General features: G+C 66.7%; 209 protein-coding genes, 3 tRNA genes, 1 other RNA gene and 1 riboswitch (2 of these 214 running past the window's edge). Of the genes, 136 read left to right on the top strand and 77 right to left on the bottom strand.

What is annotated here, in order from left to right:
* Both hxlA and hxlB read right to left on the bottom strand, forming a co-directional pair.
* On the bottom strand, window positions 1–141 hold the start of the coding sequence (gene hxlA / locus ASE64_RS03755; RefSeq protein ID WP_055776051.1) for a 3-hexulose-6-phosphate synthase. It extends 483 nt beyond the left edge of the window; 141 of the gene's 624 nt are visible here — the first part of the coding sequence; it begins with the start codon at window positions 139–141; the stop codon falls past the left edge of the window.
* 53 nt (window positions 142–194) lie between these two features.
* Window positions 195–788, bottom strand: a complete 594-nt coding sequence (gene hxlB, locus ASE64_RS03750) for a 6-phospho-3-hexuloisomerase (RefSeq protein ID WP_055776049.1) — start codon at window positions 786–788, stop codon at window positions 195–197.
* Between the two features lie 102 nt (window positions 789–890).
* Between hxlB and ASE64_RS03745 the strand changes: the two genes are divergently transcribed.
* On the top strand, window positions 891–1736 hold the full coding sequence (locus ASE64_RS03745) for a helix-turn-helix transcriptional regulator (RefSeq protein ID WP_055777418.1): 846 nt from the start codon (window positions 891–893) through the stop codon (window positions 1734–1736).
* A gap of 5 nt (window positions 1737–1741) precedes the next feature.
* Here ASE64_RS03745 and ASE64_RS03740 read toward each other — a convergent pair whose 3' ends face one another.
* On the bottom strand, window positions 1742–3154 hold the full coding sequence (locus ASE64_RS03740; RefSeq protein ID WP_055776047.1) for a dihydrolipoyl dehydrogenase family protein: 1413 nt from the start codon (window positions 3152–3154) through the stop codon (window positions 1742–1744).
* 183 nt (window positions 3155–3337) lie between these two features.
* Here ASE64_RS03740 and ASE64_RS03735 point away from each other — a divergent pair, with 183 nt between their 5' ends.
* A complete protein-coding gene (locus tag ASE64_RS03735) occupies window positions 3338–4837 on the top strand; it encodes an MFS transporter (protein ID WP_055777416.1) in 1500 nt (499 codons plus the stop codon).
* Window positions 4838–4924: 87 nt separating this feature from the next.
* Here ASE64_RS03735 and ASE64_RS03730 read toward each other — a convergent pair whose 3' ends face one another.
* Window positions 4925–5317, bottom strand: coding sequence for a winged helix-turn-helix transcriptional regulator (locus ASE64_RS03730; RefSeq protein ID WP_055776044.1), 393 nt, complete (start codon window positions 5315–5317; stop codon window positions 4925–4927).
* A gap of 88 nt (window positions 5318–5405) precedes the next feature.
* Here ASE64_RS03730 and ASE64_RS03725 point away from each other — a divergent pair, with 88 nt between their 5' ends.
* From ASE64_RS03725 to ASE64_RS03680, 10 genes are all read left to right on the top strand, one after another.
* Complete coding sequence (locus ASE64_RS03725) at window positions 5406–6266, top strand: SDR family oxidoreductase (protein WP_055776041.1); 861 nt, start codon at window positions 5406–5408, stop codon at window positions 6264–6266.
* A gap of 189 nt (window positions 6267–6455) precedes the next feature.
* On the top strand, window positions 6456–7478 hold the full coding sequence (locus ASE64_RS03720; RefSeq protein WP_055776038.1) for a 3-oxoacyl-ACP synthase III: 1023 nt from the start codon (window positions 6456–6458) through the stop codon (window positions 7476–7478).
* A 77-nt stretch (window positions 7479–7555) separates the two neighbouring features.
* Entirely contained in the window at window positions 7556–10213 is a 2658-nt protein-coding gene (locus ASE64_RS03715) for an alpha/beta fold hydrolase (RefSeq protein ID WP_055777413.1), read from the top strand.
* Window positions 10210–11199: an NAD-dependent epimerase/dehydratase family protein gene (locus ASE64_RS03710; RefSeq protein WP_055776035.1), complete on the top strand. Its 990-nt coding sequence runs from the start codon at window positions 10210–10212 to the stop codon at window positions 11197–11199. The genes ASE64_RS03715 and ASE64_RS03710 overlap by 4 nt, the downstream gene beginning before the upstream one ends.
* Before the next feature lie 67 nt (window positions 11200–11266).
* Window positions 11267–11923: a histidine phosphatase family protein gene (locus tag ASE64_RS03705; RefSeq protein WP_055776032.1), complete on the top strand. Its 657-nt coding sequence runs from the start codon at window positions 11267–11269 to the stop codon at window positions 11921–11923.
* Between the two features lie 2 nt (window positions 11924–11925).
* On the top strand, window positions 11926–13458 hold the full coding sequence (locus ASE64_RS03700; RefSeq protein WP_055776029.1) for a serine hydrolase domain-containing protein: 1533 nt from the start codon (window positions 11926–11928) through the stop codon (window positions 13456–13458).
* Window positions 13459–13467: 9 nt separating this feature from the next.
* The gene (locus ASE64_RS03695) at window positions 13468–14004 is read left to right on the top strand and encodes a hypothetical protein (RefSeq protein ID WP_055776026.1); all 537 of its coding nucleotides are present in this window, start codon (window positions 13468–13470) and stop codon (window positions 14002–14004) included.
* A gap of 142 nt (window positions 14005–14146) precedes the next feature.
* On the top strand, window positions 14147–15043 hold the full coding sequence (locus tag ASE64_RS03690) for a MetQ/NlpA family ABC transporter substrate-binding protein (protein ID WP_055776023.1): 897 nt from the start codon (window positions 14147–14149) through the stop codon (window positions 15041–15043).
* An 8-nt stretch (window positions 15044–15051) separates the two neighbouring features.
* Window positions 15052–16089: a methionine ABC transporter ATP-binding protein gene (locus tag ASE64_RS03685; RefSeq protein WP_055776021.1), complete on the top strand. Its 1038-nt coding sequence runs from the start codon at window positions 15052–15054 to the stop codon at window positions 16087–16089.
* Window positions 16082–16741: a methionine ABC transporter permease gene (locus ASE64_RS03680; protein ID WP_055776018.1), complete on the top strand. Its 660-nt coding sequence runs from the start codon at window positions 16082–16084 to the stop codon at window positions 16739–16741. The genes ASE64_RS03685 and ASE64_RS03680 overlap by 8 nt, the downstream gene beginning before the upstream one ends.
* A 49-nt stretch (window positions 16742–16790) precedes the next feature.
* Here the strand turns inward: ASE64_RS03680 and ASE64_RS03675 are convergent, their stop codons facing one another.
* On the bottom strand, window positions 16791–18866 hold the full coding sequence (locus ASE64_RS03675) for an FAD/NAD(P)-binding protein (protein ID WP_055776015.1): 2076 nt from the start codon (window positions 18864–18866) through the stop codon (window positions 16791–16793).
* A 164-nt stretch (window positions 18867–19030) separates the two neighbouring features.
* Between ASE64_RS03675 and ASE64_RS03670 the strand changes: the two genes are divergently transcribed.
* The 4 genes from ASE64_RS03670 to ASE64_RS03655 all read left to right on the top strand — a co-directional run bounded on the left by ASE64_RS03670 (window position 19031) and on the right by ASE64_RS03655 (window position 23735).
* Entirely contained in the window at window positions 19031–20191 is a 1161-nt protein-coding gene (locus tag ASE64_RS03670) for an LLM class flavin-dependent oxidoreductase (RefSeq protein ID WP_055776012.1), read from the top strand.
* Window positions 20178–21806, top strand: a complete 1629-nt coding sequence (locus ASE64_RS17910; RefSeq protein ID WP_082465867.1) for an ABC transporter permease subunit — start codon at window positions 20178–20180, stop codon at window positions 21804–21806. Before ASE64_RS03670 ends, ASE64_RS17910 begins: the two co-directional genes overlap by 14 nt.
* Entirely contained in the window at window positions 21803–22636 is an 834-nt protein-coding gene (locus ASE64_RS03660) for an amino acid ABC transporter ATP-binding protein (RefSeq protein ID WP_082465866.1), read from the top strand. Before ASE64_RS17910 ends, ASE64_RS03660 begins: the two co-directional genes overlap by 4 nt.
* 70 nt (window positions 22637–22706) lie before the next feature.
* Complete coding sequence (locus tag ASE64_RS03655; protein WP_055776009.1) at window positions 22707–23735, top strand: ABC transporter substrate-binding protein; 1029 nt, start codon at window positions 22707–22709, stop codon at window positions 23733–23735.
* 92 nt (window positions 23736–23827) lie between these two features.
* Here ASE64_RS03655 and ASE64_RS17050 read toward each other — a convergent pair whose 3' ends face one another.
* On the bottom strand, window positions 23828–24913 hold the full coding sequence (locus ASE64_RS17050; protein WP_082465865.1) for a GNAT family N-acetyltransferase: 1086 nt from the start codon (window positions 24911–24913) through the stop codon (window positions 23828–23830).
* 204 nt (window positions 24914–25117) lie between these two features.
* On the opposite strand from ASE64_RS17050, the gene ASE64_RS03645 reads away from it, so the two are divergent.
* Entirely contained in the window at window positions 25118–26062 is a 945-nt protein-coding gene (locus tag ASE64_RS03645; RefSeq protein WP_055776005.1) for a quinone oxidoreductase family protein, read from the top strand.
* Window positions 26063–26349: 287 nt separating this feature from the next.
* Here ASE64_RS03645 and ASE64_RS03640 read toward each other — a convergent pair whose 3' ends face one another.
* The 5 genes from ASE64_RS03640 to ASE64_RS03620 all read right to left on the bottom strand — a co-directional run bounded on the left by ASE64_RS03640 (window position 26350) and on the right by ASE64_RS03620 (window position 32569).
* A complete protein-coding gene (locus ASE64_RS03640; protein WP_082465864.1) occupies window positions 26350–27504 on the bottom strand; it encodes an FAD-dependent oxidoreductase in 1155 nt (384 codons plus the stop codon).
* Window positions 27504–28904, bottom strand: coding sequence for an NtaA/DmoA family FMN-dependent monooxygenase (locus ASE64_RS03635; RefSeq protein ID WP_055776003.1), 1401 nt, complete (start codon window positions 28902–28904; stop codon window positions 27504–27506). Before ASE64_RS03635 ends, ASE64_RS03640 begins: the two co-directional genes overlap by 1 nt.
* On the bottom strand, window positions 28901–30151 hold the full coding sequence (locus ASE64_RS03630) for an LLM class flavin-dependent oxidoreductase (RefSeq protein WP_055776000.1): 1251 nt from the start codon (window positions 30149–30151) through the stop codon (window positions 28901–28903). Before ASE64_RS03630 ends, ASE64_RS03635 begins: the two co-directional genes overlap by 4 nt.
* Complete coding sequence (locus ASE64_RS03625; RefSeq protein WP_055775998.1) at window positions 30148–31002, bottom strand: DUF1684 domain-containing protein; 855 nt, start codon at window positions 31000–31002, stop codon at window positions 30148–30150. The genes ASE64_RS03630 and ASE64_RS03625 overlap by 4 nt, the downstream gene beginning before the upstream one ends.
* Window positions 31003–31123: 121 nt before the next feature.
* Window positions 31124–32569 (bottom strand): NtaA/DmoA family FMN-dependent monooxygenase, encoded by a 1446-nt coding sequence (locus ASE64_RS03620; RefSeq protein WP_055777401.1) that lies wholly within the window; start codon window positions 32567–32569, stop codon window positions 31124–31126.
* Window positions 32570–32667: 98 nt separating this feature from the next.
* Between ASE64_RS03620 and ASE64_RS03615 the strand changes: the two genes are divergently transcribed.
* Together ASE64_RS03615 and ASE64_RS03610 are read left to right on the top strand one after the other, a co-directional pair.
* A complete protein-coding gene (locus ASE64_RS03615) occupies window positions 32668–33867 on the top strand; it encodes a MalY/PatB family protein (RefSeq protein WP_055775995.1) in 1200 nt (399 codons plus the stop codon).
* On the top strand, window positions 33864–35195 hold the full coding sequence (locus tag ASE64_RS03610) for an O-acetylhomoserine aminocarboxypropyltransferase/cysteine synthase family protein (protein ID WP_055775992.1): 1332 nt from the start codon (window positions 33864–33866) through the stop codon (window positions 35193–35195). Before ASE64_RS03615 ends, ASE64_RS03610 begins: the two co-directional genes overlap by 4 nt.
* On the opposite strand, the gene ASE64_RS03605 is transcribed toward ASE64_RS03610, so the two are convergent.
* From ASE64_RS03605 to ASE64_RS03595, 3 genes are all read right to left on the bottom strand, one after another.
* Window positions 35196–35948, bottom strand: coding sequence for an ArsR/SmtB family transcription factor (locus ASE64_RS03605; RefSeq protein ID WP_055775991.1), 753 nt, complete (start codon window positions 35946–35948; stop codon window positions 35196–35198).
* Between the two features lie 71 nt (window positions 35949–36019).
* Window positions 36020–38575 carry a LuxR C-terminal-related transcriptional regulator gene (locus ASE64_RS03600; protein ID WP_055775988.1) on the bottom strand — a complete coding sequence of 852 codons (2556 nt, stop codon included), beginning with the start codon at window positions 38573–38575 and terminating at the stop codon, window positions 36020–36022.
* Window positions 38572–39156, bottom strand: a complete 585-nt coding sequence (locus ASE64_RS03595) for a hypothetical protein (RefSeq protein WP_156351623.1) — start codon at window positions 39154–39156, stop codon at window positions 38572–38574. Before ASE64_RS03595 ends, ASE64_RS03600 begins: the two co-directional genes overlap by 4 nt.
* A 176-nt stretch (window positions 39157–39332) precedes the next feature.
* Here ASE64_RS03595 and ASE64_RS03590 point away from each other — a divergent pair, with 176 nt between their 5' ends.
* From ASE64_RS03590 to araA, 5 genes are all read left to right on the top strand, one after another.
* Window positions 39333–40004, top strand: a complete 672-nt coding sequence (locus tag ASE64_RS03590) for a hypothetical protein (RefSeq protein ID WP_055775979.1) — start codon at window positions 39333–39335, stop codon at window positions 40002–40004.
* A complete protein-coding gene (locus ASE64_RS03585; protein ID WP_055775975.1) occupies window positions 40001–41020 on the top strand; it encodes a LacI family DNA-binding transcriptional regulator in 1020 nt (339 codons plus the stop codon). Before ASE64_RS03590 ends, ASE64_RS03585 begins: the two co-directional genes overlap by 4 nt.
* 175 nt (window positions 41021–41195) lie before the next feature.
* On the top strand, window positions 41196–42872 hold the full coding sequence (araB, locus tag ASE64_RS03580; protein ID WP_055775972.1) for a ribulokinase: 1677 nt from the start codon (window positions 41196–41198) through the stop codon (window positions 42870–42872).
* A complete protein-coding gene (locus tag ASE64_RS03575; RefSeq protein WP_055775970.1) occupies window positions 42869–43591 on the top strand; it encodes an L-ribulose-5-phosphate 4-epimerase in 723 nt (240 codons plus the stop codon). Before araB ends, ASE64_RS03575 begins: the two co-directional genes overlap by 4 nt.
* Window positions 43588–45105, top strand: a complete 1518-nt coding sequence (gene araA / locus ASE64_RS03570) for an L-arabinose isomerase (protein WP_055775968.1) — start codon at window positions 43588–43590, stop codon at window positions 45103–45105. Before ASE64_RS03575 ends, araA begins: the two co-directional genes overlap by 4 nt.
* Window positions 45106–45180: 75 nt before the next feature.
* Here the strand turns inward: araA and ASE64_RS03565 are convergent, their stop codons facing one another.
* Window positions 45181–46584, bottom strand: coding sequence for a xylulokinase (locus ASE64_RS03565; RefSeq protein ID WP_055775967.1), 1404 nt, complete (start codon window positions 46582–46584; stop codon window positions 45181–45183).
* A gap of 175 nt (window positions 46585–46759) precedes the next feature.
* Window positions 46760–47950, bottom strand: coding sequence for a xylose isomerase (xylA, locus tag ASE64_RS03560; RefSeq protein WP_055775964.1), 1191 nt, complete (start codon window positions 47948–47950; stop codon window positions 46760–46762).
* Between the two features lie 398 nt (window positions 47951–48348).
* On the opposite strand from xylA, the gene chvE reads away from it, so the two are divergent.
* The 15 genes from chvE to menC all read left to right on the top strand — a co-directional run bounded on the left by chvE (window position 48349) and on the right by menC (window position 66808).
* Window positions 48349–49476, top strand: a complete 1128-nt coding sequence (gene chvE / locus ASE64_RS03555; RefSeq protein WP_055775959.1) for a multiple monosaccharide ABC transporter substrate-binding protein — start codon at window positions 48349–48351, stop codon at window positions 49474–49476.
* A gap of 97 nt (window positions 49477–49573) precedes the next feature.
* On the top strand, window positions 49574–51139 hold the full coding sequence (gene mmsA / locus ASE64_RS03550; protein ID WP_055775956.1) for a multiple monosaccharide ABC transporter ATP-binding protein: 1566 nt from the start codon (window positions 49574–49576) through the stop codon (window positions 51137–51139).
* Window positions 51140–51144: 5 nt separating this feature from the next.
* Window positions 51145–52356, top strand: a complete 1212-nt coding sequence (gene mmsB / locus ASE64_RS03545; protein ID WP_055775953.1) for a multiple monosaccharide ABC transporter permease — start codon at window positions 51145–51147, stop codon at window positions 52354–52356.
* Between the two features lie 44 nt (window positions 52357–52400).
* A complete protein-coding gene (locus tag ASE64_RS03540) occupies window positions 52401–53633 on the top strand; it encodes an ROK family transcriptional regulator (protein ID WP_055775950.1) in 1233 nt (410 codons plus the stop codon).
* A gap of 52 nt (window positions 53634–53685) precedes the next feature.
* Window positions 53686–54882 (top strand): ROK family transcriptional regulator, encoded by a 1197-nt coding sequence (locus tag ASE64_RS03535; protein ID WP_055775947.1) that lies wholly within the window; start codon window positions 53686–53688, stop codon window positions 54880–54882.
* A 25-nt stretch (window positions 54883–54907) separates the two neighbouring features.
* On the top strand, window positions 54908–56041 hold the full coding sequence (locus ASE64_RS03530) for a glycerate kinase (protein ID WP_055777399.1): 1134 nt from the start codon (window positions 54908–54910) through the stop codon (window positions 56039–56041).
* 104 nt (window positions 56042–56145) lie between these two features.
* Window positions 56146–57387 carry a multidrug effflux MFS transporter gene (locus ASE64_RS03525; protein ID WP_235480479.1) on the top strand — a complete coding sequence of 414 codons (1242 nt, stop codon included), beginning with the start codon at window positions 56146–56148 and terminating at the stop codon, window positions 57385–57387.
* A gap of 52 nt (window positions 57388–57439) precedes the next feature.
* Window positions 57440–58144, top strand: coding sequence for a phosphatase PAP2 family protein (locus ASE64_RS03520; RefSeq protein WP_055775944.1), 705 nt, complete (start codon window positions 57440–57442; stop codon window positions 58142–58144).
* 32 nt (window positions 58145–58176) lie between these two features.
* The gene (locus ASE64_RS03515; RefSeq protein ID WP_055775940.1) at window positions 58177–59187 is read left to right on the top strand and encodes a LacI family DNA-binding transcriptional regulator; all 1011 of its coding nucleotides are present in this window, start codon (window positions 58177–58179) and stop codon (window positions 59185–59187) included.
* A gap of 369 nt (window positions 59188–59556) precedes the next feature.
* A complete protein-coding gene (locus ASE64_RS03510) occupies window positions 59557–60924 on the top strand; it encodes an ABC transporter substrate-binding protein (RefSeq protein WP_055775938.1) in 1368 nt (455 codons plus the stop codon).
* 100 nt (window positions 60925–61024) lie between these two features.
* The gene (locus ASE64_RS03505; RefSeq protein WP_055775933.1) at window positions 61025–61945 is read left to right on the top strand and encodes a carbohydrate ABC transporter permease; all 921 of its coding nucleotides are present in this window, start codon (window positions 61025–61027) and stop codon (window positions 61943–61945) included.
* Window positions 61942–62823, top strand: coding sequence for a carbohydrate ABC transporter permease (locus ASE64_RS03500; RefSeq protein WP_055775930.1), 882 nt, complete (start codon window positions 61942–61944; stop codon window positions 62821–62823). The genes ASE64_RS03505 and ASE64_RS03500 overlap by 4 nt, the downstream gene beginning before the upstream one ends.
* A 54-nt stretch (window positions 62824–62877) precedes the next feature.
* Window positions 62878–64389, top strand: coding sequence for an arabinosylfuranosidase ArfA (arfA, locus tag ASE64_RS03495; protein ID WP_055775927.1), 1512 nt, complete (start codon window positions 62878–62880; stop codon window positions 64387–64389).
* Window positions 64390–64398: 9 nt separating this feature from the next.
* A complete protein-coding gene (locus tag ASE64_RS03490) occupies window positions 64399–65685 on the top strand; it encodes a saccharopine dehydrogenase family protein (protein WP_055775924.1) in 1287 nt (428 codons plus the stop codon).
* Window positions 65686–65698: 13 nt separating this feature from the next.
* The gene (menC, locus tag ASE64_RS03485) at window positions 65699–66808 is read left to right on the top strand and encodes an o-succinylbenzoate synthase (protein ID WP_055775921.1); all 1110 of its coding nucleotides are present in this window, start codon (window positions 65699–65701) and stop codon (window positions 66806–66808) included.
* Window positions 66809–66895: 87 nt separating this feature from the next.
* On the opposite strand, the gene ASE64_RS03480 is transcribed toward menC, so the two are convergent.
* Entirely contained in the window at window positions 66896–67549 is a 654-nt protein-coding gene (locus ASE64_RS03480; protein WP_156351622.1) for a hypothetical protein, read from the bottom strand.
* A gap of 418 nt (window positions 67550–67967) precedes the next feature.
* On the opposite strand from ASE64_RS03480, the gene ASE64_RS03475 reads away from it, so the two are divergent.
* Window positions 67968–69794 carry a helicase HerA-like domain-containing protein gene (locus ASE64_RS03475; protein WP_055775916.1) on the top strand — a complete coding sequence of 609 codons (1827 nt, stop codon included), beginning with the start codon at window positions 67968–67970 and terminating at the stop codon, window positions 69792–69794.
* 25 nt (window positions 69795–69819) lie between these two features.
* Window positions 69820–70230: a DUF3224 domain-containing protein gene (locus ASE64_RS03470; RefSeq protein WP_055775913.1), complete on the top strand. Its 411-nt coding sequence runs from the start codon at window positions 69820–69822 to the stop codon at window positions 70228–70230.
* Here ASE64_RS03470 and ASE64_RS03465 read toward each other — a convergent pair.
* Both ASE64_RS03465 and ASE64_RS03460 read right to left on the bottom strand, forming a co-directional pair.
* On the bottom strand, window positions 70227–70853 hold the full coding sequence (locus ASE64_RS03465; RefSeq protein WP_055775910.1) for a hypothetical protein: 627 nt from the start codon (window positions 70851–70853) through the stop codon (window positions 70227–70229). The two genes, ASE64_RS03470 and ASE64_RS03465, sit on opposite strands and share 4 nt — an antisense overlap.
* 123 nt (window positions 70854–70976) lie before the next feature.
* A complete protein-coding gene (locus ASE64_RS03460) occupies window positions 70977–71528 on the bottom strand; it encodes a TetR/AcrR family transcriptional regulator (RefSeq protein ID WP_156351621.1) in 552 nt (183 codons plus the stop codon).
* Window positions 71529–71800: 272 nt separating this feature from the next.
* On the opposite strand from ASE64_RS03460, the gene ASE64_RS03455 reads away from it, so the two are divergent.
* The gene (locus ASE64_RS03455) at window positions 71801–72742 is read left to right on the top strand and encodes an aldo/keto reductase (protein ID WP_055775902.1); all 942 of its coding nucleotides are present in this window, start codon (window positions 71801–71803) and stop codon (window positions 72740–72742) included.
* On the opposite strand, the gene ASE64_RS03450 is transcribed toward ASE64_RS03455, so the two are convergent.
* Window positions 72739–74148, bottom strand: a complete 1410-nt coding sequence (locus ASE64_RS03450) for a protein kinase domain-containing protein (RefSeq protein ID WP_055777393.1) — start codon at window positions 74146–74148, stop codon at window positions 72739–72741. The two genes, ASE64_RS03455 and ASE64_RS03450, sit on opposite strands and share 4 nt — an antisense overlap.
* Window positions 74149–74355: 207 nt before the next feature.
* Here ASE64_RS03450 and ASE64_RS03445 point away from each other — a divergent pair, with 207 nt between their 5' ends.
* Together ASE64_RS03445 and ASE64_RS03440 are read left to right on the top strand one after the other, a co-directional pair.
* Window positions 74356–74862: a GNAT family N-acetyltransferase gene (locus ASE64_RS03445; RefSeq protein WP_055775899.1), complete on the top strand. Its 507-nt coding sequence runs from the start codon at window positions 74356–74358 to the stop codon at window positions 74860–74862.
* A gap of 53 nt (window positions 74863–74915) precedes the next feature.
* The gene (locus tag ASE64_RS03440) at window positions 74916–75512 is read left to right on the top strand and encodes a DUF6328 family protein (protein WP_200920091.1); all 597 of its coding nucleotides are present in this window, start codon (window positions 74916–74918) and stop codon (window positions 75510–75512) included.
* On the opposite strand, the gene ASE64_RS03435 is transcribed toward ASE64_RS03440, so the two are convergent.
* The 3 genes from ASE64_RS03435 to ASE64_RS03425 form a co-directional block, all read right to left on the bottom strand.
* On the bottom strand, window positions 75458–76591 hold the full coding sequence (locus ASE64_RS03435) for a DNA alkylation repair protein (RefSeq protein ID WP_055775896.1): 1134 nt from the start codon (window positions 76589–76591) through the stop codon (window positions 75458–75460). The genes ASE64_RS03440 and ASE64_RS03435 overlap by 55 nt on opposite strands.
* A gap of 83 nt (window positions 76592–76674) precedes the next feature.
* Window positions 76675–76980: an SHOCT domain-containing protein gene (locus ASE64_RS03430; protein ID WP_055775893.1), complete on the bottom strand. Its 306-nt coding sequence runs from the start codon at window positions 76978–76980 to the stop codon at window positions 76675–76677.
* 82 nt (window positions 76981–77062) lie between these two features.
* Window positions 77063–77419 carry a hypothetical protein gene (locus tag ASE64_RS03425; RefSeq protein WP_055775891.1) on the bottom strand — a complete coding sequence of 119 codons (357 nt, stop codon included), beginning with the start codon at window positions 77417–77419 and terminating at the stop codon, window positions 77063–77065.
* A gap of 54 nt (window positions 77420–77473) precedes the next feature.
* Between ASE64_RS03425 and ASE64_RS03420 the strand changes: the two genes are divergently transcribed.
* Together ASE64_RS03420 and ASE64_RS03415 are read left to right on the top strand one after the other, a co-directional pair.
* Complete coding sequence (locus tag ASE64_RS03420) at window positions 77474–78280, top strand: thymidylate synthase (protein ID WP_055775888.1); 807 nt, start codon at window positions 77474–77476, stop codon at window positions 78278–78280.
* Window positions 78277–78780 (top strand): dihydrofolate reductase, encoded by a 504-nt coding sequence (locus ASE64_RS03415; RefSeq protein WP_055775885.1) that lies wholly within the window; start codon window positions 78277–78279, stop codon window positions 78778–78780. The genes ASE64_RS03420 and ASE64_RS03415 overlap by 4 nt, the downstream gene beginning before the upstream one ends.
* Before the next feature lie 117 nt (window positions 78781–78897).
* Here ASE64_RS03415 and ASE64_RS03410 read toward each other — a convergent pair whose 3' ends face one another.
* Window positions 78898–79956, bottom strand: coding sequence for an MFS transporter (locus ASE64_RS03410; protein WP_326939019.1), 1059 nt, complete (start codon window positions 79954–79956; stop codon window positions 78898–78900).
* A gap of 319 nt (window positions 79957–80275) precedes the next feature.
* On the opposite strand from ASE64_RS03410, the gene ASE64_RS03405 reads away from it, so the two are divergent.
* Complete coding sequence (locus ASE64_RS03405; RefSeq protein WP_055775882.1) at window positions 80276–81391, top strand: AI-2E family transporter; 1116 nt, start codon at window positions 80276–80278, stop codon at window positions 81389–81391.
* Window positions 81392–81492: 101 nt separating this feature from the next.
* The gene (locus tag ASE64_RS03400) at window positions 81493–82056 is read left to right on the top strand and encodes a manganese efflux pump MntP (protein WP_055775879.1); all 564 of its coding nucleotides are present in this window, start codon (window positions 81493–81495) and stop codon (window positions 82054–82056) included.
* Window positions 82057–82088: 32 nt separating this feature from the next.
* Here the strand turns inward: ASE64_RS03400 and ASE64_RS03395 are convergent, their stop codons facing one another.
* The 5 genes from ASE64_RS03395 to ASE64_RS03375 all read right to left on the bottom strand — a co-directional run bounded on the left by ASE64_RS03395 (window position 82089) and on the right by ASE64_RS03375 (window position 86306).
* On the bottom strand, window positions 82089–82544 hold the full coding sequence (locus ASE64_RS03395) for a pyridoxamine 5'-phosphate oxidase family protein (protein WP_055775877.1): 456 nt from the start codon (window positions 82542–82544) through the stop codon (window positions 82089–82091).
* 1 nt (window position 82545) lies between these two features.
* The gene (locus ASE64_RS03390; protein WP_055775873.1) at window positions 82546–83130 is read right to left on the bottom strand and encodes a DoxX family protein; all 585 of its coding nucleotides are present in this window, start codon (window positions 83128–83130) and stop codon (window positions 82546–82548) included.
* 69 nt (window positions 83131–83199) lie between these two features.
* Window positions 83200–83811, bottom strand: a complete 612-nt coding sequence (locus tag ASE64_RS03385) for a universal stress protein (protein WP_055775870.1) — start codon at window positions 83809–83811, stop codon at window positions 83200–83202.
* 123 nt (window positions 83812–83934) lie between these two features.
* The gene (locus ASE64_RS03380; RefSeq protein WP_055775867.1) at window positions 83935–84594 is read right to left on the bottom strand and encodes a response regulator; all 660 of its coding nucleotides are present in this window, start codon (window positions 84592–84594) and stop codon (window positions 83935–83937) included.
* Window positions 84591–86306 carry a GAF domain-containing sensor histidine kinase gene (locus tag ASE64_RS03375; protein ID WP_055775864.1) on the bottom strand — a complete coding sequence of 572 codons (1716 nt, stop codon included), beginning with the start codon at window positions 86304–86306 and terminating at the stop codon, window positions 84591–84593. The genes ASE64_RS03380 and ASE64_RS03375 overlap by 4 nt, the downstream gene beginning before the upstream one ends.
* 143 nt (window positions 86307–86449) lie before the next feature.
* Here ASE64_RS03375 and ASE64_RS03370 point away from each other — a divergent pair, with 143 nt between their 5' ends.
* The 4 genes from ASE64_RS03370 to ASE64_RS03355 are packed head-to-tail and all read left to right on the top strand — an operon-like array spanning window position 86450 to window position 91823.
* A complete protein-coding gene (locus tag ASE64_RS03370) occupies window positions 86450–87409 on the top strand; it encodes a universal stress protein (RefSeq protein WP_055775860.1) in 960 nt (319 codons plus the stop codon).
* Window positions 87410–87457: 48 nt separating this feature from the next.
* Window positions 87458–88363: a universal stress protein gene (locus ASE64_RS03365; protein ID WP_082465862.1), complete on the top strand. Its 906-nt coding sequence runs from the start codon at window positions 87458–87460 to the stop codon at window positions 88361–88363.
* Entirely contained in the window at window positions 88294–91089 is a 2796-nt protein-coding gene (locus ASE64_RS03360; RefSeq protein ID WP_082465861.1) for an HAD-IC family P-type ATPase, read from the top strand. Before ASE64_RS03365 ends, ASE64_RS03360 begins: the two co-directional genes overlap by 70 nt.
* Entirely contained in the window at window positions 91089–91823 is a 735-nt protein-coding gene (locus tag ASE64_RS03355; protein ID WP_156351668.1) for a VIT1/CCC1 transporter family protein, read from the top strand. Before ASE64_RS03360 ends, ASE64_RS03355 begins: the two co-directional genes overlap by 1 nt.
* 48 nt (window positions 91824–91871) lie before the next feature.
* Here ASE64_RS03355 and ASE64_RS03350 read toward each other — a convergent pair whose 3' ends face one another.
* Window positions 91872–92351 carry a PPOX class F420-dependent oxidoreductase gene (locus ASE64_RS03350; protein WP_055775848.1) on the bottom strand — a complete coding sequence of 160 codons (480 nt, stop codon included), beginning with the start codon at window positions 92349–92351 and terminating at the stop codon, window positions 91872–91874.
* Window positions 92352–92360: 9 nt separating this feature from the next.
* Window positions 92361–92918 (bottom strand): CGNR zinc finger domain-containing protein, encoded by a 558-nt coding sequence (locus ASE64_RS03345; RefSeq protein WP_082465860.1) that lies wholly within the window; start codon window positions 92916–92918, stop codon window positions 92361–92363.
* 72 nt (window positions 92919–92990) lie between these two features.
* Between ASE64_RS03345 and ASE64_RS03340 the strand changes: the two genes are divergently transcribed.
* The 5 genes from ASE64_RS03340 to msrA all read left to right on the top strand — a co-directional run bounded on the left by ASE64_RS03340 (window position 92991) and on the right by msrA (window position 96045).
* A complete protein-coding gene (locus ASE64_RS03340; protein ID WP_055777388.1) occupies window positions 92991–93977 on the top strand; it encodes an EamA family transporter in 987 nt (328 codons plus the stop codon).
* 37 nt (window positions 93978–94014) lie between these two features.
* A complete protein-coding gene (locus ASE64_RS03335; protein ID WP_055775845.1) occupies window positions 94015–94452 on the top strand; it encodes an SRPBCC family protein in 438 nt (145 codons plus the stop codon).
* Window positions 94452–94952 (top strand): DNA alkylation repair protein, encoded by a 501-nt coding sequence (locus ASE64_RS03330; protein WP_235480478.1) that lies wholly within the window; start codon window positions 94452–94454, stop codon window positions 94950–94952. Before ASE64_RS03335 ends, ASE64_RS03330 begins: the two co-directional genes overlap by 1 nt.
* 89 nt (window positions 94953–95041) lie before the next feature.
* A complete protein-coding gene (msrB, locus tag ASE64_RS03325) occupies window positions 95042–95530 on the top strand; it encodes a peptide-methionine (R)-S-oxide reductase MsrB (protein ID WP_055775841.1) in 489 nt (162 codons plus the stop codon).
* Window positions 95527–96045, top strand: a complete 519-nt coding sequence (gene msrA, locus ASE64_RS03320; protein ID WP_055775839.1) for a peptide-methionine (S)-S-oxide reductase MsrA — start codon at window positions 95527–95529, stop codon at window positions 96043–96045. The genes msrB and msrA overlap by 4 nt, the downstream gene beginning before the upstream one ends.
* A gap of 31 nt (window positions 96046–96076) precedes the next feature.
* Here msrA and ASE64_RS03315 read toward each other — a convergent pair whose 3' ends face one another.
* The 6 genes from ASE64_RS03315 to pgi form a co-directional block, all read right to left on the bottom strand.
* Window positions 96077–96712 (bottom strand): TMEM175 family protein, encoded by a 636-nt coding sequence (locus ASE64_RS03315; RefSeq protein WP_268750565.1) that lies wholly within the window; start codon window positions 96710–96712, stop codon window positions 96077–96079.
* A 71-nt stretch (window positions 96713–96783) separates the two neighbouring features.
* Window positions 96784–97113, bottom strand: a complete 330-nt coding sequence (locus tag ASE64_RS03310) for a hypothetical protein (RefSeq protein WP_055775833.1) — start codon at window positions 97111–97113, stop codon at window positions 96784–96786.
* A gap of 121 nt (window positions 97114–97234) precedes the next feature.
* Window positions 97235–97828 carry a J-domain-containing protein gene (locus ASE64_RS03305; protein ID WP_055775831.1) on the bottom strand — a complete coding sequence of 198 codons (594 nt, stop codon included), beginning with the start codon at window positions 97826–97828 and terminating at the stop codon, window positions 97235–97237.
* A gap of 53 nt (window positions 97829–97881) precedes the next feature.
* Entirely contained in the window at window positions 97882–98370 is a 489-nt protein-coding gene (locus ASE64_RS03300; RefSeq protein WP_055775828.1) for a glutathione peroxidase, read from the bottom strand.
* A 182-nt stretch (window positions 98371–98552) separates the two neighbouring features.
* Complete coding sequence (locus tag ASE64_RS03295; RefSeq protein WP_055775826.1) at window positions 98553–99182, bottom strand: dihydrofolate reductase family protein; 630 nt, start codon at window positions 99180–99182, stop codon at window positions 98553–98555.
* Between the two features lie 27 nt (window positions 99183–99209).
* Window positions 99210–100937 carry a glucose-6-phosphate isomerase gene (gene pgi, locus ASE64_RS03290; protein WP_055775823.1) on the bottom strand — a complete coding sequence of 576 codons (1728 nt, stop codon included), beginning with the start codon at window positions 100935–100937 and terminating at the stop codon, window positions 99210–99212.
* Between the two features lie 238 nt (window positions 100938–101175).
* Here pgi and ASE64_RS03285 point away from each other — a divergent pair, with 238 nt between their 5' ends.
* The gene (locus ASE64_RS03285; protein ID WP_055775821.1) at window positions 101176–101709 is read left to right on the top strand and encodes an RNA polymerase sigma factor; all 534 of its coding nucleotides are present in this window, start codon (window positions 101176–101178) and stop codon (window positions 101707–101709) included.
* Between the two features lie 4 nt (window positions 101710–101713).
* Here ASE64_RS03285 and ASE64_RS03280 read toward each other — a convergent pair whose 3' ends face one another.
* Both ASE64_RS03280 and ASE64_RS03275 read right to left on the bottom strand, forming a co-directional pair.
* Window positions 101714–102811 carry a Gfo/Idh/MocA family protein gene (locus ASE64_RS03280; RefSeq protein ID WP_055775818.1) on the bottom strand — a complete coding sequence of 366 codons (1098 nt, stop codon included), beginning with the start codon at window positions 102809–102811 and terminating at the stop codon, window positions 101714–101716.
* Entirely contained in the window at window positions 102796–103512 is a 717-nt protein-coding gene (locus ASE64_RS03275) for a ThuA domain-containing protein (RefSeq protein ID WP_055775813.1), read from the bottom strand. Before ASE64_RS03275 ends, ASE64_RS03280 begins: the two co-directional genes overlap by 16 nt.
* 172 nt (window positions 103513–103684) lie before the next feature.
* Here ASE64_RS03275 and ASE64_RS03270 point away from each other — a divergent pair, with 172 nt between their 5' ends.
* A complete protein-coding gene (locus tag ASE64_RS03270) occupies window positions 103685–104728 on the top strand; it encodes a LacI family DNA-binding transcriptional regulator (protein WP_055775812.1) in 1044 nt (347 codons plus the stop codon).
* On the opposite strand, the gene ASE64_RS03265 is transcribed toward ASE64_RS03270, so the two are convergent.
* The 7 genes from ASE64_RS03265 to ASE64_RS03235 all read right to left on the bottom strand — a co-directional run bounded on the left by ASE64_RS03265 (window position 104709) and on the right by ASE64_RS03235 (window position 113803).
* On the bottom strand, window positions 104709–106454 hold the full coding sequence (locus tag ASE64_RS03265) for an amylo-alpha-1,6-glucosidase (protein ID WP_055775809.1): 1746 nt from the start codon (window positions 106452–106454) through the stop codon (window positions 104709–104711). The two genes, ASE64_RS03270 and ASE64_RS03265, sit on opposite strands and share 20 nt — an antisense overlap.
* 47 nt (window positions 106455–106501) lie before the next feature.
* Window positions 106502–108382 (bottom strand): glycoside hydrolase family 127 protein, encoded by a 1881-nt coding sequence (locus ASE64_RS03260; protein WP_055775805.1) that lies wholly within the window; start codon window positions 108380–108382, stop codon window positions 106502–106504.
* 49 nt (window positions 108383–108431) lie between these two features.
* Window positions 108432–109250 carry a carbohydrate ABC transporter permease gene (locus tag ASE64_RS03255; RefSeq protein ID WP_055775803.1) on the bottom strand — a complete coding sequence of 273 codons (819 nt, stop codon included), beginning with the start codon at window positions 109248–109250 and terminating at the stop codon, window positions 108432–108434.
* On the bottom strand, window positions 109247–110218 hold the full coding sequence (locus ASE64_RS03250) for a carbohydrate ABC transporter permease (RefSeq protein ID WP_200920089.1): 972 nt from the start codon (window positions 110216–110218) through the stop codon (window positions 109247–109249). The genes ASE64_RS03255 and ASE64_RS03250 overlap by 4 nt, the downstream gene beginning before the upstream one ends.
* Before the next feature lie 55 nt (window positions 110219–110273).
* On the bottom strand, window positions 110274–111533 hold the full coding sequence (locus tag ASE64_RS03245; RefSeq protein ID WP_055777378.1) for a sugar ABC transporter substrate-binding protein: 1260 nt from the start codon (window positions 111531–111533) through the stop codon (window positions 110274–110276).
* A gap of 49 nt (window positions 111534–111582) precedes the next feature.
* Complete coding sequence (locus tag ASE64_RS03240) at window positions 111583–112605, bottom strand: LacI family DNA-binding transcriptional regulator (RefSeq protein WP_055775801.1); 1023 nt, start codon at window positions 112603–112605, stop codon at window positions 111583–111585.
* Window positions 112606–112744: 139 nt separating this feature from the next.
* On the bottom strand, window positions 112745–113803 hold the full coding sequence (locus tag ASE64_RS03235; RefSeq protein ID WP_055775798.1) for a LacI family DNA-binding transcriptional regulator: 1059 nt from the start codon (window positions 113801–113803) through the stop codon (window positions 112745–112747).
* Between the two features lie 205 nt (window positions 113804–114008).
* Here ASE64_RS03235 and arfA (ASE64_RS03230) point away from each other — a divergent pair, with 205 nt between their 5' ends.
* The 8 genes from arfA (ASE64_RS03230) (at window position 114009) to ASE64_RS03195 (ending at window position 122633) form a co-directional block, all read left to right on the top strand.
* Window positions 114009–115520, top strand: a complete 1512-nt coding sequence (gene arfA / locus ASE64_RS03230) for an arabinosylfuranosidase ArfA (protein WP_055777375.1) — start codon at window positions 114009–114011, stop codon at window positions 115518–115520.
* Window positions 115521–115553: 33 nt separating this feature from the next.
* Entirely contained in the window at window positions 115554–116867 is a 1314-nt protein-coding gene (locus tag ASE64_RS03225; RefSeq protein ID WP_055775795.1) for an ABC transporter substrate-binding protein, read from the top strand.
* Window positions 116868–117770: a carbohydrate ABC transporter permease gene (locus ASE64_RS03220; RefSeq protein WP_055775792.1), complete on the top strand. Its 903-nt coding sequence runs from the start codon at window positions 116868–116870 to the stop codon at window positions 117768–117770.
* Window positions 117754–118653, top strand: coding sequence for a carbohydrate ABC transporter permease (locus ASE64_RS03215; RefSeq protein ID WP_200920087.1), 900 nt, complete (start codon window positions 117754–117756; stop codon window positions 118651–118653). The genes ASE64_RS03220 and ASE64_RS03215 overlap by 17 nt, the downstream gene beginning before the upstream one ends.
* Window positions 118654–118696: 43 nt before the next feature.
* Complete coding sequence (locus tag ASE64_RS03210; RefSeq protein WP_055775790.1) at window positions 118697–119710, top strand: sugar phosphate isomerase/epimerase family protein; 1014 nt, start codon at window positions 118697–118699, stop codon at window positions 119708–119710.
* Window positions 119711–119740: 30 nt separating this feature from the next.
* Complete coding sequence (locus ASE64_RS03205; protein WP_055775787.1) at window positions 119741–121468, top strand: dihydroxyacetone kinase family protein; 1728 nt, start codon at window positions 119741–119743, stop codon at window positions 121466–121468.
* 46 nt (window positions 121469–121514) lie between these two features.
* Entirely contained in the window at window positions 121515–122465 is a 951-nt protein-coding gene (locus ASE64_RS03200; protein WP_055775784.1) for a 3-hydroxyacyl-CoA dehydrogenase family protein, read from the top strand.
* A gap of 80 nt (window positions 122466–122545) precedes the next feature.
* Window positions 122546–122633: transfer RNA gene (locus ASE64_RS03195), tRNA-Ser, on the top strand.
* Window positions 122634–122707: 74 nt separating this feature from the next.
* Here ASE64_RS03195 and ASE64_RS03190 read toward each other — a convergent pair.
* Window positions 122708–123361 carry an SDR family oxidoreductase gene (locus tag ASE64_RS03190; RefSeq protein WP_055775780.1) on the bottom strand — a complete coding sequence of 218 codons (654 nt, stop codon included), beginning with the start codon at window positions 123359–123361 and terminating at the stop codon, window positions 122708–122710.
* Between the two features lie 53 nt (window positions 123362–123414).
* Here ASE64_RS03190 and ffs point away from each other — a divergent pair.
* The 7 genes from ffs (at window position 123415) to ASE64_RS03165 (ending at window position 129546) form a co-directional block, all read left to right on the top strand.
* Window positions 123415–123511, top strand: an RNA gene (ffs, locus tag ASE64_RS17045) — signal recognition particle sRNA small type.
* A 165-nt stretch (window positions 123512–123676) separates the two neighbouring features.
* Entirely contained in the window at window positions 123677–124309 is a 633-nt protein-coding gene (locus tag ASE64_RS03185) for a SipW-dependent-type signal peptide-containing protein (protein ID WP_082465858.1), read from the top strand.
* Between the two features lie 2 nt (window positions 124310–124311).
* Window positions 124312–124983 (top strand): SipW-dependent-type signal peptide-containing protein, encoded by a 672-nt coding sequence (locus tag ASE64_RS03180; RefSeq protein ID WP_055775777.1) that lies wholly within the window; start codon window positions 124312–124314, stop codon window positions 124981–124983.
* Entirely contained in the window at window positions 124980–125591 is a 612-nt protein-coding gene (locus ASE64_RS17310) for a signal peptidase I (RefSeq protein WP_156351620.1), read from the top strand. The genes ASE64_RS03180 and ASE64_RS17310 overlap by 4 nt, the downstream gene beginning before the upstream one ends.
* The gene (locus tag ASE64_RS17305) at window positions 125591–126109 is read left to right on the top strand and encodes a hypothetical protein (protein ID WP_156351619.1); all 519 of its coding nucleotides are present in this window, start codon (window positions 125591–125593) and stop codon (window positions 126107–126109) included. The genes ASE64_RS17310 and ASE64_RS17305 overlap by 1 nt, the downstream gene beginning before the upstream one ends.
* A gap of 105 nt (window positions 126110–126214) precedes the next feature.
* A complete protein-coding gene (gene pta / locus ASE64_RS03170) occupies window positions 126215–128365 on the top strand; it encodes a phosphate acetyltransferase (protein ID WP_055775772.1) in 2151 nt (716 codons plus the stop codon).
* Window positions 128362–129546 carry an acetate/propionate family kinase gene (locus ASE64_RS03165; protein WP_055775769.1) on the top strand — a complete coding sequence of 395 codons (1185 nt, stop codon included), beginning with the start codon at window positions 128362–128364 and terminating at the stop codon, window positions 129544–129546. The genes pta and ASE64_RS03165 overlap by 4 nt, the downstream gene beginning before the upstream one ends.
* Window positions 129547–129590: 44 nt before the next feature.
* Here the strand turns inward: ASE64_RS03165 and ASE64_RS03160 are convergent, their stop codons facing one another.
* Window positions 129591–132278, bottom strand: a complete 2688-nt coding sequence (locus ASE64_RS03160) for a helix-turn-helix transcriptional regulator (RefSeq protein WP_055775766.1) — start codon at window positions 132276–132278, stop codon at window positions 129591–129593.
* A 183-nt stretch (window positions 132279–132461) separates the two neighbouring features.
* Window positions 132462–132878 (bottom strand): GNAT family acetyltransferase, encoded by a 417-nt coding sequence (locus ASE64_RS03155; RefSeq protein WP_055775763.1) that lies wholly within the window; start codon window positions 132876–132878, stop codon window positions 132462–132464.
* An 85-nt stretch (window positions 132879–132963) separates the two neighbouring features.
* Here ASE64_RS03155 and ASE64_RS03150 point away from each other — a divergent pair, with 85 nt between their 5' ends.
* From ASE64_RS03150 to ASE64_RS03135, 4 genes are all read left to right on the top strand, one after another.
* On the top strand, window positions 132964–135243 hold the full coding sequence (locus ASE64_RS03150; RefSeq protein WP_055775760.1) for a DNA polymerase III subunit gamma and tau: 2280 nt from the start codon (window positions 132964–132966) through the stop codon (window positions 135241–135243).
* Window positions 135244–135843 carry a recombination mediator RecR gene (recR, locus tag ASE64_RS03145; RefSeq protein WP_055775757.1) on the top strand — a complete coding sequence of 200 codons (600 nt, stop codon included), beginning with the start codon at window positions 135244–135246 and terminating at the stop codon, window positions 135841–135843. It begins immediately after the preceding gene.
* A 2-nt stretch (window positions 135844–135845) separates the two neighbouring features.
* On the top strand, window positions 135846–137543 hold the full coding sequence (locus ASE64_RS03140) for a bifunctional 3'-5' exonuclease/DNA polymerase (protein WP_235480477.1): 1698 nt from the start codon (window positions 135846–135848) through the stop codon (window positions 137541–137543).
* A 61-nt stretch (window positions 137544–137604) separates the two neighbouring features.
* The gene (locus ASE64_RS03135) at window positions 137605–138900 is read left to right on the top strand and encodes an aspartate kinase (RefSeq protein WP_055775754.1); all 1296 of its coding nucleotides are present in this window, start codon (window positions 137605–137607) and stop codon (window positions 138898–138900) included.
* A gap of 85 nt (window positions 138901–138985) precedes the next feature.
* Here the strand turns inward: ASE64_RS03135 and ASE64_RS03130 are convergent, their stop codons facing one another.
* On the bottom strand, window positions 138986–140110 hold the full coding sequence (locus ASE64_RS03130; protein WP_156351617.1) for a hypothetical protein: 1125 nt from the start codon (window positions 140108–140110) through the stop codon (window positions 138986–138988).
* 271 nt (window positions 140111–140381) lie between these two features.
* On the opposite strand from ASE64_RS03130, the gene ASE64_RS03125 reads away from it, so the two are divergent.
* Both ASE64_RS03125 and ASE64_RS17730 read left to right on the top strand, forming a co-directional pair.
* Window positions 140382–141449 (top strand): aspartate-semialdehyde dehydrogenase, encoded by a 1068-nt coding sequence (locus tag ASE64_RS03125; RefSeq protein ID WP_268750557.1) that lies wholly within the window; start codon window positions 140382–140384, stop codon window positions 141447–141449.
* Between the two features lie 71 nt (window positions 141450–141520).
* Window positions 141521–142150, top strand: coding sequence for a DUF1707 SHOCT-like domain-containing protein (locus ASE64_RS17730; RefSeq protein ID WP_055775748.1), 630 nt, complete (start codon window positions 141521–141523; stop codon window positions 142148–142150).
* Here ASE64_RS17730 and ASE64_RS03115 read toward each other — a convergent pair.
* Window positions 142147–143724: a chitinase gene (locus tag ASE64_RS03115; RefSeq protein ID WP_055775745.1), complete on the bottom strand. Its 1578-nt coding sequence runs from the start codon at window positions 143722–143724 to the stop codon at window positions 142147–142149. The genes ASE64_RS17730 and ASE64_RS03115 overlap by 4 nt on opposite strands.
* A gap of 98 nt (window positions 143725–143822) precedes the next feature.
* Here ASE64_RS03115 and ASE64_RS03110 point away from each other — a divergent pair, with 98 nt between their 5' ends.
* From ASE64_RS03110 to ASE64_RS03075, 8 genes are all read left to right on the top strand, one after another.
* Window positions 143823–146165 carry a glycosyltransferase family 2 protein gene (locus ASE64_RS03110; RefSeq protein WP_082465855.1) on the top strand — a complete coding sequence of 781 codons (2343 nt, stop codon included), beginning with the start codon at window positions 143823–143825 and terminating at the stop codon, window positions 146163–146165.
* A gap of 5 nt (window positions 146166–146170) precedes the next feature.
* The gene (locus ASE64_RS03105) at window positions 146171–146875 is read left to right on the top strand and encodes an SGNH/GDSL hydrolase family protein (protein WP_055775742.1); all 705 of its coding nucleotides are present in this window, start codon (window positions 146171–146173) and stop codon (window positions 146873–146875) included.
* Between the two features lie 48 nt (window positions 146876–146923).
* On the top strand, window positions 146924–147589 hold the full coding sequence (locus tag ASE64_RS03100) for a response regulator transcription factor (RefSeq protein WP_326938944.1): 666 nt from the start codon (window positions 146924–146926) through the stop codon (window positions 147587–147589).
* Window positions 147590–147660: 71 nt separating this feature from the next.
* Window positions 147661–148803 (top strand): sensor histidine kinase, encoded by a 1143-nt coding sequence (locus tag ASE64_RS03095; protein ID WP_055775736.1) that lies wholly within the window; start codon window positions 147661–147663, stop codon window positions 148801–148803.
* A complete protein-coding gene (locus tag ASE64_RS03090) occupies window positions 148800–149960 on the top strand; it encodes a hypothetical protein (protein WP_055775734.1) in 1161 nt (386 codons plus the stop codon). The genes ASE64_RS03095 and ASE64_RS03090 overlap by 4 nt, the downstream gene beginning before the upstream one ends.
* Entirely contained in the window at window positions 149948–151438 is a 1491-nt protein-coding gene (locus ASE64_RS03085) for a malate:quinone oxidoreductase (protein WP_055775731.1), read from the top strand. Before ASE64_RS03090 ends, ASE64_RS03085 begins: the two co-directional genes overlap by 13 nt.
* Before the next feature lie 35 nt (window positions 151439–151473).
* A complete protein-coding gene (locus ASE64_RS03080) occupies window positions 151474–153801 on the top strand; it encodes a putative bifunctional diguanylate cyclase/phosphodiesterase (RefSeq protein ID WP_055775729.1) in 2328 nt (775 codons plus the stop codon).
* The gene (locus ASE64_RS03075; RefSeq protein ID WP_055775726.1) at window positions 153798–154436 is read left to right on the top strand and encodes a response regulator; all 639 of its coding nucleotides are present in this window, start codon (window positions 153798–153800) and stop codon (window positions 154434–154436) included. The genes ASE64_RS03080 and ASE64_RS03075 overlap by 4 nt, the downstream gene beginning before the upstream one ends.
* 4 nt (window positions 154437–154440) lie before the next feature.
* On the opposite strand, the gene ASE64_RS03070 is transcribed toward ASE64_RS03075, so the two are convergent.
* Entirely contained in the window at window positions 154441–155211 is a 771-nt protein-coding gene (locus tag ASE64_RS03070; protein ID WP_055775723.1) for a hypothetical protein, read from the bottom strand.
* Between the two features lie 296 nt (window positions 155212–155507).
* On the opposite strand from ASE64_RS03070, the gene ASE64_RS03065 reads away from it, so the two are divergent.
* The 4 genes from ASE64_RS03065 to ASE64_RS03050 all read left to right on the top strand — a co-directional run bounded on the left by ASE64_RS03065 (window position 155508) and on the right by ASE64_RS03050 (window position 159051).
* Complete coding sequence (locus ASE64_RS03065; RefSeq protein ID WP_055775721.1) at window positions 155508–156284, top strand: hypothetical protein; 777 nt, start codon at window positions 155508–155510, stop codon at window positions 156282–156284.
* Entirely contained in the window at window positions 156281–157219 is a 939-nt protein-coding gene (locus ASE64_RS03060; RefSeq protein ID WP_055775718.1) for a ThiF family adenylyltransferase, read from the top strand. Before ASE64_RS03065 ends, ASE64_RS03060 begins: the two co-directional genes overlap by 4 nt.
* Before the next feature lie 51 nt (window positions 157220–157270).
* Entirely contained in the window at window positions 157271–158365 is a 1095-nt protein-coding gene (locus ASE64_RS03055) for an Rv2578c family radical SAM protein (RefSeq protein ID WP_055775715.1), read from the top strand.
* Window positions 158366–158436: 71 nt separating this feature from the next.
* Entirely contained in the window at window positions 158437–159051 is a 615-nt protein-coding gene (locus ASE64_RS03050; protein ID WP_055775712.1) for a thymidine kinase, read from the top strand.
* Here the strand turns inward: ASE64_RS03050 and ASE64_RS03045 are convergent.
* From ASE64_RS03045 to ASE64_RS03030, 4 genes are all read right to left on the bottom strand, one after another.
* Complete coding sequence (locus ASE64_RS03045) at window positions 159048–159764, bottom strand: GDSL-type esterase/lipase family protein (protein WP_055775709.1); 717 nt, start codon at window positions 159762–159764, stop codon at window positions 159048–159050. The two genes, ASE64_RS03050 and ASE64_RS03045, sit on opposite strands and share 4 nt — an antisense overlap.
* Before the next feature lie 112 nt (window positions 159765–159876).
* Window positions 159877–159953 (bottom strand) — tRNA-Pro (locus ASE64_RS03040).
* Between the two features lie 57 nt (window positions 159954–160010).
* The gene (locus tag ASE64_RS03035; RefSeq protein ID WP_055775707.1) at window positions 160011–160949 is read right to left on the bottom strand and encodes a metallophosphoesterase; all 939 of its coding nucleotides are present in this window, start codon (window positions 160947–160949) and stop codon (window positions 160011–160013) included.
* A gap of 13 nt (window positions 160950–160962) precedes the next feature.
* A complete protein-coding gene (locus tag ASE64_RS03030) occupies window positions 160963–163440 on the bottom strand; it encodes a transglycosylase domain-containing protein (RefSeq protein ID WP_055775704.1) in 2478 nt (825 codons plus the stop codon).
* Between the two features lie 110 nt (window positions 163441–163550).
* On the opposite strand from ASE64_RS03030, the gene ASE64_RS17630 reads away from it, so the two are divergent.
* Both ASE64_RS17630 and ASE64_RS03025 read left to right on the top strand, forming a co-directional pair.
* Complete coding sequence (locus ASE64_RS17630; protein WP_200920085.1) at window positions 163551–163721, top strand: hypothetical protein; 171 nt, start codon at window positions 163551–163553, stop codon at window positions 163719–163721.
* Window positions 163721–164191: a RidA family protein gene (locus tag ASE64_RS03025; RefSeq protein WP_055775701.1), complete on the top strand. Its 471-nt coding sequence runs from the start codon at window positions 163721–163723 to the stop codon at window positions 164189–164191. Before ASE64_RS17630 ends, ASE64_RS03025 begins: the two co-directional genes overlap by 1 nt.
* A 13-nt stretch (window positions 164192–164204) precedes the next feature.
* Here the strand turns inward: ASE64_RS03025 and acs are convergent, their stop codons facing one another.
* Window positions 164205–166157 carry an acetate--CoA ligase gene (acs, locus tag ASE64_RS03020; protein WP_055775699.1) on the bottom strand — a complete coding sequence of 651 codons (1953 nt, stop codon included), beginning with the start codon at window positions 166155–166157 and terminating at the stop codon, window positions 164205–164207.
* Between the two features lie 402 nt (window positions 166158–166559).
* Between acs and ASE64_RS03015 the strand changes: the two genes are divergently transcribed.
* The 5 genes from ASE64_RS03015 (at window position 166560) to ASE64_RS02995 (ending at window position 170103) form a co-directional block, all read left to right on the top strand.
* The gene (locus ASE64_RS03015) at window positions 166560–167684 is read left to right on the top strand and encodes a CpaF family protein (protein WP_082465853.1); all 1125 of its coding nucleotides are present in this window, start codon (window positions 166560–166562) and stop codon (window positions 167682–167684) included.
* Complete coding sequence (locus tag ASE64_RS03010) at window positions 167681–168616, top strand: type II secretion system F family protein (RefSeq protein ID WP_055851760.1); 936 nt, start codon at window positions 167681–167683, stop codon at window positions 168614–168616. The genes ASE64_RS03015 and ASE64_RS03010 overlap by 4 nt, the downstream gene beginning before the upstream one ends.
* Window positions 168617–168717: 101 nt before the next feature.
* Window positions 168718–168945 carry a DUF4244 domain-containing protein gene (locus ASE64_RS03005; protein ID WP_055777357.1) on the top strand — a complete coding sequence of 76 codons (228 nt, stop codon included), beginning with the start codon at window positions 168718–168720 and terminating at the stop codon, window positions 168943–168945.
* 13 nt (window positions 168946–168958) lie between these two features.
* Window positions 168959–169348: a TadE family protein gene (locus ASE64_RS03000; RefSeq protein ID WP_055775694.1), complete on the top strand. Its 390-nt coding sequence runs from the start codon at window positions 168959–168961 to the stop codon at window positions 169346–169348.
* On the top strand, window positions 169345–170103 hold the full coding sequence (locus ASE64_RS02995) for a M15 family metallopeptidase (RefSeq protein WP_055775691.1): 759 nt from the start codon (window positions 169345–169347) through the stop codon (window positions 170101–170103). The genes ASE64_RS03000 and ASE64_RS02995 overlap by 4 nt, the downstream gene beginning before the upstream one ends.
* 11 nt (window positions 170104–170114) lie before the next feature.
* On the opposite strand, the gene ASE64_RS02990 is transcribed toward ASE64_RS02995, so the two are convergent.
* Window positions 170115–170357, bottom strand: a complete 243-nt coding sequence (locus ASE64_RS02990) for a hypothetical protein (protein WP_055775688.1) — start codon at window positions 170355–170357, stop codon at window positions 170115–170117.
* Window positions 170358–170580: 223 nt separating this feature from the next.
* On the opposite strand from ASE64_RS02990, the gene topA reads away from it, so the two are divergent.
* The 11 genes from topA (at window position 170581) to ASE64_RS02935 (ending at window position 184674) form a co-directional block, all read left to right on the top strand.
* Window positions 170581–173502, top strand: coding sequence for a type I DNA topoisomerase (topA, locus tag ASE64_RS02985; RefSeq protein ID WP_055775685.1), 2922 nt, complete (start codon window positions 170581–170583; stop codon window positions 173500–173502).
* Window positions 173499–174152 (top strand): dTMP kinase, encoded by a 654-nt coding sequence (gene tmk / locus ASE64_RS02980; protein ID WP_055775682.1) that lies wholly within the window; start codon window positions 173499–173501, stop codon window positions 174150–174152. Before topA ends, tmk begins: the two co-directional genes overlap by 4 nt.
* A 34-nt stretch (window positions 174153–174186) precedes the next feature.
* Window positions 174187–175344: a DNA polymerase III subunit delta' gene (locus ASE64_RS02975; RefSeq protein WP_055775679.1), complete on the top strand. Its 1158-nt coding sequence runs from the start codon at window positions 174187–174189 to the stop codon at window positions 175342–175344.
* Window positions 175341–176918 (top strand): alpha/beta hydrolase, encoded by a 1578-nt coding sequence (locus tag ASE64_RS02970; RefSeq protein ID WP_055775676.1) that lies wholly within the window; start codon window positions 175341–175343, stop codon window positions 176916–176918. The genes ASE64_RS02975 and ASE64_RS02970 overlap by 4 nt, the downstream gene beginning before the upstream one ends.
* Before the next feature lie 2 nt (window positions 176919–176920).
* Window positions 176921–177559: a TetR family transcriptional regulator gene (locus ASE64_RS02965; RefSeq protein WP_055777354.1), complete on the top strand. Its 639-nt coding sequence runs from the start codon at window positions 176921–176923 to the stop codon at window positions 177557–177559.
* Window positions 177560–177633: 74 nt separating this feature from the next.
* A tRNA-Thr gene (locus ASE64_RS02960) sits at window positions 177634–177709 on the top strand.
* A 63-nt stretch (window positions 177710–177772) separates the two neighbouring features.
* Window positions 177773–178759, top strand: a complete 987-nt coding sequence (locus ASE64_RS02955; protein WP_268750555.1) for a Gfo/Idh/MocA family protein — start codon at window positions 177773–177775, stop codon at window positions 178757–178759.
* A gap of 43 nt (window positions 178760–178802) precedes the next feature.
* A complete protein-coding gene (dacB, locus tag ASE64_RS02950; protein WP_082465851.1) occupies window positions 178803–180260 on the top strand; it encodes a D-alanyl-D-alanine carboxypeptidase/D-alanyl-D-alanine endopeptidase in 1458 nt (485 codons plus the stop codon).
* Window positions 180261–180361: 101 nt separating this feature from the next.
* Window positions 180362–180955 carry an isochorismatase family protein gene (locus ASE64_RS02945; RefSeq protein ID WP_055775673.1) on the top strand — a complete coding sequence of 198 codons (594 nt, stop codon included), beginning with the start codon at window positions 180362–180364 and terminating at the stop codon, window positions 180953–180955.
* Between the two features lie 2 nt (window positions 180956–180957).
* On the top strand, window positions 180958–183186 hold the full coding sequence (locus tag ASE64_RS02940; protein ID WP_082465850.1) for an MMPL family transporter: 2229 nt from the start codon (window positions 180958–180960) through the stop codon (window positions 183184–183186).
* 21 nt (window positions 183187–183207) lie between these two features.
* A complete protein-coding gene (locus ASE64_RS02935) occupies window positions 183208–184674 on the top strand; it encodes an NAD-dependent succinate-semialdehyde dehydrogenase (RefSeq protein ID WP_055775670.1) in 1467 nt (488 codons plus the stop codon).
* A gap of 73 nt (window positions 184675–184747) precedes the next feature.
* Here ASE64_RS02935 and ASE64_RS02930 read toward each other — a convergent pair whose 3' ends face one another.
* From ASE64_RS02930 to ASE64_RS02920, 3 genes are all read right to left on the bottom strand, one after another.
* Window positions 184748–186580: an ABC transporter ATP-binding protein gene (locus ASE64_RS02930; protein WP_055775667.1), complete on the bottom strand. Its 1833-nt coding sequence runs from the start codon at window positions 186578–186580 to the stop codon at window positions 184748–184750.
* 107 nt (window positions 186581–186687) lie between these two features.
* Window positions 186688–186882 carry a hypothetical protein gene (locus ASE64_RS02925; RefSeq protein ID WP_055775664.1) on the bottom strand — a complete coding sequence of 65 codons (195 nt, stop codon included), beginning with the start codon at window positions 186880–186882 and terminating at the stop codon, window positions 186688–186690.
* Window positions 186883–186964: 82 nt separating this feature from the next.
* Window positions 186965–188365: an MFS transporter gene (locus tag ASE64_RS02920; RefSeq protein ID WP_055775659.1), complete on the bottom strand. Its 1401-nt coding sequence runs from the start codon at window positions 188363–188365 to the stop codon at window positions 186965–186967.
* Window positions 188366–188640: 275 nt separating this feature from the next.
* On the opposite strand from ASE64_RS02920, the gene ASE64_RS02915 reads away from it, so the two are divergent.
* On the top strand, window positions 188641–189456 hold the full coding sequence (locus ASE64_RS02915; RefSeq protein ID WP_055775656.1) for a ribokinase: 816 nt from the start codon (window positions 188641–188643) through the stop codon (window positions 189454–189456).
* Between the two features lie 34 nt (window positions 189457–189490).
* Here ASE64_RS02915 and ribH read toward each other — a convergent pair whose 3' ends face one another.
* The 5 genes from ribH to ASE64_RS02890 all read right to left on the bottom strand — a co-directional run bounded on the left by ribH (window position 189491) and on the right by ASE64_RS02890 (window position 194045).
* Window positions 189491–189970, bottom strand: coding sequence for a 6,7-dimethyl-8-ribityllumazine synthase (gene ribH / locus ASE64_RS02910; RefSeq protein WP_055775653.1), 480 nt, complete (start codon window positions 189968–189970; stop codon window positions 189491–189493).
* A complete protein-coding gene (locus ASE64_RS02905) occupies window positions 189967–191313 on the bottom strand; it encodes a bifunctional 3,4-dihydroxy-2-butanone-4-phosphate synthase/GTP cyclohydrolase II (protein WP_055775650.1) in 1347 nt (448 codons plus the stop codon). The genes ribH and ASE64_RS02905 overlap by 4 nt, the downstream gene beginning before the upstream one ends.
* Window positions 191310–191921 (bottom strand): riboflavin synthase, encoded by a 612-nt coding sequence (locus tag ASE64_RS02900; RefSeq protein WP_055775647.1) that lies wholly within the window; start codon window positions 191919–191921, stop codon window positions 191310–191312. Before ASE64_RS02900 ends, ASE64_RS02905 begins: the two co-directional genes overlap by 4 nt.
* Window position 191922: 1 nt before the next feature.
* Window positions 191923–192978, bottom strand: a complete 1056-nt coding sequence (gene ribD, locus ASE64_RS02895; protein ID WP_055775643.1) for a bifunctional diaminohydroxyphosphoribosylaminopyrimidine deaminase/5-amino-6-(5-phosphoribosylamino)uracil reductase RibD — start codon at window positions 192976–192978, stop codon at window positions 191923–191925.
* An 88-nt stretch (window positions 192979–193066) separates the two neighbouring features.
* A riboswitch (FMN riboswitch) is annotated at window positions 193067–193240 on the bottom strand.
* Between the two features lie 31 nt (window positions 193241–193271).
* Window positions 193272–194045 (bottom strand): polyprenol monophosphomannose synthase, encoded by a 774-nt coding sequence (locus ASE64_RS02890; RefSeq protein WP_055775640.1) that lies wholly within the window; start codon window positions 194043–194045, stop codon window positions 193272–193274.
* 278 nt (window positions 194046–194323) lie between these two features.
* Here ASE64_RS02890 and ASE64_RS02885 point away from each other — a divergent pair, with 278 nt between their 5' ends.
* From ASE64_RS02885 to ASE64_RS02855, 7 genes are all read left to right on the top strand, one after another.
* Window positions 194324–194854, top strand: a complete 531-nt coding sequence (locus tag ASE64_RS02885) for a GtrA family protein (protein WP_082465849.1) — start codon at window positions 194324–194326, stop codon at window positions 194852–194854.
* 172 nt (window positions 194855–195026) lie between these two features.
* Window positions 195027–195779 (top strand): SDR family NAD(P)-dependent oxidoreductase, encoded by a 753-nt coding sequence (locus ASE64_RS02880; protein WP_235480476.1) that lies wholly within the window; start codon window positions 195027–195029, stop codon window positions 195777–195779.
* Window positions 195780–195803: 24 nt separating this feature from the next.
* Window positions 195804–197624, top strand: coding sequence for a hypothetical protein (locus ASE64_RS02875; protein ID WP_055775634.1), 1821 nt, complete (start codon window positions 195804–195806; stop codon window positions 197622–197624).
* A 56-nt stretch (window positions 197625–197680) separates the two neighbouring features.
* Complete coding sequence (locus ASE64_RS02870; RefSeq protein ID WP_055775631.1) at window positions 197681–198328, top strand: DUF2291 family protein; 648 nt, start codon at window positions 197681–197683, stop codon at window positions 198326–198328.
* Window positions 198325–199944, top strand: a complete 1620-nt coding sequence (locus ASE64_RS02865; protein WP_235480475.1) for a sugar ABC transporter ATP-binding protein — start codon at window positions 198325–198327, stop codon at window positions 199942–199944. The genes ASE64_RS02870 and ASE64_RS02865 overlap by 4 nt, the downstream gene beginning before the upstream one ends.
* Window positions 199941–201062, top strand: coding sequence for an ABC transporter permease (locus tag ASE64_RS02860; RefSeq protein ID WP_055775627.1), 1122 nt, complete (start codon window positions 199941–199943; stop codon window positions 201060–201062). The genes ASE64_RS02865 and ASE64_RS02860 overlap by 4 nt, the downstream gene beginning before the upstream one ends.
* A 62-nt stretch (window positions 201063–201124) precedes the next feature.
* Entirely contained in the window at window positions 201125–202111 is a 987-nt protein-coding gene (locus ASE64_RS02855; RefSeq protein WP_055775624.1) for a D-ribose ABC transporter substrate-binding protein, read from the top strand.
* Between the two features lie 101 nt (window positions 202112–202212).
* On the opposite strand, the gene ASE64_RS02850 is transcribed toward ASE64_RS02855, so the two are convergent.
* Complete coding sequence (locus ASE64_RS02850) at window positions 202213–202647, bottom strand: RbsD/FucU family protein (RefSeq protein ID WP_055775621.1); 435 nt, start codon at window positions 202645–202647, stop codon at window positions 202213–202215.
* A 42-nt stretch (window positions 202648–202689) separates the two neighbouring features.
* On the opposite strand from ASE64_RS02850, the gene ASE64_RS02845 reads away from it, so the two are divergent.
* Window positions 202690–203823: an FUSC family protein gene (locus ASE64_RS02845; RefSeq protein ID WP_235480474.1), complete on the top strand. Its 1134-nt coding sequence runs from the start codon at window positions 202690–202692 to the stop codon at window positions 203821–203823.
* Between the two features lie 19 nt (window positions 203824–203842).
* Here ASE64_RS02845 and trpS read toward each other — a convergent pair whose 3' ends face one another.
* The 3 genes from trpS to ASE64_RS02830 are packed head-to-tail and all read right to left on the bottom strand — an operon-like array spanning window position 203843 to window position 206878.
* Window positions 203843–204853 (bottom strand): tryptophan--tRNA ligase, encoded by a 1011-nt coding sequence (trpS, locus tag ASE64_RS02840; RefSeq protein WP_055775618.1) that lies wholly within the window; start codon window positions 204851–204853, stop codon window positions 203843–203845.
* Window positions 204854–204910: 57 nt separating this feature from the next.
* On the bottom strand, window positions 204911–205759 hold the full coding sequence (locus ASE64_RS02835; RefSeq protein ID WP_055775617.1) for an exodeoxyribonuclease III: 849 nt from the start codon (window positions 205757–205759) through the stop codon (window positions 204911–204913).
* Window positions 205760–205768: 9 nt separating this feature from the next.
* Window positions 205769–206878: a YihY/virulence factor BrkB family protein gene (locus ASE64_RS02830; RefSeq protein WP_055775614.1), complete on the bottom strand. Its 1110-nt coding sequence runs from the start codon at window positions 206876–206878 to the stop codon at window positions 205769–205771.
* Window positions 206879–207074: 196 nt separating this feature from the next.
* Here ASE64_RS02830 and ASE64_RS02825 point away from each other — a divergent pair, with 196 nt between their 5' ends.
* The gene (locus ASE64_RS02825) at window positions 207075–207992 is read left to right on the top strand and encodes a DUF559 domain-containing protein (RefSeq protein WP_055775611.1); all 918 of its coding nucleotides are present in this window, start codon (window positions 207075–207077) and stop codon (window positions 207990–207992) included.
* Between the two features lie 76 nt (window positions 207993–208068).
* Here the strand turns inward: ASE64_RS02825 and ASE64_RS02820 are convergent, their stop codons facing one another.
* From ASE64_RS02820 to ASE64_RS02800, 5 genes are all read right to left on the bottom strand, one after another.
* A complete protein-coding gene (locus ASE64_RS02820) occupies window positions 208069–208827 on the bottom strand; it encodes a succinate dehydrogenase iron-sulfur subunit (RefSeq protein WP_055775607.1) in 759 nt (252 codons plus the stop codon).
* Window positions 208827–210629, bottom strand: a complete 1803-nt coding sequence (sdhA, locus tag ASE64_RS02815; RefSeq protein WP_055775604.1) for a succinate dehydrogenase flavoprotein subunit — start codon at window positions 210627–210629, stop codon at window positions 208827–208829. The genes ASE64_RS02820 and sdhA overlap by 1 nt, the downstream gene beginning before the upstream one ends.
* Before the next feature lie 11 nt (window positions 210630–210640).
* The gene (locus ASE64_RS02810; protein WP_055775601.1) at window positions 210641–211093 is read right to left on the bottom strand and encodes a succinate dehydrogenase hydrophobic membrane anchor subunit; all 453 of its coding nucleotides are present in this window, start codon (window positions 211091–211093) and stop codon (window positions 210641–210643) included.
* Window positions 211093–211527, bottom strand: coding sequence for a succinate dehydrogenase, cytochrome b556 subunit (sdhC, locus tag ASE64_RS02805; RefSeq protein WP_082465943.1), 435 nt, complete (start codon window positions 211525–211527; stop codon window positions 211093–211095). The genes ASE64_RS02810 and sdhC overlap by 1 nt, the downstream gene beginning before the upstream one ends.
* A gap of 185 nt (window positions 211528–211712) precedes the next feature.
* Complete coding sequence (locus tag ASE64_RS02800; protein WP_055775595.1) at window positions 211713–212864, bottom strand: glycosyltransferase family 4 protein; 1152 nt, start codon at window positions 212862–212864, stop codon at window positions 211713–211715.
* Between the two features lie 141 nt (window positions 212865–213005).
* Between ASE64_RS02800 and ASE64_RS02795 the strand changes: the two genes are divergently transcribed.
* The 11 genes from ASE64_RS02795 (at window position 213006) to ASE64_RS02745 (ending at window position 224825) form a co-directional block, all read left to right on the top strand.
* Window positions 213006–214124 (top strand): mannose-1-phosphate guanylyltransferase, encoded by a 1119-nt coding sequence (locus tag ASE64_RS02795; RefSeq protein WP_055775592.1) that lies wholly within the window; start codon window positions 213006–213008, stop codon window positions 214122–214124.
* Window positions 214125–214162: 38 nt separating this feature from the next.
* Complete coding sequence (locus ASE64_RS02790) at window positions 214163–215218, top strand: BMP family lipoprotein (RefSeq protein WP_055775589.1); 1056 nt, start codon at window positions 214163–214165, stop codon at window positions 215216–215218.
* A 216-nt stretch (window positions 215219–215434) separates the two neighbouring features.
* Complete coding sequence (locus tag ASE64_RS02785; protein ID WP_055775586.1) at window positions 215435–216514, top strand: BMP family lipoprotein; 1080 nt, start codon at window positions 215435–215437, stop codon at window positions 216512–216514.
* Between the two features lie 108 nt (window positions 216515–216622).
* A complete protein-coding gene (locus ASE64_RS02780) occupies window positions 216623–218158 on the top strand; it encodes an ABC transporter ATP-binding protein (protein ID WP_055775581.1) in 1536 nt (511 codons plus the stop codon).
* Window positions 218155–219441: an ABC transporter permease gene (locus ASE64_RS02775; protein ID WP_235480473.1), complete on the top strand. Its 1287-nt coding sequence runs from the start codon at window positions 218155–218157 to the stop codon at window positions 219439–219441. Before ASE64_RS02780 ends, ASE64_RS02775 begins: the two co-directional genes overlap by 4 nt.
* A gap of 17 nt (window positions 219442–219458) precedes the next feature.
* On the top strand, window positions 219459–220742 hold the full coding sequence (locus ASE64_RS02770; protein ID WP_055853084.1) for an ABC transporter permease: 1284 nt from the start codon (window positions 219459–219461) through the stop codon (window positions 220740–220742).
* Between the two features lie 10 nt (window positions 220743–220752).
* On the top strand, window positions 220753–221196 hold the full coding sequence (locus ASE64_RS02765; protein WP_055775580.1) for a cytidine deaminase: 444 nt from the start codon (window positions 220753–220755) through the stop codon (window positions 221194–221196).
* A 47-nt stretch (window positions 221197–221243) separates the two neighbouring features.
* The gene (locus ASE64_RS02760) at window positions 221244–222533 is read left to right on the top strand and encodes a thymidine phosphorylase (RefSeq protein WP_055775579.1); all 1290 of its coding nucleotides are present in this window, start codon (window positions 221244–221246) and stop codon (window positions 222531–222533) included.
* A 126-nt stretch (window positions 222534–222659) separates the two neighbouring features.
* Complete coding sequence (locus ASE64_RS02755; RefSeq protein ID WP_055775578.1) at window positions 222660–223826, top strand: WXG100 family type VII secretion target; 1167 nt, start codon at window positions 222660–222662, stop codon at window positions 223824–223826.
* A 67-nt stretch (window positions 223827–223893) separates the two neighbouring features.
* Entirely contained in the window at window positions 223894–224370 is a 477-nt protein-coding gene (locus tag ASE64_RS02750; protein WP_055775577.1) for an LpqN/LpqT family lipoprotein, read from the top strand.
* Window positions 224367–224825 carry a hypothetical protein gene (locus ASE64_RS02745; protein WP_156351615.1) on the top strand — a complete coding sequence of 153 codons (459 nt, stop codon included), beginning with the start codon at window positions 224367–224369 and terminating at the stop codon, window positions 224823–224825. Before ASE64_RS02750 ends, ASE64_RS02745 begins: the two co-directional genes overlap by 4 nt.
* Window positions 224826–224860: 35 nt before the next feature.
* On the opposite strand, the gene uriH is transcribed toward ASE64_RS02745, so the two are convergent.
* Entirely contained in the window at window positions 224861–225808 is a 948-nt protein-coding gene (gene uriH / locus ASE64_RS02740) for a uridine-preferring nucleoside hydrolase UriH (protein ID WP_055777331.1), read from the bottom strand.
* 69 nt (window positions 225809–225877) lie between these two features.
* Between uriH and ASE64_RS02735 the strand changes: the two genes are divergently transcribed.
* Genes ASE64_RS02735 through ASE64_RS02715 form a run of 5 tightly spaced genes read left to right on the top strand, consistent with a single transcriptional unit; the run spans window position 225878 to window position 229699 of the window.
* Entirely contained in the window at window positions 225878–227053 is a 1176-nt protein-coding gene (locus ASE64_RS02735) for an adenosylhomocysteinase (RefSeq protein WP_082465847.1), read from the top strand.
* A 2-nt stretch (window positions 227054–227055) separates the two neighbouring features.
* Window positions 227056–227811 (top strand): IclR family transcriptional regulator, encoded by a 756-nt coding sequence (locus ASE64_RS02730; RefSeq protein ID WP_055775569.1) that lies wholly within the window; start codon window positions 227056–227058, stop codon window positions 227809–227811.
* A 9-nt stretch (window positions 227812–227820) separates the two neighbouring features.
* Entirely contained in the window at window positions 227821–228942 is a 1122-nt protein-coding gene (locus ASE64_RS02725; RefSeq protein WP_055775564.1) for an adenosine deaminase, read from the top strand.
* 4 nt (window positions 228943–228946) lie between these two features.
* On the top strand, window positions 228947–229402 hold the full coding sequence (locus tag ASE64_RS02720; protein WP_055775561.1) for a PTS sugar transporter subunit IIA: 456 nt from the start codon (window positions 228947–228949) through the stop codon (window positions 229400–229402).
* Between the two features lie 24 nt (window positions 229403–229426).
* Window positions 229427–229699 (top strand): PTS sugar transporter subunit IIB, encoded by a 273-nt coding sequence (locus ASE64_RS02715; protein ID WP_055775559.1) that lies wholly within the window; start codon window positions 229427–229429, stop codon window positions 229697–229699.
* A 4-nt stretch (window positions 229700–229703) separates the two neighbouring features.
* Here ASE64_RS02715 and ASE64_RS02710 read toward each other — a convergent pair whose 3' ends face one another.
* Window positions 229704–230686, bottom strand: the 3' portion of a protein-coding gene (locus ASE64_RS02710) for a phospho-sugar mutase (protein ID WP_055775555.1). It continues 718 nt past the right edge of the window; the window shows 983 of its 1701 coding nt (coding positions 719–1701); the start codon falls outside the window, past its right edge; the stop codon is at window positions 229704–229706.

Raw genomic sequence — 230686 nt, 5'->3', positions numbered from 1 at the left:
GATGGCCGTGACGGCCGACAGACCGGCGCTCTTGATGAGCGGGGTGCCGAGCTCGAGGATGTCGACGTGCGGCGCGGCCGCGGCGGCCAGCTCGAGGGCGGCTTCGGTGGTGGTGGTGTCCATGGCGAACTGCAGCTTCATTGTGTTCCTTCGGGTTGCGGATGGGAGGGGAAAGTCTGAAAAGGGGCGTGCGGTCATTCGAGGTTCGCGTGCCGGGGCCACAGCTCGTCGGCGGTGCGGCCCGAGCGCTGCCACAGGGTGTGGAAGAGGGCGTCGCCGACCAGCACGACCGTCTGCTCGAAGAGGCCGCCGGCGTACTGGGCGGATGCCGTCATCGACCTGTCGAGTTTGGCTGCGGCGGGCACGACGAGGGTCGCTGACGCGAGCTCGGCGAGGGGAGAGTCGGTGGCGGTCGTGATGAGCGCGACGCGGGCCTTCGCCTCGACCGCGGTGCGGGCCGCCCGCACGATGCTCTCGGTCCTTCCCGAGCCGCTGGCGGTGAGCAGCACGTCACCCTCGGCGATCGCCGGCGTGGTGGTCTCTCCGACGACGTGCACGTCGAGGCCGAGGTGCATCAGCCGCATGGCGGTCATGCGCAGGGCGAGACCCGAGCGGCCGGCGCCGTGAACGAAGACCCTGCGGGCCCGCGCGATCTCATCGACCAGCGCATCGGCGGGGGAGGCATCGGCGTGAGCGTCGTCGCCGGAGGTGAGTCGCTCGACGACCGATTTCAACTCGTCGGCGATCAGGAGCAGGGAGCGGTCGAACCGTGGCACGTCTGAACTCATGACTCCAGTCTTGGCCGGTCGGCATCACGCTGCGCCCGCCCGTGCGGCCGGTTCTGCCTATACCGATGGGTAGGTGCGGCGGGGCCCGGGTAGGGTGGCGTGATGACTGATCCCGATCACTCCGACGATGTCTCCTCTGCGTCGAGCAGGCGCTGGCGAGCCGAGCAGGCTCGTCTCTCCTCCGAGCAGACCGATCAGCACGCCGTGGCACTCGAATCGGTACTCGCCGTCCTGAGGTCGACGCGGCTCGACGACCGCGCATCCCGCGCCATGGCGATCGAGGTGGCGGCATCCGCCCTGGTGGGTCTGCGCACCGCGAGCGACGAGCGGTGGAGCGCCCAACTGGAGCCGGTGGTGGGCGCGTTCGCCCGGCTGCGCAGCGATCTGAGGCCGCTCGTGCGCTTCGGCGACCTCGACGTGCAGTTCGTCGAGCCGCCGTCGACCGGCCGAGCTCTTCCCGGCGAGGTCGCGCACGCGGCCCGCGCGATCGTGCGCAGCGCCGTGCTGGCCCTCGTCGATGCGGGCGAGAGTCGCAAGGTGCGCATCCAGTGGGACTGCGACGGCCTGAATCTGCTCATCGGCATCCGCGACGACGGGGCAGGCGAGCTCACGCCGCACGACGATTCGCTCCGGCCGATCGCCGAACGCGTCACCGCGCTGAACGGTGGCCTCGACGTGACCGCGACGCCCGGATGGGGATCGTCGGTCGAGATCACGCTCCCGCTGGATCCCCCTGCCGCACCCGAGCCCCTCGCCGACGTCGTCTCGTTCTCACCCCGCGAGCGGGAGGTGTTGAAGCTCGTGGCGTCGGGAGCTCAGAACCGTGCGATCGCCGAGCAGCTGGGCGTCAGCGCCAACACCGTGAAGTTCCACGTGTCGAACGTGCTGCGCAAGGCCGGCGTGCGCACGCGCGGCGAGCTCGTCGCGCTGAGCCGCACGACGCCGTAACGCCGTCAGCCCGCTGCGATGTCGGGCCGGGCCTCGGCCAGCAGCGCCCGCGCCGCCATGCCGATCACGGCACTGTAGGTCGGGTAGGCGAAGCGCACGTTGGCCAGCGTCGACACGTCGACCCCGGCCGCCATCGCCGTGGTCACCGACTGGATGACCTCGATCGCGTTCTCGCCCACAGCGTGCGCGCCGAGGATCAACTCGCGTCGAGGGTCGGCGATGAGCTTCAAGAAGCCGGTCTCCCTGTCGTCGATCACCGCGCGGTCGACGGCCGAGAACTGCACCGTCGCGACCACGCAGGTGATGTCGCGGCCGCGGGCCTGTTCTTCGGTGAGGCCCACTCCCGCGTAGTCGGGGTCGGTGAATCCGCCGGCCGGCAGCAGGTGGTGCGGGGTGCGTCGGTTCGCGCCCAGCACGGCGTTCTCGGCCGCGGCCTCGCCTTCGAACTGCGCGGCCTGCACGAGCATGTCGCGACCGTTCGCGTCGCCGACCGCGAAAATGTGCGGTACGACCGTGCGGAAGTACGCGTCGGCGGGGATGGCCGAGCGCACGACCTCGACGCCCGCCTTCTCGAGACCGAGGTCCTCGACGTCTGCCGGCCATCCGGTCGCCATGATGACGGCGTCGAAGTCGGCCGAGTGCGCCTCGCCCGCATCTCGCCACGACAGGGTGATGCTGCCATCGGAGGCTCGGGCCAGGCCGTCGACGCCCTCGATTCCGGTGCGAACGTCGATTCCCTGCGAGACGAAGGCGGCGGACACGGCCTCGGACACCGACGGATCGGAGGGCATGAGCACTCGTGGCGCGAGGTCGAGGACGGTGACCTCGGAGCCGAACGAGCTGAACACCGTGACCAGTTGGGCACCGGTGTTGCCCGCTCCGATCACGGCGACGCGACGGGGGAGCGACGGCAGGTCGAGGACGTGCTCGGGAACGGTGGCGAGCTCTGCTCCGGGAATCGGCAGCCGCCTCGAGTGGCCGCCGACGCAGACGAGGATCGACGAGGCGGTGATGCGGCGTCCGCTGTCGAGCACGAGGGTCGAGTCGTCGGCGAAGCGCGCGCGCCCCTCGTGAATGAGATGGATGCCCGCCTCGGCGAATCGTTCGGCCTCGCGTTTGATCGAGCGCACCCGATCGACGCGCTCGCGCACCCGCGCCACCGTGGTCGTCCAGTCGATCGTGGGAGCGGCGACCTCGACGCCGTACACGTCGGCGTTCCGGGTCTCCCTGATCAGGCGGGCCGTCTTGGCCAGCACCCGGGTCGGAACGCAGCCCGTGTTCACGCACGTGCCGCCGACTCGCGCCGCCTCGAGAACGACGACGCTCGCGCCGAGTTCGGCGGCCCGGAGTGCCGCTGCCGTTCCTGCGGGGCCCGCGCCGATGACGGCCACGTCGTAGTGATCCAAGAAGTCGCTCATGGGGCGAGGGTAGCGCGGCCCGGGGCGCGGCGGACAGGGGGTGGGAAACGCCCGCGCACATGCTTCGACGCAAGGGGTGCGCCGCGAAGCGAATGCGAGCGTATGATTCTCAAGTCGTCCGCACCCGGGCTTCGTTCGTGCGATCTGTTCGCGCGGCTGGTTTTGATTCTGAAAGGCCCGTTCGTGGCTGAAACTGTCCGGGGCGACAACCCCTCTTCCTCCTCCTCTCCGTCTGCCGCCCCCGTCGTCTCGCGTCGGGCATGGCAGGCTCTCATCGTTCTGCTCGCCGGCATGTTCATGGCGCTGCTCGACACCACGATCGTCAACGTGGCCCTGCCCACGATCCGCACGACGCTCGACGCCAGCGAGGGCACGCTCTCGTGGATCATCTCCGGCTACGCACTCGCGTTCGGTCTCGCGCTGATCCCGGCCGGCCGGGTCGGCGACCGCATCGGGCACAAGTGGGTCTTCTTCACAGGACTCGCCCTGTTCACGATCGCCAGCCTCTTCTGCGGCCTCGCTCAAGACGACGTGCAGCTGGTCATCGCCCGCGTCGTGCAGGGCCTCGCGGGAGGAATGTTTGTTCCCGCAGTCACCGCGTTCATCCAGCTCCTCTTCCCCGGCCGCGTGCGCGGCAAGGCGTTCGCCATCATGGGCGCTGTCATCGGGGTTTCGTCCGCCCTCGGCCCGATCATCGGCGGCCTGCTCATCCAAGCCTTCGGCGAGACCGACGGATGGCGGCTCGTCTTCTGGGTCAACCTGCCCATCGGCATCGCGACGCTCTTCGCGGCGGCCATCCTGCTGCCCAAGCAGAGCGACGAGGAGGCGAGCCGCGCCGACCGTTCGGGCCTCGACTGGATCGGGCTCGTGCTGGTATCGGCGAGCCTCATCGCGTTGCTGGTTCCGCTGATCGAGGGCCAGGACACGGGTTGGCCCCTCTGGACGATCCTGTCGCTCATCGGGGGCGCCCTGCTCATGGTCGCGTTCGGTGCGTGGGAGGTGGCGTATGCCAAGCGCGGCCGCAGTCCGCTCGTGCCGCCGCGCCTGTTCTCGCACCCCGCTTTCACCGGCGGTGTCATCCTCGCCCTGGTCTACTTCGCCGCCTTCACCAGCATCTTCTTCACGATCTCGATCCTCTGGCAGTCCGGCCTCGGCCACACGGCTCTGGAGTCGGGCATCGTGTCGATTCCGTTCGCGATCGGAAGCATCGTGGGCAGCTCGCAGAGCAACAGGCTCACCCAGCGCCTGGGCCGCACCGTGCTCATCATCGGCACCCTGCTGGTCGTCGTCGGTCTGGCCTGGCTGTGGCTCGTGCTGCTGCTCACCAACGCTGCCGACCTCACCAACTGGCTGCTCATCGCGCCGCTGCTGATCGCCGGACTCGGCAACGGACTCTTCATCGCCCCGAACGCGCAGTTCATCGTGGCGACCGTCGACCCGCGCGAGGCCGGAGCCGCCAGCGGCGTGATCGGCGCCGTGCAGCGCATCGGAAGCGCCGTCGGCATCGCGGTGATCGGTAGCGTGTTCTTCGGCAGTCTGGTGATCGGCGGCAAGACGGCGGATGCCGTGGCCACCGGATTCACGGACGCTGCGGCCGCCGCGATGGTCGTCTCGCTCGGCTTCGCCGTGCTGGCGTTCCTGCTGGTCTTCGCGCTTCCGCGCCGCACCAACACGGGCCACTGACCCGCTTGCGCCGGCCGTAACCGCGCCCATTCGGCGCATCCGCTGCTAGACGGCCGGGCGCGGATGCACCGATAGGGCGCGGACGCGTCAGGCGGAGCGGGCCTCGTCGTACGTGGCGCGCGACGTGCCGATCTCGAGCGCGGATGCCTCGAGCAGGTCGGCGAGGGCGCGCAGGTTCTCGGCGACCAGCGCTCCGAGAGCAGTGAGGGAGTACTCCACGCGGGGCGGGATCGTGGAGTGCACCTCGCGGGTCACCATTCCGTCGCGCTCGAGGGCCTGCAGGGTCTGAGAGAGCATCTTCTCGCTGACTCCCTCGACCTTGCGGCGCAGCGCATTGAAGCGGAAGTCGCCCTCGCCGAGCGCCAGAAGGGCGAGACTCGACCACTTGGTCGACACGTCTTCCAGGGCGGCGCGCGACATGCAGGCACGCGCGAAGACAGACGTGACGAGCTCGTTGCTCGGAGTTTCCTGATCTGTCATATCTTCATCGTAGCGTGTGCTGCGCATTCGTGGGTACTGTGTAATAGTTAGTGCTACACGAACGAAAGCCCGCTACAAAGGAGAAATCATGACCACATACGCCGTCACCGGAGCCTCAGGACTGCTCGGGCATCTCGCCGTCACCGGCCTCATCGAGTCGGGAGTCGCCGCGAGCGACATCGTCGCCCTGGTGCGCACCCCCTCGAAGGTCGCCGATCTCTCCGAGCAGGGCGTTCAGGTGCGCGCCGCCGACTACTCCGCTCCCGAGACGCTCGCCGCCGCCCTCGCCGGCGTCGACACCCTTCTGCTCGTCTCCGGCAGCGAGGTCGGCCAGCGCGTCGCGCAGCACAGCAACGTGATCGACGCGGCGAAGAACGCCGGAGTCTCTCGTATCGTCTACACGAGCGTGATGCGCGCCGACACCACCGAACTCGTGCTGGCCCCCGAGCACAAGGCGACCGAAGAGGCGCTGCGGGCATCCGGTATCGCGTTCACCCTTCTGCGCAACGGCTGGTACATCGAGAACTTCGTAGCCCAGCTCGACCAGTACCGCGCGACCGGCGAGATCGTGGGAGCCTCAGGCGACGGCCTCGTCTCCGGCGCGACGCGAGCCGACTTCGCCGCGGCTGCCGTTGCGGCGCTCGTGCAGCCGGGCCACGAGAACGCGGTCTACGAGCTGGGCGGCGCCCCCGCCTACACGATGACCGACCTCGCGGCGGCTCTGTCGTCGGCGCTCGGCACGACCATCGTGTACCGCGACATGGCGCCCGACGAGTACGCCGCGATGCTCGAGAGCGTCGGACTCGACGCGGGAACGGCCGGCTTCGTCACCGCTCTCGAGGTCGCGACGAGCCGTGGCGACCTGTACACCGAGTCCCGCGATCTGCAGCACCTGCTGGGACGCGAGAGCACTCCCCTTGCCGAGGGTGTCGCAGCCGCGGTCAAGTAGGACTGACTCGATCGCCGGTGTTTCCGCCGGGCGCCGTGGCCCGGCCACGACGCCCGGCGGGAACACCCGCGCCCGGGGTGCTGGAGTCAAGGAGGGCAACCTCCAGCTTGTGAGGAACTAAACTCTCCTCTGGACGATCGCTCAGTTTGCGAGCCGCACCCCACGAACACAACTCGATAGGAACCTCCGTTGGACGGAAACGCTACGACGACTCACCGCAATGTCGCACTTCTGTCGGTCGCAACCACCATGGCGACCCGAATCACGACATCCGAAGAGATCGATCGTCGCCTCGCTCCCGCGCTCAAGCGGCTGAAGCTGCCCACCGGGCTGCTGCAGCGCGTGGCTGGCGTGCACGAGCGCCGCAACTGGGGCGAAGGCCAGACCTTCGACGACGCCGCCATCGAGGCCGGCAAGAAGGCGCTCGCCGAGGCGGGCATCCGCCCCGACCAGGTGGGCCTGCTCATCAACACCTCGGTGACCCGCAAGCACCTCGAGCCCTCCGTCGCCGTGCGCATCCACCACGGTCTGGGCCTGCCCAGCTCGGCCACCAACTTCGACATCGCCAACGCCTGCCTCGGCTTCGTGAACGGCATGGCTCTGGCGGGCCAGCTCATCGACGCCGGCCAGATCGACTACGCCGTGATCATCGACGGCGAAGACGCCGACGAGATCCAGGTCAACACCATCGAGCGCCTGGGCCGCGAGGGCATCAAGCGCAAAGACTTCATGAGCGAGTTCGCGAGCCTCACGCTGGGCTCGGGCGCCGCGGCCGCAGTGATCGGTCGCGCCGATCTGCACCCCGAAGGCCACCGCATGCTCGGCGGCATCACCCGCGCCGCGACCCAGTTCAACGACCTCTGCGTCGGCAGCGTCGACGGCATGTTCACCGATGCGAAGGCGCTGCTGAAGGGCGGAATGGAGCTCGTGGTCAGCGCCTGGAAGGACGCCAAGCGTCAGTGGAGCTGGTCGAACATGGACCGCTACATCATGCATCAGGTCTCGTCGGTGCACACCAACGCCATCGTCAAGGCGGCGAACCTCGACGCCACCCGGGTGCCCGTGACGTTCCCCCTGCTCGGCAACGTCGGCCCCGCGTCGATTCCGATCACGCTCGCTCAAGAATCCTCGAAGCTCGCGCGCGGCAACCGCGTCTTGCTCATGGGGGTCGGCTCGGGCCTCAACACCTCCATGATGGAGATCGCCTGGTGAGTCACGGCTCCTCCCGCCTGCCCCGGTCGGCGGGTCGCACCGCTCCCGCGTCGCTTCCCCCGGCAGGTCTGCCGGGCATGGATGCGCGATTCTCGCGCCTGGTCGAGGTCGTCGACGGCGAGTCCGGTCACCCGGTCACCTGGCATCTGCTCGACAACGCGGCGGTGCTCGACGAGCTCGGCGTGACGCCGGTGGGCACGATGCTGTGCGTGCACGGCAACCCGACGTGGTCCTACCTCTGGCGCGAGCTCGTCGGTGCCGCGACGGATGCCGCAGCCATCGCCGCCGAGACCGGCTCCGGCGAGGTGTGGCGGGTCATCGCCGTCGATCAGCTCGAGATGGGCTTCTCCGAGCGCACCGGCATCGAGCGAGGGCTCGAGCAACGCGTCTCCGACCTCTCCGCTCTCACCGAGACGCTCGAGCTCTCCGGCCCCGTGGTCACCGTCGGCCATGACTGGGGCGGAGTCGTCTCGATGGGCTGGGCCGTCGACCACCCCGACGAGCTCTCCGGCGTCGTGCTGCTGAACACGGCCATCCACCAGCCCGAGGATCGCGCTATTCCGTGGCCGCTGCGTCTCACGCTGCAGCGCGGCATGCTGGGGCGGGCGACCGTGGCCACGCCCGGGTTCCTCGAGACCACGCTGGCGCTCGCGCATCCGTCGCTCGAGTCAGACGTGAAGAACGGGTACCGCGCCCCCTATCGCTCGGCCGACCGGCGGGGCGGCATCGGCGCCTTCGTAGCCGACATCCCCGTCGACGAGCAGCACCGATCGTGGAACGAGCTCGAGCGCATCGCAGCCGGTGTGCGCGAGCTCGGCGTTCCCTCGCTCATGCTGTGGGGCCCCCGAGACCCCATCTTCTCCGACACGTATCTCGACGATCTCGCCGAGCGCATGCCGCAGGCCGACATCCACAGGTTCGAGGGCGCCGGGCACATGATCGCCGAAGACGTGGACTACGCGCCCGTCGTGCTCGACTGGCTGGCTAGTCGTTCCCTGAGCTCGTCGAAGGGATCTGACCCCATCGATGAGCGGCCCTTCGACAAGCTCAGGGAGCGAGACGCCTCGGCGACGCCCCTCTGGAGCGTGCTCGACGAGCGGCGCGACAGCACCGACGTCGCCCTCGTCGACATGAAGCCGCGGCGAGACGTCTCGTGGAAGCTCCTCTCCAAACGGGTGCGTCAGCTCGCCGCCGGCCTCGTTCGAGTGGGCGTGAAGCCCGGCGATCGCGTCTCCCTCCTCATTCCGCCGAGCGCCGACCTGACCGCGGTGCTCTACGCGTGCCTGCGCATCGGAGCGGTCGTCGTCGTCGCAGATGCGGGACTCGGCCTTCCCGGCCTGACCCGCGCCGTGCGCGGGGCCCGCCCCGACCACGTGATCGGCGCCCTCCCGGGGCTCACGGTCGCCCGCGCCTTCTCGTGGCCCGGACAGAAGATCTCCACCACCATGCTTCCGCGGTCCAGCGCCCTGGCGCTCGGCGTTCGACACTCCCTGTCCGAGCTCGCCCGGCTGGGCGCCGACGAATCTCTGCCCGAGCCGCCCTCGGCATCCGCGGTCGCCGCCGTTCTATTCACCTCGGGATCGACGGGGCCCGCCAAGGGCGTCGTCTACACGCACGCCCAGCTCGAGGCGGTGCGCGACGCCCTGTCGTTGCAGTACGACATCGGCGTCGGAACGGGTCTCGTGGCGGGATTCGCCCCCTTCGCCCTGCTCGGACCCGCCCTCGGTGCCCGCTCGGTCACCCCCGACATGAATGTCACCTCGCCGCGCACCCTCACCGCGAAGGCCACGGCCGAGGCCGCGGCGGCGGTGGATGCATCGGTCGTCTTTCTCTCGCCCGCGGCGCTCGCGAACGTGGTCGCGACAGCGGATGCCCTGAACGCCGCCGACACCGCGGCGCTCGCGGGCGTGAAGACGTTCCTCTCGGCGGGTGCTCCCGTGCCCGAGGCCCTTCTCGCCGCCGCCGGCCGACTGATGCCGAACGCGACCCCGCACACCCCCTACGGCATGACCGAGGGCCTGCTCATGACGGACATCACGCTGGAGGGCATCCGCGCCGCTGCAGAGGATGCCGCCGCTCTGGCCGACGGCGGGCACGCCGGCGGAGTGTGCGTGGGAGCGCCCGCCGGGTCGGTGCGCGTGCGCATCGCAGGGCTCGACGAGCGCGGCATGCCGACCGCCGAGCCGAGCGAGCGGCCGGGAATCACAGGCGAGATCGTTCTCTCTGCTCCGCACTTGAAGCAGTCGTACGACCGGCTCTGGGCAACGAACCGCATCGCCGACGCCGACTCGATCTCGGACGAGTCCGACGTTCCCGCCGAACGATGGCACCGCACCGGAGACGTCGGCCACCTCGACGCCGAGGGCAGGCTCTGGGTCGAGGGTCGGCTTCCGCACGTCATCGTCACGGCAGGCGGAGTCGTCACCCCCGTCGGGCCCGAGCAGAAGATCGAATCGGTGCTCGGCGTCGGCAGAGTGGCGCTCGCGGGCATCGGACCTCGCGGAACCCAGCAGCTCGTCGTCGTGCTCGAGACCGACCCTCCGGCCCGCCGCCCCGCCCTCGCCGACCCCGAGCTGGGCGCCGCCGTGCGCCACGCCGCAGGGCTCGATATCGCGGCGGTGCTGGTGGTGCCTGTGCTGCCCACCGACATCCGGCACAACTCGAAGATCGACCGCTCTGCTCTCGCGCGCTGGGCCGAGGGTGTGCTCGCAGGCGGAAAACTGAGCGCGCCGTGAGGGTTCTCGTCACGGGAGCCAGCGGCTTTCTCGGAGGAGCCGTCGCCCGCGAGATCGCGGCGGCCGGTCATGAGGTGCGCACGTTCCAGCGGCGGCCATCCGGTGTCGTGGGAGTCGACGACGCGCTCGGCTCGCTGACGTCGCGCGCCGATGTCGCGCGCGCCGTCGAGGGTGTGGATGCCGTGGTGCACCTCGCCGCGAAGGTCTCGCTGGCGGGCGATCCGGCGGAGTTCGCGGCCGTGAACGTCGAGGGAACCCGAACGCTGATCGCGGCGATGCGCGACGCGGGAGTCGGCCGTCTCGTGTTCGTGTCGTCGCCGTCGGTGGCGCACGCCGGGGCATCCATCGTCGGCGACGACGCGCAACCCGCCGACCCGCAGAACGCGCGCGGCGAGTACGCCCGCACGAAGGCGCTCGCCGAACAGCTGGCCTTGCGTGCCGACTCGGAGTCGTTGCGGGTGGTCGCGGTACGCCCGCATCTGGTGTGGGGCCCGGGAGACACGCAGCTGATCGAGCGCATCGTGGAGCGGGCGCGGGCGAGGCGGCTTCCGCTGCTCGATCGCGGCGCCGCATTGATCGACACGACGTACATCGACAACGCGGCCTCCGCGATCGCTGCCGCCCTCTGGCGCGTCGACGAGGTGCACGGCAACGCCTACGTGATCACCAACGGCGAGCCGCGACCGGTTGCCGAGCTGCTGGCCGGCATCTGCGCGGCCGCCGGAGTCCCCGCACCCGCGTGGAGGGTTCCTGCCGGCGTCGCGCGCGCCGCTGGCTCAGCTATCGAGGCCGTCTGGCGCGTCAAGCCGGGAGCGGACGAGCCGCCCATGACGCGTTTTCTTGCGGAGCAGCTGTCGACCGCGCACTGGTTCGACCAGCGCCGCACGCGCGCCGAGCTGCAGTGGCAGCCGGCGGTGAGCCTCGACGAGGGCCTGCGACGCCTGGCAGAGCACTACGGCACGCCGTTCTCGTCTCCCGCTCCCTGAGCCTCTCGAAGGGTTGTTCCAGGCTCGTCTCGACGAGCTCGACGAACGGGGCCGGTAATCTCGAGGGATGCGTTTACTGCTGATCCGACATGGCCAGACTCCCTCGAACGTCATCGGGGCCCTCGACACCGCGATCCCCGGTCCGGGGCTCACCGAGCTCGGTCTCGAGCAGGCCGACGCCGTTCCCGCGGCGCTCTCCGCAGAGCCGATCGGGGCGATCTTCGCGTCGACGCAGCTGCGCGCGCAGCTCACCGCTGCTCCTCTCGCCGAGGACCGCGGCCTGACGGTCGAGATCCGCTCGGGCCTCCGCGAGGTGGATGCCGGGGAGCTCGAGATGCGCAACGACGACGAGGCCGTGCGGATCTACATGGAGACCGTCATCGCGTGGGCCGACGGCGACGTCGACCGCCGGATGCCCGGGGCCGAGTCGGGCGCCGAGGTGTACGCCCGCTACGACGAGGTGATCGCGGAGGCCGTCGCCACCGGATTGCCCTGCGTGGCCGTCGTGTCGCACGGAGCCATTATCCGCTCCTGGGTCGGAGCCCGAGCCGAGAACGTGAGCGCCGACTTCTCGGCCGAACACTCACTGAGTAACACCGGAGTCGTCGTCCTCGAAGGCAGCCCGGACTCGGGCTGGCGCGCGCTCACCTGGATGGGCCAGGCCATCGGAGGCCCGGCGCTCGACGACGCCGCCCACGCCGGTCCCGCATCCGAGACACGCTGATCATGAGTCTCGCAACCGAACTCTCACCCGACGTCGTCGCGCGCCTCAGCTCATGGTTCGACGACACCGATCTGGTGAGCCCGTCACTCAGCTACGCCGTGTTCGACCGGCATGGCGTGCTGTTCCACCACGGGGTCGGCGAGTTCCAACTCGACGGCCGCGCTCCCGGTGAGGAGACGATCTACCGCATCGCCTCGATGTCGAAGAGCTTCTGCATCGCTGCCGTGCTCGTGCTGCGCGATCGCGGTCTGCTGTCGCTCGACGACCGCGTCGCCGAGCTCGTGCCGCAGTTCCGCGACCCGGTCGATGCTGCCGGTGTCGTTCAACCCGTGACGGTGCGGATGCTCATGAGCAACTCCTCGGGGCTGCCGGAGGACAACGGCTGGGCCGACCACGAGCTCGCCCTCTCGCGCGAGGACTTCTTGGCGGTCGTCGACGCGGGGCTAGGCTTCGCCGGCCTGCCGGGCGTGGGCTTCCAGTACTCCAACGTGGGTTTCTGGCTGCTCGGCGTGATCGTCGAAGACCTTGCGGGTCAGGGGTTCGAACAGTTCGCGCGCGAAACGTTCCTCGAGCCGCTCGGGCTGACGAGCACGGGATACAAGCCCGCCGACTTCGCGGGCGACGGCGAGCCCGGCGATGGCATCGCGCACGGCTACACGAGCTTCGACAAGGGCGCGAGCTGGGTCTCTCGTCCCGTCGTCGGCGGCGGCATCGGGGCCTGTGCCGCGAGCATGTTCAGCACCCCGCCCGACATCGCGCGGTGGAGTGGCTGGCTCTCGAGCGCCTTCGACGCCACCAACACCGACGACGCCATCCTTAGCAGAGCGTCGCGCCGCGAAATGCAACGCATCCACACCGTCGCGCCGGGCGCGGCCGACCGCACAGCGTCACCCACCCTCGAGGCGCAGGGGTACGGGCTCGGGTTGTACGTCGAGCACGACGTGCGGTTCGGCCGCTTCGCTCAGCACTCAGGCGGGTTGCCGGGTTGGTCGTCGAACATGCGCTGGCACCTGGAGTCGGGGCTCGGCGCGGTGGTCTTCGGTAACACGAACGGACTCAAGCTGTCGGTCGCCGCAGCAGACATGCTGCGGCTCGTTCTCGACTCCGTCGACGAGCCCGCGCGGCGCATCGAGCTGTGGCCGGCGACCGTGGCGGCGGCCCGCGCCGTCGATGCCGTCGTTCTCGGTTCCGGGCGCATCCTCGACGCGGCCGATGCATCAACCGTGTTCAGCCCGAATCTGCTCGGCGACGTGCCGGCCGAGGTGCGCGATGCGCGTATCGCTGCTGCCGTCGCCGAGGTCGGCGGGGTCGTGGATGCCGCGGCCGCGCCGCCGCTCGACGCCCGGCTCACCTGGTCGGTCGCCCCCGCCCACGTCGCCTGGACGATTCCCGGTCGCACGGGCGAGCTGGAGTGCCGCATCGAGATCACGCCGACCATTCCGTCGATGCTGCAGCGCTTCGACGTGGCGGTGCGCACGCCGACGACGCCGCTCTCGGCGGTGCTGCGCCACTACCGGCCTGTTGTCGACGTGTAGGTTCGTCGCATGGTGACCTCACCGTTGAACGAATACGAGAACAAGCCCAGAGCGCGGCCGGCGCGCGCGCTCACCGTCGTCGGGCTGATCCTGACGGTACTGGGAGTGTTCGGTCTGCTCGGCGGAGCCTACCTGGGGTTCGGCGCCGGGTTTCAGCTTGCGCCGCCCGTTTCATTCGGCACGGTGATGACGGTCGACGTGTCACGCGGAGACCACGCCGTCTATGTCACGCCCAACGAGCGGTGGAGCGACATCTCGTGCACCGGCGACCTCGACGGCGAAGAGTTCGGACTCAGGCCCAGCATGATTCAGCAGGGGCTGCTTCTGCCCGAGCGGTGGGACTCGCAGGGCAGCTTCGGGGCCGACACGGCGGGTGCCCTCCGGATCTCCTGTGACGGCCCCGTCTCAGATGCCCGGTTCACGGTGGGACCGGTGGTGACCTTCTTGGATGTCGTCGGAGCCGTGGCGGTCGGTGCGCTAGGGCTCGTCGTCTTGGCCGGCGGTCTGGTGCTGGTGATCCTCGCGCGCCGACGAGCCCGCGCCTGACGAGAGCGGTCACCTGCGGGGGTCGCGCGCGCTGAACGCAGTGCAAGTCCCTTTGTTACACCGTCGTTTCGTGACCCGTTCGGGGTGTCCGTAGCGTGGACAGCTGCTCCACAAAAGCACCTGCTCCACGAAAGGAAGCACCATGTCCCTCTCCAAGAAGATCCTGGCCGCAGCAGCCGCTCTTCCCCTCATCGCAGCCCTCGCGGGGTGCGCCGGATCCGCAGGCGACGCCGAGAAGGGCACTGCCGACAACCCCGTGAAGCTCGGCGTCGTCGGCGCCAGCGACCCCTACTGGGAGATCTACAAGAAGGCGGCGGCAGACGAGGGCATCTCGGTCGACATCGTCGACTTCACCGAGTACCCCCAGCCCAACCCCGCTCTCTCCGAGGGCGAGATCGACCTCAACCAGTTCCAGCACATCGTCTACCTCGGCCAGTACAACGAAGCCTCGGGTGAAGACCTCGTGCCCGTCGGTGCCACCGCCATCTACCCGCTCGCTCTGTACTCCACGAAGTACGACTCGGTGAAAGACATCGAGAAGGGCGATACCGTCGCGATTCCGAACGACGAGTCGAACCTGTCGCGTGCGCTGCTCGTGCTGCAGTCAGCCGGCCTGGTCGAGCTGAAAGACGGCGGCAGCATCTTCTCGACGGTCGACGACGTCGACACCGAGAAGTCGACGGTGAAGGTCACGACGCTCGAGGCATCGCTCACGGCCACCTCGCTTCCCGACGTGGCCGCCGCCATCATCAACAACGACTTCGTGGCGGATGCCGGGCTCACCTTCGACGACGCGATCGCCCAGGACGACCCGGCCGACGCCAACGCTCTGCCCTACGTGAACATCTTCGCCGCGCGTGCGGAAGACAAGGACAACGAGACCTTCAAGAAACTCGTGTCGATCTACCAGGACACCAAGACGGTCACCGACGCGGTTCAGGAGAACTCGGGCGGGACGGCCGTGTTCGTGAAGACTCCCGTCTCCGACCTGCAGTCGTCGCTCGACAAGGTGCAGGCAGACATCAAGGCCAAGGGCTGATCGGCTCGATGCCTCTCATCAGTCTGCGCGACGTCACCAAGTCCTATCCGCCCTCCCGGCGTGGCGGTGACGTCGTGCACGCCGTCGACGGCCTCACTCTCGACATCGAGGCGGGCGACATCTACGGCATCATCGGCTATTCCGGAGCGGGCAAGAGCACCCTCGTGCGGCTCATCAACGCTCTGGAACACGCGACCAGCGGCAGCATCCTGGTCGACGGCGATGAGGTGACCCGTATGAAAGAGCGCGAGCTGCGCCGCCTGCGCCTCGGCATCGGCATGATCTTCCAGCAGTTCAACCTCTTCACCTCTAAGACCGTCGCGGGCAATGTCGCGTACCCGCTGGAGGTCGCGAAGACGCCCCGCCGCGACATCGCCCCGCGGGTGGCCGAGCTGCTCGACTTCGTCGGTCTCTCCGACAAGGCGCGCAACTACCCCGAGCAGCTGTCGGGTGGGCAGAAGCAGCGGGTCGGCATCGCTCGGGCCCTCGCGACGAGCCCCCGCATCCTGCTCGCCGACGAGGCGACCAGCGCGCTCGACCCCGAGACCACGCACGAGGTGCTCGAGCTGCTGAAGCGGGTGAACACCGAGTTCGGCGTCACGATCGTGGTCATCACCCACGAGATGGATGTCATCCAGACGTTGGCCACCAAGGTCGCGGTCATGGATGGCGGGCGCATCGTGGAACAGGGCGACGTGTTCGACGTCTTCTCGAAGCCCACGGAGGCGTCGTCGCAGCGGTTCGTGTCGACGGTGGTGCGCGGCGTGCCGTCCGCCACCGAACTCACGGCGCTCCGGCAGCGGCATCCGGGTCGCATCGTGACACTGTCGTTCCGCGACGGCAATACGTCGCAGGGCGCCGTGTTCTCCGACCTCGCCCGGGCCGGCGTCGCATTCGATCTGATCTACGGCGGCATCAACGACATCCGGGGCCGTGTCTTCGGCCATCTCACCCTCGCGCTGACGGGCGACGCCGATGCTGTCGATCGCGCACTCGCCACGATCGCGACCAAGGTCGACGCCACGGAGGCACCGAGCCATGGATGACCTGATTCCCCTGCTGCCCAAGCTCTGGCAAGCCAGCTACGAGACCCTCTACATCGTGGGCCTCAGCCTGATCTTCGGCGGCCTCGGCGGACTGCTCCTCGGCCTCGGTCTATACACGACCCGGTCGAACAGCCTCTTCTCGAACAGGCCTGTCTTCGGCGTGCTCAACGTGCTGGTCAACGTGTTCCGCCCGATTCCGTTCATCATCTTCCTCGCCGCGGCTCAGCCCCTCGCGCGTTTCGTCACGGGCACCGGAATCGGCAACACGGCGATCATCTTCACTCTGTCGCTGGCGGCCGCATTCGGCATCAGCCGCATCGTCGAGCAGAACCTGCTCACCGTGCAGCCCGGAGTGATCGAGGCCGCGAGGTCGGTCGGAGCGAGCCGGAGCCGCATCATGCTGACACTGCTGATTCCCGAGGCGCTCGGCCCGCTGATTCTCGGGTACACGTTCATCGTGGTGGCGCTCGTCGACATGTCGGCGGTGGCCGGCTACGTCGGAGGTGGCGGCCTCGGCACGTTCGCGATCCAGTACGGGTACCGGCAGTTCCATCCCGTGGTGACCTGGGCCGCCGTGCTCGTGATCATCGTGATCGTGCAGCTGGTGCAGTTCTTGGGCAACTACCTCGCGCGCAAGGCACTGCGCCGCTGACGACGCGGTGCGGGAGGTCGCATGGTGACACTTCGGGTCAACCGAACTGTCACCACGCGGCCTCTGTCGCGCGCAAAGTGTCACCTCGCTCCTGGGCCAGCTCGGCAAGGCGACTCAGGATGGCGCGAGCGACCTTGTCGTTCTCTCGGAAGGAGATCGCGTTCGTGCGCGGGCGCGAGAACGCCCCGACGAACGGGGAGTTCGTGTACGGCCCGATCGCGTACTGGCGTGACGAGTGCTCCCCGCCCGCGCCGAGAATCCTGGTGTCGAGCTGCCGCACCGACAACCTGCCCGTGCTGGCCGAGAAGGCCCCATCGGTGACGACCTCCTCGAGTCCGGCGCCGCTCGTGACCAGCGACCTCAGCAACTCGTTGTCGCTGCGCGAGATCGCGGTCGCGGGCAGCCGCGCATCCACCAGGGCGCTCGCGGTGACGGTGACCGGCGTCGTTGCGCTGCCGGCGCGGAAGATCCCCTCCTCTTCGTCGGCCTGCACCCAGACTCCTGCTCCGAGGAACTTGACGATGCCCGCCTCCGAGAGCGCGACGAGCTCCTCGAGCCGATGTGCCGGAGGGCCGCTCGCGATGAAGCTGAAGTAGCCGAGCCACCAGCCGTGGATGTCGCGCACACGCGACTGCGCGGTCCACTTGGGGGAGTCGATGAGGTCAGAGAGGGTGAAGAGGCTGGTGAGCAGAGCCACGAAGAGTCCGAGCGTGGCGCTGTGCTCTGGGCGTGTGCGCAAAGCGAGATCGGTGCGGATGTAGTCGCGCACGAGCTCCTGAAGCTCTTCCGGGTCCGCGACCAGCGCGCCCCCCAGTGGCCGATCGAGCTCGGGCAAAAAGAGTCTGTCGTCGGAGTACGAGACGCTACCCTCGACCAGGTCGACGAAGGCCTGCGCGTCGCGCGCGATGAGGTCGTCGTCGTCGGCGAGCTCGTCGCGCGAGGGGATCGCGTGGCCTCGCGGAGCGCTGTCGTGGAGCTCGGTGTGTGGCGAGGCGAGCAGCAGGGCGCGCGGATCGAGCCGGTCGAAGGCGTACGTGAACGAGTCCCAACTGGATTCGACCCGGTCGGGGTGCCCGGTGAAGAGCTCGCGGTAGTAGCCCCACAGCATGTCCTTGGCGATCAGCGGCCATACGTCGACGCTGAGGTCGAGCGAGGGGCGAGTGTCTTCGAGCGCGCGTGCGATCGCCGGAGTGAAGTACCGTGCCGCAGGCCGCTCGCCCACAAGCGTCGACGAGATCTTCGAGTGATAGGGAACGCCACGGCGCGAGCCGAAGTACAACCGCGGCTCGAGGCCGGATGCGGTGTAGCGCAGCACCCCGTCGTCGCCGCGGTCGAAGCGGCCGCCCCGGCCCTCGGTCAGCAGCACCGTGAGGTCGACCGCCGCCAGGCCCATGCCCCGCACGATGACCCGCTGGCCGGGCACGATCGGCCGGGTGTCGGCATCCGCGGTGAATGCCGGTGGCAGGTAGAACAGCTCACGGCGGCGCGCGAAGGCGATGAGGTCGGCGTGCTCGGGCTCGGCGTCGGCGCCGGTGTGACCGAGCGAGTACAGCACGACATCGGCGGCGATCGAGACGCCGTCGTCGAGCAGGATGCGCTGGGTCGGCCCGTCGTCAACGGTCTCGACCGCGGATGCCCGGTGCACGACCACCGTGACGGTCTCGGGGAGGAGGCCCACGGCATCCGCGAAGAACCAGCTGAGGTAGAGGCTCTGCAGGCGTCTCGTCGGAAAGCTGGCGGGCGCGAGGTTCTCGATCTCCTGGCGCAGGCGCGCATCGACCCGGGGGATCGCGATCTCGCCAGCGCTCACGAGTCGAGCCCACTCGATAAGCGACGGTCCGGGGCGCACGGGGCCGTCGATGGTCGAGGACTCGTCGGTGAACATCGTCACGTCGGCCGCCATCGAGTTGAGCTTTAGCAGGGGCGACTGGTCGAAGCGCCAGATGCGCCCGGGGCCCGCCGGATGCGGGTCGATCACGTGGATGCGGATGCGTGCGTCGGATCGCCACAGCTTGGGCAGATTCGCCGCAATCCGTTCGAGAACGCCGGCTCCGCGGGGGCCACCGCCGATGAGGGCGATCCGGAACTCGGGCGGGTCGATGAGGGAGGTGGGCGCGTGCGACATGACACAACCGTCGACGTTTCGTCCATCGAAATCGAGGTTTGTGACCCCCTGTGACGACGTGACGAATTGTGAACGAATCTGCTTGGCCCGCGTGCACGGCCCGACCTAACGTCTCACCAACGCGACACGGCCCGTGTCGAGACGCAAGACGTAAGGAGGCAGATATGCCCATCGAATTTCTCGGCATCGCCGGGCTCAACGACGGCGGCGAGACCCAGGCCCGCTCGGGTGCGAGTTTCGACAAGGACTACACGCTGCGGTTCGCCCGAGCCCACGAAGACCACGGCTGGGATCGGATCCTCTTCGCCTACCACTCGGGCTCGCCCGACCCGGCGACCGCGGCGGCCTTCATCGCGTCGAAGCTTGACCACCTCAAGATTCTGCTGGCGCACCGGCCGAACGTGTCGTACCCCACCTACGCAGCGAAGGTCTTCGCGACCCTCGACCAGATCAGCGACGGGCGCCTCAACGTGCACGTGATCACGGGCGGCTCGACGGCAGACCAGGCGGCGGAGGGCGACTTCCTTACCAAGGACGAGCGCTACGCCCGCACCGGCGAGTACATCCAGATCGTGAAGAAGGCGTGGACCAGCCGCGAGCCCTTCAGCTTCGACGGTGCGCACTACCGCTTCGAGAACTTCGTCAGCGACATCTGGCCCGCGCAGCAGCCTCGTCCGCAGATCTCGTTCGGCGGATCGAGCGAGGCGGCCTACCGGATCGGCGCTGCCGACGCCGATATCTACGCGTTGTGGGGCGAGCCGCTGGCGAACACCGCCGAGCAGATCGAGCGCATCACTGTGGAGGCGCACGCTGCGGGACGCGCAGAGCGCCCCCGCATCCAGGTCGCCTTCCGCCCGATCCTCGGCGCCACCGAGGAGCTGGCGTGGAAGAAGGCCGAGGAGATCCTCGGAAAGATCGAGGCGCGGCAGGCGCAGGCAGCTCCCTCGTCGTTCGTCGGAGAGCTGAGGAACCCCGAGAACGCCGGCTCGCAGAGGCTGCTGTCGATCGCGAACCAGGGCGACCGCTTCGACCGGGCTCTGTGGACGAGGCCGGCCGCGGCATCCGGTGGGCGTGGCAACTCGAACGCCCTCGTCGGCACGCCGGAGACTGTGGCCGCTGCCCTGCTCGACTACATCGATCTGGGCGTCGACATCATCTCGGCCCGCGGCTACGACTTCGTGAACGACACCGTCGACTTCGGTCGCTACGTCATTCCGCTCGTGCGCGACGAGGTCGCGAAGCGCGACGCGGCGGCGGCAGCCGCGTCATCGAAGGCGTCACAGTCGGCATCGACCAGGGCGGAGGCATCCCGTGACGCTGCTTGACCAGACACCGCGGGGTACCGACAGGTTCGTCTACGTCTCGGCCGACGACCCCGCGGCCCAACCGCTGCTGCGGGAGCTCGAACAGGAGTACGACGCGCGTTATGGAGAGTTCTTCGGCGAGAAGGCGTCGGCCGAGATCCGCCGCTATCCGGCGTCGGCGTTCTCGCCCGACGAGGGCGGTGCGTTTGTGCTGCTCCTACGCGATGGCGTCGCCATAGCCGGAGGAGCATATAAGAGATTCGACGAGCACACGGCGGAGCTGAAGCGCATCTGGACTTCGTCGTCGCATCGGCGGCAGGGACTCGCCCGACGCGTGGTGAAAGAGCTCGAGGAGGAGGCCGTGCGTCGCGGATACACAAGGGCGTACCTCACGACAGGTCCGCGCCAGCCCGAGGCGAAACACCTCTACTTCCAGACCGGCTACACGCCGCTGTTCGACACCGCGCTCGATCCCGAGGAGGTGATCGTGCACGGGTTCGCCAAGAGCCTGGATGGCGCGCCCCTCGACGTGGTCGGCATCACGGCGGCGCATGACGCCAGTCTCGGTCTGCGCCGGTCGAGTAGCGGTCGCGAGGAACGAGCACCGCGTATCGAGACCACATCCGATGGTCTCGATACGGCCGCGGGCGGCCTACTCGACCAGCGCAGCAGTGTGAAAGTGGTACCCACACGACACTGGTGGCGGTGGGTGCTGAGCGCATTCGTCGCGTTCGTGGTGCTGCAGTTCGCCTGGTCGCTCGTCACGAACAAGCAATACGAGTGGAACGTGTTCGCCGAGTACTTCTTCTCGCAGTCGGTGCTGAACAGCCTCGGCGTGACCCTGGGACTCACTGTCGTGTCCGTCATCGGCGGGTTCGTCCTGGGGGCCGTGCTGGCGAATTTCAGGCTCTCGAAGTCACCGCTGCTGAGCGGGGCGGCTTACGTCTACATCTGGTTCTTCCGCTCGGTGCCGCTGCTCGTGCAGATCCTCGTCTGGTACAACCTGGGCTACCTCTACCCGACGTTGGGCCTCGGAACCCCGTTCACGACCGACTTCTGGCTCGTCGAGTTCTCGACCACCACGCTGATCACGGCATTCGCCGCGGCAACCATCGGACTCACGCTGCATCAGGCCGCGTATTTCGCCGAGATCATTCGCGGCGGCATCCTGTCTGTCGACCAGGGACAGCTCGAGGCATCCGCGGCTCTCGGCCTGCCGCGGCGGGTGCGCTTCTTCCGCATCATCCTGCCGCAGGCCGCCCGCGCCATCCTGCCCAACTTCTTCAACGAGGTCATCGGCCTCGTGAAGGGCACCTCCGTGGTCTTCGTGGTGGCGCTGCCCGAGCTCTTCTACACCGTGCAGGTGATTTACAACCGCAACCAGCGGGTCATCCCGATGCTGCTGGTGGCCGTGGTCTGGTACGCGATCATCACCACGGTGCTCTCGATCATCCAGTTCTACGTCGAGCGGCACTACGCCCGCGGAGCGCATCGCGAGCTTCCGCCGACGCCCGTGCAGCGTGCGACGGGCTGGGTGAAACAGCAGTGGGCACGCCTCGGCGACGAGACCGCAGACGACCCGCTCGCGGCAGAGAAGAACCGACGACACGACATCGTTCTGGGAAGTGGATCATGAGCACCCCGACATTCATCCGTTCGTTCGACGAGCAGGCGATTCCCCTCCCCGCGAAGCCGGTTCGCGCCACCGTCGGACTGGTCGAGATCACCGACGTCTCGAAGAGCTACGGCGCCGTGCGGGTGCTGCGCGACGTATCGCTGACGGTGCAGCCCGGCGAGGTCATCGCTCTGATCGGCCCGTCGGGATCGGGCAAATCCACGCTGCTGCGCACCATCAACCACCTCGAGACCGTCGACGCCGGATCGGTCACCGTCGACGGGCAGTACATCGGCTACGAGCTCCGCTCCGGCAGGCTGCACGAGCTCCCCGAGAAGAACGTCCTCGAGCGTCGCACGCAGATCGGCATCGTCTTCCAGAACTTCAATCTCTTCCCGCATCTGACCGCTCTCGAGAATGTCGTCGAGGCGCCCGTCGCCCTGAAGCGAGCGAGCAAGGCCGAGGCCCGCGAGCAGGCGAAGGCCCTGCTCGCGAGGGTGGGGCTCGCAGACAAAGAGCACCACTACCCGCGGCAGCTTTCCGGCGGTCAGCAGCAACGCGTGGCGATCGCGAGAGCGCTCGCGTTGAACCCGAAGGTGCTGCTGTTCGACGAGCCGACCAGCGCGCTCGACCCCGAGCTCGTCGGAGAGGTGCTCGACGTCATCCGGGAGCTCTCGAAGAGCGGCACCACGCTCATCATCGTGACGCACGAGATCGGGTTCGCTCGCGAGGTCGCCGACCGCGTCGTCTTTCTCGAACAGGGCGAGATCCTCGAAGAGGGAACGCCCGGCCAGGTCCTGTCGAGGCCGCGTCATGCGCGCACCAAGGACTTCCTCCGCAAGGTGCTCTGAGCGCCAGCGCCCAGCATCGCCGCACTATTCCTACCGCACCACAACAGCATCCAAGAGAGGCAACACCATCATGGCCATCAACAAGAAACAGATCGGGGCTATCGTCGGCGCAGTCGTCGTCGTCGCCCTCGCCGGAGGCGGCATCGCCCTCGCGGCCAACGCGAACAGCACGAGCTCCGCCGACGGCACACCCGCCGGCTCGACCGAGCAGCAGGTCGCGGCGGCCACCTCGTTCGACCTCACAACCAAGAACGCGGCCGACCGGCCCAGTATCGACCCCGTCGCCGACGCGGTCGCATCCCTCAAAGCCAGCGGCTTCCAGCCGATCGAAGCCGGCAAGCTCACCGTCGCCCAGACCGTGAAGAGCGGCGCCCCGCCTCTGGTCTTCGCGGCATCCGACGACAACAGCACGCCGCTCGGAAGCGAGGCCGACTTCGCGGCTCTCGTCGCAGACGGCCTGGGTCTCGAGTACAACCCGGTCTCGGTCGACTGGGCGGACTGGCCGCTCGGAATCCAGTCGGGCAAGTACGACATCATCCTCAACAACGTCACCGTCACCGAAGAGCGCAAAGAGCTCTACGACTTCGCCAGCTACCGCGTCGATCTGCTCGGCTTCTATGTGAAGGCCGACAGCGACATCGCCTCGATCAAGAGCGCCGACGACATCTCGGGGCTGACGATCATCGTGGGATCGGGGACCAACCAGGAGAAGATCCTGCTCTCCTGGAATGAGGAGCTCACCGCGGCGGGCAAGAAGCCGGCCGAGCTCGTCTACTACGACGACAACGCCGCCGCGAACCTCGCCATCCAGTCAGGGCGAGCCGACGCGTACTTCTACCCGAACGCGAGCGGCGCCTACGCCGCGGCCTCGACAGGCGACACCAAACAGGTGGGCACCGTGAGTGGCGGATGGCCGCAGACGGCCGACATCGCTGCGGCGACGAAGAAGGGCAACGGCCTCATCGACGCCGTGGGAATCGTCATCAACGCCACGATCGAGGGTGGCCAGTACCAGGAGGTGCTCGACCGCTGGGGGCTCGACAGCGAATCGATTCCCACGAGCCAGATCAACCCGCCCGGGCTGCCGAAGACCGACTAGCGCGCTCGGCGATTGTGCCCGAATACCGCCATTCCGCGTCCGTCCCGGCGCACGAATGGAGGTATTCGGGCACAGTCAGTTCGGGGACGGCGCTACAGGTCGAGCCCGAAGGCGTAGATGTCGACGAATCTGCCCGGCTCCACCTCGATGCGCTCCTCGCGCTCAGGCAGGCGCGCGAAGCCGAGCCGCGTGTACAGCCTCTGCGCGGGGAGCATCATGCTGCCGGTGTTCATCACCACGCGCTTCACACCCCGGATGCGGCCGAGGCCGACCACGTGCGACACGAGCGCTTCGCCGATTCCGCGCCCCCGGGCATCCGGGGCCACGGCCAGCAGCCGGAAGTCGAGCTCGTCGCCCTGTGCGACCGGCGAGATGCGCGCGCCGGGCCGGGGCGTCCAGACGGTGCCGAGGATGGCGCCGGTCGCCGTGTCCTCAGCGACCCACACCTCGTCGGACCTGGCGCGGCCATGCACATCGGCCAGGGACCGCACGTAGCTCTCGGAGAGGTCGTAGTCGTTCGTGTAGGCGTCGACCGTGAGGCGGGCGACAGCCTCGAGCTCGTGGGATCGCACGAGCCGGATGCGCACGGGTGCGACGTTCTCGAGCGGGTAGCGGTAGACCTGGGGAGTGCCGATTCCGGTCTCGGTGCCGAGTTCGCGCGCGACGACCCGCTCGAAGCCGGCGCGGAGGTAGTTGCGCTGCGCCGTGTGGTTGAGCGGTCCCGTGTCGAGCACGAGGGCGGGCGCGCCCCAGCTCGCGGCGAGCTCGATGGATGCCTGCACGAGCGCCTGCGCGACGCCGCGACCGCGGGCGGGCGGGTCGACGGCCACGAGGCGCAGCTCTGCCTCGCCGTCGCGAGCCTGGCGCGAGATGGGGTTCTCGGCGCGGGTGACCGTCGCGGTGCCGAGGAGTTTCTCTGTGCCCTCGTCGACGGCCACGAGCAAGCCTCCATCGGCGGCGCGGGCACCCGCATCGCGCTCGAGCGTCGCCCGCTCGGGGCTGCGTGGCAGGTGAGCGTAGGGACCGGTGGCGAAGCCGAGCTCGGTGAGCTCGCCCACGGCGTCGTACTCGTCGGGTCGCGCCAGGCGAACGGTGAAAGCGGCGGCGGCCGGGTCAGATGCCGGTGCGGCGGCCGGGTCGGATGCGGTGTCAGCGGGGGAGTCGAGCGGTTCGAGCATAGATCGAGCGTACGCGGCGCCCGTATTCAGGAGAAACCGGCCGCGTCGGCGCTGTTCGCGCTCGACGGGCCGGTTCCTCCTGAGCCCGGTAGGTGAGAGCTCCCCGCATGTGCGGGGCGCAGGCTTGCAAACCGCGCGTCGGCGAACTAGCGTCGCGCAGAGCCGGTGAAAAACCTGCACTCGGTGAACAGAACGGGGCCGAAAATGGCGACAATTGTTCAGTATTCACGTCTCGGAGGACCGGACGTTCTCGAGGTCGTCGAGGTTCCTCTTCCCTCTGTGACCGACGGCCACGTGCTCGTCGAGATCCAGGCCATCGGGGTGAATCCCATCGACTCGAAACTGCGCTCCGGGTTCCGAGCGTCGGCCCCGCTCGATGGCCCGCGCGGCGTCGGTGCGGATGCCTCCGGCGTCATTCTCGAGGTCGGTTCCGGCGTCGAGGGCTGGGCCTCGGGCGACGAGGTCATCATCCAGGGCGCCACCGGCGCGTACGCCAGCCACCTCGTGGTCGCGCCCTCGAACCTCACTCGCAAGCCGTCCGTCTGGACCTGGTCGCAGGCTGCGGCCGTGGGCATTCCGGTCTCGACCGCCTATCAGGCGCTGCGGTCGCTGGGCGTCACCAAGGGAACCCGACTCCTGATCCACGGTGGAACGGGCGGCGTGGGACAGGCGGCCGTGCAGTTCGCCGTGGCGTGGGGAGCCCGCGTGTTCGCGACCGCGAGCCCCGCGAACCACGAGCGGTTGGTCGAACTCGGCGCCGTTCCGTTGAGCTACGGAGAAGGGCTCGTCGAGCGCGTGCGCGAGGCCTCGCCGGAGGGCATCGACGTGGTGCTCGACGGGGCCGGAACAGAAGAGGCCCTCCAGGCATCCTTCGAGCTGGTCGACGACCGCTCGCGCATCGGCACCATCGTGGTCGGAGGCCGAGCCGCCGAGCTGGGTATCCGGGCGTGGATGGGCGGAAGCCCGGTGCCACTCACCGACGAGGAGGTCCGGCTACGGGCCGAGGGCGTTCCCGCCGCGATCGAGCTTGCCGCTCAGGGCAGGTTCGACGTGGAAGTCTCGGAGCGTTTTCCACTGGCCCGCGCCGCTGACGCCCAGCGCCTCAGCGAAGAGGGCCACACCCGCGGAAAGATCGTCCTGATCCCCTGACCGACGTGAATCCGGTTGAACGTCTGGTGTGCGAGACCGACGTCACGTCCGAGACCCAGGAAGTCCTCGTTCAATGGTGCAACTGGCATCTCGAGGCCCCGCGGCCTGGGGCGGGCCAAGCCTCTTCGGGAATGGGCGGAGATCCGTTCAACAGACCTCATATACGGCTCGGATGCACTGTTCTCCGTCCGTTCGTCGGCAAACGGGAGGAGATTTCGAAGATCGACGCCGTATGTGCGTTGGATGCGCGCAATTCCTCCCGTTTGCATGCGTCGTGGTCCTAGAGGTCAGCGGGCCGCGGCCAGCGAGAACAAGGCGGGCGCCGACGCCACGTCCTCGACGAGATCGGCCAGAATGCGGCCGATCGACGGGGTGAACTTGAACCCGTGGCCCGAGAACCCCGCGCCGATCACCAGAGGCCCCGCCGAATCGACGACGAAGTTCGAGTCGGGGCTCGTCGTGTACGTGCAGCTGATCTCCACGAACGATTCCGCGTCGACCCCCGGCAGCCACTCCCGGGCGTAGCGCTGAAGCGCCGCCAACTGGGCCGGCTCCGCGACGAACGTGCGCGCATCCGGATCGACCACCGCGCCCGTGCCGTGCCATCCGGCCTTCACGCCCTGGCCAGGCGTGAACATGCCGTACACGGGCGAGTACCAGTAGTCGTACGACGGGTCGAGAGGGCTGGGCGCGTGGTTGAACCCCGGCCATGCGATCGACGAGTCGCGCACCGCGAAGTGGGCCGGCTGCTCCTGAGTGACGACGAGTCGCGGCAGGGCGACCGTCGAGCCGAGGAGCTTCTGCGTCCACGCTCCGAGCGTCACGACCACTCGCCTCGCGTCGATCGTCTCGCGAGAACCCGCGGGCTCGCCGCTCACCGCGTCGAGCGGCTGCACCTCGACCAGCACCGAATCGGGTGACACGACCCGGATGGCGACGACCCGAGAATGATGCCGCACCACGGCGCCGCGCGCGGCCGCGGCCCGCTGCAGGGCCGACACCGCGGCATCCGCATTGAGCCTGCCGGCCTGCGGGGTGAACAGCACACGGGTATCGAAGCGGATGCCCGGCCAGCGTTCGCCGGCCTCCTCCGGGGTGAGGAACGACGCGTCGAATCCGTAGGCCGGCAAGGCCGATGCCACCGCGTCGAAGGCCGGATTCGCACCGTGGCTGGCGAGCCCGACCTGATCGAGAACGGCCGTGCCCGACTCGGCCTCGAGCTCGCGCCACAGTGGCAGCGCCTCGCGCAGCAGCGACAGGTAGGTGTCGTCGCCGTAGCTGAGGTTGAAGTTGCGCGACGCCCCGTGCGACGCGCCCTGGGTGTGCCCGGGGCCGAAGCGCTCGAGCAGCGTCACCTCGCGGCCCCGGCGGGCGAGCTGCCAGGCGGCGGCGGAACCCATGGCTCCACCGCCGACCACGACGACGTCTGCTCGCGTGACCACTAGGCCGAGACCAACCCTGCGCCAGCCGACGTCGAGGCCGATCGCGCAGGCACGGCCGGCAGTCCGAGTGTCTCGTGCAGCGTCGCGCCCTCGTCGTAGTCGGTGCGGTACACGCCGCGCTCCTGCAGCTCGGGAATCACCCGGTCGACGAACTCGTCGAGTCCGGTCGGGTTGGTGTTGCCCACGATGACGAAGCCGTCCGAGGCATCCTCCTGCACGTGCCGGTTGATCGTCTCCGCGACGACGGTCGGTGTGCCCACGAAGGTGTGCTTCGCGGCGAACGAGATCACGAGGTCGCGTATCGACCAGCCCGATGCCTCTGCCTGTTCGCGCCAGGCGTTCACCGTCGCGACCGGGTCGGTGTGCACGTGGGCCCGGCCCTTCGCGCCGCCCTCCGCCGTGACGACGGGATCGATCGAGGGCAGCGGGCCCTCGACGTCGTAGCCCGAGAGGTCGGTGTTCCACACCTGCTCGAGAAACGAGATGGCGGTCTGCGGGCTCACCTGCAGCCTCGAGATCTCACGCGACCGCTCCAGCGCCTCGGCGTGCGTATCTCCGAGTATGAAAGTGGCTGCGGGCAGGATCTTGAGCGAATCGCGGAGGCGCCCCACGGCATCCAGTCGCCCCTTCACATCGTCGTAGAACGCGCGCCCGGCCTCGAAATCGGCGTGCCTCGAGAAGATCACGTCGGCAGAGCTCGTCGCGAAATCGCGGCCGTCAGGCGAATCGCCGGCCTGCACGATCACCGGATGCCGCTGCGGGCTGGGCGGTAGCGTCGCGTAGCCGGTCACATCGAACTGCGGGCCGTGATGGTCGACGAGCCCGAGGCCAGAGGTGCGCACGAACTCGCCGGATGCCTTGTCTGCCACGATCGCGTCGTCGGCCCAGCTGTCCCATAGCTGCGACGAGACGTCGAAGAACTCCTGCGCCCTCGTGTAGCGATCGGCGAGGTCGAGAAATTTTCCGCGGCGAAAGTTCGCACCGTGGAACGCATCCGAGGTGGTCACGATGTTCCAGCCCGCGCGCCCTCCGCTGAGGTGGTCGAGAGTGGAGAGCTGCCGCGCGAGTTCGTAGGGCTCGTTGAACGTCGAGCTCAGGGTTCCGACCAGCCCGATGTTCGACGTCACGCCGGCGAGCGCGGCGAGGATCGCGAGCGTGTTCGGGCGACCGACCACGTCGAGGTCGTGGATGAGTCCGCGCGTCTCGCGCAGCCGCAGCCCCTCGGCGAGGAACAGGAAGTCGAACTTGCCGCGCTCGGCGTTCTGCGCGAAGTGGCGGAACGACGAGAAGGCGATCTGGCTCCGCGAACGCTCGTCGCTCCAGACCGTGGTGTTGTTCACGCCGGGAAAGTGGGCGGCGAGGTGGATCTGCTTCGTGGGCTTCGACGAGGAGGTGGTCATCGGCTGGCGCTCTCGATCAGGTCGGCGGTCTCGGGGCGGGCGGTCGCGTAGCGGTTCTCCGCAGGAGCGAACCCCAGGCGCTCGCGCAGAGTGGTCGGAGACTGCGGTCGCCGGAGCACCCCCGTCTCGTGCAGCACGGGCACGACACTCCGGGTGATGCGCTCGAGATCGAGCGGCAGGCGCGCGGGCCGCAGCCGCACTCCAGAGAGGCCGACCTGCTGCCAGCGCAGCAGCTGCGCCGCGACGTTCTCGGCCGTGTCGGCGAGAATCACGGCGTCGGATGCGTAGGGCGAGCCGTGCAGCTCGTCGAGCGTCGCGAGGGCTGCCGCGGCCGCCTCGCGCGTCTCCTCGATGAGCACCACGGCCTCGCCCCAGACGCGCAGCGGCTCGTCGACGCGACGATCGACCGCCAGCTCTGCGTCGCCCAGTTCGCCCAGAATCTGCTCGAGGTGCTCGTCGGAGTGCGGAGTGACGCCCACGATGTCGGCCTGTGCGACGGCGAGTTCGTAGGGCACCTTTTGGTGGGCCAACACGTACACGAGCGGCTGACCCTGTGGCGAGCGAGGCACGATCGATGGCCCCTTCACACTGAAGCTCTCGCCCTCGAAGTCGACGTAGTGCAGGCGCTCGCGGTCGATGAAGCGGCCCGTCGCGACATCGCGGATCACCGCGTCGTCCTCCCAGCTGTCCCAGAGCCGACGGGCGACCTCGATCGCGTCGGCCGCCTCGCGGAACAGCTCTCGGATGAGCGCGGTCTGCTTCTCGTCCGTGCCGGCGGCGGCGCGAACCGGGTCGAGCGCGGAAACTACGCGCCGACCGACGTGGGCGGCCTCGTGGGAGCGGCCCGACACCTGCACCCGCCATCCGGCCCAGCCCTCTGAGACATGGTCGAGGGTCTGGATGCCCGTGGCGGTGTGGAACGGTTCGGTGTGCGTGGTGGTCACGGTCGGCACGACGCCGATGCCGGGCACCTGCGCCGCGATGGTGTTGGCGAGCAGCAGCGCGTCGAGCCGGCCGCGCACCTCGTCGCCGCGCAGCTCGAACGCGCCATAGCCCGTCGTCTGCAGGCCGAAGGAGTCCTCGATGGTCACGAGGTCGATGCCACCGGCCTGAGCCTCGACCACGAGCGAGAGCCAGTAGTCTGCGTCGAACAGGGCCGCGGGGCGCGCGGCGTCGAGGCGCCAGGCGGCGGGATGCCAGCCCGCCCCGTCGAGGGCGATGCCGAGGTGGAAGGGTGTGCGGCTCATCGCGGTGCTCCTTCGGATTCCGAGCTCGGATGCAGGGGAGTCTTCTCGCCGGCCTCCACTCCGATGGGCAGCCGGTTCTCGGCGGGAGGCAGCGGGCAGGTGGCGAACTCGGTGTAGGCGCACGGAAGATTCGTCGCCCGGTTGAAGTCGATCGTCACCCGACCGGAGGCATCCGGCGCGGCGATCTGCAGCGAGCGGTTGGCGGCATACGTCGTGACCCCGCTCGTGGCGTCGGTGAACAGCACGAACAGGGAGCCGGGCGCCTGCCCGTTGAACGCGGTGAGCGAGAAGGTCTCGCCTCGCAGCTCGAACTCGACGACTCCGGGGGAGTCGTAGACGTGCTCGAGGCCCTCTGCCACGGAGCCGACGGTCACCGGCTTCGGCTCGTCGAAGGGCACGAAGACGCCCTCGACCCTCCAGCGCGCGCTCGGCGGGTAGACCGGGGTGCCCGTGTAGTCGACGAGCGTCGGATGCGACGGGTGCCGCGGGCGCAGAATGTCGGCTCCTCCGCGTCTGGCGACTTCGAACTGTGCGTCTCCGGCGCTCACGGTGACTCCGCCGCGCTCGGGGATGACGCCGAAGGCGTGCCGGCCGGTGGCCTTCTCTCCGTCGATCACGAGCTCTTCGCCCTCGGCCAGGGTGACCACGGGTCCGGCGTCCGACGTCGACCACTCGCCCGGGGCGTCCCGGTATCTCGTCGGGTTCTCGTCGAGCCAGTTGAGGCTCGTGACCGCGAGGAATCCGTGCGGGTCTGCCCGGTTCGTCTCGTGGGCGTCGTGCCACGCCTGCCATTCGGCGGCGAAGGCGGTGTCATCGACGGCTGCTTCAGATTCTGACTGCACTGTGCTCATGCCCACACGCTACGAACCGGGACCGATCATTGCGGGCATCTCTCGACACACGACGTCACGCACGCAACGCGAGGTAACGCAGCTTGACGCCGCCTGAAAGGCGCTGCCGGGCGACAATGCGTCAGATCACCCAGTTCGGCGCGATCTCGGGTGTCACCGGTGCTTCGCGAGCGGGCTTCGTGAGATGCAGGTGGCCTCTCAGGGTCTTCGCGTCGTAACCCTCGTTCACGAGGCCGCGGCGGATCAGCTCGGGCACGACGAGGTGGGCGAAGGCGTCGAACTGCTCGTGCAGAAATGCGCTCTGCACCGCGAACCCGTCGGTGGCGCCCGCGCGGAACCAGCGCTCGAGGTGGTCCGCGATGTCCGTGGGCGATCCCACGACGATGGGCGCCGGCACGGCCTGAGCCACGATGAGGTGTCGGAAGGTCACGGGCCGCGCGCCCCCGACCGTGCGACCAGCGCGCGACTCCGCGACCTCGAGCAGGCGCTGACCGACCGCGTTGAACCTCTCGGCCGTCGCGATCGAGACGGCCTCATCGACGGAGCGCTCGAGAAGCGGAAGGCCTACAGAGCGCAGGAGCGCCGCCGCGGACCGGTTCGGAGGGAGGGGAGGCGATGGAGCCCGGCGCGCTTCGCCGTCGTCGAGCGGCACGAGCTCGACGAGCTGGTCGTAGAGCGCGAACGCCGCCTCTCGGGTCTCGCCGACGATGGGCAGGATGGGCGTGATGATCGTGACGTCGCCGGGCGCGCGGCCGGCCGCGACCGCGCGCTGCTGGGCCTGTCGGTGGAACTCGACGGCGTCGCCGAGGCTCGACGGAGCGACCACGTGGATGTCCGCGTGCTGGGCGGCGAACTCGCGGGCGCGCGTCGAGACACCCGCGTGCACCACCGGAATCTGGCCCTGTACCGGGCGCAGCGCGTTGAGCGGGCCCGCGACGCTGAAGCGCCGACCCTGATGATCGATCGGGTCGACCCGCGAGTGATCCACCAGAGTTCCGCGCCTGGCGTCGGCGAGCACCGCGTCGTCGTCCCAGCTGTCCCAGAGGCCGCGCAGCACCCGCACGAACTCGACCCCGGTCTCGAAACGGTTGTCGTCGGAGCCCCCGGCATCCGTTCTGCCGAAATTGGCGCTCGCCCTCGGGTCGGTGCCGACGGTGAGGTTGAGGCCGAAGCGACCGCCCGAGAGCCGGTCGATGGATGCCGCGGCCCGGGCGATCGCGTACGGCTCGGAATGCGCGGTGTTGGCCGTGGCGATCAGGCCGATGTGGTTGGTGACGGCGGCGAGATAGGCCGCCGAGCTGAACGGATCGATGCGGGCGAGCAGTGACGGCTCTGTGTATTCGAGGTCTGAGCTCGACGAGAGCCAGTCGCCGAGAAAGAGGAAGTCGAGCCCCGCCTTCTCTGCGGTGCGTGCCAGCCGCTTGAGCGCGGCCGGATCGTTCGCCGGATTCTTGTGGGCGCCCGGATAGCGCCAGCCCGACGGGAACGCACCGAGTGTGCGCACCATCGCCCCGAGAACCAGGTGTCCATCGCGTTCTAGGGTGCGCACGGGCGTGGGGGTGGTCATGCGACGACGATAGGCGCGCGCTCCGACGAAGCCGAGCGGCGATGACACATGACGTAAAGCAGAGGCGGGCAGCGCGGCGCAGTCCGTACGATCGCTGCATGACTCACGCCTTCGACCGCATCACCCGTGCCGAGCTGAGCATCCCGTCGAGCCGCAAGTGGAGCCTGCACCCCGGAACCATCGGAGCGTGGGTGGCCGAGATGGACTTCGGAACCGCGCCGCAGGTGACCCGCGCTCTGCACCAGGCCATCGACGACGGCAACCTGGGCTACCTGGCGCCGGCCACCTCGCACGAGATGGGCAAGGCGACCGCGGCCTGGCATCGCGATGAGTACGGGTGGGACTTTCCGTGGCAGAACGTGCACGCCGTCTCCGACGTGATGGCGGCGCTCGAAGTCGCCATCACCAAGTTCTCTCCGGCCGGCACGGGCGTCATCATCCCGACCCCGGCATACATGCCGTTCCTCAGCTTCGTTCCCACCCTCGGCCGGGAAGTCTTCGAGGTTCCCGGAGTGACCGATGCCCGAACCGGTCGCTGGCAGCACGACCTCGCCGGCATCGAGGCGGCGTTCCACGCGGGGGCGCGCACGCTCATCCTCTGCAACCCGCAGAATCCCACCGGAACGGTGCTGACGCGCGACGAACTCGAGGCGATCGCGGCCATCGTCGACCGGCACAACGGTCGGGTCTTCGCCGATGAGATCCACGCGCCGCTGTGCTACGAGGGCGTCACCCACATTCCCTACGCGTCGCTGAGCGAGACCACGGCGAGGCACACGATCACGTCGACCTCGGCATCCAAGGCCTGGAACCTGCCCGGCCTCAAGACCGCGCAGCTGATCACCTCCAACACGGCCGACGAAGAGCTCTACCAGACCTTCGGATTCGCGGTCATGCATGGGGCGGCGACCCCGGGCGTCATCGCCGCGACCGTAGCCTACACCGAGGGTCGCGAGTGGCTCACCGAGGTCGTCGACTACCTCGACGGCAATCGGCGCCTGCTCAAAGAACTCCTCGCCGAGCACCTGCCCGAGGTGCGCTACACGATTCCGGATGCGACGTACATCGCCTGGCTCGACTGCTCCGATCTCGAGATCCCGGGGTCTGTCGCGGAGTTCTTTCGGACGCAGGCCGGGGTTACCGTGACCGACGGTGCGCTCTGCGGTCGCGGGTACGAGGGATACGCCCGCATCATCTTCGCCATGCCGAGGCCGATCCTCGAGCAGGCAGTCATCGAGATGGCGGCGGCCGTTCGCCGATGTCTCAGCCCTGCCCTCAAAGAAAGCAGCCTCCTGTGACCGACGCCACCCAGTCCTCCGATGTCGCGCAGCCCGAGTACGACTGGCAGGGGTACGCCTTCGACACCCGCCAGGTGCACGCCGGCGAGTACGAGGACCTGAACGCAGGAGCCCGCGTCTCGCCCATCGCGATGACCGCCGGCTACCGCTTCGACTCGTTCGACGACGCCCGCAACCGGTTCTCAGGAGACGCGGACGGGCTCATCTACTCGCGTCAACGCAACCCGTCGGGTGCCGTGGCCGAGAGGCGCATCGCCTCGCTCGAGCAAGGCTCGGAGGCGATCGTGGTCTCGTCGGGTCAGGCGGCCATCACGTCGGCCCTGCTCGCGCTCGCGGAGAACGGCGAACGCATCGTGTCGACAGCGAGCATCTACAGCGGAACGCGGGTGCTCTTCGGGCGCAGCTTCGCCCGATTCGGGGTCTCCGTCGACTACGTCTGGAACACGGCCGACGATGACGAGTGGGATCGGATCATCCAGCCGAACACGAAGGCGATCTTCACCGAGACCATTCCGAATCCTAAGAACGACATCGTCGACATCGAGCAGGTCGCCCGGGTGGCCGCCCGGCACGGCATCCCGTTGGTCGTCGACAACACGATCGCGTCGCCCTATGTCATCCGGCCCATCGAATACGGCGCCGCGGTCGTCGTGCACTCGTCGACGAAGTTCCTCTCGGGTCACGGCGCCGGCCTCTCGGGTGCGATCGTCGATGGCGGCACCTTCGACTGGGCCGCGTCCGAGCGGCGCTATCCGCTGCTGACCGAGCCGCAGGGCTCCGCTGCACTGTCGCTGCTGGAGCGCTACGGCCGCACCGGCTACGCGCGCCTCGCCCGCGAGGCTGTGGTCAACGACATCGGGCCGGCGCTGTCGCCGTTCAACTCGTTCCTGCTGCACCAGGGCATCGAGACCCTGTCGCTGCGCATGGAACGGCACCTCGACAGCTCGGTGGCCGTCGCGCGGTGGCTCGAGCAGCACCCGAAGGTCGAGAGCGTCGACTTCGCCGGGCTCGAATCGAATCCCGCGCACGAGCTGGCTCAGCGGCTGTACGGCGGTCGCACCGGATCGGTCTTCGCCGTGACCGTGCGCGGGGGAGCGGCCGGCGCCCGGGCCTTCCTCGACGGACTGCGCGTGATCAGCCGCATGACGAACATCGGCGATGTGAGGTCGATGGCCCTGCACCCTGCGACCACGACGCACATCTCGTTCAGCGAGGAGTTGCGCGAGCGGCTCGGCATCGGCCAGGGCCTGGTCAGGCTGTCGATCGGCATCGAGGACGTGAACGATCTCATCGCCGACCTCGACCAGGCTCTCGGCCGCGTCGCCTGATCAGGAGTACATGAGCGATCCCGGGGTGGTGAGCTTCTCGCCGGTCTCGAGGTAGGTCTTGAGGCCGGAGAGGATCATCGGCCAGCCGCCGTAGAGCTGATCGTTGGCGCCGTCGCGCAACTCGTCATGGGTGACGACGAGCCGACAGGAGTCTCCGAACTGCTCGATCTCCCACGTGATGCGCGTGGTGCCCTCGGCCTCGACCTCGTCGCTCCACCGGGCGTGCATCGATTGCACCAGTCTGCGCGGAGGGTCGACGACCAGGTTCACCCCGTCTCCCAGTGGGGCGTTCGCGTGGGGGCTGGTCTGCACGTAGCTCGACCCCTCGGTGAAGTCCGACTCGATGCGGTTGCCGAAGCTGTAGACGCTGCGGATCTGCGTATCGGTGATCGCCTGCCAGAGGCGCTCGGGAGTGGTGCGGATGTAGATCTCGAATACTTTCTCCATGGTTCTCTCCAGTTCTGTCTTGAGGTCGCTGAGCGCAGTGACCCAGGGTTCCGCGTACTTGCTCGTCCACCGGTCGTGCACGAGCCGGATGGGCACGGGGTTGAGGAAGTGCAGCTTCTCGCGGCCTCGTCGTCGAGTGATCACGAGTCCCGCCTCCTCCAGAATGCCCAGGTGCTTCATGACGCCGAAGCGGCTCATGTCGAATCGCGCTTCGAGCGCGCCCAGCGACTGGCCGTCGTCGAGAAAGAGCGCATCGAGGATCGCTCTGCGCGTAGGGTCGGCCAGGGCCCGGAACACCTCATCCATAGGCCGACGTTATGTGACTCTTTGGTCACCTGTCAAGGCTCGATCCAGCACCCCGGGCTGTCTCGGCGCCCCTAGCGCGGGTGGCGCCGGGCGCTGAGGGCGGCGATGGCATCGGCTCTGTTCGTCACGCCGAGTTTGCGATAGAGCGACCTGAGCTGAGACTTGACGGTGTTGGGCGAGACCACCAGAGCCGCCGCGATGTCGGAGGCCGACGCCAGGCGCACCAGTTGCTCGGCGACCGCCTCCTCGCGAGAGGTCAGGGGAATGCGCGTCGGGGCGATGGGGATGAGCGACGGCGCGGCCTCGAGGGCGGAAGCGACTCCGCTCAGTTCGTTCAGCATCGCCCGCTGATGCTGTTCGGGGATGAGCGCGAACGCGAGGCCCTGGTGGTTGTGTCGCAGAAAGGTCACGGCTCGGAGGGTGGCCGCGGATCCTTCGGCGCGTCCGGTCGCGACGAGGGCGGCCGCGCGCAGAACCAGAACTTCGGCTTCGACACGCGGAGTCTGGTCGTCTGCTGGGGAGGTGCGCTCGAGCAGCTCGAGGGTCGCATCGGGGTTGCCTCGCGCCAGCGAGATCCGCGCCAGGGCCACGGTGTCTCGTCGGCCGCGCTTGCCCTGTACCGAGAGTGCCTGCTCGGCGGCATCCGCGTCGCCCGCCGCCAGATACAGCAGTGATCGCGTCGCCCGCAGCCGGGCCGCGGTGAAGGGGCCGAGAGCCGACCGATTCAGATGCGTGTCGACCTCGCGCTCGAAGTCGAGCAGGGCACGATCGATGTCGCCGCGGAACAGCGCGATGAGTGCATCCAGGTGCGCGAGGATCGGCCAGTGCTCGATGGTGGGCCGGTGCTTGTCGAGCGACCGCACGTGGGTGTGCGCGGTCTCGTCATCGAAGCGTTCCAGAGCGACGAAGGCCCGCGCGATCTGCGAGAAGCTCCCCGCGTAACCGGTGGTCCAGCCGTCGGGCCACGTCCGTCGCTCGCCCTCTGCTGCCCGCTCCTCGGCGGTCACGAGGTCGCCCGTGATGGCGGCGGCGCCGGCTTCGAGCGCCAGCCCCTCGAGACCCGCGGGGAGGTTCTCGGCCTCGCCGATCGACGCGCTCCGGCGGAAGCAGTCCATGGCCTTGTCCATGCGGCCGTTGTAGAAGAAGCTCGTGCCGATGTGGGTGAAGAGCACGGGCACCAGCCGACCGAGCAGCGCTCGATCTTCCAGACTCATGACGGTGAGCGTCTCGTAGGCGGCCTCCGCGGCCGTCAGCGATGCCTCGAACGAGCCGAGGACTCTCAGCGAGGCGCTCTCGATTGTGCGAAAGAGCGCCCTGTCGGGAGGATCGGCCCGATCGCCCTGAATGCGCGAGGAGGCGATAGCCAGGCCGAACAGCTCGATCGCCCGGAGCCGGTGCTGCTTTCGCGCGTTGAAGATGAGCGCGAGCAGCATCGCGAGCAGCGGGTACTGCCTGAGCGCGAGCAGGGGTGTCTTCGCAAAGAGCTCGACGACCTGCGTCGGATGGTTGCGGAGCAGGAGAAAGGACGAGTCCCGCACGAACGTCGATGCGAGGGTGAGGTCTCGTGCGTGCACCGCGAACTCGAGCGCCTCGTAGGGGCGACCGTGATCGTGCGACCACTGCGCCACCTGACGACGCAGCCCTCTGAGCGAGCCTCGATCGGCACGGATCAACTCCTGCTGGAACGACTCGCGAAGCAGTGGCGTCAGGGTGAAGACCCTGTCCCTGGCGTCTCCGTGCCACAGTCCCAGCCCGTCTTGCTCTGCGCGGGCGAGAAGGCGAGCAGCGTCGGGCGAACCCGACAGATCGTGCGCCAGCGACTCGGTGAGCACGTCGGCGATCGAGATCGCCAGCAGAAACGAGCGGTACTCGTCGTCGGCCGGGGCGGATTCGGACGAGCCCGCGTTGGCCCACAGATAGCTCTCGTAGGTGTCGACGGCGCGCGCGACGCGCGCGGCGGCACCGGATGCCTGGGGTGCGGCCGCCGCTACGGCCCGCGTGAGCAGGGGCGAGCCACCCCAGCGCAGCACCTCGTCGACAAGCTCTTCGGACTCGTCGGGACCGAGGGCGGCACGGGCTTCGTCACGGGAGAACGCGAGCTCGCGCCACCCGATCACGCCGCGCTCGGCGGCGAGGACCGGCCCCGATGCATCGACGACGGCGATGCGCCGAGCCGACAGCACGAGGCGCAGACGGGGCACGCGAGGAAGGACCGCCAGGAGAGAGGCGAGCGCCTCGGCGCTCAGCAGATCCGCGCGATCGACGACCAGCGCGACGTCGTCGCCCAGCGCCTGCAGTCCGCGCCGCAGCAGAGACCACTCGTCGGTGCCGCCGACCAGCGCCGCGTCCGCCATGCGCAGGGGGTTCGTGTCGAGCAGCATTCCGGCCGCCGACAGCTCGGCGGCGACGAGCGACACCGCGGCCGGGCCGGAGGTGTCGGCCGATTCCAGCTGCACCCAGATGCCGCGCTGCGGGGTGTTCGCGGCCCATTCGGCCAGAAGCGATGTCTTTCCCGCTCCGGCCGGGCCGTGCACGATCACGAGGGGTGCGGCGGATTCGATGATGGAGACGAGTCCGGGTCGCGCGACGAGGTTCGGCGGAAGCCGGGGAGCGCCCCAGACGGTCACGAGCCACCCCGCCCGCGGTAACGCCGACGGATGCCGGCCCTCGACAGAGCCCGTTCGATGCGCACGGCGACGACCGCGAGCAGCAGAACCGAGAGCATCCGCCCGATGAAGGTGAAGACGACGACCCACACCGACATCACCGCGGGGTCGATGACGAGCAGAGAGATGGCGAAGAGCACGAGGGCCAGCGCCCCGGCGGCGAGGTACCAGATCGGCTCCCGCGCCCGCACGTAGAAGCGGCCGGCCAGCAGAACGAGTTCGGCGGTCAAGGCGGGCAGGCCGAGGGCGATCACGATCAAGAAACCGAGCGCGGTGAAGGGCAGTGCCAGGAGGCTCGCGATGAGGGCCGTGAGCAGCAGGGAGCCCGGCGCCCGGATCCAGCGCGCGGCCGCGAGGGGAACGAGCGACGAGACCGAGCCGATCACCGAGTAGGCGATGGGTGAGGCGAGCGCGACCGACGAGGTGAGCGGGCTCATCGCCACGATGATCACGGCCGTGACCGCGCCGAATGCCGCGCACTGCAACAGCATCGACGTGCTCCACGCCGACATCGTTCTGGGTGCGCCCCCGGTCTTCGTCACGTCAGGAGAGCGGGGTCGATCGGCACGAATCCGAAAAGTCCCATAACGTCATGATGCCTCATTAAACACCTGTTGCCACATCTCTGTCGCCACGCCTCGGCCCGACCGCGAGACGGGTCGACGTGCGCTCGCGGCCAGCCGGTATCCTGGCGACACAGCCTGAGACAGGAGTCCGCGTGAGCCAGCTGAGCCAGCCCCCCGCCTTCTCGTACCCGAATCAGCGTGTCGTCCGACCTCCGCTGTCGAACGACGAGCGCAAGCGGGCGTTCCTGGCCGGAGCGATCTCGAACACGGTCTTGACCGCCGGACTCGGCATCGTCTCGGCGGCCGGTTTCGTCATCCTGTTCGGCGTCATCTGGCAATTCGTTCTTGTCCTGGTCAGATCGTCCGGTTCGGCGGGACCCAAGTTCGACAACAGAGGGCCGGTCGAGTCGGTCCTCGAGTGGCTCGGCTACGATCCTGCCGACGCCTGGATCTTCTGGGTCGTGATCGTGGTCGTCCTGGTCGCGGGCGGCTTCGTCACCTGGGCCGGAATCTGGATCGGCAAAGCCATCTTCGCGGAATCCGGTGCGGCCAGGCCGTGGGGCGTCACCTGGAGCGCGACGGGCATCCTGCTCGGACTCGGGCTCATCTCGTCGTCGGTGATCTCGCCGGTCGCCGGTCCGCTCTTCTCGATCATGTTCGGCGCCCTCGCCGCGAGCGGAACGCCGACCGATGAGGGCATGGCCAGTGCGGGCGTGGTCGTCGCCGTCTCGATCATCGGAGCGATCGTCTCGGTCGCCTTCTATGCCGTTGCCGGCTCTCTCGTGTGGTGGTGGATGGCGCACGCCCTGCGCAGGGCCGCGTGACCCAGCCGCAGGCATCCGGGCGGGCCCCCAGCATCCGCGATGTCGCCCGTCTTGCGGGGGTATCGCACCAGACGGTGTCGCGTGTGCTGAACGCCCACCCGAGCATCCGGCCCGAGACCCGCGAGCGTGTGCTCGCCGTCATGGGCGAACTGAACTACCGCCCCAATCGGGCCGCACGGGCGCTCGTGACCTCGCGTTCGGCGACCCTCGGGGTGCTCTCGGCGTCGAGCGCCCAGTACGGGCCGGCCTCGAGCATCCGTGCCATCGAGCGCGCGGCCCGCGCCGAGGGCTACTTCGTGAACACGGTCAACGTCGACGGCTCCGACGTCGGCGAGATCGAGGCCGCGCTCACCCACCTGCTCGACCTCGGAATCGAGGGGCTCGTCGTGATCGCGCCGCAGGTGAGGGTCTTCGACGCGCTGGTGTCGCTCGGGCTCGACCTGCCCTTCGTCACGATGCAGTCCACGGGTCGACAGGGTGACCATGCGCTCTCGGTCGACCAGATCACGGGCGCGAGGCGCGCGACGAGGCATCTGATCGACCTCGGGCACACGCGCATCCAGCATCTGGCTGGTCCCTTGGACTGGATCGAGGCGGAGGCGCGCATCGTGGGATTCCACGCGGAACTCGAGGCCGCGGGGCTGCCCCGGGTCGAGCCGCTCGTCGGCGACTGGACCCCGGAATCCGGCTACGCCGCCGGGCAGACGATCGCCCGCGATGGCGGACCGACGGCCGTGTTCTCCTCCAACGACCAGATGGCCCTCGGCCTGCTGCACGCGCTGCGCGACGCGGGGCTGGATGTTCCGGGTGACGTCAGCGTCGTCGGTTTCGACGACATTCCCGAGGCCGCGCACTTCTGGCCACCGCTCACGACGGTGCGGCAGGACTTCGACGAGTTCGGGCGGCGCTGCATCGGCCTGCTGCTCGCCGCGATCCGCAGTGCCCCCGCAGAGGAGCGCGCCCTCGTGCCCGATCTGATCGTGCGGTCGTCGACGGCCTCGCCCCGCTCGCGCTGAGCATCCGCGCCTCTTCGGGGCATCCGCCCCCGGTCGTCCAGGCGCGGATGCACCGGGTCGGCGCGGACGCCGCGCTTGACATTCCGAGGCAGCGCTCGGGTAACATGAACACGGCAATGTGAACGGTCACATTCGCCGGATCCACCGCGTGAGAACGAACGAAGGAGTTCCCCCGATGAGTACTGCCGACACGAACGACGACGAACGCTACGTCGTCGGCATCGACTACGGAACCCTCTCCGGTCGTGCCGTCGTCGTGCGCGTCAGCGATGGCGCCGAACTGGGCAGCGGTGTTCTCGAATACCCGCACGCGGTCATGGATCGCACCCTCGCGGCATCCGGTGCCGCCCTGCCGCCCGAGTGGGCCCTGCAGGTGCCGAGCGACTACGTCGACGTGCTGAAGCACACGGTTCCCGCGGCCCTTGCCGAGGCGGGCATCGACCCGTCGAAGGTCATCGGAGTGGGCACCGACTTCACCGCCTGCACGATGGTTCCGACGATCGCAGACGGCACGCCGCTCAACGAGCTGCCCGAATACGCCGACCGTCCGCACGCGTACGTGAAGCTCTGGAAGCACCACGCGGCGCAGCCCCAGGCCGACCGCATCAACCGGGTGGCCGAGGAGCGCGGCGAGTCCTGGCTTCCCCGCTATGGCGGACTCATCTCGAGCGAGTGGGAGTTCGCCAAGGGCCTGCAGCTGCTCGAAGAAGACCCCGAGCTGTACAACCGCATGGACCACTGGGTCGAGGCCGCCGACTGGATCGTCTGGCAGCTGACCGGTGAGTACGTGCGCAACGCCTGCACCGCCGGTTACAAGGGAATCTGGCAGGACGGCGAGTACCCGTCGTCCGACTTCCTCGCCGCGCTGAATCCCGACTTCGCCGACTTCGCCACCAGCAAGGTCGAGCACCGCATCGGCCAGCTCGGGGATGCCGCGGGTCGGCTCTCCGCCGAAGCCGCAGCATGGACGGGCCTGCCGGAGGGCATCGCCGTGGCCGTCGGCAACGTCGACGCCCACGTGACCGCTCCCGCCGCGCGCGCCGTCAAGCCGGGACAGATGGTCGCCATCATGGGCACGTCGACCTGCCACGTCATGAACTCCGACATCCTCAAAGAGGTACCCGGAATGTGCGGCGTCGTCGACGGCGGCATCGTCTCGGGCCTCTACGGCTACGAGGCCGGCCAGTCCGGCGTCGGCGACATCTTCGCGTGGTACGTCGAGAACCAGGTTCCCGCCCACTATCGCGAGGCGGCCGATGCGCGCGGCATCAGCATCCACCAGTATCTGACCGAGCTGAGCGAGCACCAGCCGGTCGGCGGCCACGGGCTGCTCGCCCTCGACTGGAACAACGGCAACCGCTCCGTTCTCGTCGACACCGAGCTCTCCGGGCTGCTCGTCGGGCAGACGCTCGCGACCCGCGCAGAAGAGATCTACCGCGCCCTGCTCGAGTCGACCGCCTTCGGAACGCGCAAGATCATCGAGACGTTCAACGAGTCGGGTGTCGAGGTGACCGAGTTCATCGCGGCCGGCGGCCTGATCAAGAACGCGTTCCTCATGCAGACGTACAGCGACATCCTGCGCATGCCGATCTCTGTGCTCGCGAGCACGCAGGGCCCCGCGCTCGGTTCCGCGATCCACGCGGCGGTCGCGGCCGGCGCGTACCCCGACGTGCTCGCCGCCAGCGAGGCCATGGGCCGCCTCGATGTGGCCGTCTACGTGCCGAAGGAGGCCAACGCAGATGCCTACGACGCGCTCTACGCCGACTACTCCGAGCTGCACGACTACTTCGGTCGCGGCGCCAACGATGTGATGAAGCGGCTCAAGACCGCACGAAAGAAGGCCCTCGCGTGAGCGACTCAGTGATCGACTTCTCGCCCGAGATCCAGGATGCGATCGCGCGCGTTCGCGGCGACGTCGCGCGGCTGCACGGCGAGCTGGTGCGCTACGGCCTCGTGATCTGGACCGGCGGAAACATCTCCGGCCGCGTTCCGGGTGCCGACCTGTTCGTGATCAAGCCGTCCGGCGTCGACTACGACGAGCTCACGCCCGAGAACATGATCCTCTGCGATCTCGACGGCACCGTCATCCCGGGCACACCCGGTTCCGAGCGCTCGCCCTCCAGCGACACGGCCGCGCACGCCTACGTGTACCGGCACATGCCCGAGGTCGGGGGAGTGGTGCACACGCACTCCACCTACGCGGTCGCCTGGGCTGCCCGCGCCGAGCCGATCCCGTGCGTCATCACGGCCATGGCAGACGAATTCGGCGGAGAGATCCCGATCGGCCCGTTCGCGATCATCGGCGACGACTCGATCGGACGCGGCATCGTCGAGACGCTCAAGGGCCACCGCTCGCGCGCCGTGCTCATGAAGAGTCACGGACCGTTCACGATCGGCAAAGACGCCCGCGACGCCGTCAAGGCGGCCGTCATGGTCGAAGACGTCGCCCGCACCGTGCACATCTCCCGCCAGCTCGGCGCACCGGTCGAGATTCCCGAGCCCGCGATCGACTCGCTCTTCGACCGCTACCAGAACGTCTACGGACAGAACCCCGAAGGATCCCTCGCATGAGCACACTCCGCACCTCTCTCGACGACTACGAGATCTGGTTCCTCACCGGCAGCCAGGGACTCTACGGAGAAGAGACCCTCCGCCAGGTAGCCGAGCAGTCGAAGACGATCGCCGACACCCTCGAGGCGTCCACGGGCATCCCGGTGCGCATCGTGTGGAAGCCGGTTCTGACCGACTCCGACGCGATCCGTCGCATGGCCCTCGAGGTCAACGCGAACGACAAGGTCATCGGCGTCACCGCCTGGATGCACACCTTCTCGCCCGCGAAGATGTGGATCACGGGTCTCGACCTGCTGCGCAAGCCTTTGCTGCACCTCCACACGCAGGCGAACGTCGAGCTGCCCTGGGGCGAGATCGACTTCGACTTCATGAACCTCAACCAGGCTGCCCACGGCGACCGAGAGTTCGGCTACATCCAGGCTCGCCTCGGCGTCGCCCGCAAGACGGTCGTCGGCCACGTCACCGACCCGAGCGTGCAGAAGCAGATCTCCGACTGGAGCCGCGCGGCTGCCGGCTGGGCTGCCACTCATGAGATGAAGCTCGCCCGTTTCGGCGACAACATGCGCTACGTCGCGGTCACCGAGGGCGACAAGACCGAGGCCGAGCTGCGGTTCGGCGTTCAGGTCAACACCTGGGGCGTCAACGAGCTGGTCGAGGCCGTGGATGCGCAGAGCGACGCCGATGTCGACGCTCTCGTGGCGGAGTACGAAGAGCTCTACGACGTCGTGCCCGAACTGCGCAAGGGCGGCGAGCGTCACGAGTCGCTGCGCGACGGCGCTCGCATCGAGCTGGGCCTGCGCTCCTTCCTCGAGGCCGGCGGATTCTCGGCATTCACGACGAGCTTCGAAGACCTCGGCGGCCTCAAGCAGCTGCCGGGCCTCGCGGTTCAGCGCCTCATGGCCGAAGGCTACGGCTTCGGTGCCGAGGGCGACTGGAAGACGGCCGTACTCGTGCGCGCAGCCAACGTGATGGGCGCGGGCCTGCCCGGCGGCGCCAGCCTCATGGAGGACTATACCTACGACATGACTCCCGGCGCGGAGCTCATCCTGGGCGCCCACATGCTCGAGGTCAGCCCGGCGCTTACGACCACGAAGCCCACGCTCGAGATCCACGCGCTCGGCATCGGTGGAAAAGACGACCCGGTGCGCCTGGTCTTCACCGCCGACTCCGGCCCCGCCGTCGTCGTCGCACTCTCCGACATGCGCGACCGCTTCCGGCTCGTCGCCAACGTGGTCGAGGTCGTCCAGCCCACCGCTCCGCTGCCGAAGCTTCCCGTCGGCCGCGCCGTGTGGAAGCCCGAGCCCAACTTCCAGACCTCGGCCGCAGCCTGGCTGACGGCCGGTGCGGCGCACCACACGGTCATGTCGACCGCGCTGGGGCTCGAGGTGTTCCAGGACTTCGCCGAGATCGCGAAGACCGAGCTGCTCGTCATCGACGAGAACACCGAGCTGCGCGAGTTCGCGAAAGAGGTGCGCTGGAACGCGGCGTACTACCGCCTGGCGCAGGCGATCTAGCGCCCGCTGACACACGAAGCGACGGATGCTGCCGGTCACCCGGCAGCATCCGTCGCGGTCGTTAAGAGGGCCGGCTCAGACCGCGTGAGCCGCGTACTGCTCCCGGATGATCGGGCGGTAGTCGGGAGCCGGCGTCGCGACCGTGGCGACCTTCCACGATGGACGCGTGCCCGTGAGGGCCCAGGCGGCCTGGGTCGCGGCGCCGTCGGCCACGTATTCGCCGGGCGTCGGGATGCTCACGGGCAGCTCGAAGACCTGGGCGACGATCGCCTGCACGGCCGGGTTCAGGGCGGCTCCGCCGATGATGAGCAGTCTCTCCGCCTGCACGCCGAGAGCGGTGACCGCCGCGACGCCGTCGGCCAGACCGCAGAGTAGACCCTCGATCGCGGCGCGTGCGAGTCCTTCGCGCGTGGTCGACGCGAGCGTCATGCCGAAGAGAGTGGCGGTGGCGTCGGGCAGATTGGGAGTGCGTTCGCCCTCGAAGTACGGCTGCAGCACGAGTCCTTGAGAGCCGGGCTCCGCGGCGAGGGCGAGGGTGCCGAGTTCGTCGTGGGTGACGCCGAGAAGCCGCGCCGTCGCATCCAGGATGCGCGCGGCATTGAGGGTGGCGACCAGCGGCAGCGACAGGCCGCTCGCGTCGGCGAAGCCGGCGACGGTGCCCGTGGTGTCGTTGATGGGGGTCTCGGTCACGGCGAAGACCGTGCCGCTCGTGCCGATCGAGACGACCACGTCGCCGGCGCGTGCGCCGAGTCCGAGTGCGGCTCCCGCGTTGTCGCCGGCGCCCGCGCCGAGAACGACGCCCGACGGAGTCGTTCCGGGCGACTCAGCGGGGCCGAGGACGCGGGGGAGGATGCAGTCGTGGCCCAGGGCTGCCACGAGGAGTTCCCGGTCGTATTCGCCTGAGACCGAGTCGAAGTAGCCCGTTCCGCTGGCATCGGAGCGGTCGGTGGTGAGCTCGGAGAGCACCGGGCCGAGCGGGCTCGTGTCGTCGCCGGCGGGGCCGAAGCCGCGAAGGCGCCAGGTCAGCCAGTCGTGGGGGAGGGCCACAGCGGCGACGCGCTCGGCGTTCTGCGGCTCGGCATCGCGCAGCCAGCGGAGCTTGGTGATGGTGAACGATGCCACGGGAACGCTCCCCGTGCGTCGCGCCAGCTCTGCCGCTCCGAACTCCGCGATCAGTGCGGTGGCGGCGGGCGCCGAGCGCGTGTCGTTCCAGAGCAGGGCGTCGCGGATGACCCGGCCGTCGGCATCCAGAGCGACCATGCCGTGCTGCTGGCCGCCCACGGCCAGCGCCGCCACGTCGTCGAGGCCTCCGGCCGCGGTGAGCGCCTGGCGCAGGGCCTGCCACCAGGCTGCCGGGTCGACCTCGGTGCCCTCCGGATGCGGCGCGCGGCCCATTCTCTTGAGCGCACCGGTCTCGGCGTCACGGATGACGACCTTGCAGCTCTGGGTGGACGAGTCGACGCCGGCGACGAGGGGCATGATGGCTGATTCCTTAAGGATGAAAACGGGTCGTTCCCTGAGCTTGTCGAAGGGGCCCTTCGACAAGCTCAGGGAACGTATAGGGGTGGCCGCGGGGGATACGGCTCAGGGTCTGCCGCGTCTTCGGGCTGCCGCCTTTCGCGCGCTAACGCGGCGACGCACCGGCGTCGCCGCGTTACCGCGCGCCAAGCAGGTGCTCGAGTGCGAGCTGCTGCAGACGCACGAAGCCGAAGCCCTTGCCGTTGAAGTACGCGTCGGCGTCGAACTCTTCGTAGGCGCTGCGGTCGGCGAGCAGGTCGTCGTAGCTCTCGCCGTCGCCGAGCGTGTTCTGCGACAGCTCGAGAACGCGCGACGCGGCAAGCTGCTCCTGCACCTCGGGGTCGGCGCGGAACGCGGCCGCGCGCTCCTTGAGCAGCAGGTAGGTGCGCATGTTCGCGGCGGCGGAATCCCAGACACCGGTGATGTCTTCGGTGCGCGAGGGCTTGTAGTCGAAGTGACGCGGGCCGTCATAGGCGGGTCCGCCGTTCGGGCCGCCGTTCTCGAGCAGGTCGACGAGAGCGAACGCGTTCTGCAGGTCGCCGTGACCGAACACGAGGTCCTGGTCGTACTTGATGCCCCGCTGGCCGTTGAGATCGATGTGGTAGAGCTTGCCCTGGTAGAGGGCCTGGGCGATGCCGGCGGCGAAGTTCAGCCCGGCCATCTGCTCGTGACCGACCTCGGGGTTCACTCCCACGAGTTCGGGGCGTTCGAGCGTGTTGATGAACGCGAGAGCGTGGCCGAGGGTCGGCAGCAGGATGTCGCCGCGCGGTTCGTTCGGCTTGGGCTCGATCGCGAAGCGGATGTCGTAGCCCTTGTCGGTGACGTAGTCGCCGAGCATGTTGACTGCCTCGCGGTAGCGCTCGAGGGCCTGGCGGATGTCTTTGGCCGAGTCGTACTCGGCGCCCTCGCGGCCGCCCCACATGACGAACGTCTTCGCACCGAGCTCGGCGGCGAGGTCGATGTTGCGCAGCACCTTGCGTAGGGCGAAGCGGCGAACAGCGCGGTCGTTCGAGGTGAAGCCGCCGTCTTTGAACACGGGGGCGGAGAACAGGTTGGTGGTGACCATCGGAACGATCACGCCGGTGTCGGCCAGCGCCTGCTTGAGGCGGTCGATCTGCGTCTGGCGCTCGGCGTCGGTGGAACCGAAGGCGAACAGGTCGTCGTCGTGGAACGTCAGGCCGTAGGCGCCGAGCTCGTTGAGCTTGTGCACGGCCTCGACCACGTCGAGGGGGGCCCGGGTGGGGCCGCCGAATGGATCGGCCCCGTTGTAGCCGATGGTCCAGAGGCCGAAGGAGAACTTGTCATCGCGTGTGGGCTCGAGAGCCATGGTGGATACCCGTCTTTCAACGTCGTTGGTGAATTGTTGCTGTCGAAAACATATCAGTTTCGATCCCCGTGGGCCAGATGCGCGGCGGTCGTTTTCTCCGAGATCGAATTGTTATCTCCGCAAACTAATACGCCGCGGCGCTGATTTTCGGGCGTGTGAACGGTCACATCGAGACGCGCCGACGTCGCTTCCAGATCGGCATCGAGGTTTTGCGTAGACGCACGCCGAGATCGTGGGATATGTTCGCTCCGTCAACAAAGGTCGTGAAAACGACCGGGGCTATCACAGCGATGCCCCGTTACGAGGGAGTAATTGTCGACAGGCAGTCTTCCTCCGCGTCTGACGCCGGCCCCCATCGATCGGGCCGGACCCTGGCAGCATTCAGAGAGGAAAGCACCATGACCACGAAACCCACGAGACGGCTCCTGGCCGTTCTCGCCACTTCAGCGGTGGCTCTGTCACTCGCCGCATGTGCGAGCAGCCCCGCGACGACCGACGGCGCATCCGGAGATGCGATCAAGGATTGCAACGTCGGTATCTCGATGCCCACGCGTTCGCTCGAGCGCTGGATCAACGACGGCGAGCAGCTGCAGAAGGCCCTCGAGGGCGCTGGTTGCACCGTCGACCTCCAGTACGCCGACAACAAGACCGACCAGCAGATCAGCCAGATCCAGAACCAGGTCGCCGGCGGCTCGAAGATCCTCGTGATCGCGGCCATCGACGGCAAGGTCCTCGCTCCCGTGCTCGACGAGGCGAAGAAGCAGGACGCCACCGTCATCGCGTACGACCGCCTGATCAACGGCACCGACAACGTCGACTACTACGCCACCTTCGACAACTACAAGGTCGGCACCCTGCAGGGCCAGTACATCGAAGAGCAGCTCGGCCTCAAGGACGGCAAGGGCCCGTTCAACCTCGAGCCCTTCGCCGGCAGCCCCGACGACAACAACGCCAAGTTCTTCTTCTCCGGTGCGTGGGATGTTCTGCAGCCGTATGTGGAGAAGGGCCAGCTGGTCGTCCCCAGCGGCAAGGCGCCGAAGAGCGATGACGACTGGGCCTCGATCGGTATCCAGGGCTGGGCGAGCGACAAGGCCCAGGCCGAGATGGATAACCGTCTGTCGTCGTTCTACACCGGTGACCAGAAGGTCAACGTCGTCCTCTCCCCGAACGACAGCCTGGCCATCGGCATCGAGGCTTCGCTGAAGTCGGCAGGCTACACGCCCGGCGACGCGTACCCGATCATCACCGGACAGGACGCCGACAAGGCCAACGTCAAGGCGATCCTCGACGGCGAGCAGTCGATGACCGTGTGGAAGGACACCCGCGCCCTCGGCGACCGCGTCTTCCAGATGATCAAGTCGATCGCAGCCGGCGAAGAGGTCGAGGTCAACGACACCGAGACGTACGACAACGGCAACAAGGTCGTTCCCTCGTACCTGCTCGACCCCGAGGTCGTCGTCAAGGACGACGTGCAGACGAAGCTGATCGACTCCGGCTTCCTCAAGGCGTCCGACGTCGGACTCTAAAGTTCCACCCGGTCGGCCCCGCCACGATGGCGGGGCCGACCTTCTCCGTCGGCGTGGAGCCGACGATCTCAGACAGATGTGAAAAGGAGGGAGCCCGATGAGCATCCAGGACAGCGTGAGCGACAGCGTGCAGCAGCACGACGTGATTCTGCGCATGAACGACATCGTCAAGGACTTCAGTGGAGTGAAGGCGCTCGACGGTGTCTCGATCACCGTGCGGCGAGGCGAGGTCCACGCGATCTGCGGCGAGAACGGCGCGGGCAAGTCGACCCTGATGAAGGTGCTCTCCGGGGTGTATCCCGCGGGCAGCTTCGGCGGGTCGATCGAATTCGAGGGCCACGAGGTGGCCTTCAGAAGCATCAACGACAGTGAGCACGAGGGCATCGTGATCATCCACCAGGAGCTCGCGCTGAGCCCCTACCTGTCGATCGCCGAGAACATCTTTCTCGGCAACGAACTCTCGAGCCGGGGAGTCATCGACTGGAACAAGACCAACCGCGAGGCAGCCCTCCTCTTGGCCCGCGTGGGCCTCGACGAGAACCCCGCCACCAAGATCCTCGAACTCGGCGTCGGCAAGCAGCAGCTTGTGGAGATCGCGAAGGCGCTGTCGAAGCGGGTGAAGCTGCTCATCCTCGATGAGCCCACCGCGGCCCTCAACGACGAGGACTCGGCCCACCTGCTCAGCCTGATCGATCACCTGCGCATGCAGGGCATCACCTGCATCATCATCAGCCACAAGCTGAAGGAGATCAAGAGGATCGCAGACACCGTCACGGTGATCCGAGACGGCAGGACGATCGAGACCATCCCGATGGACGGGCCCGACGCGACCGAGGCGCGCATCATCCGCGCCATGGTCGGCCGCGATCTCAACAGCCTGTTCCCGCCCCGTGACTCCAACATCGGAGACGAGGTACTGCGCGTCGAAGACTGGACCGTGTACCACCCGGTCGACACCTCGCGGGTGGTGGTCGACGGCGCATCGTTCACCGTGCGGGCCGGCGAGATCGTGGGATTCGCGGGTCTTATGGGCGCCGGTCGCACCGAGCTGGCCATGAGCATCTTCGGCCGCTCCTACGGAACCAACATCTCGGGGCGCATCTTCAAGAACGGCGTCGAGATCCAGAACCGCACCGTCGACGAGGCGATCCACAACGGATTCGCCTACGCCACGGAAGACCGCAAGAAGTACGGTCTCAACCTGATCGGCGACATCCAGGTGAATGTGTCGGCCGCGGCCCTCGCCAAACTCGCGAAGGCCGGCGTCGTCGACTCCCACCGTGAGTACAAGGTGGCCGACTCCTACCGCGAGAAGATGAACATCAAGGCGCCCAGCGTCGCCTCCATCACCGGCAAGCTGTCGGGCGGGAATCAGCAGAAGGTCGTGCTGTCGAAGTGGATCTTCGCAGGCCCCGACGTGCTGATTCTCGACGAACCCACGCGAGGCATCGACGTGGGAGCGAAGTACGAGATCTACGGCATCATCAACGAGCTCGCCGCGCAGGGCAAAGCCGTTGTCGTGATCTCGAGCGAACTGCCCGAGCTGCTCGGACTCGCCGACCGTATCTATGCGATCTCGGAGGGAAAACTCACTGGTGAGGTCTCCCGCGAGAACGCGTCCCAGGAAACCCTCATGCACTACATGACCGCGGGAAAGGACTGACCCCGATGAGCACGACAACCCCCACCCTCACACCCCCGGTGCCCGGAAAACGGCGCATACCCAAGCTCTCCATCAACTTCAGGCAGTACGGCATCCTGGCGGCCCTCGCGGTCATCGTCATCCTCTTCCAGATCATGACGAACGGCCGCCTCCTGTTGCCCGGCAACGTGAACAACCTGATCCAGCAGAACGCCTACGTTCTGATCCTCGCCATCGGCATGGTGATCGTGATCATCGCCGGCCACATCGACCTATCGGTCGGCTCGGTGGTGGCCATGGTCGGAGCGGTCTCCGCCATCAGCATGAACTCCTGGGGCTTCCCGTGGTGGGCCGCCGTGATCCTGGCTCTGGTCGTGGGAGGTGTGGTTGGCGCCTGGCAGGGATTCTGGGTCGCCTACGTCGGCATACCCGCGTTCATCGTGACGCTCGCGGGCATGCTCATCTTCCGTGGCCTCACACTCGTGCTGCTCACCGGCGGAACGATCAGCGGTCTCCCCGCCGAGTTCACCGCGATCGGCGCGGGATGGCTTCCCGCATGGCTCGGCGAGGTCGCCGGCCGCGACGTGCTCACCCTCGTTCTCGGCGCCTTGACCGTGGTCGTGCTGCTGGCTCAGGGTCTGCGCTCGCGGGCCACGCTGCGCAAGCTCGACCTGCCTCGCGAGCCCATGGTGTCGTTCTGGATCAAGAACGGCATCGCGGCGGTCGCCATCCTCGCGTTCACCTGGCTGCTCTCCGACTACAGCGGAACCCCGATCATCCTGATCATCCTCGCCGTCCTGATCCTGCTCTACACCTTCCTGCTCAACCGCTCGGTGTTCGGCCGTCACGTCTACGCCATGGGCGGCAACCTGTTCGCCGCCGTCATGAGCGGTGTCAAGACGAAGCGGGTCAACTTCTTGATCTTCGTGAACATGGGCATTCTCGCCGGCCTCGCCGGCGTCGTCTCGACCGCCCGTGCCGGCGGTGCCGTCGCGTCGGCCGGTCAGAACTACGAGCTGGATGCGATCGCGGCCGTCTTCATCGGAGGCGCGGCCGTTCAGGGTGGCGTGGGTACCGTGGTGGGTGCCGTCATCGGTGGTCTCGTGATGGGCGTTCTCAACATGGGACTGTCTATCCTGTCGGTCGATGCCGCGTGGCAGATGGCCATCAAGGGCTTCGTTCTGCTGTTGGCCGTCGCATTCGATATCTTCAACAAGCGGCGCGCAGGCGGACGCTGATCCGGAGCCCGCATATCGAGACCACGAGGGGAGAGTGAGGTCGGATGAGTACGGCATCACTCGCCCTCGGTAGCAGGGGCGGCTCGAGCAACGACCAGCTCAGGCGCTACAACCTGTCGATGGTCATGACGCTCATCCATCACTCGGGCGGCTGCTCGAGGGCGGAGATCACGCGGCGCATGGGGTTGAACCGCTCCACGGTCGGGGCACTCGTCGCCGAGCTGGTCGAGCTCGGGCTCGCCTTCGAGGGCGAGCCCGAGTCGGTCTCCGGCCGGGTCGGTCGCCCCAGCGTGCAGGTCTTTCCGAATCCGGCCATCGTGGCGCTCGCCGTCTACCCCGACGTCGATGCCATCACCGTCTGCATCGTCGGGCTCGGCGGCGAGGTGATCCGTCGCATCCGATACGACACCGTTCGGGTGCCTACGGTGCACGAGACGGTCAACGTCGTCAAGGCGATCGTCGACGGGATGCGCGGCGAGATCGAGTCGAGCTTCAGGGTCGCCGGCGTGGGTGTCGCCGTTCCCGGGCTGGTGAACTCCAAAGACGGGCGGGTGCTCATCGCCCCGCACCTCGGATGGCGGGACGCCTCTCTCGCCGCGGCGCTCGCAAAGGCGCTGGACTACCCGGTGTTCGCCGGCAACGACGCGAGCCTCGGCGCCATCGCCGAGAGTCTGTTCGGCATCGCCCGCGGCATGGACGATCTCGTCTACCTCAACGGCAGCGCGAGCGGCATTGGAGGGGGACTCATCATCGGCGGCTCTCCGCTGCGTGGCACGAGCGGCTACGCGGGCGAGCTCGGCCACACCCTGGTGAACAACATGGGTTCGCGCTGCCACTGCGGCCGCACCGGATGCCTCGAGACAGAGGTGAGCCTCAGCCGGCTCCTCGCCGTGCTCAAGCTTCCCCGGGCCGATCAGGATGAGCTCGAGATCGCGCTCGGTGTCTCCCGCGACCCGAAGGTCATGCGCGAGGTACAACGGCAGATCGACATGCTCTCCGAGGCCATCTCGAACTTCGTGAACATGTTCGATCCCGAGATCGTGATCCTCGGCGGGTTCCTCGCGTCGCTCCTCAGCGTCGGGCGCGAAAGACTGGCGGATGCCGTTCGGCTGCGTTCCATGAGCAGCATGGGTCACAGCGTGGTCATCGAGAAGGCCAGCCTGCGCTCGCGCATCATCATGGTCGGCGCGGCGGAACTCGCCTTCGCGGGTCTGCTCGACGACCCCGCCGGCTTCGCCCGCGGCGACGCCGGGCGGGTCGGTCAGCCGCGCGGGTGAGTCAGAATAGACGAGACAGCAGCGCCCTGCCGCGGTCGGCGAGGGGGAGCACGTGAGCGTCGAGCAGCCCGCCCCGCTTAGCCGGGTCGGCAACAGCAATGACCAGGCGCGGCGGCACAATCTCTCGACCGTCCTGACCCTGCTGCACCACAGCGGGTCGCGCACCCGTGCCGAGCTCACCCGCGCAACGGGCCTGAACCGCTCCACGATCGCCGCGCTGGTGGGCGAGCTCGGCGACCTCGGGCTGGTCTACGAGACGCAGCAGACCGACCCGGGCACGGTCGGCAGGCCCAGCCCCTTCGTCCACCTCACCGACCGCCTCCTCGCCGTGGCGGTCAACCCCGACCTCGACGCCGTCACCATCGGCCTCGTGCAATTGGGCGGTCGGGTGCTCGCCCGCGTTCGCCACGAGACCACGCGGGCGCCGGGTATCGACGAGACGGTGGCGATCGTGCGACGAGAGGTCTCGAGCCTCGTCGCTGGCCTTGCCGACGACCAGGTCATCGTGGGCGTGGGCATCGCGGTGCCCGGTCTGGTGCGCAGCTCCGACGGTGTCGTCACCCTCGCGCCGCACCTGCTCTGGAACGACCAGCCCCTCGCGGAGCCGGTCGCCGAGGCCCTGGGCATCCCGGCCTTCGCGGCGAACGACGCCCAGCTCGGACTGGTCGCTGAGAGTTTGTTCGGGGCGGGCCGCGGCGTGGAGGACATCGTCTACCTCAACGGGTCGACGTCGGGCATCGGCGGCAGCGTGCTGGTGGCGGGCAACGCTTTGCGAGGCGCGCAAGGCTATGCCGGCGAGCTCGGCCACACGCTCGTGAACAGTGACGGGGTCACCTGTTTCTGCGGAAAGAGCGGATGCCTCGAGACAGAGGTCAGCCTCGCCCGGCTCCTCGATGTGCTCGGCACCGCGCCGGTCGACGGTGACGAGTTCGACCGGATGCTCGTGGCCGCCGCCGACGACACCGTGCGCCACGAGATCGACCGCCAGCTCGACGTGCTCGGCACGGCGTTGGGCAACTTCGTGTCGATCTTCAACCCGTCGTCGATCATCCTCGGCGGCTTCCTGGGATCGCTGTACGCCGCGAACCCCGAGCGACTGCAAGCCGGGATCCGCCGGGCGTCGTTCGGCTCGCTCGGCGACGGCGTCACGCTCGAGCGCGCCCAGCTGCGCACCCGCCTTCTGATGGTCGGAGCGGCCGAGCTCGCCTTCGCGCCCGTGCTCGCCGACCCCGCCGGGGCTCTCGGATAGCAGCTCACCGACTAACGTGGCGATCATGACCGCGCCGTCGACGATCGTGTTCGCACCGGACTCCTTCAAGGGCTCGCTGACGGCGCGACAAGCGGCAGCCGCGATGGCTCGAGGGTGGGCCTCTGTTCGCCCGCTCGACACGCTGGTGCTGAAGCCGATGGCTGACGGCGGCGAGGGTACGCTCGACGCCGTCGAGGCCGCGGTGCCGGGGGCGACTCGAATGCCCGTGCGGGTGGCGGGGCCCAGAGACCTCGCCGTCGACGCGAGTTGGCTTCTGCTCGCCGACGGCACGGGGGTGGTCGAGCTGGCGAGCACCAGCGGGCTCACGCTGCTGGGCGCGCTCCGCCCCGACGACGCCCATTCCCGCGGGTTCGGTCAGGCGATCGTCGCCGCGCTCGATGACGGGGTGCGAAGGCTCGTGCTCGCCATCGGCGGCAGCTCGTCGACCGATGGCGGAGCCGGGGTTCTCGACGCGCTCGGCGCCCGGTTTCTGGATGCCGCGGGTCGGCCCGTGCGCGCGGGCAACCGCGGGCTGCACGACCTGGCTTCGGCGGACCTCCGGTCGATGAGGCCTCTGCCGCCCGACGGGGTCGAGGTGCTGTGCGACGTGACGAACCCCCTGCTCGGCGCGACCGGCGCGGCCGCGATATACGGACCGCAGAAGGGGGCCTCGACCGAGACGTCGACGCGTACGCTCGAGCGCGGTCTGGCGACGTTCGCTCGAGTTCTGGATCGAGACGCGGTCGGTTCCGGGCGTGCGGGTGTCGACCCGTCGCATCCGGGTGCGGGAGCGGCAGGGGGAGTGGGATTCGGTCTTCTCGCGTGGGGCGCGGCGCTCGTTGCGGGTTCGACCGGAATAGCCGAGATGAGCGGGCTCGCCGCCGCGGTCGCGTCATGCCACGCCGTCGTCACGGGCGAGGGCAGCTTCGATTCTCAGTCGGCATCCGGCAAGGTCGTATCGGCCGTACTGGCCGCGGCCGCCCCGAGTGCGACGGAGGTCAGCCTGATCGCCGGCCTCATCTCGGCGTCGACAGAGCAGTTCGTCGATGCAGTGTCGCTCGCCGCGCTCGCGGGCTCCGCCGAGAGTGCGCAGGCGGAGGCGGAGCGGTGGGCCGAGGTCGCGAGTGCCGCCCTGGCCGAGCGCTTCCAAGGCCGCTGAGGGGCCATCCCAGAACGAGATGCAGAGAATCCGAATCGGAAGTCGAATCGATTCGGTAAGGTAGTTGCCATTCGTCCACTGCACCGACGTGCGCAAGGAAACCTGTGACCACCGACTCCATCACCGTCGTCCACCCGGGCGATGCACTGTCGCGCCGCCAGCGCCTCGTCTACGTTCTGCTGCTCGGCGGGCTCACGGCGCTGGGCCCCCTGACGATCGACCTCTACCTGCCGGCGTTCCCCATTCTCGAGCAAGACCTCGGGGTCTCGGCGGGTGCGATTCAACTGACGCTCACCGGCACCACGATCGGATTCGCCCTCGGTCAACTCGTCGTCGGCCCGTGGAGCGACAAGGTCGGGCGACGCATTCCCCTGATCGTCGCGACCCTGCTGCACATCGCGGCCTGCGTCGGGGCCGCGGTTGCTCCGGAGATCGTGACGCTCGGCATCTTCCGTGTTCTGCAGGGTGCGGGCGCCGCGGCCGGCGGAGTCGTCGCGATGGCGATGGTGCGCGACCTGTTCGGAGGTCGCCCGCTGGTGCGCATGCTGTCGCGGCTGGCTCTCATCACCACCCTCGCGCCGCTGCTCGCTCCGCTCATCGGGTCGCAGATGCTGCGCTTCACCGACTGGCGGGGAATCTTCTGGGCCCTCGCCATCTACGGGGTACTCGTCGTGGTCGCGGTCTGGCTGTGGATCGTCGAGACGCTGCCCAAGGAGCGCCCGCACGACGCCGGCCACTCGACCCTGCGCCAGCGCTATCGATCGGTGCTCACCGACCGCATCTTCATCGGCGTCGCGCTGATCGGCGGCATGACGTTCGCGGGTCTCTTCACCTACCTCTCGGCCTCGTCGTTCCTCTTCCAGCTCGTCTACGAGCTCGATCCCCAGCAGTACGGTCTGCTGTTCGCGGTCAACTCGATCGGCATCGCTGCGGGCACGCAGATCTCGGCGCGGCTCACGAAGTACGTGGCTCCACAGTGGATTCTGGCGGGCACGACCACGATGATGCTGCTCTGCGCCATCGCCATCGTGGTCCTCGATTCGGCCGGCGCGGGGCTGATCGGAATCCTCATCCCGCTCTGGTTCTTCATCGCGTCGTGCGGCTTCGGCTTCCCGTGCGTGCAGGTTCTCGCACTCGACCGGCACGGTCACGAAGCGGGCACGGCGGCGTCGCTCCTCGGCGCCGTGAACTTCGGTCTCGCCGGGCTCATCTCTCCGATCGTCGGCTTTCTCGGCATCACCAGCGCCGTACCCATGGGAGCCGTGATGGCGGTCACGGCGGCCGTGGCCGTGGTGTCGCTCTGGGTGATCGTGCGTCCGTCGACAGTGCCCGCGCTGGGGCGCTGACGTCGATCGCAAGCCCTGCGCGCGTTTTCGACGCAACCGGTACGGTCGGGGAATGACGAACGACCCTCCCGGCGCGAGCGCGCAGCCGAGCACCGACCAGAAGACCCGCAAGGTGCAGAGGTTCTGGCCACTTGTCAGTGCCTTCGCCGTTCTGGTCGTGGCGGTGCTGATCGGTGCGCTCGTGATGCTGCGCGGCGCCGGCAACCCCCTCGGCTTCGACACCGAGTGGATGGACGAGATCCTCGAGCACCGTTCGCCGGTGTGGGAGATCCCGTCGCTGGCGATGAACTACCTCGGGGGCGGCGTCATCGGCGTGTTCATCGTTCCGATCGCCATCATCGCGGCGCTCTGTCTCTTTCGCAGGTTCTGGGCCGCGCTGTATTTCACGGCGGCCACGGTGCTGTCCGCCGGTCTCGTCCAACTGCTGAAGAGCCTCTTCGGCAGGGCCAGGCCCGAGGAGATCCTGGTGCACGCCGACTTCGGTTCATTTCCATCCGGCCATGTCGCCAATGCGACGACCATGGCCGTGGTTCTCGCGATCATCCTGCGCCGCAGCTGGATCTGGGTCGCCGGCGTCGTCTACGTGATCCTCATGCTCCTGAGCCGCACCTATCTCGGCGCGCACTGGCTGAGCGACACCTTCGGGGGTCTGCTGCTCGGCGTCGGTGTGGCCGTGATCGTGTGGGCCCCCATGGCGAACAGATTGTTCCGAGAGAACGAGCGGCGACACCGCTTCGTGCTCGCCCGTGGCCGATAGTGGGAGTTTCTGCAACGTTGTAGTCTCAAGCCGTGGCCATAACCCTGCATGACGTAGCCCGACTGGCGGGTGTGTCGATCAAGACCGTCTCGAACGTCATCAACGACTACCCGCACATCCGGCCGGCCACGAGAACGAAGGTCGAGGCGGCGATCGACGAGCTCGGCTATCAGCCCAATCTCTCGGCGCGCAGCCTTCGCTCCGGCAGATCCGGAGTGATCAGCCTGCTCATCCCCGACCTGCGCAACGCCTACTTCGCCGAGCTCGCCGATGCGGTCATGAGGGCCGCGCGGGCCAAAGGCCTGTCCGTGATCATCGAGCAGATGCCGGGGGGCAAGAAGGAAGAGCTCGAGATCCTGCGCGGGCCGCGCATGCAGCTCGTCGACGGAATCCTGTACAGCGTGCTCGCGCTCGGCGAAGAAGACGCGCATCACCTCGACGGCACGATGCCGATGGTGCTGCTCGGCGACCGCATCTTCAATGGTCCGAAAGACCACGTGACGATGCAGAACATCGAGGGCTCCCGGGCGGCGACCGACCACCTGCTGTCTCTGGGGCGCCGACGCGTCGCCGCGCTCGGGGCGCATCCCGGCGAGGTGGTCGGCTCGGCCGGCCTCAGGCTCGACGGCTACAGGCAGGCCCTCGCGGAACACAGCGTGGAGTACGACCCCTCGTTGGTGATTCCGGTCATCAGTTGGCACCGTCAAGACGGGGCCGAGGCTATGCGGGCCTTTCTCGCCGAGGGCGTCGTCTTCGACGGCCTCGTGGGCTTCAACGACTCCATGGCGCTGGGTGCGATGCGCGTGATGCAGGAGGCTGGCCTGCGGATTCCCGGCGACGTCGCCGTGATCGGCTTCGACGATATCGATGAGACCCGATACTCGATCCCTTCGCTCTCGACGATCGATCCGTCGAAGGATCAGATTGCCGAGACCGCTGTCGCTCTGCTGCTCGAGCGCATCGAGAATCCCGATTCGGATGCTCCCGCCCGGGATCTGGCGACCGAGTTCCGCGTGGTGCAACGCGAGTCGAGCGCCGACTGACAGGCCGCTGAGTGCCACGTGCGCGTCGCCGGGACGCCCGATAGATGCGTTCTGTGTCGATTGAGCGACGCACAGAATCCCGCTCTTGACACCCATCCGAGTGCAGTGCAGAATCACTTTTACAACGTTTACTTTACAACGTTGTAAATGACAGAAATTCGATGTGGTGGCACCCGCCATGATCGATTGCTCGAATCAAGGAGGATTCGTTGATGGTCACATGCCGCACCCTGTGGGCAGGCTCTCTCGCCGAACACTCCCACCCCTCTCCTGCCTCAGCGCGTGCTTCGCTGCGCTAGGGAGACGACGCACCCCACCGAACTCGCGACAGCATCGTCGCGGTTCTTCTTTCGAAGGGAACCATTCACAGTGAAGACCAAATCACTTCTGGCCGTGGTGAGCGCTGGCGCTCTCCTGGTCACTCTCGCCGGCTGCTCGCCCGATGTCAGTGCGGGAGGAGGCAGCACCGACTCCGCCGGCGGGGACGCGGGCTCGTGCAGCAACACGATCGTCAACAAAGACGCCCCCCAGGTGTCTGTCTGGGCGTGGTACCCGAACATCAACACGGTCGTAGACATGTTCAACAAGTCGCACGACGATGTGCAGGTCTGCTGGTCGAATGCGGGCCAGGGTGCCGATGAATACGCCAAGTTCTCCACCGCGATCGCCGCCGGCACGGGTGCCCCCGACGTCGTCATGCTCGAGGCCGAGGTCGTACCCGGCTTCATCCTGCAGGATGCCCTCGTCGACCTGAGCGAGCACGGCGCCGACGATGTGAAGGCCAACTTCAGCGCCGGAGCCTGGAAGGACGTCTCGAGCGGCGACTCGGTCTACGCCATTCCGGTCGACGGCGGCCCCATGGCCATGATCTACCGTGCCGATATCTTCACCAAGTACGGCATCGCGGTTCCCACGACGTGGGACGAATACGCCGCTGCAGCGCAGCAGCTGAAAGACGCGGGTGGCCCGTTCATGGGTGACTTCGGCAGCAACGTGCCCGCCTGGTTCACGGCTCTGATGACGCAGAACGGTCAGACGGCCTGGGACTACGAGTCGGCCGACCCCCAGAAGATCGGCATCGATCTGAACGACGACGGCAGCAAGAAGGTCGCCGACTACTGGCAGGACCTCGTGAAGAAGGGCCTCGTCGACACGAAGGACCAGTTCAACACCGACTACATCGGCGGTCTGGCGAATGGCTCGTACGCCACGTACGTCTCGGCGGCGTGGGCTCCCGGATACCTGACGGGTGCCGGAGCCTCGACCGAGGGAGACGGTGCCGACTGGAAGGCGGCCCCGCTTCCCCAGTGGGACCCGGCGAATCCCGTCTCCGTGAACTGGGGCGGATCGACGTTCGCGGTCACCACGCAGGCCAAGGACAAAGATCTCGCTGCGACCGTCGCCAAGGAGCTGTACGCATCCGACGAGGAACTGCAGGACGGCGTCGACACCCAGACGATCTTCCCGCTCAACCAGAAGATGCTCGCCTCTGACGCATTCGCCGACACCCCCGTCAAGTTCTTCAACGGCCAGACGGCCAACAAAGACGTCTACATCCCGGCGGAGAACGCGTACGAGGGCTACACCTACAGCCCATTCACGACGTACTACTACTCGGAGCTGACCAAGTCGATGGTCTCGATCATCGACGGCAGCAAGTCTGGATCGGAGTCACTCGATGATCTGCAGAAGACGATGACCGATTACGCCAAGGCCCAGGGCTTCACCGTCAAGTAACGCAGCTCCACCCCTGAGACCGGCTCAGGGAACACTCGTTCCCTGAGCCGTCGAAGGGCACCCACCCGAGACCTCGCCCCCAGTCGATAGAAGGACTGACATGACCAACCCCGCCGCCGTGCTCAGAGCACCGTCCCGGCGCCGCAATCTGCGTCGCCCCTGGATTGGCTGGCTTTTCATCGCTCCCTTCGGAGTGATCTTCCTCGTCTTCCTCGTAGCGCCCCTCGTCTACGCGTTCTACCTCAGCCTCTTCTCCAAGGGTCTCGCCACCGGAACGACCTTCTCCGGGGCGGGCAACTACGTCAAGGCGTTCACCGATCCCGAGTTCCTCTCCGGCATCTGGTTCGTGATCCGCTTCGCGGTCATCCTCATCCCTATCCAGATGGCCGTCTCTCTGGCGGCGGCGCTCGTGCTCGACGCACTCACCACGCGGCTCTCGCGCTTCGCACGACTCGCCATCTTCGTGCCCTACGCCATCCCGGCCGTGGTCGGCACCCTCATGTGGGGCTTTCTCTACAGCCCGACCTTCGGGCCGCTCACCGACCTCTTCAAGGTGGTCAATCAGAGCGCACCCGAGATCCTGAGTTCGGGAAACATCTTCGGCGGGCTCCTCAACATCGTCGTCTGGCAGTGGGCCGGCTACTACATGATCATCATCTACGCGGCGCTGCGAGGCATCGACCCCAGCATCTACGAGGCCGCGCGTATCGACGGTGCTGGTCCCCGTCAGATCGCCTTCCGCATCAAGGTGCCCATGATCTCGAGCGCCATGGCGCTGATTCTCGTCTTCGCCCTCATCGGCACCCTGCAGTTCTTCACGGAGCCGCAGGTGCTGAGGCCGATCTCGAACGGCTCGATCACGTCGAGCTTCACTCCCAACATCTACGCGTTCGATCTCGCCTTCCGCTTCTCGCAGTTCAACTACGCGTCGACCATCTCGTTCTCGCTCGGCATCGTGGTCTTCATCGCGGTGTACATCTTCTTATTCGCCAGCCGCAAGCGCCGGGGAGGACTGTCATGACGACCATCACCAGAATTCCCACGGCGAAGAAGAGGCCGAACATCACGGCGCACGTGTTCCTCGTGGCCCTGATCATCTACTTCCTGCTTCCGCTGTGGTGGCTGTTCGTGGCCAGCACCAAAGATCCGCAGGGACTGTTCACGGGCACGGGCGGCGCCCTGTGGTTCGACAAGAACTTCAACCTGTTGGCCAACATTCAGGAGCTCATCACCTACAAGGGCGGCATCTACTTCCGCTGGCTGGGCAACTCGGCTCTCTACTCCCTGCTCGGTGGTGTGGGCGCGACGATTCTGGCGGTTCTCGCGGGCTACGGCTTCGCCAAGTTCCCGTTCAAGGGGCGAGACTTCTCGTTCGCCGTCTTGCTCGGCTCGGTGATGGTGCCGCTCACCGCGCTGGTGATCCCGACGTTCATGCTGATGTCGCAGCTGCACCTCACGAACACGATCTGGGCGGTCATCCTGCCGTCGTTGCTCAGCCCGTTCGGTGTGTACCTGATGCGGGTCTACGCGGCAGACGCCGTTCCCGACGAACTGCTCGACGCGGCTCGCGTCGACGGTTCGGGAGAGCTGCGCACCTTCCTCACGGTCGCGCTGCCGCTGATGCGACCCGCCGTCGTCACCGTGCTGCTGCTCTCGGTCGTCGGAACGTGGAACAACTACTTCCTCCCGCTGGCCGTTCTCAGCGACCAGAACCTCTACCCCGTCACCGTCGGGCTGGGCGGCTGGCAGGCGCTCGCCGCATCCAACAACGGCGGCGGAACGTCGCTCTACACGCTCATCGTGGTCGGGTCGCTCATCTCGATCATCCCGCTGGTGATCGCCTTCCTCTCGCTGCAGAAGTACTGGCAGGGCGGTCTCTCGCTCGGCGCTCTCAAGTAATCGCTGCTCGCTCAACACCCATCCTTCTCCACCCCTTCTACTCGGGAGACACCCATGGTCACCGCACGCCTCATCCTCGATCCCCACTTCGCCGTCGGTGCGATCAACCGTCGCATCTTCGGCTCGTTCGTCGAGCACCTCGGACGCTGCGTCTACGACGGCATCTACGAACCCGGCCACTCCACGGCTGACGCCGAGGGCTTTCGCGGCGATGTCATCGATCTGGTGAAGGAGCTCGGCACCACCACGATCCGGTACCCCGGCGGAAACTTCGTCTCGGGATTCAAGTGGGAGGACAGCGTCGGGCCGCGAGAAGACCGGCCGCGCCGCCTCGACCTCGCCTGGCACTCGACCGAGACCAATGAGATCGGACTGCACGAGTTCTCGTCGTGGCTCGCGAAGGTCGACAGCGAACTCATGCTCGCCATCAACCTGGGCACGCGCGGCGTCGAAGAGGCCCTCGACCTGGTCGAGTACACGAACATCCGCTCGGGCTCGACGCTGAGCGACCAGCGCATCGCCAACGGTCAGGTCGAGCCGTTCGGCGTCACGATGTGGTGCCTCGGCAACGAGATGGATGGCCCGTGGCAGCTCGGTCATCGCAGCGCCGAGGACTACGGCAAGATCGCGAGCCAGACGGCGAAGGCTCTGCGCCAGCTCGACGAGCGCCTCGAACTCGTCGTGTGCGGATCGTCGAGCGCCCAGATGCCCACCTTCGGATCGTGGGAGCGCACCGTGCTGCAGCACACCTACGACGACGTCGACTACATCTCGTGCCACGCCTACTACGAGGAGCGCGGGGGAGACCTCACGAGTTTCCTGGCCTCCGGCGTCAACATGGATCACTTCATCGAGTCGGTCGTGGCCACGGCCGACAGCGTCAAGGCCGAGCTGCGTTCGTCGAAGCAGATCAACATCTCGTTCGACGAGTGGAACGTCTGGTACATCGACCGCTACCAGCAGGTCGACCGGATCACCGATATCGAGGAGTGGCCGGTCGCACCGCGGCTGCTCGAGGACGTGTACTCCGTGGCCGACGCCGTCGTCTTCGGCAGCCTGCTCATCTCGCTGCTCAAGCACGCGGATCGCGTGCAATCCGCGTCTCTCGCACAGCTCGTCAACGTGATCGCCCCGATCATGACCGAGCCGGGAGGCGACTCGTGGCGCCAGACCACGTTCTTCCCCTTCGCCGTCACCTCGCGCCTCGCGCGGGGCACGGTTCTCGAGGTGCGACTCGAGAGCGACACGCACGAGACCAAGGAGTACGGCACCGTCGCCACCGTCGACGCTGTCGCCACGGTCGATGCCGAAGCGGGAACCGCCGCCGTCTTCCTCGTGAATCGCAGCGAGACCGAGGAGGCCACGGTCACGATCGACGTCGCCGCCCTGGGAGATCTGGGCCTGCTCGAGGCGTCGACGCTCGCCGACGACGACGTCTACGCGGCGAACACTCTCGCCGACCAGAATCGCGTCGGGCTCAGCCCCAACACGTCGGCCGTAATCGTCGACGGCGTCGTCACGATCACCCTGCCCGCCGTCTCGTGGAGCGCGGTGAGCCTGGGGTAGCGTTCACCCATGAGAATTCTCCTGGTCGGTGCCGGCGGCGTCGGTGACGCCATTGCCAAGATCGCAGCGCGGCGGTCGTTCTTCGAGCAGATCGTGGTGACCGATTACGACCTCTCGCGCGCCCAGCGCACCGTCGACTGGATCGCGTCGAAGCACGGCAGCGAGGTCGCTGGCCGATTCGCGGTCGACGCGATCGACGCATCCGACCCCGACAACGTCGCAGACGTCGCTCGCAAGCACGGCGTCAGCCACGTGATGAATGCCGTCGAGCCCAAGTTCGTGCCCACGATCTTCGCGGGCGCGCTCGCCGCGGGTGCCGACTATCTCGACATGGCGATGAGCCTGTCGGAGCCGCACCCCACCGACCCCCACTCCGAGACCGGCGTCAAGCTCGGCGACGACCAGTTCGCTCAGGCGGCCGACTGGGAGACCGCCGGACGACTCGCGCTCGTCGGAATCGGCGTGGAACCAGGACTCAGCGATGTGTTCGCCCGCTACGCCGCCGACCACCTCTTCTCGGAGATCGACGAGCTCGGCACCCGTGACGGCGCCAACCTCGTGGTGCGCGACGAGGCCGGCAACGAGATCTTCGCCCCGAGCTTCTCGATCTGGACCACGATCGAGGAGTGCCTGAACCCTCCCGTCGTCTGGGAGAAGGAGCGCGGCTGGTTCACCACGCCCCCGTTCTCCGAGCCCGAGATCTTCACCTTTCCCGAGGGCATCGGCGACGTCGAGTGCGTCAACGTCGAGCACGAAGAGGTTCTGCTCATGCCCCGCTGGGTCGACGCCAAGCGCGTGACCTTCAAGTACGGGCTGGGCAACGAGTTCATCGGCATTCTCAAGACCTTGCATCAACTCGGTCTCGACTCCACCGTGCCCGTGCGGGTGCGCTCGTCGGGCGGCCCTGTCGAGGTCGCGCCCCGCGACGTCGTCGCTGCCGGTCTTCCCGACCCGGCGACTCTCGGCCCGCGCATGTCGGGCAAGACGTGTGCCGGACTCTGGGTCACGGGCACCGGCGTCGATGGTCGCCCCCGCGAGGTCTACCTCTACCACGTGGCCGACAACGAGTGGACGATGCGCGAGTACGAGGCCCAGTGCGTGGTGTGGCAGACCGCGCTGAACCCCGTGATCGCACTCGAGCTGCTAAGTACCGGCGTCTGGTCGGGTGTCGGCGTTCTGGGCCCGGAGGCATTCGAGGCCCGCGCGTATCTCGAGCTGATGCGGGCTCCCGAGTCTGAAGGCGGCTACGGGCAGGCGTGGGGCCTCGAAGACCGACTCGCTCCTCTCATCTCGTGAGCGGGTTGCGCGCATGAAGGTCGAGCGCGTCACCCTGCATCGCCTTGCCATGCCCCTCGTCAGGCCCTTCGAGACGAGCTTCGGAACGCAGACCGATCGCGACGTGCTCCTCGTGCACCTCGTCACCTCGGACGGAGTCGAGGGGTGGGGCGAGTGCGTGGCGGGAGCCGACCCCGTGTATTCGAGCGAGTACGTGTCGGGGTGCGAACACCTCATCGAGAACTACCTGGCGCCCGCGATTCTGGCCGAACCCGACATCACGGCCGAGACGTTGGATGCGCGGCTGCGCTTCGTGGTCGGCCACCGCATGGCGAAGGCCGCCGTCGAGGCGGCCGTTCTGGATGCCCAGCTGCGCGCATCCGGCATCTCATTCGGGCGTTACCTCGGCGCCGTGCGCGAGGAGGTCGACTGCGGGGTGTCGGTGGGCATCGCGCCGACTCTCGACGAGCTGCTCGACGAGGTCTCGGGCTACGTGGCTGAGGGGTATCGACGCATCAAGCTGAAGATCAGGCCGGGATGGGACCTGGAGCCCGTGGCCGCCGTGCGCGCCCTGCTCGGAGACGACGCCCTGCTGCAGGTCGACGCGAACACGGCCTACACGCCGGACGACATCGACCACCTGCGCGAACTCGATCAGTTCGGCCTGCTGCTCATCGAGCAGCCCTTCGTCGAAGACGACATCGCGGGCCACGCCGTTCTCGCGGCCGCCATCGACACCCCGATCTGCCTCGACGAGTCGATCACGTCGGCCGCCATCGCACGCGATGCGATCGAGCGGGATGCGACATCCATCGTCAATGTGAAGCCGGGCAGGGTCGGGGGATACCTCGAATCCGTGCGCATCCACGACGTGTGCGTGGAGCGCGACGTGCCCGCCTGGGTCGGCGGCATGCTCGAGACGGGGTTGGGCAGAGCTTCCAACGTCGCTCTCGCCGCGCTGCCCGGATTCACGCTTCCCGGAGACACCTCGGCATCCCGCCGCTACTACGCGGAAGACCTGACGGAGCCCTTCGAGCTGGTCGACGGGCGGCTCAGGGTTCCCACCGGGCCGGGAACGGGCGTGGCCGTGCGACAGGAGCTCGTCGCCGAGTGGGCCACCCGTCCGCCGCTACTCCTCCGCTGATCCAGCTTCGTTTCGTTATGTTCGCCGCCGAGTTGCCGGAATCTGCCGCCTCATCACAGGTCGAGGCGGCGAAAACGGGCAACTCGATTACGACCGAGCACGAATCGAGGCCGCCAACTCGGCGATGAACTCGTCGGGCGCCGCGAGATCGTCGGCGGTGTAGCGCTTCGCGTCCCAACCGATGGCCTTCAGCCTTCTGAAACGAGCGATGTCCCGACGCCACTGCCTCTTATCGGTGCGGTGATGGTCGCCCTCGTAGTCCATCGAGATCTTCAGCTCGGGGTACGCGAGGTCGACGCGGGCCACGAAGACGCCCCTCTCATCGAACACGTTGTAGTTGGTGACGGGGGCGGGGAGCCCCGCCAGAATGATGATGACTCGCTGCCACGACTCCATCGGCGATTCGCTGCCGTCGTCGAGCATCGGAAGTGCCTGCCGGAGAAGTCTGGCGCCCCGCCCGGCGCCGTAGTCGTCGACGGCGCGAGCGAGCCGGTCGAGGTGCGTCAGCGGGAGGGCGCGGTGGATGAGGCGGTCACCGACTGCGACGAGCGGTGCGAGGGAGAGAACAGCACCGAGATCGCACCAGGTGCGTTCGGGCGTGGTCACGCCGAATCCGAAGCGGGTATCGACATCGTCGGCCGACAGGGTGGCCTGATGCCCGATCACCCCGTGACGGTGGGGCGCGCGCCGACCGCGAGGCACCGACACGTGGAGGGGTGAATCCTGAAGATCGAGCGGCATGGGTAGACGGTGCAAGGTCGCGGCGGTCGCGTGGCTGAAAGTAGCCTCGGGCGGAAGAGCCTGTGTCAGAGCGCGGCACCGCTCCTCGAACAGCATCGCCGGCGGAAGACCGTCCTCCCACCCGGAAAGGAGGCGAATGCCATGAAACGGCGTCGTCAGGTCGCGGGCTCGCAGGCGTCTGGGGCTGACACCATTGGCCCTCGCCTCGGCGACCGTGAACGCGCGGGGTGGAAACACGATTCGTTTCGGAGTGATCGGACTCACCCGCTCACTACGCCCAGCCCACAGAATCCCTGCAGAAGTTGTCCACAGCGCCGTCGAGTTGCCTGAATCTGTCGCCTCATCGCAGGTCGAGGCGGCTGAATCGGGCAACTCGATTCGGCGCTCCGGGGTCGCGCTGCCTCGGTAGAGTTTGCTCATGACGAACGCCGACGGTTCTGTTCTGGATGCTGCTGCCGCACTCGCACAGGCGAGGGCTGCGGCCGAGGCCGCTCAGGCTGCGGCGGATGCGGCCCAGGCCGCGCTCGATGAGGCGACACGGCGGGCTGCGGCCGCCGAGACCGCGGCCGCGCCAGTCGAGCCCGCGCCCGCGCAACCCGCCTCCTCGAGCCAGCCCATCGCATCCGGCCCGCTGAGCGACGCGGCGGTCGAGTCGGTTCGCTCGGGCTACGACTTCGCCGGCGAGGCGCTGCAGATGGGTGCGTTGGTCAACGGCGAGGCGCGCGCCGACGTGCAGGTGCGCATTCCGCTCAGCATGATCGCGCGGCACGGGCTCGTCGCCGGAGCAACCGGAACCGGCAAGACGAAGACGCTGCAGGGCCTCGCGGAGCAGCTGTCCGCCGCGGGCGTTCCCGTGTTCGCGGCCGACATCAAAGGCGACCTCTCGGGGCTTGCCACGGCCGGCGCATCCAGCGACAAGCTCGCCGAGCGAACGCGGGGAATCGGGCAGGATTGGCAGCCGACCGCATTTCCCACCGAGTACTTCACGCTCGGCGGCCTCGGCACCGGAGTGCCGATCCGGGCCACGATCACGAGCTTCGGCCCGCTGCTGCTGTCGAAGGTCCTCGGTCTGAACGAGACGCAGGAGTCGAGCCTGGGGTTGGTGTTCCACTACGCCGACGCGCAGGGGCTGCCGCTCATCGACATCTCCGATCTGCGCTCGGTTCTGAGCTACCTGCAGAGCGACGAGGGCAAGGCGGAACTGAAGGAGCTGGGCGGTCTCTCGTCCGCGACCGTCGGCGTCATCCTGCGCGAGCTCATCACCTTCGCCGATCAGGGCGCCGACGTCTTCTTCGGCGAACCCGAGATCGACACGGCCGACTTCCTGCGGCTCGCGGCCGATGGTCGCGGCATCGTCAGCCTGCTCGAGGTTCCGGGCGTGCAAGACAAGCCCGCCCTGTTCTCGACCTTTCTCATGTGGCTGCTCGCCGACCTCATGAACGACCTCCCCGAGGTCGGAGACCTCGACAAGCCCAAACTCGTGTTCTTCTTCGACGAGGCGCACCTGCTGTTCTCGGGCGCATCGAAGGACTTCCTCGCGGCCATCACGCAGACCGTGCGACTCATCCGATCAAAGGGTGTGGGCATCTTCTTCGTCACCCAGACACCGAAGGACGTGCCGGGGGATGTGCTCGCGCAGCTGGGCTCCCGCGTGCAGCACCAGCTCCGGGCCCACACTCCCGACGATGCCAAGGCTCTGAGGCAGACCGTGCAGACCTATCCGGTCAGCGAGTACGACCTGGGCGAGGTGCTGCAGAGTCTGGCTATCGGCGAGGCGATCGTCACCGTGATGAACGAGAAGGGCGCCCCGACTCCCGTCGCATGGACACGGATGCGCGCACCCCAGGGATCGATGGATCCGACCCCGGCAGTGGACATGCAGGCCACGGTACAGTCGTCGCCGCTGCTGGCCCGCTACGGGGCCGCGGTCGACCCGGACTCGGCGAAGGAGATGCTGGCACGCCGTCTCGATGCCGCATCCGCCGCCGCCGCGCAGAAGGATGCCGCCGAGGCCGCAGCCGAGCAGGCGGCGAAGAGCGAGAAGGAGCGGCTGGCCGCGCAGAAGAAGATCGACGCCGAATACGACCGCCTCGCCAGGCAGAGCCAACCACGCCGCGCGCCACGCACATCCTCGTCTCGCCGGTCGTCGAAGACTCCGATCGAGCAGGTTCTCGGATCGTCGGTGACGAAGACGATCCTCACCGAGGTGATGCGGGGCATCTTCGGCAACGCCCGTCGACGCTGACCTGTCCACGCTCTAGGATCGGCTCATGATCGAAGTCGCTCCCGTCATCGTCCCGTTCGAGATCACCGGCTGGGAACAGGAGCCGTATGGCGACGAGGGCGAGCGCAACGAACTCGCTCAGGTGACGGTGACCAAGGTCTTCACCGGAGACATCGAGGGGCAGAGCGTCGCACGGCTGCTGATGGCGGGCAATCCGGCGGGTGCCGGCTACGTCGCATCCGAACTGTTCACCGGTCAGGTCGGCGCTCGATCAGGATCGTTCGTCGTGCAGCACGGTGGACTGGTCGACGGCGATGATGCGCATTCCTTCGGCAGCATCGTGCCCGGCTCGGGAACAGGAGAGCTGGTCGGCGTCAGAGGTGAGGCGATCTACGCGAACAACGAGGAAGGGCACACGCTCACGCTGACCCTGCGCTTCGTCGCGGAGTCGGCCTAGCGCACCACGAGCGTCTCGGGTGACATCAGAAGGATGAGCACCAGCGAGAGCGCCGCGATCGTGCCGGCCGCAACAGCACCGCCGAGCCACGGCCAGCGCTCGAACCAGTAGAGGATCTTCGAGTAATCACGCCGCAGCTCGGCCCGCGTCAACGGCTCTTCGATTCGTCTGACGGGAACATCGAACGCCGAGGCCATGGCCTCGATGCTGTCGGTAGACCAGAACTGGCCCCGCATGCGGAGAAGAGCCTCGCCCGTGGTGTCGAGAAGGAACAGCTGGGGAACCGTCTCGAGCGACTGGCCGCGATAGGCGGTGATGATGAGCACGCTCTCGATGCGCTTGCTCGCGACCCGGTTCGTCGTGAAGAAGCCCCGCTCCGAGACGCAATCGTGGGCGATGCGGATCGACACCCTCGAGAGGAGGAACGACGCGGTCGCGTAGACCGCGGTCACGACGAGGAGGGCGACGAAGACCCGCGGCCACGTGCCTCGCGGAATGGAGAACCAGAAGACGGCAGCGAAGACGGGAATGAGGAGGGCGGCCGTGACGAGGCGCGTCTGCCCGTGCAATTGTGCGATCGGACGAAGAATGCGATCGGTGCGCGACGAGGGATTCGGTATCACAGTGACCTCGATCCTTCGATGCACAGACGGGAATCGACACCCCCGACTGTGTCCATCGTAAATCGCGGTCCACGGCAACGGACAGCCGCATTAATGAGGACACGCCTTACGGCATGACGCTCGTCAGCTGGAGGAGGGCGAGTCGCTTGAACCGATCAGCTCGACGGCGACGTCGGCGAGGCGCTCGATCAGTTCGTCGGAGGCGGGCGTGTGCAGCACGAGTTCGCTGAAGTACACCGGACCGACGAGCTCGGCGAACTGCTCGGTCGTCAGAGGTCCCACCAGCTCGCGCAGTTGCTCGAGGCGCTTGTCACTCATGTCGTCCATCGACGCCACGGCCTTGTCTTCCTGGGTCGCGTGGTGAATCAACGATGTCAGGGCGACCTTTGTGATCGGCTCGTGGATTCCGTCGCGGACGCTCGTGAGGAAGTGCACGACCCTCTCGCGGTTCGACAGGCCCTCCGGATCGAATCCGTCGGTGCCCGACGCGAGACTGACGGCCTCGCTGATGACCTGCTCGATCGTTCCCCAGTGCACGTAGAGGGTGCGGCGCGAGACCTCGGCCTCTTTAGCGAGGCTGCTCAGAGTGATGGTCTCGCCGTTGCGCTCGGACAGCATGCGGCGTGTGGTCTCGAGCACGTGCAAACGGGTTCTTTTGATTCGAGGATCGGTCACGAAAATAATGATAGACGGTACGTATTCTTTGCAGCATGCTCTTGACGGCACAGGCCGGGGCCTGTAGGTATCTTCCAAGGTTTCGCATTAGCGTCGATCGGGTCCCAAGGGAAGATCGATCAACTCCAGGGCGAGAATTTCACCTCATGAATCACCCTGTACGTGCCATTCCCGGCATCGGGAACGTCGCACGGGCAACATCCGGAACTGAAAATCGTCGCCGGGTCACTGTTTTTTATAATACAGATCGTCTATAACGCGAAGGAGTCATCATGACAGCCATAGGTTCATCGGATCTGACCGTGTTTCCCCTCGCCCTGGGTGGCAACACCTTTGGGTGGACGAGCGACGAGGGGTCGTCCCGCGATGTGCTCGATGCTTTCGTGTCGGGCGGCGGCGACCTCATCGACACGGCCGACAGCTACTCGGCCTGGGTTCCGGGCGGCTCGGGCGGCGAGTCGGAGTCGATCATCGGCCGGTGGATGGCGGACCGCGGCAATCGGTCCGACGTCGTCATCGCGACCAAGGTCAGCCAGCACCCCGAGTTCCGCGGACTCTCCGCCACGAACGTCGCGGCGGCCGCCGACGCGAGCCTCGCTCGCCTGGGCACCGACTACATCGATCTGTACTACGCCCACTTCGACGACGAGAACACCCCGCTCGAAGAGACGGTCGCCGCGTTCGACGCGCTGGTCACCGCAGGCAAGGTCCGCTACATCGGCATCTCCAACTTCTCCGCCGAGCGTGTGTCGGAGTGGGTGGGCATCGCCAGGCGCAACGGATTCGCGGCGCCGGTCGCGCTTCAGCCGCACTACAACCTCGTGCACCGATCAGACTTCGAGAAGCACCTCGCACCCGTGGCCGAGCGTGCGGAGTTAGGAGTGCTGCCGTATTTCGGTCTGGCCGCCGGGTTCCTCACCGGCAAGTACCGCACCACCGCCGATCTCGGTCAGAGCAATCGCGGTGCCGGTGCGAAGGACTACCTGACCGACGAGGGCCTCGGCGTGGTCTCGGCTCTGGCGACCATCGCGGATGCGCGGGGTGTGGCGATCGCGAGCGTCGCGTTGGCCTGGTTGCTGGCTCGACCCACCGTGGTCGCGCCCATCGCGAGCGCCCGAACGCTGGCGCAGCTGCCCGATCTGCTCGAAGGGGCACGTCTCGAGCTGACGGGCTCGGAGATCGCCCTTCTCGACGAGGCGTCGGCGGGCTTCTAGGCCTGAACGGCCGGGGCTGCGGCCGGGTGGGCCTTTCCCGACACCCGGCGCACCTCGAGGCGCAGTTCGAGCTCGCTCATGACCATGGCGGCGAGATCGCCGAGCGTCTCGAGATCGCGCGCGCTCGCCTCACGCGGTTCGAAATCGAGAACGCACAGGGTGCCGAGATTGTGCCCGTCGCGAGTGGTCAGCGGAACCCCGGCGTAGAACCGGAGTCCGAATTCTCCTGCCACGAGGGGGTTCGCCATTGCTCGCGGGTCGAATGTGGCGTCATCCACCACCCACGGCTCGCCTCCGAGGATCGCGGAGGCGCAGAGTCCCGCGTCCCGACCGACCTCGGAGATGTCGAGCCCGTGATGCGATTTGAACCAGACGCGGTCGAAGTCGACGATGCTGACGATGGCCACCGGCGCATCGAACAGGCGGGCGGCCAGCGCGGTGATGCGGTCGAACGCCCCGTCGGGCGGGGTGTCGAGCACGTCGTAGCGTCTGACTGCCGCGAGCCGGGTCGCCTCGTCGCTCGGCAAGACGCCCGCGTCGGGGGCGCTGTGCCGACCCGAGTCCGTGAGGAAGGCGCGACGGAAGAACAGGATGATGTCGCCCAGCGCCGGCCTGTCAGCGATGGTGCGTGACGTCATGCTCGTGAGGAGGATCCGCCAATCGACGGGCAAGTCGTCGGGAACCTCGGGATCGTCGATGAGGCGTGCCATCGCCGCCTGGAGTTTCGGCCCGGTGAACGAGGGTGCCCCGCTGAGGCATTCGAGCAGAACGAGTCCCAATGAGTACACGTCGCTGGCCGGCCCGAGTGCTTCTCCCCGTGCCTGCTCCGGGCTGAGGTACGCGGCGGTGCCGGTGGCCGAGCCTTGGCTGGCGGGCAACCCGTTTCGTGACTGTGCGATGCCGAAGTCGGCGAGCTTGGCACGCGTGCGCACGCCGTGGCTCGTGTACTCCGCCAACAGGATGTTGGCGGGTTTCACGTCGCGGTGCACGACCCCGTGGTGATGGGCGTACTCGAGCCCTTCGGCGAGGTCGTAGGCCAGCTGGGCAACCTGGCGTCGGCCCATCGGCCCCTCGTCGAGCGCCTGCTTGAGGTTCTTGCCCTTCACGAGTTCCATCACGAGGAAGCGGCGCGGATTCGCGGCGTCGGTGCGATCGATTCCCGCGTCGTGAAGCGTGACGAGGCTCGGATGATTCAGGCTGGCGAGCACGGCCAGTTCGTGATGTTGGCGGGCGAGCTCCTCGGTATTCGCGGGGGCCGGTTCGAAGAGTTTCACGGCCACGTCTCTGCCGAGCAATTGATCGTGGGCACGGTAGACCGAGGCCATGCCGCCTTTGCCGACGAACGAATCGATGCGATACCGGTTGTGCAGCACGGAGTACGGATGGCGTGATGCCGTTTCGCTCATCGTGCAGCCCCCATCCCCGTGGATGCCGTTCACCCCTCTATGCGATCGTAGGTGCGGATCCGACGGAACCTCACCAATGACAGCGGGGGTTGACGAGCGATATACACCCGTGCTGCAGCGGGCGCAACCGCTTTCTCTGCACATCGTGCATCCCGCCGGGGGTGCCGCGCAAGGACAAAACTCCTATTTGTTTGCGAGGATTGTCTGATGCCCGAAAATATCGAACTCGACATCCAGCATGTCGCATGGTCAGACCCGCGCGCGATCGCACTCCGTGACGTTATGGATGCGGAGATGGAGTTGCGGTACGGCCTGTCGAGTCCGGCCGACGCCGAGCTCTCAGAGGCGATTCATCGTGCGCTCGCGGTCGACGAGTCGACCGTCGTCGACACGGTGCTGCTCGTCGACGACGGTGTGCCCGTCGCCCACGCCGGCCTGCGGATGCTGCAGACGGATTCGGGCTCGGAGTGGGAGGTCAAGAGGGTCATCGTCGATGGCACACGACGCGGACGAGGTCTTGGCCGTGCGTTGATGAGCGAGATCATCGACATCGCTCGGCGTGGGGGCGCGGAGCGTCTCATCCTTCAGGCTGGTGACCGACAGCCGGAGGCCGTGGGTCTCTATTCCACGCTCGGTTTCACGCCGATTCCGGTCTACGCGCCGTACGCGGAGTCCATGCCGCAATCGCTGTGTTTCGAGTTGATTCTTCGCTGACCCGACCCGCGCTCTTCGGTACTCTGGCGGCACACACAGTGTGAGGAGCGATCGTGGACACGAAGACCGGCCCGGATGATCTGGATGCCGACCCGAACGACGGCCGCCGCGAGACGGTGACCGAGAGGCTCGACCGCAACTGGGACGAGATCCTCCAGGAGCTCCGCGTCATCCAGACCGGAACGCAGATCCTCACCGGATTTCTTCTCGCCGCCGTCTTTCAGAGCAGGTTCAGCGACCTCGACGACTATCAGAAGGGCGTCTACGCCTCGTTGGTCGTCGTCACCATTCTCACGACCGTGATGGGGCTCGCGCCGGTGAGCCTGCACCGCATCCTCTTTCGACAGCACGCGAAGGCGACGATCGTCGGCGCCACGGATCGCTTTCTCCAGGTGACCATGGCCGGTGTCGCCATCACTCTGGCCGGAACGGCGATGCTCATCTTCGATTTCGTGTTCGGCCGGGCAGGCGGCATCGTTGCCGGGGTCGGGGTGCTGCTCGTGGTCACGCTGCTATGGGTGGTCGTGCCTCGTCGTCTGCGTTCGCGTGTCTCTGCCACCGCTGGCGTCGGCGTGGAGGGCCCTCGTCCGAGCGCTCAGCCCGAGGAGACTGGCGACGGGATCTCGACCTCGAAGGCGCGACGCGAGTAGCGTCGCCCGTTGATCTGCAGTTCGATCAGGTGGGTGCCCGGGTAATGGACCCGGGTGGTCATCTGATGGATGGCGTGCCTCTTGCGCAGGCCGACGGTCTCGCCCGGCTGCAGGTCTTTCGCGCTGAGCTTGAACACCTTCTCCGCCAGCGCGCCGGAATTCTTCACGTACGAGACGACGTAGTCGATCGCGAGTCTCGTGGCGGCATCGCCCTCGTTGGTGACGGTGAGCGAGAAGTCGAGTGACCCCGGCAGAGTCACCGTCTCGTCGGCGAGCGCTATCGGCGAGACCCGCAGCGTGGCATCCGAGAAGCCCATCAGCGCCAACGCGGCGGGGTCGGCTTTCTTGATCAGAGTCCGGAGACCGTGCCGAACGACCCATGCCGTGTTCGCGTCGGGTTCGGCGAGCCAGCGCCCAGCCGTCTGCGCGACCAGCGCCGGGCTCTGTCGGCTGAGGTCGTTCAGATGATTGGCGACCGAGCGTCGCACATACTCACTCGGATCCGTCCGGAGTGCATCGAGGATCGGCACCGCCTTCTCGGGTGACGAGGTGAGAGAGGCGACGCGCACCGCCCACGGCAAAAACGGACGAGTGCCTTCGGACGCGAGGCGTCGCACGTGCTCGTCGGGGCTGCGCGTCCAGGGCAGGATGTTCGCCAACGCGCGATCGAGATCCGCGGCCAGAAAGCGCCGGATGGCGAACTCCGCGGTGAGCCGCGGAGTCAGTTCGGCCAGCAGCCGGAGTCCGTCATCGAAGCGCACGAGAGCCTGGTGCGAGTCGCTGGAGAAGCCGCGAAGTGCCGCGGTCGTGACCGCCTCCGTCACGGGCCAGATCATCCAGCCGGTGAACGCGGGCAGACGCAGCGCCCGTCGCACTGCCGTGGAGAGCTCGTCATAGCTCGACTCGTCGCTCAGCATGGCCTCGGCCACGAGATCGCTTCGTGCTCGCAACTGCAGGCCGTCGACGCGCTCGGCAGACTCTTCGACGGCGTCCCAGGTGCGGGTGCCGTCTGCCTCGCGAAGGAGCCCGGCCAAGCTCAGAACCGTGCTTCTATCGATCAACTCGTTCATCGCGCCCATGGCGTCACGCTACAAGGATCGACGCCGATATCGGCAAAACCGGCGCTCGTCTCGCTCCAGGTCGGCGACGTCGGGTGGAAGCGCTACAGCTGGGTCAACAGTCGGGCGCGAGCGGCGTCGTATTCGTTGGCGCTGATGGTGCCGGCCGCGCGCAACTGCTCGATCTTCTCGAGCCGCGCCTCGACGCTGGGCTGCGAACTCAGGGCGTCGCTGTCGAGCAGCTTCGTGGCGATGTCGGTCTGCAGCGTGAGCGGGTTGTGCCCAGCCCGGCGAGCCCGCGAGGCATTTGCGATCACACTGACGATCACAAAGACGAAGACCAGGGCGATGATGCCGCCGACGATCCAGAAGATGATCGGCATGAAGTCGGGGGTCGTGCTTCCAGGCATGGTGCTTCCCTTCTCTCGATCAGCCCATCCTGCCCGGGATCAGCCCCGAATGGGGGTCATGCGGAGGAAGTTCGGAGGTGCGTCAGGCATCGATGATCGCGATGAAGCGCGTGCCGATGCCGTCGATCTCACTGCGCTTGAGGCCCTCGGCCGGCAACGGAATGTCGCCGATGCTGTGGTGATCGCAGGTGAGGTAGGTGAACTCCGGCCACCATTTCTTCGGGCGAACCGATTCCTCGAAGCCGCAGACATCGCAGCGAAGCTGCACCCAGACGGCCTTCTTGCCCGTGCGGTTGGCCCGCGACTGTGCCAGCCACGGCGGGGGATTGTCGTTCATCTCCGCGAGCTCGGTCTCGGAGATCTTGGCGGCGATGCCGTGTCTGCGTGCCATCTCCATCGAGATGTCGAGGCGGAGGGCGGCTTCTCGTCGAGTGATCATCGTGGTCAACGATAGTTCGTCCCGTCAGGGCATCCGTTGGATTAAGCTCGCAGGGTGCCCACACTTCAGACGCCCTACGAAGACCTGCTGCGCCATGTGCTCGAGACGGGGGCTGCGAAGTCCGACCGCACGGGAACGGGAACGACGAGTGTTTTCGGCGCGCAACTCCGCTTCGATCTCAGCGAGGGCTTTCCGCTCATCACCACCAAGCGGGTGCACTTCAAGTCGATCGCCTACGAGCTGCTCTGGTTCCTGCGTGGTGAGAGCAACGTGGGCTGGCTGCGCGAGAACGGCGTCACGATCTGGGACGAGTGGGCCGACGCCGACGGTGAGCTCGGCCCGGTCTACGGCGTGCAGTGGCGCTCATGGCCCACTCCGTCGGGCGGGCACGTCGACCAGATCTCCCAGGTCATCGAGACGCTGAAGTCCGACCCCGACTCGCGGCGCATCATCGTCTCGGCATGGAACGTCGCCGAGATCCCCGAGATGGCGCTGGCCCCCTGCCACGCCCTCTTCCAGTTCTACGTCGCCGACGGCAAGCTGTCCTGCCAGCTGTACCAGCGCAGCGCCGACCTGTTCCTCGGTGTGCCGTTCAACATCGCGAGCTACGCGCTGCTGACCCACATGGTCGCCCAGCAGGCCGGCCTCGAGGTCGGCGACTTCGTCTGGACGGGCGGCGACTGCCACATCTACGACAACCACGTCGAGCAGGTCACCGAGCAGCTCACCCGCGAGCCGTACGCGTTGCCGAAACTGCGCATCACGCGCACACCCGACAGCATCTTCGACTACCGCTACGACGATTTCGAGATCGTCGACTACGTGCACCACCCGGCCATCAAGGCGCCCGTCGCCGTATGAGCGTGGCGCTCATCTGGGCCGAGGCCCGCGGCGGAGTCATCGGCGACGGCGGCACGATTCCCTGGCACCTGCCAGAAGACCTCGCGCACTTCAAAGAGGTGACGCTGGGAGGCACGGTCGTGATGGGCCGCCGCACGTGGGAGTCCCTACCTGAGCGGTTCCGACCCCTCCCCGGGCGGCGCAATGTCGTGCTGACCCGCGATCGCGACTTCACCGCCGACGGCGCCGATGTCGCGCATTCGCTCGACGAGATTCTGGATGCCGGTGGTTCCGACAACACATCGGCCCCGGTCTGGGTCATCGGCGGCGGTGAGATCTACTCGCAGGCCCTGCCCCGAGCATCCCGTCTCGAGGTGACCGAGGTCGACCTCGAGGTGGCCGGAGACACCCGGGCGCCCGCCGTCGACCCCGCCGTTTGGAGCCCTGCCGAGGCGACGGACTGGCTCGAGTCACGCACGGGCATCCGCTACCGCTTCGTGAGCTACGACCGCCGCCGTTAGCGCCCTCCGCTGGAGCCGCACTCTGCGTCATCTCACCGAGCTAACACGTTCAGCTGTGATGGTGAGGTGGCGCATCTGGCGAGTGTGCCCGGGTGAGAAGCCGCCGTCTGCGTCATCTCACCGCTGAGGGTCTTCGTCGCGGGTCGTGCGGTGCCAGTCGTCTTCGAGCATCCGGGGCCGTGCGACCACTCGGCCCGCGACGGCGATGACGACGAGGGTGAGCAGCAGGAAGGCGAGGGGTGCGGTCCAGCCGCCAGAGAGCTCGTGCAAAACGCCGACGAGCAGCGGTCCCAGTGCCCCGAGCGCGTAGCCCACGCCCTGTGTGAATCCGCTGAGCGCGACGGTCCCCTCCGGCGTGCGGCTTCGGAGCCCCACCAGAACGAGCACGAGAGGGAACGTCAGCGGCCCGGCGCCGACGAGAGCCACCCAGATCCAGGGGAGCGCGGCCGGAGCGAAGAGCAGCCCGAGATATCCGGCCGCGAAGCAGACGAAGCCGAGCGCGATCAGCGGCGCGACCGATCGCATCCGGCTCGCGAGAACGGGCACGGCGAGCGAGAACGGAATGCCCATGCCGGCGTAGAGCGAGAGCAGAACGCCGGCCTGCGCGGGGGAGACGCCGGCGAGGTCGGTGAGCAGCTCGGGAAGCCAGGCGAAGGCAGCGTAGACGTTGAGGCTCGTCGTGCCGAAGAGCAGGCCCATCGACCAGGCCAGCGGTGAGCGCCAGACACGCCCGGCCACCGCCGGTGAGATCTCCGGCAGAAGGCCGGCGTCCGAGGGCGATCCGGATGCCGCGGGCCCGGCCGCCGCCGTGGCCGCCCGCGTCGCCGCGGCAGTCGCCCGGCGGTCGCGCATCCAGAGCATGAGCCAGGGAATGATCGCCACCGCGGCCAGCGCTGCCCACATCGAGACGCTGAGACGCCACCCGAGCGAATCGGCGATAGGCACGGCGACGAGCGGTGGGATCAGGCTGAACAGCGCCATGATCGTGACGTACAGCGAGGTGAGCGTGCCGATCGATGTCGGGAAGTACTTCTTGACGATGGGCGGAAGGACGACGTTCGCGACGCCCATTCCCGCGAAGGTGAGCACGCTCGCGAGGGCGAGGACGGCGTAGTTCGGCGCGAGACCACGCGCGAGGTGCCCGATCAGGATGGCGCCGAGCGCCGCGATGAGCAGCGTCTCGAGGCGCAGGTGCCTCTTGAGCGCGGGCGCGAGCAGCCCGAAGACCGCGAAGCAGAGAGGGGGGGAGGGTTCCCAAGAGCCCCACGCCCACGCTGTCGACGGGAACGTCGACGCTGATCTGGGAGAAGATCGGCGACAGCGCGGCTACGGCGGTGCGCAGATTGACGGCGACGAGCACGATGCCGACGAGAGCGAGCGCTCGGCCACCGGCTCGGGCAGAGGCGGCCGACGCCCGGCGCGGAAGATCTGGGCTGGTCGACACCGGCCAAGTCTAGGGGGATGGCAATATCCGATCTTTCCCTAGGGTGTGTATATGACCGTTCCCTCTGGTGAGCCCTCGGCTACTCCGTCTTTGCGTTCCCTGCTCACCGACAAGATGGGAGCGCTGGCCATTCGCAGTGGCCAGATCATCATCGTTCTGGCATTGGCCGTGATCGTGGTGTTCGCACTCGTGCAGCTGAAGCTCGTGGTGATTCCCGTGCTGATCGCACTCATCATCGCGGCGGCGGCATCTCCCGTCATGCGGTTCCTCAAGAAGCGCGGCATGTCGGCGATTCTCGCGACCTGGCTCACCCTGCTCGCGGGCATTCTGGTGATCGGCGGCCTCGTCACGCTCATCGTCTTCGCCGTGCGCGGCCAGTGGGACACATTGGCGTCGTCGGCCAAGGACGGCCTCGATCAGCTGCAGAACTTCATCACGAACGGCCCCATTCCCGTCGATGAATCGCAGATCGAGTCGGCCAAGCAGGCGCTCATCGATTTCGCGACGAGCAGCCAGGCCGGATCGGGTGCCCTCGCCGGCGCATCCGTCGTCGGTGAACTGGCCACGGGCGCGGCGCTGGCCGTCGTCATCCTGTTCTTCTTCCTCAAAGACGGCCCGACGATCTGGGCGTTCTTCCTGCGGCCTTTCCGAGGCCACCGCAAGGCCCGTGGCGAGCGGATCGGTGCCACCGCGGTGCGCGTTCTCGGCGGCTATGTTCGCGGAACGGCCATCATCGCCTTTGTCGATGCGGCCGGCATCGGCATCGGCCTCGCTATCCTCGGGGTTCCCCTCGCGCTGCCGCTCGCGGTGATCGTGTTCGTCACCGCCTTCATCCCGATCGTTGGTGCGACCGCCGCGGGAATCCTCGCCGCCCTGGTCGCTCTCGTGGCGAACGGACCCGTGGTCGCCCTCATCGTGGTCCTCATCGTCGTGGTCGTCAATCAGCTCGAGGGCAACTTCCTCCAGCCCGTGGTCATGGCGCAGTCGCTGAAGCTGCACCCCCTCGTGATCCTGGTCGCCCTCACCGCCGGCACGATCCTCGGTGGCATCACCGGTGCCGTGCTGGCCGTTCCGATCGCCGCCGTCGGATGGGCCATCGTCAAGACCTGGAACGACGACGCGCCGCGCACCCCAGCCCCGGCCGTTAGGCAGCCCGAAAAGCCGTGAATCGCGGATTCTGAGCCGTGAGCGGGAAGGCGGCCTGGCATTCTTGAAGCCTCAACGGCGAGCAGCGTATTGCTTGTTCGTCGTGAAAGGTCTCCCATCGCATGGCCCTCTGGTCTGTCTTCTTCGTCGCGCTCGGAGTCTCGGCCGACGCGTTCGCTGTCGCGCTCGGCAAGGGCCTGCACATGCGTCGCTTCAATCTGCGCAACGCGCTCATCATCGCCGCCGCGTTCGGGCTGTTTCAGGGCGTCATGCCCGTCATCGGATGGTTTCTCGGCACGCAGTTCGCGTCGTACATCACGGGGATCGACCACTGGGTCGCCTTCGTTCTCCTCGGACTGATCGGCGGAAAGATGCTGTGGGAGGCGTTCTCGAACCCGGAGGACACCGAGATCGACGACAGGCTGAAGCTCAGGGAGCTTCTGGTGCTCTCGGTGGCCACGAGTGTCGACGCGCTCGCGGTGGGCTTGTCGTTCGCCTTCCTGGCGATCTCGATCACCGAGACGGCGGTGCTCATCGCCGCGACGACCTTCGTTCTCACCTTCGCCGGAATCGTGATCGGCCACCGGGCGGGAGTGAAGTTCCGCCGCCCGGCGGAGATAGCCGGCGGGCTCATCCTGATCATCATCGGCACCCGGATCCTGCTCGACCACCTCGGGATTCTCTGATCGCCGAAGATCCGGATGAGTGTCGCGATTCCTCAGTTGTTCGGATAGATGATTCGCACTTGCCCTTCGAACTCGCGTCCACGAATCTCCTGCGGGGTGAGACGGACATACATATATCCTGCTGCGGCCACCCACATCGGCGGGTGATGATCACTGGGCGACGATTCTGGAATGTCGGGGCCCAGGACGACTGCTGGTCCTTTCAGGACGACGCTCCAGCCGCCGTGCGTCAGCCGCTCGTCAACTTCGAAAACCACGGGAGCTCCCGTAGTCAGGCTCTCGTATTTGGTTCCATGCGCCGTTCTGAACACGATCGTGTGCCCGTCAGCGATGTAGTTGACGGGGAAGATCTCCGGCTTGTTGTCGATGATCAGTCCGAGTCGTCCGATGTTCGAACCGGCCAGCCGTTCCCAGCAGTGGTCGACGGATAGCTCGGTAACGGTCCCTTGTGGTGACCATTCTTGGAAGTCTTTGGCGAGCATGACCATGTCAGACCAGCCAACGGTTCTTCTGCACGAGCGGGAGGCTTTTCCATGTTCGTCCGAGGCCCCACGTGTCTCCCGCCGAGAGCGCTGCGACGGTGATCAGAGCGAGGGCATAGATGATGTGGTAATCGACCAGGGGATTGGTGGACTCGGCATCGGCCCCGAACGGCCACTCAGCGAGGTACATAAAGAGCATGATGACCGTGCCCGCGACGGCGCTGATGCGCAGGCCTATTCCGAGCATGACGGCGACGCCGATGGCAAGCATTCCGAGCATGAACAGCACGTCGGTCGTGGGGCTCGCGATCGCCGCGAAGAACGGTTTCAGCGGGCCCACGACGGCAGGACTGTTGAGAAACCCCTGACTCGGTGTGCCCCCATTGATCCATGCCCGTTCGGTGGGTGTGGAGAATCCCAGTCCTAAGAGTTTGTCGATGAAGGCCCAGAGAAAGATGAATCCTGTCGCCAGGCGCAGGGTCGCGAGCACGCGCCTGCCGGTGGTCGAGCTGACCGCGTTTGCCTTAGTCAGGTCTCGATGAGCAGCGTCGTGCCGGGGATGGACGGTGGGCTGGACAGTTTGTGCGGTCATGGTGAATCTCGTTTCTGTTGACGTGAATGGATCGGAGCGGCTCTCGATGAAGCGCGTGGTGTTACGGCATCAACGGTCGTCGTCGTCGTGCATGATGAGCACCGGGCAGTGTGCGTGCGCGGCGCAGGCCATGCTGACGGAGCCGAGCAGGAGCCCGGCGAAGCCGCCGTGCCCGCGACAGCCGACGATGAGCATCTCTGCGCCTCTGCTTTCGTCGATCAGGATCTCGGCTGGATTGCCTTGCCGGATCGTCGGTATGAACCACGTCGGCGTGTTGCCTTCGAACGTGGTCGATACCGCTGCGGCCATCATCTGCTGGGAGTCCGATTCGGGCGACCAGTTCGCCAGGCCGTAGTTGCCATAGATGCTCGGCAGGCTCCACTCACTCGGCAGGCTCCAGGCGATGACGCCCTGGACGGTTGCGTTCATGGCGGTCGCTATCTTGACTGCTCGGCTAAGCGCGCCGAGCGAGGCAGCAGACCCGTCGAGGCCGACAACGATTCGAGTTGTTCTGGGATGAACAGGCGGGCGTGAGCCGGCATCGAATTCGATCGATCTGTTGTAGTCATCCGTCGCGACCCCGGTGCCATCGACTCCGAACCGAGACGCCCGTCCGTCGACGTCTTGGTCCCCCCTTTCGGCGGTGCCCTGGCTCGAGGGGGGAGTCTGTGAGGTGGTCATGAGGCCAGATTCGCACCTCGCACGGTGGACCGACAGGGTCTTTGGTCCTCTGCTTGTGGACCGGGTTTTATCCAGAAGTCGAGACTCGGCCCGCTCGACGGCGGCACGCGACCTGATTGATTTCTACAGCTTGTCGTCGGTGGTGCGGATACCCGTTGGGTGAGATTCGAGATGAAGAATCGCGGCCTGGGTGCGGCGCTGCAGTCCCAGCTTGCTGAGTAATCCAGACACATAATTCTTGACGGTCTTTTCAGCGAGTGAGAGTTCGACCCCGATCTCTCTGTTCGTCATCCCATCCGCGATGAGTGTCAGGATTTGCCTCTCCCGTGCGGTCAAGGAGTCGAGTCGGGCGTCACCGGGCGGCGCCACGATGATTCGCTCCACCACCTTTCGCGTCAGGACCGGGTCGAGAAGCTGTTGGCCCGCCGCGACCTTCCGCAGGGTCTCAACGAGGCCACTTCCGCGCACATCTTTGAGTACATAGCCTGCCGCCCCGGCGAGGACAGCCGCGTCGATGGCTCCATCATCGTCATACGCCGTCAAGATGAGGCACTGAAGAGAAGGGTTTTCCGATCGCACGTTCCGGCACACGTCGATGCCGCTGCCATCGGGCAACCTCACGTCGAGAAGAACCACGTCTGGTTGTGTCGCCCTGATGCGTGACTCCGCCTGGCTGACAGTGCCGGCTTCGCCGATTACCGCGATGTCTTCTTCGAGTTCGAGGAGGCCGGCTATGCCTCGGCGGACGAGTTCGTGGTCATCTACGAGAAAAACGCGGATCATGACAGGCGAGCTTTCGGGATGTCTCTCGACACCGAGTAGGGCACACGCCACCGTACGGTCGTGCCCGTATCGTCGGACACGAACTCGGCTGTGCCTCCGCGAAGCTGCGCTCGCTTCTCAAGATTCGCCAGCCCGCTTCGCCTCCCGGTTTCGGATGCTCCCGTTCCGTCGTCGGTGACTTCGAGAAGGATGTAGCCGTCCAGAGCCGCCAATGACACGGACGTGTGTTCCGCAGCTGCATGTTTCGCCGTATTGGTTAAGGCCTCACGCGCAACGGCGATCACATCACCCGCGAGGCTTCCGGTGACGAGTAAGTCGACCGGTCCGGAGAAACTGACGTAGGGGGTGCTTCGCAGGCTGGGAGCCAGTTCGTTCACAACATCGATGATGGAGTGCCGGATTGTGTCCTGCGACTTCGTAGAGGGAGCCGAGAGTGCGAAGATCACGGTTCGAATCTGCGAGATCGTGGCATCGAGGTTTCCAACAGACTGAACAATCCGGTCCTCCAGGTGGCGGTCTCCGATGCGTCCGGCGATGCTCTGCAATTCAAGGCCCGTCCCGAAGATCTCTTGGATCACATGGTCGTGCAGATCACGGGCGATTCGTCCGCGATCCTCGAGCAGTAACAATCGCTGCCGGTCGGCGCGCGCCTTACCCAGCTGCATAGAGACGCTGGCCTGGCCGGCGAAATCGGCAGCCATCTCGAGGTCGGCAGTCGAGAACAGTGCACCCCCTTGGGCACGTGCAAGAAACAGGACTCCCTCTGCCTGTCCTGCGGAGATCAGGGGCACCGCCATAACGGGGCCCAGAATCACGCCACCGGGAAGAGGAGTGTTGCTGTCATCCAGCAGACGCGGTTGCCGGCCCTCGATCACCGACCCGGAAATCGAACTCGCAACCGCGACACGGGCACCCTGGAGATCGTCATCACTGAGTCCCAGCGCGGTCTGAATGACGAGCGTCTCTGATACGTCCGTTGGGAGAAGTACGCACACCAGGTCGGCGCCCGAGAGTCCCAGCACACGGTTGACGATGAGCGACATCGAATCTTCCCGTTCGCCGGACAGCAGCGCCGCCGTGATCTCTGCAGACGCGGCAGACCAGGCCTGGCGTCGCTTCGTCTCGGCGAAAAGACGAGCGTTCTCAATCGCGATACCGGCTGTTGCGGCCAACGCCGTGACAAGTCGTTCGTCTTCACCACTGAAGTGGCCCGTGGCCTGATTGGTGAGGTAGAGATTGCCGTAGACCTCGTCGCGCACCCGTACCGGCACCCCCAGAAAGCTGTCCATGGGGGGATGACCGTGAGGAAATCCCGACGACCGCGACTCGTCGGCGATCTTGTTGAGACGAATCGGCGCGGGATCATCGATGAGCGCTCCCAGAAGTCCGCGACCCTCAGGGAGATGCCCAATCTTCTCCACGTCTCCCTCGCCCATTCCGACGTGGATGAATTGATCGAGACCCCCGAAGGGTGCGACGACGCCAAGGGCGCCGTACTGGGCGCCGACGAGTTCGACAGCCGCTTCGACGATTCGTCGGAGAACCACCGGGAGGTCGAGTTGCTCGACGACAGCCTGGTTCGCCTTGAGAAGCGCGCGGAGGCGACTCTCCGTCGTGAGACCGTCGTGTGCTTTTTCGACGAGATCGTCGAGGGCGATGTCGATATCACCGCGCTGCTTGTCGGGAAAGGTCAACGAGTCGTCGTCGGTCATCGGTGAAACACCTCGGATCATGTCGCGCCAAGCCCGTACGGTGCAGAGCCCGGCTTTCACAGGGTACGCCCCGGGACCGCGTGCATTCACGGTTGGGACCTTCGACTCTGCCAGGAGCGCGATCCCAGTGCCACGATTCAGGCATGAGTCCCACCGCACACAATGTGAACATGCACGCCGGGCAGTCGATCGTCGTCGGCGTCGACGGGTCGTCACCGAGCCGATCCGCCATCCGTTGGAGCATGCACAGAGCTGCGCTGACTGGTGCCAGTGTGGTTCTCGCCCACATCGTCGAAGACGTGATGACCGCGCCGCCGGCGCACATGTCCGCCGAGATCACCGAGACCGAACACGCGTTCCTGCAGGCGGAAGTCGACTTTGCTCACCTCATCGAGCACGGGGTGTCGGTCTCCTCATCGCTACTCCAAGGCGATCCTCTCGAACAACTCGCCGCGGCGTCGGAACACATGGTCATGCTCGCGATCGGCACTCATAAAACCGGGTTCGTGCAGGGCCGAATCTTCGGATCCAAGTTCATCCAACTCGCGGCGCGGGCATCTAGCCCCGTCGCGTTCATTCCCAACGTCTCTACGCGACGTCGAGGAGGAATCGTCGTGGGAGTCTCCGATGCGGCAGCAGAGCACGAGACGATCTGTTTCGCCGCCGCCGAGGCTGCTCGAACCGGTCACGAACTCACGATCGTGCACTGCTGGGATATGTCTCGGAAGCCTGCTGCGCTGGCTCACGACAGGCAAGAGGAGAGGGCGCGGTTCGGGGCACTGTTCTCAGATGCGGTCCTCGCGGAGGCCCAGACCATCGCAATGAAGGCCCAGCCACAGATTCTCGTGCGCACCAGAAGCGTGCGCCGGCCAGCCGCCGAGGGTCTGATCGACGCTTCGGCCGCGGCATCCCTTCTCGTCATCGGTCGCTCCCATCGCAATGTGAGCCTGCCCGGAACAGTGGGATCCATCGCTCACGATGTCCTCCTGAACCTCAACGGCGCCACGGTCGTCATCCACGACACACTGCCCATGCGGCGGCGTGCCTTTTCACACCGAACGCAAGGGATCGCCACGGCGTGGTTACTCTGCTCTGACAGGTGAGGACCTTGTGCCCTACCGTGCCCCCGACGATCAGCGCACTGTTAGTTCATGACTACACCAGCACAACACCAGGCTTTGATCGTCGTCGGCGTCGACGGCTCCGCTGCTTCCATCGTGGCCTTACGGCACGCAAAATATCTCGCCGAGAAGCAGGACGCCCAGCTCAAGGCGGTTTCCGTGTGGACCACACCGATCGCATACACCCCCTTCGTTCTCGCGTGGTCGCCCGGCGAGTACGCCGAGTCGCAGCTTGTGGAAGCGTCGCACACCGTTTTTGGGCCTGACCTGCCGGGCTGGTACGAGCGGCGCGTCATCGAGGGATCCGCTGCACGCGACCTCGTCAAAGAAAGCAGATCGGCAGATCTGCTCATCGTTGGCAGCCGTGGTCACGGTGGATTCGCGGGACTCGTTCTGGGATCCGTCAGCGCCCAGTGCGCGGCCCATGCCCACTGCCCGGTCATGATTATTCGCGACAGCCATACCGTGGCCGATGATCAAGGCGATGCCCCAATCATCGTCGGCCACGACGGATCGCAGAATGCCGACGACGCCCTCGAGTGGGCACTGACCACGGCCGAAATCCTGTCATCTCCTGTGACAGTCGTCCGTACGTGGAACTTCGACCGCATTCCCCCTCAGTTCAGCGAAGAATTCGGCTACGTCTCTTCGTTCGAAGAGGTCACTGGACGCGTGCAGCGAGACCTCATCGCCGAAACACTCGACCAGATCAGTACGCACCCAACCGTCGAGGTCAGCCTGGTCGCATCGCTCGCACAGCCGGCCGAGGCTCTGATCACGGCGTCGACGGGCGCCCGGATGACCGTGGTCGGGTCGCGTGGACACGGCGGTTTTGCCGGCCTGGTGCTGGGCTCCGTCAGCGCGGAATGCGCCGCGCACGCACACAGCCCTGTCGTGATTGTTCCGCGACGCGATTCGGCCAACCCCACCCCGTGACCCGACTTTCACCAAGCTCACACGCGTCGCCCTATTCCCGCACGGGCGACGAGATGCTCGATGAGCTTTCCACCGACCGCACAGGTTTGTCCGTCGATGAGGCGGCCCGTCGTCTCGTCGTGGATGGTCCCAACGAGCTGCCTCAGGCGCGCCCCTCCAATCCCGTCCTGACCTTTCTGAGGCAGTTCCACGACATCCTCATCTACGTTCTTCTCGCGTCCGCGGTCATCACCTTCTTGATCGGCGACTGGATCGACGCGATCGTGATTCTCGCCGTGACCGTCATCAACGCCATCGTCGGCCTGATTCAAAACGGTCGCACCCAGAAAGCGCTCGACGGAATCCGAGCCATGCTGTCGCTCACCGCCAAGACCAGACGGGCGGAAGAATGGACGAACATCAACGCCACCGACCTCGTGGCCGGCGACATCGTGCGCGTCGAACCGGGCGACAAGGTACCCGCCGACGCTCGAATTCTTCAGGCGAATCTTCTCCGCATCGATGAATCAGCCCTCACGGGCGAGTCGCTTCCCGCGGACAAAGACGCCGCTTCCGTCGATGCCGACAGCGGAGTCGGCGATCGGCACGACATGCTGTTCTCCGGTACCCACGTGACGGCGGGCGACGGAACCGCTGTCGTTACCGCGACAGGGCTCGACACAGAAATCGGGCGAATCCACTCGCTCGTCAACGCCACACGAAACACCGCCACACCCATTACCCGTCAGCTGAACTCCTTCAGCAAACGCATCTCGGTTCTGATTCTGGTCGTCGCCGCCGTCATGTTGTTGGTCGGGTGGCTCCTGCACGGAAGCAGCCTCGGTCAACTGGTTCCGGCGACGATCGGATTCGCCGTCGCCGCTATCCCAGAGGGTCTTCCCGCCCTGGTCACGATCACCCTTGCTCTCGGAGTGCGCCAGATGGCCTCCCGCAGGGCCATCGTGCGCACACTCAGTTCCGTCGAGACCCTGGGCTCGGTGACAACGATCTGTACAGACAAGACCGGCACACTCACCCGCAACGAGATGACCGTTCGCACGGCCGTGACCCCGGCTGCGCGCTACGACGTCGAGGGAACCGGATACGCGCCGAAGGGTGCGATCGTCAATTCCGATGGCAACGACTCGACGGATCGGTCAGATCTCGATGCGCTCGTCGAAGCGTTCGCCCTCTGCAACGACGCGCACCTCACCTCCACCGGCGAAGACTGGCAGGTCGTCGGAGACCCCACCGAAGGTGCGCTCCGGGCACTGGCCGCAAAGGCCGGCTTCGACGGCGCATCGTACTCGCGTCATGCTGTGCTTCCCTTCTCCGCCGAAGCCAAGTTCATGGCGATCACGTCTCACAAGGCCGGTGGCGACACGCGAATTCTGCTCAAGGGAGCACCGCGGGTCGTGCTCGACCGCTGCAGCCACGAGCTCGGGGCAGGCGGAGTAAAGCGCCCGATCGACAGGCCCGAGTGGGAACGAATCGTAAACGACCTCAGCGCCACAGGCCTCCGGGTACTGGCCGCAGCGCGCTCCGATACCGTCACCGATTCCGAGCAACTCAGCGCCGACGACTGCGAGTCGGGACTCGTCTTTCTCGGAGTGGCGGGCATCCTCGACCCCCCGAGAGCCGAGGCCGTCGCCGCAATCGAAACCATGCATACCGCCGGCATCCGCGTGAAGATGATCACCGGCGACCACCCCGGCACCGCGCTGGCGATCGCGATGGAGATGCGAATCGCCCAAGAAGGTTCCCGGGTGCTCACGGGCGATGTCGTGCACCGGATGACCGACGAGGAGCTCGCCGAGGCCGCACCCGACGTCGACGTGTACGCGCGGACAAGCCCGGAGCACAAGCTCCGAATCGTCACGGCCCTGCAATCGCGAGGCCAGGTCGTGGCCATGACCGGCGACGGCGTCAACGACGCCCCCGCCCTTCGCCGCGCCGATATCGGTGTGGCCATGGGCATCAAGGGCACCGAGACCACAAAAGAGGCCGCCGACATCGTGCTGGCCGACGACAACTTCGCCACGATCGGACGAGCTGTCGAAGAAGGGCGTCGCATCCGCGACAACCTCCAGAAGTCGATCCTGTTTCTACTTCCCACCACCTCTGCCCAGGCGCTCGTTCTTCTGCTTGCCGTAGTCATCGGATTCACGCTGCCCTTGCAGGCCACACAGATCCTCTGGGTCAACCTGATCACGGCCGTCACTCTGTCTTTGGCACTCGCGACCGAACCGGCCGAACCGGGCATCATGCAGAGACCGCCTACACGGTTCAGTAGGGGGATTCTCGATCGCAGCTACTTCGCACGAATCGTCTGGGTCACGGCCCTGATCACGACCGCGACGATCGGTGTGTTCTTCTACGAAGAATCCATCGGGTCGAGCAGCGCCGAAGCCCAGACCACCGCGGTCACCATGCTGACCCTCGCGCAGCTCGCGTTCCTCTTCAGCTGCCGTTTCTTGCGCGCATCCAGCCTCCGGCTCGCCACCCTGCGAGGTAACAGGGCGATCTACGTCTCGGGCGGCATCCTGCTTCTGCTGCAGTTCGGATTCGTCTATGCCCCGTTCATGCACCCGTGGTTTCATTCGGCGCCGCTCGGTATCCGCGAGTGGGCCTACACGTCGGCGATCGCCGTGCTCATCTTCGTTCTCACCGAGGCGGGCAAGGGTGCCGAGCGGGTGCACATGCGCCGCTCGATGCGTCGATTGACACAGTCGAAGGTATGGCGATGATGGACACCGGCCGCTCGAACCACTCGTATGCTCATCTGAACGAACCGCACCAGACAGGAATCGCGCAACGCTTGAACTGGCTGCGCGCCGGGGTGCTTGGCGCCAACGACGGGATCGTGTCTGTCGCCGCCATCGTCGTCGGTGTCGCCGGGGCCACGGCCGATTCTGGCCCCATCCTGACGGCTGGTGTCGCCGGCCTGGTCGGGGGCGCCATCTCAATGGCTTTGGGCGAGTACGTCTCGGTGAGCAGCCAGAGCGACAGCGAGCATGCGCTGATCCAGAAGGAACGCGATGAGCTTCGAGACATGCCCGCTCAGGAGCTTGAAGAGCTCACCTCGCTGTACCGCGCGAAGGGACTCAGCGAGCCCACCGCGCGCCGCGTCGCCGAGGAGCTCACGCACCACGACGCCCTCGCTGCTCACCTCTCGGCTGAGCTCAACATCGACGAGGGCGACGTCGTCAGCCCATGGCACGCCGCCGGGGCCTCGGCGGTCGCGTTCACGATCGGCGCCATCCTGCCCATGCTCGCCATCCTGCTCCCGCCTGCAGATTGGAGGGTCCCGGTTACGTTCGTCGCCGTCCTCGTGGCCTTGGCGATCACGGGTGCGATTTCGGCACACATCGGAGGCAGCTCGAGGACACGAGCAACTGTGAGGGTGGTGACCGGTGGAGCCCTTGCGTTAGCAGCCACCTACGGTGTGGGCGCACTGCTCGGCGCCTCTGGGCTCGCGTAGAACGACGTCGGCACCAGATTTTTCGCCGCACAGGGTCTCGACCACTGCTCAAGCTCCGTCGAGGCGGGCGGCGACGTCTGCGGGGAACCCGCCGGTCGAGACAGGGCTCCAGCGGGTGGGCGTGATGCGCAGCAGCGACTTGTTCTGCAGCGCCATGGCGGCGCGGTACTCCGGCCAGTCGGGGTGCTCTCCCGAGATGCTCCGGTAGTAGTCGACGAGCGCGTCTGCGGCCTCCGGCATGTGCAGCACTTCGGCATCGCCGTCTACCTGGATCCACGCGTCGTTCCAGTCGTCGGAGAGCACCAGCACCGAGACCTCCGAGCGCCGCTCGGTATTGCGCGTTTTCGCGCGACCGGGATACGTCGAGATCACAATGCGCCCCTCGTCGTCGACGCCGCCCGAGACCGGGGACATCTGGGGTCGGCCGTCGGCGCGCGTCGTGGCGACGAGCATCCGGTGTCGGGGGCGTACGAACTCGAGCATGCCCTGGCGGTCGACGGAGGTATTGGTGGAGATCGTTCGTGCCATGCGCCCAGGCTATGCGCTGTCGGCCGCGGCGCGCTCGCGGAAGGCGATCATGTTCACCCGGTTGCCGCAGCGCACGCTGCAGAACCTCTTCGATCCGTTGCGCGAGAGGTCGGCGAAGATCCCCTCGCAATCGGGGGCTCCGCACGTGCGCAGGCGGGTCATCTCATCGCTGCGGATCACGTCGACGAAGGCCAGCGACGCCTCGCTGAGAATGCGCTCGGCGAGTGGCTCGTCGTCTTCAGACGCGTGCAGATGCCAGTCGAGTGCATCGTGACGAACGAGCTGGGGGAGCGCCCGGGTCTGCCTCAGCATGGCGTTGACCTCGACCGCGGCCGCGTCGCGGTCGAGGCTCCAGACGTGTCTGAGCTGCGTGCGCACTCGATGCACCTCGGCGAGTTCGCGCTCGTCGCGGTCGAAGCGGCCCGTGTAGCCGTTCGCGTCGAGAAGCTCGGTGAGCTGAGCGGGCGTGCCGACCTCGTCGGCGCCGCTCCGTGAGGCGCCGGCGACCGTATTTGCGAGGGTGACGATGAAGCCGAGAATGTCTTCGGTGTCAGGGGCAAAATGCAAATTGACTCCTTACTCATTCTGAGACTAGCGTCTGGATCAGAGCATCTCAACGGCAGGGTGAAAGGGAATCGCATGCAACGGTCGTCGACCTCGGCAGGTCTGGTCATCGCCGTCATCGCCGCGGCCACGTTCGGCACCTCTGGCGCCCTCGTGAAGCCCCTGCTCGAATCCGGTTGGAGCCCCGCAGCGGCGGTCACCGTACGCGCGCTGGTCGGCGGCGTCGTGCTGGCGCCCGTCGCCATCCTGACCCTGCGCGGCCGATGGTCGGCGCTGTGGCGCTCGCGGGGCCGGGTGCTCGCCATGGCGCTCATCGGTGTCGCGGGAACCCAGCTTCTCTACTTCGCCGCCATCCAGCGCATCCCCGTGGGCACGGGCATCCTCATCGAGTACATGGCGCCGCTGCTGCTCGTCGCCTTCGCCTGGGCGCGCACCCGCCGGATGCCCAAGGCCGTCGTTCTCATAGGCTCGGTCGTCGCGCTCGTCGGCCTGGTCATGGTCGTGTCTCCGGGCGGCACCGCGAGTCTCGATGTGCTCGGGTTGGCGCTCGCCGTCGCAGCAATGGTGGGATGCGCCGTTTACTACGTCGTCGCGGCGCGACCCGACGACGGGCTCCCGCCGGTCGCCCTCGCGGCTGCAGGCCTCGTGATCGGTGGCCTCGCACTGGGCGCCGTCGGCCTCACGGGTCTCGTTCCGTTCACCGTCACGTTCGACGACGTCGCTTTCTTCGGCTCGGCGGCGCCATGGTGGCTCCCATTGCTGCTCGTCGGGGTCGTCTCGACCGCGGTCGCCTACGCGACGAGCATCACCGCCACCCAGATGCTCGGGTCGAGACTCGCCTCGTTCGTCGGCCTGCTCGAGGTGGTGGCGGCCACGTTCTACGCCTGGCTGCTGCTCGGAGAGCAGCTGACTCTGCCCCAACTTCTCGGTGGCGCCCTGATCCTGGTGGGCATCGGCTTCGTGCGCAGTGAGAAGACGGATGCTCCGATCGAACCGGCCTCGGTAGATCGCGATCCGGAGGCGCCGGCCCGCGCAGTGACACCTCCTGGGCGAAGCGGGTAGTGTCCACTGCAGACCAGCAGCGACGAGGAGTATCACGATGGCACAGCTCAGCATCACCAGGACATTCGACGCGACTCCCCAGGCCGTCTTCGACGCGTGGACCGATCCCGAGAAGTTCGCGGTGTGGTTCGGCACCGACGGTGTGGACGTGCCCTCCGATACGCTGTCGATGGATGTCCGCCCGGGCGGTTCGTGGAGCGCGGTCATGAAGCTGCCTGACGACACGTCGATCAGCTGGGTCGGCGAATACCTCGAGGTGGATGCTCCCAATCAACTCGTCATGACCATCACAGATAATCCCGCTCTCGACGCGCGCGGCGTGATCACGGTCGATCTCACGCCGGTCGGCGACGGCACCGAGATGACCATGACGCAGGAGTCTCCGGGCTTCGATGAGGGTCAGCTCGAGCAGACCGTGATCGGCTACAACGCGTTCTTCGACGTGATGGGCACCCTGGTCGCCGAGAGCGAGTAGTGGCGGCGCCGCGCATCCGCGAGGCCTGCGACCTCGTCGACGAGGCGCTGCAGTACGAGTCATCGTGGCGTCGTGCCGAAGAGCACCGCGCGATGTTCGGCGAAGGCACCGCCTACTACGGCGCATCCGTCGGGGCGATCCGAGCGACCCTCCGCGACACCCTGCGCCGCTTTCCCGATCTCACGCACGACGAGATCACGGCCCTGAGCTCCCTGCTCTGGGAGGTCGACGTCTACGAGCGGCGGCTCGCCGCGGTGATTCTGCTTCAGAGCCATCTCGACGTGCTCGTCGTGACTGATCTGACGAGGCTCGAGGGTTTCCTCCGATCGAGTGGTGTCGACGAGCTCGGTCTCGCACTCGCTCGCGACGTGATCCGTCCGCTCCTCCACTCGCTTGCAGACCGGGATCGTTCGCGCGCCGACACCGTGATCGCCCGGTGGACAGAGAGCGAGGATCTCCTCCTCCGCCGGGCCGCTCAGACCGCAGCCTACGATTCCTGAGTGTTTGCCGACCCCGGAACATCCAACGAGTCACGCTGGTTCTACCTCATAACCGCGGCAGCCAGCCGCGCACACACAAGGAGACAACAGTGTCAGCCCAGTACCTCAAGAGCCCCGAGGCGATAGCCCGTCTCACGCGACAGCAGCGCCGCGTCACCCAGGACGATGCAACAGAGCCCGCCTTCCGAAACGAGTTCTGGGACAAGAAAGACGCCGGCCTGTACGTCGACGTCGTTTCGGGAGAGCCGCTGTTCGCGTCGACCGACAAGTACGACAGCAGATCGGGCTGGCCGAGCTTCACCGTTCCGGTCGATCCCGACAACATCGTCATCAAGACCGACAAGGCCTTCGGAATGGTGCGCACCGAGGTGCGCTCCGCTCATGGCGACAGCCACCTCGGCCACGTCTTCGACGACGGCCCGACCGAGGCCGGGGGACTGCGCTACTGCATCAACTCCGCGTCGCTTCGTTTCGTCGCAGAGGCAGACCTCGAGAAGGAGGGCTACGGTGATTACCGCAGCCTGTTCACCACATCCACACCCACCGCATCCACAAGCACCGAGGAGATCTCACGATGACCACGACCACTGAAACCGCCATTCTGGCCGGCGGATGCTTCTGGGGCGTCCAGGATTTGATCCGCAAGCGCGCGGGAGTCATCTCCACACGCACCGGGTACTCCGGCGGAGACACCCCCAACGCCACCTACCGCAATCACGGCTCGCATGCGGAGGCCCTCGAGATCGTGTTCGATCCGTCGCAGATCAGCTTCCGCGATCTGCTCGAGTTCTTCTTCCAGATCCACGACCCGTCGACCAAGAACCGACAGGGCAATGACGTGGGCGAGAGCTACCGTTCGGCCATCTTCTACACGTCTGACGAGCAGAAGCAGGTCGCACTCGACACGATCGCCGATGTCGACGCATCCGGCCTGTGGCCCGCGAAGGTCGTCACCGAGGTCGAGCCGGCCGGCGACTTCTGGGAGGCCGAGGAAGAGCACCAGGATTACCTGGAGAAGTACCCCAACGGGTACACGTGCCACTACGTGCGACCCGGATGGAAGCTTCCCCGCAGGGAGCAGTCGGTCGCCTAACGACTGACTCTCGGCAGCATATCGGCCGGGTTCATCGCGATCTTCTTCGCGGTGAGCCCGGCTTCTCTGTTCTGCGCCGCAGGGCCTTGGTGACGAACCCGTCGACGGCGAGAAGCAGAAGAGCCCATGGCCCGATAGACGGGACGAGGATGGCGAGACCGAGGGCGACGGCGAGCGCGATAGCCGCGACGACCCCACCGGTCAGTCGTGCCGTGCCTCTGCTCTCGGAGGTCTGCAGAGACGGGGTGCGCGTGACGTGCCATTGCATCGCCAACGCGGCCAGACAGGTGACGAGCATGTTGCCGATGTAGAGACCCGTGGTGGCCGGGTCGCTGCTGTTGGATGTGCCGATCAGGCTCGTCGTGAAGGGCAGCAGAACGATGGACACCATCCACACGGCGTTGACCCAGAACAGCGGTGGGTCGAACGTGACGAGGTTGCGCATGATGTCGTGGTGGTTGAGCCAGAATCGGCAGATCACGAAGAAGCCCAGCAGCACCAGCAGAATCTGACCGCCGCTCTCGGCGATGATGTCGCCCAGTGTGGGCGAGTCTCCTCGAGTGGCGTTCTCGGCGAGGGGCAATACGAGCAGGGTCGCGGCGATCGCGACGACCGCGTCGCTGAACGTGACGAGGCGTGCGAGGTCGCCGGGAGTCTGCTCAGCCAGGACGATTCTCCGTCACCGATGAGGGGCCGCGCGGTTCGATCGACATGACCAGAACTGTAGCGCGGGTGTGATCAGTATTCGAGTTCGAAGTCCGGGTACACCGTGGAGTCGCCAGACACCGCGGTGATCGGTCGGTGCAGCGAAGCGATGCGCTCGCGCAGTTCGGCGATCTTCGCCGAGTCGTCGAGCGCCTCGGCCGTCTGCGTTGCGGGCGTGCAGTAGATCTGCGTGGTCGGTCCCAGCAGGATGTTCGATTCGTCGATCTGACCGTTCACCAGGATCGGCACGGTGATGAGGTCAGACCTCCCCATTCGTGCCAACGCCAGGGCGTAATCGAATACTGCCGTGCAGACCTCGCGGCCGACGACAAGGGTTCCGCCCCCATAGTGAAGCTCTCTCATTAGACTACTTTCGTTCGCGCATTGCTTCGGGTGCAATGGGGTTGCACGTGGTGCGACCCATGGCTAAGGTCAGCCTAAATCGTCCGATCCGTGAAGATCCTGTCGGAGCCACGCGGCCATCTCAGCGTCGTGAGCGGCGTGCGCGACGGCGTTCACGCCATCCCATCGCCCGGTAGGCGGCTTCCTCACGCTCCCGTTCCTCCGCGTACTGCCGATATCGCGCATCCCGTCGCTCACGCCAACGCTGCACCTCGGCATCGACATCGCGCGGAACGGTCACGACGGGCGGCCCACCCTGCAACTGGCGACGCGCCTCGATGATGCGCGCGTTGAAGTCGGTCAGCATGCTTCGGACCGCCTCCTCCGAGGGTGCGGCGTCGAGTCGGTCGTCGAGCTGGGCGTCCTCGGTGCGCAGGGTCAGCGCGGGCGGTCCCAGGCCGGTGAGGCGTTCGCGTTCGATCTTCTGCCTGATCCACCAGTTCGGGTCGTAGGCGTTCTGCAGGCCGGAGAGCGGTTTTCCCGCCCCGGGCAGGTTGTCGAAATCGCCCCGCCGCATGGCCTGTTGGATCGAGATCTCGACGATCTGCGCCCGTTGCTCCATCGTCGGCTGGCCGGCATCGCTCGCATCGTCGCGTTCGTTCTCCGGGGTCAACTTGTCGACCTGGTAGCGAGCGACATTCAGCCGCGAATCACGAGGTTCCGTGGGACTGCCCATGCCTCAAGCCTAAGTTCGCCGCGGCGAGCAGTGACCCCCCAGGCGGCGAATTCCTACTCGGTCGCGGCGGGCAGCGACTTCTCGATGACCTCGAGGATGGCGGGGTCGTCGGGCTCGGTGCGAGGGCTGAAGCGGTGCACCGCGCCGTCGGGGGTCACGATGAACTTCTCGAAGTTCCAGCTGATGCGGCCGGTCTTGCCGTTGACATCGGGCGTCTTGGTGAGTTCTTTGTAGAGCGGATGCGCGTTGCGGCCGTTGACTCTGATCTTCTCGAAGATCGGGAAGGTGACTCCCCATGTCATCGAGCAGTATTCCTGGATCGCCTCGTCGGTGGAGAGCTCTTGCAGGAACTGGTTGCTCGGGAAGCCGAGCACCGTGAAGCCCTTGTCGCCGTAGGTCTTCTGCAGCGTCTCGAGCTTCTCGTACTGCGGCGCGAGGCCGCAGCGGCTCGCCACGTTGACGATCAACCTGACCCCGTCGAACGCACCCAGCGTCGTCTCTTCGCCGGTCGTCGTGGTGATGGGAATATCGTCGAGGTTCATACGCCGAAGTCTACGATCGACGGGTGTGAATCACTCGGGAACCGCCGCGTCAAGTCCCAGCTGGTGGACGCCTCCGACGAACTACCGTTGCAGTCAGTTGGCGGCGTCGTTGCGCGGGACGAGCCTCACGTTCGATGAGGTCGCGCAGCGCCGCTGCCACGCCACTCGTATGAGCACGAGGCTCAGGTCATATCGCCCGTGGCGGGAACCTCGCCCGTCGGTCGGTAGCGCAGCAGGAGTGTCCCGTCTGGCGAGATCGTCGAGGACGAGACCGGTTCTAGCCGCACGGCCGGGCCGTCGGCCGGAAAGAGGCGTCTGCCCGAGCCGAGGACGATCGGGTAGACCCAGAGGTTCAGCTGATCGAAGAGCGAGTCCGCGACGAGGGTGCGAGCGAAGTCGACGCTGCCGATCACATGGATCTCTCGATGGCGATCGCGCAAGATCTCGATCTCGGATGCGATGTCGGGCCCGAGCAGGTGCGAATCGTTCCACGTCAGGGCAGGCTCCGAGCGTGAAGCGACGTACTTGGGAATGGCATCGAACGCCGCAGCGATCTCGTTGTCGGCGCCACCGGGGCTGTCGAGCTGCTTCGGCCAATACGCGGCGAAGATCTCGTAGGTGCGTCGACCCAGCAGAAGGGCGTCCATGCGCCGGATGCCGTCGATCACCTGTTCGCCGACGGCCGGATCGGTCAGCGGTGCCTGCCAACCGCCGAAGGCGAACCGGCCGGACGGGTCTTCATCGGGCCCGCCCGGCGCCTGCATCACGCCATCGAGCGTGCTGAACAGATCGATCTCGATGCGTCCGGCCATGGCGTCGTTCCCCTGCGCTCGCGAGGGCTACTTGCGCAGCTCGAGGTACTTCGCGATGAGCGACTTGCTCGACGAGTCCTGACTCTCGAGGGCGGCGGCATCGCCGGCGACCGCGGGCGTGATCTGCAGCGCGAGCTGCTTGCCGAGCTCGACGCCCCACTGATCGAACGAGTCGATGCCCCAGACGGTTCCCTCGACGAACACGATGTGCTCGTACAGCGCGATGAGCTGGCCCACGACGCTCGGCGTCAGCGCGGGAGCGAGGATCGATGTCGTCGGCTTGTTTCCCGCGAACTCGCGAGCGGGGACGACGGACTCCTTCGTACCCTCGGCGCGCACCTCGTCGGCGGTCTTGCCGAAGGCGAGGGCCTTCGTCTGCGCGAAGAAGTTGGCCATGAACAGCGTGTGCACGTCTTGGCCGGGCTCGACGCCGGCGCCATCGCCCGTGGCGTCTTTCAACGGATGCGCCGGGTTGGCCACCGCGATGAAATCGGCGGGGATGAGACGGGTGCCCTGGTGGATGAGCTGGTAGAACGCGTGCTGACCGTTCGTTCCCGGTTCGCCCCAGAAGATTTCTCCGGTATCGCTGGTGACGGGCGAGCCGTCCCAGCGGACGCTCTTGCCGTTCGACTCCATCGTGAGCTGCTGCAGGTAGGCGGCGAAGCGGTGCAGATACTGGGCGTACGGAAGAACCGCGTGGCTCTGCGCGCCGAGGAAGTTCGTGTACCAGACGTTGAGCAGGCCCATCAGAACCGGCACGTTGCTTTCGAGTTCGGTGGTGCGCATGTGCTCGTCGACAGCGTGGAATCCGGCGAGGAACTCGCGCCAGTTGTCTGGCCCGATAGCGATCACGACGGAGGTGCCGATGGCGGAGTCGACCGAGTACCGGCCGCCCACCCAGTCCCAGAACCCGAACGCGTTCTGAGGGTCGATACCGAACGCCTCGACCTTGTCGAGGGCTGTCGACACCGCGACGAAGTGCTTGGCGACGGCGCCCTTGCGCGCTTCGTCGGTGTCGTCGAGAACTCCGGCGGCGCTCAGCTCGGCCCACAGCCATTCGCGAGCGAGTCGGGCATTCGTGAGCGTCTCGAGGGTGCCGAAGGTCTTCGATGCGACGATGAAGAGCGTCGTCTCAGGATCGAGGCCGACCGTCTTCTCGTAGACGTCGTTGGGGTCGATGTTCGAGACGAAGCGTGCCTCGATGCCGGCCTGCACGTAGGGCTTCAACGCCTCGTAGACCATGACGGGGCCCAGATCGGAGCCGCCGATACCGATGTTGACGACGGTCTCGATGCGCTTGCCGGTGACGCCGGTCCACTCGCCTGCGCGGACCTTGTCGGCGAACGCGTAGACCTTGTCGAGAGTCGCGTGCACATCGGCGTCGATGTCCTGGCCGTCGACGACGAAGCCCTTCGGGGGAACAAGGCCCTCCCCGTCTTTCGGGCGACGGAGGGCGGTGTGCAGCACCGCGCGGTCTTCGGTGACGTTGATGTGTTCGCCCGCGATCATGGCGTCGTAGCGACCCGAGACGTCGACGTCTTTCGCCAGCTGGAGCAGATGCGCCAGGATCTCTTCGGTCACGAGCCCCTTGGAGAGGTCGACGGTCAGATCTGCCGCCTGGAAGGTGTAGCGCTCGGCTCGGCTTGAATCGTCGGCGAACCATCCGCGAAGGTCGGGGGAGAAGCCATCGGCGATGGCAGCGAGCTTCTTCCAGGCCTCGGTGGTGGTGGGATCGACGGGAGCAGATTCGGTCAAGGGGGTCTCCAGAGTGCCGGCGGCGCGCAGCCCGCGACTCTCGCTGCGGTGCGAGGCGGGCCATCGACAAGCCTATTCCTGTGCGGCCGACCTCGCGACGTCTGCTTGACGCGTCTGCATCCGACGCGTATGCCGTCCGAATTGAGAGTCCCTCGCTTTGGGGGTATGGACGCGCCAATCTCGGCTCACGGGTGGTCCGAATCATGCATACACATATTGTTCGACACCTGGAGTCACGATGCTCGCCACCATTGCCACGACCCGCAGACCCAATGCGGATGACGCGGTGTTCCAGCAGATCGTGCACCGCCACTCGGCGATGCTGCGCTCGGTCGCACGCCGCACGCTGGGCGGCACTGCAGACGTCGACGACGTCGTGCAGGAGGCTTTTCTCGCCGCCTGGACACACGCGGAGAGTGTCATCGAGAGCGAGAGGATCGCCGGGTGGCTCGTGACGACGGTGCGTCGGCGCAGCTACGACCGACTTCGTTCCGCGACGTCACGACGGCGTGCCGACCTCGACGACGATGTCCTCGTGCCCGACCTCGATGATCCGGCGAATGTGGCTCACTGCCGCTCCCTCGCAGCCGAGGCCAGGCGGATCCTCGAGTCGATGCCCGAGCTGCAGCGTCGATGCTGGCAACTCAGGCAACTCGATCACTGGGGCTACACCGAGATCGCCGGCGAGCTGATGATCCCCGTCACGACCGTGCGCGGACTTTTGGTGCGAGCGCGTGCCCGCTTGGCCCGGGATCTGGCGGACTGGCGCTGACCGGCTAGCCCTGCTCCGCGACCTCCCGAAGGGGAACGGGCTGGGGCCGCTCGACCGTGCTCGCGATCGCGATGGTCTCTCGTCGCGTACTGGAGAGCTGAATGGCATCCATGATCTCGAGCACGTGCAGCGCGAGTCTGCCCGACGCGCGGTGTGGCAGGTCACGCTCGATCGCCTCGGCGAGGTCGGCGAGGCCGATGCCGCGGCCCGTGGCGATGTAGCCGGCGGAGTCGGGGAGGTGCTCCCACTCCCGGGTCTCCTGGGAGGCGAACTCCACTGGCTCGGAGAACTGATTCGGATCGGGAACGGCGAGGGTGCCCGCCGTGCCGTAGACCTCGAACAGCGGAGAACGGGTCTTCCAGATCTCGAAGCTGACGGTGACGGTCGACGAGACCCCTCCGGCGTGCTCCAGCAGTGCCGTCACGTGGGTGTCGACCGAGACGGGGATCTCGGTGCCCTCCAGCGCGCCCGAGCCGACCGTGCGCATCCGGTTCGAACGGCTGGTCAGGCCGCTGACCCGTACGACCGGTCCGAAGAAGTGAACGAGCGAGGTGAGGTAGTACGGGCCCATGTCGAGCAGGGGTCCGCCGCCCTCCTGGTAGTAGAAGGCCGGGGCCGGATGCCACGCTTCGTGGCCGGGTGACGACCAGAAGACCTGTGCGGCGATCGGCTCGCCGATCAGCCCCGAGTCGATGGCGCGACGGGCTGTCTGGATGCCTGTGCCGAGGACCGTGTCGGGCGCGCTGCCGAATCTGAGACCGAGTTCTTCGGCGAGATCGAGCATGGGTGCCGCCTCCGCTGCGTTCAACCCCAGAGGCTTCTCTGCGAAGACGTGCTTGCCGGCGTGAAGGGCGCGGGTTCCGATCTCGACGTGGGCGGCCGGAATGGTGAGGTTCAAGACGGCATCGACCTCGGCGTCGTCGAGAAGTTCGTCGACCGTCAACGCGCGCACGCCGTGTTGTTCGGCGATCTCTCGGGCCCTGACCTCGTTGAGGTCGGCGACGGCCACGAGGCGGAGGCTAGGGAAGCTGGGGAGGTTCGCGAGGTACTGCTCGCTGATCTTTCCGACGCCGATGATGCCGACGGTCAGCGGGATGCCCACAGGAGGCCCCTTTCGATGATGGTCTTGACGTTGGGATCCTGCAGGATCTCCACCCGGTGGCCCGGCGTGGAGACGAAGATGCGCCCGGCGCCCCAGTTTCTGGTCCAGATGGCGGGCGACGTGATGGGCCGATTCCAGGGATCCCACTCCCGCGCGGCCTGCGTGGTGGTGGCCAGCACGTCGTTGTAGTCGTCGTGCAGAACCCAGTACTGCTCGGTCACCAGTTCGAAGTCTCCGATGCCGGCGGTGATCGGGTGAGTCGCCGCGGCCGCGGTCATCTCGATCGTGTGGGGAACGTAGTTGTCGGATTGCTCACCCGTGCGTTCGCTCGGGTGCTTGCCGGGGTGCGAGGCGAACTGACCGCCGACCATTTGGAGGTAGTCAGAGTTGTTGCGGTAGGAGTCCGCGATTCCGCCGTGCCAGCCAGCGAAGCCCGTGCCGGCTTCGACCGCGGCTCGCAGCCCCTCGAACTCGGCCGCCTCGATCGACGACATGGTGTTCGACTGCACGATGAGGTCGACGCCCGACAGGTACGAGGCGTCGGTATAGACGGCCGGAGACTCCTCGACCCGCACCTCGAAGCCGTTCGCTTCGAGAAAAGGAAGGAACAACTCGGTGGCCTCGACGGGCTGGTGTCCATCCCATCCTCCGCGCACCACGAGCGCTCTCTTCTCCGGAGCGGTCTGTTGTGTGTCAGTCATCATCGTCCTTGAGGTGCTGGGTCGCGCGCGGTGGAGGCGAGCAGAAGTTGCGCAAATTAAGTTCGTGTTCGCGTCGTTCGGCATCTATTCTCACTCAGGCTGGTGACCGAGACAAGCCCTTCGCTGAGTGTATATCGCCCAAAAACTTGCGCAACTTCTGTAGAGTCGTGTCATGCCGACACCGATCGACCCGCCGCGCGCACCGACCCTCGCGCAGATCGCCGCGCTCGCGGGGATCAGCGTGCCCACCGTCTCGAAAGTGCTGAACGGGGGAACCGATGTATCGGAGGCGACGCGCCGCCGCGTGATGGCTTCCGCTCAGGAGCTGGGATACAGACGCAAGACGCGAGCCCGAGTCGGCGACGAGAGACGACCGGCAGTTCCGCTCATCGATGTCGTCGTCAAGCACGTCGAAGGCAGCTGGATCAGTCGGGTCCTGGAGGGTGTCGAGGCCGCGGCCGCCGCCGACGGGATCGATGTCGTCCTCACCGTCGCCCGTTCCGACGACGACTGGATGCGCCGCCTGCTGAGAAGACCGTCGCTGGGGGCGATCATCGTTCTCGTCGACACGACCGCGGCCCAGCTGAACATGCTGACTACCGGGAACATCCCCGTCGTGGTCATCGACCCGATCAGCCGGCCCCCCGCAGACGTCGGCAGCATCGGGGCGACGAACTGGGATGGCGGGCGCCTGGCCGCGGAGCACCTCCTCGAGCTGGGGCACACACGGATCGGGGTCGTCGGGGGCCGGCGCACAGAGCTGTCGAGCAGTGCGCGAATCGACGGCTTCATCACGGCACTCCGGGAGCAGGGGGTCACTATTCCCGAGGAGTGGCTCGCCTATGGCGACTGGGATCGGGAGCAGGCACACCGTATTGCTTCAGCAATGCTCTCGTCGGGCGAGACGACGCCTTCGGCCATCTTCGCCTGCTCCGACTTCATGGCGCTGGGCGTCTACGACGCGGCCCGTGATGCCGCTCTGTCGATACCCAAAGAGGTGAGCGTGGTCGGCTTCGACGATATCCAGGAGTCCGCGTGGGCGACGCCGCCCATGACGACCGTTCAGCAGCCGATCGTCGAGATGGGCGCCGCGGCCTTCCGGATGCTCCGCGAAACCGATCGCGCCGCCGCATCCCGGCCATCGAACGGCTCGGCCATCCGCATGGAACTCGAAACGCGATTGATCACGCGCCTGTCTACGGCGCGGTCAGGCTAGCGTCGTCGACGTCCACCCGCGTGTGGCGCTCTTCGGCTTCGCGGGCGAAGGTGAGGTAGCAACTCGCCGTCCACGTGTACGCGCGGTCGCGCAGGCCCTCACCGGTCAGAGCGTCGAAGTTCTCGGCGAAGCCTGACCTCTCGCAGAGACGTCGGAAGCGATCGCTGATGAGATCGGCGAGGGCGGTCTGGCCGCCTCTTCGCAGACCGTCTTCGATGATCGCCGTCGACGGCGCCCAGATCGGCCCGCGCCAGTAGCCGTCCGCCTCGTACTCGTCGCTGTCGACCAGCTGAGTCGCTGGGCCGAAGTCGGTGACATGCTCGGAGATTCGCTCCGACAGCCCCTTGATGATGTTCTCGGGCAGGTGCGCGGCGGCCACGATCGGCAGCGTGTTGAGGAGCGAACTCGTCTTGCTCAGACGACCACTCACCGGCGCCCTCGCCACGAAGGCATCGCCGGTCCAGAGGTCGAGGAGGGCGCTGTGTACCGCATTCGCCTCATCGGCCCAAGAGGCGGCCTCGCTGTCGCGACCCAGTTCGTTCGCCAGCTCGGCGAGCACCTCGAGCTGCACCAGCAGGAAGGCCGCGAGATCGGGAGCTTCGATCACTCGGTCGTGGTCGAAGGTCGTCGAGTTGTCCCATCCACTGTCGTTGCCGTGCTGGTAATGCGGCAGCACGTGGCCGGCGACCCGTCGGCGATCGAGCCAGAACCGAGTCCAGCGCACGAGCGAGTCGTAGATGTCGGTGAGGGCCCGCAGCTCCAGGGGGGCCTCGAGGGTGGCTCGGATCTTACGGAAGGCCCACCCGTGGATGGGCGGCTTGACGAAGTTGTAGAGCACCTCCGAGTGGGTGACGGAGTCGGGGAGTGCGCCGCTCGTGTCCTGAAAATCGAAGACGATCGAGAACTGGTCGAGCGCTTCCCGGGGGAGTCCGGGTGCGAGCGCAAGAGCATTGAAGCAGTGATCCCAGCTCCACACCTTGTCCATCCAGTGCTTCGACATGAAGATCGACTCCCGCTCGAGGAAGCCGCTCGGAGAGACGGTCGCCGACCACAGTACGTAGCAGGCCGCCGAGACGCCGGGCGTGCGCTCGCTCCGCCACGACGCGATGCTCTCGACGTAGTGATCGAACTCCGCGGCAACCGCTGCTGCGGCGTCGTCGAATGAACCGGGCGCCCGGTACGGCGCTCGAGCCGCGTCGAACTCCTCGATGGCGATCTCCCACTCGTCACCGGTCGTGTCTACCGAACGCTCACCGGCGCCCAGCGCCTCGGACCCGGTGATCGACAGGGCGCCGGAGAGGGCGGTGATGCGGTAGCGCCGGCCCGTCTCGTAGGAGGTGAAGACGGCCGCCTCGTCGATCGGATCGGTGAAGAGGTAGGTGCCGGTGAAGGGGGTCAACTCCGGTGTCGCGTCGGCGATCCTCAGCTGCGCCGACCGTCCGCGCACCCTCAGCACGCTGTCGTTCTCGAAGACCGCCTCGACCTCGCCGTCGGGCGTCGACCAGCGCAGTGTCGTGGGTGTCGCATCCACGACCGCGTCGACGGGGCGGCCGTGCTGCAGCGGCTCGAAGACGAAGATGGCGTGCATGCCGGTCTGGTGCGAGACCAGGTGCAGCTTGTCGCGCACGGTATGCAGCGCCACCACGGGCGAGATATCGAGCCACGATCCCCTGCGGCTGAAGGGGATCTCGCGGATGTCGAAGGGTGCAGACGAGGGCGCTGTCACGGGTGTTCTCCTAGGTGGTGGCTGGCAGGTGTGGGCCGCGGGCCTTGTCAGCTTGTCACGGGGATGAAGATGCGCATGGTGGCCGGGCCACGCTCTGCCCATCGGTGGTACGGCACGAGCGTGAGCTCGATGGGCCTCGGGTCTGAGGAGACGGGCTTGGTCGTGCCGAACGGCAGGATGCCGGAGTCGGTCGTGGCCGCGGCGACGCCGTGCACCCGTGCGCCGTCGGCGTGGGCCGATAGTGTGGAATCCGGGTCGAGTTGCACCTCTTCGATGTGCGTGCCCGAGGGCAGATCCACCGATTCGAGGCACAGCACCAGCGGGCCCCGCTCCACGGCCACCGTGCCCCGAACGGCGTCGATGCGGGAGTCGGGCCAGGTCAGACGCGGAGCGAGCGGCAGCTCGAGCACGACCTCGTCATCCGGTTCGAACGAACGCCGGATGTCGGCCCAGCCGGGCGCGACAGGGGTCGCGTCTTCGCCGTTGAGACTCAGCGTGGCGTCGTCTGCCCAGCCTGGGATGCGCAGGCGCAGGCGCGACTCGGACTCGGGCGCGGCGACGACGCGAACACGCACGGTCGACTCATCGGGATAGCGGGTCTCGACCTGCAGCACGAATCCTCCGACACGGATCGCGCCGGCCGCGTACTGCAGCACCGAGACGCCCTCGTCGTCGGCAGACGCGACGTACGCCCCCAGCGACGCCACGGTGCGGGCGACGTTGGTGGGGCAGCACGAGACGTCGAACCACGGTGCCCGCATACCGCCTTCCGCCCTGTTGTTGACTCCGTCGCTCGCGCTCGCACCAGGCTCGCGCAGCTGCAGCGAATTGGCGTAGAAGAAAGACCGGCCGTCTTCGCTCGGCGAGGTGGCCACGACGTTGAAGAGGGTGCGCTCGATGAGGTCCGGGTAGCGGACGTCGCCCGTAGCCAGATACAACCGCCAGGCGAGCATGACCGAGGCGACGCCCGCGCAGGTCTCGCAGTAGGCGCGATCGGCCGGCAGCTCCCAGTCGTCGCCGAAACCCTCGTCCTGATGCCGTGAGCCCATGCCGCCCGTCAGATAGGTGCGGCGGGCGACCGTGTTCTTCCACTGCGCGGTGACCGCGTCGGCCAGGCCGTGATCGCCGGTGTCGACGGCCACATCGAAGGCGCCGGCCGAGAGGTAGAGGGCTCTGACCGCGTGCCCGCGAAGGACGGTGGCCTCTCGCACCGGAACGTCGTCCTGGAAATACTCCGCCGAGAGAAGCGGGCGCACCGGGAGCGTGCCGTGGCCGCGTCGCTCGATGAACAGGCGTGCCTGCTCGAGATAGCGACGCTCGCCGAATGCGCGCCCCGCCTCGACGAGCGCCACCTCGATTTCGGGGTGACCGCAGATATCAGCGCGGCCGTTCGCCCCGAATTCCTCACAGACCTGGTCGGCCGCGCGGCGCGCGATCTGCACGAGACGGTCGTCGTACCCCGTGCGCAACCGCGCGACGCCCGCCTGCAGCAGATGGCCCGTGTTGTACAGTTCGTGACCCATCGCAAGGTCGGAATAGCGTGGTGGCAGGCCCGGATGCCCGTGAGCCGTGTTCAGATAGCCGTCGTCGTCTTGGGCCGCGCCGATTCTGTCGACCAACGCCTCGAAGGCTGCTGCCAACGTCTCGTCGGGGCGCCTGCCAAGCTCCCACGCCATGGCCTCCAGGAGCTTGTAGATCTCCGAATCGGAGAACTGCCAGCCGGGTCGTTCGGTCGTGGTCTCGCCTCGGGCGACGCGATCGAAGTTCTCGATCCAGCCCAGGCGCTCCATCCAGTCGAGGCAATGAGTCAGCGTGGCGGCGGCATTCACGCTCTGCCGGCTGCCCCAGAAACCCGACGGGTCGAGACTCACCTCGGCGACGCCGACGCCCTGGTGGACGGAGTCGGCAGGCACGACCGGAGCTGACATCCGCATCGTGCGGGCGACCTGCTGTGGTGCAGTGGATATGGTCACGAGTTCAGTCCTTCACTGCGCCGGCGGTCACGCCCGCCGCGACGTAGCGCTGGGCCACGACGAGCAGAATCGCGGCTGGGATGGAGGCGACGACGGCGGTGGCCATGATGGCGTTCCACTGCGTGGTGTTGTTGCCGATGTACGAGTAGATGCCGAGGGTCACCGGTTTCAGCGCCGAATTGCGCGCGAGCGTCGAGGCGAACACGAAGTCCGACCATGCCCACAGGAACGCGAACAGGGCCACCGTGATCGCGGAGTTGCGACTCAGCGGCATCACGACCGAGGTGAAGGTGCGCCAGGCGTTCGCGCCGTCTATGCGAGCCGCCTGCAGCAATTCGCGCGGCAGGCCGCTCATGAATGCCGTGAACAGAAGCACGCCGAACGGCACAGCGACCGTCGAGTCGGCGAGGATCAGCCCCCACACGCTGTTGAGCATGCCGAGCCGCACGTAGATCGCATAGAAACCCATGGCCATGACCACGCCGGGAATCATCTGCGCGACCAGAAGCACGAAGTTGAGGGTGCGGCCTCCGCGCAGATTCAACAGTGAGATCGCGTACGCGGCCGGAGCCGCGATGACGACCGTCAGCGCCACGGTGCCCAGGCCGATGAGGAGGCTCGTGCCGAGGTTCGGGAGCTGCTGACGCAGCACCTCGGCGTAACCGTCGAGGGTCGGGTCGAGGGGGAAGACGTGAGGAGGGCTGAGCCGGAGGTCGGCGGTCTTCGTGAACGACACGTTGACCATCCAGTAGACCGGGAACAGCATCAGGGCGGTGAAGACGACTCCGAGAGCGGTCTTCCACCAGGGGCGGCGGGCGGTCATGATTGCTCCTGACGTCGCTGCATTCTCAGGTAGATGAACCCGAAGATGAGCGCGATGACGATGAGGATGTTGCCGACGGCGGCAGCGGGGGAGAGATCGGGCTGGCCGGTACCGAAAGCTTCTCGGTACGACCAGATCGCGAGTGTCGTGGTGGAGTTCGCGGGGCCTCCACTCGTCATGATCCAGATGATGTCGACCACCTTCAGCGTGTAGACGAGGCCGAGCAGCAGCGTGATCGCCGAGACGGGGCGAAGCAGAGGAAAGGTGATGCTCCAGAACTGGCGCCACGGTCCTGCTCCGTCGAGCGCAGCGGCCTCGTAGAGGTCGGCCGAGATGTTCTGCAGGCCCGAGTAGAGGATGACGAGGTTGAACGGAATGCCCAGCCAGATGTTGGCGATGACCACCGCGAGCAGCGACGTATCGGGTGAGGTGAGCCAGTTGATCTGGCCGATTCCGAAAGCCTGCAAGAACGAGTTGACGATGCCATTGTCGCTGTTCAGCATCCAGGCCCAGGCCGAGCCCGAGACGATCAGCGGCAGCAGCCACGGCACCAGGAACAGGGCTCTGAGAAGCCCGCTCAGACGGAAGTTGCCGCGGAAGAACACCGCCAGGGCGAGGCCGAAGACGTACTGGAAGATCAGCGATCCGAAGACGAACACCACCGTGTTCCAGGCCGCCTGACCGAACAGGGGCGACGAGATGACGTCGATGTAGTTCTTCAGACCGACGAATTCGGCATTGCCCTGAACGAAGGCGCGCACGGTGTAGTCGTGGATGCTGAGGTCGATACTGCGGATCAGCGGGTACGCGTAGAACGCGAGCAGGTAGACGAGCAGCGGGGCCGCGAAAGCGGCGGCGACCCATCGAGAGCCGTCGAGCCCGCCGCGCTTGCGCCGCTCGGGGCGTGGGGTGTCGAGCCCGGGGCTTGGGGCCGGCCGCACAGCCGGCGCCGCATTGATCGTCATCATGTGTCCTTCGTCGGGGATTCCGGGGGCAGGCCAAGAGCCCGCCCCCGGCGATGGATTACTTGCCTTCGGTTGCCGAGGCGGCTGCCTTCTGAGCAGCTTCCAGTGCGTCCTTCGGCGAGGAGGCTCCCGAGAGTGAGCTCTGCACTGCCGTCCACAGCTGCTCGGAGATCAGCGGGTAGTTCGTGCCCAGGTTGTCGCTGGTGCGACCCTTCGCGGCCTTGACGGCCGACACCCAGGTGTCGAGTTCCGGGTGCTGTTCGAGCAGCTGGTCCTGGCCGTCAGTTGTCGGCGGGATGTAGTACGCGAAGGTGTTCGCCGTCTCGACGAAGCCCTCGGGAGTCGTCATGCAGTCGACGATCTTCTTCGTGGTCTCGTACCGGGCAGTGTCCTTCTGCACCGGAGCGGTGATGAACTCGCCTCCGGTCGGAGCAGGAGCGATGCCGGAGTCGACGGCGGGCAGCTCGATCACGCCGGTCTTGAAGGGCTGCTCGGCGGCGCTGTTGACCTGCCAGGTGCCGTTCTCGGCAAAGGCGAAGTCACCGGTGAGGAACTCCTCCCAGCTGGTGTTCTGCGAGTTGCCGATCACCGACTGCGGTGCGTAGCCCTTGTTGACCCAGTCCGTCCACAGCGTCAGAGCGCTGACGGCTTCGGGCGAATCGAGCTTCGTCAGATCCGCTCCGGCGCCCCAGAACCAGGGCAGGAACTGGAAGGAACCTTCTTCGGTATTGATCCCCGCGAAGGTGATGCCCTTCTTGCCCGCGGCGGTCACCTTCGAGAGCGCGTCGGTCAACGACGCCCAGCTCGTGATGCTTGCCGGGTCGACCCCGGCAGCGGTCAAGATGTCGGCGTTGTAGTACAGCGCGAGAGTGTTGGCGCCGACCGGTACGCCGTAGTCCGCGCTGTCGAGCTCGCCCGCGGCCAGGAGGTTGGCGTCGACCTTCGAGGTGTCCAATCCGAGCTCGTCGGTCGTGGTCAGCATGCCGGTGTCGGCGAGAGTGGAGACGGCGGGGTTGTCGAGCAGGATCACGTCGGGCGAGGTGCCCTCCTGGGCCGACAGCAGGGCCTGGTTCGTCAACGACGTGGTGTCGTAGGCGGTGCGCTGAATGGTGACTCCGGCGTCCGTTCCGCATGCTTGCACGCGCTTGGCCCAGTCGGAGCCCTCCTCGTGCTGGGGGTACGGATCCCACCAGGTGTAGGTTCCTCCGGCCGCGTCGGTCGACCCGGCGTCGCCCGAGCTCGAGCAGCCCGCGAGGGCTCCGAGTGCGACGACGGTGACCGCGATGGCGAGCGGCTTTCGCAGCGTGGTGCTCAACATGTGTTCCTCCTTGAACGTGTCCGGCATACCGGACCTCTTGGTGTGTTTTTCAGTGACGGGTCGGCGGTACCGCGGTACTGCCGCGATCATCGATCCGTGGTGTGATCAGATCGACGATCGGTGACACCGCATCGGACGTGCTTTCGATGCGGGAGACGAGGCGTTCGACAGCACGACGACCGAGTTCATCTGCCGCGCTGTCGATGGCTGTGTAGGGAAGCGAGAAGGTGCGCGCGAAGTCGTCTGAGTAGCGGCCGATGACCGAGATGTCTGCCGGGGCAGACAGCCCTCGCGACTGCAGCACGCTCGGGAGGGCCGCCGCGGCAGCCTCATTGTTCAGCAGTAGGCCTGTGGCGCTCGGATGGGCGTCGAGCAGTCGCGCGAGCTCCAACCCGATCTGCGGTTGGCTGGAGGGGGCGAAGTGGTGATGCAGTTCGACACCGAGCTCTCGAGCCCGATCCTGCGCCGCATTGGCGAGGCGCGACACATAGGCGCCGCCACGCTCGAGCACGTGCTCGGGCTGAGAGACCAGAATCATGGTGCGGTGGCCCAGCTCGTGCAGTGTCTCCACCATGAGGCGACCCGCCGCCACGAAGTCGAGGTCGAACACGTCGATGCCGCTCGGGTCTCCCGGCAGCCCGACCAGCGACCCGGGTTGCGCGGCTGCACGGAGGATGCCGAGGCGGTCGTCGTTCTCGGCGACGTTCAGCAGGATGAAGCCGTCGACCATGCGCGAATCGGAGATGCGCCGCAGGGCCGAGACGCCGTCTTCGTCGGTCAGCAGCAGCGTGTCGTACCCGCGCTCGCGGGCCCGGTTGGTGACGCCGAGGATGTACTGCAGCATGGCCGGCGCGAACTCGTCTTCGAGGAACCGGGCCAGTAGACCGATGACCTTCGTCTGCGATGTGGCGAGGGCTCGAGCGCCGGCATTCGGGGTGTAGTCGAGGCTGAGAACCGCCTGTTCGACCTTCTGGCGCACCTCTGCGGAGATGGATCGCTTGCCCGACAGTGCGTACGACGCTGTGCTGCGCGATACGCCTGCGACGCGGGCTACGTCTCCGATTGTTGCCATGAGGTCTCCATTGACTATGTTTCGAACCGGTTCGACTCGAACCGGTTCGACGATAACAGAGTCATCGGCGATCTTGCAAGGAGAGTCGCGAAAGAGACTGTCCTGCGGCTACGAACCGCGAGGGCCGGATCGGCTCGGCTCAGGCGTCGAGAGCCGTATCGCTTGCGCTGGCGTCTGGGAATCCCGTGGATTCCCGCGCGACGATACTGAAGCCCGCCTTGATGGTTCTCGCGGGCATCCGGTCGCCCTTCTCCTGGATGCGCTCGACCAGCAGATCGACGGCCGTTTCGGCGATCTCGAGGCGGCCGGGATCCACCGTGGTCAGTGAGGGCGACGAGAAGCGCCCTTCGTCGATGTTGTCGAATCCGATGACCGCGACGTCGTCGGGAACGCGAAGCCCTGCCTCGCCGAGTGCCCGGAGTGCGCCGAGGGCGAGCGTGTCGTTCAGGGCGAAGACCGCGTCGAACTCCACCCCGCTCCGCCGCAGCAAGCGGATCGCGGCCGCCCCGCTCTCGCGGCCCCAGTGGGCCTCTCGCACGATCAGCTGACCGTCGTGCGGGATGTTCGCGTCGTCGAGCGCCCGGAGGTAGCCCTGCTCGCGGAGGCTCGCCGAGCTGGCGTTGTCCTCCGACTCGACGGGGGCGCCGATCAACGCGATCCGGGTTCTACCGAGACTCAGGAGATGCTCGACCGCGGCGCGCGACGAGGAGCTGTTGTGCATAGTGACGTGATCGGTGGGGCCGCCGAAGATGCGTTCGCCGAGCAGGACGACCGGCCCCCGGGTGGCGAGCAGATCGACGTCTTTCTGGCCGAGCTGAGCGGGGCTGAAGAGCAACCCGTCGATGAAGCGCAGTTCGCCGCCCGAGAGGGCTTCGATCTCGAGTTCGCGATCGCCGTTTGTCTGCTCGATCACGACGCGCAACCCTCGTCGGGCGGCGGCCCGGATGACCGAGTCCGCGAGTTCTGCGAAGTAGTTCTCGCGAAGCGACGGCACGGCGAGGGCGATGACGCTTGTCTTGCCCGACCGGAGCCCCCGGGCGGAGAGGTTGGGGCGGTAGCCGAGTTCGTCGATGAGCTGTCGAATTCTGGCCCGCGTCTCCGGACCGACTTTGGGATTGTCGTTCAACACATTGGAGACGGTCTTGATCGAGACACCGGCCGCGCGGGCGACGTCGTGAATGGTGGGAACGGTACTCACGCCGGATGCCTCCCGCTCTGCGGCAACGCCGAGTGGGCCGCTCGTAAACCATAGCTTCCGCTACTCGACAGAGAGATGTCGGCTCGTCCTTGACGTTCGCAGATCGCCCTCCTACTATCTAGGTACAACGATGTACCTGCACGGTGTTGTGCACGATTTCTCACGAGGTCGAGCGCACTCTGATGCCCTTCCCGACGGAGACTTCATGCTGCAAGCCCACCTCGACCTCGATCCGGCCTCGTTCGTCGGCCCCGTCAACCGCCGTCTCTTCGGCTCCTTCGTCGAGCATCTGGGGCGATGCGTCTACGACGGAATCTACGAGCCGGGCCACCCGACGGCGAACAGAGACGGCTTTCGTCAAGACGTCGTCGATCTCGTCCGTGAACTCGGGGTGTCGACGGTTCGGTACCCCGGCGGCAACTTCGTCTCGGGCTACCGATGGGAGGACGGCGTCGGGCCTCGTGAATCGAGGCCGAGCCGGCTTGACCTCGCCTGGCACTCGACCGAGAGCAACGAGATCGGCCTCGACGAATTCGCTCGCTGGCTCGACCTGGTCGGGAGCGAGCTGATGTACGCGGTGAACCTCGGCACCCGGGGAGTCCAGGAGGCGCTCGACGTTCTGGAGTACGCCAACATCCGCTCCGGAACCGCACTGTCGAACCAGCGCATCGCCAACGGATCTCCCGAACCCCACGGCATCCGGATCTGGTGTCTCGGAAACGAGATGGACGGCCCCTGGCAGTTGGGGCATTCGACGGCGATCGAGTACGCGCAGCTGGCCGCCAAGACGGCTCGCGCCATGCGTCAGGTCGACGCGACGCTCGAGCTCGTGGTCTGCGGCAGCTCGGGCGCGGGGATGCCGACATTCGGCGAGTGGGAGCGGATCGTTCTCGAGAAGACCTACGACGAGGTCGACTACATCTCGTGCCACGCGTACTACGAACCGGTGAACGGCGACGTCGCGAGTTTTCTCGCCTCCGCCGTCGACATGGACAGGTTCATCGACTCCGTGGTCGCCACCGCCGACCATGTGAAGGCGCTGCGACGCAGCGAGAAGACGATGAACGTCTCGTTCGACGAATGGAACGTCTGGTATCAGTCGCGCTACAACGACGTCGAGAAGATCACCGATGCCGAGGCGTGGCCCCAGGCGCCCAGCCTGCTCGAAGACTCCTACACGGTCATGGACGCCGTCGTGTTCGGGGGACTCCTGATCTCTCTCCTCCGTCACGCCGATCGCGTGGCGGCCGCGAGCCTCGCCCAACTCGTGAACGTGATCGCACCGATCATGACCGAGCCGGGCGGGCCGGCCTGGCGACAGACCACGTTCTACCCCTTCGCCATCACCTCTCGACTGGCGAAGGGAGATGCTCTTCGAGTCAGGCTCGATTCGCCCACCACACCCACGGATGCTTTCGGCGACGTACAGATGGTCGACGCGGTCGCGACCCACGACGAAGCGTCGGGCGCCACGTCGGTGTTCCTCGTCAACCGCAGTCTGAGCGAGACCGTGACGGTGCAGATCGACGTTGATCGGCTCGGCGTCGGAAGCCTCGACAGCGTGGAGAGCCTCTTCGACGACGACGTTCACGCCGCGAACACGCTCTCGCACCCCGACCGCGTGATTCCCCAGACGAACACCACCGCGCGACTGCACGACGGCAGGGTCAGCATCAGCCTGCCGCCCGTCTCGTGGACCGCGCTCGCCATGCACTGAGCGCATCACACACCCAACAAAAAGGAGTATGCAGTGAAAAAGAGAATTCTTGCCGCCGCGGTCGCGACGGTCGCCACTCTGGTCGCTCTCACCGGATGCACGGGGAGCAGCGACGCTCCCTCCAGCGCCGGCGTTCCCACCGACAAACCGATCACGCTGAAGGTCTGGAGCTGGGACGGCACAGTGAAAGAGGCCGTGCCCGGCTTCGAGAAGCTCTACCCGAACATCACCGTCGATGTCATCAATGCGGGATCGTCGACCGACGAATACACAGCTCTCGACAACGCGATCCAGGCGGGATCGGGCGTGCCCGACATCGCCATGTTCGAATACTTCTCCCTGCCGCTCTTCGCGATCCCCGGCAAGCTCACCGATCTCTCCCAGTTCGGAGCAGAGGACATCGCTTCCGACTACGTCGATGCAGCGTGGGGCAACGTCACGATCGACGGCAAGCCCTACGCCCTCCCGTCGGACTACGGCCCTGCGGCCCTGTTCTACAACCAGGCCGTCCTCGCCGAGGCCGGAGTGACGGCGCCGCCCGCCACCTGGGACGAGTTCTACGAGGCTGCCAAGAAGGTTCGCGCGTTGGGCGGGGATCACTACATCACCAACGATTCGGCAGACATCTTCCTGCTGCTGTCGTTGATCTGGGAAGGCGGCGGACGGCCCTTCACCGTCGACGGTTCGAACGTGACGATCGACTTCACCGACGCCGGAACCACCCGCGCGGTCGAGTACTGGCAGAAAATGCTCGACGAAGACCTGGTCAACACCAAGGTCAGCGGATGGTCTGACGACTGGAACCGCGGCCTGAACGAGGGCACCATCGCCACGCAGATCATCGGCAGCTGGTTCACCTCGACCCTGCCCGAGCGTGCTCCGGATGCCGCGGGCGACTTCCGCATCGCGCCGCTTCCCCAGTGGGAGGCCGGTGAGGCGTCGGGCTCGGAGAACGGCGGAAGCGCGATGGCGATTCCGGCCGATGCGAAGAACAAGGAGGCCGCCTACGCCTTCCTCGAGTACTTCACGCATGGCGACGGGCTGCAGCCGCGAATCGATGCGGGCGCCTTCGTGCCCAAGCTCTCGAACCTCGACGACGAGGAGTTCCTCGCCACGACGAACGAGTTCTTCGGCGACCAGAAGTACAACGAGGTGTTGGCCGAGTCCTCGAAGAACGTGGCCACGGGCTGGCAGTACCCGCCGTTCTTCGGATGGGCGCGCACCAGCTACGAAGACGTCTCGGCGCCGCTGTACAACAGCGGCAAGGGCACGCTCGCCGATGTGCTGGAGACCTGGAAGCAGCGCAGCATCGAGTACGGCAACGAACAGGGCTTCACGGTCGAGTAGATGTCGTCGACCACAACGAACGCCCTCAGGGTTCGCACACGCCCCAAGGTCGGCCTGCTCTTCATCGCGCCCTTCGCCGTGCTGTTCCTCTTCGTCCTCATCATTCCGATCGGCTATTCGGCCTACATCAGCCTGTTCCAGAACAAGCTCATCGGCGGAAACGCCTTCGTCGGCCTCGACAACTACATCAAGCTGTTCAACGATCCCCAGTTCTACGACGGTGCGATCCGAGTCGTGGTCTTCACGGCGATCCAGGTGCCGATCATGCTTCTCAGCGCGATCGCTCTGGCCCTCGCCATCGACTCGCTTCGACTGCACGGCACCAAGTTCTTCCGGGTCATCGTCTTCCTGCCGTACGCGATTCCCGCGATCGTGTCCACGCTCATGTGGGGCTTCATGCTCGGCATCCGCTACGGCCTCATCGGCAGCCTGAACGAGGCCGCCGGCACGTCGTTCGATCCGTTCGCACCCGAGACGACGATGATCTCGATCGGTGTCATGGTCACGTGGGGCTTCACCGGCTACAACATGCTGATCTTCTACGCGGCGCTGCGAGCGGTTCCGCGCGAGTTGTACGAGGCCGCCGCGATCGACGGCGCGAACGAGTTCCACATCGTGCGCTACATCAAGCTCCCGGCGCTTCGAGGCTCTCTGGTCGTCACCGTCATCTTCTCGATCATCGGAACGTTCCAGCTGTTCAACGAGCCCAATATCCTGGCGACCCTCGTCTCGAACAGCGGCATCACCTCGTACTACACGCCGAATCTGTACGCCTACAACCTCGCGTTCACGGGTTCGCAACAGGGGTACGCCGCGGCCTTGGCCATCGTCATGGCGCTCTTCACCATCGCCATCGCGTACGTCGTGCAGATCAAGGGAATGAAGAATGTCCTCAACAAGTAGCACTCTCGCCCGTCCGAAGAAGCTCTACACGCTCTCGAACCCGCGCAAGAGCACGACGCTCACCCTGCTGACCGGGCTCTTCGCCCTGTACTGCCTGCTTCCGATGGTCTGGCTCGTGATCAACGCCACCAAGTCGCAGCAGGATTTCGTCTCGTCGTTCGGACTCGCCTTCGGCGATGGTTTCGCGTTGTGGGACAACGTGGTGCAGGTCTTCACCTTTCAAGAGGGCATCTTCGCTCGTTGGCTGCTGAACACCGTGCTCTACGTCGTGGTGGGCGCGCTCGTCTCGACGTTCCTCGCGGCCCTGGGTGGCTACGCTCTCGCCAAGCACGACTTCATCGGCAAGCGGGTCTTCCTCCTCGTCGTGCTGGGCTCCATCTCCGTGCCGGGCATCGCGCTCGCGATCCCGCAGTTCCTGCTGTTCGCGCAGCTCGGCATCACGAACACCCCGTGGGCCATCCTCATCCCATCGTTCATCAACCCCTTCGGGCTGTATCTCATGTGGGTGTTCACGGCTCAGGCGGTGCCCGACGGCCTCATCGAGGCCGCACGCATCGACGGCGCGGGAGAGTTCCGGATCTTCAGGCAGATCGCCTTTCCCCTGCTCGCACCGGCCACCGTCACCGTGCTGCTCTTCTCGTTCGTCTCGATCTGGAACAACTACTTCCTGCCGCTGATCATGCTCAAGGATCCGGCCTGGTATCCGCTCACCATCGGCATCAACCAGTGGAACAAGCTCGGTTCGACCGCCGGAAACGGAGAGTTGATTCAGAATCTGGTCATCACTGCGTCGCTGCTGACGATCATTCCGCTGGTCATCGCGTTCCTGAGTCTTCAGCGGTATTGGCAGTCCGGCCTTGCGCTGGGCGCGATCAAAGACTGATGATGCACAACACGCACCGCAATCGATCACGACGAGGTCACCGATGAGTCTCTCCCGAGCCGACTGGCCCATCGCCGCCAGCATGCTGCCGTTCTCGGCCGTCGCCCCGAGCGGCGTGCCGGTGCAGGACGCCGAACCCGAGGAGTGGGCACGAGTGCTCGACGAGGTGGCCGACGCGGGGTTCACCTGTGTCGACTTCACCGACAACTGGGTCAAGGTCGGCGACCTGTCTGCCGAGCGCCTCGAGGATCTCGCCGAGGCGTCCCAGAGGGCGGGGCTCCGACCCGCCTCGATCTCGGCGATCAGGCGCAGCGTCATCGATGCAGAGAACGGCGCAGAGAACCTCGCGTACAGCCATCGCACGCTCGAGGCGGCCGCGCGACTGGGCATCGAGGTCGTGTCGTTCGGCCTGCATCAGACGCTCACCGCCGAGCAGCGCGAGCAGCTCTGGTTCTGGACCGTCGAGGGCCATCGCGACGACCCCGACGACGTCGACGCGTGGGAGCTCGCGGTGTCGAGGCTTCGAGAGCTCGGCCGTCACGCCGAGGAGCTCGGATTACTCGTCTCTCTGGAACTCTACGAAGACACCTACCTCGGATCGGCGGATTCGTCGGTGCGCCTCGTGGAGGAGATCGGCCTCGCGAACGTCGGTCTGAATCCCGACATCGGAAACCTGATCCGACTGCATCGTCCGGTGGAGTCGTGGGAGGAACTCGTGGCCAAGACCGTGCCCTACGCGAACTTCTGGCACGTCAAGAACTACGCCCGAGACGAAGACAGGGCTAAGGAACAGTATTTCGCGGTGCCGGCGCCGATGGAGTCCGGGCTCATCAACTATCGAGCCGCGATCGCATCGGCGATAGCGGCGGGGTTCCAGGGCATCCTATGCACCGAGAATTACGGCGGAGACGGGCTGAGCGTGTGCGCGGCGAACCGCGACTATCTGCTCAGGCATGCGCTGCCCAAGACGGCCGACTACACGCTGGGCACCAGCCGCGTGCGGCAGGGCTCGTTGAGCGTGCCGGCCAGCGCGCCCTCGAGGCCTTCGGCTTACTGAATAACGAGCGAGTACAGAAAGTGAGATGCAATGACGCGTCTATTCAATGATCCCGACAACTTCACGGCGGAGGCGCTCACAGGCTTCGCCCGGGTGCATGCCGACGAGGTGGAGCTCGTCGAAGGTGGAGTCGTGCGGCGCGGGCGCCCTGACTCGTCGCGGGTCGCGCTCGTGATCGGCGGTGGGTCGGGCCACTACCCGGCGTTTGCGGGCCTCGTCGGCCCCGGGCTCGCCGCCGCCGCCGTGTGCGGGCAGGTGTTCACATCGCCCTCGGCCGGGCAGGCCTACAGAGTGGCGGCCGCCGTCGATTCGGGCGCGGGAGTTCTCTTCAGCTTCGGCAACTACGCGGGAGACGTGCTGCATTTCGCCGCGGCCGAAGAGAGACTGCGCGCCGAGGGGCGGGATGTGCGCACGGTTCTCGTGACCGACGACATCGCGAGCGCCTCACCCGACGAGATGGAGAAGCGTCGCGGCATCGCCGGCGACTTCGCGGTCTTCAAGGTCGCCGGAGCGGCGGCGGAGCGCGGACTGTCGCTAGACGACGTGGAGCGCCTCGCCCGCGAGACCAACCGCCGCACACGCAGCCTCGGCGTCGCCTTCAGCGGCTGCACGTTTCCGGGGGTCGAGGAGCCGCTCTTCACGGTTCCCGAGGGGCAGTTGTCGATCGGCCTCGGCATCCATGGCGAACCCGGCATCGACGAGGTGCCGATGATGCGTGCCGCGGAACTCGCGAAACTCCTCGTTGCCCGACTGCTCGACGACGCTCGTGACGACCGCGGCGACCGGGCGGCCGTACTGGTCAACGGCCTCGGCACGGTGAAATACGAAGAACTCTTTGTGCTGTATTCGGGCGTCGCCGATGAACTGGAGGCTGCCGGCATCACCATCGTCGAGCCGGAGTGCGGCGAACTCGTCACGAGCCTCGACATGGCCGGTGTGTCGGTAACACTCGTCTGGCTCGACGACGAGATCGAGAGTCTGTGGCGTGATCCGGCCTCGTCGCCCGCCTACCGCAAGGGCTCTGCTCCGTCGGTGGCGGTCACCTCCGAGTCCTCCTCGGCTGCGCCCGCGTCGCGAGGGGAGCCGCAGGTCGACGCCGCCGCCGAGCGTGAGGAGGTCTCGGAGATATCCGCGGCCCGAGCCGCCCTCGCGCTGCGCCTGATGGTCGCCGTGCAGGAGACGCTGCACGAGAACCGTGACGACCTCGGCCGCATCGACGCGATCGCCGGCGACGGCGATCACGGCGTCGGCATGGTTCATGGCATCGACGCGGCCGTGCGTATCGCCCGCGACTCTCCCGATATCGGCATCCGGGAGCTGCTGACGAACGCGGGCGAGGCCTGGAGCGATGAGGCCGGCGGAACATCCGGTGCACTCTGGGGTGCCGCGCTTCGAGCCATGGGCGACGCGGCGGAGGGGAATCCTGACTCCGACGCCGAGGCTGCCGTCGACGCGGCACGCGCTGCACGCGACAGCATCCAGCACCTGGGCAAGGCTCAACCGGGCGACAAGACCATGATCGACGCCCTGGTGCCCTACGTCGAGACGCTCTCCTCCGAGCTGGCTGCGGGAGCGCCGCTCGGCGCGGCACTCCGGGCGGCGGCCTCCGCCGCAACGCAGGCGGCCGTCGAGACCGCCCGTCTGCGGCCGGCACTCGGCCGCGCGCGCCCCCTCGCCGAGAAGAGCCTCGGGCATCCGGATGCCGGCGCCACCTCGCTCGCTCTGATAGCCGAACGAGTCGCCACGGAGCTGGCATGACTGCATCGAGCCGCGAACGGCAGCACGAAACACGAGGAGAGACATCATGATCAGAACCGTCGCCGTCATCGGCTCCGGATACATGGGCGGAGGGATCGCCCAGGTGCTGGCCCTCGCCGGCGCCTCGGTACGTCTGGCCGACATCTCAGAGGAGATCGCCGCGAGGAATCTCGCGCGCATCATCTCCGAGGCGGCGCAATTCGAGGCGGAGGGCCTGTTTCCCGACGGGGCCGCCGCCACCATCGAACGAAATGTCGTCGCAGCGGAGTCGATCGAGGCCGCGGTCGGCGGAGTCGACTTCGTCGAAGAGGCCGTGCCCGAGATCCTAGCGGTCAAGCACGAGACGCTCGCGCGGATCAGCGCGGCCGCCGACGCCACGACGATCATCGGCAGCAACACATCGACGATCTCGATCAACGCTCTCGCCGAGGCCGTGGTCGCTCCCGAGCGCTTCGTCGGCATCCACTTCTCGAACCCCGCGCCGTTCATCCCCGGAGTCGAGTTGATTCCGCACGAACTGACGGACGCCTCGATTCTGCCGCCGGTCGAAGAGCTGCTCGAGGCCGCCGGAAAGTCGAGTGCGCGCATCACCGATTCCACCGGATTCGTGCTCAACCGCCTGCAGTACGCCCTCTTTCACGAGGCGACCCAACTCGTCGAGGAGGGCGTGGCGACGCCAGAGGACATCGACACCATCGTGCGCACGACCTTCGGATTCCGACTGCCCTTCTTCGGGCCGTTTCTCATCGCCGACATGGCAGGACTCGACGTGTACTCGTTCTGCTACACCTCGCTGCAGACTCGCTTCGACGAGCGGTTCGCGACACCGAAGATCCTGAGCGACCTGGTCGACGCCGGCAGGCTGGGAACGAAGACCGGTGGCGGCTTTATCGACATCGCGGCCGACAGGACACCCGAGCTCGTCGCGTACCGAAACAGGGCCTACGTGAAGATGCAGCAATTGCTCGACGAACTCGGCCCTGCCCCGACCGCCTGAACGAGATCCGACGCTCGACGCGAGAGAGCGCGCGATCGATGTGCTCGATCGGTTAGGATAGTCAGGTTCGTACGAACAGAGGTGGCGTACTCAAGCGGCCGAAGAGGCACGCTTGGAAAGCGTGTATAGGGCAACCTATCGAGAGTTCGAATCTCTCCGCCACCGCCAATACCCCTGATCGAAGCAGTAAATGCCTCGATCAGGGGTTTGTGCGTTCGGGGGTCTTCTCGGGCGAGAGGGCGTCAGTAACGCGCCATCGTGAGCGCCTCGGCGACGGGGTCGTCGCCCTCGATCGCCTCGAACTGCGCGTGCAGGCCGACGCCGTCGACCAGGCTGCAGAACACGAGGGCGGCCACATCGGCGCGGGGGATCGACCCGCGGCCCGTGCTCTCGGCGAGGTGCACCAGGCCGGTTCCGGGATCGTCGGTCAGGGCACCCGGCCTGATGATCGTCCAGTCGAGGTCGCGCTGGCGCACGGCCGAATCGGCCTCGCTCTTCGCACGCAGGTAGACCTGGAAGACGTCGTCGGAGTCCGGCTCGAACGAGTCCGCAGACATGGCCGAGATCATCACGTAACGACGGATACCGGCGAGCACGGCCGCATCGGCGAGCAGCACGGCCGCATCCCGGTCGACGGTGAGCTTGCGATCCGCTCCCGAATCGGGGCCGGCGCCGGCCGCGAACACCACGGCATCCACCCCGGCGAGATCGGCGGCGAGCGTCTCGGCCGACACCTGCTCGAGGTCGAGAACGACGGGGATGCCGCCGGCCACGAGCAGATCGGCCGCGTGGTCGGGGTTACGGATGAGGCCGACGGCTTCATGGCCGGCATCGCTGAGGAGTTTCTGGAGGATCAGGGCGATCTTGCCGTGACCGCCCGCAATTGCAATACGCATGCGTCAAGTACACCTCAGGTCGCGTTGAGCACACAACCTCGCGTAAAGTGGTTGACGGCTCCCCGCGTGGCGCCATCCAGGCCAACTCCCCCAGGACGGAAACGTAGCAAGGGTAACCGGGCTCTGGCGGGTGCGCGGGGGGTCTTTTCTTTTGTGCCAGTACTACTGGGGCCCGAGACGGCGACTACTGGAATGTCGGCCTCTCTCTGCTGGACATCACGCATTCGTGGTGTCCGCCGCTCTTTCTCGTTCCACCATGTCGGAATCAGGCCGTTCGTTACGGCAACCGATCCGGGGGACTCGAGGGGCACCGACATGAGCACATCAATCAGCGAGCGCGAGAAGACAGAGCACACGAGAAAGCGTGCGGGGATCGTTCGAGCCATACTCGCGGGTGGGCTCGTGCTCGGAGTCGGGGCCGCGGTCACCCTCGCGGCGTGGAACGACTCGGAGTTCGCCACCGGCGCCTTCGGGGCCGGTTCGTTCAACCTCGAGGGACAGGAGACGATCGCAGCCGGGTTCAGCGACCACGAGACAGCACCCGGTGCGCCGCTCGCGTTCGTCGTCGAGCCGCTCAACCTCGCTCCGGAGGATGTCGTGTACGCGCCGTTCGCGGTGCGCCTCGATGCCGACACCACGGCCGACGCCGTCATCACCCTCAGCAGCACGGGTGCGGGACCCAACGTGGCCAATCTCACGTACGAGGTGTTGACGACCACAGACTTCGAGTGCGACGCCGACACGACGGGCGACGTGCTGGTCGCGGCCGGCGCCGTGCCGACGACCGCGGGTGCCGCGACATTCAGCCTGGCCGAGGGCGCCGGCGCCGTCGCGGGAGCTCCGGTCAACCTCTGCCTCATCGTGACCGCGGGCGCCGGCCTCATCGAGGGAGCCGACGCGACGGTGACCTGGCAGTTCGCCGCCGAGTCGGTCTCGGACAACGACTGAGCATGACGCGCCGCTCACACGCGCGCCGGGCTGAGGATCGTCGTCGACGCTTCGCGCGCATCAGGGCGATCCTGGCCGGCGGGCTCGTGCTCGGCGTGGGAGGTTCGCTGACCATGGCGGCCTGGGCCGACAGCGAATTCGGCCAGGCTACGTTCACGGCTAGCCGTTTCGACACCGAATCGTCGATCAACTCCGGCACGAGCTGGGCGGATTCCACAGCCGCCGCTCCGCTGAGCTTCGCGTTCCCGGCGGGAGGGATGTCTCCGACCACGGTCAAGTACGCACCCTTCTGGGTACGCACCAAGGCGCTGTCGCTCGATGGCACGCTCGCTCTGCAGCCCCCCACGAACGGCAACGCGGCGCTCGCGGGTGCCATGCGCTACCGCGTGGTGCGCTATCCCGTCGGGGCGACGTGTGGTGCGGCTCTGTTCCAGGCAGGAGCGAATCCTGCCCCGACGTCGTTCATCGTAGGTACCGCGGGGGCCGCGGGATCGACAGCCACGAGCGTGGCCCTCACCAGCGCGGTCGCCCTGCCGACCACATCGGTCGCCGCCAATCAGGGGGCGGCGACTCAGTTCTGCTTCGAGGTGTCGATGAACTCCGACGCGGCGAACGAACTGCAGGGCCAGAGCGTGACGGCCGTCTGGGAAGTCAAGGCGAGCTCGAGCTCATGACCGCGACTCTGACGACAATTCAGGACGAGGGCGAGGCCGACGCGAACGAGCGGACAGCGTCGCCCACGCGCCGGCGTGGGGCGGTGCGTGAAGTGCTTCTGAACATCGCGGCCGTGCTGGGCGCTGTCTGTATCGCGCTCACTCTCGCCGCGCTCATCTTCGACATCACGCTCATCATGTTCAAGACCGGCTCGATGTCGCCCACCATCCCCGCCGGCTCGCTTGCCATCGTGCGCGAGATCCCGGCATCCGAGGCCCGCGTCGGTGACGTCGTGACCGTCGATCGGCCCGGCCAGCTGCCGGTCACGCACCGGGTGGTCGCCGCGGAGCCGGGCGCCGACGGGCAGAGCGTCTTGACGCTGCGCGGAGATGCCAACCCCGTCGACGATCCCGCCCCGTACACCGTGTCGACCGTGCGCCTGGTCATGGCATCGATTCCCGGGCTCGCCGTCGCCGTCGTGGCGATGTCGAACCCGCTCGCGCTCGGTGCCGTCACCGTCGCGGTCGCGTCGTTCATCACCTGGTACTTCTGGCCGCGTTCCGCACGGCGTGGACGACGAGCGCGAGGCCGGCACGGGGCACGCTCGTTCGGAGGGAGCGTCGCCTGATGCGCCGCGGCAGCCGAATCGTGGCTCTGATGCTGGGCGTGACTCTCGTCGCGGGGTGGGGCGCGAGTCACCTCGAGCACACGGAGGCGGCGTGGAGCGACCGCGAGACGGCCAATGCCACTCTGGTCGCTATGACCATTCCGAAGCCCGTCGTTCAGAGCTGCGTGCTTACGAGCGGTCTTCTCGGCGCGAACCCGGTGGTCACCGTGAAATGGAACTTCCCCGCCGGAACCGGCTACGTGGTGCCCGCGAACGTCGCCTACGGGGTCTCGGAAGGCGCAGTGTTGTCGAACGTCACGGTGGCGCTTCTCGGCCAAGGAGTAACCACCAGCGGGCCAGCTGCCGGAACCTACACCACTACGTTCAGCGGATCCCTGCTGGGGGGTCTTCTGGGAGGCAGCTACGGCCTGTACTTGCAGACCGCCGACGGGACCGGATGGCGGTCCGCATGGTCGGGATCGACCGCCTCCATGGGTCTGCTCGGAGCCAATCCCACCTGCAGCCCGAACCCGGTCTAATTTGGTCTGCACGTCCTCCCGATGTGGACTTCCTCCCCAGAGAATGACAGGGCGAGCGAATAGGGTTAGGAGCGCCTAAGCAACCACGAGTTCGAAGGATCCTAAGTGTCGAGAAGCATCTACGTCGCCTCAGCCGAAGGCCACTCCGGAAAGTCCACGATCGCTCTGGGCGTGCTCGACACGCTGTGCCATTCGCTGCAGAGAGTCGGAGTCTTCCGACCGATCGCCCGTTCCGTGGCCGAGCGCGACTACGTGCTCGAGATGCTGCTGGCGCACGACGGGGTCGAGCTGAGCTACGAGCAGACCATCGGTGTCACCTACGACGACGTGCACAACGACCCGGATGCCGCCCTGTCGCTCATCGTCGAGCGCTACAAGGCGGTCGAGCGCGAGTGCGACGCGGTGGTCATCCTCGGCTCCGACTACACCGACGTCGGCAGCCCCTCCGAACTCTCGTTCAATGCGCGCGTCGCGGCGAACCTCGGTGCCCCCGTTCTGCTGGTGCTCGGAGGCCGTAAGGGCCAGGGATCGTCCGAGACGCTCGGCTACTCCGAATCGCGAACGCCCGACGACATGCGCCAGCTCACCGAGCTCGCCCAGGTCGAGCTCAAACTGGCGCACGCCACCCTGCTCGGCATCGTGTCGAACCGCGCCGATCCCGAACGGCTCGACGAGATCCGGGATGCGATCGGTTCCGCCATCGACGGCCCCGCATCCGTTCCCATCTGGGCCATTCCCGAAGACCGGGTGCTTGTCGCTCCCACCATGCAGCACCTCGTGGAGGCCACCGCCGGCTCGCTGCTCTCCGGTGACCCGAGCCTTCTCAACAGAGAGGCGCTGGGTGTGGTCGTCGCCGGGATGTCGATGGTCAACGTGCTTCCGCGCCTCACCGAGAGCGCCGTCGTCGTGATACCCGCCGACCGCTCGGAGGTGCTGCTCGCGGTTCTCATGGCCAACGCCTCGGGCACGTTCCCGTCGCTCAGCGGCATCATCCTGAACGGCGGATTCGAGCTGCCCGAGCCGATCACGCGGCTGATATCTGGTCTCGACTCGACCCTGCCGATCGTGACGACCGACCTCGGAACCTACGACACGGCGCTGCGCATCACGTCGACTCGGGGGCGCCTGGCCGCGGATTCCCAGCGCAAGTACGACAGCGCCCTGGCTCTGTTCGAGCAGCACGTCGACGGCGCGAAGCTGCTCGAGCTGCTCGACGTGAGCTCGTCGACCGTGGTCACACCGCTCATGTTCGAGTACGGGCTCATCGATCAGGCCCGCCACGTTCGCCGTCACATCGTGCTGCCCGAGGGTGACGACGACCGCGTTCTGAAGGCCGCGAGCACCGTTCTCGCCCGGGGCATCGCCGAGCTCACCATCGTGGGGGACGAAGACGAGGTGCGCACGAGGGCAGCGGGGCTGGGTCTCGATCTCGAGGGCGCCCACATCGTGAGTGTGTTCGACGAGCAGTACCGCCAGCCGTTCGCCGAGGAGTACGCCCGACTGCGCGCGCACAAGGGGATCACCGTCGAGCAGGCGCGCGACACTGTCACCGACGTGTCGTACTTCGGCACCATGATGGTGAAGCTGGGCCTCGCCGACGGCATGGTCTCGGGAGCGGCCCACACCACGGCACACACCATCCGCCCTGCGTTCGAGGTCATCAAGACCCAGCCCGGCGTATCCGTGGTCTCGAGCGTGTTTCTCATGGCGCTCGCCGACCGGGTGCTGGTCTACGGAGACTGCGCCGTCATCCCCGATCCCACGGCCGAGCAGTTGGCCGACATCGCCATCTCGTCGAGCGCAACGGCGACCCAGTTCGGTGTCGACCCGCGCATCGCGATGCTCTCCTACTCGACCGGAACATCGGGCTCGGGCGCGGAGGTCGAGAAGGTGCGCGCGGCGACCGGCTTCGTGCGGGAACGCCGACCGGATCTGCTCGTGGAAGGGCCCATCCAATACGATGCCGCAGCGGATGCCGCAGTGGCGGCCACGAAGATGCCCGAGAGCCAGGTGGCGGGTCGCGCCACGGTCTTCATCTTCCCCGACCTCAACACGGGCAACAACACCTACAAGGCGGTGCAGCGCAGCGCCGGGGCCGTCGCCATCGGCCCCGTCCTGCAGGGACTCAACAAGCCCATCAACGATCTCTCGCGCGGCGCACTCGTGGCCGACATCGTGAACACCATCGCCATCACGGCGATCCAGGCGGCGGCGCAGCCCGTCGAAGCCGTCGCAACCGAAGGAGCATCCGCATGAGCGCGATCCTCGTGGTGAACTCTGGTTCGTCGTCGTTCAAGTACCAGCTCATCGAGATGACGACCGAGGAGGTGCTGGCCTCCGGCCTCGTCGAGCGCATCGGCGACGAGACCGGGCACTCCAAGCACAGCAACGCGCAGGGGACGAGCGAGCTCGACCTCCCCATCCGCGATCACTCGCAGGGTTTCCAGGTGATGCTCGATGCGTTCCGGGCGAACGGACCGTCGCTCGACGAGCATCCGCCCGTCGCCGTCGGCCACCGCGTCGTGCACGGGGGAAAGCGGTTCTTCGAGGCGACGATCGTCACCGACCTCGTGAAGATCAATATCGAAGACCTCGCCGACCTCGCTCCGCTGCACAACCCGGCGAACCTGCAAGGTATCGACGCGGCGCAGAAGGCGTTTCCCGACGTGCCCCACGTCGCCGTCTTCGACACCGCATTCCACTCCACGCTCTCGCCTGCCGCGTACACCTACGCGATCGACAAGGCCCTCGCCGATCAACACCGCATCCGGCGCTACGGCTTTCACGGAACCTCGCACAAGTTCGTCTCCGAGGCGGCGGCGGAGTTTCTCGGCCGCCCGCTCGACGACACGAAGACGATCGTGCTGCACCTCGGCAACGGCGCATCGGCCTGCGCCGTCTCCGATGGCAAGTCGGTGGAGACGTCGATGGGTATGACCCCGCTCGAGGGCCTCGTCATGGGCACGCGCTCGGGCGATCTCGATCCCGCCGTGCTGTTCCACCTGCACCGCAAGACGGGCCAGACCTTCGACGATCTCGACACCCTGCTCAATCGCGGCAGCGGCATCCTGGGTCTGTCGGGCCACGGCGACATGCGTGACATGATCGCGGCGGCGAAGTCGGGCGACGCCGATGCGAAGCCCGCTCTCGACGTCTACCTGCACCGCCTCAAGCAGTACGTGGGCGCCTACGCGGCGCACCTGGGGCGGCTCGATGCGATCGTCTTCACCGCAGGGGTGGGCGAGAACACGCCACTCATCCGTGCGGGCGCGCTGGAAGGCCTCGGCATCCTGGGCATCGAGATCGACGAGGAGCGCAACGCCTCGCCCGAGCGCGGTGCACGACTGATCTCGACGGATGCGTCGCGCGTGGCCGTGCTCGTGATCCCCACCAACGAGGAGTTGGAGATCGCGCGGCAGACGCTTGCCGTGATCTGACAGTCGCTCGCCGTGATCTGACGATCACACCGACGGCGGCCGCGTCATCCTCGCACGATCGACTTCAGCTGCGACCGGGGTATGGCACCGAGCTTCGCTCGTGCCTGCAGGATGTGCGACTCCACGGTACGCACGCTCAGATAGAGACGTGCGGCAATCTGGGCGTTGGTGAGTCCGTCGGCGGCGAGCGTGACCACCTCGAGCTCACGAGGAGTGAGCGCGGCGAGCCTTCGGGCTTCGAGTTCGTCCGTCGTGTGGGGGGTCGGGTCGTGCTGCTCTGAGGCTTCCTCGACCGGCTGCAGATCGGGGAGGCGGACACGAAGCGCGGCCGCTCGCGCGAGCGCCGCGTCGCGACGCCCGTCAGCTCCGGAGTCCGCGTGGATCGTCGCGGCAGTGGTGAACGAGAACACCGCCTCCCACCAGAACTCCAGTTCAGCCAACTCGGTGCCGATGCGTTCGAGCTCGTCGGCATCACCGCCGGCCGACGCGCGCAGGTGACCCTCGAGGAGTCGTGTCGATTCCCACATCTGCTGCTCGGGGAGCCTCTCGATGTCCGAGACCAGCCGCGCGGGATCCTCTCCGAGGGCAGCCGCGACGTGCAGCGGTCGCACGGCGAAGAAACGGGAGTCGGACCGGGCGTCTGCGATCGCTCGGCACACGGCCGCCGATCCGGCCAGGTCGCCGTCGAGGGCCTTCATCCGCGCACTGAGGTGGCTGGAGTACTGGGCGAGCCAGGGGGTGCTCTCCCGGATGATGGGGGAGATCTCGCGTTCCACGAGGAGTGCATCGTCGTAGCGGTGGAGGAGGGCCAACGCATTCGACCGGAGGATCTGCATCCAGGTCGTCCACTTGGTCTGGGTGCTGTACCCCACACGCTCGAGGGCTCTGGACAGCTCGTTCTCCGCTAGCTCTGCCTGTCCCTGCTCCAGGGCGAGGTGACCCGAGGCGAGGTTGGCCAGAGCCATGCCGAATTCGTCGGACGAATCGACGGTCCGCAGGGCGAACGACTCCAGTTCGCGCGCAAGACCGGCGCGGTCGTGACCGATGGCCCCGCGAACCAGAGCGGCCTGCATGACGAACTCGGTGATGACCCCGCTGCGGTCGCCGCGTTTGATGCCGCTGCACGCGGCGAAGGCCGGCGCGACCCTCGACCAGCCGAGGCTCAGAACGCGTTCGAATTTCGACGTCTCCCCGCGGTAGACGTAGCAGGGCATCAACTCGGTGATGGCTCGCAGAACGAATGGCGCCGACGAATCACGACCGTCGACGATGCGCTCCATCTCGTCGACGCCCTCGGCGTAGGAGCTGAACATCATGCGCGAGCGCGCCCTCGAGAACGCCGTCCATTCGTCGAGAACGGAGTCGACAGTGCCCCACGACCGGGCCTCCGCCTCGAGTCGATCAAGCCGCTCGGCCGACGTGCCCTGCCTGCCGAGGACCTGCATCCACCACGAGAGATAGAGGGCATCCTCCTTCGGATCGCCGTGCGGAACTCGGACGCGCTCGATGACGTCGACCGCCTCCTGGAACTTGCCCTGCCTCACCAGACAGCGTGAGAGCTGCTCGACCCCGTTGAGAGTCGGCTCGAAGCTGAGGGAACGATGAGCGAACATCCGGGCGGAGCCCGGCATCCCGTTTTCATTCGCGTGGCGTGCGGCACGCGCCATGAGGTCGGCGGCCTTGGCCGGTGACATGTCGTCGAGCGGATCGTGACTCGGATCGTTCAGCAGGTATTCGGCGACGAAGGCGCATTCCGCACCGGAGAGTTCGACGCCGGCCGCCGCGTCCTTGAGAAGCGCCAGTTCGACGACGTGGCGCGCCTCGAGCGGGTTCTCGCCCGCCTGGATGGCGAGAGCCGCCCGAGCGTAGAGCGAGCGGCCGACGACGCAGTCCGGGGTGCCGTGGTCATAGCTGACGAGGCCTCGGCGCAAGAGAGATCTGAGCGCCGTGCTGCCCACGAGTCTCGCCGCCCTCGCAAAGGGGGTCGACCCCAGCCGGGCGAGGGTCACGAGCGCGTACTCCTCTTCGGAACTCAGACCCTGCAGCAGAGGGCGAACGAAGTCGATGATGCGCGGAGACATGTACGACGGCCCCAGCAGCATGTTCTGCTGGCGAGCCGAGTAGGTTCCGCGGTACAACTCCTCGCGTGTCAACTCCTCGAGCAGTCGCGGGTTGCCTTCAGCGAGCAGCACGATGCGCGCCCTCGTGACGACGTCGACACGGTTCGGGCCGGCGATCGTCTCGACGATTGTGACGGCCTCGTCGTAGCCGACGCCGCTCAGGTCGACGCGCGGGATGCCTCTCTCCGTCCAGAGGAGCGTCAACTCGCGGCGGCTCTGCTCCGTGTCCGCCGCGGTGCAGGAGGAGACGCCGGAGTCGAGGGTGATGAGAACACTGCTGTCTGGAGCGGCCGCGAGATCGGCGAGCCGGCGGATGTCATCGATCCCGAGAAGGTGCGCGTCCTCGATGATCAGCAAGCCCGCATGCGTGTTCATGTGATCGAGCAGCTGGTCAGCGCGCAGACGTGCGCACGTCACCGTCTCGACCGTGCGGCCTCGCGCTCCGACTGCCGCTGCGCATGCACGGGCAGCCCAGCTCTTGCCCATGCCGGCGGGGGCGGCCACGATGACCGAGCCACCCTCGAGGACGATCGCCGAGGCCTGGGCTATTTCGGCCTCGCGGTGCTCGCCGACCGACTCGGCGAACGTGCGCAACTCGGATTTGTAGGCCACATATCTGTGGTCCGCCCTCCGGCTCATGTGTGCACCCCCATGCATGATCCCCTACGACCCGTTTTTGTTTTATTGAGCCTACGTCGAGAAAGATCTCAGAGTCTCGGTACCGACTACTGAGTTGTGAGACACGGTGTCCCAGTAGTGGGCGCCTCAGTAGTGCGTCCGCGGGTCGAGGCCTCGTCAGTCGGCGATGAGGCGCTTTCCGTAACTGACGGCCGCATCTTCGGTGTATCCGAGGTGCTCGTAGAACGCGCGCACCTCTGCGTTGTCGCTCCGGATCTGAAGATTGACTTTCGGGCAGCCGAGTTCGACGAGCAGCCGCTCGGCCTCCTCCATCATGCGGCGGCCGTAGTCGAGACCTCGCGCCCCCGGGGAGACGGCGAGGTAGTTGACCCACCCGCGGTGACCGTCGTATCCCACCATGGCCGCCGCGATGACGGCACCGTCGGTCTCGCCGACGAGAAAGAGCTCGGGCTGCACCGTGAGCTTGCGCTCGATGTCTTTTCGGGGGTCGTTCCAGGGTCGAACGAGCCCGGCGACGCGCCAGAGTTCGATGACGGCGTCGGTGTCGGCGGGGTCGAATGGGCGTATTTTCATTCCACCATCCTGCCGGGTGGCGGCCCTGCCCACAGGCACCGGATGCGACGGGCACGGTGTCGGTGGCGACCGTTACGATTGCTGCATGGTCACCGCCCTCTACCGCCGCTATCGACCTGAGGCGTTCGCCGAGATGATCGGCCAGTCGCAGGTGACCGATCCGCTCATGACGGCGCTCCGCACCAACAGGGTCAACCACGCCTATCTCTTCTCTGGTCCCCGCGGCTGCGGCAAGACCACCTCGGCGCGCATCCTCGCTCGCTGCCTCAACTGCGCAGAGGGTCCGACAGACACCCCGTGCGGCGTGTGCCCCAGCTGCGTCGAACTCGGCCGCGACGGCGGGGGTTCGCTCGATGTGGTCGAGATCGATGCCGCGAGCCACAACGGCGTCGACGACGCACGCGACATCCGTGAGCGGGCCGTCTTCGCCCCCGCGCGCGACCGCTTCAAGATCTTCATCCTCGACGAGGCGCACATGGTCACGCCGCAGGGCTTCAACGCGCTGCTCAAGATCGTCGAAGAGCCGCCGGAACACGTCAAGTTCATCTTCGCCACCACCGAGCCCGACAAGGTCATCGGCACCATCCGCTCGCGCACGCATCACTACCCCTTCCGGCTCGTGCCGCCCGCTCAACTGCTCGAGTACGTGCAGCAGTTGTGCGACAGCGAGGGCATGCAGGTCGCGCCGGGTGTGCTGCCGCTCGTCGTGCGCGCCGGTGGCGGTTCGCCCCGCGACACGCTGTCGCTCCTCGACCAGCTCATGGCGGGCTCCGAGAACAACACCGTCGAGTACGAGCGCGCCGTTGCGCTGCTCGGCTACACCCACTCCGCTCTTCTGGGCGAGGTGATCGACGCCATCGGTGTGCGTGACGCGGCGGCGGCTTTCGGCGCGGTCGACCGCGTCATCCAGACAGGCCAAGACCCGCGCCGCTTCGTCGAAGACCTGCTCGAGCGCCTGCGCGACATCATCATCGTCAGTGCCACGACCAGCATCGAGGCCGCCGGGGCGGTCTTGCGAGGCGTTCCCACCGACGAACTGCAGGCCATGCACCACCAGGCGCAGCAGTTCGGCCACGCCGAACTCTCGCGAACGGCCGACATCGTCAACGCAGCTCTCACCGAGATGACCGGTGCCACCAGCCCGCGTCTTCATCTCGAGTTGATGGTGGCCCGCGTTCTCGTTCCCGCCAGCGACGACACCGAGCGCGGGTCTCTTGCCCGTATCGAGCGCCTCGAGCGTCGCGTCGGCGTCGAGACGACCGATGCTCCGCGTGCCGCCGCGGCCCCGGCTGCAACCGCGCCCGTGTCATCCCCTCCTGCCGCTGCAGCGATCGGTCGGCAGGCCGAGCCGGCGCCGCAGGTCGCCAGAGAGCCCGTCGCGCAGCTCACCCCGGAGCCCATGTCCGCCCCGGCCTCGTCCGCTCCCGAGCCCGTCGCTGCCCCCGCAGCTGAGGCCAGAGAGACAGCCCCGGCGCCGTCGGCATCGCCAGCTACCAGCTCGACCCCCACGCCCGCCGAGCCCGAGCCTCCGGTGCGTGCCGCCGTTCCGGCCGGGCCCGTCAGCCTGCAGCAGGTTCGCGACACGTGGCCCGAAATTCTCGAGGCGGTGCAGAAGACCAAGCGCAGTGCATGGCTCGTCGTGTTCACCGCCACAGTGCGCGCGTTCGAGAACGATGTGCTCACCCTCGCGTTCCCCAGCGAGAACGACGTCAACCAGTTCAAGCAGCAGCAGGCCCCGGGCCAGGGCGTCAGCGAGATCCTGCGCCAGGCGATCCTCGATCTGCTCGGTGTGCGCGTCAAGTACATCGCCCGCGTCGAGCACCCCGGCGCTGCTGCCGCACCCCAGGGCAACGCGGCTCGGTCGCCGGAGCCCACGCCTGCGCGTCCACCCGCATCCGAGCCGGCGGCTCGCCCGACGGCGACACGTTCCGAGGCGCCGAGCGCGCCGCAGCAGCCCGCCGAGGTCACCAGCTCCTGGGCCGTCGTCGCCATCCCGCAATCCGATCCCGCGCTCGACCCGGCGGCCGAGCCGGTGCCCGAAGAAGACCGCGAGCCCGAGCCCGACTTCGCAGAGCCCGCGTTCAGGCCGACGCAGGCCGCCGCAGCATCCGCCCCGAGGCAGGCACCCGTGCCGGCGTCGTCATCGGCTTCCACGCCATCATCGGCGCAAGCGTCCGAGTCGCCATCTGTTCCCACGTTCACCCGGGGTCGTCCAGAGACGCCTCCGGCCCGTCCTGCCCCCGTCGCGACGACCGACTCCGGCCGTCAGCGCTACGGCGAGGCCGTCGTGCGTGAGATCCTGGGCGCCAATTTCATCGAGGAGCAGCCCGTTGCTCCTCGCAACCCGCAGAGAAGCGACGGCTAAGTGTACGAAGGCATCGTCCAAGAGCTCATCGACGAGTTGGGCAGGCTTCCGGGCATCGGTCCCAAGTCGGCGCAGCGCATCGCATTCCACATTCTCCAGACAGAGTCGTTCGACGTCTCCCGTCTTGCCGAGGTCCTCATCGAAGTGCGCGACAAGGTGCATTTCTGCTCGATCTGCGGAAACGTCTCGGAGCAGGAGACCTGCTCCATCTGCCGCGATCCTCGGCGCCAGCAAACCGTTATCTGCGTGGTCGAAGAGGCCAAAGACGTCGTCGCCATCGAGCGCACACGAGAGTTCAGAGGGCTCTATCACGTGCTCGGCGGTGCCATCAGCCCCATCGACGGCATCGGTCCCGATAATCTGCGCATCCGCGAACTCATGCAGCGCCTGGCCGACGTCAACATCACCGAGGTCATCATCGCCACCGACCCCAATCTCGAGGGCGAGGCGACGGCCACGTATCTCTCCCGCTTGCTGAACACGCTGCAGATCCGGGTCACCCGCCTCGCATCCGGGCTCCCGGTCGGAGGCGATCTCGAGTACGCCGACGAAGTCACCCTCGGCCGTGCCTTCGAGGGGCGTCGGCTCGTCGAGAGCTGATCGTGCACATCGCGGTCAGCGCGGCCGCCGGCACCGACGCAGACGAGGCTGTGACGCTCACCGAGCTCGACGAGGCGGGCAGGCTCCTCGGCCAGCCCGAAACGGTGTCGCGCGACGAGTTCGCGCGCGCTGTGGCACAGCGCGAAGAGCAATCGCCGCGCTGGGTCTGGGACGACACGCGACGCTGGTACCCGGGGTTGCTCGACGCGGGTGTCGAGGTCGAACGCTGCATCGACCTGCGCCTGTGCCACACCATTCTGCGCAACGCGGCGGCGACCGCGGAGTCTGAGCTCGCCCTCGCGCCGGCCTCGTCGTGGGACGCGCCGAGCAGCTGGGCCGAGCATGGCGAGACCGACACGCTCTTCGACCTCGGCGTGCAACGCGGGCGCGACGACGCCGCGGGCGCCGACCCCGTCGAGGAGTTCCGCCTGCAGCGCGCGGCCGTCGCCGGCACCGCCGATCCCAATCGCCTATCGCTGCTGCTCGCGGCCGAATCGGCCGGCAGCCTCATAGCGATCGAGATGCAGTTCGCCGGTCTGCCTTGGAACGCGTCCCGGCACAACGAGTTGCTCGTCGAGCTGTTGGGAGAGCGCCCGCCTGCCGGGCAGCGGCCGGCCCGCATGCACGAGTTGCTCCTCGAGATCCGCGCTGCCATCGACGATCCGACGGCGAACCCCGATTCACCCGTCGAGCTGGTCAAGTCGCTCCGTCGCGCGGGAGTCGATGTCTCGAGTACGAACCGCTGGGAACTCGCGCGCCACGAGCATCCGGTCATCGAACCCCTGCTGGCGTACAAGAAGCTGTCACGACTGCTCACGGCCAACGGCTGGAACTGGATCGACACGTGGGTCGAGGGCGGCCGGTTCCGCCCTGTCTACGTGCCCGGCGGAGTCGTCACCGGCCGCTGGGCGGCCGACGGCGGGGGAGCGCTTCAACTGCCCCACCAGGTTCGCGGCGCCGTCATCGCAGACCCGGGGTGGATGTTCGTGGTCGCCGATGCCGCGCAACTCGAGCCGCGCATCCTCACGGCCATGTCGGGCGATCGAGCGATGGCCCTCGCTGGGCGTGATCGCGACCTCTACGACGGCATCGTCGCATCCGGCGCTGTCGAGACGAGGGCCGCGGCCAAGGTCGGAATGCTCGGCGCGATGTACGGCGCGACGACGGGTGAGAGCGGTCGTATGCTGCCGAGGCTCGCGCGCTCCTACCCCAGCGCCATCCGGTTCGTCGAGGAGGCGGCACGGTTGGGCGAAAGCGGAGCCGTGGTGTCGACCCACCTGGGGCGCACATCTCCCCACCCCTCGCCCGAATGGCGGGAGCTGCAGGACGACGCGCGTCAGGAAGGCGCGAGCGAGGCTGTTCAGGCCCGCGCGAAGACCGCGAGGCGCAGCTGGGGCCGCTTCACGCGCAACTTCGTCGTACAGGGCACGGCCGCCGAGTGGGCACTCGCCTGGATGGCGGGGCTTCGGCGCAGGCTGGCTCTGTCAGGCGCGCAGGCCGCCCTTCGCCAACGACCCCACCTCGTCTTCTTTCTGCACGACGAGATCGTGGTGCACGCGCCCGCCGACCAGGCTGAGGCGGTGGCACGTGAGGTGCGCGAGTCGGCGGCCGAGGCCGGGCGGCTTCTGTTCGGATCGGCGCCGGTGCAGTTTCCGGTGAGTGTCGCGATCGTCGGCAGCTACGACGAGGCCAAGGGCTGACCCCTGTCGACCGCTAAGATTGCTCGCTGAACCCATCCAGCGCCATTTCAGGAGTGTTTACGTGAGCTTGATCGTGCAGAAGTACGGCGGATCATCGGTTTCCGATGCCGAGAGCATCAAGCGCGTCGCCAAGCGCATCGTCGAGACGCGCAAGGCGGGCAACGATGTCGTCGTGGCCGTCTCTGCCATGGGCGACACGACCGACGAGCTGCTCGATCTGGCTCACGCGGTCACGCCGATGCCGGCACCGCGCGAGCTCGACATGCTGCTGAGCGCGGGGGAGCGCATCTCGATGGCGCTCCTCGCTATGGCCATCAAGAGCCTGGGCCACGAGGCGCGCTCGTTCACCGGCAGCCAGGCCGGCATGATCACGGATGCCCGGCACGGCTCCGCGCGCATCGTCGACGTCACCCCGGTGCGGCTCCGCGAGGCGCTCGACGAGGGAGCGATTGCGATCGTCGCCGGCTTCCAGGGATTCAACCGCGACACCAAAGACATCACGACGCTCGGCCGGGGTGGCTCCGATACCACCGCCGTGGCGTTGGCCGCGGCGCTCAATGCCGACGTGTGCGAGATCTACACCGATGTCGACGGCATCTTCACCGCGGACCCCCGCGTGGTTCCCAAGGCGAAGAAGATCGACCGCATCACGAGCGAAGAGATGCTCGAGCTGGCCGCCAACGGTGCGAAGGTGCTCTACATCCGAGCGGTCGAATACGCCCGTCGGCACGGCGTCACCCTTCATGTGCGCTCGTCGTTCAACAACAACGAGGGCACCATCGTCTACAACCCAACGGAGACCCCGCAAGAGGGCCTCCCCACAGAGAGCGAGAATGCCGTGGAAGAGCCACTCATCGCCGGAGTCGCGACAGACCTGGGCGAAGCTAAGATCACCGTCGTTGGAGTCCCCGACATTCCGGGCAAGGCGGCGCAGATCTTCAACCTCGTCGCGAAGACGGGCGCGAACATCGACATGATCGTGCAGAACGTGTCGGCGGCGTCGACGGGTCTCACCGACATCTCGTTCACTCTGCCGAAGACCGAGGGCCAGACGGTTCTCACCGCCCTGCGCGCCGATCAGAGCGATGTGGGCTTCGTCGGCCTGCAGTACGATGACCAGATCGGCAAGCTCGCCCTCGTCGGTGCGGGCATGCGAACGAACGCCGGAGTCTCGGCGCGCCTGTTCACCGCGCTCTACGAGGCAGGGATCAATATCGAGATGATCTCGACGAGCGAGATCCGCATCTCGGTCGTGACGCGCGCCGACACCATCAATGATGCGCTCCGCGTCGTTCACACCGCTTTCGGTCTCGACGGAGACACCGAGGCCGTTGTGCACGGCGGAACGGGTCGCTGACCCGACGACGCCCTTCTCCCACTGACAGCAAACGGGCCGCCTCCCCGAAGGGAGACGGCCCGTTTGCCGTTGGAGGGTGCTTCGGCTACTCGGCGGTGCGGCGGCGTGCCACGACCGTGATGCCGAACGCGGCGATACCGGCGAGCAGCAATCCGAGACCGGAGGTGAGGAACAGCGGCGAGTCATCGAGACCCGTCGCGGCCAGGGACTTCGGGGTGGGTGCTGCCGGAGTCACCACAGCGGGGGCGTTCGGGTCGATGACCGAGATGTTCGCCTCACGCGTGGTCGTGCCGTCGGTGACGACGACGACGTAGACGCCGGCGGGGAGGACGCCCGACGAGATGGTGAAGTAGACGTTCTCCACCGTGAAGGCGCCGAGAGCGTCGGTGACGATCGGGCCGTCGGCGGAGGAGAAGCCGAACTCGGTTCCATCGGGAGCGCGGAAGCTGAGCGTGATCGGCGTGTTAGCCGCGAAGTCGGTGCCCGTGACCGTGAAGCCCTTGTCGGCGTTCGCCGCGTCGGCCTGGCTGATCGTGCTGGGCACGATCGTGACCTTCGCGTCGAGAGGAACGGCCGGCAGCGCGAACTGGTAGGTGTCGCCGAAGAGCGAGAACGAGCTGACGACAGCAGCCGTTCCGGCGGTCGTCAGAACGCCGGCGCCGAGCACATCGAAGTCGCCGAGCGCTGCGTCGAGCTGCGCGACGGTGAGGGTCGCCGTGCCGGCGGGGTAATTGGTTGCGTCGTCTCCGACGATCGCACTCGTCGTCGTCCAGGTGTCGAGGCTGCCGGCGACCGTCGGATAAAGCGTCGTGTAGCCGGTGCGCGTGCCTGGCTCGTTGAAGAGAGGAATCTGCAGGAAGACGTCGTCGCCGGTCTTCGAGACAGAAGCCCCATCGATGACCTCGGAGAAGCTGCCGGCGAGGCGGGCCGCGTCGTAGCCCTTGAGGATCTGGGAGATGCCCGAGATGTGCAGGCCATCGGCCTCGACCGTCTGCGCGTCGGCGGGTGCTGTTGCGTAGCCCTGGTGCCACTCGTCGTAGTTGTAGGCGGGGTCGGCAGGATCGGAGACCTCGGCCGGGAAGGCCTGTCCCTGCGGGACGAGAATCGTCGCTGCGGAGGCCGTGCCACCGACGAGGAGAGCCGAGCCGGCCACGAGTGCGGTGGCGGCCGTGATGGCCGCGCCGCGGAGGAGGGTGCTGCTGGATTTCACGGTGGTACTCATTTCTGCTCAGGTACCGCCAGAGCGACGGTGCTCGAAACCTTGGGATTAGCTGAGCATAGGCACGCCTTTCAGTAAATAACCAGTCCCTGCGCTAAAAAATGTCGCGATTGAGAGATCCTGGCATTGCATGCGGAGCCACGTCCCGCCGTCTGCATGCCTTGGTATCATTGGGCAACGTGGCATCGGGCCGCGTTATGCGCGCGTGAACCGCCCCTCCTACTGGGGGTGCCACGCGGCTGAGATATCTCAAGGACGTGTTGTGGCTGCACAGGCATTGAACGTTGGCGTTGTCGGAGCGACCGGACAGGTGGGCACCGTCATGCGCCGCCTGCTCGAGGAACGCGACTTTCCGATTGCGAGCATCCGCTTCTTCGCCACCGCGCGTTCGGCGGGAACGACACTCGAGTTCCGCGGCGAGCAGATCGTGGTCGAAGACACCGAGACCGCAGACCCCACGGGTCTCGACATCGCGCTCTTCTCGGCCGGAGCGACCGGCTCCCGTGCTCAGGCGCCGCGCTTCGCCGCCGCCGGTGTTCTCGTGATCGACAACTCCAGCGCCTGGCGCATGGATCCCGACGTTCCGCTGGTCGTGAGCGAGGTCAACCCGCACGCGATCGCCGACGCGCGCAAGGGCATCATCGCCAATCCGAACTGCACCACGATGGCGGCCATGCCCGTGTTGAAGGTGCTGCATGCCGAGGCCGGTCTGACGCGACTCATCGTCTCGACCTACCAGGCGGTATCGGGCAGCGGCCTCAAGGGTGCCGAAGAGCTGGCGGGCCAGGCGCGGGCCGCCGTCGCCGACCCCGACCTCCTGCAGCTCGTGCACCGCGGAGACGCGGTCTCGATGCCCGCTCCCCAGACCTACGTGCGGCCGATCGCGTTCGACGTCATCCCGCTCGCCGGCTCGATCGTCGACGACGGCCTCAATGAGACCGATGAAGAGAAGAAGCTGCGCAACGAGAGTCGCAAGATCCTCGAGCTGCCCGACCTGCTCGTGAGCGGCACGTGCGTTCGCGTTCCCGTGTTCACCGGCCACTCGCTCTCGATCAATGCCGAGTTCGCCGAGGCGCTGAGCCCGGAGCGTGCCACCGAACTCCTGTCGGCCGCTCCCGGCGTCGAGCTCTCCGATGTTCCGACGCCCCTGCAGGCCGCCGGCAACGACCCCAGCTACGTCGGTCGCATCCGTGCCGACGAGGGCGCCCCTGCAGGTCGCGGCCTCGCGCTCTTCATCAGTAACGACAACCTCCGCAAGGGTGCCGCCCTCAACGCCGTGCAGATCGCCGAGTACATCGCCGCGGATCGCTCGGTCGCCGTCTCCGTCTAGGGGTTCGCCGAGCCGCGCGCATCCGCTGCCGGGTGGATGCGCGCGCGGGCGCGCCTTGAGACAATGTTCGTATGAGCATTCCGGACTATTCGGGCAACCCCTCGTATCGCCTCAGCACGGCCGAGCGTGACCGCGCGGTCACCGAGCTGCGCCAGCACGTCGCCGAGGGGCGGCTGACAGAGGCCGAGTTCGCGGAGCGGAGCAAGGCTGCGCGCAACGCCGTGACGCGGGGCGACCTGGCGCCGTTGTTCGACGACCTTCCGGCGACCACCTTCCCTGCGTCGGTCGGTGAGGCGCCTCGGTCGGCGACGGTGCCGGAGCCAGTACCGGCACCAGCGCCGACGACTCCGGCTGCGCCCGCATCCGCACCGACGGCATATGCCGACCCACGTCCCACCGACGACATCCCGGTCTATGGTGCGCCCGAGGTTGAGCGTGTGGCGCCTCAGGCCATGACCCCGGCTTTCCAGCACCCGGCCGCGAGGGCGACCGAAGGCTGGAAGGATCCGCAGGCGAAGGAGCCGAGCCGTGTTGCGGCCACCGTGATGGCCATCGTGCCGTTCGTCTCGCTCGCCCTCTTCTTCGTCACCGGTAGTGGGTTCGGCTGGAGCTACAGCTGGCTGTGGTTCACGCTGATCCCGATCACCGGAATCATCGTCTACGGCCCGAACGGCAAGCCGGACCGCAAGCGCAAGCGCTAGCCGTCTGCGCCGGTTCCGACCGTGGGGATGCCGAGGATCGTGCGCACCTCGTTGTCGGTGAGGGCCCGCCACGGTGAGGCGTCCTGGTTGCTGCCGGATGCCTGCGGGCTGTCGCCCTGCGTCCACCACTTCGCCTCGTACGCTGCACCGTCGAACATCACGAAGTTGCCCTTCGTGTAGATGCTCGTGCCCTGCCACTCCGGGTAGGTCCCGGCTGGCAGCTCGGGAATCGGAACGGGCGTCTCGCCGGGAAGGACCGGTCCCACGAGCTCCCACGGCGTCTCGGATGCCTGAAGCACGGGGTTGTCGGGGATGTCGCCCTGGGTCCAGTACTTGGCGGTGTACACCTGGCGGTGCCAGACGACCTTCGTGTCTTTCGCGTACGCGGAGTCGGCGTCCCAGATCTGATACGGGCTCGTCTTCGCGTCGTCCGTGAGGTCTTCCGTGCTGGTCGGCACGGACGTGGTGACGGCTCCGGCGGCCGAGTCCGGCGAACCGGTCAGCGTGTCGCCGAGGAGTGCGGCGAACGAGAGATCGCCCTGGGCGACGCCGCTGCACGAGTCGCTCACCCGTGTGACGTCGGGGTAGTTCGAGCCGCAGGTGGTGTCGCGGTTGAGTGACCACAGCGATACGCGGGCGACGCCGTTCTTTATAGCGAAGGCGTTCAGTCCCTTGGCGTCATCGAGGGTGAAGATCTCGCCCGCCACGTCGTTCTGGCCGATCATCGGCGTGAGGCCGATCTTGTTCCATAGTTCGACGGGGCCGAGCGAGATACCCTGGCGGTCGTAGAGCGTGCGCAACTGGCTGTGCGTGGCGTTGGCGGCGTCGGTCGAGGCGTCGAGCATCGACTGCCCCTTCTCGCGGCTGCCGCCGAAGTCCATCGTCATCAGGTTGACCCCGGCCAGGTCGACACCGGCGTCGAGCATCCGGGTCACCTCGTCCGTACCATCCGTCGTGAGCCCCGACGGTGCGACGGGAAGGGTGAGCCACACGGCCAGGGGCGAGCTGGTGCCGGCCCGATCCTTCTGGATGCTCGCGATCGCGGCGGCGCGCCGTTCACCGGAGGCGGCGTCGGAGAGGTTGGTTCCCTCGATGTCGAGATCAATCGTGCTCAGGGAGTATCGGTCGATGACCGACTCGTAGGCCTTCTTCAGATCGTCGGGGTCGGTGCAGCCGGTCGACAGCTCGTCGTTGAGGAGGCCGCCGAACGACACGATCACGTCGCCGCCCTGCTGGTCGCGACGCGCGATGCGCCGGTCGAGGTCGAGGGCCTGATCGGCCTCGTCCATCGAGTAGTAGGTGCCCCACGAGGGGCTGCAGGGGTCGGTCTTGGATGCGACGACGAACGACAGCACGACGTTCGCGCCGGCCGAGTTGGCCGGGTTCTCGAACGCGAAGCTCGGCGTCGCCGTGACATCGACGTAGCCGGCCGTCCAGGCCTTCGTGGTCACGCTCGTCGCGTCTTGAAACCATCTCCAGCCCTGGAAGCCGGAGAAGACGAGTCCTGCAATGAGGAGGAAGACGCCGGACAACCGCACTATCGACAAGCGGCGCCCGGGAAAACGTGTAGACAAGAGTTCCCCTAAAAGTTGATCGGTACTCACTTTCGCACAAAAACGTGAGAGACTGTCAACTTTGTAGGGTATTGAGTACTTTTCTGGGGAGATTTGTCATGGGCGACGGAACGAAGAGCCGGCGACGGCAGTGGGGTTCTGAGCGACGCAGCGAGCCGCTGTCGATCGTTCACCCCAAGCCGAGCAAGCGCATGGTCACGACGGGCCGTCTCGCCATCGTCGCGACCGTCGGATTCTGGCTCGTCTACGTCATCACGACCGTCTTCCGCGAGCTGGTGAACAATCCGGGAGCCGGCTTCCGATTCACCGTCGAGGCCGTGAGCTACCTCATCGTCGTCACGATCCTCACGTTCTCCGCCTTGATGTACCTGCTCGCGCGACAGGGTGCGCTGTACCGGTTCCGCAGCCACGTTCGTGTGCCTCGCGGTGAGCTCGACCGGCACTTCGCCGAGTACACCGACGGCATCACGGTGCTGGTTCCGAGCTACGCCGAAGAGACCAACGTGGTGCGAGCCACTCTGTGGTCCGCCGCTCTGCAGGAGTTCCCCGACCTGCGGATCGTGCTGTTGCTCGACGACCCGCCCCACCCCACCGACCCGGAGAAGGCCGAGACGCTCGATGCGACCCGAGCACTCGCCGCACAGATCGAGGCGGCGCTGAGGATCCCGAGCGAGCGCTTCCTCGCCTCCGTCGACGCGTTGACGGAGAGGTTCGCCGACGGCGACGCGGTGACGCGTGACGACGTGCAAAGGCTCGTCGACGACTACGTCGCTGCAGCCGAGTGGCTCGAGGCGATGGCCGATACCGAACAGGTCGGTGATCACGTCGACGAGTTCTTCGTCGACCAGATCGTGATGGGCCTCGCTCGCGAGCTGAGGCTCACGATCGTCGCGCTCGGAGGCTCCCTCGATCAGTACTCGTACCCCGACTCGGATCGCCTGATCACCCTCGCGCTCCGTCTGTCTCGCATCTTCACCGCCAAACTGGACTACTTCGAGCGCAAGAAGTTCGCCTCGCTGTCGCACGAGGCCAACAAGGCGATGAACCTCAACTCGTACATCGGTCTGATGGGCCGCGCCTGGTCGACGGAAGAGACCGTCGACGGTGTCGTCCTCCGAGAGGCCGAGGACGGCGTTGCGGGAGACCTGGTCATCCCCGACACCACCTACCTGCTCACGCTCGATGCGGACTCGCTCCTGCTGCGCGACTACTGCGTGCGTCTCGTCTACCTCCTTGAGCAGCCCGAGAACGCTCGGGTGGCCGTGACGCAGACGCCGTACTCTGCGTTCCGCGGAGCCCCGACGCGGATCGAACGCGTCGCCGGTGCGACGACCGACCTGCAGCACATCCTCCATCAGGGCATGACGTACTACAACGCCACGTTCTGGGTGGGTGCGAACGCGGTCATCCGCAAGCGCGCTCTCGAAGACATCGTCGAGGTCGAGGTCGTCGCCGGCTTCGAGGTGAAGACCTTCATCCAAGACCGCACGGTCATCGAGGACACCGAGTCGAGCATCGACCTCGGAACCCACGGGTGGACTCTCGTGAACTACCCCGAGCGCCTCAGCTACAGCGCCACCCCTCCGGACTTCGGCTCGCTCATCGTGCAGCGTCGTCGCTGGGCGAACGGTGGACTGCTCATCCTTCCCAAGTTCTGGGATCAGCTCAGAGAGCGACGGTTCAACCGCGAACGTGTTCTGCTCAGCGAGATCCTGCTGCGCAGCAACTACATGGCATCGATCGCCTGGGCGAGCTTCGGCCTGTTGTTCCTGCTCGCGTACCCGTATGACAGTCGGCTCCTGAGCCCCTTCGTGTTCCTCGCCGCGCTGCCGTACTTCATCGCGATGGGCAGCGATCTGCGTTCGGCCGGACACCGCTTCAGCGACATCTTCCGCATCTACGGGTTCAACCTCGTGCTGCTCCCCGTCAACCTCGCCGGAGTCTTCAAGTCGTTCCAGCAGATGATCACCGGCGAGAAGATCCCGTTCGTGCGAACCCCGAAGGTGAAGAACCGCACGGCGGCACCGGCGCTCTACGTCATCACCCCCTACGTGATCGTGCTGTTCTCGCTCTTCACGCTCTATCGCGACATCGTCCTGCAGAACTGGGGCAACGCCCTGTTCGCGGCGTTCAACGCCGTCATGGCTGCGGGAGCGATCCGCGCCTACATCGGTCTCTGGAACTCGGCGGTCGATGTCTGGCTCGGATTCCTGAACTTCCTCTATGTCGACCGCAAGAAGAAGAAGGAACCCCAGCGTTCGCTCGTCGATCCGGATGCGCCGGTCGATTGGCAGACGATCCTGTACCACGGCGACCGTCGCCTGGGCCGTGACCTCCGCCAGTCGAAAGACCGTCGGCGAAGAATCGGCATCCGCAGCAGCTCCCCTCGGAGCCGGGTCAACTCAGGCAGCGCAATCCAGAACGCCGACCACTCCGAATAACCGCCATGACCCTGCGACGACCGACGATTCTGATCGTCGCGCTCGTCGCGCTGGCGGTCGTGATCGGAGGAGCAGTTGTGCACGCCTACCTGGGACCCCGGGCCGCGAGCGAGGCCGGTTCTCCGGCGGATACGGGTATCCCCGGTGCGCCCGTGGTGGCCTTCTACGGTGACTCCTACACCTTGGGAACCGGGGCGAGCGACCCGAGCAAGCGCTGGTCGAGCATCATCGCCGCAGAGCGAGGGTGGAACGAGTTCAACCCGAGCGTGAACGGTCTGGGGTTCGTGAACAACCGCGACCGGTTGTCGGCTGGAGACGATCTCGTCGACGCCGTCATCGCATCCGAGCCGGACATTCTGTTCGTGACAATGGGCCTCAACGACAACTTCTCGATGCCCGCGAGGTCGGACGAGGTGCACGCCGCCATCGTCGCCGACTTCACCAAACTCCGACGAGCCCTGCCCGAGACGCGCATCATCGTGGTCGAGCCGTTCTGGTACACCGACGAGCGACCGCAGAGCCTCACGACGATCAGCGAATGGGTCGCCGCTGAGGCGCGGGCTATCGGTGCCGAGAGCATCGAGGGTGCCTCCCATTGGATCGAAGGGCACCCGGAGTGGATGGCGGACGACGGGCTTCACCCGAACGACGAGGGGTACGCCGAGATGGCTCGACGTATGGACGAGGAGCTGGATCGACGTGGCCTGTAAACGCGCGAGACACACCCGGCGCACCCGTCGTCGAGCGAGTAGTGTGAGGTGACCGTGCGCCTCTGGGGGGAGTCTGCTTGTGCGCAAAAGCCTATTCAGGGGGAGAACGTGGAAGTGCAATCGACGGTGCGATCATGCAGAGTCGGAATTGTCGATGACCACGAGCTTCTCCTCGACGGTCTCACCATGTACATGCGCAGCAACGCGTCCGATCTCGATGTCGTCATCAGCGTCACGGGCTGGTTCGAGATGATCCGGCACCCCGCGTTCGCTCCTGACGTCGTGGTGATGGATCTGCAGTTGCAAGAACCGATCTCCATCGAGACGCGGGTCAGAACCTGCCTCGCGGCGGGTGCCCTCGTGGTGGTGGTCAGCGCGATCGACACCGATGAGATCCGTGAACGCTCGCTCGCGGCGGGCGCGTCGGCCTTCGTATCGAAGTCCTCGCCCGCAGATTCGGTCGTCGACGCGGTACGCACGGCCTGGTCGGATAGGCAGGGTGAAGCAGCCTTCGTCGACGTCGAGCTCGAGACCCTGCGTCTCTACGCCGACGGTCTAACCCCGGTCGATATCGGGCTGCAACTGGGCATACCGTTCGAGGTCGTCAAGAACAATCTGGCGCGCATCCGCGACCACTACGCGGCGACCGGACGCCCGACCCGATCCAAGCAGGATCTCATCCGTCGAGCGGCGGAAGACGGGCTCGTGTCCTGACCGCCCTGTCGCTCGGTACGGACGCCGAGGGTGTCTTCACCAGCCGCGCCCTCAGCCATGCGAGCGTCTGGTTGTCGTCGATCCTGCTCGCCGCCGTATCCGCGATCGTCTGCGTGCTGTCCATCCGCGCTCCTGTCGACGAGGGCGAGGTGGGAATCGCTCGTGCGATCGTGCCGGTTCTGTCGCTCGCGGTCTTGGGCGGAGGTGCATATGTCCTTCAGCGACGACACGGTGCGCTCGAGACCGTCGTCGCCCTTCTGGTCGTATGCTGCGCCGGGTTCGCGTACTCCTTGAGTGTGGATTCCCTCCTCGCCATGAGCCAGAAGTCCGACAGCGTGGTGCTCAGCCTCCCCGTGGTTGCTGCCACGGTGTCCGGCGTGGGCCGGCGCTCGCTCGCATCCTGCCTCGCCGTGTGCGGGCTGTCGTACGCCGTCACATCGAGCGCCTCTATTCTCGGCACGGCGATCGGCCACCGCGAGATCGTCGTCGACTTCACTGCGCTGGGCTCGCTCATCGCCGTGAGCGCCCTCTTGATCGTTCTGTGGTTGGCCCGTCGCAACGCGGTGCAAGAGGCGCCCGCCCTCGATCGAGCCGCGCGGGAGCAGCAGAGCATCGACGAGGAGGCCCGCCTCCTGGGACACGCGTCGAGCCTCCTGCATGACACGGTCCTGGGTGATCTGCATGCCATCGCCATGCTCCCGCAGGGTCCGATTCCCGACAGCCACCTCGCGGTGATCCGCCGAGATCTCGATCTTCTCTCTCGTAGCGACGAGCTTCTCCGCGCCCCGGGGAGTGCTTCCATTCCCGGGCTGATCGAAACGACGAGCGAGAGCGCGCTGGCAGGCGCGCTCGCCAGGGTCGGGGCACGGGGCCTTCGCGTGATCGTGTCGGGTGACGTCGACGAACTCGACACGCTCGATCCCGCGGCCGAGGAGGCGATCGTAGCCGCCATTGAGCAGTGTCTCGTCAACGTGGTCGTGCACGCGGGGGTGTCTCTGGCAGAGCTCGCCATCGTCAGCTCCGGCGACGATGTCACGGCGACCGTCGCCGACGGCGGCCGCGGTTTCAGCGCAGCCGCGACGCCTGCCGACAGGCTCGGCCTGAGGCTCTCTGTGCACGACCGGATGCTGGGGGTCGGCGGATCCGCCACGGTCTGGTCGACACCGGGGGCGGGCACCTCGGTGCTTCTCTCCGTGCCGAAGGGCGTCGCATGACGTCGTCTACGAGGTCGACGCGGCCGACGGCTGCCGAGCTCGATCCGGTCTCACGCGTCACGGCGCGTATGTTCGTCATCGCCATGGGCGCGGTCAGCGTGGCTCTGTCGGTTGCGCTGTCTCTCACAACGACGGGACGAGAGCAGATCTCTCTGCCGGTCGTGGGTGTCCTCGCCCAACTCGTGCTCGCTGCGTCATACGTGTACCTCGTCCGCGCAGCAGATCCGTTCGGCCCTGCCGTCTCACGCGCGAGATTCCAGACATTCCTGGCCGGGGTGATGCTGGCGAGCGTGCTTGATTCCCTCAGCCAGTTGGGCTCCAACACCTTCATCCGAGACGACTGGGGAGCGGTCTGCCTGGGCCTGGCGTTGCTTCTCGCCGGCCCCTATCGACGCTCCAAGGAGATCGTCTGGTTCACGGTGCAGGCTGTCGCCCTGACGTTCGCGCTGGCCTTCCTGCAGAACCTGAGCTCTGCGACGACGACGACCCTGAGCATCCTCGCGCTGGTCGCCGCCACCCCGAGTATCGCCATCGGTCTCGGCGCCGCGGCATATGCGCGCAGTCTCGTCGCGAGTCTCGAGAAGGCGCGAGACGAGGCGCGGGTGGAGCGCGTGCGACACGAGAGCGGGGTGGCTCTGCGACTCGCCGAGACAGACGCGATGGGGGAGCTCGGCGCGCTGCGTCGTGACGTGCTGCCTTTCCTCACGCGACTGGCCGAATCGAAGACCCTCCAATCGGGGGATGCAGTCAGGGCCACCGAACTCGCCTCCGAGTTGCGCCGGGCCATCGTCGATCGCATCTCCCGCGGAACGCTTGCCGACGTGGTCGATCGCTACAGCGACGACGACGGGGTGGCCACGCATCTCGACGAGCGCCAGATCTCGGCCCTGCGGGCCCTCATCGGCGCGATAGGCGATCAATACGGCGCCTCGGCAGGGCAGACGCTGACGCTCGAGCGACGGGGGCCGGATGCCTGGGGCCGGATCGAGTTCACCCGCCCCGCGGGTGCATCGGCCCCGACCGCATTGGCTCCCTTTCTGCGCATGGTGCGCCTCGTCTTCGATGAGGCAGACGCCCGCACTGTCGACGGTGCGCTGGTCGTGACCTTCCGCTTCGACTCCCCAGAGGATCAGGCGGCCGTATCATGGGAGATGTGAGCGCAGCAGGCAAACCCGTAGACGTCGTTCTGATCGGTGGCGGCATCATGAGCGCCACCCTCGGCACCTTCCTTTCTATCCTCCAGCCCGACTGGACGATCAGGATCTTCGAGCGGCTGGGGGATGTGGCCGGCGAGAGCTCCAACCCCTGGAACAACGCGGGAACCGGTCATGCCGCTCTGTGTGAGCTCAACTACATGCCCGAGCAGCCCGACGGCACCGTCGAGGCGTCGAAGGCGATCGCCATCAACGAGCAGTTCCAGGTGAGCCGGCAGTTCTGGTCGTTCCTCGTCGAGAACGGCGACATCCCCGACCCGTCGACCTTCATCAATTCCGCGCCGCACATGACGTTCGTGCGTGGCGAGAAGAACGTCGAATATCTGCGCAAGCGCTACGAGGTGCTGCGCGACGAGCCGCTGTTCGAGGGCATCGAGTACTCCGAAGACCCCGCGATCATCTACGAGTGGGCTCCGACCCTGATGAGGGGTCGAAAGAAAGACGAGGCGGTGGCGGCCACCCGCATCACCGCGGGAACGGATGTCGACTTCGGAGCGCTGTCGCGTCATCTCTTCGACTTTCTCACCAGCCGCGGTGCGAGCCTCAAGACCGAGCACTCGGTGTCGAACCTCCGCCGTCAGAAAGACGGCACCTGGAATGTCTCTGTCAAAGAACTCGTCGGATCGACCCCGACGACGGTCAACGCTCGCTTCGTCTTCGTCGGCGCGGGCGGTGGGGCGCTGCATCTGCTCCAGAAGTCGGGCATCCCCGAGATCCGCGGCTTCGGCGGGTTCCCGATCAGCGGGCAGTTCTACCGAACCGACAACCCGGCCGTCGTGGCGGAGCACCGAGCGAAGGTCTACGGCAAGGCCGCCGTAGGAGCACCGCCGATGAGCGTGCCGCACCTCGACACACGGGTCGTCGACGGAGAGGCATCGCTGCTCTTCGGCCCTTACGCAGGGTTCAGCCCCAAGTTCCTGAAAGAGGGCTCGTGGCTCGACCTGCCCGGATCCATCCGTGCGCACAACCTCGGCCCGATGCTCGCGGTGGCCCGCGACAACATCGACCTCATGAAGTACCTCGTCGGCGAGCTGGTCGCCGGCAAGAAGAAGAAGTTCGCGGCCCTTCAAGAGTTCATGCCCACGGCCAACCCCAAGGACTGGTACCTCATCACGGCGGGCCAGCGGGTACAGGTCATGAAGAAAGACGCGAAGCGCGGGGGAGTGCTTCAGTTCGGCACAGAGGTCATCGCGTCGGCCGACGGGTCGATAGCGGGCCTGCTCGGGGCGTCTCCCGGAGCATCCACAGCCGTTCCCATCATGCTCGACGTCCTCGAGCGCTGTTTTCCCGACGACTACATGCGCTGGGTTCCTCAGATCCGCTCGATGATCCCCTCGTTCGGTACTCGATTGACCGACTCGCCGGCGACGGCCCGAAAGGTGCTGAAAAGCACCGCGCAGGCACTGCACCTCGCTTCCTGAGGGGTAGGGCGCCCCGACCGAGGAGACCTGGGTTGATGGTCAATCGCTTCAAGCTGTCCATGTTCGACCGTGTCTTCGTCGCGCCGTTCGTGGCCCTCGCGGTCGTGACAGTCGTCTATGCATTCGTCGGCGCAGCCTTCAGCCCTCCACGTTCGTGGACGGTCGAACTGGTGACCGTCTTGGGCTGCATGATGTGCGCGCACTTGAGGATCCCCTCGGGACGAATCAGCGGCCTTCCCATGCTCGGCGTGGCTGTGGCACTGCTCTCTGTTCCTCGGCCGCAGTCCGAGTACCTTCTGACGGTCGCCATCTGGGTCGTGGGCGTTCTCGTATCGCAGCTGATCGTGCTGCGCAGCGTCTCCGTCGCTCTCTACGTCGCCGGGGTCAGCGCGGTCACGGGGCTCGCCTTCGTCGTGGTGCACAACGAGTTGACGCGGCTCGGGGTCTGGACGCTCGTGGCATACACCCTGGCGAGTGCGGCCTACTTCGTCTTCGCCCTGTTCCTCGAGTTCATCAGGGGCCACGGCAGGTGGAGCTTGAACCAGACTTTCGGGATCTCGGCGCTGAGCCCCATGAGGGTGATCGGGGTCGTGCTCCTCGTCGCGGTCGTCTCGACCGGAATGACTGCTCTCGACGCCCAGTTGATCCCCTGGCTCGAGGGCGACCCCGATGCGCGGCTGACCCCGTTCGTGCTCCTGCTCGTGGCCACGTTCTTCTTCATGATCGCCCAACGCTCCCGCTTCCGGCGCGTTCACCAGTTGCTCACCGGCGTCGTCACGGCGGCTGTCGATCTTCCGTGGGCCACGGAGGTGGGCTTGCGCAAGGCGCTCGAACTGCGGGCGAAGATGGTGCTGCAGGCCAGCGACACCCTTGTGCGCAAAGATCCACCGGCAGCGGGCGAGATCGGCTCGCGGGTGCGCCTCGAGTCGGGCCTCGACGAATACATCGTCGCGTCGCGACGTCTCGGTGCCCTGCCGCTGGGCGGCGAGGAGCAGCAGGCCCTGACCGCGCTCGCCCATATGGCCAGCGAGACCGTGCGCATCCAGAACGACGTCGACAAGCTCGAGCGTCTCGCGAACAGCGACCCGCTGACGGGCCTGCCGAACTACGGCGCGTTCCAGACGGCACTGGTCGATGCCAACGAGAACCGGTCGTATCACTCCGGCATCGCGGTTCTGTTCATCGACCTCGACAACTTCAAGAAGCTCAACGACTCTCGAGGGCACCACACGGGCGACGAGCTCCTGAAGGTCGTCGCCGCCCGGCTGCGCGGGTCAGTGGGTGTGCGCGACTTCGTGTCGCGCATCGGCGGTGACGAATTCGTCGTCATTCTCACGGAGCTGCAGACCGTGGCGCAGAGCAAGGAGCTCGCCGATGCCATCATCGGAGAGATCGGCAAGCCCCTGACCCTCGACGGGCAAGAGTTCCGGCCGGTCGTGAGCGCGGGGCTCGCCTTCTCGGGTCATCGGGAGATCGACGCCCAGCTGCTGGTGGTCGACGCCGACCGCAGCATGCTGCAGGTCAAGAGATCCCGGCGCCAGGGCGGGCCGGCAGAGGGCAGCAGCGTCAGCATCGCCTCCCACCGGTCGACACGCACGAACGACATCGTCGCGCGGGCGATCACCGAAGACCGGCTCACGCTTGCATTCCAGCCCATCGTGAGCATCGACCAGGGCCGCATCTGGGCGTTCGAGGCGCTCGTCCGTTACATCGACCCCGAACTCGGCCCCATCTCGCCCTCGTCTCTCGTCGCGCGAGCCAAGAGCCTCGGACTGATGGACGAATTGACGAGACAGATCGTCGTCAAGGCCATGGACGCCGCAGAGAAGTTCTATTCGGTCGAACCGAGCATCGCGTGCATGACGGTCAACCTCGAGCTGGGCCAGATCAGCGAGGATCACCTGGGGCCGTTCATCCGCGAAGTGGCCCGATCGCATCCGAACGTCTCGATGTGCATCGAACTCAACGAGAGGTCGCTGCGCTCGGTGACCGACGATCTGCGACGAGAAGCAGAGATCATGCAGGACGCCGGGGTGATCATCGCTCTCGACGACTACGGTTCCGATGACTCGTCGGTCGGCGCTCTGGTGCGATTCCCGATGGACATCCTGAAGATCGACAAGAGCCTGATCGACGACCTCGGTGACGTGAGGCAGCGCGAGGTGATCAAGGCGCTGCAGAGCTTCGGTGACAACCTCGACTACACGATGATCGTCGAAGGTATCGAGAGCCCCGACATGGTCGACGTGATGGTCGAGCTCGGTGTGAGGAGCGCCCAGGGGTACTACTTCGGGCGCCCGCAGTCGTTCCGGCAGACGATGGACCGAATCCGCAAGTTCGGAACAGCGGCGGTGGTGTCATGACGGACGCGGCGTCCGCGCGCACGATCGCCCTGCTCGATGACCATATTCTCATCGTCGATGGGCTGGCCCAGTGGATCGAGAGCAATGCGCCCGACTTCACCGTGGTCGCGGTCTCGGGATCCTGGGAAGCCCTCATCGCTCACGAGTCCTTTCCTCCGGACGTCGTGCTCATGGCGCGGGTCATGGAGTCGACGACGACATTGCGTCAGCGCATCCGCATCTGCTCGGATGCCGGTGCGCGGGTCGTCGTCATGAGCACCGAGGGTGGGCCGGAGGCCGAGGCCGACACGTTGGAGGCCGGAGCGGACGCCTTCGTGCCCAAGTCCCGGCCAGCCGAGGCGCTGCTCGACGCAGCACGGCGGGTGCTCGGCGACGAGGAAGCCGGCAAGGATTGTCCATCGGCACCACCGCCGCCTCCGCCGACGGCCCTCGACGAGTGGCAGCGCCGTGTGCTCCGCCTCTACGCCACCGGGCAGAGCACCGTCGACATCGCGCTCATCGAGGGGGTTCGTTTCGAACGTGTTCGCGGGGCACTGAAGCAGATCAGGGCCATGTACGAGACGCAGGGGCGCGTCGTCGCGACGCGAGACGACCTCTTGAGGCGTGCCGCCGAAGACGGATACCTGTCGGACTGAGCGATCAGTAGGCCTGCGGGTCTTCGGCGGAGGACGGGGTCACATCGACGCCGCCGCTCAGGCGAGCGATGGCCTCGTGAGGTTCGTAGTCTGGGTCTGGTTCGACGAAGGCGTCGACCACACCCATGAACGCCAGAGAAGCCAACGACCACGGTTCGACCACGTCGTTGAAGGGGATCTCGAGCGGGCGTTCGACCAGGGAGGGAACCGACGCGCGGATGAGACCGAGTCCCTCGATGACCGACGCGGCGGCGACGACGAACGGCTGCCAGTCGCCACCGAAATGGGGCTTCAGGCGGTAGCCCACCGTGGGCAGCACATTGCGATAGAACATCTCCATCGTCTCGACGAACGACATCTCGCTCGCCCGCAGAGCATCGAGGGTGCGCTGGCGGCTCTCGGCCTCGGGGAAAGACAGGATGGTCGCCGACAGCCCGGCGTAGGTGCGCCAGGCGCCCGTTGCCGTCACCGCACCGAAGTTGTATTCGGCCGCTGTGCGGATGACGTCGACCAGAACCTGTCGCCGGCCGTTCGGAGAGAGCAGATCGTCGGTTCGAGAACTCAAGTACTGCCAGGTCGACAACAGCGTCTCTGTGTCGGCGCGGTCGTCTCGGGCCTTCTCTGCCACGGTGAGGAACACGTCGTCGAGCATCTGGTGATACGTCGGCCAGATGTCGTCGAGCTCTGAGCGGGTGGCGCCCGCCTCGAGAAGGAGGGCGTCGAGCACTGCATCGTCTATGCCCACCGTGAGGCCGGTCGTCTCGATATGCGACATCGCTGCGGCGAGTATCGCCTGCCGCGTTGCAGACTGTCGATCCGGATCAACGGCACCCGATGCCCAAAACCCCTTGCCGGCCACGTTGGTCCTGCTTCCCTCGATTCACATGACATTCTACGCAGTTTGCGCGTAACGAGGAGTGCTCATATGCTCAGATCAGCCAGAGCGTTCTGCACCCCACGGGAGCGGCCCCGGGGCGAGCCCGAGGTGATGTACGACGTCGTCGTGCTGTATGTGGGAGCGTGTTGTGGCACTGAGTGTATTGCGTTGGTTTTCTCTGGTCGCGGGTGACCATGTCGCGCATTGACCGCACCGTCTCGAACCACGAGGTCATTCCGGTCGTGCCGACGTCGAGGGTGTTCGAGTCGAATCCCGAGTCGCGTCTGAGCGCCGGCATTCTCGCTGTCGACGGTCGGGCCGTGCCGGGCCTCGAGGCCGAGTACGCCGCTCACTTCCAGCTCCGTCGCCGCGTCTACGTCGATCAGACGGCGCAGCTGGCCGCCGACGAGCTCGACGAGGACGGCACCGATAGAGATCAGGACGATGCGCGCTCGGTGACATTCGCCGTCTTCGAGCAGGCGGATGCCGGCGTGCGCATCGTCGGGGTGTCGCGACTCATCGTGAGGGGCGATCGTCCGTTGCCGGTCGAAGAGTTCTGCCCCGACGCGTTCGCGGCCATCCCCCTCAGCGGCAACGCCGTTGAGGTATCGCGCGTGATCGCGCGGCACGAGAAGGCCGCCTTGCAGGATCTCGTCCAGTGGCAGCTGTTCGCACTGATGCTGGCCTACATCCCGCCGCACGGACTCGGCAGGACCTTCGCCATCATCGAGCCCTGGCTCGAACGGCACCTGCGCGGAATCATCGCGCTGGAGCGCATCGGCGACGTACGCTACGTCGCGCATTATCTCGACTACAACGTGCCCATTGAGATCGACATCCCCGAGTCGACGGTGTGCGTCGACGCTCGCAACGATTCCTTCATCGCCGCATTCCAGGCTGCGGATCCGGGGCTGGCGTATTTCGGACGAGCGCCGCGGCGCTCCTCGGAGCCTGAGAGGGTCGACGCATGAAGACGATCTCTTCGCCCGAGTTCTCTCGAAACTACGGTTTCTGGAGCGAGGCCGAGCAGAGCGCCTTGATCGCCAGCCGGGTCGCCATCGGAGGCGTCGGCGGAGATGGTTTTCAGCTCGGGGTGAAGCTCGCGCGCATGGGGGTGGGGTCTTTCAGCGTCGCCGATCCCGAGGTGTTCGAGAGCGAGAACGTGAACCGCGTGGAGGGAGCCAAGACTTCCAGCATCGGGCGGGCCAAGGTCGACATCTTCCGCGAGACGGTGCTCGACATCAATCCGGGGGCGACCGTGGATGTCTGGCGAGAGGGTGTGACCCGCGAGAACACGAAGGAGTTCATGCGCGGAGCTCACCTGGTCTTCGACGAGTCCGAACTCACGCGGCCCGAGATCGGCACCATGATCGCCCGACAGGCTCGGCTTCAGGGAATCCCCGACGTTTTGGTCATGAACGTGGGATTCGCCGCCCAGGTCATGTCGTTCGCGCCCCGGAGCGCCTGGACCTTCGAGCGGTTCATGGGCTTGTCCGCCACGGAGGACCTCGATCAGATCAGCGAGCGGAGTGTCGATCTGAGTCGGTGCCTCCCTTATATTCCGCCGTACACCGATCTGCGCAGCCTCATCACGTTGCAAGAAGACGAGACCGGTGACGTCTCGCTGCCATCGATCTCCGTGGGTGTCGACCTCGCATCGGCGATCGGTTCGGTTCAGGCGTTCCTTCACCTCACCCGCTCGGTGTCGTCGAGCAGGCGCAGACAGCCTGTCTGGGCGCCGCGGATGGCCTACATCGACGCATACGCCCTCACGGCCAGAGTCGTGAAGGCGTCGAAAGCCACTCACGTGCGTCATCTCGCGATCGCGGCGCTTCGGCAGAAAATGGGGCGCAACCCTCTCGCCTCGTACACTCCGGCCGACATGCAGAAGCGATCCGCGTCGTGAGCGCTTACGCCTGAGCTTGACGCGCATTCGAATGTATGTTCGACTGTCGGAATGCGGTGGAGTAGTCAGGCGATAGCAGCGACCGAACCGTCGGCGTTGCCCGGGCTGGCGAAGCTCAACAACCTCGTGCGCTCGGTGCAAACCCCCGAATTCGCAGGGGTCACGTTCCACGAGATCCTCGCCAAGTCGGCTCTCAACAAGATTCCCGGCGAGAGCAAGGCCATTCCCCATGGTTGGACCATCAACCCCTACCGAGGCTGCAGCCACGCGTGTGTCTACTGTTTCGCACGGCCGACCCACACGTATCTCGACCTCGATGCGGGGGCTGATTTCGACGCGCAACTCATCGTCAAGCTCAACGTCGCAGAGGTGCTCGAGAAAGAGCTTCGTCGTCCGTCGTGGCAGCGCAGCCCGGTGGCTCTGGGCACGAATACAGACCCGTATCAACGCGCCGAGGGTCGATACCGACTGATGCCCGGCATCATCTCGGCCCTCGCCCGGTCGCAGACGCCGTTCTCGATCCTCACGAAGGGCACTCTCATCCGGCGCGACCTGCCGCTTCTCGTCGAGGCGAGTTCGTCGGTGCCCGTCGACCTGGCCATGTCGATCGCGATCTACGACGACGAACTGCAGCAGTCGATCGAACCGGGCACGCCCTCCACCAAGGCTCGCCTCGCGACGGTGACGGCCGTACGAGACGCGGGGCTCGAGTGCAGTGTCTTCCTGATGCCGATCCTGCCCTATCTCACCGACACGAAGGCGCATCTCGACGAGGCTCTGCGTCAGGTCAAAGCCGCGGGAGCGACCACGGTGCTCTACACGGCGCTACACCTGCGTCCGGGGGTGAAGACCTGGTTCTTCGAATGGTTGCAATCCGCGCATCCCGAACTCGTCGAGCAGTACGGGCGCATGTATTACGGGGCGAACAGCTACGCGCCGAAAGACTACAGAAAGTGGTTGGCGGCGCGCATCCAGCCCCTCATTCGTGCGCACGGCCTGCAGCGGGGCATCGAAGATGCCGCATCCGGAGGAATTCGCAGCTCGGCCATCAGGCCGAACGATCCCTACACGAAACGGGGGCCGTCGCCGTCGCCGGGGTCGATCATCCCAGAGGAGATCACCGAGGGTCAGCCCACGCTATTCTGACCATCGAAGCGCGTCCCCGGCCACGTCGGGCGCGGGGTCGGCACGATGCGCGAGCAACTACCCTGGGATGCGTGGCAAAACTCTACTTCCGCTTCGGGGCGATGAACAGCGGCAAGAGCACGGCGATGCTCCAGGCGGCCTACAACTACGAGGAGCGCCATCAGAACGTGCTGATCGCCAAGCCCTCGGTCGATACCAAGGGCGACACGCGCATCGTCTCTCGACTCGGGGTCACTCGCGCGGTCGACTTTCTCGTGACGCCGTCGTCCCATCTCCGCGCCGACTTCATCGAGCGCCGCGATCTGTCCATCGCCACAGGGTCGGGCCCGATCTCGTGTCTTCTGATCGACGAGGCGCAGTTCCTCTCGCCCGAGCAGGTCGACGACGCTCTGCGTATCGCGATCCTCGACGATGTGCCGGTGTTGGCCTACGGCATCCGCACAGACTTTCAGACGTCGGCGTTTCCGGGGAGTGCGCGGCTCATGGAGATCGCGCACAGCCTCGAAGAGCTCAAGACCATCTGCAGGTGCGGGCGCAAGGCCATCTTCAACTCGCGCAAGATCGACGACGTGTTCGTCTTCGATGGCGCCCAGGTCGCGATCGACGGCGAGCACGTGACCTACGAGTCGCTGTGTGGCGTCTGCTATCTTGACGAGAGCGGCGGCGTGCTCGGAGGCGCCTCCTAGGCCGAGCGCGTCGGCAGAAGTCGGCTGAGCGCCGGCGCGAGGTACTTGGCCATCTCCGCGTGACCGACGTCTGTCGGGTGCACCCCGTCTGAACCCACCTGGCCGGCCGGTCCGGCGATCAACCACTTGTCGGTGATCGTATCCACGAAGGCGTTGCCGTCTTGCAGGGCCGCATCGCGTACGGCGTTTCGTGCCGTCGTGATGCCCTTCGGCGTTGGTGTCTCGCCCCACGGTGAGGCGACTGCGAGGACGACCGCCGCCGGGGCTTGATCGTGGATGCGGGCATAGGTCTCAGCGGCACCGGCTCGGATCTCGGCCGCGGTGTTGTCGGCGTCATCGTCGCTGCCCAATACGACCACGACGGACGCGTTCTTCGGGACCTTCTTGGCGAGGGAGAGGAAGGTGCGAGAGTCGGTGCCGGCCGAGGCATAGCCTGAGCCGTCCGCGGTCAGGGTCATGTAGGGAAAGCCGAGCTTGGCCGAAAGCAATGACGGGTAGCGGGCGATGCCGCCGGTATCCATCGCCGATCCGCCGGTGAACGAGTTGCCGATGAAGACGACCAAGGGCCGCTCGCCCACGGTCTTCTCGACGGCTGCCGCGGGCTGCGCCGAGGCGAACACCCCGCCGAACAGGAGAACGGTCACGGAGGCCACAGCGGTCAGGAGAGTCACGATGCCGTTCCGTCGCGGACTGCGGCGAGCGAGTGTGTTCACTCTCGAAACCTAGCGGAGTAAGCCGAGTGTCGACTCGGAGCGTGACTACTTCGTGATCTGTACATTCCGTAAACGAAAAAGACTCCCTCTCGTGTGAGAGGGAGTCTTTTCGTGGTCGGGGTAACAGGATTTGAACCTGCGACCTCGTCGTCCCGAACGACGCGCGCTACCAAGCTGCGCCATACCCCGATCAGCCCGAAGGCCTCAATCATCCTAGCCGATTTCGCCGGGTGCCGCGTGCACCGGTCAGCGAGAGGCAGTGAGCGTCAGCAGCGTCGCCTCGGGCAGGCACGCGAAACGGAACGGAGCATAGATCGATGTGCCGAGACCGGCGGAGACGTTGAGGTAGGCCGCGCGAAGCCCGTGTCGCCAGACGCTCAAGCCCTTGACCTGGTCTCTCGGAATGTCGCAATTGGTGATGAGGGCGCCGAATCCGGGCACGCACACCTGGCCGCCGTGCGTGTGGCCGGCGAAGATCACGTCGGCGCCGTGCGTCACGAAGGAGTTGAGTACACGCTGATACGGCGCGTGAGATACGCCGATCGTGAGGTCGGCCGAGTAGTCGTCGTCTTCGTCCTCCCGCAGTTCGTCGAGTGCCCCCGGAATGCGGTCGAGTCGGTCGTAGTGACGGTGCGGGTCGTCGACGCCGAAGAACTCGATGCGCGTGCCGTTGACGACCAGATTGGTGGCGCGGTTGTTGAGGTTCTGCCACCCCAGGTCGCCGAACGTGTTCTCGAGCCTCTTCGTGTCGAGCCTGGTCGGGTCGCGATGCATCTTCGACGGCCCCATGAAGTAGCGCAGAGGGCTCTTGAACGTCGGTGCAAAATAGTCGTTCGAGCCGTTGACGAAGACGCCGGGAACTCCTCTGAACGGCTCGAGCGATTGCGCGATCGCGTCGTAGGAGTCGGCGTGACCGAGGTTGTCACCCGTGTCGACGACCAGATCGGGTTCCAGAAGCGCGAGTCGCCTCACCCACTCCTGCTTGTCGTGCTGCCACGGAGCCATATGCAGATCAGAGATGTGCAAGACCCGGATGTCCGCCGCACCGGCAGGGAGCACGGGGGCGGAGACGCGGCGAAGGGTGAAGAGGCGGCGCTCCACAAGGGAGCCCCACCCGAAGGCAGCAGCTCCGGCCGCCACGGTCAGCCCGAGGGCTGTCGCGGCGGCCGTCGCCTGACGGGACAATGCCACCTCGTCGCTACTTCTTCTTACAACCGATGATGTACACGCCCTGGCTGGCGGGGTTGGCAAAACTGCCTACCGCGGGTTCTGTGCCGATCGGTTTCTGCTCGTTACACCCGTCGCCGGTCACCTGGTACTTGGTACCCGCGAACTTCCAGCCGGCGGGCCCGAGCTTGTTCGCCGCTTCGCCGATGCTGTTCGATCCGGAGATGACGTCGGGGACGCTCTTCAGCGCTCCGTTGCTCGTGTAGACGGTGACCGTCGCGCCCTTCGTGGCGTTCTCGCCACCCGCGGGAACGCTGCCCGCGGCGGTTCCGGCGGGCGCCTCGTTGTCGGTCGCGCCGCCGTCCTGGAAGGTGAAGCCGGCGGCCTCGACCAGCGACTGCGCCTCGGCGATGGTCTTTCCCTGCACCGAGGGCACGGCGACCTGCGGCGTGCTGGTCAGCGAGCTGTTCGGGGTGGGGAACGCGTCTCCGCCGTACTTGGCGTTGGCGGCTCCCATGTACTGGCTCCACGTGCTGAAGCGCATGTCGGCGACGTTCCCGTAGTCAGGAACACTGGTGTAGCGCACCGAGACATCACCCACGATGTTGCCCACCCAGATGGCCGTGGCCAGTTTCGTGGATGCGCCGGCGAACCACACGTGCTTCTCACCGTCGGTGGTACCCGTCTTACCGATGAGGGGGATACCGTCGCCCGGTCGCGCTGCTCCACCGGTTCCGCCGTTCACGACCGCGGCCATCGCGACGTCCATCGCGGCGGCGACGTTCGGGTCGACGACCTGGTTGCAGGTGGTCGCGGGCACGGGGATCTCGGCGCCCGTGCCGTCGACGATGCGCTCGATCGCCTTGGGCTGGCAGAAGAGGCCGTTGGCCGCGATGCCGGCGTAGGCGGCGGCCACGGTGAGCGGGGCGACCTCGTTCGTGCCGAGCACGCTCGAGACGTTCTGCTGCATGGGCGTGCCGTCGGCGCGGTGCATACCGAACGACTCCGCCGTCTCGGTGATGTCGCACATGTCGAGCTTCTGCGCCATACCGATGTAGGCGTTGTTGACCGACGAGGCGGTCGCGGAGACGATGTTCATCGAGCCTGGATTCGCTGCGCCGTCGTTGGCCGACTTATAGGTGCCGCCGCCCGCGCCCTGGCAGCGGTTCTTGAACGTCGCGAGGTTGAAGGTGCGCACGCTTCCGTTGACCTGTTCGTTGAGCGAGTGCCCGGTCTTGAGCCAATCTGCCAGCGTGAAGACCTTGTACGTCGATCCCGAGGGGAATCCGGTCGAGCCGCCGTAGGCGTAGTCGGTGCTGAAGTTGACCGAGGTCTCGTTCGGCTGGGTTGTCTCGGGGTCGTCGTTGAACGTCTTGTTCTGCACCATCGCCAGGATCTTCCCGGTTCCCGGCTCGACGGTGACCATCGAGGAGCCGAGGTTCAGCTGCTCCGGGTTCTGCGGAACGTTCTCGTTCATCGACGTGATGGCCGCGGTCTGCAGATCGAGGTCGAGCGTGGTGAAGATCTGGTAGCCGCCCGTGCGGAACTTCTGCCAGCGAGACTCGGCACTGTCGCCGAAGGCGGCGTCGTTCTTGACGATGTACGACACGTAGTCGCAGAAGTAGCCCGCGCCGATGTTCTCGTTCGCCGTCTTGCAGCCGGTCGACGGCTGCACGATGTTCGGCGTGACCGGAGTCGCTTTGGCCTCGTCGAACTGCGCCTTCGTGATCTTGTGCTCTTTGAGCATGGCCGGAAGGATGTTGACGTCGCGACGAGCCTGGTTCTCGGTGATCTTCTCCGGGGCATCGGGCTGGTCGATGCGCAAGCCGTTGGGTTCGTTGACCATGGCGACGAGGCTGGTCGCCTGCGCCAGCGTCACGTCTTTCGCGGACACGCCGTAGTAGTACTGCGCTGCCGCTTCGATGCCGTAGACGGTGCCGCCGAAGTTGGAGATGTTCAGGTAGCCCAGAAGGATCTGATCCTTCGTGAACTCCTTCTCGAGGCCGATGGCCAGCTTCATCTCTTTGAGCTTGCGGTCGACCGTGGTCTTCGTGGCGTCTTCGAAGGCCTTGTCGCGCTCGGCCTTGTCTTGGATCTCCTCGGTCTTCTGAATGAGGATGTTGCGCACGTACTGCATCGAGATCGTCGACGCACCGGGGCCGTCTCCGCCGGCTGCGCTCTGTGCGGCGGCACGAGCGGCCGACACGATGTCGACTCCACCGTGCGTGTAGAAGCGCGGGTCCTCGACAGACACCACAGCGTCCTTCACGAAGGGCGAGATCTGGTCCCACCCGACCTCTTCGCGGTTCTGGTCGAAGACCGACGCGAGAAGAACGGGGTTGCCGTCGCTGCCCGTGGCGTAGATCTCGGACTTCTGAGCGAGCACATCGGGGCGGATGTTCGAGGGCAGGTTCTCGAACATGCCGATGGAGTTGTTGGCGGCGATTCCGGTGACTGCGAGCGCGGGGGCGACCATGGCCGTCACGAGGACGCCGGCAATGGCGCTCATCCCCACGAGTCCAAGGATCGCTCCGATGACGCCGCTAACCTTAGATTTCTGGGCAGACATATGCTCGAGAGTAATCGATGATGCTGGCAAATGCCCAGAAAGGAACGCGGATGCCCACTTGGGAGTACGTCACAACACCGCTCATGATCCACAACACCACGGGGATCCTCAACACCTGGGGCGCGAAGGGCTGGGAACTCGTGCAGATCGTCACGGGCCCCGAGGGTGGGCTCGTCGCCTACCTCAAGCGCCCGGTAGCATCGGCGGGCGAGGCCTCCTGATGAGCGCGATCGCTGCGCGCCTCGCCGAACTCGGTGTCAGCATCCCCACGGTCGTGCCCCCGGTCGCGGCCTACATTCCCGCCGTGGTCTCGGGTAACCTCGTGTTCACCGCGGGCCAGCTTCCGTTCGTCGACGGCAGCCTCGAGTACACCGGCAAGGTCGGAGACGGCCACGAGCTTGTCTCGCCGTCGATCGCCAAGTCGCTCGCCCGGACATCCATTCTGAACGCGCTCGCCGCGGTCGAGAACGTGATCGGCTCGCTCGATCGTGTGACGCGGGTCGTCAAAGTGACCGGTTTCGTCGCATCCGACCCGTCGTTCACGGGGCAGCCCGGCGTGATCAATGGCGCATCCGAGTTTCTCGGCGAGCTGTTCGGCGACCGCGGCATCCACGCGCGTTCGGCCGTGGGCGTCGCCGCCCTCCCACTCGACGCTCCCGTCGAGATCGAGGTGATCGTCGAGTTCGCCTAGGCGCCTCGACCGATCACTTCAGCTTGTCGGTGATGATCTGCATCACCTGCGTGTCGGCGAGGGTCGTGGTGTCTCCGACCTCACGGCCCTCGGCCACATCTTTGAGAAGGCGTCGCATGATCTTGCCCGAACGCGTCTTGGGCAGTTCGGCGACGAGGAACACGGTGCGGGGCTTGGCGATCGCGCCGATCTGCTCGGCGACGTGGGCGCGAAGCAGAGCGGATGCCTCCTCGGCGGTCGCGACGTCGGCCTGGCTCGTGCGCACGATCACGAACGCGACCACCGCCTGACCCGTCGCCTCGTCTTCGGCCCCCACCACGGCGGCCTCGGCGACCAGGGGATGCGACACCAGCGCCGACTCGATCTCCGCCGTCGAGAGCCGGTGGCCCGAGACGTTCATCACGTCGTCGACACGGCCGAGCAGCCAGAGGTCGCCATCGCGATCCCATCGTGCGCCGTCGCCGGCGAAGTATTTGTCGCCGAACTTGTCCCAGTACGTCTCCTTGTAGCGCTCCGGGTCGCCCCAGATTCCGCGGAGCATCGACGGCCACGGTTCGCTCACCACCAGCAGGCCGCCCGAGTCGAGCCCGACGTCGTGCCCGTCGTCGTCGAGAACCTCGATCTGGATGCCGGGAATGGCGACCTGCGCCGAGCCCGGCTTGAGCGTGGTCACCCCGGGTAGCGCGGAGACCATGATCGCTCCGGTCTCTGTCTGCCACCACGTGTCGACGATCGGCGTCTCACCGCCGCCGATCACATCGCGGTACCAGATCCACGCCTCGGGGTTGATCGGCTCGCCCACCGAGCCGAGCAGGCGCAGACTCGTCAGATCGAACTGCTGGGGTATCTGCCGGCCGGCCTTCATGAACGAGCGGATGGCCGTGGGCGCGGTGTAGAAGATGCTCACGCCGTATTTCTGAATGATCTCCCACCAGCGCCCAGCGTGAGGTGAGTCGGGTGTCCCCTCGTAGAGCACCTGGGTCGCTCCGTTGGCCAGTGGGCCATAGACGACGTAGCTGTGTCCGGTGATCCAGCCGACGTCGGCGGTGCACCAGTACACGTCCGTCTCGGGTCGAAGGTCGAAGACCGACTTGTGCGTGAACGCCGCCTGCGTGAGGTAGCCGCCGGAGGTGTGCAGGATCCCCTTCGGCTTTCCCGTGGTTCCCGAGGTGTAGAGGATGAAGAGCGGGTTCTCGGCCGCAAAGGGCTTCGCCACGTGCTCGTCGTCGACGGCCACCATCTCGTCGTGCCACCAGAGGTCTCGGCCTTCCACCCACTCCACGTCGTTGCCACCGCGCCTGACGACGAGCACGTGCGAGACGGTGCTGTCGCCGTCTGCCGCCAGTGCGGCATCCACAGCCTGCTTCAGCGGGAACACCGAGCCCTTGCGGTACCCGCCGTCGGCCGTGATCACCAGCTTGGCGCTCGCATCGTCGATGCGGCTGCGCAGGCTCTCGGCGCTGAATCCGCCGAACACCACCGAGTGCACGGCGCCGATGCGCGCGACGGCCAGCATCGAGATGACAGCCTCCGGAATCATGGGCAGGTAGATCGCCACGCGGTCGCCCTGGCGAATGCCGAGGCTGGTCAGCAGATTGGCCGCGCGCTTCACCTCGCTGGTGAGCTCGGCGTAGCTGTAGCTGCGAGAGTCTCCCGGCTCGCCCTCCCAGTGCAGGGCGATGCGGTCGCCGTTGCCGGCGAGCACGTGGCGGTCGAGGCAGTTGTAGGCCACATTGAGGGCACCGTCGTCGAACCACTTCGCGAAGGGAGGGTTCGTCCAGTCGAGGGTGCGGGTGAACGGCGTGTGCCAGTGCAGCAGCTCGCGCGCACGATCGGCCCAGAACTGCAGGCGGTCGTTTTTTGCCGCTTCGTAGAGGTCTGCGCCCGCGACGGAGTTCGCAGCGAACTGCTCGGTGGGCGGAAAGCGGCGTGCCTCATGGAGAAGGTTGTCGATGCGATTGCTCATGAGTTTCAGTGCGCTCCTTTGCGACGGCTGGTGCAAGCTTAGCCAGCCTTCGGCGGGGCGGAAGGAGGGTGATGTTGCATCGCGTTGCCCCCGCAGAATGGGACTCCGCCGGGGGCCGCTGAGAAAAAGCTGAGGGAAGTTGCGGTTGTGTTTCCGGCGAGTAAACTCGATCCCACTGGAACTCGTTTCCAGATGCAGCGCACTAACGGATTCCCCCAATCCAGCGTTGCTACGGCGGCACCTTTTCCCCCCATTAGGTGCCGCCCCTTCTTTTTTAACCGGCAGTGTCGCGGGCTTCGGCAGGAGTCGACTCTTCTCCTCCCCAGGGGGTGTTCGGGCGAACCGTCCACAGTCTTGCGGCCGCACCGCCACGCCGCCCTCGGAGCTTCTACGGTCGTGGACATGGCAAGCAGACAGCTCACGGACGACAGGCCCGGCGAGGCAGCGCGCGAGCGCGAACCCTTCGTCGCAGCTCCCGTGCTGAGCGCGCCTCCAGCCGTGCCCGCGCCGCCGTCCCCCACCGCCGGCGCGGGCACGCATCCCTCCTCGACACAGCGGTCCTCGCCCGTGCCGCGCAGCCGCGCCGGCGCATCCGACTTCGGGCCGCTGGCCGGGTACGTGAGCGACCCCGACGTCACCGACGTCTTCGTGAATGGCCCCGACGATCTGTGGATAGACCGGGGTACCGGACTCGTACGGCAGCCGGGGTGGTCGTGTCCCAGCGAGGTCAAGCTCAGAGAGCTCGCCGTCGCGATCGTCGCTCGCGGCGGGCGGCACATCGACGAGGCCACGCCCTGTGCCGATGTGCGGCTCCACGACGGCATCCGCGTGCACGTGGCCCTGCCTCCGATCGCGCCGAGGGGAACGCTCCTGTCCATCCGCATCCCGCCGCTCGACCGACCGCGCCTCGACTCGCTCGCGGCATCCGGGCTGTTCGGCGAGGGTGCAGAGTCGCAAGGTGCCCGCACGTTCATCGACGAGGCCGTGCGCAGCCGTGCGAATCTGCTCATCACGGGCGCTGGCGGCAGCGGCAAGACGACTTTCCTCTCCGCGCTCCTGGCGGCCGCCGATCGAGCCGATCGCATCATCGCGGTCGAAGACGTCGCCGAGCTCCGCGTGGAGCATCCCCACTTCATCGCGCTCGAGACCCGCCAGCCGAACCTCGAGGGGGCGGGCGGCGTCGGGCTCGATCGGCTCTTGCGGGAGGCGCTGCGAATGCGGCCCGACCGGCTCGTTCTGGGCGAGTGCCGGGGTGGCGAGATCCGCGAACTGCTGTCGGCCCTCAACACCGGTCACGATGGCGGCGCGGGAACGCTGCACGCGAACTCCCTCGACGATGTTCCGGCGCGCCTCGAGGCGCTCGGCTCGCTCGCCGCGATGAGCCCAGAGACGGTGGCGCGGCAGGCGGTGAGCGCCATCGGGCTCGTGCTCCATCTCGAACGCCGCGGCTCACGCCGGGTTCTGGATGCCGTGGGCCGGTTCGGCATCGACGCCGCCGGGCGGCTGCGGGTCGAGGCGATCGAGTGAGGGCGGCAGATGCTCTGTCCGTCGAGGCCGTCGCATCGGTGGTGCAACGGCTCGCGGTGATGCTCGGTGCCGGTGTGGCGCCCACGAATGCGTGGAGCTATCTGCGCGACGCGGGCGACCCGTCAGACCAGATCGTCGGTGCCGTCGCCCGATCTGTCGCCGCCGGCGGCTCGATTCCCGAGGCGATCATGAGTGCGGCGTCGTCCACCGAGGCAGCGCAGGCCGGTTCCGCGTGGCGAGCGGTCGCCGCGTCGTGGTTCGTCGCCAACGAGAGCGGGGCTCCCCTTGCGTCGAGCCTGCGTGAGACCGCCGACACCCTTCGTCAACTCGGGCAGCTGCATCGTGACGTCGATGCCGCCCTCGCTGGCCCTCGATCCACAGCGCGATTCGTCGGCGTGATGCCCGTGCTCGGGCTGCTGTTCGGAGCCCTTCTGGGCTTCGACACGATCGGCGTGCTGTTCGGCACCCCTCTGGGCGTCGGCTGCCTCGTCGCCGGAGCGCTGCTGACGGTGGCTGCCGCGCGGTGGACATCCAGGCTCGTGGCCCGAGCGAGACCGGCCGAATCGTCACCGGGCCTGACCGCCCAACTGGTGGCCATCGGGCTCGCGGGCGGGGGATCGCTGGCACGGGCCCGCGACCTCGCAACCGAGGCGCTGACTCGGCACGATCTCGGCGAGTCAGACGATGCCCATCGCATCGACCGGGTGCTCGAACTGTCCCGCGCGGCGGGGGTTCCGGCGGCCGAGCTGCTGCAGAGCGAGGCCAGGCAGATCGGTCGCGAGGCGACGAGCCGAGCACAGTCGCGCGCGGCGGCTCTCGGCACCACACTCATGATTCCCCTCGGTGTCTGCGTGCTCCCAGCATTCATGCTGCTCGGCGTCGCTCCGATGATGATCGCCATCTTCTCCTCCACCGTGGTCGAACTCTCGTGAGCCCGCACAGATCGATCCCGGTCGCCTAAGTCGCCGACCTCCGCGGCGAGGCTGGAGCCCCCCACCCCACTCGTGCCGAAACCGAAAGAGAGCGAGCAATGATGAGCGACCAGAACACGACCTTCCCGCTACCGGCGAGGCCGACCGAGACTCACGGGCGCGCCATGCGTGCGCTCGCCGACGACGAGGGAGCCGCGACGGCCGAGTATGTCGTCGCCACCATGGCGGCGGTGAGTCTGGCCGGCGTCCTCGTCATGCTGCTGCGCGGCGATGCGGTCAAGCAGATCCTCATGGATCTCGTGCGCACAGCGCTGAGCGTCGCCGGATAGGCGAGGCAGCGCGATGCAGCAGATCCGGGGGCGCATGCTCGGCATGTTCCCTGTCTTCCGTGCCCTCCGTGCCGACGGCGGCAGCGTCACCATGGAGTTCGTCACCGTGCTGCCGGCAGTCCTCGTCATCGTCGCGGCCGTGCTCGGAGGGTTTCAGCTCATCGTGCAACAGATGCGGGTCGCCGATGCGGCGTCATCGGCGGCCCGACTGCTCGGCCGCGGCGACGACTCGGGTGCAACCGAAACGGTCGCGAAGCTCCTCGGCGATGGCGCGGTTCTCACGTCGAGCGTCGACGGGCGATTCGTCTGCGCGACGGTCACCGTGGCGGCGGCGGCCGGCCCGTTCGCGCTCGCAGCGATTCCGGTGTCGTCGAGTACCTGCGCGTTGGGAGGCGGACAATGACTCTCCGTCGACGACTCGCCGGTGACCACGGTGCGGGAGGAACGCTGGCGCTGATGGTCGCCGCCGGAACGCTGACCTTCTCCCTGCTCGCCCTGTCGCTCTTCTCCGTGATGCCCGCCAAGGCCAGGGCGAATGCCGCAGCGGATTCGGCCGCGATCGCCGCGGCCGAATCGGCGTCGGCGCGGTCGGCTGACGAGTCGTGCGCCGTCGCGGCCGAGGCCGCGATGCTCAACAAGACCACACTGCTGAGCTGCGATGTGGTGGGCGGTGAAGCGACCGTCACCGTCGGGCAGGAGATCCTCGCGACGACGTTCTCCGTCACAGCCAGGGCGGCGGTTCCTCGGCCGGCTCCCCACGCGTCGGGGGTGAACGGAGCGATTCCGCTCGAAGACCTCGTGGTCATCTCGTATCCGGGCGTCCGTGCCGATCCGCCCGTCTACCTGCGCCCCGATGCGGCATCCGCACTTCTGCAGATGCTCGACGCATATCACGCGCAGACAGGCGACTACCTTCCTGTCGACGAGGGCTATCGCGATCTCGCCGGTCAGCAGCGGGTCTTCAACGAGTACGGATGGCCCCGTGCGGCCATTCCCGGCACCTCGAACCACGGGCTGGCCATCGCCATCGACTTCGTCAATCCACCCGTCGTGCGGGGAGCCTCACCGCATGCCTGGCTCGTCGAGAACGCTGCGCAGTTCGGGTTCGAACCGCTCACAGATCCCGACGAGCCGTGGCACTGGGATTACGCGGGGTGATACTCCGCCCGTCAGCCCAGCCGCGACTCGATGAAGCGGTAGTCGACGGCCGACGGCAGCCGGGCATTGTCGCCCTCGCCGTTGTACTCCACACCGCTGCCGCGCAGATAGACGTAGCGTTTCGTCGTTCCCGCCGGGATCTCGAGTTGCGCCAATGGTTCACCCGCCTGGGTGAACTCCGTTCGAACGGTGCGTCCTTCGAGTGGCCCGTCCGTGAGTTTGGCGGTGTAACTTCCGAATTCTGTCGTTGTCATTTCGCATCCTCTCCTTTGAGGTCGCTTTCCATCTTCCTCACCCGGGCGATATGCGCAAGGGGTCACCGCCGCTTGCCCGCCGCTTAGGCAATTAGGCAATGAGGGTAAAGAGGTGTGTATGGTGTGGCAGATGGGCCATCAGTGCCCGTCGAACCCCGTCGAAGACGCTTACCCGAGATTATCGTGAGTGGTTCGATTCTCTTTATTCCTGCTGAGGAGCACAGTGCCAGGCCCGAAAAAGCTCGTGATCGTCGAGTCACCGACCAAGGTCAAGTCCATCGCCCAGTACCTCGGCGACGGTTTCGAGGTGCAGGCATCTGTCGGTCACATCCGCGACCTCATCGAGCCCAAGAACCTTCCTGCCGAGCTCAAGACCGGGTCGCTCGGCAAGTTCTCGGTCGACGTCGAAAAGGGCTTTGCGCCGTACTACGTGGTGAGCGACGCCAAGAAGAAGACGGTCGCCGAACTGAAGAAAGCCCTGGCCGGCGCCAGCGAGCTCTATCTCGCAACTGATGAGGACCGCGAGGGAGAAGCCATCGCGTGGCACCTGCTCGAGGTGCTGAAGCCCAAGGTTCCAGTGCACCGCATGGTGTTCCACGAGATCACCCGCGAGGCCATCGAGAAGGCGCGCGACAACACCCGCCAGATCGACGGCGCACTCGTCGATGCTCAAGAGACCCGGCGCATTCTCGACCGTCTCTACGGCTACGAGGTCTCGCCGGTGCTCTGGCGCAAGATCGGTCCCGGCCTCTCCGCCGGTCGGGTACAGTCCGCTGCGACCAGGCTCGTCGTCGAGCGCGAGCGCGAGCGACTCGCGTTCACGGCCGCCGGCTACTGGGATCTGACCGCACACCTCTCTCCTGAGCTCGACGAGCTGTCGAAGTCCGAGGGGTTCGAGTCGCGACTGGCGCGCATCAACGGAGAACGCGTCGCCTCAGGCCGCGACTTCGACGAGAACGGCAAGCTCAAGTCGAAGGCCACGGCCCTCGACGAGGCCGGAGCGAAGGCGCTCGCCGCGGCGCTGGCCGCCCCCGGTGTGAACATCGTCGTCTCGTCTGTCGACTCCAAGCCCTATACCCGTCGACCGGCCGCGCCGTTCACCACGTCGACGCTGCAGCAGGAGGCCTCGCGCAAGCTCCGGTTCTCGGCACGGCAGACGATGAGCGTCGCCCAGTCGCTGTACGAGAACGGGTACATCACCTATATGCGGACCGACTCCCCGTCGCTGTCGCAGCAGGCGCTCAACGCAGCCCGGTCGCAGGCCAAGTCGCTGTACGGAGCGGAGACCGTTCCCGACAAGCCACGCCTCTACGCCGGAAAGAGCAAGAACGCCCAGGAAGCCCACGAGGCTATCCGCCCCGCCGGTGAGACGTTCCGCACCCCGACGCAGCTGGCGTCCACCCTCCGCGGCAACGACTTCAAGCTCTACGACCTGATCTGGAAGCGCACCGTCGCATCGCAGATGGCCGACGCGAAAGGTGTGACGGCATCCGTCACCATCGCTGCCGGGCCGACGGGCGTCGAGGGAATGACCGAGCCGGCGCTCGCCGAGTTCACTGCGAGCGGCACCGTCATCACCTTCCGCGGCTTCCTTCACGCCTACGAAGAGGGCCAGGACGAGGACCGCAACGGCCCCGCCGAGCCCGCCGAGGCAAAGCTCCCGCCGTTGACAGAGGGCCAGTCGCTTCGAGCCGTGTCCGTCGATGCGGCGGGTCACGAGACCTCGCCGCCGCCCCGCTACACAGAAGCGAGCCTGGTGAAGACGCTCGACGAGCTCGGCATCGGCCGCCCGTCGACCTACGCGTCGATCATCTCGACCATCATCGACCGAGGTTATGTCTCGCCCCGCGGCCAGGCGCTCGTACCCAGCTGGATCGCGTTCTCGGTCGTGCGGCTTCTCGAGGACTACTTCGGCGACCTGGTGAACTACGACTTCACCGCGACGCTCGAGAACGACCTCGACCGCATCGCCGGGGGAGAGGAAGACCGCGTCGACTGGCTGAACGGGTTCTACTTCGGCAACGAGGGTCACCGTGGCTTGCGTAATGTCATCGACAACCTCGGCGACATCGACGCACGCACGGTCAACTCCGTGGTCATCGCGTCGGACATCACGCTTCGCATCGGCAAGTACGGCCCCTATCTCGAGGTGCGCGAAGAAGGCGCGGCAGACGATGCCGTGCCACGCAGGGTCAATATTCCTGCCGATCTCGCCCCCGACGAGCTGACCGAAGAGAAAGCCCGCGAGCTCATCGACGCTCCTGTGGTCGTCGACCGGGTCATCGGTGTGAACCCCGAGACAGGTAAGAACGTCGTCGCGAAAGACGGCAGATTCGGGCCGTACGTCACCGAGGTCGATCCTGAGCCCGAGACGCCCGCCGAGGTGGCCGCAGCAGAACCGGCGCCGGCCGTCGTCGCGGATGGAACGACCAAGAAGGCGCCCGCTCGCAAGCCCGCAGCGAAGAAGAGCACGGCTCCCAAGCCGCGCACGGCGTCTCTGTTCAAGTCGATGGACCTGGCGACGATCGACATCGAGACGGCCCTCCGTCTCCTCGACCTCCCCCGCGTCGTCGGCGACGACCCGGAATCGGGTGAGCCGATCACCGCGCAGAACGGCAAGTTCGGCCCGTACCTCAAGAAGGGCACCGACACCCGCTCGATCACCAGCGAAGATCTGATCTTCGAGATCGACCTGCCGGGCGCACTCGAACTGTTCGCACAGCCGAAGTACGGGGCGCGGCGCGCCTCGTCTGCGCTCAAGGAGTTCGAGGCCGACCCCGAGAGCGGCAAGCCCATCCGCATCAAGGACGGCCGTTTCGGCGCTTACGTCACCGACGGTGTGACGAACGCGACCATTCCGAAGGGGGAGACCGTCGAGGAGGTCGACTTCGAGCGAGCCGTGCAGCTTCTGGCGGACAAGCGCGCGAAGGGGCCGGCTGTCCCGCGCAAGACGGCAGCCAAGAAAGCGCCGGCCAAGAAGGCTCCTGCGAAGAAGCCTGCGGCCAAGAAGCCTGCGGTGAAGAAGGCCCCCGTCGCGAAGGCCTCTGCCGCTGGAGACGAGTCGGCGACGGCCAAGAAGCCTGCCGTGCGCAAGACGACGGCTGCGAAGAAGCCCGCCGCGACGAAATCCGCTCCCACGACGTGACCGCACGCGGACTCTTCATCACCCTCGAGGGCGGCGACGGCTCGGGCAAATCCACCCAGGCCGCGCTCCTCGAGCAGTGGCTCGACCATCAGCACCGAACGGTGCTGCGCACCCGGGAGCCGGGCGGAACGGACTTCGGCACGGAGGTGAGGGAGATCGTGCTGCACAGTCGCGGGCACATCAGCCCACGGGCCGAGGCGCTTCTCTACGCGGCAGACCGGGCGCATCACATCAGCACGAAGGTGCGACCGGCACTCGAGCGCGGTGAGATCGTCATCCAGGACAGGTACCTCGACTCCTCGGTCGCCTACCAGGGAGCGGGTCGTGTACTCGACTCGCACGAGATCAGGAGCCTGTCGCTCTGGGCGGCCGAGGGCCTGCTGCCCGACCTCACGATCCTGCTGGATCTCGACGAAGTCGAGGCACGCACGCGGCTCGACGGATCGCGCACACGGTTCGATCGACTCGAGAACGAGAAGAGCGAGTTCCACGCCAGAGTTCGCGCCGCCTTCCTCGCGCTTGCGAGAGCCGAGCCCGAGCGATTCCTCGTTCTCGACGCGTCGCAGCCCCCCGAGACGCTCGCCGCGCAGATCCGCGCCGCCGTGGAGCCGCTTCTCGCCGTCGAGTCGTCGGGGACGGACGCGCCCTGAGGTCGCTGTCACCGGCTCCAGGTAGGTTGTCTCTATGACCGTGTGGAACGACTTGACCGGCCAGGACGATGCGATCGCCATTTTCCGCGCCGCGGCAGACCCCGCGAACTCGGGCGATTCGATGACGCACTCCTGGCTCATCACCGGTCCTCCCGGATCGGGGCGTTCCAATCTGGCGTATGCATTCGCGGCCGCTCTGCTCAGCAGGCAGGGAGCCGACGGCGACCCGGCCACCACGCGCCAGGTCGAGGCTCGCACCCATCCCGACCTGGCGGTGCTCACCACCGAGCGGGTCATCATCTCGATCGACGAGGTACGCAAACTCGTCTCGAGTTCTCAGTTCTCGCCGTCGGTCGGGCGCTACCGGGTGATGGTCATCGAAGATGCCGACCGCATGGTCGAGCGCACCAGCAACGTGCTGCTGAAGGCCCTCGAAGAACCGCCGGAGCGCACGGTGTGGATCCTCTGTGCGCCCAGCGAGGCCGATCTCATCCCGACCATCCGCTCGCGTGTCCGGTCGGTCCGCCTCCGGGTGCCTCGCGTCGACGAGGTCGCCGCGCTCATCGAACGGCGCGACAACGTCGATCCGCAGGTTGCCGAGCGAGCTGCTCGAGAGGCGCAGAGCCACATCGGCATGGCGCACCGCCTCGCCACGAACGACGAGGCGCGCGCCCGTCGCGACGAGACGCTGAGTCTCGCCCTGGGCATCCAGAACGTGCCGCAGGCCGTCGTCGCGGCCGCGCGCCTGATGGAGATCGCCGGCGACGACGCGAAGGCGATCACTCTCGAGCGCGATGCGGAGGAGCGTGAGAGCACGCTGCGTTCCATGGGCGTCGAGTCTGGGCAGGCCGTGCCACCCGCGCTCCGTTCGCAGATCAAGACGCTCGAAGACGATCAGAAGCGCCGTGCCACCCGAAGTCTCCGCGACGGGCTCGACCGCATCCTCGTCGATCTCATGTCGCTCTATCGAGACATCCTCCTCGTGCAGCTGGGTTCTGGGCTGCCCACCATCAACTCCGCCATCCAGCAGCGTCTCGACGAGGTCGCCGCAGGCAGCGACCCCGCAGACACCCTTGCGGTGCTCGACGCGCTCGCCGTCGCGCGTCGGCGGATCGCCGCCAACGTCGCACCTGCCCTCGCCCTCGAGGCCGCTCTCATCACCGCAACCCGCCAACGAAGGACAACTCCGTGACCGCCACCACTCCGCGCCGCAGGCGACGGTTCGCCTCCCTCGCCGTGGCCGCTCTCGCGGTCACCGTTCTCGTGTCCGGCTGCTCGACGTGGTTCGTCGACCGCAGCTCGTCCGGTGGCAGCGACAGGCCCGTGGCCGAGTCGACCCCGTCGGCCGAAGACGTCGATGCAGATCTGCGCCCGTTCTACGATCAGGTGCTCACCTGGACGGACTGCGGCGACGGCCTGCAGTGCGCTGAGGCGAAGGCCCCGCTCGATTGGAAGGACCCCTCCGCGTCGGACGTCTCCCTGGCGCTCGTGAAGCATCCTGCCAGTGGCCCGGGCGCACGCCTCGGCTCGCTGCTCGTCAACCCGGGAGGACCCGGAGGCTCCGGCTACGACTTCGTCAAAGACAGCCTCGACTTCGCGGTCAGCGATGCGTTGCAGGCTCAGTACGACGTGGTCGGTTTCGACCCGCGCGGCGTCGGTCGCTCGTCGGCGGTCAGCTGCCTCACCGACAAAGAGATGGATGCGTACCTCTACGACATCCTTCCCGGCGCGCGCGGCTCCCAGGAGTGGCTCGACGCCTACACGGCCTCGGCGGCACAGTTCGCTACCTCGTGCGAGAAGAACAGCGCCGATCTGCTGGGGCACGTCGACACGGTCAGCGCGGCACGCGATCTCGACCTGCTGCGCGCCACTCTCGGCGACAGCAAGCTCAACTACCTCGGATACTCGTACGGAACCTTCCTGGGATCGACCTACGCCGACCTGTACCCGCAGAAGGTGGGCCGGCTCGTTCTCGACGGCGCCCTCGACCCGACGTCGAGCAACTTCGACGTGAGCGTCGGTCAGGCCGTCGGCTTCGAGAACGCGTTGAAGGCCTATCTCACCGACTGCCTCACGAAGTCGTCGTGCCCCTTCGAAGGCAGCGTCGACGACGGAATGGCGAGAATCGGCGAGCTGATCGGGCAGGTCGACGCCAGCCCGATCAGGGCATCTGACGGGCGTGAACTGGGATCGTCGACCATGCTGACGGCCATCATCTACCCGCTCTACAACGCCCAGAACTGGGACTATCTGAGCGACATGTTCTCAGATGTCCTCGCGGGCAACGCCGACTACGCCATGCAGTTCGCGGACGGCTACAACGGCCGCGGCGCCGACGGCACGTACGCCGACAACTCGACAGAGGCCTTCATGGCGATCAACTGCCTCGACTACGCCTACACGAACGACCCGGCCACCGTGCAGAAGCAGAATGCCGATCTCGTCGCGGCCGCCCCGACCGTCGGCCCGTGGTGGAGCTACGGCGACATCTCGTGCGACGCCTGGCCTGACAAGACGACGCGCACGCCCCACGCCGTTACGGCACAGGGGGCAGCGCCGATTCTGGTCGTCGGCACCACAGGCGACCCGGCGACGCCGTACGCGTGGGCAGAGAGCCTCGCCGGCCAGCTGTCGAGCGGTCAGCTGATCACGTTCGTCGGAGAGGGACACACGGCCTACGGCACGTCGAGCTGCGTCAAGCAGCTCGTCGACGCGTACTTCCTCGAGGGAACCGTGCCCGCCTCCGATCCGCGGTGCACGAGCTGACGATGAGCTCTGCAGTCCTAGACGAGGGCGTCGGCCTCCGTGAGCGCAAGCGGCGTGCCACGAGCCGCAGCATTCAATTCACGGTGCTCGAGCTGGCGGCAGAGAGAGGTCTCGAGCAGGTGACGGTCGACGAGATCAGCCGCATCGCTAACATCTCTCCCCGCACCTTCTTCAACTACTTCCCCTCGAAAGAGGCCGCGATGGTGGGCGAGAACCCCCTCGCGGTGCAGTCCGAGCTCATCGAGGCCTTCGTCACGCACGACTCCGACCGCGACACATTCGACGGTCTGCTCGAGCTGATGCAGCAGATGGCCCTCCTCGGCACCGGCGATCGAGAGCTGCATCAGCTCCGCCGCCAGGTTCTGCGTGACTACCCCGAGCTGTTCGTCCTGAAGATCTCGGGCATGCGCGGGTTCGAAGCCGCGCTGGCCGACGCGATCGAGCGCCGCCTGATCAAGCAGCACGCGGCATCCGATTCGGTGGATGCCGGGGGTTCGTTCGAAGCGCGGGCTCGGCTCACGGCCCTGGTCGCCATGGCGGCCATGCGGCACGCCTTCACCCTGTGGGCCGACGGAGAAGACGACGAGTCGCTCGCCGAGAAGCTCGTCGAGTCGTTCGCCCTGCTGAGGCAGGTGCTCTGAAGAGTGTCAGCGAAGCCTGCCAACATCGGCTAGGATTTGTTGCTGTGCCATTCGCGGTGAAATGCGGTGGCCAGGCCGCCTTAGCTCAGTCGGTAGAGCGATTCACTCGTAATGAATAGGTCATCAGTTCGATTCTGATAGGCGGCCCCACCAAGAGAAAGCCCGGATGATCCGGGCTTTCTTTCGTTGGGTGTCCGACTTCGAAGGAGAATCGTGTCCACTCCATTGCGCTGGGGCATCCTCGGCACCGGCGGGATCGCCGAGATGTTCGTCACCGACCTGCGGGCCACGGGCATAGACATCGCCGCCGTCGGTTCTCGCAGCCAGGCGTCGGCAGACGTGTTCGGTGCCCGCTTCGACATCGCAGCCCGGCATCCGTCGTACGAGGCTCTGGTCGCCGACCCCGACGTGGATGCGATCTACGTGGCCACGCCGCATCCAATGCACGCCGAGAACGCTCTCCTCGCCATCGCCGCCGGAAAGCACGTGCTGATCGAGAAGCCCTTCACGCTGAACGCCGACGAAGCGGCCCAGGTCAGAGAGGCGGCGCGCAACGCGGGCGTCGTCGTGCTCGAGGCGATGTGGACCCGGTTTCTGCCGGCGATGGTGCGTATCCGCGAGATCATCGCTGCCGGAACGCTCGGCGAGGTGCGCACGCTCATCGCCGACCACGACCAGTTGCTGCCGTCCGATCCGCAGCACCGCATCAACAATCCCGAGCTCGGCGGGGGAGCTCTGCTCGACCTCGGCGTCTACCCCGTGTCGTTCGCGGTCGATCTGTTCGGCGCACCGACCTCGGTGACAGCGAAGGGTGACAAGACGGCGACGGGGGTCGACCGACAGGTCGCGCTGATTCTCGAGCACGATGGCGGCGCGATCTCGGTTCTGCACACCGCGCTCGACACGCAGGGCGCGAACACCGCCACCATCGTGGGCACCGAGGCACGCATCGAGATCGACTCCGTCTGGTACACCCAGACGAGCTTCACCGTCTACGCGGGCACGAGCGGAGAGGTGCTCGAGCGCTACGAAGAAGACGTGGTCTCCCGCGGCATGCAGTACCAGGCGTGGGAGCTCGAACGCGTCGTCCGAGACGGCCGCGGCGAGAGCGACCTCCTTCCCGTCGACGAGAGCGTCGCGGTCATGGCCGTGCTCGACGAGGCCCGGCGCCAGGTCGGTGTCGTCTACCCCGGCGAATAAGACCCACCGACGAGGCTTTCGCGGGCCGGGTTAGCATGGAGCGATGTCCGAGACGCCTGCACCGAAGCCGCGGCCCGCGACGCTCAGCGGGCTCGTACGACGCGCCCGAGCGCATCCGCGTGTTTTCGCCGCGACTGCCGCGGCCGCCGCACTGATCGTTCTCGGTGGCGGGGGACTCGTGGCCGGGGCCGCCGTCGGCACGCCGGACTCGGATGTCGTCGCCCGCGTCTCGACGCTGTCGACGGCGAGCGCATCGCCGACGCCGACCCCGACTCCCACGCCGACCCCTGCGGCGCGCGCCGTTCCCGCCGCTGTTCCCCCGGCTCAGCCTGTGCGCACCTGCTCCATCGCCGAGGCCGCATCCGACTCGCGTCTCGGCACCTTCTCCGGCAGCGTACGCAACGCCACGACCGGCGAGATCCTCTACGACCATGGCGGCGCCACCTTCTCCCGAACGGCGAGCGTGATGAAGGTCCTCACGAGCGCCGCAGCGCTTGCCGTACTCGGCCCCGACTACCGGGCGACCACAACGGTCGTCGCCGGTGCTCAGCCTGGCCAGGTCGTGCTGGTGGGCGGGGGAGACATCACCCTGGCCAGCGGCTCCTCCAACATCTATCCCGGCGCCGCCAGCATGCTCGACCTGGCCGCGCAGGTGAACTCGTCTCTCGGGGGAGTCCCCGTCACGTCGATCGTTCTCGACTCGTCGGCGTTCGCCGGAGATGCGTGGCAGCCCTCGTGGAACCGCAAGGAGTTGTTCGACGGCTGGTCGAGCGAGGTGACCGCACTGCAGGTCGATGGCGACCGCGCCGACCCGTCGAGCAGTCAATCGGCTCGCAGCGAAGACCCGATCGGTCGGGCGGGCGCGGCATTCGCGAGTGCGTTGGGTGCGACGGGTGCGCCGATCAGTCAGGGCGTGGCTCCGGCGGGCGCGGCGACGCTCGGTCAGGTGCAGTCGGCGCCGGTGTCGACCATGGTGCAAGACGCCCTCCTCCGCTCCGACAACACCGAGGCCGAGATGTTGGCGCGCCTCACCGCGATCGCGCAGGGCTCGGGCAACACGTTCTCGGCGCTGGGCGCATCCACCCCGTCGGCCCTCGCGAGTTACGGTCTCGATACGGCGGGGCTCGTGATCGTCGACGGGTCCGGCCTGTCTGACGACAACGGTGTCTCCCCGAACTTCCTCACCGCGCTGTTCGCCAAGATCGCTGCGCGCGAAGGCAACCTCGGCATCATCGCCGACGGCCTGCCTGTGGCGGGTGAGAGCGGCACGCTCGGCGGCCGATTCACCGGCTCGAATTCGGATGCCGCGGGCCACGTGATCGCGAAGACCGGCTGGATCGACACGGGCTACACCCTGTCCGGCATCATCAATGCCGCCGACGGCTCCGTGCTCACCTTCGCTTTCTTCGCCCTCGATAATGTCTCGGACAGTTCGAAGCAGGCTCTCGACACCATCACCGCCGCCGCCTATCGTTGCGGAAACAACCTGTCGAATCAGTGACGTTCGTGCTCTAGGATCGATTAGTAAGCCGGCTGACTAATTCGACCGGCGACATCGACTCGACGCCAATCACGTCGACGGGCAAGAGAGAGTGAGACGGCATGGGCCGCGCGCTGTTCATCGTGGACGTTCAGAACGACTTCACCGAGGGCGGGGCCCTGGGCGTCGAGGGCGGGCGGGCCGTGGCGGCCGGCATCTCCGCGCTGCTGGCCGGGCATCGCGGTGCCTACGACCTGGTCGTCGCTTCGCGCGATTGGCACGACGCAGACAACGACAACGGCGGGCACTTCGCCCGCGACGAGGCTCCGGACTTCGTCGACACCTGGCCCGTGCACTGCGTCGCCGGTACGTTCGGCGCGGAGTACAACGACGAACTCACGACCCGGTCGATCGACGTGCACATTCGCAAGGGCCAGGGAAAGCCCGCCTACTCGATCTTCGAGGGAACGGTGGAGAAGGGCGGCTCCGTCGCCGAGCTCCTCGACGCGCGCGGTATCACCGCCATCGACATCGCCGGTCTCGCGACCGACTACTGCGTGCGGGCCTCCGCACTAGACGCTTTGCAGAACGGGCGCGAGGTGCGGGTCATCACCGATCTCGTCGCCGGCGTCGCCCCCGAATCGAGCCGCGAGGCGCTCGCCGAGGTGGCTCGCGCCGGCGCCGACCTGGTGCGCTCCGACCAGATCGAAGGCTAGAGATGCGCGTTCCACGGTGGCTGAGAGTCCTCCTGCCCGCCGTGCTGATTCTCGTGTGGCTGACCGCCGCGGCCATCGGCGGCCCGTATTTCGGCCGCATCGACGAGGTGTCGAGCAACGACCAGACCACGTACTTGCCCGCCAGCGCTGATGCCACCCGGGTCAGCGCCCTGCAGAAGCAATTCACCGACTCCGACGCCATCCCCGCGATCGTCGTGTTCCGCACCGACGACGGAGCCGCGCTCACCGACCAGCAGCGTGCCGAGATCCAGACCCAGGTCGAGGGGCTCTCGACGGTCGGCGGGGTCACCGACGACATCTCGCCGGCGATCGCGTCGCAAGACCAGCAGGCGGTCGAGGTGTTCGTGCCCATCGATGCGTCGGGCGAGGTGCGCGACACGGTCGACTCGATGCGTTCGTACCTGCTTCGAGAGGGCTCCGTCGAGGGGGTGACGGGTTTCGTCACAGGGCCCGCCGGCTTCACGGCCGACATCGGAGACGCCTTCGCGGGCATCGACGGCATTCTTCTCCTGACCGCTCTGGGCGCCGTCTTCGTGATCCTGTTCATCGTGTATCGGTCACCGCTGCTTCCGTTCCTGGTGCTCGGAACGTCGCTCTTCGCTCTGACGACGAGCCTGCTCACCGTCTGGTGGCTCGCGAAGGCCGGGGTCTTCACGCTGAACGGGCAGGTGCAGGGCATCCTGTTCATCCTCGTGATCGGCGCCGCCACCGACTACTCGCTGCTCTACGTCTCGCGCTACAAAGAGGCCCTGCGCACGCACGAGAAACGCTGGGATGCGACGTGGGCGGCCCTGCGGGTATCCCTCGAGCCGATCGTCGCCTCGGGAGGCACGGTGATCGCCGGACTCCTGTGCCTGCTCTTCTCCGACCTCAACTCGAACAAGGCCCTCGGGCCGGTGTCCGCCGTCGGAGTGGCCTTCAGCGTGCTCGCCTCGCTGACCCTGCTGCCCGCTTTGCTGCTCGCCTGCGGACGCGCGTCGTTCTGGCCGCTGCGGCCCAAGTACGCGGGGCCGGATGGGGCGACCGTGCGCGTCGACGCCGAGCCCGCCCGTCACGGTTTCGCGGAGCACAAGACAGCACACGGCGCGCCGAAGGGCTTCTGGCCGCGGCTGGAGTCCTTCATCTCCTGGCGGCCCCGCACGATCTGGATCGTGACCACGGTGGTGCTTCTCGCCGCCGGAACGGGAGTCCTGCAGCTGCAGGCGAACGGTGTCCCCCAGAGCGATCTGATCCTCGGCCAGTCCGAGGCGCGAGACGGACAGATCGCCTTGGGAGAGCACTTCCCCGGTGGGTCCGGGAGCCCCGCGCTGATCGTCGCGCCCGAGGCCGATCTCGGCGATGTCGCATCCACCGTGCTGTCGACCGACGGGGTGACCTCGCTCACGGTGACGAGCGCGAACTCTCCCTCGGGGTCTGCGAATGTCGACAGCGACGGCGCGCTCTCCGCGCCGGGCGGCGCTCAGACGCTCATCGCAGTCCAACCCACCGTCGTCGAGGGCCAGGTACTGCTGCAGGCCACCCTGTCCGACGCCGCAGACTCGGATGCCGCCAAGGACACGGTGCGCGCGTTGCGCTCGGCTCTGGCCGACGGCTCGACCGGGGCGCTGGTCGGAGGGGTGACCGCCACGGCCATCGATTCCGACACGGCAGGTCTGCACGATCGCAACACGATCATCCCGATCGTCCTGGTCGTCATCCTGTTCATCCTCATGCTGCTCCTGCGCTCGATTCTGGCGCCCGTCCTGCTGATCCTTAGCGTGGTCGTGTCGTTCGCCGCGGCGCTCGGTGTCTCCGCGCTGGTCTTCAATCACCTCTTCCAGTTCCCCGGGGCCGATCCCTCGGTGCCCCTCTACGGCTTCGTCTTCCTCGTCGCCCTCGGCATCGACTACAACATCTTCTTGATGACGCGTGTGCGAGAGGAATCGATCACGCATGGCACGCGTCGCGGCATCCTGCGCGGCCTGACAGTGACCGGTGGCGTCATCACATCGGCGGGAATCGTGTTGGCGGCGACCTTCTCGGCGCTGGGGGTCATTCCGGTTCTCTTCCTGGCTCAGATCGCCTTCATCGTGGCGTTCGGCGTGCTGCTCGACACCCTCCTCGTGAGGTCGCTCCTGGTTCCCGCGTTGGCATACGATCTGGGCCGGGTCGTCTGGTGGCCGAGTAAACTGGCGAAGGCGCCCGAGGGCGTCGCCACGCCATCTCGTTAGCGCTCAGCAGTACGGAGAACCATGACAACGACGTCCGAATCCACGCTTCTCGAATCGGTGCCGAACCAGCTCTACATCGGTGGGCGTTGGATCGACGCCGAGGGCGGACGCACCATCGAGGTCGATGACCCGGCCACGGGTCGTTCCATCCGCACCATCGCCGATGCGAGCCCGGCCGACGGCATCCGCGCTCTGGATGCCGCTGTCGCGGCCCAGGCCGACTGGGCGGCGACCGCGCCGCGCGTACGCGGCGAGATCCTGCGCCGGGCATTCGACATGCTCCAGGAGCGCAAGGCCGAGTTCGCGTTGCTGATGACCCTCGAGATGGGCAAGCCTCTTGCCGAGGCGGCCGGCGAGGTCGCGTACGGCGGCGAGTTCCTGCGCTGGTTCAGCGAAGAGGCGGTGCGCATCTCGGGCCGCTACGGCCAGAACCCCGAGGGAACGGGCACGATGGTCGTCTCGCAGCGCCCCGTGGGACCGTGCTTCCTGATCACCCCGTGGAACTTCCCTCTGGCCATGGCCACGCGCAAGATCGCGCCCGCGCTCGCGGCCGGCTGCACCGTGGTCGTCAAGCCTGCCGAGCTCACCCCGCTGACGACGCTGTTCTTCGCCAAGCTGCTCGAAGACGCCGGCCTGCCCGCCGGAGTGCTCAACGTGATCACGACGTCGGCGTCGGGTGCGGTCTCCGAGCCGATCATCTCCGATCCCCGCCTTCGCAAGCTCAGCTTCACCGGCTCGACGGGGGTCGGCCAGAAGCTCATCGCCCAGTCGGCAGCGAACGTGCTGCGCACGTCGATGGAGCTGGGCGGCAATGCGCCCTTCGTCGTGTTCGACGACGCAGATCTCGACAAGGCCGTCGACGGCGCGATGCTCGCCAAATTCCGCAACATCGGTCAGGCGTGCACCGCCGCGAATCGATTCATCGTGCACGAGGCGGTCGCCGACGAGTTCGCACGGCGCATCGCCGAGCGGGTGAAGGGGCTGTCGATCGGCCGCGGCACCGAGCAGGGCGTCGACATCGGCCCGTTGATCAACGACAAGGCGGTCGACAAGGCCGACGGCCTGGTGCAAGACGCCGTGTCGCGAGGTGCGCGTGTGGTCACGGGCGGCAAGCGCGTCGACGGCCCGGGCAGCTTCTACGAGCCCACCGTCGTATCCGGTGTCGTCGCCGGCAGCGAGATTCTGCGTGAGGAGATCTTCGGACCCGTCGTGTCGATCGTGACGTTCGCAAACGAAGACGAGGGCGTGCGCCTCGCGAACGACACGCAATACGGGCTGGTGAGCTATGTGTTCACCGCAGACCTCGCGCGCGGTCAGCGCATGATCGAGCGTCTCGAGACCGGCATGATGGGCCTCAACGTCGGTGTGGTGTCGAATGCCGCAGCGCCGTTCGGCGGCGTCAAGCAGTCTGGGCTCGGACGCGAGGGCGGCCTGGAGGGAATCCACGAGTACCTGTCGACCAAGTACACGCTCATCCCGAACTCGTAGAGGAGGACAGATTGCTTGGGCAGAACAGTCCGGGCGATTCAGGGAGCTGCGAAGCGGCCGTATCGTGAACCAGTCACACCAGCAACTGGTGCTTCGCGAGGTCCTTGTAGAGAGGCGTCGACACCACGAGCTCCGAGTGCGTTCCCACGCCGACGACGCGGCCGTGCTCGAGCACCACGATCTGGTCTGAGTCGACGACCGTCGAGAGGCGGTGCGCGATCACGATGAGCGTGCGGTTCTCAGCGACGGCGTCGATGGCCTCGCGCAGCATCTGCTCGTTCAGGCCGTCGAGGCTCGACGTCGACTCGTCGAGCAGCAGGATGGGCGGGGCCGCGAGCAGGGCTCGGGCGATGGCGAGCCGCTGGCGTTCGCCGCCCGAGAGCATCACACCGTCTTCTCCGACGGCCGCGTCGAGCCCGGCGTCGTTGCGGTCGAGCACCTCTCCGAGGTTCACCGCGTGCAGCACCTCGATGCACTGCGCGTCGCTCGCATCGGGCGAGGCGAGCAGCAGGTTCTGCCGGATGGTTCCGGCGAGTACGGGCGCGTCCTGCTCCACGTAGCCGATCTGCGACCTCAGCGTCTCGCGATCGATCGCCTTGAGGTCGATGCCTCCGAGGCGAACGGTTCCCGATGTGGGGTCGTAGAACCGCTCGATGAGCGCGAGCATGGTGCTCTTGCCCGCTCCCGAGGGGCCGACGAGAGCCGTGCGCTGGCCCTGGCGCGCGGCGAAACTCACGCCGTGCAGAACACCGGATGCCATCGGTCCGCCGGCCGGAACGTCGGCGTCCGCGACGGGCGTGCCGGCGTAGGCGAAGTGCACGTCGTCGAACTCGAGTGCGATGCCGTCGACGGGGATAGACGGAGCAGCGCTCCGCGCGATGTCAGCGTCGAACTGCGTCTCGACCGGCAGTTCGATGATCTCCTGGATGCGGCCGAGAGCGCCGAGCGCCTGGTTCACCGAGTTGAGAGCACCGAAGGCCTGGCCCAGCGGCATGATCATCATGAAGAGGAAGAGGATGAACGAGATCAGGTTGGCGATGGTGATGGAGCCGTCGGCCACACGGAATCCTCCGACGCCGAGGACGACGAGGAGTGAGACCTGCAGCGCGATTCCCGCGATCGGAACGACGAGGGCCGAGATCTTCGCGACCCGCACGCCCATGTCGAACGCACCGCGCGCATCCACCTCGATCGCGGCGATCTCGCGATCGGTGGCATTCGATGCACGCACGGTGCGGATCGCTCCGAGGGATCGCTCGACGGAGGCGGCGAGGTCGCCCACCTTCTCTTGCTGCTTGCGGCTCGCGGTGCGCACGCGGCCCGAGATGAGCACGACGGTGACGACAGACACCGCGATCACGGCGACGGTGAGGCCGAGAAGAACCGGGTCGATGATGAGCATGGCGATGAGCGCGCCGAAGAACACGAGCGAACCGCCGATGGCATCGACGAGCCCCTGGGTGATGACGGCGTACAGCAGCGTGGTGTCGCTGCCCACTCGGCTCACGAGGTCGCCGGTGCGGCGCACATCGAACTCGCGGATCGGCAGGCGCAGCATGCGACGCACCAGCTGGCGACGGGCCGACAGCACGACCGCCGTGCCCGTTCGTTGCAGCAGGTAGTGCTGGAATCCGCTGATGAGCCCGGACACGACGACGAGCACCACGAGTGCTGTGACGAGCGTGCCGAGCGGGTCGCCCGCCTGCACCACCGTGATGACCTGGCTCACGAGCAGGGGCTGGGCCAGGCTTGCCGCGGCGCCGAGAATGCTGAGCACGATGACGACGGCGAGGATCGGCCGGTGCTCTGCGAGATAGGGCAGAAGCTGGCTGAAGCGTGCGCGAGGGCCATCGTCGGGTTTCGGCGATCGGCCCATCCTGCGGCGTGGTTGCGTACTCGTGCTCATTCGAAACTCTCTGATGCGTGAAACGGGGCGGTCGAACCCGCGCGACACCGACGGACTCGGTCGCGCGGCTCCCTAGTAATTGTGCACCGCGCGTGGTGCGCGCGAGGTCACCGCGGGCTGACGACGAGCGACGAACCGTCGACTGTCTGCGGCGGAGTCGAGGCCGGGGGAGCGAGGAGAAGGGCGGCGAGCGTCAGGCCGCCGAGACCGGATGCGACGAGCCAGGCGCGAACGGCCCGGTGCGGCTCGGCGCCGCGCCACGACCCGGCGTGGTGCCACGGCGTGCCCGGATGAATCGACATGGTCGAACCATACGCCGCGAGCCTGCGAACCGCCGGATAGATCGGCGGCTCGCAGGCTCGTGGATGCGTGCGGTGACGGGGCCTAGGAGACGTTCGCCTCGTAGTCGACGTCTTTCGTCTCCTTGCTCAGGATCAGGGCGACGAGTGTGATGACGGCCATGACGCTGAGGTAGAGGCCGACCAGCCAGGTGCTGCCGTCGGCCGCGGTCCACAGGGCCACGGCGATGAACGGAGCCACGGCGGCGCCGAGGATGCTGGCGACGTTGTAGCTGATCGCAGAACCGGTGTAGCGCACGTTGGTCGGGAAGAGCTCGGGCAGGACCGATCCCATGGGACCGAAAGTGAGCCCCATCAGTGTGAAGCCGATGATGAGCAGAGCCATCACACCAACGAATCCACCTCCGAAGAGCGGAACGAAAAGCAGGCCGAAGACGATGATTGCCACGGTCACCCAGATGAGCGTCTTGCGACGCCCGTACTTCTCGGCGAGAGGACCCGCGACCAGGGTGAAGATTCCGAAGAAGACGACGCCGACGATCAGCATGATGAGGAAGTCGTTGCGCGGGTAACCGAGTCCGGCCACGAACGTGTCGGCCGAGAACGCCTTTCCGGCCTTCTCCGCAGCCGCCTTGCCCGCCTCGACCGTCGAGGGCGTGGTTCCGAAGGTGAGGGTGAACGTGGTCATCAGGTAGAAGAGCACGTACGTCGCGAGCATGATGAACGTGCCGAGAATGAGCGGCTGCCAGCTCGTCTTGAAGACGCGCGCCAGGGGGAGTTTCGCGACCTCGCCCTTTTCGACGACCTTCTGGAAGGCCGGCGTCTCGATGAGCTTGAAGCGCACGTAGAGGCCGACCGCCACCAGCAGCGCGCTGCCGAGGAACGGGATGCGCCAGCCCCACGAGGCGAAGTCCTCCGGGCTCAGGCCGAGCGAGAGCCACAGGAAGACGCCGTTGGCCACGATGAATCCGATAGGGGCGCCCAGCTGCGGGAACGTGCCGTAGATGGCCCGCTTGCCCTTGGGCGCGTTCTCGGTCGCCAGCAGGGCCGCGCCGCTCCACTCGCCACCGAGGCCGAGGCCCTGGCAGAAACGCAGAACGACCAGGAAGGTCGGGGCGAGCACGATCCAGCCGTCGACACTCGCGGTGGGCAGGCATCCGATCAGCACGGTCGCGATGCCCATGGTGAGCAGCGATGCCACGAGCGTGCCCTTGCGTCCGATCCTGTCGCCGAAGTGGCCGAAGATGATCGAGCCGATCGGGCGGGCGACGAACGCCGCACCGAACGCGGCGAAGGAGCTCAGCAGCGCGGTGGTGTCGTCGGCGTTCGGAAAGAAGAGCTTCGGAAAGACGAGAACGGCTGCGGTGGCGTAGACGTAGAAGTCGTAGAACTCGATCGAGGTGCCGATGAGGCTGGCGAGGACGACGCGCGAGCGGGGATTGGTCTTGGGCGCGGGCGCGGTTGCGGCCGGGGCTGCGGATGACATGGCGGGCTTTCGGTGAATGCGTCGAGGCTCGACGAGAGGGAGGGCATCGGGGTGCTGCTCGACAAGACCGGCGTTGTTCGTCGCGTCTCGGGAGGCGCCATCGATGCGAAAAATGGTGGCGCGGGTTCCGCGCCTCCACCATTTTAGGGCGTGTCTCGGCAGAAAGAGGCCGCAATCGCGGGGCTCAGCGCCGATCGGACTCTCTCGGCGGCAGTGATCGGCTCGCCTAGGATTGTGCCGGGCACGCCACGGAGGCTGCTCAGGATGGATGGACAATGCCCCGCGTCTACGTCGTCGGCTCGCTCAACATCGACTCGGTGGTCGAGGTGGAGCGGCATCCACTGCCCGGAGAGACGTTGATGGGCGGCGATGTGGCCACCTTCTTCGGGGGCAAGGGTGCCAACCAGGCGGTCGCGGCGGCTGCTGCCGGAGCCGAGGTCTTTTTCATCGGGCGGGTCGGCGACGACTCCGGCGGGCACGATTACATCGCCCGGCTCACTGAGCGCGGAATCGATGCCGCAGGGGTCACAGTGACGCCCGGCTCCACCACCGGCCACGCGATGATCGCTTTGGATGCCCGGGCCGAGAACACCATCATCGTGTCGCCGGGGGCGAACGCGAGACTCGCCCTGGCCGATCTGGGGCCGCTCGAGGCCATGCAGCCGGGCGATGTGCTGCTCGCGCCCCTGGAATCCGGTCTCGACGTCATCGCCGAGGCCGCGAGGATCGCCCGATCGCGCGGCGCTCGCGTCGTGCTCAACCTGGCGCCCTTCGCCGAGCTTCCAGCCGAGGTCCTCGCTTTCGCCGACCCCGTGGTCGTCAACGAGCACGAGGCTCAGCAGCTCGATCAGTCCGGGGTGACACCGCCGTCTCTGCTGGTGACTCTCGGCGCCGCCGGCTCGCGCTGGGGCTCGATCGAGGTACAGGCGGCCCGGGTCGAGCACGTCGTCGACACCACGGGTGCGGGAGACAGCTACTGCGGCACGCTCGCCGCCGGCCTGGCCGCTGGCATGGATGCGCACGCCGCCATGCAGGCCGCTAGCGACGCGGCGGGTCGCGCCGTCTCCTGGGTCGGCGCACAGCAGGACTGACCGGCCGGATCGACCGGAGACCCCGCCCGAGGCCTCAGCGGCGCAACTTCATGATCGTCTGAATGGCGCGCGCCGTCGCGATCGCCGCCTCTGCAGCCTCGGCGCCCTTGTCTTCTTTCGAGTCGGGCAGGCCGGCGCGGTCGAGCCCCTGCTGCTCGTCGTCGAGAGTGAGAACGCCGAAACCGACAGGCTTTCCCGTCTGGATGCTGACGTGCGTGAGGCCGGAGGTCGCGGCATCCGACACGTATTCGAAGTGCGGCGTACCACCACGGATGATGACGCCGAGAGCCACCACCGCGTCTGCTCCGGCCTCGAGCGCGGCCTTGGCCACGACGGGCAGCTCGAAGCTGCCCGGTACACGGATCTCCGTGACCTCGGCGCCCGCGGCATCGAGTACGCGGTGCGCGCCCGCGAGCAGACCGTTCGTGATGGTCTCGTGCCACATACCGGCCACGATCGTGACCTTGAGGCCGGTGCCGTCGGTGTTCAAAGTGGGGGATCCTGCACCGCTCATGATGAGGGCCTTTCGTCGGGGGTGGTGGGGTTCAGAGGGGTATCGGTGACCCAGGCGGGAATGACATGGCCCATGCGGGCGGCCTTGGCCGAGAGGTAGCCGGTGTTGGCGGCGTCGACGCCGACGATGAGGGGCACGCGTTCCGAGACGGTCACCCCATGCTCCTCGAGCTGGCTGACCTTGTCGGGATTGTTCGTGAGCAGTCGAACCGATCGCACTCCGAGGTCTTCGAGGATCGCGACGGCTGCGCCGTAGTCGCGGGCATCGGCCGGAAGACCGAGCGCGAGGTTCGCATCGAGCGTGTCGAGTCCATCCTCCTGAAGCCGATACGCCCGCAGCTTGTTGAGGAGCCCGATGCCGCGTCCCTCGTGGCCGCGAAGGTAGATGACCGCTCCGCCGGTGGTGTGCACCTGATCCAGAGCCTCCTGCAGTTGCGGGCCGCACTCGCACTTCAACGAGCCGAACGCCTCGCCCGTGAGGCATTCGGAGTGGATGCGCACGACGGCGGACTCGGCCGTCGGGTCACCCGATACGAGGGCCAGATGCTCGTAACCCGTGGAGGTGTCGTGGTAGGCCCGGATGCGGAAGTCGCCGTGCACGGTGGGAACCGTGGTCTCGACCTCGAAGGTGACGCGAAGGGGTTCTGCGGCGGCCTCGGGAGCCGTGACGATGGCCTCGGGCTCCGTGCCGACGAGCCGCGCCGCGGCATCCACCCCGTCGAGGTAATCGATCAGCGCGGCGATCGTCGTGACCGGCAGCCCGGCCTCGGCGCCCAGCGCGAGCAGCCCGGGGAGCCGCATCATCTCTCCGTCGTCGGCGACGATCTCACCGATGACGCCCACTGGAGTGAGGCCCGCGAGCGTGAGCAGATCGATGGTGGCCTCCGTGTGGCCCGGGCGCACTCGGACGCCGCCGGGCACGGAGCGTACCGGCAGGACGTGGCCCGGGCGGATGAAGCTCTGCGGCGTCGACTCCGGGTCGGCGAGGCGACGGAAGGTCTCTGCTCTGTCGGATGCGCTGATTCCGGTGGTGATGCCGGACGACGCGTCGACGGTCACGGTGTAGTCGGTGCGCAGCGAATCCTGATTGCGTTCGACCATGCCCGGAAGGCCGAGTCGGTCGCTCGTCTCCCGGGTCATGGGCGCGCACAGGAACCCGGAGGTGTGCCGCACCATCCACGCGATCCACTCGGGGCTCGCGAGTTCGGCCGCGAGGATCGCGTCGCCCTCGTTCTCGCGATTCTCAGCATCGGCGACGATAACGGGCCGCCCGGAGCGCAGCGCATCGAGCACCTCCGCCATCGGAGAGAGGGGAGTGACCAGGGGCGACAGCGCGGTGCTCATGACCGTGATCCCATCGCCAGGAGACGTTCCACGTGTCGCGCGAGGATGTCCGTCTCGATGTTCACCCGATCGCCGACCGCGAGGGCCCCGAGGGTCGTGGCCGTCAGCGTCTCGGGAATCAGGGAGACCTCGAACCATTCGCCCGCGTCGTCGCGGCCGATGCTCGACACGGTCAGCGAGACTCCAGAGACCGCGATCGACCCCTTGTCGACGACGAGGCGAGCGAGGTCGTCGGCGAGGCGGAAGCGCAGTACGCTCCATGCTTCGCCGGGAGATACCGAGATGACGGTCGCCGTGCCGTCGATGTGCCCCTGCACGATGTGGCCGCCGAGCCTGTCGCCCACCAGAGCAGCGCGCTCGAGGTTGACCTCGGCCCCCGGGGTGAGCGAAGCGATGGTCGACATGGTCAAGGTCTGGGCCATCACGTCGGCGGTGAAGGTGTCCTCGTTCCGATCCACGACGGTCAGGCACACCCCGCTCACAGAGATGGAGTCGCCGTGCCGGGCATCCGACACCGATAGGGGGCCGCGAACGGTCAGCCGAAGCGCGTCGTGCGACGGAACGACCTCGACGACGGTTCCGCGCTCTTCGATGATTCCGGTGAACATGTCAGTCGTCTTCTTTCGTCGTGGGCAGGGTGTTCGGAGAGAGGGGCCGGGCGACGAGAAGCACGTCGTCGCCGAGCAGCTCGATGTGATCGAAGTGCATGCGCGTCTGCTCTGAGATGGTGCGCACGCCGAGATCGGTGATCGCGGTCAGCGGCCCGCCCAGCAGGGTGGGGGCGATATAGACCAGCACGTCGTCGGCTAGTCCGGCGGCAAGGAATGCGCTCGCCAGGGCCGGGCCTCCTTCGACGAAGACGTGGCGTATGTCGCGCTCGGCGAGCATCTGCAGCAGGCCCCGTAGATCGCGGCTCGGATACTCGATCACGCCCGCCGGATGCGCGAGGACGCGCGAGTCGCGCGGCACGGACCGGCGGCCCACGATCACGGGAATCGGCTGCTCGGACAGCTCTTTGCCGTCGGGATCCCGCGCCGTGAGAGAGGGATCGTCGGAGAACACGGTGCCGGTGCCCACGGCGATGGCGCCGGCTTCGGCGCGGCGGCGATGCACGTCGGCCCGAGCGGACGCACCGGTGATCCATCGACTGGTGCCGTCGGCGGCAGCGGCGCGACCGTCGAGGCTGGACGCCCACTTGACGGTGACGAAGGGGGTGCCGCGTCGCATCGCGATGAGCCACGGCCGGATGTTCGCCTCGGCCTCGTCGGCGAGAAGTCCGGTCTCGACGTCGATGCCGGCCGATCGAAGTCGGTCGCCACCGCCCGACGACGAGGCGCCCGGATCGGCCACCGCGTAGACGACGCGGCCGACTCCGGCGTCGATGAGGGCCTCGCTGCACGGCCCTGTGGCGCCCGTGTGATTGCACGGCTCGAGCGTGACGACGGCCGTGGCTCCGACGGCGAGTGATCGATCCGCCAGGTCGTCGAGCGCTGCGACCTCGGCGTGCGCCGTGCCTCGACCTCGGTGCCAGCCCTCGGCGATGAGGCGACCCGCGGCATCCAGAATCACGCAGCCGACGCGCGGATTCGCGCCGTTTGCCGGCCCACGCCGCGACAGATCGATGGCGCGACGCATCGCGTCGGCCTCGTGTCTCTGGCTGGTCATCCGGTCTCCGTCTGGTCGACGTGTTCCGGGGCCCCGTCGGTCGACGAGTTCGCATGATGCAGCCGCGCGAGGGCGCGGAACTGCGGTGCGCGTGCATCCTCTCATCCGGACTTTGGAGGCGAAGAATCTCGCCTCGTTACCGTCGGTCCCGGAGTTTCACCAGGTCAACCGAAGAGTGTTCGCTCTCGAGATGAGAACGCGTCGTCTGCGGCTCGCGGACTATAACCGCCGGTTCGGAATTCCACCGACCCCGGAGCACGTAGTGCAAAAGCTTGACCTGCCTTGCGGCGAGGTCACTTACTACTTATACCCCCAACGCCGGGGCGTCGCGAATATTCCATGTCGCTGCGTGACGAGCCGAAGCGGTCGGCGAGGCCCCACGACGTGACTTTGAGGAGGGCCTCGACGACGATCGCAGAGCTCATCTTCGACGCGCCCTCGACCCGCTCGACGAAGGTGATGGGAAACTCGCGCACGTCTCCACCCGTCTTCTCGATGAGCCAAGCCATCTCGATCTGAAAGCAGTAGCCCTGGCTGGCGACGCTGTCGAAGTCGATCTTTCTCAGCGTGTCTACGCGGAATCCGCGGAAACCGGAGGTGATGTCGTGCAGCTTCGAGCGGAGCAGGATGCGGGCGTACACCGTGCCTCCGCGTGAGATCAGGCGCCGATACAGGGGCCAATTGCGGGTCTTGCCTCCCGGAATCCAGCGGGCGCCGATCGAGAGGTCGGCGCCGCGTTCGAGCTGCGCGATCATCAGGGGGAGCTCTTCGGGCTGGTGCGAGCCGTCGGCGTCCATCTCGATGATGAAGTCGACGTCGTGATCCTCGGCCCAGCGGAATCCCGCGATGTACGCGGCACCCAGACCGTTCTTCTCTGAGCGGTGCATCACGCTCACGCGGTCGTCACGGGCGGCGATGTCGTCGGCGAGACGCCCGGTGCCGTCGGGGCTGTTGTCATCGACGACGAGGATGCGTGTGGTCGGCACGGCGCGCAACGTGCGCTCGATCGCCTCGGGCAGGGTGCGCAGCTCGTTGTACGTCGGGATGACGACAAGGGTGGATGACATGGGGTGCCTCTCTGACAAAACCGTACGGCAGCCGATCGCGGCTGGAGCAGTGGTCACTCTAGGGGGCCGTACCGCCGAGATAGCTGGGCGTTGCCTGGTGTTCTGTTGAGTGTGCCGAGACGGAGCGCACGGGAGGTGTCGCGCAAGTGGACTCTGTGTGAACGCAAAGTCAAGCCTGGGCCGGTTCCCAGTATTGATGGGGCGGTCGTTGCTAGCCTCGATGGAGCTCGACAGCGCTGTTGAACCACCCAATACTCCTTTTTGCGTTTGGAACATTCATGGCTTCGATCGACCTGCTCGGCTTCGTGCCTCCGCGCTACCGCAAACTCGTGCTCGAACTCGTGCAGTTCGGCATGGTCGGCGGAGTCGGCTTCGTCGTCCAGGTCTCCGTGTTCAACGCCCTGCGCTCGACCGTCTTCTCTCCCACCGTGATTCACGCGGGCCCGATCCTCGCGATGCTGGTGTCTACTCTTCTCGCCATCGTCGTCAACTGGCTCGGCAACCGATACTGGACGTTCCGCTCGAAGCGGCAGACGAAGATCGTGCGCGAGAGCGTGGAGTTCTTCGCCGTGAGCGTCGTCGGCATGATGATCGGCCTCGGATGCCTGTGGTTCTCGCACTACGTGCTCGGATTCCGCAGCGTGCTGGCGGACAACATCTCGGGCAACGTCATCGGCCTCGTGCTCGGAGCCGCATTCCGCTTCGTTCTCTACCGCTTCTGGGTCTTCAACGCGTCGCGTTCGCTCGACACCGTCTCGGTCACGGCTCCTATCGCCGTGGTCTCGGATACCGCGACTCGTTCCTCCTGATCCGCTGACGCGCCGCGCTCCGGCGGGCGTGTCGACCGCTCTCTCCTGTCATATCTCTCTGCGCTGATCGCGCGCCTCACATCACGCTTGGTAACGGTGGCACACCGGTTGACCAATTCCGGTGTACAGTGAAGCCGTTCGACCGCAGATGCTTTCACAGGAGATGGCAGACATGACCGCACGGCTTGAGGCAAAGACCGCACTCGTCACAGGTGCCGGATCGGGTATCGGTCGAAGCGTCGCTGAGAGTTTCGCCCGCGAGGGCGCCCGAGTGGCGTTCTCTGATCGAGACCTGGCCGCTGCGGAGTCGGCCGCCGCGGCGTGGCCGACCGCGATCGCCATCGAACTCGACATCTCCGACGAGCGGAGCGTCTCCGACGCGTTCGAGCGGCTCGACGCCGACGGCTTCGCCCCCGATGTGGTCGTCGCCAACGCGGGGGTGCAGCTCTTCGGGCACGATGCGAAGATCGCAGACCTCGACCTCGACGTGTGGAAGCGCACGATCGAGATCAATCTGACGGGCACGTTCCTCACGGTGAAGCACGCCGTACGCTCGATGCTCGGCCGAGGAGGGTCGATCGTCCTCACCGGAAGCCCGACGGGTCTCAACGGAGAGGGTCAAGACTTCACCGCGTACAGCTCCTCGAAAGCGGGTATCCACGGTCTCGGGCGCACCGTCGCCGCCGCGTACGCGTCAGAGGGAATCCGAGTCAACACCGTCGTTCCCGGCTACACCGAGACGCCTCTGGTGACGGCCATCTCCGGCGATGCTGAGGCGCGCGCGGCGATCGTCTCCCGTATTCCCTTGGGGCGCGCGGGGCAGGCATCCGATGTCGAGGGCATCATGATCTACCTCGCCAGCGACGAGTCGAGTTTTGCCACGGGCGCGTTGTTCCGCGTCGACGGCGGCATGACGACGCTGTAGAAATCGAACAGACAGACGCGGCCGATGATGTCCAGCGCTCCTCCTCACGATCTGCTCCGCCACGACGAGCAGACGACCTCCGTCGTGCGCCGCGGCCCGTGGACGATCGAGCTCCGCGCCGGCGAGCTAGACGACATCCGACACGGGGGTCTTCTCGTACTTCGCAGCGTCCGCGCCGTCGTGCGGGATGAGAACTGGCGCACCGTGCCATCCATCGTCGAGCGTGTCCACGGCGCCGACTTGGATGCCGGTCTGCTCGTCATCGAGGCACGCACGCACGACGAGCGGGTCGAGCTCAGCTGGCGACTCGAGGTCACTTTCGTCGGCGACGAGTTGAGCATCGCGTACCGTGCTGAGGCGCAGAGCGATTTTCTTCGAAACCGGCTGGGTCTGATCGTGTTGCACTCGCCCGAACTGGCGGGCACGGGGCTCGAGGTGCGGCATGCGTCCGGCGGTGTGACGTCGACCGTCTTCCCCGGCGAGATCTCTCCGCACCAGCCGGCCGTCGATGTGCGCGGCCTCGACTGGGTCGTGGCGGCTGACGGCGGCAGCACGAGGTGTGCCCTCGACTTCTCGGGCGACGTGTTCGAGATGGAAGACCAGCGCAACTGGACCGATGCGTCGTACAAGACCTATTCCACCCCCCTCTCCCTCCCGTTCCCCGTCGCCGTTCGATCGGGCGAGGTCGTGGAACAGGCCGTCGTACTTCGTTGCGCATCGCGCGGCTCGGTGACGGCGACGCATGACGAGAGAAACGCCTCCGAACTCGTCATCGGTGACATCGTGCGAGAAGTGACCGTGCCCGCTCTCACGACGACAGCCTCCACGGCGGCCTCCGCTGAGTCTGACGAAGGCCGGGTACAGGCGACCTGGGCACGAATCCTTCTCGTCGAGCTCGATCCGTCGTGGAGCGCGTGGCAGGCGGCTCTCGCCCGGGCGATCGCGGATGCGGCGGGTCGCCCCCTCGACGTTCGTCTGGTCGCCGACAGTGTCGATGAGGCAGGGCCTATTCTCGATGCGCTCGCGGAGCACCCGGCGCCCGAGATAGCCCGTATCGCCCTGTTCAACCGACGAGAGCATTGTGCAGACCCCGAGACAGCCCGGTCGCTCTTGACCGCGCTCGACGAGCGCGGGCTCGACATCCAGGTGATCGCGGGTACAAGAGCCCATTTCACCGAACTCAATCGATCGATCGACCGGCTCGACGCGTGGCGCGGGCCTCTGACCTTCAGCATCACGCCGTTCATGCACGACACGTCCGGCCACCAGCTGGTGGAGTCGATCGCGATGCAACGCGAGGTCGCGGAGAACGCCCGTCGACTCGCGGGACACCGCCCCCTGCATATCGGCCCGATCACCCTGGGCGCCCGCTTCAATGCCGTCGCGACGACTCCGAGATCGGTACCCACCGGGCACGATCTCAGCCGAGGATACGCGGCCGCGCAAGTGCCCGGTGCGACCGAGGAGAGAAGCGGAGCAGCCTCGCTCGGGGCCTGGCTGCTCGCCAGCTTTTCGGCTCTGGTCGGGCCGAGGGTGCTCTCCGTGTCGTACCTGGAGGAGTGGGGTCCGCGTTCGCCCGCGCACGAATCGGCGATCCAGGTGCTCTCCTGGCTGTCGGAACTCGAGGGCCAGCCCGTCCGATCGGTGCACGCGCCCGGGCTCGCGGCGTTCGCGGCGGGTCGCGGCGGCGTGTCATCAGCCGCCGTTCTCGTCGGCAACCTCAGTCCACGATCCCGCGACTTCCGTCTTCCTGGCAGCGCCGTGCCCATCGTCATCGGTCCCGGCGAGGTCCGGCGTTTCACGGGGCTCACCGGCGGCCACGGCTATGCCGCCGAACCCGGCTGAGACCGGTCGATCCACCCCACCTTCCTCTTTCACCCTCTGCAAAGGAGCAGCACCAGATGGCATCCGATACCCGGCCCCGTTCACCGATCAGGCCCTGGCACGTCCAGGTCGTGGTCCTCATCGTGGTCGTCGTGGCCGTGTTCTTCAACGTCAAGGTCGTGAGCATCGCCGATGCGACCGCGGCCAGTCCCGATGCGTTCGACCCGGCCTCGTTCGCCGTCGAGAACTACGAGACCGAGATCGTGCCGCAGATCGAGAAGGAGGCTGTGCCGCTGGCGACACTTCTCACAGACCTGGCCGGCGGTGCCGACGAGGCCGACTTCGGCAACAGCTCGGGAACTGCGAGCTCGTACAGCTTTCCCGTGACCTTCAGCGGTGTGGCAGGAACGCCCGCCGGGGGAGTGGTGCCCATCGCCGTCGACGGTGTGCCCGCCGACGTCACGGTGCAGCTGCAAGTCGGTCCTGCTCTGAATGGCACGGCGCTGCGCGACGTCACGGGGACGATCTCGTTCGACCAGTTCACCAATCAACTCGAGTACCAGAAGGTCGGCACCGAGCTCAACAACCAGGTCAAGGCGACGGTCCTCGACTCGCTCGACGTCGCATCCCTAGCGGGCAAGACGGTGACCGTCACGGGTGCGTACACCCGGGTCAATCCGGCCCTGGTCTCCGTTGTTCCGGTGAAGCTCGAGGTGTCACCGTGACCCCCGCATCCACCGGACCGGCTGCTTCGTCGACAACCGCATCCGACGTGGTGATGAGCGCTCGCGGCATCACCAAGGTCTATGGCGTCACCCGCGCCCTGAAGGGCGTCGACTTCGACATCCGCCGAGGCAAGGTCACGGTGCTCTTCGGCGAGAACGGCGCCGGCAAGTCGACCCTGATGAAGATCCTGTCGGGCGTCGAGACCCCCACCGACGGCGTGCTCGAACTCGACGGCGAGGCTATCGCCCTTGCGAACACGGTGGACGCCTCGCGTCGAGGAATCGCGATCATCCACCAGGAGTTGAGCCTGTGCCCGAATCTCAGCGTGCGCGACAACATCTTCATGGGGCGCGAGGTCACGCGCCGAGGCGTGGTCGACTTCGGTGCCGAGGCGGCCACGACCCGCGCCTTGCTCGAGAGGCTCGAGGAGGACCTCAGCCCGAAGACCCTCGTCGCCGATCTGCGGCTCGGCCAGCAGCAGGTCGTGGAGATCGCTCGAGCGATCGCCGGCGACGCCCGCGTGCTGATCATGGATGAGCCCACATCGGCCCTGTCCGGCAGCGAGGTGGAGGTCCTGTTCCGCGTCATCCACGAGCTCACCGAGGCCGGCGTCGCGATCGTCTACATCTCGCATCACCTCGAAGAAGCGCTGGAGATCGCCGACTACGCCGTGGTGTTCCGCGACGGCGAACTCGTGGCCACGGCCGACGCATCCGATATCGACCTCAACTGGATCATCTCGAACATGGTCGGTCGGCAGGCCGAAGACCTGTCGCCCGATCTGCTCGAGGAGTTCGGTGAGCCGGTGCTCGAGCTCGACGAGGTGACCATCGTCGACCCGAGCAACCCGGGCCGGCTGGCCGTCGACAGGCTCTCGCTCACCGTGCGGAAGGGCGAAATCGTCTGCCTCTACGGCCTCATGGGGGCCGGTCGTACCGAGCTGCTCGAGGCTCTTGCAGGCCGGCTGCCGGTGCAGAGCGGGCGCATCACGGTGAAGGGCATCGACATTCGAGACCAGAGCATCGCCGAGCGCATCGCCCTCGGCATGGCCCTGGTTCCCGAAGACCGCCAGCGCGACGGGCTCGTGCAGACGATGTCGGTCGGCGACAACATCTCGTTGGCGAGCATCCTCTCGTTCGTGAAAGGTCTGTGGATGGCGAAGGCCCCCGAGAAGGCGGCCGTCGCAGAGCAGTTCGGCGACGTGAGGGTGAAGGCGGCCGGCCCGACCGCCGCGATCACCTCGCTGTCGGGAGGAAACCAGCAGAAGGTCGTTATCGGCAAGGTGCTGATGACCAATCCCGACGTCCTGCTGCTCGACGAGCCGAGCCGGGGTATCGACGTGGGCGCCAAGGCCGAGATCTTCGGCCTGATGGCGAGAGAGGCCCGTCGCGGGCTCGGAGTGCTCTATGCGACCAGCGAGGTCGGCGAGGCTCTCGGCGCATCCAACCGCATCATCGTGATGTCGAAGGGCCGTATCGTGCGCGACTTCGACCCGCGTAGCTCGACCCGCGAAGAGGTCATGGTGGCCTCTGGCGAGGCAACCGACGAGGTGGTCGCCGATGCGCTCACCGACGAAAAGAATTCACTCGACGATCTGACTGGAGAGGGCCGATGACGTCCACCACCACACCCGCCCGCTCGCCCCGAGAGAAGCGCCCGTCGCGCTTCTCCCGCTCGAACATCGACGTGCTGTCGATCATCCTCGAGGGTCGCGCTTTCATCGCCCTGATCGTGCTGATCATCATCTTCTCGCTGCTCAGCGACGTCTTCCTGTCGCCGGGCAACCTGATCACGATGACCAAGCACGTGGCGTACAACGCGATCCTCGCGATCGGCATGCTCTTCGTCATCTTGAAGGGCGGAATCGACCTGTCGGTGGGCTCGACCGTCGGCCTCTCCGGAGTCATCGCGGGTGTGCTGTTGCACGGACTGCAGATCGATTCGTTCGACGTGGTGCTCTACCCCGCCGTGTGGGTCGTCGTTCTCTGCTCGGTCGCCATCGGCACACTGGTCGGCTTCATCAACGGCCTGCTCGTGACGCGGTTCAACGTCGCGCCCTTCATCGCCACGCTGGGCATGCTCTACGTCGCCCGAGGTGCAGCGTTGCTCATCTCGAACGGGAGCACCTACCCGAAGCTCGCCGGTAAGCCCGAACTCGGAAACCAGGGCTTCCTCGCGATCGGTGGCGGCAACATCCTGGGCATCCCCAACGCGATCTGGATTCTGATCGTGATCGTCGCCATCTCGGTGTTCGTGATTCGCAAGACGCCGTTCGGGCGCTGGCTCTACGCGACGGGCGGCAACGAGCGGGCGGCCGAGCTCGCGGGCGTTCCGGTCAAGAAGGTCAAGCTCTGGGTGTACATGGTGTCTGGCTTCTGTGCCGCGATCGTGGGAATCATCATCTCGTCCGAACTCACGAGTGCGGCGCCTCAGACGGGAGAGTCTTTCGAGCTCAACGCGATCGCGGCCGTCGTCATCGGAGGAGCGGCGCTGACCGGCGGCCGGGGAAACGTGCAGGGAACCCTCATCGGAGCCTTCGTCATCGGATTCCTGTCGGACGGACTCGTCCTCGTCGGAGTGTCGACCTTCTGGCAGATGCTCATCAAGGGTGCGGTCATCATCCTCGCCGTGATGCTCGATCAGGCCCAGCAGCGCATCAAGCGCAACAAGAACGCGGAGCTGGCGGCCGCGAACAAGACCAAGGATTCCGAACCGGTTCTGTCTCGAACCTGAACGGATGCAGCACCCGCTGACGATGACGCCCGCGGGAACTTTGAGAACGAAAGGACACTTTCATGAAACTGAATCGCACACTGACAGCAGCAGCAGTCGCGACCCTGTCTGTCTTTGCACTCGCCGCATGTTCGAGCGGATCCACGTCGAGCACCGACAGTGCCGGATCGGGCGACAGCAAGGCCGGTGGCCTGATTGCCATCATCACGCCCGCGACGGAGAACCCGTTCTTCAAGGCCGAGGCCGATGCCGCCAAGGCGGAGGCGGAGAGCCTCGGGTACAAGACATCCGTTGCCAGCCACGACGACGACCCGAACAAGCAGAGCGAACTGATCGACACGGCCATCAGCCAGAAGGCCGCTGCGATCATCCTCGACAATGCCGGCGCGGATGCGTCGATCGGCCCGATCCAGAAGGCCTCGGATGCCGGCATCCCGGTCTTCCTGATCGACCGCGAGATCAACGAGACGGGCATCGCCAAGGCGCAGATCGTGGCGAACAACGCCCAGGGCGCAGCCGCGGTCGCCGAGGACTTCGTCACGGCACTCAACGGCACGGGTTCGTACATCGAGCTCACCGGAAAAGAGTCGGACACGAACGCCGGTGTGCGCTCGGAGGCCTACGCCAGCGTGATCTCCCAGTATCCCGACCTCAAGCGCGTCGCGGTCGAGACGGCGAACTGGAGCCAGGACGAGGCCTTCACCAAGATGGAGACCCTGCTGCAGAACAATCCGGGCGTCAACGGCGTGATCGCGGGCAACGACACGATGGCGCTCGGAGCCGTCGCGGCGCTCGAGCAGGCGGGTCTTCTGGCGAACGTCACGGTGGCCGGTTTCGACGGCAGCCCGGATGCCGCTCAGGCCATCAAAGACGGCAAGATGCTCGCCACGGGCCTCCAGCCCGCCGTGCTCATCTCGCAGCTCGCGGTGCAGCAGGCCGACAAGTTCATCACGACCGGCGAGACCGGCGAAGACGAGAAGCAGTCGATCGACTGCGTCGTCGTGAACAAGGCGAACGTCGACTCGTACACGCTCTTCGCGATCGAGTAGACGACCTCACCGACCAGCAGGATTCGCGGGAGTCGGGGTGGAGCGGGATGTTCTTCCGCTCACCTCGATTCCCGCTCTGCGTCGGCCGGTCCCCGTGCGCGTCAGGTGGGGAAGATGACGCCCTTGGTCAGGATGAAACACGCGTAGGGCTGGTCCTCCAGCGTCTGCACGACGGCGAAGACCTCTTTCGCCCGGTCGTAGAAATCGAGTCGCGGGACGATCTCGTATTCGAGGGCTGAGGCGTGGTCACGCTGGGCGAGCTCGAGCACGGCCTCCTGGATGGGCGTGACGATGATCGGGTCGTCGTCGACCTCCATTCTGGCGAGCGGCTTGTCGAGAAAGGTGTCGAGAGGCAGCACGCTGAGGATGGCCGAGGCCGCCCGTTCCATCGATACCTCGCCCAGCCAGACCAGAGGCTTGCCGGCGGCATGGGCGGGATAGTTGCGATCGACGACGAGGAGCTGGTCGCCGTGTCCCATGTCGTCGAGGATCTTCAGCAGGTCGCCATTGAGCAGTGGATCGATTCCCTTGAGCATGCGTCCATTATCGCGGCCCTGTCAGCGCAATAGGCTGGAGAGGTGACCAGACCACGTTCGGCGGAGACTCCCGGACGAGGCGTGTTCGCCCGCCGCATGGTGGAGGCGGGACTCGCTCCGGCACGGTACGCGCGGGTGCTGCAGTCAGACGACAGGGCGCCTCTGCTGCAGATCGTGAAGACGGCGGTCGCGGCCTCCCTCGCCTGGATCGTCTGCCTGGCCATCCTGCCGGAGCAGGTGCCCGTTTTCGGTGCCATCGCCGCGATCATCGTCGTTCAACCGAGCGTGAACCAGTCGTTCGCCAAAGCTCTCGAACGAACCGTCGGAGTGATCGTCGGGGTCATCATCGCGTACCTCGTGGAGCTGGCCTTCGGTCCGTCGACGTGGATCGTCTTGCTCGCCATCATCCTCGCCCTTCTGACCGGCTGGGCGCTCCGCTTGAGTCAGTCGACGACCGTGCAACTGCCGATCAGCGCGATGCTCGTGCTCTCGATCGGCTCACAGACCCCGGGCTACGCGGCGGGTCGCATCGTCGAGACCGCTCTGGGAGCCATCGTCGCCGTCGTGATCAATCTCGTGATCGTGCCGCCGGTGAGGCTCCAGCCGGCCCACGACGCCGTGGCTGCCCTCGGACGGGAGACTGCCGCGTGTCTCGACGGCCTCGCCCGACTTCTCGTCGAACCCTCGACCGCTGCCGACCGCAACCGCGCTCTCGTCGAGGTGCGGCTGCTCGCGCCGATGCTGACCAAGGCCCGAGCGGCCGTCACGGGTGCCGAGGAGAGCTTGCGGTTCAACCCTCGCAGACGCGCCAACTCCGACGCGTTGGAGCTCGATGACGATCTGCTCGCCATGCTGGGCGTCATTGTGGGCCGGGTGCCGGGCATGGTGCGCGGCCTCGCCGACAACTACGACGAGTCACTGCACAGCGAGAGCACCGTCGCCGGGCTCGCCGACGAGATGAGAAAGGCTGCTCACGACCTGCGGCTCGTGATGCAGGAGTCCGACCTCCAGACCGTCGAGCCCTTGCCGCGCACGGCAGAGCTGCCCGCCTTGACGGCACCGTTCCAGGTCGTCACCCCGAGCCCGACGCACTGGATTCTCATCGGCTCGCTCATCGAGGATCTGCGCCGAGTACACGAGGTCGTCGTCGAGGCCGGGCAGAGCGTGCGGCGCTGACGGCGCCGCACGCTCTCTGTCAGCTCGATCGCGGCAGGAACCCGACCTTGTCGTACACGTCGGCGAGTGTGGCCGAGGCCACCTCGTTCGCCCGGTCGGCATTCGCGGCGAGGATGCGGTCGAGCTCGGCGGGATCGGCCAGCAGCTCGAGGGTGCGCTCTCGAACCGGTCCGAGAGTCGAATCGACGACCTCGACCAGCGCCTTCTTCAGATCTCCGTACCCGCGACCCGCGAACTCCGCCTCGAGGGTGGCGATCGGAACGTCACCCAGCACCGAGAAGATCGTCAGCAGATTGGCGACCCCGGGCTTCGCGTCACGGTCGAAGACGATCTCGCCGTCGGCATCCGTCACCGCACGCATGATCTTCTTCGCCGTGGTCTTGGCGTCATCGAGCAACCACACGATGCCCGCCGGTGACTCCGACGACTTCGACATCTTCGACTGAGGATTCTGCAGATCGAAGATCTTGGCCGTCTCTTTGAGGATGTAGGGCTCCGGGATGCGGAAGGTCTCGCCGAAGCGCGAGTTGAAGCGCGTCGCGAGATCGCGGGTCAGCTCGATGTGCTGGCGCTGGTCCTCGCCGACGGGCACCTCGGCGGCCTGGTACAGCAGGATGTCGCCGGCCTGCAGGATCGGGTACGTGAAGAGGCCGACCGACGCCGCGTCGGATCCCTGTTTCGCCGCCTTGTCTTTGAACTGCGTCATACGGCCCGCCTCGCCGAAGCCCGTGAGCGTGTTGAGCACCCACGCGAGCTGGGCATGAGCGGGAACCTGCGACTGCACGAACAGCGTCGATTTCGACGGATCGATGCCGGCGGCGATGTACTGCGCTGCGGTGAGACGCGTGTTCTCGCGCAATGTCGTGGGGTCTTGGGGCACGGTGATGGCGTGCAGGTCTGCGATGAAGAAGAACGCGTCGTGCGTCTCCTGCAACGTCTTCCAGCTCATCAGCGCGCCGATGTAGTTGCCGAGGTGGAGCGATGCGGCCGAGGGCTGCATGCCGGAGAGGAGACGGGGTTTGCTGGTCATGGTCGATGCGTTCCTGAGCTTAGTGTTCGTTCCCCGAGCCTTTCTGGAGGCCGGGACCTAGATCGAGTAGTCGACGACCACCGGAGCGTGGTCGCTCCAGCGTTCGGCGTAGCTTGCAGCGCGGTCGACGGTGTAGTCGGTGACCTTCGCTGCCAATTCTGGGGTGGCGAGCTGGTAGTCGATACGCCAACCGGTGTTGTTGTCGAAAGCCTGTCCACGAGCAGACCACCAGGTGTACGGCCCCTCGACCTCGCCTGCCGCATGGCGCCCGATGTCGACGAAACCGAAGCCCGCACCCGCGTTGTAGTCGGGGTCGCCCTCGGAGCCGAGGAAGCGGTCGAAGTAGGCACGCTCTTCCGGCAGGAAGCCGGCGCGCTTCACGTTGCCCTTCCAGTTCTTGATGTCGAGGGTGCGGTGCCCGACGTTGAGGTCGCCGACGACCACCGAGAGGGGATTATGCTCCATCAGCCGGGGGAGCCGCTCGACCATGGCGTCGAGGAACTTGTACTTCTCGACCTGCTTGGGAGTTCCCGCCTCGCCGGAGTGCACGTACGTCGACACCACCGTGACGACCTTGCCACCCACCTCGTAGTCGGCCTCGAGCCACCGGCCGGCGCTGTCGAAGTCGTCGGCGCCCAGGGTTACCCGGTGGATAGAAGCCTTGTTGCGGCTGGCGAGTGCCACTCCGGCTCGGCCTTTGGCCGTGGCCGCGTCGTGCAGGATGTCCCACTCGTCTCCGAGCAGATTCTCGAGGTCGCTCGTTGCCGCCCGCACCTCTTGCAGAGCGAGGATGTCGACCTCACGCTTGTCGAGCCAGGCTCCCATGCCGTTGCGGAATGCGGCCCGCACCCCGTTGACGTTGACAGAGGCGATGCGGAGGGACGTGCCGGTTTTCGTCGAAGACATTGCCTCAGTTTAGCGAGGAGGAGGGGTCTCGTTCTTCAACCGCGACTCCTCGCGGACGGCGTTCTTCAGACGTCGAGAGATGCCTCGGCGGCGCAGGCCGCGAGCATCCCGGAGCTCGTCTTCGAGACGCGCCCGCTCGGCCGCGGCGATCACCACTCGGGCCTCCGCCTGTTTCACCTGCGCCTCCGCGTCGAGCTGTTCGGGCGAGAGTCCGCGCACGTCGAGGCCCACGTCGGTGACTCCGACGGAGATCCACGCGGCCGTGATGAGTATGACCTGGCAGATGAGGTTGAAGAAGATCAACAGACCGGCGATCACGGCGAACGAGGCGATGAGGGGGTTGTTGCTCGCCCCTCCGAGCAGCAGACCACCGAGTGCCTTCAGCAGGCCCAGCGCCGCAGCCCCGATGAGCGCTCCGCTGATCACGCGTCGGAAGGGAATCTTGATACCGGTCAGCACCCGGTAGAAGACGAGCAGCACCAGGGTGTCCAGTGCGAACGCGATCAGCAGCCCGACGATGCGTGCCACGACCACCGCGAAGCCCGAGGTGTTGTCGACCCCGATCAGGTCGAAGGCGAGACCGATGAGCGTGGTGCTGCCGATGCTGATGCCGGCCGAGACGACGAGCACGATACCGAACCCGATGGCGAGTCCGGCATCCTTCAGTTTGAGGAGTAGAAAGAACGTCGTGTCGGGGCCGACCGAGAAGATGCGCCGGATGGCGTCGCGCGCGGACGCGAGCCACCCGAGGGCCGTGAACGCGAGTCCGACGAGGGCAATGGCGCCCGACCAGCTGAGGGCGGGTGTGTTCAGCAGGGCATCCGCGTCGACGGCGCCGCCTTCTCCGATGAGGCCCGGAACCGCGCTGCCGATGAGCGTGATCAACTCCTCGAGCAGCGGTCTGTTCGAGGCGAGCACGAGCCCGGCGATCGAGAACCCGGCCCAGAGAGCGGCGAACACTGCGAACAGGGCCTGATACGACATGCCGGCCGCCATCAGCGGTCCGCCGTTCGACGCGTAGTGCTGGAACACCCGGACGGGCTTGAGCTTCATCACCCTCTGCACGAGGGCGGGGATGCCGGTGGCCGGTTTGTCGGAGTCGTCGCTGCTGTTGGTCACCCCCCAACCCTACGCAGGAGTCGGGATTGTCCCTGCCCGCTTGACGCGCGCCCGTGTCGCCCGAGCGAGGCGCCGAGTGTGCGAAAACGGCCCGTGCGTCTTCACGCAGCGGGCCGTTTCTGCACACTCGGGAGAGCAGCGGAGCGATGTGGGGATAACTTTCGCGGGCGCGCGACGACATCGGCATCATCGAGGCATGACTCGACGGCGCGATCTACCCGATGGGCTCGACGGGCGAGCCTTCTCGGTGCGTGCAGCCCTCGATCTCGGAGTCTCCCCGGGCCGGCTCAGACGACAGGATCTGACCGCCCCTTTCCACGGAGTCCGGGTTTCGGCCGCAGACCACGACGCCGGCGATGTCTGGTTGCGGTGTCGCGCGTACGCGGTGCGCATGCCGCCCGGCCAGTTGTTCTCCCACATCACCGCCGCCGCGCTGCACGGAATACCGCTGCCTCGCCGATTCGACACCGCACCACTGCATGTATCGACGTTCTCGCCAGCGCAGAGCCCGCGGGTGGTGGGCATCGTGGGACATCGGCTCAAGCCGGGCACCGTCGAGCCTGCGTCGCTGCGGCGACTACGCGTCGTATCGATCCTCGACGCGTGGTGCCAATGCGCGACGCTGCTCTCGATTGACGAGCTCGTCATTGCAGGTGACCATCTCGTCGGCGGCAGGTATCCGCAGAAGACGACAGGTCAGCTGCGGCGAGCCGTCGACTCTCGACGAGGAGTTCGAGGCTCCCGCTCGCTGGTGGCTGCACTCGAGTTGGTGCGGCCAGGTTCGGAGTCGCCCAGGGAGACCGAGCTTCGTCTGCTTCTGATCCGCGGAGGTCTGCCGCAGCCGGAACTGAACATCGACGTATTCGGAAAGAACGGCAGATTCATCGGCAGAGGCGACCTCGTCTACCGCCGTCACAAGGTGCTCGTCGAATACGACGGCTCACAGCATGCCGATGACCGCCGCCAATTCCACAGAGATGTAAACCGTCTAGAAGAGCTCTCCGATAACGACTGGAGAGTGGTTCGAGTCCTCAAGGAGCACATGAATGCCGACCGTGCCGACATAGTGACTCGGGTCCGGAACGCCCTCCTTGCCAAGGGTTGGCGTCAATGACGGGTGTCGAGTGTGCAGAGACGGCCCGTGCGTCTTCACGCAACGGGCCGTTTCTGCACACTCAGGAGAGCAGTCGCTAGGGCTTGCCCCGCATGATCGCCTGCTTGACCTCGGCGATGGCCTGGGTCACCTGGATTCCGCGCGGGCATGCCTCGGAGCAGTTGAAGGTGGTGCGGCAGCGCCACACGCCCTCTTTGTCGTTGAGGATGTCGAGACGCACGTTGGCGCCCTCATCGCGGCTGTCGAAGATGAAGCGGTGAGCGTTGACGATGGCGGCCGGGCCGAAGTACTGGCCGTCGGTCCAGAAGACCGGGCAGCTCGACGTGCACGCGGCGCAGAGGATGCACTTCGTGGTGTCGTCGAAGCGTGCGCGCTCCGTCGCCGACTGCAGGCGCTCCTTCTCGGGCTTCGACGAAGCGATGAGGAACGGCTGCACCTCGCGGAACGACGCGAAGAACGGCTCCATGTCTACGACGAGGTCCTTCTCGAGCGGCAGGCCCTTGATGGCCTCCACGTAGATGGGCTTCGTGATGTCGAGGTCTTTGATGAGCGTCTTGCAGGCCAGGCGGTTGCGGCCGTTGATACGCATGGCATCCGACCCGCAGATGCCGTGCGCGCACGAGCGACGGAACGTGAGTGAACCGTCCTGCTCCCACTTGATCTTGTGCAGGGCATCGAGCACGCGATCGGTGGGGTACATCTCGACATCGAAGTTCTGCCACGTGGGCTCGTCGTCGGTGTCGGGGTTGAACCGACGGATGATGAGCGTGACGGTGAAGGTGGGGATGACGTCGTCAGCGGGTGCCGGCGGAGAATCCAGGGTTGCTGTACTCATTAGTACTTCCTCTCCATGGGCTGGTAACGGGTCACGACGACCGGCTTCCAGTCGAGTCTGATGTGGTCTCCTGCGTCGGCCGACATGGGGTCGCCCGAGAGATAGGCCATCGTGTGCTGCATGTGGTTCGCGTCGTCGCGGGTCGGGAAGTCCTCGCGCATGTGAGCGCCGCGGCTCTCCTTGCGGTTGCGCGCCGAGTACACGACCACCTCGGCCAGGTCGAGCAGGAAGCCCAGCTCGACGGCCTCGAGCAGGTCGGTGTTGAACCGCTTGCCCTTGTCTTGAACGAGGATGTTCTTGTAGCGCTCACGCAGGTTGTGGATGACCTCGGTCACCTCGGTGAGGCTCTCCTCGGTTCTGAAGACCTGGGCGTTGCGGTCCATCGACTCCTGCAGCTCGCGCCGGATGACCGCGATGCGCTCCGTGCCGTTCGAGTTGCGGGCGTTCTCGATGAGCTCGCGCACGCCGGCCGCCGGGTCGTCGGGCAGTTCGACCCACGGCGCGGTCTGCACGTACTCGGCCGCCGCGTTGCCGGCGCGCTTGCCGAAGACGTTGATGTCGAGCAGCGAGTTCGTACCCAGTCGGTTGGAGCCGTGCACCGAGACGCAGGCGCACTCGCCGGCCGCGTACAGGCCGGGAACGACGGTGGTGTTGTCTGAGAGAACCTCTGCCTGGACGTTGGTGGGGATTCCGCCCATCGCGTAGTGCGCGGTGGGAAGGACGGGGACCGGCTCGGTGTACGGCTCGACTCCGAGGTAGGTGCGAGCGAACTCGGTGATGTCGGGCAGCTTGGCGTCGATGACCGCGGGGTCGAGGTGGGTGATGTCGAGGTAGACGTAGTCCTTGTGCGGACCAGCGCCTCGTCCCTCACGGATCTCGAGCGCCATGCAGCGGGCGACGATGTCGCGAGGCGCGAGGTCCTTGATCGTGGGCGCGTAGCGCTCCATAAAACGCTCGCCCTCGCTGTTGCGAAGGATCGCGCCCTCGCCGCGGGCCGCTTCGGAGAGCAGGATGCCCAGGCCGGCCAGGCCGGTCGGGTGGAACTGGAAGAACTCCATGTCCTCGAGCGGCAGACCCTTACGCCAGATGATTCCGACGCCGTCGCCGGTGAGGGTGTGCGCGTTGGACGTGGTCTTGTAGATCTTGCCGAATCCACCGGTTGCGAAGATCACGGCCTTCGACTGGAAGACGTGGATCTCGCCCGTGGCGAGTTCGAAGGCCACGACACCGGCCGGCTGCTGTCCGCCGAATCCGTCGCTGACCATCACGAGGTCGAGCACGTAGTACTCGTTGAAGAAGTTGATACCGAACTTGACGCAGTTCTGATAGAGCGTCTGCAGGATCATGTGACCCGTGCGGTCGGCGGCGTAGCAGGCACGGCGAACGGGCGCCTTGCCGTGATCGCGGGTGTGGCCACCGAAGCGTCGCTGGTCGATCTTGCCCTCGGGCGTGCGGTTGAACGGCAGGCCCATGTTCTCGAGGTCGATGACCGCGTCGATGGCCTCCTTGGCCAGGATCTCCGCGGCATCCTGGTCGACGAGGTAGTCGCCGCCCTTGACGGTGTCGAAGGTGTGCCACTCCCAGCTGTCTTCCTCGACGTTCGCGAGGGCGGCTGCCATGCCGCCCTGCGCCGCACCGGTGTGGCTGCGGGTCGGGTAGAGCTTCGAGATGACTGCCGTCTTCGCCTTGGGGCCGGCCTCGATGGCCGCCCTCATGCCGGCGCCGCCGGCGCCCACGATGACGATGTCGAACTGGTGGTAGTGAACTCCGTCTACGACGGATCCGTCTGCGTACTCGGTCATATCAGGTGCCGTCAGCTCGCCGAGCAGAACGAGGCGAGGAGGTCGGCGGGTGCGCCGGCGGGGCAGGGGTCGAACGTGAAGATCACAAGAGTTCCGAGCGTTATGAGGACGATGACTGAGAAGAGCAGGGCGCCCTTGAGGATGCCCCGGGTGGTGCGGTGAGATGCGTAGTCGTTGACGAGGGTGCGCATGCCGTTCGCGCCGTGGATCATGGCGAGCCACAGCATCAGGCAGTCCCACACCTGCCAGAACGGGTTCGACCACTTGCCGCCGACGAAGGCGAAGTCGATGGCCTTGATGCCATCGCCGAGAACGAGGTTCACGATGAGGTGGCCGAAGATGAGCACGACCAGCACGAGGCCGGAGGCGCGCATGTACATCCAGCCCCACTTCTCCCAGTTGATGCCGCGCGATCGCGGTGCACGGGAGTACGGACTGCGGGGGGCTTCGATCGTCGTGGCCATCAGTGACCCACCTCGCTGAAGACGTTGATGAGATGGCGGGGAACGAATCCGGCCATGGTGACGACCCAGAGTCCGATGACCACGTAGAACATCACCTTCTGGTACTTCGGACCCTTGGTCCAGAAGTCGATGAGGATGATGCGGATGCCGTTGTAGGCGTGGAACGCGATGGCGCCGACGAGAGCGGTCTCGCCGAGCCCCATGATCGGGTTCTTGTAGGTGCTCATCACGGCGTTGTACGCCTCGGGCGCGACACGCACCAGCGCGGTGTCGAGGATGTGCACCAGCAGGAAGAAGAAGATGGCGATACCGGTGATGCGGTGCAGCACCCACGACCACATTCCCTCGCGGCCGCGGTACAGAGTGCCCTGGGGCCTCTTACCTGTGGGCGCAAGGGAACCCGGCGCTTGGGTTCCTGTCTCGGTTCTGGACACGAACAACCCTCCTTGGTTGAGAAAGCCCTGATCTCGCGGTGGAGATCATCGGTGGAGATGGCTCGTCGCGGTCGTGCCGGTCTTCTCGTGCAGGTTCATCAGGATCGGGCGAAGGCGAAGATGGTCTTCAGTTTATAAGTTCTGACTGGCCATGCTTGTTAGGTATCCCTAAGCAACGAGGGCGCTTACACTGCCTCGACGACGGGAACGGGCCGACGAGCGGCGATCACGTGCCTGTAGTGCCCGAGCAGTTCCGTGCAGACGGAGTTCCAGGTGGTTGCACGCACGGCGCGTCGTCCCGACTCTCCCATGCGAAGGCGCAGGTCTCTCGATATGACGAGATCCTCGACGAGCGTGCGCATGCTCGAGTCACCGCTCCGGGCGTCGGGATCGAAGAGGTATCCGTCCGCGCCGTCGTGCACGAGGTCGACGGGCCCTCCGGCACGGGGTGCCACGACCGGAAGACCGGCCGCGTGCGCCTCCTGGATCGTCTGGCCGAACGTCTCCTCTGTTCCCGTGTGCACGAACACGTCGAAGCTCGCATACGCGACGGCGAGGCGTTGCCCGCCCATCCTGCCCAGCCAGGCCACGGGCATCCCGCGCAGCAGCCGGCCGACGGATGGCGTCGACGGCCCGTCTCCGACGATGGCCAGTGAGATCCCGTCGATTCCGCGGAGCTCATCGAAGCGCTCGAGCTGCTTCTCCGGAGCGACGCGGCCGACATAGCCGAGCACGACCTCTCCGTTCGGAGACAGACGCGTGTGCAGGTCGACGGCATCCGGATGCGTGCGCAACCGCGGGTGGTATCGCTCGGTGTCGACGCCCCGGCCCCACCGCGCCAGGCGGGTGACGCCCGCGGCGACGAGGTCGCGCTCCGAGCTCGATGAGGGAACGAGGGTGAGGTCGGCGGCCTCGTGGATCCACCGGACGAAGCGCCAGGCCAGAGCCGCGGCCTTGCCGAGATGATTGCGTTTGGCGTACCCCGCGACATCCGTCTGGAAGATCGCCACGCTCGGCACGCCGATGCGGTTCGCGGCCGAGATGGCCTGCGCCCCGAGCAGGAACGGGGAGGCGGCGTGCAGCACGTCGGGCGCGAAGGCCGACAGCACACGCTGCACCTGGGGATTCGGGAGTCCGACCGGGAACTGCCGATAGGCGACCGCAGGAACCGCGTGCACGGCGAACCCTCGGTAGCTCGACGGCGTGTTCCGCGCTGCAGGTGCGATCAGAATCGCCTCGTGCCCCGAGTCCGCAAGGAAGTCGAGCACCTTGCAGACGCTGTTCGTGACTCCGTTGACTGTGGGCAGAAAGCTCTCCGTGACGACGGCGACTCTCATGGGCTGCTCCCGTCGGCCCGGGGATGCACCGGGCACGCTTCGAACGCTACGAGCGGCGGGTGGCGCAGGGGTTAATAGACGGTGGCGGCGAGGTGAGCATCCGTTCAATCGCCACGACGCTCGGATGGGTATGGTGGGGCCATGGCTGAGAACTCTGCGATGGACCGTTTCTACAGTGTCATTCCGGCCGGAGGCATCGGCTCGAGACTCTGGCCGCTCTCCCGCGCGGACGCGCCGAAGTTCCTGCACGACCTGAGCGGATCGGGACGCAGCCTGCTGCGCGACACCTGGGAGCGCCTCGCCCCCATCTCCGGCGAGCAGCGGGTGATGGTCGTCACGGGGCGAGCCCACCGTGCCGCCGTCGAGCAGCAGATCCCCGAGCTCGCCGACATCAACGTGGTGCTCGAGAGCGAGCCGCGCGAGTCGTCCGCCGCCATCGGACTGGCCGCCGCGATCCTCGAGCACCGTGAGCCGGGCGTCATCATCGGCTCGTTCGCCGCCGACCACGTGATCACCCAGACCGAGGCCTTCCGCGACACCGTCGTGCAGGCCGTGAACGCCGCCGACGCCGGCTACATCGTGACCATCGGCATCACTCCGACCGAGCCGTCTGTCGGTTTCGGCTACATCCTGACCGGCGATGCCCTCGACCTGCCTGGCGCCTCGACCGCGATGGTCGCGAAGCGCTTCGTAGAGAAGCCCGACCTCGAGACGGCCAAGAAGTACTTGAAGAGCAAGAAGTACCTGTGGAACGGCGGCATGTTCATCGCGCGTGCCGACAAGCTGCTCGAGCAGCTCGGCAAGGCCGAACCCGAACTGCTCGCGGGTCTGCTCGAGCTGGCCGATGCGTGGGACACCCCTCGCCGCGGCGCCGTGGTCGACCAGGTCTGGCCCAAGCTCAAGAAGATCGCCATCGACTACACGGTGGCCGAGCCCGCTGCCCTCGACGGCACGCTCGCGGTCGTGCCCGGCGACTTCAGCTGGGACGACGTCGGAGACTTCGCCTCCATCGCCAAACTGCACTCCACCGGTCGCGGTTCCGAGCTCGCCATCCTGGGCAAGAACGCACGCGTGCTCTCCGACTCGTCGAGCGGTGTCGTGGTCTCGCAGAGCGGCCGCGTGATCAGCCTCATCGGCGTCAAGGACATCGTGGTCGTCGATACCCCGGATGCGCTGCTCGTCACCACCAGCGAGCACGCTCAGCGGGTCAAGTCGGTCGTCGACGCTCTCCGCCTCGGCGGTTCGGGCGACGTTCTCTGACCTCATGCTCGGGCCACCGAGCCACTAGTGTCTTCTGCATGTCGACCTCATCTGTTCTGCGCTCCGTCGTCGTCGTGGCCGCGTCGGCCCTCGTGCTCGCCGGATGCGCTCCGGCGCCCGAGACCTCCGAGACGGCCAGCGACTACTGCGCCCGAATGGTCACCAACTCCGGCGGCCTCGAGGACCGCTCGTTCAACCAGTCGAGTTGGGAGGGCCTCGAGAAGGCCAAGGCCGACCTCTCGATCGACGCCGAGGTGATCGTGTCGACCAACGAGACCGACCTGGCGCCCAACGTGACCCAGGCCGTCGACAGCGGATGCCAGTTCGTTCTGACGGTCGGCTACGAGCTGGCCGACGCGACCACGGCTGCCGCCAAGGCGAACCCCGACGTGCACTTCGCGATCGTCGACGAGCAGGTCGACGGCGAGAACATCAAACCGATCGTCTTCGACACCGCCCAGGCCGCGTACCTGGCCGGATACCTCGCGGCGGGAACGAGCGCGACCGGCAAGGTCGCTACTTTCGGCGGGGGAAACCAGCCCCCCGTGACCCTCTTCATGGACGGCTTCGTCGACGGCGTCGCCAAGTACAACGCGGTGCACGGCACCGCCGTGCAGGCCCTCGGATGGAACAAGGATGCCCAGGACGGTGTGTTCACCGGAGACTTCGAAGACATCAACAAGGGCAAGGTCACGACCCAGGCGTTCATCGACCAGGGAGCCGACGTGATCCTGCCCGTGGCCGGCCAGGTGGGCGAGGGTGCGGCAGCGGCGGCGCTCGAGAACCCCAACGTGTCGATCGTCTGGGTCGACAACGACGGCTACGAGACGCTGCCGGCGACCTACAAGTCGATCATCCTCACGAGCGTGCTGAAGAACACCGGCGACGCCGTCGTGCAGATCGTCGGCGACGACCTCGACGGCTCGTTCGACAACACGCCCTTCGTGGGAACCCTCGAGAACGGGGGAGTGGCGCTGGCGCCCTACCACGACAAGGCGGCCGCGGTCACGCCCGAGTTGCAGGCCGAACTCGACGGGCTGAAGGCCGACATCGTCTCGGGCGCACTCGAGGTCACGAGCCCCAGCACGCCGTAGCCGGTCCGCTCGACGCCGTGCCGAGCGGCGCAGCCGGCGTCTTTCGGGCTTTTTCGCGGTGAACATTTCGGGGTTGTTTCGGCGCGAACGCGTCTTTGTAACGACTGGGCCGCGATGCCGTGCGCAGGCGTCTCGACTCGCGTCACATTAGGTAACGTGAGAAACCACACAGCCCTGCGCTCCGCTTTCATCGCGGGGCAATCCTTGGAGGACATCTTGAGCAAGACCATCCGCCGTGCCGCCATGGGCGGCATCGCCACCCTCGGCTTCGCCGCACTCCTCGCCGGTTGCGCATCCGCGCCGGCCGAAACCGGTTCGACAGACGCCGCCGCTTCGAACGCGCTTCCCTGCATGGTTTCCGACGCTGGTGGATTCGATGACAAGTCCTTCAACCAGGCTGGCTTCGAGGGTCTCAACGACGCCGCGAAGAAGCTGGGCGTCGAGCCCGTCACCGTTCAGTCCGACTCCGAGACCGCGTTCGCTCCGAACATCTCGAGCCTCGTCGACCAGAACTGCACGCTGATCGTCACGGTCGGCTTCGCGCTCGCCGACGCGACCAAGGCTGCTGCCGAAGCGAACTCCGACATCGAGTTCGCGATCATCGACGATGCCTCCATCACGGCCGACAATGTCAAGCCGATCACGTTCGACACCGCCGGTGCCGCATTCCTCGCTGGCTACGCGGCCGCCGACTACTCGAAGTCGGGCATCGTCGCCACCTGGGGCGGAATGAACTTCCCCACCGTCACCATCTTCATGGACGGCTTCGCACAGGGCGTCAAGTACTACAACGAGCAGAAGTCCAAGGACGTCAAGGTTCTGGGCTACGACCTCGACAACCCCGACTCCGCTACCTTCACCGGTGGCTTCGAAGCCAACGACGTCGCCAAGACCACCGCTCAGAACTTCATCGACCAGGGCGCAGACATCCTGCTGCCGGTCGGTGGACCGATCTACCAGAGCGCGGGCGTCGCGATCCAGGAGTCCGGCAAGGACATCGCCATGGTCGGTGTCGACTCCGACCTCTACGAGAGCGACCCCACCTACAAGGACCTCTACCTGACGTCGATCCTCAAGGGCATCAAGACGGCCACCGACACGGTCGTCACCGACGCCGCTGCCGGTGACTTCTCGAGCGAGCCCTACGTCGGAACGCTCGAGAACGACGGAGTCGGCATGGCGTCGTTCCACGACTTCGAGTCGAAGGTGAACCCCTCGCTCCAGGGCGAGATCGACGACCTGAAGGCGAAGATCGTCTCGGGCGACGTCAAGGTCTCCTCGTACCTGAGCAAGTAGTCGTACGAACCGTTCAACCCGCGTGAAATCGGGGGGCCAGCCAAGGCTGGTCCCCCGATCGCGTTAAGCGCGCTCTTCACGCATCGAACTGATGGGTAGATTGTCTCTATGAAGCTCGAACTCCGTGGCATTACCAAGCGCTTCGGCGCACTCACGGCCAACGACCACATCGACCTCACGATCGAGCCGGGCGAGATCCACTGTCTCCTCGGTGAGAACGGCGCAGGCAAGTCGACGTTGATGAACGTGCTCTACGGCCTCTACAAGGCCGAAGAGGGAGACATTCTGCTCGACGATGTCGTGCAGCACTTCGCAGGGCCGGGCGATGCCATGGCGGCGGGAATCGGTATGGTGCACCAGCACTTCATGCTCATCCCCGTGTTCACTGTCGCCGAGAACGTGATGCTCGGCCACGAGAAGACGAACGCGGCCGGCGTGCTCGACCTCGGCGCCGCACGCGAGAAGGTGCGTGAGATCAGCGAGAGGTTCGGCTTCCACGTCGACCCGGATGCGCTGGTCGACGATCTGCCCGTCGGTGTGCAGCAGCGGGTCGAGATCATCAAGGCGCTGTCGCGCGACGCCAAGGTGCTCGTGTTCGACGAGCCCACCGCCGTGCTCACGCCTCAGGAGACCGATGAGCTCATGGCCATCATGAGGCAGCTGAAAGCCGCCGGTACGTCCATCGTCTTCATCACCCACAAGCTCCGCGAGGTGCGTGAGGTGGCCGACCGCATTACGGTCATCCGCCTCGGCAAGGTCGTCGGCGAGGCGTCGCCGACGGCGACGAATGCCGAGCTGGCCTCGCTCATGGTGGGTCGCGCGGTCGAGCTGACCGTGCACAAAGATCCGGCCACCCCGGGAGCAGACGCCTTCGTCGTCTCCAATCTCTCGGTGGTCGACCCCCACGGCCAGCTGGTGGTCAACAATGTGAGCTTCGACGTTCGGGCGGGTGAGATCCTCGCGATCGCCGGTGTCCAGGGCAACGGCCAGACCGAGCTCACCGAGGCCATCATGGGTCTGCAGCAGCGCGTGCGCGGCGAGATCACGCTCGACGGCAAGTCGATCCGGGGTCTGTCTGTGAAGCAGGTGCTCGCGTCGGGAATCGGCTTCGTGCCGGAAGACCGAAAAGAAGACGGTCTCGTCGGCGAGTTCACGATCGCCGAGAACCTGATGCTCGACCGCAGCGACGGGCCGCCGTTCGTCAAAGCGGGAACACTCCAGCTCAACTACCTCAAGGAATTCGCCGAGCAGAAGTCGAAGGAGTTCGACGTCCGCAGCCAGGGCATCACCACTCCGGTCGGCCGTCTCTCCGGCGGAAACCAGCAGAAGGTCGTGCTCGCTCGCGAGCTCAGCCGCGACCTGCGCCTCTTCATGGCGGCCCAGCCGACCCGCGGAATCGACGTCGGCTCGATCGAGTTCGTGCACAAGCGCATCGTTGCGACGCGCGACTCCGGCATTCCGGTCATCGTCGTGTCGACCGAGCTCGACGAGGTCGTCGCGCTCGCCGATCGCATCGCCGTGATGTACCGGGGAACGATCGTGGGCATCGTGCCGGGCGACACGTCTCGCGACGTGCTCGGACTCATGATGGCCGGCGAAGTACCCGATTCCGTCACCTCCCCACCCGAAGGAGCGGCCGCGTGAGCCAGCCCACAGTCCCACCCGTCGATTCCGGCCCACCCGTCGCATCCTCGCCCCAGAAGCCCGACGCGTCCATCGCCGAGCCGCGCTGGCACGGAGTCATGCGCGAGATCGTGGGCGGAAGCGCCATGATCTCGGTTCTGGCCGTCGTGCTGGCGATGCTCGCGGGCGGAATCCTGATCGCCCTCACCGATGACAAGGTCTCTACGGCCGCGGGGTACTTCTTCGCCCGCCCCGGCGACCTGATCAAGGCGGTCTGGGATTCCGTCTCGGGCGCCTACACCTCGCTGTTCCAGGGTGCGGTGTACAACTTCCGTCGCCCCGGCTTCATCGCCGGCATCAAGCCGCTCACCGAGACGCTCACCTTCGCCACCCCGCTCATCGCGGCGGGTCTCGGTGTGGGGCTGGCGTTCCGCGTCGGACTCTTCAACATCGGCGGCCGCGGCCAGATGCTCATCGCCGCCGCGTGCGCCGGGTGGGTCAGCTGGTCGTTCGAGCTGCCCTACGGACTGCACCTCATTCTCGCCGTCGCCGCCGGCATCATCGGTGGTGCTCTCTGGGGCGGAATCGTCGGACTGCTGAAGGCGAGAACGGGAGCGCACGAGGTGATCGTCACGATCATGCTCAACTTCGTGGCCCTCTACCTGATCTCGTTCATGCTGAAGACCCCCGGACTGCTCCAGGCTCCCGGCTCGAACAACCCGAAGACGCCGGCTGCGCTCCCCACAGCCGTGTTCCCCGACCTCCTCGGCCCGCAGTTCAATCTGCACTGGGGATTCATCTTCGTGATCGCGGCCACGATCTACGTCTGGTACCTGCTCAACCGGTCGAATCTCGGCTTCCAGTTCCGCGCGGTGGGCGAGAATCCGAACGCCGCTCGCGTCGCGGGCATCAGCGTCAACAAGATGTACATCTACGCGATGCTCCTGTCGGGCGGCCTCGTCGGCCTCGCCGGCGTCGCGCAGGTTCTCGGCACGGTCACGACCGGATTCAGTTCGGGCATCGACGCGGGCATCGGCTTCGACGCCATCACCGTGGCGCTGCTCGGTCGCTCCAAGCCGTGGGGCATCTTCTTCGCCGGAATCCTGTTCGGCGCATTCAAGGCCGGCGGTTTCGCCATGCAGGCGTCGGAGGGAATCCCCATCGACATCGTCGTCGTGATCCAATCCCTCATCGTGCTCTTCATCGCGGCGCCCCCGCTCGTGCGCGCGGTGTTCCGGCTGCCCAAACCGAGCGGTGTCAAACTCCGACGACCGCGCACTCAGACTGCGGAGGCGACCAAGTGACCATCCAAGACGCGCCGCTGCAGCACAACCATCCGGACTCCGTTCCGCCGGCTCTCGAGAAGACCGTCGTCAAGAGCTGGAAGGCACCGATCGCCTTCGGCATCTTCTCGATCATCGCGATCCTCCTCTTCGTCGTCTTCGGCCGAGAGGGCGTCAGCGGATTCCGGCTGTCGACCGACTCCGACTTCGTACAGATCCCCACGATCGAGGCGCCGACGCGTGCGACCGGCATCGTGCTCACCGTTCTGCTGGTGGCCCTGGCCGCCTACAGTGCATTCCTCGTGTCGCGCAACCGGCCTGTCCGGCTCTGGATCACGGTCGTGTTCGCCCTCCTGTTCCTCGTCGCATTCCTCACATGGGCAGCGGCCGGCGCCACGATCCCCGTTCCCGGTCTCCTCGTCGGAGCGGTCGGTCTGAGCGTTCCGCTCGTCTTCGGAGCCCTCGGCGGCGTCATCTCCGAGCGCGTCGGTGTGGTGAACGTCGCCATCGAGGGGCAGCTGCTCGCGGGCGCGTTCGTCTCGGCCGTGGTCGCGTCGGTCACCGGCCAGGCCGTGCTCGGTCTCATCTCGGCCATGGCCGCCGGTGTGCTCGTGTCGTTCGTGCTGGCGGCGTTCTCGATCAAGTACTTCGTCGACCAGGTCATCGTGGGTGTCGTTCTCAACGTGCTGGTCACGGGCCTCACGAGCTTCCTCTACTCGCAGGTGCTGACCAAGAACACCGATCTGCTCAACAACAGCGCCACCATCCGGCTGCCCCGGCTCCCGATCCCCGGCCTCAGCGAGATCCCGATTCTCGGGCCTGTGCTGTTCCGCCAGACGATCATCGTCTACATCCTCTACGTCGCGGTCGCCGTCGTCTTCTTCGCCCTCTTCAAGACGCGCTGGGGGCTGCGTCTGCGCGCCGTGGGCGAGCACCCGCAGGCTGCCGACACCGTGGGAATCAACGTCGCCCGCACCCGGTTCTGGAACGTCTCGCTCGCCGGAGCGATCGCCGGTCTCGGTGGTGCGTACTTCACCATGGGCTCTGTCGGGTCATTCAACAAAGAGATGACGGCCGGAGCCGGATTCATCGCGCTGGCGGCGGTCATCTTCGGCCGCTGGGATCCGATCAGGGCGACGCTCGCCGCCCTCCTCTTCGGATTCGCGTCGAACCTGCAGAGTGTGCTGAGCATCATCGGTTCACCCGTGCCCAGCGAGTTCATGCTGATGCTGCCCTACCTCGTGACGATCTTCGCGGTCGCGGGGGTGGTCGGCCGTGTCCGAGGGCCTGCCGCATCCGGCAAAGCGTATATAAAGTCCTAGGAGAGCCGATATGACCGACATCGAACAGGCATCCGGAAGCGAACAGGACGCGGCCATCGACTGGGGGGTGCTGCGCGCCGAGGCCCTCGTGGCCATGAAGAAGGCCTACGTCCCGTACTCGAGATTCCCGGTCGGCGTCGCAGCCCTCGTCGACGACGGCCGTGTGATCTCCGGATGCAACGTCGAGAACGCCAGCTACGGGCTCACGCTGTGCGCGGAGTGCGCGCTCGTCTCGTCGCTGCACATGACGGGCGGGGGACACCTGGTGGCTTTCACCTGCGTCGACGGCGACGGCAACGCGCTCATGCCCTGCGGCCGCTGCCGTCAGCTGCTCTACGAACACTCGGCGCCCGGCATGCTCCTGCAGACCGTCTCCGGCATCCGCACCATCGACGAGGTGTTGCCGGATGCCTTCGGCCCGCGCACGCTGCAGGCCTACGTCGAAACGCACTAACCCCGATCCCTGAGCTCGTCGAAGGGAACATCAGAAAGGCTCCATCCGTGTCAGAATCCTTCGACGTCGTCGACCTGATCCGCACCAAGCGCGATCACGGATCCCTCAGTACCGCCGAAATCGACTGGCTGGTCGACGCCTACACCCGCGGGTTCGTGGGCAACGAGCAGATGGCCGCCATGGCGATGGCGATCGTGCTCAACGGCATGGAGCGCCAGGAGATCCGCGACCTGACACTCGCGATGATCGCCTCTGGTGAGCGCATGAGCTTCGCGGGCCTCGGCAAGGTGACGGTCGACAAGCACTCCACCGGCGGGGTGGGCGACAAGATCACTCTGCCGCTGATGCCCCTGGTCGCGTCGTTCGGCGTCGCCGTACCTCAGCTCTCGGGTCGCGGTCTCGGCCACACCGGCGGAACCCTCGACAAGCTCGAGAGCATTCCCGGGTGGCGCGCAGACCTCACGAACGACGAGATGTTCGCGCAGCTGCGCGACGTGGGCGGCGTCATCTGCGCCGCCGGCTCCGGTCTCGCTCCCGCCGACAAGAAGCTCTACGCGCTGCGCGACATCACCGGAACGGTCGAGGCCATCCCGCTGATAGCATCCAGCATCATGTCGAAGAAGATCGCGGAGGGAACCGACTCGCTCGTTCTCGACGTCAAGTTCGGCTCGGGCGCATTCATGGTCGACATCGACAAGTCGCGTGAGCTCGCGCGCACGATGGTCGATCTCGGCAATGACGCCGGTGTATCGACGACGGCTCTGTTGACCGACATGAACGTGCCGCTCGGGTTGGCCATCGGAAACGCGAACGAGGTACGCGAGTCGGTCGAGGTGCTTGCGGGCGGAGGCCCTGCCGACGTGGTGGAGCTCACGATCGCGCTGGCGAAAGAGATGCTGCGCCTCGCGGGGCAGCCCGACGCCGACGTCGAGAAGGCGCTGGCCGACGGCCGCGCCATGGACACCTGGCGTCGGGTCATCGAGGCTCAGGGCGGCGACCCGGATGCCGCTCTGCCGGTCGCGCGCGAGACCCACGTCGTGACGGCCGATCGCGACGGTGTTCTGCTCACGCAGGAGGCCCTGCCCTTCGGCATCGCCGCGTGGCGGCTCGGAGCCGGACGTGCGCGTGCGCAAGATCCGGTGCAGCACGCCGCCGGCATCGATCTGCACGTCAAGCCGGGCGACACGGTCACCGCCGGCCAGCCGCTCTTCACCCTCTCCGCCGACGAGCCGCAGCGCTTCGAGCGGGCGCTCGAGGCTGTCGAGGGCGCGTGGAGCATCGGCGACGCCGCCGACTGGACGCCGAGGGGACCGCTGGTAGCCGAGCGCATCGAGTAGTCGGCACGAACCATGGGGACTTCTCCCCATGGTCGGACCGGACCTCTCCTCATAGAGTGAGGCAGCACGTAAGTGCGGCCGCCGATAGGACATCGCAGCCACGTCACGACAGGGAGACTTACGCACATGGCCGTATACGGTGCTGATGTCGAACAACTCAAATCGCTGGCGCAGCGGTTCAGCCAGGCCGCCGACGAACTTCGTTCGAATTCGGCGTCCGTGACCTCGGTGGTGAACAGCGTCGCCGCCTGGAGAGGCCCGGACGCAAGTCAGTTCCGCTCGTCGTGGAACGGCGAGCACAGCCAGAGGATCGCGTCGACCGTACGTGCCCTGCATGCGGCGGCTGAAGATCTCAAACGCAACGCCGCCGAGCAGACGACCGCGAGCACCGACGGTGCGGGCGGGCCCGGCGCTCCGGGCTCGGCAGGCGGATCGTCGCAGCCCTCGGGCACTGGCGCGAGCCATGGCAAGCCGAGCGACGACGGCGATATTCCCCACAACGTTCCTCGGCCCGACATCGACGGCAATCCAGGCAACATAGACGACCCGCCGCGGCACAGCGCCGAAGATCCGAAGAAGCCGGGTTTCGGTGCCGGCACCGGCGCGGGCAAGTGGACGGAGGGCCAGCCGGACGGTAGCTACAGCTTCGGCGGAGGCGAGGCCGACGCGAGCGCGGGGACGACGTACGGGCCCAACGGTGAGGTGTCGCACGACGCCAACTCCGAGGCGCTCTGGGGCGCGGGTGCGGGGGTCAAGGGCTCTAATGACGACCTCCCCGGCGACATGTCGTCGAGCGGCACGGCCGACGCTTTCGTCGGTGGGTATACGACCGCCGATGCACACGCGGGAATCGACGAGAACGGCCAGGCGAACGTGAATGCGAGTGCCGGTGGATTCTTCGGCGGTGAGGCAAGCGCAGGCGGCAAGCTCGACAGCGGGAACGGCTCTTCGGTCGAGGGTTCGGTGGGCGGAATGGTCGGAGTGCAGGCGGCCGTCGCCTCGGGTGGTTCCATCGGACCGGAGGGCATCAGTGCCAACGCCGGAGTGCAGGCGCTCGCCGGCGCATCCGCGACCGCTCAGGCGGGCATGGAGGTCGCCGGTGCGAATGTCGGCGGCTCCGTGACCGGGTACGCGGGTGCCGGTGTCGTCGCCAATGCGGACGTCGCGGTGACCAAAGACGATGTCCATTTCAGCATCGACCTCGGTATCGCCTACGGTCTGGGAGTGGGTGCAGGCCTCGACGTGTCCTTCAGCCCGAGGGACGTGCTCGGCGGCTTCGGCATCCACATCTGATGCTCGTGCTTCGCCCCGCTTCATCTGCTGAACCCGACCTTCCATCCACGTAGAAAGGCCCGCTCCTATGACGAGTCGCATCTCCTACCCCGGCCCGCAGTTTCCCGCGCCGGTGGCTCTGTCGCTCGACCTCCCCGAAGGATGGGTCGGCAATCCGACTTCTGGCACCGTGCTGGCGGCATTCAAGCCGGGTTCATCCAACGAGTTCACTCCGAATGTCGTCGTGACGACGTCTCGATTCGGGGCCGACTACCGCGTCGAGTCAGCGGTGGAAGCGGTGCAGCAGAGCGTGAACGAGATACCCGACGCCGTCGTCCTGGGCTCAGAGACTCTCGACATCGCTGGCTTCCCAGGATTCCGTATCGAGTTCAGTTTCACCGACCCTCGGGTCGGCACTCTCGTTCAGGCCGTGCGTGTGGTCGTCGTCGCGAACGGAGGCGTGTCCGACCTGGTCACGGTGACGGGCAGCGCCACAGCCACTCAAGCGAAGACCATGTGGTCGGAGGTTCAGGCCGTGCAGCAGAGCCTCACGGCATCGGTATGAGCTCGACGCCCTCCGCGCCTTGGCCCATCGATGAGGTGCGCTACGCGGTGCTGGCACTCAATGACCCGCAACGACCGATCGTCTACACGATCGATGACGACGTCGTCACGGCCCGCTGGAAGTTCGACGATCCAGCGTGGGCGACTCGTCTCGACGCGTCTCGCGGTGCGTCCGCGAACTTCCGTTACACAGTGAAACTGTCCGCGGGCGACGCGAGCTTCCGGTGGTTCGAGCAAGACGCCGGTATCGACAACGGTCGCTTCCGCGCGTACCGCGGCTACAACCGCGGTGTCTCGATCAACCTGTTCACCATCATCGTCGGCCTTGTGAGGAGGCTCTCTCGTCCGACGCAGGATGCCTCTACCGAGGACATCCACACCCGCGAGCAGGTCTCGGCACCGCTCCTCGACGTTCTCGGTCGCGCGGGTTGGAGGAACAGGGGCGTCACGATCTGATCGTCGAGGCCTCTTCTCGTCGACGGGTCGAACGGTCAGCGCGCGGGCTCTCCGATGCGGTGCAGGGCGTCCTCGATGAGGGTCCAGAACTTCTCGGTGTCGAGGTCGACCGCGACCTGAGTCGTGCAGTCCGCGGGTGGGGGTGAGCGGAAGTCGGCCACGGTCATGCCGAGCGTCAGCGTGCCCGTGAGTTCCACGTCGAGCGGGGTCTTGCGCACGGTCATCACGCTCGGGTCGATCACGTAGGCCACCGCGCACGGGTCGTGAACGGGCGGATGGGTGAAGCCCTGCGCCTCGAGATATGTACTCGCGAAGAAGTCGAGCAACTCGCCCACGAAGCGCGAGGGTGCGGTGCCGATCGCTTCGATTCGCGCCCGAACCTCGGGAGTGGCGAGCGCCTGGTGCGTCAGGTCGAGGCCCACCATGGTCAACGGCCACGACTCGTTGAAGACGATGTGAGCGGCCTCGGGGTCGATGATGATGTTGAATTCCGCGGTGGCCGACCAGTTTCCGACGTGGAAGCCGCCGCCCATCAGAACGACCTCGCGTACTCGCGAGACGATGCGCGGCTCTTTGCGCGCCGCCAGCGCGATGTTCGTGAGCCCGCCCGTGGGTACCAGCGTGATCTCACCGGGCTCGCTCGCCATGATCGTGTCGATGATCAGGTCGACGGCGTGGCGACCGTCGAGCTCACGGCTCGACTCGGGAAGTTCGGGGCCGTCCATGCCCGACTCTCCATGGATATCGGCGGCCACCTCGATGGTGCGCACCAGCGGCCGGGGGCATCCGGCGGCGAACGGAACCCCGACGATGCCGGCGATCTCGGCCACGGCGAGGGCGTTCCTCGTGACCTTCTCGAGCGTCTGATTGCCCACCACCGTCGTCACGGCCAGCAACTCGATCTGCGGATTACCGTGCGCGAGCAGGATCGCGATGGCATCGTCGTGACCGGGGTCGCAGTCGAGGATGATCTTTCGGGGCATGGCAGGCTCCTTGAAGTCGGTGCCAACATCATATATGAAACTGACATTCATATATGCAACACTGAGACCATGACAGCACTCATCGATTCCGCAGCCGCCCGCGTCGAGTGGATCAGGTCTCGCATGAGACTCCTCGCGGCCGTGCGTGAGCAGTTCGCTGCGACGAGGCCCTTCGAGGGTCACCGCATCGGCATGTCGCTGCACATCGAGCCCAAGACCGCCGTACTGCTCGAAACCCTCGCAGCCGGCGGAGCAGAGATCGTCGGCACGGGAAACCACGGATCCACGCAGGATGATGTGGTGGCCTATCTGCAAGGTCAGGGCATGACCCTCTTCGGTCGCCGCGACGACACACTCGAGCAGCACCACGCCAATGTCGCCGCCGTGCTCGACTCGACCCCCGACATCCTGCTCGACAACGGGGCTGATCTGGCCGCCGGCATCGTGGCTCGAGGTGCGGGGGCGACTCTGATCGGCGGCACCGAGGAGACGACCTCGGGCGGCGACAGGCTTCGAGCCGAGCTCCTGGGTCAGGTGCCGTTTCCGGTGATCGTGATCAACGACAGCCTGCTCAAGCAGTTGGGCGAGAACAAACACGCCGTCGGGCAGTCGGTCGTCGAGAGCTTCATGCGCATCACGAACCTCATGATTCCTGGTCGCCGATTCGTCGTGGTCGGCTACGGGTGGTGCGGCCGCGGCGTCGCGCAGTACCTGCGCGCGCTCGGCGGCAAGGTGGCGGTCGCCGAGGTCGACGAATTGAAAGCGTTCGAGGCAGCCCTCGACGGATTCCGGGTCGATACCGCCGACGGACTCGCCGAGTGGGGCGAGGTGTTCATCACCGCCACGGGCCGCGCGAACGTGCTCACCATGTCGGCTATCGAGCATATGAACGACGGCGCGATCCTCGCCAACTGCGGACACTTCCCGTGGGAGATCGACACGGCATCGCTGCGCTCCGCCGCCACCGCGACCCGCGCCATCGACGACACGATCGAACGCATCGATCTGCCGAACGGGCGCCACGTGATCCTCATCGCGGGCGGCCGCATGTTCAATCTCGCGGGCACGGCGCCGAAGGGCAACTCCCTCGACTCCATGGACCTCGGCTTTTTGTTGCAGGTGCTCTCGCTCGAGCGCGTGGCGACGGGTGCGAGCACCTTGGTCGCGGGAGCCCAGCCCGTTCCCGACGACCTCGAGCGCGAGATCGCCCGACGCATGGTCGCCGCCATGGGTGCGAGCCTCTAGCCATGACTGGCCTCGGCACATCGTCGACCTCGGCGAAGGGAGCGTCGGCCGACACCGAGTACGCGGCCCCCGCGCTCGACAAAGGGCTCGACATCCTCGAGCTTCTGGCCGCAACGAGCGGGGGGTTGAGTCAGGCCCAGATCGCGTCGGGCGTGGGCCGGAGCGTCAGCCAGATCTTTCGCGTACTCAGCACCCTCGAGCGGCGCGGCTACGTGCACCGCGACGCTCAGTCGGGGCTCTACATCCTGTCGCTGCGGCTGTTCGATCTGGCCCACCGTCACGATCCTCTGCGCGGCCTGCTGCAGGCATCCGCCGGGCCGATGCGCGCTCTGGCCGACGCGGCCGAGCAGTCGTGCAGTCTCAGCGTCGAAGATGCGGGGCTGTCGCGCGTCGTCGCTCAGGTCGAGAGCCCCGGCGACTTCGGGTTCCGCGTGCGGGTCGGCGCGCTGTTCCCGCTCGACGAATCGGCTACGGGTGAGATTCTGCGGGCGTTCCGCTCGAGCGATCCGGATGCGCACGGGCCGGCCCTGCGGGCGGTCCATGACGCGGGGTACGTCGAGCGCGGCGACGAGCTTCACGCCGGTGTGATCGACATCGTCTTCCCCGTGCTGAGGGCCGACGGATCGGCCGTCGCCGCGTTGACTGTTCCCTATGTCGCGACGCGGGCGAGCGTGCTCAGCGCCGAAGAGGTCCTGCCGCTCGCGCGGCACGCGGCGTCGCAGATCTCCGGCAGCCTCTTCCCCGCATCGACGCCGTAGGCTGATGCCATGAACGATTCACGAGAGCAGTACACGCTCGCCAACGGCCGAACGAGCATCAACGCTCTCCCCAAAGTCTCCCTCCACGATCACCTCGACGGCGGCCTCCGCCCCGCCACGATCCTCGAGTTGGCCGACTCGATCGGCTTCGAGGTGCCCGCCTCGGATGCGGCCTCGCTGGGCGAATGGTTCGAAGACTCGGCCGACTCGGGTTCGCTCGTCGACTACCTCGCCACGTTCGACATCACCGTGGGAGTGATGCAGACGACCGAGGGTCTCACCCGTGTGGCGCGCGAGTTCGTGCAGGATCTCGCCGCCGACGGTGTCGTCTACGGCGAGGTGCGCTGGGCCCCTGAGCAGCATGTCGCCAAGGGCCTCACCCTCGACCAGACGGTCGAGGCGGTGCAGCAGGGCATCGAGCAGGGAATCGACGACGCGCGGAACGACGGCAAGACACTGCGCGTGGGTCAGTTGGTCACCGCGATGCGTCACGCCGATCGTGGCCTCGAGATCGCCGAGCTCGCCGTCCGTCACCGCGAGCGGGGCGTCGTGGGGTTCGATATCGCCGGCGCCGAGCTGGGCTTCCCCGCGGGCAACCAGCGCGCGGCATTCGACTACCTCGCTCAGAACTTCTTTCCCGTCACGGTGCACGCGGGCGAGGCCGACGGGCTCGACAGCATCCGCGGCGCCCTCTTCGATGGACGGGCTCTTCGGCTGGGTCACGGCGTGCGGCTCGCCGAAGACATCAGCATCGAGTCGAGCGACGACGAGAACACCTTCGTCAGCATCGGCAGCCTTGCGCAGTGGGTCAAAGACCGCGAGATCGCACTCGAGCTCTCGCCGTCGTCGAATCTGCAGACCGGCGCGATCGCGGCCTGGGGTGACGAGTTGCACGATCACCCGTTCGATCTGCTCTACCAGCTCGGTTTCACGGTCACGGTCAACACCGACAACCGACTGATGAGCAACACCTCGCTCAGCCGCGAGCTCTCGCTGCTCTCCGACGCGTTCGGCTACGACCTCGAAGACTTCGAGGTCTTCCAGCTGAACGCCGCGAATGCCTCCTTCCTGCCGCTCGACGAGCGCCAGGATCTGGCAGACACGATCATCGCGGGCTTCCAGAGCGCGTAGCCATATGCGCTTGCGAGAACTGCCCGACGACGTCTTCGTCTTGCGAGCGCACGCGCGCGATTGGCGTGAGGCCGTGCGTCTCGCGGGCGAGGCGCTCGTTCTCGGCGCGGTCACGACGGATGCCTACGCCGAGCGCATGGTGCAGGTCGTCGAGGAATTCGGCGCCTACATCGTGATCGCCCCCGGACTCGCGCTCGCGCACGCGCGGCCGGGGCCCGATGTCGTGCGCGATGGACTCGCGGTGGTGACGCTCGACGAGCCGGTCGTGTTCGGGCATCCGCACAACGACCCGGTCGAGGTCGTGCTGGCGCTCGCGGTGACGAGCAATGAGGGGCACATGACGGTGCTGGCAGAGCTGGCGAATGTGTTCAACGATCCGTCGGCCACCCGTGCCATCGCGCAGGCGACGACGGTCGCCGAGATCAGGGCCGTGCTGGCTCGCGCTCAACCCGAGCCGTGATCCCCGCCCACTATCGTTGACCCTATGAAGATCATCGCCTTCTGCGGAGCAGGCATCGGCACCTCGGCCATCCTCAAAGTCAATGCCGAACGTGCCCTCATCCGACTGGGCATCGAGGCCGATATCGAGGCCACCGACATCGCCGGTCTCACCGTCGCCGCAGAAGACGCGCAGGTGATTCTGGCGTCGCCCGAGCTCGTGAAGTTCATCGGCAAGACCTACGCCGACATCGTCGTGATCGAGAACTACTTCGATCTCGACGAGATCACCCGCAAGCTCGAGATCGCCCTCGGCTGACCCGTTACTCGGCGATGAGCGTGCGTACGCCCTCTTCGAGTTGTTCGAGCGCGGCGACGGCCGTGGCTCGACGTTCCTCGAGGGTTCCATCGCTCGATTGCGTGTCGAGGTAGACCTTGAGCTTCGGCTCCGTACCGCTGGGGCGCACCATCACGCGCGAGCCGTCGTCGAGGTGGATGCGCAGAACGTCTGACGTGGGGAGGGCCCCGTCGGTGCCGAGCAGGTCGTCGATGCTCGAGACGCGGATGCCGCCGATCTCGGCGGGAGGTTCGGCCCGGAGCCTCGCCATCACCCGGGTGATCTGCGACAGATCGGTGACTCGCACCGACACCTGACCCGACGCGAAGTGGCCGAAGCGCATGCTGAACGCGTCGAGCTGGTCGTCGAGGGTGAGACCGCGAGCCGCGAGTCCGCTGGCCAGGTCGAGTAGCGCCAGAGCGGCCGAGATCCCGTCTTTGTCGCGAACGGTCGACGGGTTGACGAGATAGCCGAGCGCCTCTTCGAAGCCGAACGCGAGTTCGGGAGTGCGGGAGACCCACTTGAATCCGGTGAGCGTCTCGGCGAACTCGAGTCCGTATGCGGCGGCGACCGCGCGCAACGCGGGCGACGACACGATCGAGCAGGCCAAGGTGCCCGAGGCCGTCTGCTCGTCGTGCGCCGCGGCATCCAGAAGCTCGGCGGCACGCCAGCCGAGCAGCGCGCCCACCTCGTTGCCGGTGAGCGCGCGGAACGTGGCCGGTGACGACGAATCACGGATGGCGATGGCCAGCCTGTCGGCGTCGGGGTCGTTCGCGATCACCAGGTCGGCGTCGACCTCGCGGGCGGTCTGGAAAGCGAGGTCGAGCGCACCCGGCTCCTCGGGATTGGGGAACGAGACGGTCGGGAAGGCGGAGTCGGGGTCGATCTGCTGGCGCACGACCGTGGGCTCGTCGAATCCGGCGGCCTCGAGCACCGATCGGAACGTCTGCCAGCCCACTCCGTGCATCG

The organism is Agreia sp. Leaf210, from assembly GCF_001421485.1.
GTDB lineage: Bacteria > Actinomycetota > Actinomycetes > Actinomycetales > Microbacteriaceae > Agreia.
The sequence above is the reverse complement of the archived record's forward strand: the minus strand, read 5'-3'. Positions and strand labels throughout refer to the sequence as shown.

Bases quoted from the DNA above. Each gene is read 5' to 3' on its own strand.
- ASE64_RS03025 (WP_055775701.1), top strand. From the start codon at position 163,721: ATGAGCGCGATCGCTGCGCGCCTCGCCGAACTCGGTGTCAGCATCCCC.
- acs (WP_055775699.1), bottom strand. From the start codon at position 166,157: ATGAGCAATCGCATCGACAACCTTCTCCATGAGGCACGCCGCTTTCCG.
- msrA (WP_055775839.1), top strand. From the start codon at position 95,527: ATGACCACGACCACTGAAACCGCCATTCTGGCCGGCGGATGCTTCTGG.
- ASE64_RS02825 (WP_055775611.1), top strand. From the start codon at position 207,075: ATGACTCGACGGCGCGATCTACCCGATGGGCTCGACGGGCGAGCCTTC.
- ASE64_RS02925 (WP_055775664.1), bottom strand. From the start codon at position 186,882: ATGTCGATTCATCCGGGCACGCCGTGGCACCACGCCGGGTCGTGGCGC.
- ASE64_RS03445 (WP_055775899.1), top strand. From the start codon at position 74,356: ATGCCCGAAAATATCGAACTCGACATCCAGCATGTCGCATGGTCAGAC.
- ASE64_RS03470 (WP_055775913.1), top strand. From the start codon at position 69,820: ATGATCGAAGTCGCTCCCGTCATCGTCCCGTTCGAGATCACCGGCTGG.
- ASE64_RS03260 (WP_055775805.1), bottom strand. From the start codon at position 108,382: ATGTCAGCTCCGGTCGTGCCTGCCGACTCCGTCCACCAGGGCGTCGGC.
- ASE64_RS03405 (WP_055775882.1), top strand. From the start codon at position 80,276: ATGACCGTTCCCTCTGGTGAGCCCTCGGCTACTCCGTCTTTGCGTTCC.
- ASE64_RS03740 (WP_055776047.1), bottom strand. From the start codon at position 3,154: ATGAGCGACTTCTTGGATCACTACGACGTGGCCGTCATCGGCGCGGGC.
- chvE (WP_055775959.1), top strand. From the start codon at position 48,349: ATGACCACGAAACCCACGAGACGGCTCCTGGCCGTTCTCGCCACTTCA.
- ASE64_RS03490 (WP_055775924.1), top strand. From the start codon at position 64,399: ATGAGAATTCTCCTGGTCGGTGCCGGCGGCGTCGGTGACGCCATTGCC.
- ASE64_RS03295 (WP_055775826.1), bottom strand. From the start codon at position 99,182: ATGGCCGGACGCATCGAGATCGATCTGTTCAGCACGCTCGATGGCGTG.
- ASE64_RS03240 (WP_055775801.1), bottom strand. From the start codon at position 112,605: ATGGCAACAATCGGAGACGTAGCCCGCGTCGCAGGCGTATCGCGCAGC.
- ASE64_RS03245 (WP_055777378.1), bottom strand. From the start codon at position 111,533: ATGTTGAGCACCACGCTGCGAAAGCCGCTCGCCATCGCGGTCACCGTC.
- ASE64_RS03505 (WP_055775933.1), top strand. From the start codon at position 61,025: ATGACCAACCCCGCCGCCGTGCTCAGAGCACCGTCCCGGCGCCGCAAT.
- ASE64_RS03390 (WP_055775873.1), bottom strand. From the start codon at position 83,130: ATGACCGCACAAACTGTCCAGCCCACCGTCCATCCCCGGCACGACGCT.
- ASE64_RS02835 (WP_055775617.1), bottom strand. From the start codon at position 205,759: ATGTCTTCGACGAAAACCGGCACGTCCCTCCGCATCGCCTCTGTCAAC.
- ASE64_RS17310 (WP_156351620.1), top strand. From the start codon at position 124,980: ATGACCGCGACTCTGACGACAATTCAGGACGAGGGCGAGGCCGACGCG.
- ASE64_RS03335 (WP_055775845.1), top strand. From the start codon at position 94,015: ATGGCACAGCTCAGCATCACCAGGACATTCGACGCGACTCCCCAGGCC.
- araA (WP_055775968.1), top strand. From the start codon at position 43,588: ATGAGCACACTCCGCACCTCTCTCGACGACTACGAGATCTGGTTCCTC.
- dacB (WP_082465851.1), top strand. From the start codon at position 178,803: ATGTCCGAGACGCCTGCACCGAAGCCGCGGCCCGCGACGCTCAGCGGG.
- ASE64_RS03360 (WP_082465861.1), top strand. From the start codon at position 88,294: ATGCGCCGCGCACGCACACAGCCCTGTCGTGATTGTTCCGCGACGCGA.
- ribH (WP_055775653.1), bottom strand. From the start codon at position 189,970: ATGAGCGGTGCAGGATCCCCCACTTTGAACACCGACGGCACCGGCCTC.
- ASE64_RS02750 (WP_055775577.1), top strand. From the start codon at position 223,894: ATGACGAGTCGCATCTCCTACCCCGGCCCGCAGTTTCCCGCGCCGGTG.
- ASE64_RS03015 (WP_082465853.1), top strand. From the start codon at position 166,560: ATGGCAAGCAGACAGCTCACGGACGACAGGCCCGGCGAGGCAGCGCGC.
- ASE64_RS02890 (WP_055775640.1), bottom strand. From the start codon at position 194,045: ATGTCATCCACCCTTGTCGTCATCCCGACGTACAACGAGCTGCGCACC.
- ASE64_RS02725 (WP_055775564.1), top strand. From the start codon at position 227,821: ATGAACGATTCACGAGAGCAGTACACGCTCGCCAACGGCCGAACGAGC.
- ASE64_RS03375 (WP_055775864.1), bottom strand. From the start codon at position 86,306: ATGACCGACGACGACTCGTTGACCTTTCCCGACAAGCAGCGCGGTGAT.
- ASE64_RS03565 (WP_055775967.1), bottom strand. From the start codon at position 46,584: ATGCCCCTCGTCGCCGGCGTCGACTCGTCCACCCAGAGCTGCAAGGTC.
- ASE64_RS03190 (WP_055775780.1), bottom strand. From the start codon at position 123,361: ATGCGTATTGCAATTGCGGGCGGTCACGGCAAGATCGCCCTGATCCTC.
- ASE64_RS03615 (WP_055775995.1), top strand. From the start codon at position 32,668: ATGACTCACGCCTTCGACCGCATCACCCGTGCCGAGCTGAGCATCCCG.
- ASE64_RS02780 (WP_055775581.1), top strand. From the start codon at position 216,623: ATGAAGCTCGAACTCCGTGGCATTACCAAGCGCTTCGGCGCACTCACG.
- ASE64_RS17730 (WP_055775748.1), top strand. From the start codon at position 141,521: ATGAGCATTCCGGACTATTCGGGCAACCCCTCGTATCGCCTCAGCACG.
- ASE64_RS03605 (WP_055775991.1), bottom strand. From the start codon at position 35,948: ATGGATGAGGTGTTCCGGGCCCTGGCCGACCCTACGCGCAGAGCGATC.
- ASE64_RS03655 (WP_055776009.1), top strand. From the start codon at position 22,707: ATGGCCATCAACAAGAAACAGATCGGGGCTATCGTCGGCGCAGTCGTC.
- ASE64_RS03275 (WP_055775813.1), bottom strand. From the start codon at position 103,512: ATGACTGACACACAACAGACCGCTCCGGAGAAGAGAGCGCTCGTGGTG.
- ASE64_RS03150 (WP_055775760.1), top strand. From the start codon at position 132,964: ATGGTCACCGCCCTCTACCGCCGCTATCGACCTGAGGCGTTCGCCGAG.
- ASE64_RS03055 (WP_055775715.1), top strand. From the start codon at position 157,271: ATGCGGTGGAGTAGTCAGGCGATAGCAGCGACCGAACCGTCGGCGTTG.
- mmsB (WP_055775953.1), top strand. From the start codon at position 51,145: ATGAGCACGACAACCCCCACCCTCACACCCCCGGTGCCCGGAAAACGG.
- ASE64_RS02800 (WP_055775595.1), bottom strand. From the start codon at position 212,864: ATGAGAGTCGCCGTCGTCACGGAGAGCTTTCTGCCCACAGTCAACGGA.
- ASE64_RS03200 (WP_055775784.1), top strand. From the start codon at position 121,515: ATGATCAGAACCGTCGCCGTCATCGGCTCCGGATACATGGGCGGAGGG.
- ASE64_RS02975 (WP_055775679.1), top strand. From the start codon at position 174,187: ATGACCGTGTGGAACGACTTGACCGGCCAGGACGATGCGATCGCCATT.
- xylA (WP_055775964.1), bottom strand. From the start codon at position 47,950: ATGGCTCTCGAGCCCACACGCGATGACAAGTTCTCCTTCGGCCTCTGG.
- ASE64_RS02940 (WP_082465850.1), top strand. From the start codon at position 180,958: ATGCGCGTTCCACGGTGGCTGAGAGTCCTCCTGCCCGCCGTGCTGATT.
- ASE64_RS02860 (WP_055775627.1), top strand. From the start codon at position 199,941: ATGACGTCCACCACCACACCCGCCCGCTCGCCCCGAGAGAAGCGCCCG.
- ASE64_RS03660 (WP_082465866.1), top strand. From the start codon at position 21,803: ATGAGCACCCCGACATTCATCCGTTCGTTCGACGAGCAGGCGATTCCC.
- ASE64_RS03310 (WP_055775833.1), bottom strand. From the start codon at position 97,113: ATGAGAGAGCTTCACTATGGGGGCGGAACCCTTGTCGTCGGCCGCGAG.
- ASE64_RS02990 (WP_055775688.1), bottom strand. From the start codon at position 170,357: ATGACAACGACAGAATTCGGAAGTTACACCGCCAAACTCACGGACGGG.
- ASE64_RS03385 (WP_055775870.1), bottom strand. From the start codon at position 83,811: ATGACCACCTCACAGACTCCCCCCTCGAGCCAGGGCACCGCCGAAAGG.
- ASE64_RS02820 (WP_055775607.1), bottom strand. From the start codon at position 208,827: ATGAGTACAGCAACCCTGGATTCTCCGCCGGCACCCGCTGACGACGTC.
- ASE64_RS03090 (WP_055775734.1), top strand. From the start codon at position 148,800: ATGACGTCGTCTACGAGGTCGACGCGGCCGACGGCTGCCGAGCTCGAT.
- ASE64_RS03675 (WP_055776015.1), bottom strand. From the start codon at position 18,866: ATGTCGCACGCGCCCACCTCCCTCATCGACCCGCCCGAGTTCCGGATC.
- ASE64_RS03455 (WP_055775902.1), top strand. From the start codon at position 71,801: ATGACAGCCATAGGTTCATCGGATCTGACCGTGTTTCCCCTCGCCCTG.
- ASE64_RS03400 (WP_055775879.1), top strand. From the start codon at position 81,493: ATGGCCCTCTGGTCTGTCTTCTTCGTCGCGCTCGGAGTCTCGGCCGAC.
- ASE64_RS03645 (WP_055776005.1), top strand. From the start codon at position 25,118: ATGGCGACAATTGTTCAGTATTCACGTCTCGGAGGACCGGACGTTCTC.
- arfA (WP_055777375.1), top strand. From the start codon at position 114,009: ATGCTGCAAGCCCACCTCGACCTCGATCCGGCCTCGTTCGTCGGCCCC.
- ASE64_RS02735 (WP_082465847.1), top strand. From the start codon at position 225,878: ATGACAGCACTCATCGATTCCGCAGCCGCCCGCGTCGAGTGGATCAGG.
- ASE64_RS03450 (WP_055777393.1), bottom strand. From the start codon at position 74,148: ATGAGCGAAACGGCATCACGCCATCCGTACTCCGTGCTGCACAACCGG.
- ASE64_RS17305 (WP_156351619.1), top strand. From the start codon at position 125,591: ATGCGCCGCGGCAGCCGAATCGTGGCTCTGATGCTGGGCGTGACTCTC.
- ASE64_RS02995 (WP_055775691.1), top strand. From the start codon at position 169,345: ATGACTCTCCGTCGACGACTCGCCGGTGACCACGGTGCGGGAGGAACG.
- ASE64_RS03725 (WP_055776041.1), top strand. From the start codon at position 5,406: ATGACCACATACGCCGTCACCGGAGCCTCAGGACTGCTCGGGCATCTC.
- ASE64_RS03690 (WP_055776023.1), top strand. From the start codon at position 14,147: ATGTCCCTCTCCAAGAAGATCCTGGCCGCAGCAGCCGCTCTTCCCCTC.
- ASE64_RS03215 (WP_200920087.1), top strand. From the start codon at position 117,754: ATGTCCTCAACAAGTAGCACTCTCGCCCGTCCGAAGAAGCTCTACACG.
- ASE64_RS03715 (WP_055777413.1), top strand. From the start codon at position 7,556: ATGGATGCGCGATTCTCGCGCCTGGTCGAGGTCGTCGACGGCGAGTCC.
- araB (WP_055775972.1), top strand. From the start codon at position 41,196: ATGAGTACTGCCGACACGAACGACGACGAACGCTACGTCGTCGGCATC.
- ASE64_RS03060 (WP_055775718.1), top strand. From the start codon at position 156,281: ATGAAGACGATCTCTTCGCCCGAGTTCTCTCGAAACTACGGTTTCTGG.
- ASE64_RS17050 (WP_082465865.1), bottom strand. From the start codon at position 24,913: ATGCTCGAACCGCTCGACTCCCCCGCTGACACCGCATCCGACCCGGCC.
- ASE64_RS02875 (WP_055775634.1), top strand. From the start codon at position 195,804: ATGATGTCCAGCGCTCCTCCTCACGATCTGCTCCGCCACGACGAGCAG.
- ASE64_RS03220 (WP_055775792.1), top strand. From the start codon at position 116,868: ATGTCGTCGACCACAACGAACGCCCTCAGGGTTCGCACACGCCCCAAG.
- ASE64_RS03250 (WP_200920089.1), bottom strand. From the start codon at position 110,218: ATGATGACGATCAATGCGGCGCCGGCTGTGCGGCCGGCCCCAAGCCCC.
- ASE64_RS03365 (WP_082465862.1), top strand. From the start codon at position 87,458: ATGACTACACCAGCACAACACCAGGCTTTGATCGTCGTCGGCGTCGAC.
- sdhA (WP_055775604.1), bottom strand. From the start codon at position 210,629: ATGACCGAGTACGCAGACGGATCCGTCGTAGACGGAGTTCACTACCAC.
- hxlB (WP_055776049.1), bottom strand. From the start codon at position 788: ATGAGTTCAGACGTGCCACGGTTCGACCGCTCCCTGCTCCTGATCGCC.
- ASE64_RS03500 (WP_055775930.1), top strand. From the start codon at position 61,942: ATGACGACCATCACCAGAATTCCCACGGCGAAGAAGAGGCCGAACATC.
- ASE64_RS03185 (WP_082465858.1), top strand. From the start codon at position 123,677: ATGAGCACATCAATCAGCGAGCGCGAGAAGACAGAGCACACGAGAAAG.
- ASE64_RS03105 (WP_055775742.1), top strand. From the start codon at position 146,171: ATGACCCTGCGACGACCGACGATTCTGATCGTCGCGCTCGTCGCGCTG.
- ribD (WP_055775643.1), bottom strand. From the start codon at position 192,978: ATGACCAGCCAGAGACACGAGGCCGACGCGATGCGTCGCGCCATCGAT.
- ASE64_RS02715 (WP_055775559.1), top strand. From the start codon at position 229,427: ATGAAGATCATCGCCTTCTGCGGAGCAGGCATCGGCACCTCGGCCATC.
- ASE64_RS03205 (WP_055775787.1), top strand. From the start codon at position 119,741: ATGACGCGTCTATTCAATGATCCCGACAACTTCACGGCGGAGGCGCTC.
- ASE64_RS02790 (WP_055775589.1), top strand. From the start codon at position 214,163: ATGTCGACCTCATCTGTTCTGCGCTCCGTCGTCGTCGTGGCCGCGTCG.
- ASE64_RS02855 (WP_055775624.1), top strand. From the start codon at position 201,125: ATGAAACTGAATCGCACACTGACAGCAGCAGCAGTCGCGACCCTGTCT.
- ASE64_RS03620 (WP_055777401.1), bottom strand. From the start codon at position 32,569: ATGACCACCCCCACGCCCGTGCGCACCCTAGAACGCGATGGACACCTG.
- ASE64_RS03625 (WP_055775998.1), bottom strand. From the start codon at position 31,002: ATGAGCACAGTGCAGTCAGAATCTGAAGCAGCCGTCGATGACACCGCC.
- ASE64_RS03210 (WP_055775790.1), top strand. From the start codon at position 118,697: ATGAGTCTCTCCCGAGCCGACTGGCCCATCGCCGCCAGCATGCTGCCG.
- ASE64_RS03065 (WP_055775721.1), top strand. From the start codon at position 155,508: ATGTCGCGCATTGACCGCACCGTCTCGAACCACGAGGTCATTCCGGTC.
- ASE64_RS03180 (WP_055775777.1), top strand. From the start codon at position 124,312: ATGACGCGCCGCTCACACGCGCGCCGGGCTGAGGATCGTCGTCGACGC.
- ASE64_RS03425 (WP_055775891.1), bottom strand. From the start codon at position 77,419: ATGATCACTCGACGAGAAGCCGCCCTCCGCCTCGACATCTCGATGGAG.
- ASE64_RS03480 (WP_156351622.1), bottom strand. From the start codon at position 67,549: ATGCCGCTCGATCTTCAGGATTCACCCCTCCACGTGTCGGTGCCTCGC.
- ASE64_RS03070 (WP_055775723.1), bottom strand. From the start codon at position 155,211: ATGTCGCATATCGAGACGACCGGCCTCACGGTGGGCATAGACGATGCA.
- ASE64_RS03155 (WP_055775763.1), bottom strand. From the start codon at position 132,878: ATGAAAATACGCCCATTCGACCCCGCCGACACCGACGCCGTCATCGAA.
- ASE64_RS03270 (WP_055775812.1), top strand. From the start codon at position 103,685: ATGCCGACACCGATCGACCCGCCGCGCGCACCGACCCTCGCGCAGATC.
- ASE64_RS03165 (WP_055775769.1), top strand. From the start codon at position 128,362: ATGAGCGCGATCCTCGTGGTGAACTCTGGTTCGTCGTCGTTCAAGTAC.
- ASE64_RS03670 (WP_055776012.1), top strand. From the start codon at position 19,031: ATGCCCATCGAATTTCTCGGCATCGCCGGGCTCAACGACGGCGGCGAG.
- trpS (WP_055775618.1), bottom strand. From the start codon at position 204,853: ATGACCAGCAAACCCCGTCTCCTCTCCGGCATGCAGCCCTCGGCCGCA.
- ASE64_RS02935 (WP_055775670.1), top strand. From the start codon at position 183,208: ATGACAACGACGTCCGAATCCACGCTTCTCGAATCGGTGCCGAACCAG.
- ASE64_RS02765 (WP_055775580.1), top strand. From the start codon at position 220,753: ATGACCGACATCGAACAGGCATCCGGAAGCGAACAGGACGCGGCCATC.
- ASE64_RS03000 (WP_055775694.1), top strand. From the start codon at position 168,959: ATGCAGCAGATCCGGGGGCGCATGCTCGGCATGTTCCCTGTCTTCCGT.
- ASE64_RS03080 (WP_055775729.1), top strand. From the start codon at position 151,474: ATGGTCAATCGCTTCAAGCTGTCCATGTTCGACCGTGTCTTCGTCGCG.
- ASE64_RS02745 (WP_156351615.1), top strand. From the start codon at position 224,367: ATGAGCTCGACGCCCTCCGCGCCTTGGCCCATCGATGAGGTGCGCTAC.
- ASE64_RS03730 (WP_055776044.1), bottom strand. From the start codon at position 5,317: ATGACAGATCAGGAAACTCCGAGCAACGAGCTCGTCACGTCTGTCTTC.
- ASE64_RS03680 (WP_055776018.1), top strand. From the start codon at position 16,082: ATGGATGACCTGATTCCCCTGCTGCCCAAGCTCTGGCAAGCCAGCTAC.
- ASE64_RS02965 (WP_055777354.1), top strand. From the start codon at position 176,921: ATGAGCTCTGCAGTCCTAGACGAGGGCGTCGGCCTCCGTGAGCGCAAG.
- ASE64_RS03395 (WP_055775877.1), bottom strand. From the start codon at position 82,544: ATGGTCATGCTCGCCAAAGACTTCCAAGAATGGTCACCACAAGGGACC.
- ASE64_RS03685 (WP_055776021.1), top strand. From the start codon at position 15,052: ATGCCTCTCATCAGTCTGCGCGACGTCACCAAGTCCTATCCGCCCTCC.
- ASE64_RS02720 (WP_055775561.1), top strand. From the start codon at position 228,947: ATGCGCTTGCGAGAACTGCCCGACGACGTCTTCGTCTTGCGAGCGCAC.
- ASE64_RS02900 (WP_055775647.1), bottom strand. From the start codon at position 191,921: ATGTTCACCGGAATCATCGAAGAGCGCGGAACCGTCGTCGAGGTCGTT.
- ASE64_RS03695 (WP_055776026.1), top strand. From the start codon at position 13,468: ATGGTGACCTCACCGTTGAACGAATACGAGAACAAGCCCAGAGCGCGG.
- ASE64_RS03370 (WP_055775860.1), top strand. From the start codon at position 86,450: ATGAGTCCCACCGCACACAATGTGAACATGCACGCCGGGCAGTCGATC.
- ASE64_RS03530 (WP_055777399.1), top strand. From the start codon at position 54,908: ATGACCGCGCCGTCGACGATCGTGTTCGCACCGGACTCCTTCAAGGGC.
- ASE64_RS03110 (WP_082465855.1), top strand. From the start codon at position 143,823: ATGGGCGACGGAACGAAGAGCCGGCGACGGCAGTGGGGTTCTGAGCGA.
- ASE64_RS03350 (WP_055775848.1), bottom strand. From the start codon at position 92,351: ATGGCACGAACGATCTCCACCAATACCTCCGTCGACCGCCAGGGCATG.
- ASE64_RS02880 (WP_235480476.1), top strand. From the start codon at position 195,027: ATGACCGCACGGCTTGAGGCAAAGACCGCACTCGTCACAGGTGCCGGA.
- ASE64_RS03520 (WP_055775944.1), top strand. From the start codon at position 57,440: ATGACGAACGACCCTCCCGGCGCGAGCGCGCAGCCGAGCACCGACCAG.
- ASE64_RS03540 (WP_055775950.1), top strand. From the start codon at position 52,401: ATGAGTACGGCATCACTCGCCCTCGGTAGCAGGGGCGGCTCGAGCAAC.
- ASE64_RS02920 (WP_055775659.1), bottom strand. From the start codon at position 188,365: ATGTCATCCGCAGCCCCGGCCGCAACCGCGCCCGCGCCCAAGACCAAT.
- ASE64_RS03075 (WP_055775726.1), top strand. From the start codon at position 153,798: ATGACGGACGCGGCGTCCGCGCGCACGATCGCCCTGCTCGATGACCAT.
- ASE64_RS03700 (WP_055776029.1), top strand. From the start codon at position 11,926: ATGAGTCTCGCAACCGAACTCTCACCCGACGTCGTCGCGCGCCTCAGC.
- arfA (WP_055775927.1), top strand. From the start codon at position 62,878: ATGGTCACCGCACGCCTCATCCTCGATCCCCACTTCGCCGTCGGTGCG.
- uriH (WP_055777331.1), bottom strand. From the start codon at position 225,808: ATGCCCCGAAAGATCATCCTCGACTGCGACCCCGGTCACGACGATGCC.
- ASE64_RS03255 (WP_055775803.1), bottom strand. From the start codon at position 109,250: ATGACCGCCCGCCGCCCCTGGTGGAAGACCGCTCTCGGAGTCGTCTTC.
- ASE64_RS03355 (WP_156351668.1), top strand. From the start codon at position 91,089: ATGGACACCGGCCGCTCGAACCACTCGTATGCTCATCTGAACGAACCG.
- ASE64_RS02850 (WP_055775621.1), bottom strand. From the start codon at position 202,647: ATGCTCAAGGGAATCGATCCACTGCTCAATGGCGACCTGCTGAAGATC.
- ASE64_RS03630 (WP_055776000.1), bottom strand. From the start codon at position 30,151: ATGAGCCGCACACCCTTCCACCTCGGCATCGCCCTCGACGGGGCGGGC.
- ASE64_RS02905 (WP_055775650.1), bottom strand. From the start codon at position 191,313: ATGAGCACCGCGCTGTCGCCCCTGGTCACTCCCCTCTCTCCGATGGCG.
- ASE64_RS03635 (WP_055776003.1), bottom strand. From the start codon at position 28,904: ATGACCACCTCCTCGTCGAAGCCCACGAAGCAGATCCACCTCGCCGCC.
- ASE64_RS03380 (WP_055775867.1), bottom strand. From the start codon at position 84,594: ATGATCCGCGTTTTTCTCGTAGATGACCACGAACTCGTCCGCCGAGGC.
- ASE64_RS02885 (WP_082465849.1), top strand. From the start codon at position 194,324: ATGGCTTCGATCGACCTGCTCGGCTTCGTGCCTCCGCGCTACCGCAAA.
- ASE64_RS03305 (WP_055775831.1), bottom strand. From the start codon at position 97,828: ATGGGCAGTCCCACGGAACCTCGTGATTCGCGGCTGAATGTCGCTCGC.
- ASE64_RS02795 (WP_055775592.1), top strand. From the start codon at position 213,006: ATGGCTGAGAACTCTGCGATGGACCGTTTCTACAGTGTCATTCCGGCC.
- ASE64_RS03005 (WP_055777357.1), top strand. From the start codon at position 168,718: ATGAGCGACCAGAACACGACCTTCCCGCTACCGGCGAGGCCGACCGAG.
- ASE64_RS03415 (WP_055775885.1), top strand. From the start codon at position 78,277: ATGAGCGTGGCGCTCATCTGGGCCGAGGCCCGCGGCGGAGTCATCGGC.
- ASE64_RS03475 (WP_055775916.1), top strand. From the start codon at position 67,968: ATGACGAACGCCGACGGTTCTGTTCTGGATGCTGCTGCCGCACTCGCA.
- menC (WP_055775921.1), top strand. From the start codon at position 65,699: ATGAAGGTCGAGCGCGTCACCCTGCATCGCCTTGCCATGCCCCTCGTC.
- ASE64_RS02915 (WP_055775656.1), top strand. From the start codon at position 188,641: ATGCCCCGCGTCTACGTCGTCGGCTCGCTCAACATCGACTCGGTGGTC.
- ASE64_RS03430 (WP_055775893.1), bottom strand. From the start codon at position 76,980: ATGCCTGGAAGCACGACCCCCGACTTCATGCCGATCATCTTCTGGATC.
- ASE64_RS03705 (WP_055776032.1), top strand. From the start codon at position 11,267: ATGCGTTTACTGCTGATCCGACATGGCCAGACTCCCTCGAACGTCATC.
- ASE64_RS03285 (WP_055775821.1), top strand. From the start codon at position 101,176: ATGCTCGCCACCATTGCCACGACCCGCAGACCCAATGCGGATGACGCG.
- ASE64_RS02810 (WP_055775601.1), bottom strand. From the start codon at position 211,093: ATGGCCACGACGATCGAAGCCCCCCGCAGTCCGTACTCCCGTGCACCG.
- mmsA (WP_055775956.1), top strand. From the start codon at position 49,574: ATGAGCATCCAGGACAGCGTGAGCGACAGCGTGCAGCAGCACGACGTG.
- ASE64_RS02945 (WP_055775673.1), top strand. From the start codon at position 180,362: ATGGGCCGCGCGCTGTTCATCGTGGACGTTCAGAACGACTTCACCGAG.
- ASE64_RS03085 (WP_055775731.1), top strand. From the start codon at position 149,948: ATGGGAGATGTGAGCGCAGCAGGCAAACCCGTAGACGTCGTTCTGATC.
- ASE64_RS02930 (WP_055775667.1), bottom strand. From the start codon at position 186,580: ATGAGCACGAGTACGCAACCACGCCGCAGGATGGGCCGATCGCCGAAA.
- ASE64_RS02730 (WP_055775569.1), top strand. From the start codon at position 227,056: ATGACTGGCCTCGGCACATCGTCGACCTCGGCGAAGGGAGCGTCGGCC.
- ASE64_RS03340 (WP_055777388.1), top strand. From the start codon at position 92,991: ATGCAACGGTCGTCGACCTCGGCAGGTCTGGTCATCGCCGTCATCGCC.
- ASE64_RS03745 (WP_055777418.1), top strand. From the start codon at position 891: ATGACTGATCCCGATCACTCCGACGATGTCTCCTCTGCGTCGAGCAGG.
- ASE64_RS03030 (WP_055775704.1), bottom strand. From the start codon at position 163,440: ATGAGCGCCATTGCCGGCGTCCTCGTGACGGCCATGGTCGCCCCCGCG.
- ASE64_RS03435 (WP_055775896.1), bottom strand. From the start codon at position 76,591: ATGGGCGCGATGAACGAGTTGATCGATAGAAGCACGGTTCTGAGCTTG.
- ASE64_RS17630 (WP_200920085.1), top strand. From the start codon at position 163,551: ATGCCCACTTGGGAGTACGTCACAACACCGCTCATGATCCACAACACC.
- ASE64_RS02870 (WP_055775631.1), top strand. From the start codon at position 197,681: ATGGCATCCGATACCCGGCCCCGTTCACCGATCAGGCCCTGGCACGTC.
- ASE64_RS02755 (WP_055775578.1), top strand. From the start codon at position 222,660: ATGGCCGTATACGGTGCTGATGTCGAACAACTCAAATCGCTGGCGCAG.
- ASE64_RS03300 (WP_055775828.1), bottom strand. From the start codon at position 98,370: ATGAACCTCGACGATATTCCCATCACCACGACGACCGGCGAAGAGACG.